General features: G+C 72.8%; 221 protein-coding genes, 1 tRNA gene and 1 pseudogene (1 of these 223 only partly in view). 84 read left to right on the forward strand and 139 right to left on the reverse strand.

What is annotated here, in order from left to right; all coding sequences use genetic code 11:
* Nucleotides 1-209: 209 nt before the first annotated feature.
* Complete coding sequence (locus ACQ1X7_RS11525; protein WP_432478343.1) at nt 210-626, reverse strand: zf-TFIIB domain-containing protein; 417 nt, start codon at nt 624-626, stop codon at nt 210-212.
* On the opposite strand from ACQ1X7_RS11525, the gene ACQ1X7_RS11530 reads away from it, so the two are divergent.
* From ACQ1X7_RS11530 to ACQ1X7_RS11540, 3 genes are all read left to right on the forward strand, one after another.
* A complete protein-coding gene (locus tag ACQ1X7_RS11530) occupies nt 534-1,343 on the forward strand; it encodes a glycerophosphodiester phosphodiesterase (protein WP_432478344.1) in 810 nt (269 codons plus the stop codon). The two genes, ACQ1X7_RS11525 and ACQ1X7_RS11530, sit on opposite strands and share 93 nt — an antisense overlap.
* Complete coding sequence (locus ACQ1X7_RS11535; protein ID WP_432478345.1) at nt 1,340-2,692, forward strand: MFS transporter; 1,353 nt, start codon at nt 1,340-1,342, stop codon at nt 2,690-2,692. The genes ACQ1X7_RS11530 and ACQ1X7_RS11535 overlap by 4 nt, the downstream gene beginning before the upstream one ends.
* Nucleotides 2,693-2,889: 197 nt before the next feature.
* Nucleotides 2,890-3,273: an RNA polymerase-binding protein RbpA gene (locus ACQ1X7_RS11540; protein ID WP_432478346.1), complete on the forward strand. Its 384-nt coding sequence runs from the start codon at nt 2,890-2,892 to the stop codon at nt 3,271-3,273.
* Between the two features lie 15 nt (nt 3,274-3,288).
* On the opposite strand, the gene ACQ1X7_RS11545 is transcribed toward ACQ1X7_RS11540, so the two are convergent.
* The 7 genes from ACQ1X7_RS11545 to ACQ1X7_RS11575 all read right to left on the reverse strand — a co-directional run bounded on the left by ACQ1X7_RS11545 (nt 3,289) and on the right by ACQ1X7_RS11575 (nt 10,297).
* On the reverse strand, nt 3,289-3,759 hold the full coding sequence (locus tag ACQ1X7_RS11545; protein ID WP_432478347.1) for an FxsA family protein: 471 nt from the start codon (nt 3,757-3,759) through the stop codon (nt 3,289-3,291).
* Nucleotides 3,756-4,532 (reverse strand): polyprenol monophosphomannose synthase, encoded by a 777-nt coding sequence (locus tag ACQ1X7_RS11550; RefSeq protein ID WP_432478348.1) that lies wholly within the window; start codon nt 4,530-4,532, stop codon nt 3,756-3,758. Before ACQ1X7_RS11550 ends, ACQ1X7_RS11545 begins: the two co-directional genes overlap by 4 nt.
* Nucleotides 4,529-6,022, reverse strand: coding sequence for an apolipoprotein N-acyltransferase (lnt, locus tag ACQ1X7_RS11555; protein WP_432478349.1), 1,494 nt, complete (start codon nt 6,020-6,022; stop codon nt 4,529-4,531). The genes ACQ1X7_RS11550 and lnt overlap by 4 nt, the downstream gene beginning before the upstream one ends.
* A gap of 429 nt (nt 6,023-6,451) precedes the next feature.
* Nucleotides 6,452-6,859 (reverse strand): hotdog domain-containing protein, encoded by a 408-nt coding sequence (locus ACQ1X7_RS11560; protein ID WP_432478350.1) that lies wholly within the window; start codon nt 6,857-6,859, stop codon nt 6,452-6,454.
* Nucleotides 6,856-7,626, reverse strand: a complete 771-nt coding sequence (locus ACQ1X7_RS11565; protein WP_432478351.1) for an OAM dimerization domain-containing protein — start codon at nt 7,624-7,626, stop codon at nt 6,856-6,858. The genes ACQ1X7_RS11560 and ACQ1X7_RS11565 overlap by 4 nt, the downstream gene beginning before the upstream one ends.
* On the reverse strand, nt 7,623-9,266 hold the full coding sequence (locus ACQ1X7_RS11570; RefSeq protein ID WP_432478352.1) for a lysine 5,6-aminomutase subunit alpha: 1,644 nt from the start codon (nt 9,264-9,266) through the stop codon (nt 7,623-7,625). Before ACQ1X7_RS11570 ends, ACQ1X7_RS11565 begins: the two co-directional genes overlap by 4 nt.
* Nucleotides 9,263-10,297 carry an L-erythro-3,5-diaminohexanoate dehydrogenase gene (locus ACQ1X7_RS11575; RefSeq protein ID WP_432478353.1) on the reverse strand — a complete coding sequence of 345 codons (1,035 nt, stop codon included), beginning with the start codon at nt 10,295-10,297 and terminating at the stop codon, nt 9,263-9,265. Before ACQ1X7_RS11575 ends, ACQ1X7_RS11570 begins: the two co-directional genes overlap by 4 nt.
* Before the next feature lie 146 nt (nt 10,298-10,443).
* On the opposite strand from ACQ1X7_RS11575, the gene ACQ1X7_RS11580 reads away from it, so the two are divergent.
* The 3 genes from ACQ1X7_RS11580 to ACQ1X7_RS11590 all read left to right on the forward strand — a co-directional run bounded on the left by ACQ1X7_RS11580 (nt 10,444) and on the right by ACQ1X7_RS11590 (nt 12,587).
* Nucleotides 10,444-11,910 (forward strand): KamA family radical SAM protein, encoded by a 1,467-nt coding sequence (locus tag ACQ1X7_RS11580; RefSeq protein ID WP_432478354.1) that lies wholly within the window; start codon nt 10,444-10,446, stop codon nt 11,908-11,910.
* 237 nt (nt 11,911-12,147) lie between these two features.
* The gene (locus ACQ1X7_RS11585) at nt 12,148-12,435 is read left to right on the forward strand and encodes a hypothetical protein (RefSeq protein WP_432478355.1); all 288 of its coding nucleotides are present in this window, start codon (nt 12,148-12,150) and stop codon (nt 12,433-12,435) included.
* A gap of 14 nt (nt 12,436-12,449) precedes the next feature.
* A complete protein-coding gene (locus tag ACQ1X7_RS11590) occupies nt 12,450-12,587 on the forward strand; it encodes a hypothetical protein (RefSeq protein ID WP_432478356.1) in 138 nt (45 codons plus the stop codon).
* 455 nt (nt 12,588-13,042) lie between these two features.
* Here ACQ1X7_RS11590 and ACQ1X7_RS11595 read toward each other — a convergent pair whose 3' ends face one another.
* From ACQ1X7_RS11595 to ACQ1X7_RS11670, 16 genes are all read right to left on the reverse strand, one after another.
* Nucleotides 13,043-13,351, reverse strand: a complete 309-nt coding sequence (locus tag ACQ1X7_RS11595) for a PqqD family protein (RefSeq protein ID WP_432478357.1) — start codon at nt 13,349-13,351, stop codon at nt 13,043-13,045.
* On the reverse strand, nt 13,348-14,268 hold the full coding sequence (locus tag ACQ1X7_RS11600; protein ID WP_432478358.1) for a hypothetical protein: 921 nt from the start codon (nt 14,266-14,268) through the stop codon (nt 13,348-13,350). Before ACQ1X7_RS11600 ends, ACQ1X7_RS11595 begins: the two co-directional genes overlap by 4 nt.
* Nucleotides 14,265-14,537 carry a PqqD family protein gene (locus ACQ1X7_RS11605; protein ID WP_432478359.1) on the reverse strand — a complete coding sequence of 91 codons (273 nt, stop codon included), beginning with the start codon at nt 14,535-14,537 and terminating at the stop codon, nt 14,265-14,267. Before ACQ1X7_RS11605 ends, ACQ1X7_RS11600 begins: the two co-directional genes overlap by 4 nt.
* Entirely contained in the window at nt 14,530-15,177 is a 648-nt protein-coding gene (locus ACQ1X7_RS11610) for a helix-turn-helix domain-containing protein (protein ID WP_432478757.1), read from the reverse strand. The genes ACQ1X7_RS11605 and ACQ1X7_RS11610 overlap by 8 nt, the downstream gene beginning before the upstream one ends.
* A 5-nt stretch (nt 15,178-15,182) precedes the next feature.
* Nucleotides 15,183-15,770, reverse strand: a complete 588-nt coding sequence (locus tag ACQ1X7_RS11615; RefSeq protein ID WP_432478360.1) for a helix-turn-helix transcriptional regulator — start codon at nt 15,768-15,770, stop codon at nt 15,183-15,185.
* The gene (locus ACQ1X7_RS11620) at nt 15,770-16,984 is read right to left on the reverse strand and encodes a DegT/DnrJ/EryC1/StrS family aminotransferase (protein ID WP_432478361.1); all 1,215 of its coding nucleotides are present in this window, start codon (nt 16,982-16,984) and stop codon (nt 15,770-15,772) included. The genes ACQ1X7_RS11615 and ACQ1X7_RS11620 overlap by 1 nt, the downstream gene beginning before the upstream one ends.
* On the reverse strand, nt 16,981-18,348 hold the full coding sequence (locus ACQ1X7_RS11625; protein WP_432478362.1) for a hypothetical protein: 1,368 nt from the start codon (nt 18,346-18,348) through the stop codon (nt 16,981-16,983). The genes ACQ1X7_RS11620 and ACQ1X7_RS11625 overlap by 4 nt, the downstream gene beginning before the upstream one ends.
* Nucleotides 18,348-19,403 carry a GNAT family N-acetyltransferase gene (locus tag ACQ1X7_RS11630; RefSeq protein WP_432478363.1) on the reverse strand — a complete coding sequence of 352 codons (1,056 nt, stop codon included), beginning with the start codon at nt 19,401-19,403 and terminating at the stop codon, nt 18,348-18,350. The genes ACQ1X7_RS11625 and ACQ1X7_RS11630 overlap by 1 nt, the downstream gene beginning before the upstream one ends.
* Nucleotides 19,400-20,512, reverse strand: coding sequence for a glycosyltransferase (locus ACQ1X7_RS11635; protein WP_432478758.1), 1,113 nt, complete (start codon nt 20,510-20,512; stop codon nt 19,400-19,402). The genes ACQ1X7_RS11630 and ACQ1X7_RS11635 overlap by 4 nt, the downstream gene beginning before the upstream one ends.
* A 5-nt stretch (nt 20,513-20,517) precedes the next feature.
* On the reverse strand, nt 20,518-21,642 hold the full coding sequence (locus ACQ1X7_RS11640) for a nucleotidyltransferase family protein (RefSeq protein WP_432478364.1): 1,125 nt from the start codon (nt 21,640-21,642) through the stop codon (nt 20,518-20,520).
* Complete coding sequence (locus ACQ1X7_RS11645) at nt 21,639-21,926, reverse strand: hypothetical protein (protein ID WP_432478365.1); 288 nt, start codon at nt 21,924-21,926, stop codon at nt 21,639-21,641. Before ACQ1X7_RS11645 ends, ACQ1X7_RS11640 begins: the two co-directional genes overlap by 4 nt.
* Before the next feature lie 5 nt (nt 21,927-21,931).
* Nucleotides 21,932-23,245, reverse strand: coding sequence for a nucleotide sugar dehydrogenase (locus tag ACQ1X7_RS11650; protein WP_432478366.1), 1,314 nt, complete (start codon nt 23,243-23,245; stop codon nt 21,932-21,934).
* 34 nt (nt 23,246-23,279) lie between these two features.
* The gene (locus tag ACQ1X7_RS11655; RefSeq protein ID WP_432478367.1) at nt 23,280-24,917 is read right to left on the reverse strand and encodes an AAA family ATPase; all 1,638 of its coding nucleotides are present in this window, start codon (nt 24,915-24,917) and stop codon (nt 23,280-23,282) included.
* On the reverse strand, nt 24,908-26,779 hold the full coding sequence (locus ACQ1X7_RS11660) for a polysaccharide biosynthesis protein (protein WP_432478368.1): 1,872 nt from the start codon (nt 26,777-26,779) through the stop codon (nt 24,908-24,910). Before ACQ1X7_RS11660 ends, ACQ1X7_RS11655 begins: the two co-directional genes overlap by 10 nt.
* Nucleotides 26,780-26,956: 177 nt before the next feature.
* Complete coding sequence (locus ACQ1X7_RS11665) at nt 26,957-28,069, reverse strand: glycosyltransferase family 4 protein (RefSeq protein ID WP_432478369.1); 1,113 nt, start codon at nt 28,067-28,069, stop codon at nt 26,957-26,959.
* Complete coding sequence (locus ACQ1X7_RS11670) at nt 28,066-28,893, reverse strand: sulfotransferase (protein ID WP_432478370.1); 828 nt, start codon at nt 28,891-28,893, stop codon at nt 28,066-28,068. The genes ACQ1X7_RS11665 and ACQ1X7_RS11670 overlap by 4 nt, the downstream gene beginning before the upstream one ends.
* A 179-nt stretch (nt 28,894-29,072) precedes the next feature.
* On the opposite strand from ACQ1X7_RS11670, the gene ACQ1X7_RS11675 reads away from it, so the two are divergent.
* From ACQ1X7_RS11675 to ACQ1X7_RS11685, 3 genes are all read left to right on the forward strand, one after another.
* Nucleotides 29,073-29,930, forward strand: a complete 858-nt coding sequence (locus ACQ1X7_RS11675) for a sulfotransferase domain-containing protein (RefSeq protein ID WP_432478371.1) — start codon at nt 29,073-29,075, stop codon at nt 29,928-29,930.
* 67 nt (nt 29,931-29,997) lie between these two features.
* The gene (locus ACQ1X7_RS11680; RefSeq protein WP_432478372.1) at nt 29,998-30,825 is read left to right on the forward strand and encodes a sulfotransferase domain-containing protein; all 828 of its coding nucleotides are present in this window, start codon (nt 29,998-30,000) and stop codon (nt 30,823-30,825) included.
* A complete protein-coding gene (locus ACQ1X7_RS11685; protein WP_432478373.1) occupies nt 30,822-32,729 on the forward strand; it encodes an ABC transporter ATP-binding protein in 1,908 nt (635 codons plus the stop codon). Before ACQ1X7_RS11680 ends, ACQ1X7_RS11685 begins: the two co-directional genes overlap by 4 nt.
* Here ACQ1X7_RS11685 and ACQ1X7_RS11690 read toward each other — a convergent pair.
* Together ACQ1X7_RS11690 and ACQ1X7_RS11695 are read right to left on the reverse strand one after the other, a co-directional pair.
* Complete coding sequence (locus tag ACQ1X7_RS11690; protein WP_432478374.1) at nt 32,698-33,822, reverse strand: glycosyltransferase family 4 protein; 1,125 nt, start codon at nt 33,820-33,822, stop codon at nt 32,698-32,700. The two genes, ACQ1X7_RS11685 and ACQ1X7_RS11690, sit on opposite strands and share 32 nt — an antisense overlap.
* Entirely contained in the window at nt 33,815-34,729 is a 915-nt protein-coding gene (locus ACQ1X7_RS11695) for a sulfotransferase domain-containing protein (RefSeq protein ID WP_432478375.1), read from the reverse strand. The genes ACQ1X7_RS11690 and ACQ1X7_RS11695 overlap by 8 nt, the downstream gene beginning before the upstream one ends.
* 99 nt (nt 34,730-34,828) lie before the next feature.
* On the opposite strand from ACQ1X7_RS11695, the gene ACQ1X7_RS11700 reads away from it, so the two are divergent.
* The 4 genes from ACQ1X7_RS11700 to ACQ1X7_RS11715 are packed head-to-tail and all read left to right on the forward strand — an operon-like array spanning nt 34,829 to nt 38,265.
* On the forward strand, nt 34,829-35,614 hold the full coding sequence (locus ACQ1X7_RS11700) for a polysaccharide deacetylase family protein (protein ID WP_432478376.1): 786 nt from the start codon (nt 34,829-34,831) through the stop codon (nt 35,612-35,614).
* A complete protein-coding gene (locus tag ACQ1X7_RS11705) occupies nt 35,607-36,812 on the forward strand; it encodes a glycosyltransferase family 4 protein (protein WP_432478377.1) in 1,206 nt (401 codons plus the stop codon). Before ACQ1X7_RS11700 ends, ACQ1X7_RS11705 begins: the two co-directional genes overlap by 8 nt.
* On the forward strand, nt 36,809-37,408 hold the full coding sequence (locus tag ACQ1X7_RS11710) for a sugar transferase (RefSeq protein ID WP_432478378.1): 600 nt from the start codon (nt 36,809-36,811) through the stop codon (nt 37,406-37,408). Before ACQ1X7_RS11705 ends, ACQ1X7_RS11710 begins: the two co-directional genes overlap by 4 nt.
* Nucleotides 37,405-38,265 (forward strand): sulfotransferase family protein, encoded by an 861-nt coding sequence (locus ACQ1X7_RS11715; protein WP_432478379.1) that lies wholly within the window; start codon nt 37,405-37,407, stop codon nt 38,263-38,265. The genes ACQ1X7_RS11710 and ACQ1X7_RS11715 overlap by 4 nt, the downstream gene beginning before the upstream one ends.
* On the opposite strand, the gene ACQ1X7_RS11720 is transcribed toward ACQ1X7_RS11715, so the two are convergent.
* Nucleotides 38,255-39,205, reverse strand: coding sequence for an O-antigen ligase family protein (locus ACQ1X7_RS11720; protein ID WP_432478380.1), 951 nt, complete (start codon nt 39,203-39,205; stop codon nt 38,255-38,257). The genes ACQ1X7_RS11715 and ACQ1X7_RS11720 overlap by 11 nt on opposite strands.
* 29 nt (nt 39,206-39,234) lie before the next feature.
* Here ACQ1X7_RS11720 and ACQ1X7_RS11725 point away from each other — a divergent pair, with 29 nt between their 5' ends.
* Nucleotides 39,235-39,837: a NeuD/PglB/VioB family sugar acetyltransferase gene (locus ACQ1X7_RS11725; RefSeq protein ID WP_432478381.1), complete on the forward strand. Its 603-nt coding sequence runs from the start codon at nt 39,235-39,237 to the stop codon at nt 39,835-39,837.
* Here ACQ1X7_RS11725 and ACQ1X7_RS11730 read toward each other — a convergent pair.
* On the reverse strand, nt 39,822-40,754 hold the full coding sequence (locus tag ACQ1X7_RS11730) for an NAD-dependent epimerase/dehydratase family protein (protein ID WP_432478382.1): 933 nt from the start codon (nt 40,752-40,754) through the stop codon (nt 39,822-39,824). The two genes, ACQ1X7_RS11725 and ACQ1X7_RS11730, sit on opposite strands and share 16 nt — an antisense overlap.
* Nucleotides 40,751-41,206 carry an Lrp/AsnC family transcriptional regulator gene (locus tag ACQ1X7_RS11735; RefSeq protein ID WP_432478383.1) on the reverse strand — a complete coding sequence of 152 codons (456 nt, stop codon included), beginning with the start codon at nt 41,204-41,206 and terminating at the stop codon, nt 40,751-40,753. The genes ACQ1X7_RS11730 and ACQ1X7_RS11735 overlap by 4 nt, the downstream gene beginning before the upstream one ends.
* A 48-nt stretch (nt 41,207-41,254) precedes the next feature.
* Between ACQ1X7_RS11735 and ACQ1X7_RS11740 the strand changes: the two genes are divergently transcribed.
* The 3 genes from ACQ1X7_RS11740 to ACQ1X7_RS11750 all read left to right on the forward strand — a co-directional run bounded on the left by ACQ1X7_RS11740 (nt 41,255) and on the right by ACQ1X7_RS11750 (nt 44,022).
* A complete protein-coding gene (locus ACQ1X7_RS11740) occupies nt 41,255-42,184 on the forward strand; it encodes a 5'-3' exonuclease (protein WP_432478384.1) in 930 nt (309 codons plus the stop codon).
* A gap of 72 nt (nt 42,185-42,256) precedes the next feature.
* Complete coding sequence (locus ACQ1X7_RS11745) at nt 42,257-43,135, forward strand: glycosyltransferase family 2 protein (RefSeq protein ID WP_432478385.1); 879 nt, start codon at nt 42,257-42,259, stop codon at nt 43,133-43,135.
* Complete coding sequence (locus tag ACQ1X7_RS11750) at nt 43,132-44,022, forward strand: glycosyltransferase (RefSeq protein ID WP_432478386.1); 891 nt, start codon at nt 43,132-43,134, stop codon at nt 44,020-44,022. Before ACQ1X7_RS11745 ends, ACQ1X7_RS11750 begins: the two co-directional genes overlap by 4 nt.
* Before the next feature lie 32 nt (nt 44,023-44,054).
* Here the strand turns inward: ACQ1X7_RS11750 and ACQ1X7_RS11755 are convergent, their stop codons facing one another.
* Together ACQ1X7_RS11755 and ACQ1X7_RS11760 are read right to left on the reverse strand one after the other, a co-directional pair.
* Entirely contained in the window at nt 44,055-45,080 is a 1,026-nt protein-coding gene (locus ACQ1X7_RS11755) for a sulfotransferase family protein (protein WP_432478387.1), read from the reverse strand.
* Between the two features lie 64 nt (nt 45,081-45,144).
* Nucleotides 45,145-46,032 (reverse strand): sulfotransferase, encoded by an 888-nt coding sequence (locus tag ACQ1X7_RS11760; RefSeq protein ID WP_432478388.1) that lies wholly within the window; start codon nt 46,030-46,032, stop codon nt 45,145-45,147.
* Nucleotides 46,033-46,200: 168 nt separating this feature from the next.
* Between ACQ1X7_RS11760 and ACQ1X7_RS11765 the strand changes: the two genes are divergently transcribed.
* On the forward strand, nt 46,201-46,869 hold the full coding sequence (locus ACQ1X7_RS11765; RefSeq protein ID WP_432478389.1) for an SDR family oxidoreductase: 669 nt from the start codon (nt 46,201-46,203) through the stop codon (nt 46,867-46,869).
* A 9-nt stretch (nt 46,870-46,878) separates the two neighbouring features.
* Complete coding sequence (locus ACQ1X7_RS11770; protein WP_432478390.1) at nt 46,879-47,598, forward strand: hypothetical protein; 720 nt, start codon at nt 46,879-46,881, stop codon at nt 47,596-47,598.
* A 9-nt stretch (nt 47,599-47,607) separates the two neighbouring features.
* Here the strand turns inward: ACQ1X7_RS11770 and ACQ1X7_RS11775 are convergent, their stop codons facing one another.
* From ACQ1X7_RS11775 to ACQ1X7_RS11825, 11 genes are all read right to left on the reverse strand, one after another.
* The gene (locus ACQ1X7_RS11775; protein WP_432478391.1) at nt 47,608-50,379 is read right to left on the reverse strand and encodes a DEAD/DEAH box helicase; all 2,772 of its coding nucleotides are present in this window, start codon (nt 50,377-50,379) and stop codon (nt 47,608-47,610) included.
* Nucleotides 50,366-51,259 carry a diacylglycerol/lipid kinase family protein gene (locus tag ACQ1X7_RS11780; RefSeq protein ID WP_432478392.1) on the reverse strand — a complete coding sequence of 298 codons (894 nt, stop codon included), beginning with the start codon at nt 51,257-51,259 and terminating at the stop codon, nt 50,366-50,368. Before ACQ1X7_RS11780 ends, ACQ1X7_RS11775 begins: the two co-directional genes overlap by 14 nt.
* 44 nt (nt 51,260-51,303) lie before the next feature.
* A complete protein-coding gene (locus ACQ1X7_RS11785; protein ID WP_432478393.1) occupies nt 51,304-52,854 on the reverse strand; it encodes a GNAT family N-acetyltransferase in 1,551 nt (516 codons plus the stop codon).
* Nucleotides 52,855-52,902: 48 nt separating this feature from the next.
* Nucleotides 52,903-53,304 (reverse strand): hypothetical protein, encoded by a 402-nt coding sequence (locus ACQ1X7_RS11790; protein ID WP_432478394.1) that lies wholly within the window; start codon nt 53,302-53,304, stop codon nt 52,903-52,905.
* Between the two features lie 142 nt (nt 53,305-53,446).
* On the reverse strand, nt 53,447-54,286 hold the full coding sequence (gene tatC / locus ACQ1X7_RS11795) for a twin-arginine translocase subunit TatC (RefSeq protein ID WP_432478395.1): 840 nt from the start codon (nt 54,284-54,286) through the stop codon (nt 53,447-53,449).
* A 7-nt stretch (nt 54,287-54,293) separates the two neighbouring features.
* Nucleotides 54,294-54,551 carry a Sec-independent protein translocase subunit TatA gene (gene tatA / locus ACQ1X7_RS11800; protein ID WP_432478396.1) on the reverse strand — a complete coding sequence of 86 codons (258 nt, stop codon included), beginning with the start codon at nt 54,549-54,551 and terminating at the stop codon, nt 54,294-54,296.
* 65 nt (nt 54,552-54,616) lie between these two features.
* Nucleotides 54,617-55,612 carry a helix-turn-helix transcriptional regulator gene (locus ACQ1X7_RS11805; protein ID WP_432478397.1) on the reverse strand — a complete coding sequence of 332 codons (996 nt, stop codon included), beginning with the start codon at nt 55,610-55,612 and terminating at the stop codon, nt 54,617-54,619.
* The gene (locus ACQ1X7_RS11810) at nt 55,609-56,577 is read right to left on the reverse strand and encodes a helix-turn-helix transcriptional regulator (protein WP_432478398.1); all 969 of its coding nucleotides are present in this window, start codon (nt 56,575-56,577) and stop codon (nt 55,609-55,611) included. Before ACQ1X7_RS11810 ends, ACQ1X7_RS11805 begins: the two co-directional genes overlap by 4 nt.
* A gap of 42 nt (nt 56,578-56,619) precedes the next feature.
* Complete coding sequence (locus ACQ1X7_RS11815; RefSeq protein ID WP_432478399.1) at nt 56,620-57,567, reverse strand: FKBP-type peptidyl-prolyl cis-trans isomerase; 948 nt, start codon at nt 57,565-57,567, stop codon at nt 56,620-56,622.
* Nucleotides 57,568-57,676: 109 nt separating this feature from the next.
* Nucleotides 57,677-59,038 (reverse strand): Pup--protein ligase, encoded by a 1,362-nt coding sequence (gene pafA, locus ACQ1X7_RS11820; protein ID WP_432478400.1) that lies wholly within the window; start codon nt 59,036-59,038, stop codon nt 57,677-57,679.
* Between the two features lie 35 nt (nt 59,039-59,073).
* Entirely contained in the window at nt 59,074-60,657 is a 1,584-nt protein-coding gene (locus ACQ1X7_RS11825) for a GNAT family N-acetyltransferase (RefSeq protein ID WP_432478401.1), read from the reverse strand.
* A 141-nt stretch (nt 60,658-60,798) separates the two neighbouring features.
* On the opposite strand from ACQ1X7_RS11825, the gene ACQ1X7_RS11830 reads away from it, so the two are divergent.
* From ACQ1X7_RS11830 to ACQ1X7_RS11840, 3 genes are read left to right on the forward strand one after another with little or no spacing between them, the layout of a single operon-like run.
* Nucleotides 60,799-61,725, forward strand: a complete 927-nt coding sequence (locus tag ACQ1X7_RS11830) for a polysaccharide deacetylase family protein (protein WP_432478402.1) — start codon at nt 60,799-60,801, stop codon at nt 61,723-61,725.
* Nucleotides 61,725-62,759: a GNAT family N-acetyltransferase gene (locus ACQ1X7_RS11835; RefSeq protein WP_432478403.1), complete on the forward strand. Its 1,035-nt coding sequence runs from the start codon at nt 61,725-61,727 to the stop codon at nt 62,757-62,759. Before ACQ1X7_RS11830 ends, ACQ1X7_RS11835 begins: the two co-directional genes overlap by 1 nt.
* An 11-nt stretch (nt 62,760-62,770) precedes the next feature.
* Nucleotides 62,771-63,907, forward strand: coding sequence for a glycosyltransferase (locus tag ACQ1X7_RS11840; RefSeq protein ID WP_432478404.1), 1,137 nt, complete (start codon nt 62,771-62,773; stop codon nt 63,905-63,907).
* Between the two features lie 21 nt (nt 63,908-63,928).
* On the opposite strand, the gene ACQ1X7_RS11845 is transcribed toward ACQ1X7_RS11840, so the two are convergent.
* The 12 genes from ACQ1X7_RS11845 to ACQ1X7_RS11900 all read right to left on the reverse strand — a co-directional run bounded on the left by ACQ1X7_RS11845 (nt 63,929) and on the right by ACQ1X7_RS11900 (nt 75,490).
* Complete coding sequence (locus ACQ1X7_RS11845) at nt 63,929-64,786, reverse strand: sulfotransferase domain-containing protein (protein WP_432478405.1); 858 nt, start codon at nt 64,784-64,786, stop codon at nt 63,929-63,931.
* 2 nt (nt 64,787-64,788) lie between these two features.
* The gene (locus ACQ1X7_RS11850; protein WP_432478406.1) at nt 64,789-65,511 is read right to left on the reverse strand and encodes a DUF2182 domain-containing protein; all 723 of its coding nucleotides are present in this window, start codon (nt 65,509-65,511) and stop codon (nt 64,789-64,791) included.
* A gap of 19 nt (nt 65,512-65,530) precedes the next feature.
* On the reverse strand, nt 65,531-66,100 hold the full coding sequence (locus ACQ1X7_RS11855; RefSeq protein WP_432478407.1) for a hypothetical protein: 570 nt from the start codon (nt 66,098-66,100) through the stop codon (nt 65,531-65,533).
* Between the two features lie 29 nt (nt 66,101-66,129).
* Complete coding sequence (locus tag ACQ1X7_RS11860; RefSeq protein ID WP_432478408.1) at nt 66,130-67,116, reverse strand: tyrosinase family protein; 987 nt, start codon at nt 67,114-67,116, stop codon at nt 66,130-66,132.
* 127 nt (nt 67,117-67,243) lie between these two features.
* A complete protein-coding gene (prcA, locus tag ACQ1X7_RS11865) occupies nt 67,244-68,167 on the reverse strand; it encodes a proteasome subunit alpha (protein WP_432478409.1) in 924 nt (307 codons plus the stop codon).
* A gap of 70 nt (nt 68,168-68,237) precedes the next feature.
* Complete coding sequence (prcB, locus tag ACQ1X7_RS11870; protein ID WP_432478410.1) at nt 68,238-69,086, reverse strand: proteasome subunit beta; 849 nt, start codon at nt 69,084-69,086, stop codon at nt 68,238-68,240.
* On the reverse strand, nt 69,083-69,280 hold the full coding sequence (locus ACQ1X7_RS11875) for a ubiquitin-like protein Pup (RefSeq protein ID WP_432478411.1): 198 nt from the start codon (nt 69,278-69,280) through the stop codon (nt 69,083-69,085). Before ACQ1X7_RS11875 ends, prcB begins: the two co-directional genes overlap by 4 nt.
* A gap of 117 nt (nt 69,281-69,397) precedes the next feature.
* Complete coding sequence (gene dop, locus ACQ1X7_RS11880) at nt 69,398-70,906, reverse strand: depupylase/deamidase Dop (RefSeq protein ID WP_432478412.1); 1,509 nt, start codon at nt 70,904-70,906, stop codon at nt 69,398-69,400.
* Between the two features lie 144 nt (nt 70,907-71,050).
* Nucleotides 71,051-71,434 carry a hypothetical protein gene (locus ACQ1X7_RS11885; protein WP_432478413.1) on the reverse strand — a complete coding sequence of 128 codons (384 nt, stop codon included), beginning with the start codon at nt 71,432-71,434 and terminating at the stop codon, nt 71,051-71,053.
* Between the two features lie 13 nt (nt 71,435-71,447).
* Nucleotides 71,448-73,217: a proteasome ATPase gene (gene arc / locus ACQ1X7_RS11890; protein WP_432478414.1), complete on the reverse strand. Its 1,770-nt coding sequence runs from the start codon at nt 73,215-73,217 to the stop codon at nt 71,448-71,450.
* A 106-nt stretch (nt 73,218-73,323) separates the two neighbouring features.
* Entirely contained in the window at nt 73,324-74,313 is a 990-nt protein-coding gene (locus ACQ1X7_RS11895; RefSeq protein ID WP_432478415.1) for a tRNA (adenine-N1)-methyltransferase, read from the reverse strand.
* The gene (locus ACQ1X7_RS11900; protein ID WP_432478416.1) at nt 74,306-75,490 is read right to left on the reverse strand and encodes a site-2 protease family protein; all 1,185 of its coding nucleotides are present in this window, start codon (nt 75,488-75,490) and stop codon (nt 74,306-74,308) included. The genes ACQ1X7_RS11895 and ACQ1X7_RS11900 overlap by 8 nt, the downstream gene beginning before the upstream one ends.
* Nucleotides 75,491-75,559: 69 nt before the next feature.
* On the opposite strand from ACQ1X7_RS11900, the gene ACQ1X7_RS11905 reads away from it, so the two are divergent.
* Nucleotides 75,560-76,447 carry a RecB family exonuclease gene (locus ACQ1X7_RS11905; RefSeq protein WP_432478417.1) on the forward strand — a complete coding sequence of 296 codons (888 nt, stop codon included), beginning with the start codon at nt 75,560-75,562 and terminating at the stop codon, nt 76,445-76,447.
* Between the two features lie 137 nt (nt 76,448-76,584).
* Here the strand turns inward: ACQ1X7_RS11905 and ACQ1X7_RS11910 are convergent, their stop codons facing one another.
* Both ACQ1X7_RS11910 and metH read right to left on the reverse strand, forming a co-directional pair.
* Nucleotides 76,585-77,265, reverse strand: a complete 681-nt coding sequence (locus ACQ1X7_RS11910) for an HAD family hydrolase (protein WP_432478418.1) — start codon at nt 77,263-77,265, stop codon at nt 76,585-76,587.
* A gap of 9 nt (nt 77,266-77,274) precedes the next feature.
* Nucleotides 77,275-81,057: a methionine synthase gene (gene metH, locus ACQ1X7_RS11915; RefSeq protein WP_432478419.1), complete on the reverse strand. Its 3,783-nt coding sequence runs from the start codon at nt 81,055-81,057 to the stop codon at nt 77,275-77,277.
* Between the two features lie 157 nt (nt 81,058-81,214).
* On the opposite strand from metH, the gene ACQ1X7_RS11920 reads away from it, so the two are divergent.
* Complete coding sequence (locus ACQ1X7_RS11920) at nt 81,215-82,069, forward strand: PAC2 family protein (RefSeq protein ID WP_432478420.1); 855 nt, start codon at nt 81,215-81,217, stop codon at nt 82,067-82,069.
* Nucleotides 82,062-82,211: a hypothetical protein gene (locus ACQ1X7_RS11925; protein WP_432478421.1), complete on the forward strand. Its 150-nt coding sequence runs from the start codon at nt 82,062-82,064 to the stop codon at nt 82,209-82,211. Before ACQ1X7_RS11920 ends, ACQ1X7_RS11925 begins: the two co-directional genes overlap by 8 nt.
* On the opposite strand, the gene mshC is transcribed toward ACQ1X7_RS11925, so the two are convergent.
* The 4 genes from mshC to ACQ1X7_RS11945 are packed head-to-tail and all read right to left on the reverse strand — an operon-like array spanning nt 82,208 to nt 85,541.
* On the reverse strand, nt 82,208-83,449 hold the full coding sequence (gene mshC / locus ACQ1X7_RS11930; protein ID WP_432478422.1) for a cysteine--1-D-myo-inosityl 2-amino-2-deoxy-alpha-D-glucopyranoside ligase: 1,242 nt from the start codon (nt 83,447-83,449) through the stop codon (nt 82,208-82,210). The two genes, ACQ1X7_RS11925 and mshC, sit on opposite strands and share 4 nt — an antisense overlap.
* A gap of 43 nt (nt 83,450-83,492) precedes the next feature.
* The gene (locus ACQ1X7_RS11935) at nt 83,493-84,263 is read right to left on the reverse strand and encodes an SCO1664 family protein (RefSeq protein ID WP_432478423.1); all 771 of its coding nucleotides are present in this window, start codon (nt 84,261-84,263) and stop codon (nt 83,493-83,495) included.
* Nucleotides 84,260-84,832 carry a DUF3090 domain-containing protein gene (locus ACQ1X7_RS11940; RefSeq protein ID WP_432478424.1) on the reverse strand — a complete coding sequence of 191 codons (573 nt, stop codon included), beginning with the start codon at nt 84,830-84,832 and terminating at the stop codon, nt 84,260-84,262. The genes ACQ1X7_RS11935 and ACQ1X7_RS11940 overlap by 4 nt, the downstream gene beginning before the upstream one ends.
* 10 nt (nt 84,833-84,842) lie before the next feature.
* Nucleotides 84,843-85,541, reverse strand: coding sequence for an MSMEG_4193 family putative phosphomutase (locus ACQ1X7_RS11945; protein ID WP_432478425.1), 699 nt, complete (start codon nt 85,539-85,541; stop codon nt 84,843-84,845).
* Nucleotides 85,542-85,574: 33 nt separating this feature from the next.
* On the opposite strand from ACQ1X7_RS11945, the gene corA reads away from it, so the two are divergent.
* From corA to ACQ1X7_RS11960, 3 genes are read left to right on the forward strand one after another with little or no spacing between them, the layout of a single operon-like run.
* Complete coding sequence (gene corA, locus ACQ1X7_RS11950) at nt 85,575-86,552, forward strand: magnesium/cobalt transporter CorA (protein WP_432478426.1); 978 nt, start codon at nt 85,575-85,577, stop codon at nt 86,550-86,552.
* A 54-nt stretch (nt 86,553-86,606) separates the two neighbouring features.
* Nucleotides 86,607-87,245 carry an ArsR/SmtB family transcription factor gene (locus tag ACQ1X7_RS11955; RefSeq protein WP_432478427.1) on the forward strand — a complete coding sequence of 213 codons (639 nt, stop codon included), beginning with the start codon at nt 86,607-86,609 and terminating at the stop codon, nt 87,243-87,245.
* Nucleotides 87,242-88,459 carry an MFS transporter gene (locus ACQ1X7_RS11960; RefSeq protein WP_432478428.1) on the forward strand — a complete coding sequence of 406 codons (1,218 nt, stop codon included), beginning with the start codon at nt 87,242-87,244 and terminating at the stop codon, nt 88,457-88,459. The genes ACQ1X7_RS11955 and ACQ1X7_RS11960 overlap by 4 nt, the downstream gene beginning before the upstream one ends.
* On the opposite strand, the gene ACQ1X7_RS11965 is transcribed toward ACQ1X7_RS11960, so the two are convergent.
* Nucleotides 88,449-89,273, reverse strand: coding sequence for an undecaprenyl-diphosphate phosphatase (locus ACQ1X7_RS11965; RefSeq protein WP_432478429.1), 825 nt, complete (start codon nt 89,271-89,273; stop codon nt 88,449-88,451). The genes ACQ1X7_RS11960 and ACQ1X7_RS11965 overlap by 11 nt on opposite strands.
* 30 nt (nt 89,274-89,303) lie before the next feature.
* On the opposite strand from ACQ1X7_RS11965, the gene ACQ1X7_RS11970 reads away from it, so the two are divergent.
* Together ACQ1X7_RS11970 and ACQ1X7_RS11975 are read left to right on the forward strand one after the other, a co-directional pair.
* Entirely contained in the window at nt 89,304-90,248 is a 945-nt protein-coding gene (locus ACQ1X7_RS11970; protein WP_432478430.1) for an aldo/keto reductase, read from the forward strand.
* A 2-nt stretch (nt 90,249-90,250) separates the two neighbouring features.
* Nucleotides 90,251-90,472, forward strand: coding sequence for a DUF5703 family protein (locus ACQ1X7_RS11975; RefSeq protein ID WP_432478431.1), 222 nt, complete (start codon nt 90,251-90,253; stop codon nt 90,470-90,472).
* On the opposite strand, the gene ACQ1X7_RS11980 is transcribed toward ACQ1X7_RS11975, so the two are convergent.
* Nucleotides 90,469-91,791, reverse strand: coding sequence for a M20/M25/M40 family metallo-hydrolase (locus ACQ1X7_RS11980; RefSeq protein WP_432478432.1), 1,323 nt, complete (start codon nt 91,789-91,791; stop codon nt 90,469-90,471). The two genes, ACQ1X7_RS11975 and ACQ1X7_RS11980, sit on opposite strands and share 4 nt — an antisense overlap.
* 81 nt (nt 91,792-91,872) lie before the next feature.
* Between ACQ1X7_RS11980 and ACQ1X7_RS11985 the strand changes: the two genes are divergently transcribed.
* A tRNA-Leu gene (locus tag ACQ1X7_RS11985) sits at nt 91,873-91,958 on the forward strand.
* Nucleotides 91,959-92,010: 52 nt separating this feature from the next.
* Here the strand turns inward: ACQ1X7_RS11985 and ACQ1X7_RS11990 are convergent.
* Nucleotides 92,011-92,667, reverse strand: coding sequence for a hypothetical protein (locus tag ACQ1X7_RS11990; protein ID WP_432478433.1), 657 nt, complete (start codon nt 92,665-92,667; stop codon nt 92,011-92,013).
* A 338-nt stretch (nt 92,668-93,005) separates the two neighbouring features.
* Between ACQ1X7_RS11990 and ACQ1X7_RS11995 the strand changes: the two genes are divergently transcribed.
* A complete protein-coding gene (locus tag ACQ1X7_RS11995; protein WP_432478434.1) occupies nt 93,006-93,800 on the forward strand; it encodes a hypothetical protein in 795 nt (264 codons plus the stop codon).
* On the forward strand, nt 93,797-94,378 hold the full coding sequence (locus ACQ1X7_RS12000; RefSeq protein WP_432478435.1) for a LysR family transcriptional regulator substrate-binding protein: 582 nt from the start codon (nt 93,797-93,799) through the stop codon (nt 94,376-94,378). The genes ACQ1X7_RS11995 and ACQ1X7_RS12000 overlap by 4 nt, the downstream gene beginning before the upstream one ends.
* A 43-nt stretch (nt 94,379-94,421) precedes the next feature.
* Here ACQ1X7_RS12000 and ACQ1X7_RS12005 read toward each other — a convergent pair whose 3' ends face one another.
* Entirely contained in the window at nt 94,422-95,729 is a 1,308-nt protein-coding gene (locus ACQ1X7_RS12005) for a DUF2252 domain-containing protein (RefSeq protein ID WP_432478436.1), read from the reverse strand.
* A 7-nt stretch (nt 95,730-95,736) separates the two neighbouring features.
* Nucleotides 95,737-96,378 (reverse strand): hypothetical protein, encoded by a 642-nt coding sequence (locus tag ACQ1X7_RS12010; protein WP_432478437.1) that lies wholly within the window; start codon nt 96,376-96,378, stop codon nt 95,737-95,739.
* 92 nt (nt 96,379-96,470) lie between these two features.
* Here ACQ1X7_RS12010 and ACQ1X7_RS12015 point away from each other — a divergent pair, with 92 nt between their 5' ends.
* Nucleotides 96,471-96,761, forward strand: a complete 291-nt coding sequence (locus ACQ1X7_RS12015; RefSeq protein ID WP_432478438.1) for a YiaA/YiaB family inner membrane protein — start codon at nt 96,471-96,473, stop codon at nt 96,759-96,761.
* Between the two features lie 116 nt (nt 96,762-96,877).
* On the forward strand, nt 96,878-97,252 hold the full coding sequence (locus ACQ1X7_RS12020; protein ID WP_432478439.1) for a hypothetical protein: 375 nt from the start codon (nt 96,878-96,880) through the stop codon (nt 97,250-97,252).
* Here the strand turns inward: ACQ1X7_RS12020 and ACQ1X7_RS12025 are convergent, their stop codons facing one another.
* Nucleotides 97,253-98,482: an acyl-CoA dehydrogenase family protein gene (locus ACQ1X7_RS12025; RefSeq protein WP_432478440.1), complete on the reverse strand. Its 1,230-nt coding sequence runs from the start codon at nt 98,480-98,482 to the stop codon at nt 97,253-97,255. It abuts the gene before it with no gap.
* Nucleotides 98,482-99,846 (reverse strand): acyl-CoA dehydrogenase family protein, encoded by a 1,365-nt coding sequence (locus ACQ1X7_RS12030; RefSeq protein WP_432478441.1) that lies wholly within the window; start codon nt 99,844-99,846, stop codon nt 98,482-98,484. The genes ACQ1X7_RS12025 and ACQ1X7_RS12030 overlap by 1 nt, the downstream gene beginning before the upstream one ends.
* A gap of 95 nt (nt 99,847-99,941) precedes the next feature.
* On the opposite strand from ACQ1X7_RS12030, the gene def reads away from it, so the two are divergent.
* The gene (gene def, locus ACQ1X7_RS12035; protein ID WP_432478442.1) at nt 99,942-100,550 is read left to right on the forward strand and encodes a peptide deformylase; all 609 of its coding nucleotides are present in this window, start codon (nt 99,942-99,944) and stop codon (nt 100,548-100,550) included.
* A gap of 1 nt (nt 100,551) precedes the next feature.
* Here the strand turns inward: def and ACQ1X7_RS12040 are convergent, their stop codons facing one another.
* The 4 genes from ACQ1X7_RS12040 to cobA all read right to left on the reverse strand — a co-directional run bounded on the left by ACQ1X7_RS12040 (nt 100,552) and on the right by cobA (nt 107,701).
* Complete coding sequence (locus ACQ1X7_RS12040) at nt 100,552-100,836, reverse strand: hypothetical protein (protein ID WP_432478443.1); 285 nt, start codon at nt 100,834-100,836, stop codon at nt 100,552-100,554.
* A 239-nt stretch (nt 100,837-101,075) separates the two neighbouring features.
* A complete protein-coding gene (locus ACQ1X7_RS12045; RefSeq protein ID WP_432478444.1) occupies nt 101,076-105,491 on the reverse strand; it encodes a S8 family serine peptidase in 4,416 nt (1,471 codons plus the stop codon).
* A 165-nt stretch (nt 105,492-105,656) separates the two neighbouring features.
* A complete protein-coding gene (locus ACQ1X7_RS12050; protein WP_432478445.1) occupies nt 105,657-106,460 on the reverse strand; it encodes a TrmH family RNA methyltransferase in 804 nt (267 codons plus the stop codon).
* Complete coding sequence (gene cobA, locus ACQ1X7_RS12055) at nt 106,460-107,701, reverse strand: uroporphyrinogen-III C-methyltransferase (RefSeq protein ID WP_432478446.1); 1,242 nt, start codon at nt 107,699-107,701, stop codon at nt 106,460-106,462. The genes ACQ1X7_RS12050 and cobA overlap by 1 nt, the downstream gene beginning before the upstream one ends.
* A 35-nt stretch (nt 107,702-107,736) precedes the next feature.
* On the opposite strand from cobA, the gene ACQ1X7_RS12060 reads away from it, so the two are divergent.
* A complete protein-coding gene (locus tag ACQ1X7_RS12060) occupies nt 107,737-108,276 on the forward strand; it encodes a YbhB/YbcL family Raf kinase inhibitor-like protein (protein WP_432478447.1) in 540 nt (179 codons plus the stop codon).
* Between the two features lie 9 nt (nt 108,277-108,285).
* Here the strand turns inward: ACQ1X7_RS12060 and ACQ1X7_RS12065 are convergent, their stop codons facing one another.
* Entirely contained in the window at nt 108,286-108,939 is a 654-nt protein-coding gene (locus ACQ1X7_RS12065; RefSeq protein ID WP_432478448.1) for a class F sortase, read from the reverse strand.
* Nucleotides 108,940-109,167: 228 nt separating this feature from the next.
* On the opposite strand from ACQ1X7_RS12065, the gene ACQ1X7_RS12070 reads away from it, so the two are divergent.
* Nucleotides 109,168-109,680 (forward strand): CAP domain-containing protein, encoded by a 513-nt coding sequence (locus ACQ1X7_RS12070; protein WP_432478449.1) that lies wholly within the window; start codon nt 109,168-109,170, stop codon nt 109,678-109,680.
* Between the two features lie 146 nt (nt 109,681-109,826).
* Here the strand turns inward: ACQ1X7_RS12070 and ACQ1X7_RS12075 are convergent, their stop codons facing one another.
* Complete coding sequence (locus tag ACQ1X7_RS12075; protein ID WP_432478450.1) at nt 109,827-110,744, reverse strand: hypothetical protein; 918 nt, start codon at nt 110,742-110,744, stop codon at nt 109,827-109,829.
* A 292-nt stretch (nt 110,745-111,036) separates the two neighbouring features.
* Here ACQ1X7_RS12075 and ACQ1X7_RS12080 point away from each other — a divergent pair, with 292 nt between their 5' ends.
* Entirely contained in the window at nt 111,037-112,629 is a 1,593-nt protein-coding gene (locus tag ACQ1X7_RS12080; RefSeq protein WP_432478451.1) for a catalase, read from the forward strand.
* A 19-nt stretch (nt 112,630-112,648) separates the two neighbouring features.
* On the opposite strand, the gene ACQ1X7_RS12085 is transcribed toward ACQ1X7_RS12080, so the two are convergent.
* On the reverse strand, nt 112,649-114,211 hold the full coding sequence (locus tag ACQ1X7_RS12085) for an amino acid permease (protein ID WP_432478452.1): 1,563 nt from the start codon (nt 114,209-114,211) through the stop codon (nt 112,649-112,651).
* A 144-nt stretch (nt 114,212-114,355) separates the two neighbouring features.
* Between ACQ1X7_RS12085 and ACQ1X7_RS12090 the strand changes: the two genes are divergently transcribed.
* From ACQ1X7_RS12090 to ACQ1X7_RS12120, 7 genes are read left to right on the forward strand one after another with little or no spacing between them, the layout of a single operon-like run.
* Nucleotides 114,356-115,102, forward strand: a complete 747-nt coding sequence (locus ACQ1X7_RS12090; protein ID WP_432478453.1) for a FadR/GntR family transcriptional regulator — start codon at nt 114,356-114,358, stop codon at nt 115,100-115,102.
* A 14-nt stretch (nt 115,103-115,116) separates the two neighbouring features.
* Complete coding sequence (locus tag ACQ1X7_RS12095) at nt 115,117-116,484, forward strand: glutamine synthetase family protein (protein WP_432478454.1); 1,368 nt, start codon at nt 115,117-115,119, stop codon at nt 116,482-116,484.
* A complete protein-coding gene (locus tag ACQ1X7_RS12100) occupies nt 116,484-117,842 on the forward strand; it encodes an aldehyde dehydrogenase family protein (protein ID WP_432478455.1) in 1,359 nt (452 codons plus the stop codon). Before ACQ1X7_RS12095 ends, ACQ1X7_RS12100 begins: the two co-directional genes overlap by 1 nt.
* Nucleotides 117,843-117,865: 23 nt before the next feature.
* Entirely contained in the window at nt 117,866-118,645 is a 780-nt protein-coding gene (locus ACQ1X7_RS12105; protein WP_432478456.1) for a 3-oxoacyl-ACP reductase, read from the forward strand.
* A gap of 2 nt (nt 118,646-118,647) precedes the next feature.
* Complete coding sequence (locus ACQ1X7_RS12110) at nt 118,648-119,379, forward strand: gamma-glutamyl-gamma-aminobutyrate hydrolase family protein (protein WP_432478457.1); 732 nt, start codon at nt 118,648-118,650, stop codon at nt 119,377-119,379.
* Nucleotides 119,376-120,350, forward strand: coding sequence for an alpha/beta hydrolase (locus tag ACQ1X7_RS12115; RefSeq protein ID WP_432478458.1), 975 nt, complete (start codon nt 119,376-119,378; stop codon nt 120,348-120,350). The genes ACQ1X7_RS12110 and ACQ1X7_RS12115 overlap by 4 nt, the downstream gene beginning before the upstream one ends.
* Nucleotides 120,351-120,356: 6 nt before the next feature.
* Complete coding sequence (locus tag ACQ1X7_RS12120) at nt 120,357-121,118, forward strand: alpha/beta fold hydrolase (protein ID WP_432478459.1); 762 nt, start codon at nt 120,357-120,359, stop codon at nt 121,116-121,118.
* A gap of 9 nt (nt 121,119-121,127) precedes the next feature.
* Here the strand turns inward: ACQ1X7_RS12120 and ACQ1X7_RS12125 are convergent, their stop codons facing one another.
* The 5 genes from ACQ1X7_RS12125 to ACQ1X7_RS12145 form a co-directional block, all read right to left on the reverse strand.
* Nucleotides 121,128-122,642, reverse strand: a complete 1,515-nt coding sequence (locus tag ACQ1X7_RS12125; RefSeq protein WP_432478460.1) for a sensor histidine kinase — start codon at nt 122,640-122,642, stop codon at nt 121,128-121,130.
* A gap of 39 nt (nt 122,643-122,681) precedes the next feature.
* Nucleotides 122,682-123,449 (reverse strand): sulfite exporter TauE/SafE family protein, encoded by a 768-nt coding sequence (locus ACQ1X7_RS12130; protein ID WP_432478461.1) that lies wholly within the window; start codon nt 123,447-123,449, stop codon nt 122,682-122,684.
* A complete protein-coding gene (locus ACQ1X7_RS12135; protein WP_432478759.1) occupies nt 123,446-124,537 on the reverse strand; it encodes an SPFH domain-containing protein in 1,092 nt (363 codons plus the stop codon). Before ACQ1X7_RS12135 ends, ACQ1X7_RS12130 begins: the two co-directional genes overlap by 4 nt.
* A 65-nt stretch (nt 124,538-124,602) precedes the next feature.
* Complete coding sequence (locus tag ACQ1X7_RS12140; protein ID WP_432478462.1) at nt 124,603-125,064, reverse strand: NfeD family protein; 462 nt, start codon at nt 125,062-125,064, stop codon at nt 124,603-124,605.
* Nucleotides 125,065-125,093: 29 nt separating this feature from the next.
* Complete coding sequence (locus ACQ1X7_RS12145; protein ID WP_432478463.1) at nt 125,094-125,903, reverse strand: ABC transporter ATP-binding protein; 810 nt, start codon at nt 125,901-125,903, stop codon at nt 125,094-125,096.
* Between the two features lie 58 nt (nt 125,904-125,961).
* Here ACQ1X7_RS12145 and ACQ1X7_RS12150 point away from each other — a divergent pair, with 58 nt between their 5' ends.
* The gene (locus ACQ1X7_RS12150; RefSeq protein WP_432478464.1) at nt 125,962-126,681 is read left to right on the forward strand and encodes a hypothetical protein; all 720 of its coding nucleotides are present in this window, start codon (nt 125,962-125,964) and stop codon (nt 126,679-126,681) included.
* Between the two features lies 1 nt (nt 126,682).
* On the opposite strand, the gene ACQ1X7_RS12155 is transcribed toward ACQ1X7_RS12150, so the two are convergent.
* On the reverse strand, nt 126,683-126,787 hold the full coding sequence (locus ACQ1X7_RS12155) for a VOC family protein (protein WP_432478465.1): 105 nt from the start codon (nt 126,785-126,787) through the stop codon (nt 126,683-126,685).
* A gap of 58 nt (nt 126,788-126,845) precedes the next feature.
* Here ACQ1X7_RS12155 and serB point away from each other — a divergent pair, with 58 nt between their 5' ends.
* A complete protein-coding gene (gene serB / locus ACQ1X7_RS12160) occupies nt 126,846-128,072 on the forward strand; it encodes a phosphoserine phosphatase SerB (protein WP_432478466.1) in 1,227 nt (408 codons plus the stop codon).
* A 233-nt stretch (nt 128,073-128,305) separates the two neighbouring features.
* On the opposite strand, the gene ACQ1X7_RS12165 is transcribed toward serB, so the two are convergent.
* Nucleotides 128,306-128,806, reverse strand: a complete 501-nt coding sequence (locus ACQ1X7_RS12165; protein ID WP_432478467.1) for a SixA phosphatase family protein — start codon at nt 128,804-128,806, stop codon at nt 128,306-128,308.
* A gap of 33 nt (nt 128,807-128,839) precedes the next feature.
* On the opposite strand from ACQ1X7_RS12165, the gene ACQ1X7_RS12170 reads away from it, so the two are divergent.
* A complete protein-coding gene (locus ACQ1X7_RS12170; RefSeq protein WP_432478468.1) occupies nt 128,840-129,823 on the forward strand; it encodes a cyanophycinase in 984 nt (327 codons plus the stop codon).
* Between the two features lie 52 nt (nt 129,824-129,875).
* A complete protein-coding gene (cphA, locus tag ACQ1X7_RS12175) occupies nt 129,876-132,647 on the forward strand; it encodes a cyanophycin synthetase (protein ID WP_432478469.1) in 2,772 nt (923 codons plus the stop codon).
* A gap of 15 nt (nt 132,648-132,662) precedes the next feature.
* On the opposite strand, the gene ACQ1X7_RS12180 is transcribed toward cphA, so the two are convergent.
* From ACQ1X7_RS12180 to ACQ1X7_RS12210, 7 genes and pseudogenes are all read right to left on the reverse strand, one after another.
* Complete coding sequence (locus ACQ1X7_RS12180; protein WP_432478470.1) at nt 132,663-133,475, reverse strand: alpha/beta fold hydrolase; 813 nt, start codon at nt 133,473-133,475, stop codon at nt 132,663-132,665.
* Between the two features lie 9 nt (nt 133,476-133,484).
* Nucleotides 133,485-134,105 (reverse strand): serine hydrolase domain-containing protein, encoded by a 621-nt coding sequence (locus ACQ1X7_RS12185; protein WP_432478760.1) that lies wholly within the window; start codon nt 134,103-134,105, stop codon nt 133,485-133,487.
* 7 nt (nt 134,106-134,112) lie between these two features.
* Nucleotides 134,113-134,430, reverse strand: a pseudogene (locus ACQ1X7_RS12190) (serine hydrolase); the annotation flags it as partial.
* Nucleotides 134,414-136,099, reverse strand: a complete 1,686-nt coding sequence (locus ACQ1X7_RS12195) for a Mur ligase family protein (RefSeq protein ID WP_432478471.1) — start codon at nt 136,097-136,099, stop codon at nt 134,414-134,416. The gene ACQ1X7_RS12195 and the pseudogene ACQ1X7_RS12190, both read right to left, overlap by 17 nt.
* A gap of 236 nt (nt 136,100-136,335) precedes the next feature.
* Entirely contained in the window at nt 136,336-137,106 is a 771-nt protein-coding gene (fabI, locus tag ACQ1X7_RS12200) for an enoyl-ACP reductase FabI (protein WP_432478472.1), read from the reverse strand.
* Nucleotides 137,106-137,831, reverse strand: coding sequence for a 3-oxoacyl-ACP reductase FabG (fabG, locus tag ACQ1X7_RS12205; protein ID WP_432478473.1), 726 nt, complete (start codon nt 137,829-137,831; stop codon nt 137,106-137,108). Before fabG ends, fabI begins: the two co-directional genes overlap by 1 nt.
* Before the next feature lie 60 nt (nt 137,832-137,891).
* On the reverse strand, nt 137,892-138,104 hold the full coding sequence (locus ACQ1X7_RS12210) for a dodecin (protein ID WP_432478474.1): 213 nt from the start codon (nt 138,102-138,104) through the stop codon (nt 137,892-137,894).
* A 67-nt stretch (nt 138,105-138,171) separates the two neighbouring features.
* On the opposite strand from ACQ1X7_RS12210, the gene ACQ1X7_RS12215 reads away from it, so the two are divergent.
* Nucleotides 138,172-138,480, forward strand: a complete 309-nt coding sequence (locus tag ACQ1X7_RS12215) for a DUF3099 domain-containing protein (RefSeq protein ID WP_432478475.1) — start codon at nt 138,172-138,174, stop codon at nt 138,478-138,480.
* Between the two features lie 138 nt (nt 138,481-138,618).
* Nucleotides 138,619-138,840, forward strand: coding sequence for a hypothetical protein (locus tag ACQ1X7_RS12220; RefSeq protein ID WP_432478476.1), 222 nt, complete (start codon nt 138,619-138,621; stop codon nt 138,838-138,840).
* A 1-nt stretch (nt 138,841) separates the two neighbouring features.
* Here the strand turns inward: ACQ1X7_RS12220 and moaA are convergent, their stop codons facing one another.
* On the reverse strand, nt 138,842-139,831 hold the full coding sequence (gene moaA / locus ACQ1X7_RS12225) for a GTP 3',8-cyclase MoaA (protein WP_432478761.1): 990 nt from the start codon (nt 139,829-139,831) through the stop codon (nt 138,842-138,844).
* A gap of 75 nt (nt 139,832-139,906) precedes the next feature.
* Between moaA and ACQ1X7_RS12230 the strand changes: the two genes are divergently transcribed.
* On the forward strand, nt 139,907-140,773 hold the full coding sequence (locus ACQ1X7_RS12230; RefSeq protein WP_432478477.1) for an SURF1 family cytochrome oxidase biogenesis protein: 867 nt from the start codon (nt 139,907-139,909) through the stop codon (nt 140,771-140,773).
* Here the strand turns inward: ACQ1X7_RS12230 and ACQ1X7_RS12235 are convergent.
* The 4 genes from ACQ1X7_RS12235 to ACQ1X7_RS12250 form a co-directional block, all read right to left on the reverse strand.
* Nucleotides 140,659-141,414, reverse strand: a complete 756-nt coding sequence (locus ACQ1X7_RS12235; protein WP_432478478.1) for an SDR family oxidoreductase — start codon at nt 141,412-141,414, stop codon at nt 140,659-140,661. The genes ACQ1X7_RS12230 and ACQ1X7_RS12235 overlap by 115 nt on opposite strands.
* A 230-nt stretch (nt 141,415-141,644) precedes the next feature.
* Nucleotides 141,645-143,510, reverse strand: a complete 1,866-nt coding sequence (locus ACQ1X7_RS12240) for an ABC transporter ATP-binding protein (protein ID WP_432478762.1) — start codon at nt 143,508-143,510, stop codon at nt 141,645-141,647.
* Nucleotides 143,511-143,565: 55 nt separating this feature from the next.
* A complete protein-coding gene (locus tag ACQ1X7_RS12245) occupies nt 143,566-144,354 on the reverse strand; it encodes an enoyl-CoA hydratase/isomerase family protein (protein ID WP_432478479.1) in 789 nt (262 codons plus the stop codon).
* Between the two features lie 93 nt (nt 144,355-144,447).
* A complete protein-coding gene (locus tag ACQ1X7_RS12250) occupies nt 144,448-146,046 on the reverse strand; it encodes an ABC-F family ATP-binding cassette domain-containing protein (protein ID WP_432478480.1) in 1,599 nt (532 codons plus the stop codon).
* A gap of 72 nt (nt 146,047-146,118) precedes the next feature.
* Here ACQ1X7_RS12250 and ypfJ point away from each other — a divergent pair, with 72 nt between their 5' ends.
* Entirely contained in the window at nt 146,119-147,066 is a 948-nt protein-coding gene (gene ypfJ / locus ACQ1X7_RS12255) for a KPN_02809 family neutral zinc metallopeptidase (RefSeq protein ID WP_432478481.1), read from the forward strand.
* 5 nt (nt 147,067-147,071) lie between these two features.
* Here ypfJ and ACQ1X7_RS12260 read toward each other — a convergent pair whose 3' ends face one another.
* The 3 genes from ACQ1X7_RS12260 to ACQ1X7_RS12270 are packed head-to-tail and all read right to left on the reverse strand — an operon-like array spanning nt 147,072 to nt 150,496.
* Nucleotides 147,072-147,977: a phosphotransferase gene (locus tag ACQ1X7_RS12260; RefSeq protein WP_432478482.1), complete on the reverse strand. Its 906-nt coding sequence runs from the start codon at nt 147,975-147,977 to the stop codon at nt 147,072-147,074.
* Nucleotides 147,978-147,987: 10 nt separating this feature from the next.
* Nucleotides 147,988-149,580, reverse strand: a complete 1,593-nt coding sequence (locus tag ACQ1X7_RS12265; RefSeq protein WP_432478483.1) for an ABC transporter permease — start codon at nt 149,578-149,580, stop codon at nt 147,988-147,990.
* 1 nt (nt 149,581) lies between these two features.
* Entirely contained in the window at nt 149,582-150,496 is a 915-nt protein-coding gene (locus ACQ1X7_RS12270; RefSeq protein WP_432478484.1) for an ATP-binding cassette domain-containing protein, read from the reverse strand.
* A 53-nt stretch (nt 150,497-150,549) separates the two neighbouring features.
* Here ACQ1X7_RS12270 and ACQ1X7_RS12275 point away from each other — a divergent pair, with 53 nt between their 5' ends.
* The gene (locus ACQ1X7_RS12275) at nt 150,550-151,023 is read left to right on the forward strand and encodes a GbsR/MarR family transcriptional regulator (protein ID WP_432478485.1); all 474 of its coding nucleotides are present in this window, start codon (nt 150,550-150,552) and stop codon (nt 151,021-151,023) included.
* Between the two features lie 10 nt (nt 151,024-151,033).
* A complete protein-coding gene (locus tag ACQ1X7_RS12280; protein WP_432478486.1) occupies nt 151,034-152,380 on the forward strand; it encodes a serine hydrolase domain-containing protein in 1,347 nt (448 codons plus the stop codon).
* A 218-nt stretch (nt 152,381-152,598) separates the two neighbouring features.
* Here the strand turns inward: ACQ1X7_RS12280 and ACQ1X7_RS12285 are convergent, their stop codons facing one another.
* The 11 genes from ACQ1X7_RS12285 to ACQ1X7_RS12335 form a co-directional block, all read right to left on the reverse strand.
* Complete coding sequence (locus ACQ1X7_RS12285; protein WP_432478763.1) at nt 152,599-153,207, reverse strand: acVLRF1 family peptidyl-tRNA hydrolase; 609 nt, start codon at nt 153,205-153,207, stop codon at nt 152,599-152,601.
* Nucleotides 153,204-153,755 carry an NYN domain-containing protein gene (locus ACQ1X7_RS12290; RefSeq protein ID WP_432478487.1) on the reverse strand — a complete coding sequence of 184 codons (552 nt, stop codon included), beginning with the start codon at nt 153,753-153,755 and terminating at the stop codon, nt 153,204-153,206. The genes ACQ1X7_RS12285 and ACQ1X7_RS12290 overlap by 4 nt, the downstream gene beginning before the upstream one ends.
* A 21-nt stretch (nt 153,756-153,776) precedes the next feature.
* Nucleotides 153,777-154,229, reverse strand: a complete 453-nt coding sequence (locus tag ACQ1X7_RS12295) for an ASCH domain-containing protein (RefSeq protein WP_432478488.1) — start codon at nt 154,227-154,229, stop codon at nt 153,777-153,779.
* On the reverse strand, nt 154,222-154,611 hold the full coding sequence (locus ACQ1X7_RS12300) for a metal-sulfur cluster assembly factor (protein WP_432478489.1): 390 nt from the start codon (nt 154,609-154,611) through the stop codon (nt 154,222-154,224). Before ACQ1X7_RS12300 ends, ACQ1X7_RS12295 begins: the two co-directional genes overlap by 8 nt.
* Entirely contained in the window at nt 154,608-155,057 is a 450-nt protein-coding gene (gene sufU / locus ACQ1X7_RS12305) for a Fe-S cluster assembly sulfur transfer protein SufU (RefSeq protein ID WP_432478490.1), read from the reverse strand. The genes ACQ1X7_RS12300 and sufU overlap by 4 nt, the downstream gene beginning before the upstream one ends.
* Before the next feature lie 4 nt (nt 155,058-155,061).
* Nucleotides 155,062-156,318 (reverse strand): aminotransferase class V-fold PLP-dependent enzyme, encoded by a 1,257-nt coding sequence (locus tag ACQ1X7_RS12310; RefSeq protein ID WP_432478491.1) that lies wholly within the window; start codon nt 156,316-156,318, stop codon nt 155,062-155,064.
* 56 nt (nt 156,319-156,374) lie between these two features.
* Nucleotides 156,375-157,148 carry a Fe-S cluster assembly ATPase SufC gene (gene sufC, locus ACQ1X7_RS12315; RefSeq protein WP_432478492.1) on the reverse strand — a complete coding sequence of 258 codons (774 nt, stop codon included), beginning with the start codon at nt 157,146-157,148 and terminating at the stop codon, nt 156,375-156,377.
* Entirely contained in the window at nt 157,145-157,480 is a 336-nt protein-coding gene (locus ACQ1X7_RS12320; protein WP_432478493.1) for a non-heme iron oxygenase ferredoxin subunit, read from the reverse strand. Before ACQ1X7_RS12320 ends, sufC begins: the two co-directional genes overlap by 4 nt.
* Nucleotides 157,480-158,628, reverse strand: coding sequence for a Fe-S cluster assembly protein SufD (gene sufD / locus ACQ1X7_RS12325; protein WP_432478494.1), 1,149 nt, complete (start codon nt 158,626-158,628; stop codon nt 157,480-157,482). Before sufD ends, ACQ1X7_RS12320 begins: the two co-directional genes overlap by 1 nt.
* Before the next feature lie 119 nt (nt 158,629-158,747).
* Complete coding sequence (gene sufB, locus ACQ1X7_RS12330; protein ID WP_432478495.1) at nt 158,748-160,169, reverse strand: Fe-S cluster assembly protein SufB; 1,422 nt, start codon at nt 160,167-160,169, stop codon at nt 158,748-158,750.
* Nucleotides 160,166-160,861 carry a helix-turn-helix transcriptional regulator gene (locus ACQ1X7_RS12335; protein WP_432478496.1) on the reverse strand — a complete coding sequence of 232 codons (696 nt, stop codon included), beginning with the start codon at nt 160,859-160,861 and terminating at the stop codon, nt 160,166-160,168. The genes sufB and ACQ1X7_RS12335 overlap by 4 nt, the downstream gene beginning before the upstream one ends.
* Before the next feature lie 112 nt (nt 160,862-160,973).
* Here ACQ1X7_RS12335 and ACQ1X7_RS12340 point away from each other — a divergent pair, with 112 nt between their 5' ends.
* From ACQ1X7_RS12340 to ACQ1X7_RS12355, 4 genes are read left to right on the forward strand one after another with little or no spacing between them, the layout of a single operon-like run.
* Nucleotides 160,974-163,334, forward strand: a complete 2,361-nt coding sequence (locus ACQ1X7_RS12340) for a xanthine dehydrogenase family protein molybdopterin-binding subunit (protein WP_432478497.1) — start codon at nt 160,974-160,976, stop codon at nt 163,332-163,334.
* 41 nt (nt 163,335-163,375) lie between these two features.
* On the forward strand, nt 163,376-164,326 hold the full coding sequence (locus ACQ1X7_RS12345; RefSeq protein ID WP_432478498.1) for an ABC transporter ATP-binding protein: 951 nt from the start codon (nt 163,376-163,378) through the stop codon (nt 164,324-164,326).
* A complete protein-coding gene (locus tag ACQ1X7_RS12350; RefSeq protein ID WP_432478499.1) occupies nt 164,323-165,090 on the forward strand; it encodes an ABC transporter permease in 768 nt (255 codons plus the stop codon). The genes ACQ1X7_RS12345 and ACQ1X7_RS12350 overlap by 4 nt, the downstream gene beginning before the upstream one ends.
* 2 nt (nt 165,091-165,092) lie before the next feature.
* Complete coding sequence (locus ACQ1X7_RS12355; protein ID WP_432478500.1) at nt 165,093-166,028, forward strand: COX15/CtaA family protein; 936 nt, start codon at nt 165,093-165,095, stop codon at nt 166,026-166,028.
* A gap of 120 nt (nt 166,029-166,148) precedes the next feature.
* On the opposite strand, the gene ACQ1X7_RS12360 is transcribed toward ACQ1X7_RS12355, so the two are convergent.
* Entirely contained in the window at nt 166,149-167,063 is a 915-nt protein-coding gene (locus ACQ1X7_RS12360; RefSeq protein WP_432478501.1) for a heme o synthase, read from the reverse strand.
* A 154-nt stretch (nt 167,064-167,217) separates the two neighbouring features.
* On the opposite strand from ACQ1X7_RS12360, the gene tkt reads away from it, so the two are divergent.
* From tkt to pgl, 6 genes are read left to right on the forward strand one after another with little or no spacing between them, the layout of a single operon-like run.
* Complete coding sequence (gene tkt, locus ACQ1X7_RS12365; protein ID WP_432478502.1) at nt 167,218-169,338, forward strand: transketolase; 2,121 nt, start codon at nt 167,218-167,220, stop codon at nt 169,336-169,338.
* Between the two features lie 43 nt (nt 169,339-169,381).
* Nucleotides 169,382-170,506: a transaldolase gene (gene tal, locus ACQ1X7_RS12370; RefSeq protein ID WP_432478503.1), complete on the forward strand. Its 1,125-nt coding sequence runs from the start codon at nt 169,382-169,384 to the stop codon at nt 170,504-170,506.
* Complete coding sequence (gene pgi / locus ACQ1X7_RS12375) at nt 170,503-172,179, forward strand: glucose-6-phosphate isomerase (RefSeq protein WP_432478504.1); 1,677 nt, start codon at nt 170,503-170,505, stop codon at nt 172,177-172,179. The genes tal and pgi overlap by 4 nt, the downstream gene beginning before the upstream one ends.
* Entirely contained in the window at nt 172,176-173,723 is a 1,548-nt protein-coding gene (gene zwf / locus ACQ1X7_RS12380; RefSeq protein WP_432478505.1) for a glucose-6-phosphate dehydrogenase, read from the forward strand. Before pgi ends, zwf begins: the two co-directional genes overlap by 4 nt.
* Nucleotides 173,723-174,634: a glucose-6-phosphate dehydrogenase assembly protein OpcA gene (locus ACQ1X7_RS12385; RefSeq protein ID WP_432478506.1), complete on the forward strand. Its 912-nt coding sequence runs from the start codon at nt 173,723-173,725 to the stop codon at nt 174,632-174,634. The genes zwf and ACQ1X7_RS12385 overlap by 1 nt, the downstream gene beginning before the upstream one ends.
* The gene (pgl, locus tag ACQ1X7_RS12390) at nt 174,631-175,380 is read left to right on the forward strand and encodes a 6-phosphogluconolactonase (RefSeq protein ID WP_432478507.1); all 750 of its coding nucleotides are present in this window, start codon (nt 174,631-174,633) and stop codon (nt 175,378-175,380) included. The genes ACQ1X7_RS12385 and pgl overlap by 4 nt, the downstream gene beginning before the upstream one ends.
* A 104-nt stretch (nt 175,381-175,484) precedes the next feature.
* On the opposite strand, the gene ACQ1X7_RS12395 is transcribed toward pgl, so the two are convergent.
* From ACQ1X7_RS12395 to uvrC, 10 genes are all read right to left on the reverse strand, one after another.
* A complete protein-coding gene (locus ACQ1X7_RS12395; protein WP_432478508.1) occupies nt 175,485-176,465 on the reverse strand; it encodes a type IV toxin-antitoxin system AbiEi family antitoxin domain-containing protein in 981 nt (326 codons plus the stop codon).
* Nucleotides 176,466-176,615: 150 nt separating this feature from the next.
* Nucleotides 176,616-176,975, reverse strand: a complete 360-nt coding sequence (locus tag ACQ1X7_RS12400; RefSeq protein ID WP_432478509.1) for an RNA polymerase-binding protein RbpA — start codon at nt 176,973-176,975, stop codon at nt 176,616-176,618.
* 11 nt (nt 176,976-176,986) lie between these two features.
* A complete protein-coding gene (gene secG, locus ACQ1X7_RS12405; protein WP_432478510.1) occupies nt 176,987-177,223 on the reverse strand; it encodes a preprotein translocase subunit SecG in 237 nt (78 codons plus the stop codon).
* Nucleotides 177,224-177,253: 30 nt separating this feature from the next.
* Entirely contained in the window at nt 177,254-178,042 is a 789-nt protein-coding gene (gene tpiA, locus ACQ1X7_RS12410) for a triose-phosphate isomerase (protein WP_432478511.1), read from the reverse strand.
* A gap of 32 nt (nt 178,043-178,074) precedes the next feature.
* Entirely contained in the window at nt 178,075-179,304 is a 1,230-nt protein-coding gene (locus tag ACQ1X7_RS12415; RefSeq protein WP_432478512.1) for a phosphoglycerate kinase, read from the reverse strand.
* Between the two features lies 1 nt (nt 179,305).
* Nucleotides 179,306-180,301, reverse strand: coding sequence for a type I glyceraldehyde-3-phosphate dehydrogenase (gene gap, locus ACQ1X7_RS12420; RefSeq protein ID WP_432478513.1), 996 nt, complete (start codon nt 180,299-180,301; stop codon nt 179,306-179,308).
* 88 nt (nt 180,302-180,389) lie between these two features.
* The gene (gene whiA / locus ACQ1X7_RS12425; protein WP_432478514.1) at nt 180,390-181,379 is read right to left on the reverse strand and encodes a DNA-binding protein WhiA; all 990 of its coding nucleotides are present in this window, start codon (nt 181,377-181,379) and stop codon (nt 180,390-180,392) included.
* A 40-nt stretch (nt 181,380-181,419) separates the two neighbouring features.
* Complete coding sequence (locus ACQ1X7_RS12430) at nt 181,420-182,406, reverse strand: gluconeogenesis factor YvcK family protein (protein WP_432478515.1); 987 nt, start codon at nt 182,404-182,406, stop codon at nt 181,420-181,422.
* Entirely contained in the window at nt 182,399-183,262 is an 864-nt protein-coding gene (gene rapZ / locus ACQ1X7_RS12435) for an RNase adapter RapZ (protein WP_432478516.1), read from the reverse strand. The genes ACQ1X7_RS12430 and rapZ overlap by 8 nt, the downstream gene beginning before the upstream one ends.
* Nucleotides 183,262-185,241 (reverse strand): excinuclease ABC subunit UvrC, encoded by a 1,980-nt coding sequence (gene uvrC, locus ACQ1X7_RS12440; RefSeq protein WP_432478517.1) that lies wholly within the window; start codon nt 185,239-185,241, stop codon nt 183,262-183,264. The genes rapZ and uvrC overlap by 1 nt, the downstream gene beginning before the upstream one ends.
* Nucleotides 185,242-185,392: 151 nt before the next feature.
* Between uvrC and ACQ1X7_RS12445 the strand changes: the two genes are divergently transcribed.
* Nucleotides 185,393-186,019: a fasciclin domain-containing protein gene (locus ACQ1X7_RS12445; protein WP_432478518.1), complete on the forward strand. Its 627-nt coding sequence runs from the start codon at nt 185,393-185,395 to the stop codon at nt 186,017-186,019.
* A 47-nt stretch (nt 186,020-186,066) separates the two neighbouring features.
* On the opposite strand, the gene ACQ1X7_RS12450 is transcribed toward ACQ1X7_RS12445, so the two are convergent.
* Entirely contained in the window at nt 186,067-186,486 is a 420-nt protein-coding gene (locus tag ACQ1X7_RS12450; protein WP_432478519.1) for a Rieske (2Fe-2S) protein, read from the reverse strand.
* Between the two features lie 87 nt (nt 186,487-186,573).
* Nucleotides 186,574-189,567 (reverse strand): excinuclease ABC subunit UvrA, encoded by a 2,994-nt coding sequence (gene uvrA, locus ACQ1X7_RS12455; RefSeq protein WP_432478520.1) that lies wholly within the window; start codon nt 189,565-189,567, stop codon nt 186,574-186,576.
* A 116-nt stretch (nt 189,568-189,683) separates the two neighbouring features.
* On the opposite strand from uvrA, the gene ACQ1X7_RS12460 reads away from it, so the two are divergent.
* Both ACQ1X7_RS12460 and ACQ1X7_RS12465 read left to right on the forward strand, forming a co-directional pair.
* A complete protein-coding gene (locus ACQ1X7_RS12460; protein ID WP_432478521.1) occupies nt 189,684-190,400 on the forward strand; it encodes a maleylpyruvate isomerase family mycothiol-dependent enzyme in 717 nt (238 codons plus the stop codon).
* Nucleotides 190,400-191,071, forward strand: a complete 672-nt coding sequence (locus ACQ1X7_RS12465; protein WP_432478764.1) for an MBL fold metallo-hydrolase — start codon at nt 190,400-190,402, stop codon at nt 191,069-191,071. The genes ACQ1X7_RS12460 and ACQ1X7_RS12465 overlap by 1 nt, the downstream gene beginning before the upstream one ends.
* Nucleotides 191,072-191,096: 25 nt before the next feature.
* On the opposite strand, the gene ACQ1X7_RS12470 is transcribed toward ACQ1X7_RS12465, so the two are convergent.
* Genes ACQ1X7_RS12470 through ACQ1X7_RS12490 form a run of 5 tightly spaced genes read right to left on the reverse strand, consistent with a single transcriptional unit; the run spans nt 191,097 to nt 193,761 of the window.
* Nucleotides 191,097-191,618: a cytochrome b gene (locus ACQ1X7_RS12470; RefSeq protein WP_432478522.1), complete on the reverse strand. Its 522-nt coding sequence runs from the start codon at nt 191,616-191,618 to the stop codon at nt 191,097-191,099.
* Entirely contained in the window at nt 191,615-191,974 is a 360-nt protein-coding gene (locus tag ACQ1X7_RS12475; RefSeq protein WP_432478523.1) for a hypothetical protein, read from the reverse strand. The genes ACQ1X7_RS12470 and ACQ1X7_RS12475 overlap by 4 nt, the downstream gene beginning before the upstream one ends.
* A complete protein-coding gene (locus ACQ1X7_RS12480; RefSeq protein ID WP_432478524.1) occupies nt 191,974-192,483 on the reverse strand; it encodes a DinB family protein in 510 nt (169 codons plus the stop codon). Before ACQ1X7_RS12480 ends, ACQ1X7_RS12475 begins: the two co-directional genes overlap by 1 nt.
* 60 nt (nt 192,484-192,543) lie before the next feature.
* Entirely contained in the window at nt 192,544-193,404 is an 861-nt protein-coding gene (locus ACQ1X7_RS12485) for a DUF222 domain-containing protein (protein ID WP_432478525.1), read from the reverse strand.
* Between the two features lie 9 nt (nt 193,405-193,413).
* Complete coding sequence (locus ACQ1X7_RS12490; RefSeq protein WP_432478526.1) at nt 193,414-193,761, reverse strand: hypothetical protein; 348 nt, start codon at nt 193,759-193,761, stop codon at nt 193,414-193,416.
* 290 nt (nt 193,762-194,051) lie between these two features.
* Between ACQ1X7_RS12490 and ACQ1X7_RS12495 the strand changes: the two genes are divergently transcribed.
* Genes ACQ1X7_RS12495 through ACQ1X7_RS12505 form a run of 3 tightly spaced genes read left to right on the forward strand, consistent with a single transcriptional unit; the run spans nt 194,052 to nt 196,514 of the window.
* Nucleotides 194,052-194,876 (forward strand): MBL fold metallo-hydrolase, encoded by an 825-nt coding sequence (locus tag ACQ1X7_RS12495; RefSeq protein ID WP_432478527.1) that lies wholly within the window; start codon nt 194,052-194,054, stop codon nt 194,874-194,876.
* Nucleotides 194,866-196,131, forward strand: a complete 1,266-nt coding sequence (locus ACQ1X7_RS12500) for a threonine synthase (RefSeq protein WP_432478528.1) — start codon at nt 194,866-194,868, stop codon at nt 196,129-196,131. Before ACQ1X7_RS12495 ends, ACQ1X7_RS12500 begins: the two co-directional genes overlap by 11 nt.
* Nucleotides 196,128-196,514, forward strand: coding sequence for a VOC family protein (locus tag ACQ1X7_RS12505; protein WP_432478529.1), 387 nt, complete (start codon nt 196,128-196,130; stop codon nt 196,512-196,514). Before ACQ1X7_RS12500 ends, ACQ1X7_RS12505 begins: the two co-directional genes overlap by 4 nt.
* A gap of 11 nt (nt 196,515-196,525) precedes the next feature.
* Here the strand turns inward: ACQ1X7_RS12505 and ACQ1X7_RS12510 are convergent, their stop codons facing one another.
* Together ACQ1X7_RS12510 and ACQ1X7_RS12515 are read right to left on the reverse strand one after the other, a co-directional pair.
* Entirely contained in the window at nt 196,526-197,098 is a 573-nt protein-coding gene (locus ACQ1X7_RS12510) for a DinB family protein (protein ID WP_432478530.1), read from the reverse strand.
* Nucleotides 197,098-197,478, reverse strand: a complete 381-nt coding sequence (locus tag ACQ1X7_RS12515; RefSeq protein WP_432478531.1) for a VOC family protein — start codon at nt 197,476-197,478, stop codon at nt 197,098-197,100. The genes ACQ1X7_RS12510 and ACQ1X7_RS12515 overlap by 1 nt, the downstream gene beginning before the upstream one ends.
* Before the next feature lie 87 nt (nt 197,479-197,565).
* Between ACQ1X7_RS12515 and ACQ1X7_RS12520 the strand changes: the two genes are divergently transcribed.
* On the forward strand, nt 197,566-198,225 hold the full coding sequence (locus tag ACQ1X7_RS12520) for a class I SAM-dependent methyltransferase (RefSeq protein ID WP_432478532.1): 660 nt from the start codon (nt 197,566-197,568) through the stop codon (nt 198,223-198,225).
* Here ACQ1X7_RS12520 and ACQ1X7_RS12525 read toward each other — a convergent pair.
* From ACQ1X7_RS12525 to ACQ1X7_RS12540, 4 genes are read right to left on the reverse strand one after another with little or no spacing between them, the layout of a single operon-like run.
* Nucleotides 198,190-199,308, reverse strand: coding sequence for a prenyltransferase (locus tag ACQ1X7_RS12525; RefSeq protein ID WP_432478533.1), 1,119 nt, complete (start codon nt 199,306-199,308; stop codon nt 198,190-198,192). The two genes, ACQ1X7_RS12520 and ACQ1X7_RS12525, sit on opposite strands and share 36 nt — an antisense overlap.
* Nucleotides 199,298-200,035 carry a class I SAM-dependent methyltransferase gene (locus ACQ1X7_RS12530; protein WP_432478534.1) on the reverse strand — a complete coding sequence of 246 codons (738 nt, stop codon included), beginning with the start codon at nt 200,033-200,035 and terminating at the stop codon, nt 199,298-199,300. The genes ACQ1X7_RS12525 and ACQ1X7_RS12530 overlap by 11 nt, the downstream gene beginning before the upstream one ends.
* Nucleotides 200,029-201,252, reverse strand: coding sequence for a glycosyltransferase family 4 protein (locus ACQ1X7_RS12535; RefSeq protein ID WP_432478535.1), 1,224 nt, complete (start codon nt 201,250-201,252; stop codon nt 200,029-200,031). Before ACQ1X7_RS12535 ends, ACQ1X7_RS12530 begins: the two co-directional genes overlap by 7 nt.
* Nucleotides 201,253-201,297: 45 nt before the next feature.
* Nucleotides 201,298-202,266 carry an NAD(P)/FAD-dependent oxidoreductase gene (locus ACQ1X7_RS12540; protein ID WP_432478536.1) on the reverse strand — a complete coding sequence of 323 codons (969 nt, stop codon included), beginning with the start codon at nt 202,264-202,266 and terminating at the stop codon, nt 201,298-201,300.
* A gap of 88 nt (nt 202,267-202,354) precedes the next feature.
* On the opposite strand from ACQ1X7_RS12540, the gene ACQ1X7_RS12545 reads away from it, so the two are divergent.
* Entirely contained in the window at nt 202,355-202,897 is a 543-nt protein-coding gene (locus ACQ1X7_RS12545) for a DUF1707 SHOCT-like domain-containing protein (RefSeq protein WP_432478537.1), read from the forward strand.
* Nucleotides 202,894-203,565: an ion channel gene (locus tag ACQ1X7_RS12550; RefSeq protein WP_432478538.1), complete on the forward strand. Its 672-nt coding sequence runs from the start codon at nt 202,894-202,896 to the stop codon at nt 203,563-203,565. The genes ACQ1X7_RS12545 and ACQ1X7_RS12550 overlap by 4 nt, the downstream gene beginning before the upstream one ends.
* Nucleotides 203,566-203,569: 4 nt before the next feature.
* Here the strand turns inward: ACQ1X7_RS12550 and ACQ1X7_RS12555 are convergent, their stop codons facing one another.
* The 3 genes from ACQ1X7_RS12555 to uvrB form a co-directional block, all read right to left on the reverse strand.
* On the reverse strand, nt 203,570-203,935 hold the full coding sequence (locus ACQ1X7_RS12555; protein WP_432478539.1) for an MmcQ/YjbR family DNA-binding protein: 366 nt from the start codon (nt 203,933-203,935) through the stop codon (nt 203,570-203,572).
* Between the two features lie 4 nt (nt 203,936-203,939).
* Nucleotides 203,940-204,491, reverse strand: coding sequence for a hemerythrin domain-containing protein (locus tag ACQ1X7_RS12560; protein WP_432478540.1), 552 nt, complete (start codon nt 204,489-204,491; stop codon nt 203,940-203,942).
* A gap of 116 nt (nt 204,492-204,607) precedes the next feature.
* Nucleotides 204,608-206,728, reverse strand: coding sequence for an excinuclease ABC subunit UvrB (gene uvrB / locus ACQ1X7_RS12565; RefSeq protein ID WP_432478541.1), 2,121 nt, complete (start codon nt 206,726-206,728; stop codon nt 204,608-204,610).
* A gap of 66 nt (nt 206,729-206,794) precedes the next feature.
* Here uvrB and ACQ1X7_RS12570 point away from each other — a divergent pair, with 66 nt between their 5' ends.
* From ACQ1X7_RS12570 to ACQ1X7_RS12580, 3 genes are all read left to right on the forward strand, one after another.
* A complete protein-coding gene (locus tag ACQ1X7_RS12570) occupies nt 206,795-207,532 on the forward strand; it encodes an SDR family NAD(P)-dependent oxidoreductase (RefSeq protein ID WP_432478542.1) in 738 nt (245 codons plus the stop codon).
* A gap of 38 nt (nt 207,533-207,570) precedes the next feature.
* Nucleotides 207,571-208,326 (forward strand): class I SAM-dependent methyltransferase, encoded by a 756-nt coding sequence (locus ACQ1X7_RS12575; RefSeq protein WP_432478543.1) that lies wholly within the window; start codon nt 207,571-207,573, stop codon nt 208,324-208,326.
* A gap of 73 nt (nt 208,327-208,399) precedes the next feature.
* Nucleotides 208,400-209,596 carry a phospholipase D-like domain-containing protein gene (locus tag ACQ1X7_RS12580; RefSeq protein ID WP_432478765.1) on the forward strand — a complete coding sequence of 399 codons (1,197 nt, stop codon included), beginning with the start codon at nt 208,400-208,402 and terminating at the stop codon, nt 209,594-209,596.
* On the opposite strand, the gene ACQ1X7_RS12585 is transcribed toward ACQ1X7_RS12580, so the two are convergent.
* The 3 genes from ACQ1X7_RS12585 to ACQ1X7_RS12595 form a co-directional block, all read right to left on the reverse strand.
* On the reverse strand, nt 209,556-210,428 hold the full coding sequence (locus ACQ1X7_RS12585) for a hypothetical protein (RefSeq protein WP_432478544.1): 873 nt from the start codon (nt 210,426-210,428) through the stop codon (nt 209,556-209,558). The two genes, ACQ1X7_RS12580 and ACQ1X7_RS12585, sit on opposite strands and share 41 nt — an antisense overlap.
* On the reverse strand, nt 210,425-212,104 hold the full coding sequence (locus tag ACQ1X7_RS12590; protein WP_432478545.1) for an FAD-dependent oxidoreductase: 1,680 nt from the start codon (nt 212,102-212,104) through the stop codon (nt 210,425-210,427). Before ACQ1X7_RS12590 ends, ACQ1X7_RS12585 begins: the two co-directional genes overlap by 4 nt.
* A gap of 90 nt (nt 212,105-212,194) precedes the next feature.
* Nucleotides 212,195-213,139 carry a DNA-3-methyladenine glycosylase family protein gene (locus ACQ1X7_RS12595; RefSeq protein ID WP_432478546.1) on the reverse strand — a complete coding sequence of 315 codons (945 nt, stop codon included), beginning with the start codon at nt 213,137-213,139 and terminating at the stop codon, nt 212,195-212,197.
* Between the two features lie 99 nt (nt 213,140-213,238).
* On the opposite strand from ACQ1X7_RS12595, the gene ACQ1X7_RS12600 reads away from it, so the two are divergent.
* A complete protein-coding gene (locus ACQ1X7_RS12600) occupies nt 213,239-214,108 on the forward strand; it encodes a tryptophan 2,3-dioxygenase (protein ID WP_432478547.1) in 870 nt (289 codons plus the stop codon).
* Between the two features lie 16 nt (nt 214,109-214,124).
* Here ACQ1X7_RS12600 and ACQ1X7_RS12605 read toward each other — a convergent pair whose 3' ends face one another.
* The gene (locus tag ACQ1X7_RS12605; protein ID WP_432478548.1) at nt 214,125-215,750 is read right to left on the reverse strand and encodes a hypothetical protein; all 1,626 of its coding nucleotides are present in this window, start codon (nt 215,748-215,750) and stop codon (nt 214,125-214,127) included.
* A 177-nt stretch (nt 215,751-215,927) separates the two neighbouring features.
* Between ACQ1X7_RS12605 and ACQ1X7_RS12610 the strand changes: the two genes are divergently transcribed.
* Both ACQ1X7_RS12610 and ACQ1X7_RS12615 read left to right on the forward strand, forming a co-directional pair.
* The gene (locus ACQ1X7_RS12610) at nt 215,928-217,454 is read left to right on the forward strand and encodes an ATP-dependent DNA ligase (RefSeq protein WP_432478549.1); all 1,527 of its coding nucleotides are present in this window, start codon (nt 215,928-215,930) and stop codon (nt 217,452-217,454) included.
* Between the two features lie 55 nt (nt 217,455-217,509).
* Entirely contained in the window at nt 217,510-218,202 is a 693-nt protein-coding gene (locus tag ACQ1X7_RS12615) for a TetR/AcrR family transcriptional regulator (RefSeq protein WP_432478550.1), read from the forward strand.
* A 110-nt stretch (nt 218,203-218,312) separates the two neighbouring features.
* On the opposite strand, the gene ACQ1X7_RS12620 is transcribed toward ACQ1X7_RS12615, so the two are convergent.
* Nucleotides 218,313-219,608 (reverse strand): acetyl-CoA C-acetyltransferase, encoded by a 1,296-nt coding sequence (locus tag ACQ1X7_RS12620; protein WP_432478551.1) that lies wholly within the window; start codon nt 219,606-219,608, stop codon nt 218,313-218,315.
* Between the two features lie 114 nt (nt 219,609-219,722).
* Between ACQ1X7_RS12620 and ACQ1X7_RS12625 the strand changes: the two genes are divergently transcribed.
* The 3 genes in view from ACQ1X7_RS12625 to ACQ1X7_RS12635 are tightly spaced (at most 35 nt apart) and all read left to right on the forward strand, a layout consistent with a single transcriptional unit that may run on beyond the window.
* A complete protein-coding gene (locus ACQ1X7_RS12625; RefSeq protein WP_432478552.1) occupies nt 219,723-221,054 on the forward strand; it encodes a 3-oxoacyl-ACP reductase in 1,332 nt (443 codons plus the stop codon).
* Entirely contained in the window at nt 221,051-221,923 is an 873-nt protein-coding gene (locus tag ACQ1X7_RS12630; protein ID WP_432478553.1) for a MaoC/PaaZ C-terminal domain-containing protein, read from the forward strand. The genes ACQ1X7_RS12625 and ACQ1X7_RS12630 overlap by 4 nt, the downstream gene beginning before the upstream one ends.
* Before the next feature lie 35 nt (nt 221,924-221,958).
* Nucleotides 221,959-223,158, forward strand: the 5' portion of a protein-coding gene (locus ACQ1X7_RS12635; RefSeq protein WP_432478554.1) for a Xaa-Pro dipeptidyl-peptidase. It continues 666 nt past the right edge of the window; 1,200 of the gene's 1,866 nt are visible here — the first part of the coding sequence; it begins with the start codon at nt 221,959-221,961; its stop codon lies off the right edge, out of view.

Raw genomic sequence — 223,158 nt, forward strand, 5'->3', positions numbered from 1 at the left:
ACCCGCCGAAGCGCTCGACGCGCTACTGTCCGAACACGACAACCCACCCGGTGTTGCACTCACCGGTTGAATCCACCGCCGACCGGCCGTCTCGAAACCCGGTGACGGATGCAGGGCGGCGCCCACAGTCCCGGGGGTTTCGAGGCTCGGGCCTGGCGGCCCTCGCACCTCAACCTCCGGAAGCCGTCACCCGAACCTCCGGGGACCCGTCACTCGAAGAGCGTCTCCACCCACGCGCGGGCGGGCTTCCGGCTGGTGGGCGGGGCTGTCATGTCGGGCGTGATCCTCGGGAGCGGGGCGGTGGACTGGGCGGCGTGACGGTGCCAGTCGGTCTCGGCCTCGATGAGGTTGCCGAGCTCGGCCCGCTCGAGGAACACGCCGTGGCCCTCGGGGCACTGGCTCACCTGCCCGGTACCGAGGGGGCGGCTGGTCATCGGGGCGCTGCAACGGGGGCAGGTCAGTTCCTCCATGCACCGACCGTACTCCCCGCTCCGGCGCCCGTCGGCCCGGCCACGCAGGGAACAATGCCCGACGTGACCGACTCCACTCCGGGGCCCACCGGGTACGCCTACCTCGACGCGGCCCGCCGGCCGCTGGCCTTCGCCCACCGGGGCGGTGCCACCCATCCGGAGCTGGTCGGGCTCGAGAACACCCTCACGGCGTTCCGGCACGCGGCCGCGCTGGGCTACGTCTACCTGGAGACCGACGTGCACGCGACGCGGGACGGCGTGCTGCTCGCCTTCCACGACGCCGTGCTCGACCGGGTCAGCGACACCAGCGGCGGCGTCGTCGACGCGACGTACGACGAGATCAGCCGCGTCCGGATCGGGGGCCGGGAGCGGATCCCCACCCTCGAGGAGCTGTTCGACGCGCTGCCGCACGCCCGCTTCAACATCGACCTCAAGTCCGCGGCCGCCGTCCCGCTGCTGGCCCGGCTGATCGAGGAACGACAGGCCCACGACCAGGTGCTGGTCGGCTCGTTCTCCCACCGCCGGATCAACCGGTTCCGCCGGCTCACCGGTGGCCGGGTCCCCACCTCGGCGGCCCCGCTGGAGGTGCTCGCGTTCCGGTGCCTGCCCTCGGGCCGGCTGGCCGACCTGCTCACCCGCCGCCGGGTCGCGGCGCTGCAGGTGCCCCACCGGCGGGGTCCGGTGACGGTGACCACTCGCGGTCTGGTCCACCGTGCGCACCGGGCGGGTAAGCACGTGCACTCATGGACCGTCGACGACCCCGACGAGATGATCGTGCTGCTCGATCGTGGTGTCGACGGACTGATGACCGATCGCACCGACATACTCAGGGACGTGCTCGTCCAGCGCGGGCAGTGGGAAGGACCTCGATGAGCTCATCCACCTCGGGCGTCGCCGACCTGGGGCCGCTGAACCGCGCGCGTGAGCAGCGGGCGTGGTACTGGTACGACTGGGCCAACAGCGCCTACGTGACGACCATCAGCACGGTGCTGGTCGGCCCCTACCTGATCGGCATCGCCGAGAACGCCGCGGTCGACGATCGCGTCAACCTCCTCGGCTTCAGCGTGGCACCGGGTGCCCTGCCCGCGTTCCTGGTCACGATCGCGACCGTCTTCTCCGCGTTGGTCCTGCCCCCGCTCGGTGGCTTCATCGACCGGACCGAGAAGAAGAAGCAGTGGCTCGCCGGGTTCGCCTGGACCGGCGCCCTGTTCGCGTCGCTGCTGTTCTTCACGCGAGGCGACAACTGGGAGCTGGGCGCCGTCGCACTCGTGGGGGCCAACCTCTGCCTGGGCGCCTCCTCCGTGGTCAACGACTCGATCCTGCCGCTCATCTCCACCGAGGAGGAGCGCGACCGGGTCTCGTCACGGGGCTGGGCGTGGGGGTATCTCGGTGGGGGCCTCCTGCTCGCGGCCAACCTCGCGCTGGTCACCGTCCTCCCGTTCGGCCTCGACGTCGCCGAGGCCGCCCGCTGGAGCATGCTGTCGGCCGCCGTGTGGTGGGCGGCCTTCACCTTCATCCCGTTCCTCCGCCTCCGCAACCACCCGCCGGCGGACGTGGAGGCCGTCTCCGGGAACGTCGTCCGGCAGAGCTTCGGCCAGCTGTGGCAGACGCTGAAGGAGATGCGCCACTACCCCACCGCGCTGACCTTCCTCGTCGCCTACCTGTTCTTCAACGACGGCATCCAGACCGTCATCAGCCAGTCGTCCGTCTACGGCTCGGAGGAGCTCGGCTTCGACCAGTCCGTCCTGATCATCACGATCCTGATGGTCCAGTTCGTCGCGTTCGGAGGCGCCTTGCTCTTCGGAAAGCTCGCGCAGCGGTACGGCGCCAAGCGGGTCATCCTGGGCGGGCTGGTGATCTGGTCCCTCATCGTCACCGTCGCCCTCTGGCTCCCCGAGCAGGAGCTGCTGCCCTTCCTCGCCCTCGGGTTCGGCATCGGGGTGGTGCTCGGCGGCACCCAGGCGCTGGCTCGCTCGTACTTCTCCCTGTTCATCCCGAAGGGGAAGGAAGCCGAGTACTTCAGCTTCTACCACGCGATGGAACGCGGGACCTCGTGGTTCGGTGCCCTGGTCTTCGGGGTCGTCTACCAGATGACCGATTCCTACCGTCCCGCGATCTTCGCGCTGATCGTGTTCTTCGTCATCGGGGGCCTGCTGCTGCTCAGGGTCGACACCGAGCGGGGCATCCGCGAGGCGGGCAACGTGGTGCCGTCGACGATCTGACCGGCTCCTCACCCCTCCGGGTGTGTCCGAGATCTCGCCCAGGCTGCGGATCGGTGCGAATTCCGGGAATCTTGCGGAGCGCCGTACCGTTGGACAAGGCGAACCGTTGTAGACGGTGAGGCCCTTGCGCGCTGCGGCTGGTTGATCGTTCCCGCTACGGCGCCACGACGGGGAACACACGATCAGGGAGGTGGCTCATGGCGGAGCGCACGCTACGCGGCGCCCGACTCGGAGGCCAGAGTTTCGAGGACGAGCGCGGGATCGAGTTCGCCGCGCGACAGCAGGTCGGCTACCGCTGCCAGCGAGGCCACGAGTTCGAGATCCCCATGTCGGTGGAGGCCGAGGTCCCCGCCACGTGGGAGTGCCCACGCTGCGGCGCCGAGTCGCTCAGCGTCGACGGCATCGAGCCCGAGGTCAAGGCCGAGAAGCCCGCGCGCACCCACTGGGACATGCTGCTCGAGCGGCGGTCCGAGAAGGAGCTCGAGGACATCCTGAAGGAGCGGCTCGAGCTGCTCCGCGGCGGTGAGATCGGCCCCGCCCACCTCCACCGTGGCGCGAGCCGCAAGAAGAAGGTCAGCTGAGCACCACGTGACGACCTAGTCGTCGTCGACGACCTCGCCCCGGATCACCGGCCCCTCGCCGGCGGGTCCGGGGCGTCGTACGTCGCGGGGCGCCCCGGTGACGAGCAGCCGTCGGGCGACCACCCGGGCCATCACCCGCCGCGCCAGCGGCCTGGTCACCGGCAGGATGAGCAGCACACCCACCGCGTCGGTCACGAAGCCCGGGGTCAGCATCAGGGTGCCGCCGATCAGGATCAGGGCCCCGTCGGCCAGCTCCCGGTGGGGCATCCGTCCGGTCTGGAGCGCGGTGGTCAGCGCCTGCCAGGCACGACCTCCCTCGCGGCGCACCAGCCAGGTCCCGACGACGCTGGCCAGGATCAGCAGCAGGATGGTCCACCACGCGCCGATCACCTGGCCGATCTGGATGAGCACGTAGATCTCCAGCAGGGGCACCCCCACGAAGAGAGCCACCATGAGCGCCGAGACCCAGCGGCGCCGCCGCGTCATGACCGCGCCCCGCGGCTCCGGGCCCAGCGCTGCAGCTGCCGGCTCCGCTCCTCCACACCCCACGCGGTGATCCGGCGCAGCGACTCCACGGCGATCGCCGGCCCCATCTTGGACTCGCCGCGCTCCCGCTCCACGAACTCGATGGGCACCTCACGGACCGACAGGCCGGCACGCAGGACCCGCGCCGCGAGGTCGGTCTGGAACACGTAGCCCGTGGACCGCACCGACGCGAGGTCGATCTTCTCCAGCGTCTCGCGGCGGTAGAGCCGGTAGCCCGCGGTCGCGTCCCGCACGTCGATCCCGAGCAGCAGCCGCACGTAGAGGTTGCCGCCGCGCGACAGCGCCTGGCGGTGCCGCGGCCAGTTGGTCACCGATCCACCCGGCACCCAGCGGGAGCCGATCACGAGGTCGGCGTCGGCCAGCGCGGCGAGCAGCCGGTCCAGCTGCTCCGGCTGGTGGGAACCGTCGGCGTCCATCTCGCCGATCACGTCGTACCCGGCGTCGAGGGCCACCCGGAAGCCGTGCAGGTACGCCGCCCCGAGGCCCTCCTTGCCGGCCCGGTGGACCACGGCGACGCCGGTGTCCTCGGCCGCCAGCCGGTCGGCGACGGCGCCGGTCCCGTCGGGCGAGGCGTCGTCGACGACGAGGACGTCCACGTCGGGGTGCAGCCTCCGCAGCCGGGAGACGAGCGGAGCCAGGTTGCCGGCCTCGTCGTAGGTCGGCACGACCATGCACACCCTGCCGGGGACCCCGGTGCCGCCCACGCCGCTCATGTCGTCCCGTCCTCGTCGCGCTGCCGTCGACGATACGGGAGCAGCCCCAGCACCAGTCCGACCACGGCGACCCCGACCGCGACCCGGCCGGGCCAGGCCCCGAGGCGGACGGCGGGCGTCAGCTCCTCGACGAGGCCCACCTGCTCGACCAACACCTCCTGGGTGCGGACGCCGGCCCGGTCGACCACCGAGCCGTCGGGCGCGATCACCCCGGAGACGCCGTTCGTGGCCGCGACCAGCACGTAGCGGCCGGTCTCGAGCGCCCGCAGCCGGGAGATCTCGAACTGCTGGTCGATCTGGGAGGTCCGGACGAACATCGCGTTGCTCGTCTGCACCGTCACCAGCTGGCCCCCCGCGCGCACCTGGGCGTGGATCCCGTCGTCGTAGGCGACGTCGAAGCAGATCGCGTCGGCCACCAGCGTGTCCCCGACCGGGAGCGGCTCGACGCGGGTGCCGCCGAGCATGTCGCGCGGGATGAGGCGGAGCTGGCCGAAGCTGCCGAGGCCGAGGTCGCGCCAGGGGATGTACTCGCCGAACGGCACCGGGTGCCACTTGGTGTAGCGGTCGCCTGCGCCCGTGCCCGGGAGCCACACGATCCCCTGGTTGAGCACGTGGTCGGTACCGGCGTCGACCATCGCACCCACCAGCACGGGCACCTGGATCGCCTCGCTGGCCCGCTCGATCCCGGAGTTGACCTCGCTGTCGCGGAACGGGTCGACCGCCGTCGAGTTCTCCGGCCACAGCACGAAGTCGACCTGCTCCTGCTCGCCCGCCGCCACGTCCTCGGCCAGCGCGACCGTCGCGTCGACGTGGTTGCGGGTCACCTTTCGGTGGTCGAGCAGGATGTCGGTGCCGTCCCCGGGCACGTTGCCCTGGACGACGGCCACCGTGCGCTCGCCGGTCGTCGGTGCGGTCCACGGCACCAGGGTCGGCACCAGGCTGACCGCCACGACGCCGGCGGCCACGAGCCCCGTGCGCACCCGGCCCGGACCGGTGACCAGCTGGGCGAGCAGGGCACCGAGCACGGCCAGCAGGTAGGAGAGCCCGGCCATCCCGACGTAGGGCAGCGCGTCCTGCCAGCCGGTGCCGGCGACGGCGTACGACAGCCGTCCCCACGGCATCCCGCTGAACGGCCAGTCCGAGCGGATCGTCTCCACGGCGACCCAGGCGGCCGCGAACCACCAGGCCCCGCCCCGGCGGGGCAGCAGCACGGCGGCCGCCGCGCCCAGGGGCGCGAAGTACGCCGCCTCGAGCCCCGCGAGCGCGAGCCAGGGGCCGAGGCCGACGGCGCGCATCCAGAACAGCAGCACGAACTGGAAGCCGACCCCGAACGCCAGACCGGGGAGCCAGGCGCGGCTCGCCGGAAGCCCGCGCACGCAGAGGACGAATCCCGCCACCCCCACGGGCAGCAGCACGGCGAGCCCGACCGGTTCGAAGGCCTGGGCCATCAGGGCTCCGGCCAGCAGCGCGGACGCGGACCGGAGCAGCACGGGGGCAAAGGTACCCGTCGCGGCCAGCCGGGCCGCCGGGAGGAGGGACCCTCTGCAGGCCGCGGAAGGGCCCCCCGTCCTTCGGGCCGAACCACGACCGACCGGCTGCCGATGGCGGTCCGTTGTCTAGGGAACCCGAGAGCCCTTCCGCGTCCGCCCTCGCGGTGCGGGACCGGCCTCCGTGAACCAGGTCGGACGGGTGGTGGCGCCCCACCTCCGACCCATCACTCGGACGGCGGTCCCGCAGGCCGCGACCTGCACGACGGACACCAGCACCCTCAGTCCCGTCGGGCCGTTCTGTCAACCGGCCGATGACCTGCGGCGATGCGTGAACGTGCAGGTCAGCGGCGGGAGGCGACGGCCGGAATCAGCGCCGGAATTTCACTGCGCACGGCGTGTCGCGCGGTTCCGGCCTCCGGGCCGGGTGGGTCAGCCCGGGACGACCACGGTGCCGGTCGCGGTCGTGGCCAGCAGCGGCGGCTCGAGGAGCGCGGCCGCTCCCGGGCGCTCGGCGGTCGCAGCACCGCGGGCGACGACGTGCACGGCGAGCTCGAGCTGCCGTGAGCGGGTGCCGACCCGGGTCACCTCACAGCTGATCTCGAGCACGTCGCCCGCCCGGACGGGGCTGACGAACTGGACGTCGGAGTAGGACGCGAACAGACCCTCGTCGCCGTCGGTGAGGATGCACATCTCGGTCGCGACGTCGCCGAAGAGACCGAGGCTGTAGGCCCCGTCGACGAGGTTGCCCGCGTAGTGGGCGTGGGAGTACGGGACGTAGCGGCGGTGCACGACGCGGGTCCCGACCTCGGCGCCCCGTCCGCCGGCCGGGGCCGTCACGACGCCTGCCTGGTCGGGCTGCCGGTCGGCTCGGTGACCCGGTGGACGAGGAAGCTGGCCACGTCGGCCGGGGTGGTGCCCCGGCTGAACACGCGGTCGACCCCGAGCTGCTCGGCCATCGCCTCGTCGAACCGGGGGCCGCCGACGACCAGCAGCGGCTGCTGGCCCGCGGGGTAGGCCTCGCGGAACGCGGCCGACATCTCCCGGGTGTTGAGCAGGTGGGCGTCCCGCTGGGTGACCACCTGGGACACCAGCACCGCGTCGGCCCGCTCCGCGATCGAGCGCTCCACCAGCTGCGGCACGGAGACCTGGGCGCCGAGGTTGACCACCTTGATCTCGCGGTAGTACTCCAGCCCCTTCTCGCCAGCGAAGCCCTTGATGTTGAGGATCGCGTCGATGCCGACGGTGTGGGCGTCGGTGCCGATGCAGGCCCCGACCACGACCAGCCGTCGGCGCAGCGACCGCTTGATCGCGGCGTTGGCCTCCTTGGGGGTCAGCAGCGGGAAGTCGCGCTCGACGACCTTCACCAGGCTGGGGTCGACCAGGTGGTTGACCCGGCCGTAGACCACGAAGAACGTGAAGCCGTCCCCCATCGGCTTGCTGTGCACGACCAGGGCCGGGTCCATGCCCATCCTGTTCGCCAGCTGGAGCGCGGCACCGTCGGCGACCTTGGAGTGCGCGATCGGCAGCGTGAACGACAGCTGCACCATGCCGTCGCCGGTGGTGTCGCCGTACGGGCGGATCGGTCCGGTGGGCGCGTCGGTCATCGCTGCCGTCCTTCCGGTTCCTGAGGAGACTCGTCAGCGTCGTCTCGAGGGGCCTCGAGCAGCTCGGTCGCCGGGTTGTAGTAGGCGTCGGACTTGCGGGCGACGCCGTCGAGGCCGCGCCCGCCCTCGGGCGGACGCTTCATCAGCCCGAACGTCCCGTCGCCGATCGCGGCCAGCAGCGGTGGGTGGCCGGCGGCGTCCTGGTCGGAGGCGATCCGGTCGAGCAGGGCGATCGACTCGTCGAGGACCTGCTCGGCGCGCTGCTCGATGAAGCCGCCGGGGGCGGGACGGAAGTCCTCGTGGAGGTTGCCGGCGGCGTTCATGACGTAGCGGACGTTCTGCAGCGCCAGGTCGCGGTCGGAGAGCCAGGGGGTGACCACGGCCTCGGTCATCATGCCGACCAGCAGGATCCCCTGCCCGGTCAGGGCGCCGACGAGGTTGAAGAAGCCGTCGAGCAGGTAGCCGCGGAACACGTCGCCGGTCATGTGCCGGGTAGGCGGCATCCACTTCAGGGGAGCGTCCGGGAACAGTGCCCGGGCCAGCATCGCGTGCGCGAGCTCGAGCCGGAACGAGTCGGGCACGTCGGGGTCGATCTCGAACGCGTGCCCCAGGCCGAGCTGCCAGTCGTCGAGCCCGGCCTCCCGCGCGAAGAACTCGTTCAGCAGCTGGCTGGTCGTGACCGTGTGGGCGGCCTCGACCGCGTCGGCCGTGGTGAGGTAGTTGTCCTCGCCGGTGTTGATGATGATGCCCGCACGCGCGTGCACCTGACGGCTGAAGCGCTGGTCCACGAACGTGCGGATCGGGTTGATGTCGCGGAAGAGGATCCCGTACATCGAGTCGTTCAGCATCATGTCGAGGCGCTCGAGCCCGGCGAGCGCCGCGATCTCGGGCATGCAGAGCCCGGAGGCGTAGTTGGTGAGCCGGACGTAGCGGCCGAGCTCGCGTGAGGTCTCGTCGAGCGCCGCGCGCATCAGCCGGAAGTTCTCCTGCGTCGCGTACGTGCCCGCGAAGCCCTCGCGGGTCGCCCCCTCGGGCACGAAGTCGAGCAACGACTGACCGGTGCTGCGGATCACGGCGATCACGTCGGCCCCGGCCCGGGCGGCCGCCTGCGCCTGCGGGATGTCCTCGTGGATGTCGCCGGTCGCGACGATCAGGTAGACCCACGGCGTCGCGGGCGCGTCGCCCACCTCGGCGATCAGCCCCTCCCGCTCCGCGCGGCGCCGGTCGATGCGGGCGATGCCGGCACCGACCGCTGCCCGGGAGGCCTCGGCGGCGCGGACCGCGTCGTCACCCTCGGGCAGCCGGAACCGCACCGAGCCGGCCCCGGCCTTGGCCGCCAGGGTGGTGAGGTCGTCGGCCTCGCCCCGGTGCAGCGCGTCCCAGACCGGGAGGGCGAGCCCGTGCTCCAGCCCCACGTCGGCCCGGACCGCCTCGGCGAGCCGGTTGACCCACGGAGTCCCGTCGGGGTCGGCGCCGGACAGCCCGGCCAGCCGGAGCGTCGCCCGTTCCACCGACACGGTGGTGTGCTGCTGGGCCAGCGTGACGACCGGCTGGCCGACGGTGCGCGCGAGCGACCGGGCGCGCTCGACGCGTGCCCGGTCGAGGTCGAGCCGGGGCACCGCCGTCGCCGCGTCGCTCACAGTCGCTCCTCGAAGAGTCGTCGTACGCCCCCATGGTCGCGCAGCAGCCGCAGGGCGTGCTCGGCGTGGCCCGGGGCGTAGCCGTTGCCGACCAGCATCGTCACGTCGGCCGCGAGTCCCTCGGCGCCGAGCGCCGCCGCCGAGAACGAGGTGGCCATGGAGAAGAAGACCACGGTGCCCCGGTCGGCGGTCGCGAGGATCGCGCCGCCCTCGCAGCCCGGGACGTCGACACACACGACGGTCACGTCGGCGGGGCCGCCGGCTGCCGCCACCGCGTCGCGCAGCGCGACCGGGTCGCGGGCGTCCGCCACGACGACCTCGTCGGCCAGGGCGGCGGCCTCCAGCGCCTCGGCCTCGGCCCGGTGCGGCACGACGCCGATCGTCCGGCCCGCGCCGGCGTCGCGGGCGGCGGCGAGGCTGAGCGAGCCCGACTTGCCGCCTCCGCCGACCACGGCCACGGTGGGGCGCTCGTACTGCTCCACGACGCGGGCGGTGAGGGCCGGGGCGCCGCACACGTCCATCACCGCGAGGCTGAGCTCGGGTGCGAGGTCGTCGGGGAGCACCGCCGCGATCGAGCGGCCGAAGAGGACGGCGTACCCGTCGGCCGGCACCTGCTCGCTGCGCCCGTCCCAGCGGGCGAGGCCGTCCTCGATCACGAGCGGGGTCAGGCTGAGGGAGACCAGGGTGGCGACCCGGTCGCCGACCCGGAGCCCGAGCGGCGACCGCTCCCCCACCTCCTCGACCGTGCCGACCAGCATCCCGCCGGAGCCGGTCTCGGGGTTCTGCATCTTGCCGCGCGCGGCGACGATCTCCAGCACCTCGGCGCGCACCGCTGCCCCGTCGCCGTCGTGCTTGCGCTCGAGCTGACGGAACGACGCGGCGTCGAGGTTGAGACGCTCCACGCGGATCCGGACCTCGTCGGGCCACAGCTCGCGGCGGGTGTCGAGCCGCTGCGCCGCCTGGGGCAGCACCGCCGCGTCGTCCAGCACCCGGTGCAACCCGGTCGGGTCGCTCGTCAGCACCGCGTCCACTGCTTCTTCTCCCGCAATTTCGTGTGTCTTCCGCAAATCCTCCGGCCGTTGGTTGGACTTGCCGGAGAGTGTTCTCGTACTCTGACAGAAGAGCCGTACGTCGCACAAACGACGCACCGACCCTGCAGGCTGCCCGAGGAGGACCCATGAGCATCGAGACCGCGATCGACCTGGAGACGGGTCAGCCGTACCCCTACGCGCGTGTCGAGCTGGTGGAACCCGACTGGACCCGCTTCCCCGGCTGGAAGGACGTGACCGCCGCCGAGTGGGAGTCCGTCCAGTGGCAGCGCGCCCACTGCGTCAAGAACGTCAAGCAGCTGCGCGAGCTGCTCGGCGACCTGGTCGACGAGACCTTCTACGCCGACCTGGAGCGGGACCAGGCCGAGCGGGCGACCATGTCGATGCTGGTGCCGCCGCAGATGATGAACACGATGGTGCCGACGGCCGAGCCGGCCGGGCCAGGCTCGCTCACCGAGGCGTTCTACGCCGACCCGATCCGCCACTACATGATCCCGGTCCTCTCCGACCGCCGGACCGACTGGCCCTCCCACCCGCACGCCACCCGCGACTCGCTCCACGAGCACGACATGTGGGCCACCGAGGGCCTCACCCACCGCTACCCCACCAAGGTGCTGGCCGAGCTGCTGCCCACCTGCCCCCAGTACTGCGGCCACTGCACCCGCATGGACCTGGTCGGCAACTCCACGGCGGTCATCGACAAGCTGAAGTTCGTCGGCAAGCCCAACGACCGGCTCGGCGACATGATCGACTACCTGCGCCGTACGCCGCAGGTGCGCGACGTGGTGGTGTCGGGCGGCGACGTGGCCAACATGCCGTGGCCCCGGCTCGAGGCGTTCCTCACCCAGGTGCTCGAGGTCGACAACATCCGCGACATCCGGCTCGCCACCAAGGCCCTGATGGGCCTCCCCCAGCACTGGCTGCAGGGCGACGTCGTCGACGGCATGGGCCGGGTCGCCACGATCGCCCGTGAGCGAGGCGTCTCGATCGCGATCCACACCCACGTCAACCACGCCAACTCGGTGACTCCACTGGTCGCGAAGGCCACGCGGGCGATGCTCGACACCGGCATCCGCGACGTGCGCAACCAGGGCGTGCTGCTCAACGGCGTCAACGCCGACCCGCACGCGCTGCTCGACCTGTGCTTCCGGCTGCTCGACGGGGCGCAGATCATGCCCTACTACTTCTACATGTGCGACATGATCCCGTTCTCGGAGCACTGGCGGGTCTCGGTCGCCGACGCCCAGCGGCTGCAGCACCACATCATGGGCTACCTGCCGGGCTTCGCCACGCCCCGCATCGTCTGCGACGTGCCGTTCGTCGGCAAGCGCTGGGTGCACCAGCTCGCCGACTACGACCAGGTGCGGGGCATCTCGTACTGGACCAAGAACTACCGGACCTCGATCGAGACCGGGCCTGAGGTGTCCGCCGACGCAGTCCTTTCTCGCCACTACGAGTACTACGACCCGATCCACACCCTGCCCGAGGAGGGCCAGCGCTGGTGGGCCGAGCACGGCCGGCTCGACGAGACGGCGCTCAAGGCAGCCGAGATGGCCGAGGCCTCGCGCCGGACGGCGGCCCTCCAGGCCCACTGAGCCGTCTCGGATTACACCCGATGGCCGATGACTCCGGCGGCCTTGGGGCGTAGGCTCGGACCGGACCCGGGACCGGTTTCGCAGCCGGTCACGTGGTGGGACGCCCCGGGTTCGTGCAAGGGGGGAGCACAGATCGTGACGAGCGACGGCGTTGACCAGACATCGGGGGTCGACCAGACATCGGGGCACCCGGACCGGCGGACCGTGCTGCGGCGCGGCATGGTCGTGGGTGGAGGCATGGTGTGGGCCACGCCCGCCGTCCAGACCCTCGCGGCGCCGGCGTTCGCGGCAGGGACGCCCAAGTGCCTGCCCACGATCGTGGCGAACTACAGCAAGCCCGCCCAGGCGTCCGCCCAGGGCGGCCAGGGCGGCAAGGAGAAGAGCGGCTGCACGACCTACACGTTCTCGGCCACCGAGGCCTGCTGCGACTGCATCGACCGGCTGCCGCACCTGCCCCGGCCGCTGGCCATCCTGGCGTGCAAGTTCCTGCTCAAGTGCCGCCTCGAGAGCGTCACCACCTGCTGAAGGGACCCGGAACCATGTCTGAACAGCCCATCGCGATCACCGAGGCGGAGGCGGAGGCCCACGCCGCGGAGTTCCTCGCCTCGCAGAACCTGTCGGGGACGGTCGAGCTGCTGGCCGAGGGTGACGCGGCGACCGTCGTCGTCTCGGAGTGACGTCGCGCCGCACCTGCTGGATTACCCCCAACGGCGTATGTTCCCGGGTGCCGCGATCCCCTACCGTCGTGGTACGTCGACACAACAGGGGGAATCGACGTGGGGGGACAGTGGGGCTTGCCCCGGATCGACGCAGCACCGACCGACCGACACGCCGTCCTGCAGCGTGGCGCCGGCCAGGGAGGATCGCTCGTCTGGACGGTGCCTGCCGTGCAGACGCTCGCCGGTTCTGCCTTCGCCACCGGGACGCCGCCGCCGCAAGAGCTCGGCGACCAGCTCGGGCTGAGTGACAACACGACACCACTCGCCGCTCACGGGCAGCCGCTGGCCGTGCCCGGAACGGGCTAGGAGCCACCCCACAGGAGGTCCGTCGTCCCCACCGTCTGACCTCCTGTGGGGTCCAGCCCGCGTCGGACCGACGGCCCGGAGACGAGGGCACAGGCCGGGCGTGGGCGTCAGGTGGCGCGGGCGGCGACCGGCTCCACCAGGCCGGCCCCCGCGAGCATCCCGGCGCACCGGATCACGTCGCCCCGGATCTGGTCGGGCTCGACCCCGAACAGGTGCGCCAGGTCGGCCGCGGTCTGCGACAGGGTCGACTCGCCGTCGCAGAGCCGCAGCACCAGGGTGGCCGTGACGTCGAGGTGGTGCAGCTCCTGGGTCTCGTCGTTCCAGACGATGACCTGGTCGTCGACCTCGACCGACGGCCAGCGCGAGGCGTGCCGCGGCGCCAGGACGCTGTCGGGACCCGGCAGGGCGGCGTTCACAGCTCCTCCAGCAGCCGGTCGCTGACCAGCCCCTCGATCGCCGCCACCGCCTCGTCGAGGTCGCCGATGCGCAGGCGCGCGACCGTCGCGTTCGCGACCATCCGCGCCGCCGACTGCAGGTTGCGACCCGGGGCCTCGGCGAAGCGGAAGGTCATCCGGGCCAGCTCGTAGGCAGCCTCCGCCCTGCTGATCGGGAGCAGGTCGGTCCGGGCGCCGGCGACGTACGCCGGGAAGACGATGACCGAGGGTGGGGCCACCGGCCCCTGCGCGGTCGCCGCCCCGAGGTCGGCGGGGTCGATCTGCCACTGCCGTGACCGCGGGGCGTCGTACTTGGAGGCGAGGTCGGGGAACAGCGACCACGACCCGGGGTCGAGGCTGAGCCGCTTGGGGAACGGGTGGACCCGGCCGTCGACCGGGTCGACGGCCACCGCCTCGTCGGTGACGTAGCCGAAGCCCTCGCGCAGCAGCCCGGCGGCCGTCGTGGTCTTGCCGCTCTCCATGTCCGCCGGCAGCACCACGGTCATCCCCGCTCGGGTGACGGCCGAGGCGTGCATCAGGTGCAGGCGGTGGGCGGAGCGGTCGATGGTCGTGCGGTTGACGTGCCACGCCAGCGAGGCCGCCACGTCGCGGGCGGTCCGGCCGGCCGCCACCCGCTCCCCGTCGTGGCAGAGCAGGTAGTGGTCGGCGTCGGACGGGCGGTGCACGGTGTAGCGCGCGCACTCCGCCCGGGCCGCGCCACTGGTGCGCAGGAAGGGACCGACCAGGTGGCCCAGCACCTCCACCATCTCCGCCTCGGCCGGGACCAGCAGCTCGAAGGTGTGGTCGAGGGCACGGCAACGACCGAGGCTCACCAGTCCCCCGGCCGTCTCGTGGCCGACGGAGGCGCGGACCGCCGGCTGGTCGAGCAGCGTGGTCACCGGATCACCCCCGCGGCCCTCATGTCCTCCAGCGCGGTCTCCACGTCGGTCAGCGTGCGGCCGGGCTCCAGCTCGAACAGCGCGCAGACCGCGGCCACCATCTCCTCCACGGCGGTCTGTCCGTCGCAGAGCTCCCACAGCGCCAGGGCGGTCGGGTTGAGGGCGACGGGGGGACCTTCGGTCGGCGGCTGCACGACCGCGCCACCCCGGCTCCGCTCGGTCGGCAGGTCGACGGTGCGACGGGGCCTCGCGTGCAGCAGGTCAGTCACCGGTGACCTCCATCAGCTCCGAGCGGATGTCGTGGTCGAGGGCGAAGGTCGCTGCCTCGGTGCGGGACGCGAGGCCGAGCTTGCCGAGCAGCCGGTTGATGTGGGTCTTGGCCGTGTAGGGCGAGATGACCAGCCGGTCGGCGATCTCGCGGGTGCCGGCGCCGGCGCCGAGGAGCGCCAGCACCTCACGCTCCCGCGGGCTCAGGGAGGCGACCCGGTCGAGGTCGGGATCGGCGCCCCGACGTTCCACGATGAGGGCGTGCAGCACCGATCCGAGCAGGTGGGCGGGGACGTGCACGTGGCCGGCCATCACGGTCCGGACGGCATCGAGGACCCCGGCCACTCCGTCGCTCGGGACGACGAGCCCCGCAGCGCCGTGCTCGAGGAGTCCGAGGTGGTTCACGGCTCCCGGGTCGACGATCATGATCGCCCGGATCCCGCGGGCCACGACCTGGCGGCACAGGGCCGCCGCGTGGTCGGGCGCGAGCTGGGCGTCCACCACCGCGACGTCGCGGCCGTCGGCGTCGATCGGCCACTCGGCGGGTCGCGCCGAGGTCACCGCCACGGCGGTCAGCTGCAGCTGCTCGCGCAGCTGCCGGGCCAGCCCGTCGGCCACGCTGGGTGCGCGGTGGGCGACCATGATCCTCACGCGCGACCACTCCCCGCGAGCACCGGAGCGGGCCGGTCGCTGATCCTCATCACGGACACGACGGCGTAGCGGTGGGACACCCCCAGCTTGGCCAGGACGTGGGCCACGTGGGTGCGGACGGTGTGGTAGCTGATCCCGAGGGCACGCGAGATGGCCTCGTTGGTCGCTCCCTGCCCCATGAGCCGCACCACGTCCAGCTCGCGACCGGTGAGGTCCCCGAGCGGGTCGACCCCCGCCGTGGCCTCGCCGGAGGACCACGCCGCACCCGCGGTGATGCGGCCCAACGCCTCCAGGAGGGTGTCGGTCGGGACCGACCAGTCGACGACTCCCGCCGCACCGAGCCGACGCGCGACGCGCGCCGTCGACGGGTCGGAGGTGGACCCGAGGAGCAGCAGCGGGCGCTCCCGATCGTCGTCGAACCCCGCGGCGCCGTCCGGCGCACCTCCCGGGGTCACCAGGAGCAGCACGGCGTCCACGTCGTCCGTGGGCACCGTGGTCGTGCACACCCCCGCGGCACGCAGCGACGCCGCCACGCAGTCGGCCTCCAGCGAGTCCGCCGGGCCGACCAGCACGTGGGTGGACATCAGGACTCCACTCCCCCGCGCACCGAGACGATCTCGTCGGCGTGGGCCACGATCCGGCGTACGGCGTCGGCGATCCCGCGGACCTGGTCGTCGGTCATGTGCGACCACAGGGCCGGCGAGATCACGGAGGCCGCGAGCCGGTCGGTCAGCGGGAGCTCCCGGCGCGGCAGGTGGGCGTAGGCCTGCTGCTGGTGGATCGGCGGGTCGTAGTAGTGGCGGGAGTCGATACCCTCCGCGCCCAGCGCGGCCGCCAGGTCCCGCGCCGTCAGCCCGCACTCGTCCTGGTCGACCACGAGGGTGAGGTCCTTGTAGGTCGAGACGTCGTCCGGGTCGAGGGTGGGGCCCCGGACACCCCGGACCGCCCCGAGCTCACGCCAGAAGAGCCTCACCATCGCGCGGCGCCGGGCCAGCGCGGAGTCGAGCAGCCCCAGCGAGTGCAGCGCCGTGGCCGCGTGCAGCTCCGACATCCGCGCGTTGAGGCCGACGAACCGGCAGTCGTAGTCGCCCGGGTTGCCGTAGTCGCGACCGAGCCGGATCGCGCGGGCCAGGTCGGCGTCGTGGGTCGCGACCAGCCCGCCCTCGCCGGCGACCACCACCTTGGTGGGGCTCAGCGAGAACACCTCGGCCACGCCGAAGCCGCCCACCGGGGTGCCCCGGCGCACCGAGCCCAGGCCGTGCGCGGCGTCGTAGACCAGCGGCACCCCCGCCCGGTCGGCGACCGCCTGGAGCGCCTCGGTGCGGCACGGGGTGCCGTAGACGTGGGTGGCCGTGAGGGCACGCGCGGTGCCGCCGAGCGCGTCGAGGGTCTGCTGCGCGTCCTCGGGGTCGAGGGTGAGGGAGTCCTCGGACACCTCCGCGAACACCGGCGTGCCGCCTGCCCAGGCGACGGCGTGGGCGCTGGCGGAGAACGTGAAGCTCGGCATCACCACCGGCCCGGCGGCCTCGACCGCCTGCAGGACCAGCATCAGCCCCGAGGTGCAGCTCGACACCCCCACCACGTGGGGGACGCCGAGCCGCGCCGCCACGGTCTCCTCGAGCTCGCGCACGGTCGGACCGTTGGTCAGGATGCCGGACGCCAGGATGTCGGCGTGCCGTCGTGCCAGCAGGTCCGTCCGACCCAGCGCGGGCCGGACCAGCGGGAGCCTCTCGGTGAACGCCGGCGCCCCGCCGAGCAGCGCGGGCCGGGCGTTCGAGGTCGTGGTCAGCAGGGTCACGTCGATGCTCCTTGGCGTGTGTTCTCGACGGCAGCGTCGGGCGCCTCCGCCTCGTAGGTGGGAGGGGGACGGCGCAGGGCGAGGAAGACGAGCACGAACGGCAGCACCTGCACCCGCTGTCGCGTCAGCATCCCGAAGTTGGAGAAGTTCGAGAACGCGAAGATGAACAGCAGGACGTAGACCAGGCACATGATCAGGTAGGGCTCTCGCCGCAGGCGGCCGGGGACCTGCACGAGCGAGCGCCAGGCGAGGACGACCAGCAGCATCAGCAGGGCGCTCTCGGCCGCCGCCAGCAGCATCTGCGGGTTGGACGCCTCGACGATCGTCGGCCGGAACAGGACCGAGAAGGCGGCCAGCGGCAGGTCGGCCAGGCCGTCGACGCCCGTGGACTCGAAGGACGAGCCGCCGGTGTCGGTGCGCTGGGCCGTGTCGTCGATCGCCGAGTCCAGGCTGGACACCGACAGGCCGTCGATGTTGAGGAAGCTGGCGGCCTGCCACACGACGGCCAGGCCACTGACCGCGAGCACGACGGCCGAGGCGACGTACACGAGTGGCGTCAGCTCGGTCGCGGGAGTCGGCCGACGACGGAGCAGGAACGCCACGCCGAGCGCCACGAACAGGGCCGCCGTCACGTGCGGACGGACCACACCGGTCATCAGCACACCGATGACCAGGGGGCCCGGCCAGCGGTGGTAGCCACTGAGCAGCTGCGCGCTGCCGTAGGCGAAGAGCCCGATCCCGAGGATCATGAAGGCTTCCTTGCCGAGGCTCGAGGGCCAGTAGAGCATCGACGGCAGGAACAGCACGAGGAAGGCGTAGCGCCGGGCGTCGCCCCCGGGCACGGCCACCCGGAACGCCCGGTACAGGAAGTAGGTGCCCCAGAACGCCAGCAGCGCGAACACGCCGAACGCGAGGTACATGCTGGGGCCGGTCACGGCGTACAGGCCGCCGGTGAGCGCGCGGATGAAGCCGGTGCCGATGAAGTCCCTGCCGAGCTCGGCCGAGAAGTTGCCGGCGCGGTACTCGATCGCGAGCCGGGTGCCCTCGTTGTGGTAGGCGGCCGCGTCGGAGGGGCCGCCGTAGATCCAGAACGCCAGGCCGTAGCGGGCGGCCGTGGCCAGGATCTTGACGACGAACGCCCACATCAGGATCCGGATGAACCGGGGGTCGGGGTCGCGGTGCCCCGCCTTGAGCAGCATCGGGACCGAGACGAGCACCAGCAGCGGCAGCACCAGCAGCGCGATCCAGATGTCGTAGGGGGTCCGGGTCGCGGCCCACGCGGTCAGGCCGACGTACGCCGTGACCAGCAGCACCCCCAGCACGGAGACCGCACGGGTGCCCCAGGGCGAGACGGAGTGGGACATCAGAACACCTCGAGGTCGCCGAGGGACAGCCGCCACCGGCCCTGGTCGAGCACGTCGTCGGGGCAACCGGGCCGCGGCAGCGCCACCAGTCCGATGCCGCCGCCGGGTGCGGACAGGTAGCCGGCGGTGCGCGCCACCCGGGCGATCTCGGTGCCCGGAGCGGCGTGGACGGCCACGTGGTCGACACCGGAGCGCCGGGCGCCGAGCAGCACGCGGCGCGCCGCTGCGTCGTCGCCGGCAGCGACGAGCACGTCGCCGAGGGTGAACTCGGTGAGCCCGGCCCGGTGGCGCAGCCGGCCCAGTCCGAGCCCCACCAGCTCGCCGCGCCGCCGCACGGCCACCGCCCGGTAGTCGAGGCCGGGTGCCGCGGCGTAGCGCCACCACAGGTAGCTCGGGGAGAGCGGGGTGTGGATGCCGTCGGACACCCGCCGCCGGACGAGCAGTGCCTGCACCTCGTCGTGGTGGCCCAGCACGTCGGCGGCGCTCGGCAGACGGCTGGTCACCGCCTCCGTGGACGCCGGCGTCGCCACCGCCGAGGCCGAGCCCGAGGCGTTCGCCGCGTTCGCCGCCCGGGCACCGCGCAGGAACCTGATCGGCCGGACCGGGCTGATCCGGACCGGGAGCTGCCCGACCTCCTGCCAGCCCATGCGGAGGTAGCCGGGACGGCTGTCGGCGTTCGGCGTGTTGAAGACCAGGTCGATGCCCTCCTCGCGGTCGAGCTGGTCGAGCAGGGTGAGCGTCAGGGTCTTGAAGATCCCGCGACGCTGGTGGTCGGGGTGGGTGGCGGTGTCGACGGCCCGCACCGCCCGGAGCAGCCGGTCGCCGTGGCGCAGCTCCCAGCGGAGGAAGAGCCGTACGCCGACGACGGCGCCGTCGGCCTCGGCGACCAGGCCGGGCGAGGCGCCGAACGGATTGTCGCGGTGCTTCCAGGTGTAGAACGCCGAGGATCGGGTGCCGGTGGGTCCGCCCGCCATCGTGGCCGTGAGGAGCGAGAGCACCTCGGGCTCGTCCTGCGGCTCGAGACGCCGGACCTGGAGCGTCGCCTGCGTCGTCATCGGACGCTCCCCTCGGGGTCGCGCCGTCCCGAGGAACGGCGGTAGCGCTCCACCAGCGCGTCGGCGGCCGCCTGGATGCCGAACTTCTCCGCGCGCCGCGGCCCCGCCAGGGCGAGGCGGGCGCGCTCGGCGTCGTCGAGACCCAGCCGGAGCATCTCCCGGGTGAGGGCGTCGGCGTCGCGGGGCCGGATCAGGACGCCGTGCTCCCCGTCGGTGATCAGCTGCGGGAGGCCGCCCACGTTCGTGGAGATCACCGGCACTCCCGCCGCGAGCGCCTCGACCACCGCGATGGACAGTCCCTCGTGCAGGCTGGACAGGACGAAGACGTCGAGGGCCGGCAGGAGCGCGGGGACGTCGTCCCGCATGCCCAGGAAGTGCACGACGTCCGCCAGCCCCAGGTGCTCGGCCAGGGAGCGCAGGTAGGGCTCGCGCGGGCCGGTCCCGATCAGGACCAGCCGCGATGCGGGCAGCTGACGGTGTGCCTCGCCGAAGGCCCGGATCATCGTGATCTGGTCCTTCTTGACCGCCAGGTTGCCCACCGACCCGAAGACGAGCACGTCCTCGCCGATCCCCAGCCGGCGGCGGCCCTCGCAGCGCGCCTCGGGGCCGCGGGGGAAGCTCGAGGGGTCGACGCCGTGCAGCATCACGTCGACGTCGGGGAGCCGCAGCGGGCGCGGGAGCCGGATCGACTCCGCCACCTGGTCGGAGACGGCCCACACCTGGTCGTTGCGGGCGATGGTGGCGGCGTTGGCCAGCCGGGTCGCCGGGTGGTAGCGCTGCCAGGTGTTGTGCTCGGTGTGCAGCAGCACGGTGCCGGCGGGCGCCACCACGCGGGCCGCCGCGCCCACGAGGGGGGCGTGGGAGTGCACGATGTCGTAGTGCTGCTCGCGCACCAGCCGCCGCAGGCTCCACGGCCACGCGGCGCCACCCCCGATCAGGTGCGTGCGTACGCCGAGCTCCTCCAGCGTCCCGACCAGCGCGGTCTTCCCGGGCAGCTGGTAGGCCACCTCGATGGTCAGGTCGCGACGGTCCATCGCCCGGGCGAGCCCGACGAGGAGCATCTCGGCCCCGCCCCGGCCCAGGCCCTTGGTGAGCCACAGCACCTTCATGTCGGTCACCGCCCGCCCGCACCCAGCCGCGACTGTCGGAGCCCGGCCCGCAGGCGCGCCATCCGCCCCGCGTGCCGGTCCCCGATGTAGGACCGGGTCGGCGACGCCAGCGCGTAGACGTACGACGCCCGCTCGCGCAGCGGCAGCGCCCGGATGGCCGCCACGGACTTCCGCGCGTAGCTCGAGCCCCGCTCGTAGACCGCGAGGTCGGCGACCTCGTGGGAGTCCGGGCGGTAGGACTGCGCCCACGCCGAGATCGCCAGGACGTCGGCGATGCGGAGCAGCGACCACGCGTGCCGGACTGCCTGCGCCACGACCGCCTCACCACCGCTGGCCCGCGCCAGCCGGTGGATCCGCTCCCCGTCCAGGGGGTAGGTCAGCGCCAGCTGTGCGACGTCCCGCAGCGGCACCAGCCGTGGGGACGCGTCGCCGAGGGCGGCGTGGTAGCACGCGTGCACGAAGCGCTCCTCCACGCCGAGCGCCTCCAGCCGGTGCCCGGCCATGCGGAAGGACTGGGAGGAGCACCACAGCTCGTCGACGGCGAGGCGGACGCCGAGAGGTCCCATGGTGAAGCTGCGGTGCAGGTCGAGCTCGAGGCCGTCGCTGGTCACGAAGCTGGTCCCCTTGCTGTAGCGGCTGTCGAAGCCCGGCCGGGGCTCGGGGTAGCGGCGCCGGTGACCCCGCTGCTCCAGCACCACGGCCGCCCGCTCGAAGTCGTCGCTGCGCACCAGCAGGTCGATGTCGCCGAAGGTCCGCCACGCCGGCTCGGGGTAGTCGACGTGCGCGAGCACGGGACCCTTGAGCACCCTCGGTGAGACCCCTGCGCCCTCCAGCGCGTCGACGGTCTCCAGGAGCAGGCGCTCCAGCGCGAGCACGCCCGCCAGCACCTCGACGTGCAGCCACTCGGTCCGGCGCCGCTGCTCCGCGGTGACGGGGAGCGCGCCGGCCTCGACGGCCGCCCACATCAAGCCGGTCAGGCGCTGCGACTGCACCGACCTCACGAGCGCGTCGAACTCCTCCGTCGGCAGCGGCCGTGCCGGCAGGTCCAGGGTGCTCCCGGGCAGGCCGTGGGCGGCCACGGCCCGGGTCAGGGTGTCGTGCAGCGGACCGAGCTGCGGTGCGGGGCTCACAGCTCGTCCTCCTCGATCATCCACGCCACCAGGCCTCGCTCGACCAGGTCGTCGAGGCACTTCGCGACCTCGTCGGGGTCGTCGGGAGCCGCGCCGGCGGCCTGCAGCTTGCGGTTGATGTCCTGGAGCGCCAGGGGCTCGTCGAGGAGCCGCCACAGCAGGGCACTGCCCCCTCCGAGCACCGAGACGTCCGCCCCCGCCCGCGGGGCGAGGGCCACGACGTGCACCCCCGTGTCGCGCCACAGCGCCGCGTGGGCCCGGGCGTAGCGACAGTCGTCCAGCATCGGCGTCACAGGGTCACCACCCGGTCGTCGCCCCGCCGGCGCAGGGCGTTGCGGGCGTCGAACACGAACCCGGCCCTCCGCGTCAGCGCGTCCAGGTCGTACTGCGAGTGCGGGGTGAGCACGACGACCGCGTCGGCCGCCTCGAGGTTGGCGGCGGTCAGCGGAGTACGCCGCAGCCTGAGCACGTCGGTCTGCAGCCGCGGGACGAACGGGTCGTGGTAGCGGATCCGGGCTCCCTTGGCGGCGAGCATCTCGAGCGTCTTCACCGCCGCGGACTCCCGGAGGTCGCCGACGTCCGGCTTGTAGGTGACCCCCAGCGCCATCACCTCGGCCCGCGGCAGGGGGACGCCCCGGTCGCCCAGGGCGTCGCCGATGCGCCGCGCGACGTACGCCGGCATCTCGGCGTTGATGTCCTGGGCGAGCTCGACCAGCCGGAACGGGCGGCCGGTGTCGCGGCGCGACTGCCAGGCGAGGTAGGTCGGGTCGAGGGGGATGCAGTGCCCCCCGACGCCCGGGCCGGGGTGGAACGGCATGAACCCGAACGGCTTGGTCGCGGCCGCCTCGATGACCTCCCAGGTGTCGATGCCCTGCTCGGCGCACAGGGCCGACAGCTCGTTGACGAGGGCGATGTTGACCATCCGGAACGTGTTCTCGAGCAGCTTGGCCATCTCGGCGGTGCGGCACCCGGAGACCGGGTTCACGTCGTCGACGACCGTCGAGTAGAACGCGGCCGCCAGCTCGGTGGACGCCTCGTCGATCCCGCCGACCACGCGCGGCGTGGTGCGCAGCCCGTACTTGACGTTCCCCGGGTCGATCCGCTCCGGCGAGAACGCGAGCCAGAACTGCTGCCCGGCGCGGAACCGCGGCCGCTCGAGCAGCGGCCGCAGCACCTGCTCGGTGGTGCCGGGGTAGGTCGTGGACTCGAGGATCACCAGGGCACCACGCCGCAACCGCTCCCCGACCGCCCGGCCCGCCGACTCCACCATCGACAGGTCCGGCCGGTGCTCGTGCACCGGGGTCGGGACGCAGATCACGACGACGTCGGCCGTGGCGACCGGGTCGTAGTCGCTGCCGAACCCGAGGCGGCCGGACTCGGCGGCCTGGACGAACAGCGCCTCCTCGACGCCGGGCACCACCAGCTCTCCCCCGGCCAGCGCCGCGACGCGCTCGGCGTCCACGTCGATGCCGGTGACGTGGAAGCCCTCCACGGCGGCCGCGGCCGCCAGGCTCAGCCCCACGTACCCCTGACCGACCACGCACACGCGTGCGGTGCGGGTGTCGAGTCGTCGTCCGAGCGACGTCCTCGCTGTCGTCTCCATAGCTCCCCCCAAGCGTCCGGAAAGTGGCTGTCGGTCAGGTTCCGTCCCCGTCACGGGCGAGGCGGTCGTCCGCCGGCGGCGACGCGGCTTCGACCGCGACCCCGTCGACGGGATCGGGACCCGCCTCCTCGTGCGGCTCCGTGCGCACCGTCGGGTATCCGTAGCGCGCTCCGGCGGGCCGGGAACCGACCAGGACCGTGCCGAGCGCCGAGACACCGAACCGCGTGAACAGGCGCTGGCACTCCTCCGCCTGCGAGCGGGTGGTCTTGTTGAGCTTGCTGACCAGCAGCGTCACATCGGCGTGGCGCGCCACGTCGAGGGCGTCGGAGACCACGAGCATCGGCGGTGCGTCGATGATCACCACGTCGGCCAGCGTGCGGGCGGCCGCGATGAGCGGGCGCACCGAGGCCAGCACCGCTCCCGGGTGGTCGGTGTCGTGCCCGCTGGTGGCGATCGAGACGCCCGGGACGTCGGTCTCGTGGACCACCTCGGCGAGGTGCCGGCCGCGATCGGCGGACAGCAGCTCGGAGATCCCGGTGCCGTTGGGCTGGTTGAAGTGCTCGTGGAGCGTCGGGTTGCGCAGGTCCAGCGACAGCACGAGCACCCGGCGTCCGGCCTCGGCCATCACCGCGGCGAGGTTGGCCACCGTGGTGGTCTTGCCCGCGCCCGGCAGCGCGCTGGTCACCAGGAGGACGACGGACTCGCGTCCGCGCCCACCCTTGGCCGGGGCGGCCACCACGCTGGGACTCAACAGCACCGAGCTGCGCAGGGTGCGGAACGCCTCGGCGGCCGCGCTCGCGGGACGACTCGCGCTGACGACCCCGCTCCGCTGGCGGCTCGGCAGCAGCGGGATCTCGGCCAGCACCGCGAGACCGGTGGCCTCCTCGACCTGCTCGCGGGTCCGCATCCGGGAGTCGATCCGCTCCACGACGAGCGCCAGGGCGGCCCCGAGCAGCAGTCCGAGCAGCCCGGCGATGCCCATCCGGATCGCGGGGCTGGACGGGGCCGCGAACGACTGCGTCGTCTTCGGGATCGCCACGCCGGACTGGAGCATCGTCAGCCGGTCCTGCTGGCCGCCGGTGAGCGCGTTGCGCTCGGAGTAGAGCGGTGTGAGCGCCTGGCTCAGCGCAGCCCGCTCGCTCTCGGTCGTCGGGTCGTCGGCGTCGACCGGGCCGAGTGCCGCCATGTCGTTCTTGAGGCTCTTGATCTGCTGCTGCACCTCGGTCAGGCGCTCCGCCGCCACCTTCTGCTGCTCGGACTTGAAGTAGGCCATCGTCGCCTCGGCGAAGACGTTGACCCGCTCCGCCGCGGCCGCGCCGTCGGGGTCGGTGGAGGTGATCGCCAGGGTGCTGGTCTCCGGGTTGGGCGTCACTGTCACCGAGGACGCCAGCACCTGCGGCTCCCCCTCGTAGTCGAGGAGGGCGGCCGCGCGCTCGGGGATCTTCCCGGTCGTGACGTACAGCGCCACGGTCGCGAGGTTGAGCTGCTCCTCCTCCGTCGGAACGGTGATCGGGGCGATCAGGGTCGCCGTCGCCTCGTAGTTGCTCACGACGGGACCGGAGGAGTCGTCCTCCGGGAGCGTGAAGTAGGCCACGAGCAGCGCGGCGATGCACGGCAGCACCACCAGCAGCCACCGCTGCCTCAAGATCCGCAGATACGTCCTCACCTGCATGCCGGCTCCTCCTCGCGGACCTCGTGGTCCGTCTCCGTGTCGACTTCCTGCTGACGCGCCTGCAGCACGAGCGCCAACCCGGCTCGCGCGGCGGCGGCGTCCTGCTCGTTCGTGGCCTGCTCGATCGACGACAACGCCGACCGGAGGACTCCCGCGGGGATGTGCACCGGCTCCAGCCGGACGATCGACGGGTGCGACGTGGGCTGCCGCCGCTCGTCAGGGGCGTGCAGCTCCTCGGCGAGCTTCTCGCCGGGCCGCATCGCGGTCACGCGGATCTCGATGTCGGCACCGGGACGCTGCCCGGACAGCTGGATCATCCGTTTGGCCAGGTCGATGATCCGGATCGGCTCGCCCATGTCGAGCATGAAGATCTCGCGACCCGTCGAGAGGGCCGCGGCGTGGAGCACCAGCCGGACCGCTTCGGGGATGCTCATGAAGTAGCGGGTCATCCGGGCGTCGGTGATCGTCACCGGGCCGCCGGCGCGGATCTGCCGGACGAACGTCGGCACCACGCTGCCCCGGCTGCCGAGGACGTTGCCGAACCGCACCGCGCACACGGTCATCTCGCCCGGCCGGCCCAGGACCAGGTGCTCCCCGGCGAGCTTGGTGGATCCCATGACGCTCGAGGGCCGGACGGCCTTGTCGGTGGAGATGAACACGAACCGCTCGACGCCGACCTCCTCGGCACAGCGCACCACGTTGCGGGTGCCGATCACGTTGGTGTGCACCGCCTGCACCGCGTGGGTCTCCAGGATCGGCACGTGCTTGAGCGCGGCGGCGTGGAAGACGATGTCGGGGTTCGCCTCGCGGAACACCCTGCGCAGCGCCTCGTGGTCGCGGATGTCGGCGAGCCGCTGCGACACCTCGGGCGGGAGCGTGGCCACCGCCTCGAAGAGGTGGGTCTCGTCGTGGTCGACCAGGACCAGGGTGGCCGGCCCGAACGACGCCACCTGTCGCGCCAGCTCGGAGCCGATCGACCCGCCGCCACCGGTGATCAGCACGCGGCGCCCCTCGACGAGGTGGCGGACGGCGTCGAGGTCGGTGTCGACCTGCGCCCGGCCGAGCAGGTCGGCGATCTCGATGTCACGGACGTCCTGCAGCGAGACCTGGCGGCCGAGCAGCTCCGACTGCGGCGGCACGATGCTGAGGCCGACCCCGAGGTTGTGGCAGCGGTTGACGATGCGCCGGACCAGGGCGGAGTCGGCGTGGGTGATGGCCAGCACCGCGCGGGTCGCCGCTGAGGCCTCCACGGCCTCGGGCAGCTCGTCGATGGTGCCGAGCACCCGGATCCCCAGGATCTTGCGGCCGTGGAGTCGTTCGTTGTCGTCGAGGAAGCCGACGACCTGCGAGGAGTGGTGCAGCCGGATGTCCCGGGCCAGGGCGTCGCCGGCCTCACCGGCCCCGATGACGAGGATCCGCTCGCCCTCGCCGTCCTGGCGGGTGGCGTGGCGCCACCGCAGCAGCCGGGACCAGAACCGCAGGGCCCCGGCCATGCCGCAGCTGATCACCGTCGCCATGATCGGCACCGAGAGCGGCACCGGACGGTCGGTGAGCCACACGACCGGGAACAGGACCCCGAGCACCACGCACTGGGCGACCAGGATCTGGCGCGCCTCGAGCACGCTCGCGAAGCGCAGCACGCCGCTGTAGAGGCCGATCGCGAAGTACGCCGTCACGGTGACCAGCACCACGACCGGCAGGAAGTCGCGCAGGCCCGACCACGCGCTGAGCGGCACGTCGCCGTCGAAGCGCAGCAGCACCGCGCAGGTCCACGCGACACACGTCAGCAGTGCGTCGCCGATCACCAACGGCGCGGTCTCGCGCAGCCGTCTCTGTAGTCTTCCCCCGCGGAGCTCCCCCACTGGGACCGCCCTCCCCCAAGGCTTGGTCCGGTTCCTCTGACGGGAGACTAGTGCGGCTCGGTGACCTGTTGAAGAGCCGAGGATGAATCGTGGATCGATTGTTGATCCGTGGCGGCCGGTCCGGCGTCGGGAGGCGCTCGCCGGGTGCCGCCGGGTGCCGCCGGGTGCCGCCGGGTGCTAGGTCGCAGGGACGCCGTACAGGCGCAGCATCTGTCGGGTCACCGACGCCGGCGAGAACCGCTGTGCCCGGCGGGCGCCCTCCTCGCCTGCGGTACGCCGCAGCGCGGGGTCCACGGCGAAGCGGCGCACCGCCGCGGCCGCAGCGGCGGCGTCCCCGACGGGGAAGACGGTTCCGGCCCCCGTCCGCAACATGTCGTGGATGGGTTGCAGGTCGGTCGCGACGACCGGGATCCCGTTCAGCATCGCCTCGGCGGTGATCCGCGAGAAGGACTCCTGGCGTGACGGGACGAGCACGATGTCGCACTGCGCGTAGACCCGCCGCACGTCGGAGTGCGACTGCGTCTGCGTCACGTGCGGCATCCGGTCGAGCCGGTCCCACACCGGCGCGTTGAAGTCGGAGGGGTTGCGGTTGGTGAAGAGCTTCCACTCGATCGGGAGGTCCGCCAGCGGTCCCACGATGTCGGGGAGCAGGTCGAAGCCCTTGCGCCAGGTCGGCGGGCTCAGGTAGCCGACCGTCACGCGCGCGTTGTCCCGGCGCTCCGGGGCGACCACGTCGGCGGGATCGATCGGGTTCGGCACGATCTCGACGTCCGAGGCCCGGCACAGGCCGTTGTCGACCGCCACCTGGGTCGCGGTGTCCGAGACCGCGGCCCAGGTGACCTCCGGGAGGAGTCGCCGCCACACCGGTCCGAGGCGACGCCCCCACTCCGAGCCCACGGGGTCGTGCACCCAGACGGTGACGGGCGTGCGGGTCAGCAGCGCCGCGGGCAGGGCGAGGTTCAGGCCGGTCGTGGCGTTGGCGTGGATCGTGAGCAGCTGCCGTCGGTACCGCACCGCCGTCAGCGCGACGCGTGCCGAGGCGAGCACGCGGACCGCCCGCCGCATCGGGGTGACCAGGCTCCCCTCGCTCCGCCGCAGCCGCGGGAGGTCGACGTAGGCGTCCGCGGCACCCCGGTCGCGCACGGTGGACACGAACCCCCCGTGCCCGGGGGCGACGAGGACCCTGGTGACGTGCCCCTCGAGTCCCTCGAGGAGGGTGACCAGGCTGCGGTTGGATCCACCCAGCGGTGCCGGGCCGGCCACGAAGAGCACGTGGCGCCGCTGGGTCACGCGCGCCCCCAGAGGTCGAAGTCGGGCCCGACCAGCTCGCGCAGGCGGACGACGTCGTCGGCCAGCTCGGACCAGATCCACTCCTCCAGCTCGGGAGACACCTCCGCCACCTCCTGGGGGAACGGCCTGCTCACGATCCGGAGCCCGTGGGCGCGCACCGATCGGGGCACGTGCCGGGCCAGGCGGGTCCGGCGCAGCAGGCGACGCCCCGAGTCGACCAGCGGCGGCGCCTGGCGCTTGTTGGCCGAGCGGTTGAGCTCGCGGTCGAGCGGCCGGATCGGCGCGTCCGGGTCGACCCCGAGGAACCCGAACACCTCCCGCATGGTGTCGGTCCGCGCGTCGCGGAGCTGGTCGTTGGCCAGGACCAGTACCTGGTCGCGCCGGAAGTGCTCGAGGTAGAGACCGAGCTGGTAGGCGTACCGGCTGGTGTCGAGGTAGTCGGGGTTCTCGCGCACCGCCTCGTCGAGCGGCCTGCCCTCGCGCCCCCGGTCGACGTAGTGGACGTACTGCGACCGGATCCGCTCGACCGGGTTCCGGATCAGGTAGACCAGCCGGACGTCGGGCACCGCCTCGGCGATCCGGGCGGGCACACCCTCGAACCGGGGGGCCTGGGTGTAGCTCGTCGACGCCTCGCCGCGGGCCCGGTAGCCCTCGCTGCCCTCGAAGTAGCCCTCGTAGGACCCCAGTCCGCGGCGCCAGCCGTGGGAGAAGAAGTGCAGCTCCTTGGGCGTGGTCACGAAGACCTCCGGGTGACCACGGAGGTAGGAGAAGAGGCTCGAGGTGCCCGACTTCGCCGCACCGATCACCAGGAACGTCGGCAGCATCGCGGTCGGCCCCCTTTCCTCACCGTTTGCCGTCCACGCCGCACCTGGGGGGCGTGCTCGGCGCCCATCGTGGCACAGCGATCGCCCCGAGGGGCGCGCTCCGGTGGAGTATCCTGCCCCCCGTCGCCGGACCGGCGGCACAGCTGTCGGCAGGGGGCGAGATGGCGGGGGCGGAGTCCGTGCGGCTTCCCGATTTCGTGGTCATCGGCGCCATGAAGGCCGGCACCACCTCGCTCTTCCGGTGGCTCGGCACCCACCCCGACTGCGACCTCCCCGAGGCCAAGGAACCGCACTTCTTCTCGAACGACGCCGAGTTCGCGCGGGGCACGGGCTTCTACGCCGCCTACTTCGCCGGCACCGACCCGGACCTGACGACCGGCGAGGCGTCCGCGTCGTACGCGGACCCGCGGATCGCGGCCCGGGTCGCCGAGCGGATGCACGCCACCCTCCCGGCAGCCAGGCTGATCTACCTGGTGCGGGACCCCGAGGAGCGGCTCCGGAGCCACTACCTCCACGAGCGGCAGCGCTCCCGCGAGCAGCGTCCGCTGCCGGACGCCCTGGCCGACCCTGCGAACCCGTACGTCGCGATGTCCTGCTACGCCGACGCGCTGGAGCCGTTCCTGGACCACTACGGACGTGGGTCGGTGCTGCTGGTCCGGCTCGCCGACCTGGCCGGGACCGAGTCGGCGGGCTGGCAGCGGGTCACGCACTTCCTCGGGCTGCGCGACGTCGCCGGCACCGCCGAGCGCTCCAACGAGACCCGCAGCAAGGTGGCCTTCAACCCGCTCCTCCTCCGGCTGTGGGAGTCGGGCTGGCTGGACCGGGCCAAGACCCTCCCTGCTCCGGTGCGGCGGGCCGGCCGCGCGCTGCTCGGTCGCTCCACCAGCGCCCTGCAGGCGGAGGGCGCAGCAGTCCGGCAGCAGGAGCTGCCGACCGAGGTGCGCAGCCGGCTCGCGGACCAGTGGACCCGCGTGCACGCGCTCATGGGGGAGACGGCGCCGGCGCTGGGTGCCGACGACCTCGGCCAGCTCACGTGATCCGATGGTGTGGCGCCACGGTGCGGGGTACGCTCCGTGCGTCGGACCATGGCTGAGGGGGGCCGTGATGTTGCCGGGTTTCATCCTGATCGGGGCCATGAAGAGTGGCACCACCAGCTTGTCGGCGTACCTCTGGGAGCATCCCGACATCTTCTTCTGCAAGCCCCGCGAGCCGCGGTTCTTCAGCGACCACTACGACGACGGGCTGGCCGCCTACGAGCGGCTCTTCGACGACGCGCTCCCCGGGCAGGTCTGTGGGGAGGGGTCGACCAACTACTCGGTGGCGGCCCTCCACCCGGGGGTGCCGGAGCGGATCGCCGCGGCGTGCCCGGACGTGAAGATCCTGTACCTGCTGCGTGAGCCCGTTGCCCGGATCCGGTCGCTCTACCAGCACCGGCTGGACCGCAAGCCGGACCTCCGGAGCATCGACCAGGCCGTCTTCGAGCAGCCGATCTACCTCGAGTCCGCCCGGTACGGCGCCCAGCTCGACGCCTACCTCGACCACTTCGACCGCGACCAGGTCCTGGTGCTGTCCTCCGACCGGCTCCGCGAGGACCGGTCGTCGCTGCTGGCCGAGGTCTACGGGTTCCTCGGCGTCGACCCCGGCTTCACGCCGGCCGACCTCGACGAGATGCACAACCCCGGCGACGCCCACCGACGGATGCCCGGACCGCTGGCCGCCGTACGCGGGACCCTGGCGCGGACCCAGGTGCTCGAGCGGATCCCGGTCTCGGCCAAGCACACGCTGCGATCGTGGACGATGCGTCCCCAGCGGCCCACGCAGACCGAGGTCTCCCCCGAGCTCAGGGAGCGCATCCACGAGGCGCTCCACCCCGACCTGCAGCGGCTGCGGACCATCGTCGGCCCGTCGTTCGACCTGTGGGGGCTGGCGTGACCACGGCCGAGTCGCCCGTGTCGTCGTCCGCGGACGCGAACGCCGTCCTCGACACCTCCGAGGCCGTCCCCCGCGAGCCCGGGCGCTCCTCGCGTCGCGGGACCCTGGCCAAGGCGTGGGTGCTGGCCGACGGCGTGCGCCGCCGCAGCATGGCCGTGCTGGTCGGCCTGTCGATCTTCGGCAGCGCCCTCGAGACGCTGGGCGCGGCGCTGATCGTGGTCGTGCTCGGCCTCGCCACCGGCAACGGGGAGATCCGGCTGCCGGTCGTGGGCGACGTCTCGGGCTACGTCCCCGGAGGTTCGAACGACGCCAAGACGGTGTGGGCGGCCGCGATGCTGGCGGCCTTCTTCGTGGTGCGCGGCGTGGTGATGGTCGTGCAGACCTACGTGCAGCAGCGGATCCTGTGGCGGGCCGGCGCCAGGCTGTCGGCGACCATGCTCAACGGCTACCTCCACGAGTCCTACGCGTTCCACCTCCGGCGCAAGACCTCCGAGCTGACCCGCAACGCCTTCAACGGGGTCCAGGTGCTGGTGGGGTCGGTCATGATCCCCATGGTCACCCTGGTGACCGACCTCCTCGCCACGGTGGTGCTGCTGGCGTTCATGCTGGCCATGTCCCCCGGGGCGACGCTGCTGGCGCTGGGCATCCTGGGTCCGGTGATCCTGCTGATGCTCCGGGTGCTGCAGCCCCGGCTGCGGCGGCTCGGCCAGATCAGCCAGGACGAGGCGAAGCAGACCCTCCACCAGCTGCAGCAGACGCTGGTCGGCATCCGCGAGATCAAGCTCCACGGCAACGAGCCGTTCTTCGTGCGCATGTTCGCGAGGACCCGGATGCGCGCCGCACGCGCCCAGTACGTCAAGGGAGCCACCCTCGTGCTCCCCCGCACCATCATCGAGACCAGTCTGGTCCTCCTGCTGCTGGTCCTGGTCGCCGTGACCGCGCTGACCGGCGGCGGCGACGCGGGTCCCGTGCCGGTGGTCGGCCTGTTCGCGTACGTCGGCTTCCGCCTGCAGCCGTCGCTCCAGCGGATCGTGCTGTCGCTGAACAACTTCCGCTTCGCGGCCCCGGCCGTCGACCACCTCTACGACGACTACGTGACCATGGACCACGCACCCGACCTGCGCTCCCAGCGGCGGGCGATCGAGGAGCCTGTCGGCAGGCTCGAGTCGCTCCACGTGGACTCGGTCTGGTTCTCCTACGGCGACGACGACCGCCACGCCGTACGAGGCATCGACCTCGGGCTCCGGCGGGGCGAGTCGATCGGGATCTGCGGGCGCAGCGGGAGTGGCAAGAGCACGCTCGTCGACATCGTCTGCGGGCTGCTCGCGCCGACGCAGGGCCACGTCGAGGCCGTGGTCGACGGCGTCCGCTCCGACATCGCCGACGACCTGAAGTCCTGGTACTCCCACGTCGGGCTGGTCTCCCAGTCCGTCACCATGTTCGACGGCTCCATCCGGAGCAACATCGCCTTCGGCGTGCCCCCCGACGAGGTCGACGAGGACCGGATCAGCGAGGTGGTCGAGCTCGCCCAGCTCGGGCCGATGCTGGCAGCGCACCCCCAGGGGCTCGACGCCGAGGTGGGCGAGCGAGGCCTGGCGGTCTCCGGCGGGCAGCGGCAGCGGATCGCGATCGCCCGTGCCCTCTACCTGCGGCCGGAGCTGATCGTGTTCGACGAGGGCACCTCGGCGCTGGACAACGAGACCGAGGCCGCGCTCGTGAGGGCGATCGCCGAGCTCCGGGAGGACCGCCTGATCATCATGGTCGCCCACCGGCTCTCGACGGTGCAGCGGTGCGACCGGATCGTCTACCTCAGCCACGGCACCGTGACGGCGGAGGGCACCTACGACGAGCTGCTCGCCGGTCACGAGGAGTTCAGGTCGATGGTGGCGCAGGGCGGCCACTGACGGGAGGACCGAGCAGCCGGGTCCACTCCTCCAGCACCGTCGACAGCTCGAAGCGCTCGACGCACCGGCGCCGCGCGGCCGCTCCCATACGGTCGCCGTCCGCGAGCACGCTCACCACGGCGGCACCGATCTCGGCCGCGTCGTCGGACCCCACCAGCAGGCCGGTGTCGCCGTCGGCGACGACGTCGGCGACGTACCCCACGTCGGTGCTCACGGCCGGCACCCCGCACAGGCCCGCCTCGACGAGGACCCCCGGCACGCCCTCGCTCTCGCTCGTCATCAGGACGACGTCGCTCGCGTGCAGGAGGGTGACGACGTCGCCGAGGCTGCCGAGGAACCGCACCCTGCCGGCCGACCGCTGCGCGTGCCGCTCGAGGGCTGCGCGCTCCGGCCCGTCCCCGGCCACCAGCACCAGCGCGCCCGGGACGCGGGCGCCGGCGTCGAGGGCCAGGTCGACCCGCTTCTCCGGGGACAGCGCGCCGACCACGGCCACGGCCCGGTCGTCCGGCGCCAGGCCGAAGGCGGCGCGGGCCTCGTCCCGCTCCGCGTCCGTCGGCGGCCGGAACCGGCGCCCGTCACGCATGTTCCGGATCGTGTGCAGCCGATCGGTCGGCACCCCGAGGTAGTCGTGCAGCACGGCGGCCGTCTGCTCGGTCAGCGCGGCGACCGCGGAGGTCCGCGCGAGCAGGAAGCGCACCCGGCGCCGCCGCCACGGGTCACCTGCCCAGAACAGCGGGTCGCCGATGTTCTGGTAGACGAGCCGGCGCCGCAGCCCGGCTGCGGCCGCCACCATCGCCGGCAACGTGCGTGAGCCGTGCCCGATGACCACGTCGGCGGCCCGGACCTCGGCCCGCAGCCGGAGCAGGGTCCGGGGTCCGAGGGTGTGACGGCCCAGCACGGGTACGCCGGGCAGCACCGCTTCGTCCGCCTGGGCCAGGGCCACCAGCCGGGTCGAGTACCCACGGCAGGTCAACGCCTCGGCCAGCATCACCGCCGCCGACTCGGCCCCGCGTCGCTGGTTGCGGGAGATCAGCTGCAGGATGCGCGGGCTCCCGGCGGGCCGGTCCCCGGTCCCCCGGAGCCGGTCAGCCACCGTCGCGCCAGCTCGGGACGTGGCCCCACACCTCGGCGAGGCGACGGTCGGGCTCCTCGAACGCGGCGTACAGCTCCCGCTGCAGCCCCGGGTCACCCATCGGCCGGGTCACCTCCGTGTGCGGCCTGCTGTAGTTGCGGAACTCCTCCGGCAGCCAGTCGGACAGGCCCAGGAACCGGGTGATGCCGGTCAAGCACTCGGCCGGGCTGGTGTAGAGGTCCCGGCTCTCGACGACGAGCAGCTGGGACCGGGGGTAGTGCGCCAGCCAGCGCTCCAGCTGCTCGGCGTAGCGGCCGCGGGACACGTAGGAGAAGCGCGCGTGGATCCGCGAGAAGTAGCCGGGGTCCTGCCGCATGTGCTCGAGCTCCGGTGCGAGCCGGGACTCCTCGGCCGCCACCGCCTCGGGGAACGACAGCTTCTCGAAGCCGAGCTGGCGCATGTGCCGGTAGTGGGAGTAGGCCCGCTCGACCGGGTCGCGGAGCAGGGCGACGAGCCGCGCGTCCGGGAGCAGGGCGGCCGCGCGCCGGGGCACCTCGGGGTGGAACAGGTAGCACGGCGTGGCCTCGAACGTCTGCAGCGGGTGGTGCCTCGCGCGGCCGAGCGCGCCGCGCGCCCGCAGCGGGAAGTGCTGCCGGTACCAGCCCTCGCCACGGTCGTGGTGGACGTTGAAGTACTCGATCTCCTTGCGCAGCGGCCGGGCGACGTCGGGGTGGGCGCACAGCCACCTGAACAGGGAGCTGCTGCCACCCCGCATCGTGCCGATGACGAGGAAGTCGGGCAGCGCGCGCAGCCCGGCGGTCGGCCTGCGGAGCGCGACGCGCTGGCGGGCGATGCGGGCGCGGCGCTGGACGCTGACCCGGCCCCTGACCGCGTCGGCGACGCGTGCGGCGGCATTCACTCGGCTCACCCCCACCTGCGTCCGGACCGCGGTCCACGGAGCGTAAGGCTGCCGAAGTGTCCCGCGCAATCGACGGACCGGGGCGAGGAGACGCCTTACCCTGTGCATGTGCGGGAGGCACTGAAGCGGGGGCTGGCGATGATTCCGTCGGGGGTGGCGAGCGGCGCCACGCTCCTGATCTACCACCGCGTCGGTGGGGGATCCCGGGACGAGCTCGACGTCGACGTCGACCGGTTCCGCGGCCAGCTGGACGCGCTCGCCGACCACCACGTGGTGTCCCTGGACGACGCCGTCGCGGGGGTGCACGACGGCGTCTCCGCGCCGCGCGTGGTGCTGACGTTCGACGACGGGTTCGGCGACGTCCACGAGCACGCCTGGCCGCTGCTGCGCGAACGACGGCTGCCCTTCACGATCTACCTCACGACTGGCTACGTCGGTGGCCGGATGCAGTGGGAGGGCTCCACGGCCCGCGAGCAGGGGGCGCCGGCGCTGACCTGGGAGCAGCTCCGCGAGATGGTCGGCAGCGGCCTGTGCACGATCGGGAACCACACCCACACCCACGTCCCGCCGGACCTGCTCAGCACCGCCGAGCTCGACCGCTGCACCGAGCTTGTCGACCAGGAGCTGGGCGTCGTCCCCCGGCACTTCGCCTACACCTGGGGGATCCCGGTGCCCAGGCTGGAGCAGGAGCTCGCTGCACGGTTCGCGAGCTGTGCGACCGGCGAGCTGGGCCGCAACCTGCAGGGGGTCGACCCGATGCGGCTGGCCCGGGTGCCGGTACGGCGCACCGACCCGCTGCCCTTCTTCCGCGCCAAGCTGCGGGGGGACCTGCTGCCGGAACGCCTGTACGGCGGCGTGGTCGCCGCCGCGAAGGGGGTGGGCATGCGTGGCTGAGACGACGGCGGAAGGGGTCGAGGTCCCCCGGTGGCGCGGACCGGGCGGGCGACGGCTGCGCGTCGCCCACCTCACCACCGTCGACATGAGCCTGGCGCTCCTGCTCGGCACCGAGCTCACCGTGGACGTCGAGGCCGGCCTCGCGACGTACGGCGTGTCGGCCCCCGGCCGCTACGTCCCGGAGGTCACCGCCCGGGGCGTCGAGCACGTGCCGCTACCCTCGCTGACGCGGAGCTGGGACCCGCGCCGCGACCTGCGGGCCACGGCCGAGCTGGTGCGGGCGCTGCGCCGGCTCCGGCCCGACGTGCTCCACACCCACAACCCGAAGACCGGCGTCATCGGCCGGGTCGTCGGCCGGCTGCTGGGCGTCCCGGTCGTGGTCAACACCTGCCACGGCATCTGGGCGGCTCCCGGTGACCCGGCGCGGCGACGCCTGCCGGTCCAGGCGGCCGAGGTGGCGGCGTCGTGGTTCAGCCACGCCGAGCTGTTCCAGAACGCCACCGACCTGGCCACCCTGTCCCCCTGGCTCCGGGCCGGCAAGGCGGAGGTCGTCGGCAACGGCACCGACCTGAGCAGGTTCCGCCCCTCCATGCAGGGGCGGATCCGGGTGCGGTCCGAGCTCGGCGTCGACGACGACGTCGTGCTGGTCGGCGGTGTCGGACGGATGGTGGCCGAGAAGGGGATCCGGGAGTTCGTGGAGATGGCGCAGCGGCTCGGCACCGAGCACGGTGGCCGGGTGGTCTTCTGCTGGGTGGGGCCGGACGACCCGGACAAGCCCGACGCCGTGACCGCCGCGGGCGACAGTGTCCAGTTCCTCGGCGAGCGACGTGACATGCCCGCGATCTACAGCGCCCTCGACGTCTTCGTCCTCCCGTCCTACCGGGAGGGCTTCAGCCGCTCGGCCATGGAGGCGGCGGCGTGCCGGGTGGCGATGGTGCTCTCCGACATCCGGGGGTGCCGCGAGATCGGCGAGCACGGCACCCACCTCCTGCTCGCGCCTGCCGGGGACGCGGCGGCGCTCACCTCCCAGGTCGAGCGGCTCGTGACCGACTCCGGCCTGCGGTTCCGGCTGGCCGAGGCCGTCGAGCGGCGGGCGCACGCGGAGTTCGACCAGCGCCGGGTCGCGGCCCGCTCCCTGGCGACGTACGCCGACGTGGCGCGGCGGCGGCGCCTCGGCTGGGTGGAGGCGCCGTCGTGAGGCGCCTGGTCGACCTCGTCGTCGCCGGGGTGGCCGGCGTGCTGCTCGCCCCGCTGATGGCCGTGGTCGGAGTGCTGGTGCGCTCCCGGCTGGGCTCGCCGGTGCTGTTCCGGCAGCGCCGGATCGGCCGCGACGAGGTGCCGTTCGAGATCGTCAAGTTCCGCACCATGCGCCCCGAGGCGTGGGCCGGCGAGCCCGACGCCGACCGGGACACCTCGCTCGGCCGGGCCCTGCGCGGCCTCAGCCTCGACGAGCTGCCGCAGCTGTGGAACGTGGCCCGTGGTGACATGAGCCTGATCGGTCCCCGGCCGACCCTGCCCGAGCAGGTCGTGCACTACTCCCCCCGCCAGCACGGCCGGCACGCCATCCGGCCCGGCCTCACCGGCTGGGCGCAGGTCAACGGCCGCAACTCGATCTCGTGGCCGGAGCGGATCGAGCTCGACCTCTGGTACATCGAGCACCGCTCGCTGGCCCTGGACGCGCGGATCATCGGGCGGACGGTGCTGCGGCTGATCCGTCCGACCGGCATCTACGGCGAGGGCGGGGTCAACCAGGGCTTCCTCCCGACCCGCGAGAGCGAGGAGGGCACCCCGTGACCGAGCACCCACAGGCGCCACCCCCGTCGTTCATCATCGCCGGCGCGATGCGCTCGGGCACCACCGCGCTGACGTCGTGGCTGCGGCTGCACCCGCAGGTGCACATGTCCTCCACCAAGGAGGTGCACTTCTTCGACCGGCACTACGAACGCGGCTGGGACTGGTACGCCGAGCACTTCACCGGTGCGGAGCCCGGCGCCGCGACCGGTGAGGCGACCCCCAACTACCTCTACCACCCCGAGGCCGTCGGCCGGATGGCCCGGGACGTGCCGTCGGCCAGGATCGTGATCCTGCTCCGTGACCCCATCGCGCGGGCACACTCCCACTACCTCCAGCGCCTGAGCGGCGGCAAGGAGTCGCTCTCGTTCGCCGAGGCGCTCGACGCCGAGGAGCAGCGGCTGGCCGGGGGCGGCGAGCTGGAGCGCGCGTACTTCTCCTACGCCGACCGGGGCCGCTACCACGGCCAGCTCGAGCGGCTGTTCGCGCACTTCCCGCGGGAGGCGGTCTCGATCCACCTCTTCGAGGACCTGCGCGACTCCCCCGTCGAGGTCTTCCGGGCGGTGGCCGGGTTCATCGGCGTCGACCCCGGCACCGTCCCCGACGCCGTCGGCGCACAGGCCAACGCCTACCAGCAGTTCCGCTCGCTGCGGGTGCGTGACCTCTCCGGCCGTCTCCCGGGGCCGCTGCGCCGGGCGATCGGCCGCTTCAACCGGGTGGACGTCGAGGCCTACCCGGAGATCGAGCCGGAGGTGGTCGAGCGGCTCGCCGCCGAGTACGCCGCCGAGCGGGAGCCCCTCGCCCGGCTGCTCGGCCGTGACCTGCACGAGTGGGACCTCTGGGACCGGGTCAGCCCCTGAGGCGGAGGCCCCGCCCGCCAGAGTCCACCGCCGCGCCGAGCACCAGCGACGACAGCAGCAGCACGGCGCCGAAGTGCAGGACGTAGTCGACCGACGCCGGCAGGAGGAGGGCGCCGAGCAGGATCGCGTCGCGGCCGAGCGCGACCACCGCCCACGCCAGGACCAGCAGCAGCAGGACCACGCCCACCCACCCCAGCTCGGCGCCGGTCTGCAGGAGGGCGGAGTGCGCCCACGCGAGGTCGGGGTCGGCCGCGGTCGGGCTCTCCTGGGAGAACCGGCCGGGGCCGACGCCACGGACCGGGTGGTCGCCGAGCAGCCCCCAGGCCTCGCTCCACAGGTCCAACCGCTCCTCGGAGAGGACGGACACGACCGCACCCGGCGGCGCCCACGCACCGGAGGCCCAGGCCACGCTGAGGAACGGCGGGAGCGCGACCACGAGGGCGCCCGCGCCGAGCCAGACCTCCGTGGGGCCGAGGTCCCGGAGCAGCCCCCAGACCGCCACGAGCAGGCAGGCCACCGCGGCCGTCTGGGCCCCCTCGGCGAGGCACACCCACGCCAGCAGCAGCGCGATCACGGACGCCCCCAGCTGCCAGGAGCGGGGACGGGTCTCGGCGGCCACCACCGCGCCCCCGGCGCCGGCGACCAGCATCGCGCCGTTCGCGTTCATGTACCCCAGCGGCGGAGCCAGGGGGTTCCCGGACAGCGACTCCGGTGCCGACAGCACCACGGCGCCCACCGCGACGGCCAGGGCGAGCAGGCCCGGGACCACGGGCTGGACGCGTCCCAGCGCGACTCCGGCCAGCAGTCCCCCGGCGACCACCGCGCACGACACGGCCCAGCTGGTCGACCCCGGCGCCGCCGGGTGGACGAACAGCGCCCAGCCCCCGAGCAGGGCCAGCGGCACCACCCCGACCAGCGGAGACCGCAGGATCTGGCTCACCGGGCCGCCCGATGCGCGAGGATGGCGCCGTGATCATCGTGGGAGCGGGCGGCGTGGGCCGCGAGGCCCTCGACGCCTGCCTGGCAGCGGGGCTGACCGTCACCGGCTTCGTCGACGACAGGTTGGCCGGCGGGACGGCGCGCGGGCTGCCGGTGACCGGGCCGGACCAGGTCGGGCCGTCGACGACGTACGTCGTGGGGATCGCGTCGCCCGGGGCCAGACGGCGACTCGTGGCCGGACTGGGCGAGCGTGGTGGCACCCCGGCCACCGTGGTGCACCCCCGCGCGATCGTGGCGCCCGAGACCACCCTCGGTGAGGGCTGCCTGGTGCTCGGCGGCGCCCACGTGTCGAGCAGCGTCAGCCTCGGCGTGCACTGCCAGGTGCACTACAACGCCACCGTGGGCCACGACGCGGTGCTGCGCGACTACGCGACCGTCTACCCGGGCGCCAACGTCTCCGGCTCGGTGGTCCTCGAGGAGGACGTCACGGTCGGCAGCGGCGCGGTGGTGCTCCAGGGGCTGACGGTCGGGGCGGGGGCGTTCGTCGGGGCCGGGGCCGTCGTCACCCGCGACGTGGCGCCCGGGGAGGTCGTCGTCGGGTCGCCGGCCCGACCGCTTCACCCGCGCTCCTGAACGAACCACGCGATCGTCTCGTCGAGCCCCTCCTCGAGCGGCACCGGCGTCACGTCCGGGAACGCCGCGAGCAGCCGCGACGGGTCGGCCTGCGAGTGGGGGACGTCGCCGGCCCGCGGTGGCCGGTGGTCGAGCGCGACGGGGTGGCCGAGCCGTTCCTCGATCAGCGCGATCAGCTCCTGCAGGGTGGTGGAGCCGCCGAAGGCGAGGTTGACCGGCTGCGGCGAGGTGACGCGGCGACGGGCGGCGTCCGCCAGCACCCTGACGACCGTGCCGACGTAGGTGAAGTCGCGCGACTGGGTGCCGTCGCCGTCCAGCGGCAGCGGCCGTCCCTCGAGCGCCGCCGAGACGAACTGCGGGATCACCGCGGCGTAGGCGTGCCCGGCCGCCTGCAGCGGGCCGAAGACGTTGAAGAACCGGAACGGCATCGTCTCCAGCCCGTAGCAGTGGGCGAAGGCGGTGGCGTAGGACTCCGTGGCGAGCTTGGAGACGGCGTACGGCGACATCGGGACGCAGCGCAGGTCCTCGTGCTTGGGCAGCTCGGGGTTGGCGCCGTAGACCGAGCTGGACGAGGCGACCGTGACGTGCGGGGGCCGGACCGCCCGGCGGGCGGCGTCGAGCACCTTCAGCGTGCCCGTGGCGTTCGCCATGTGGCTCGTGAGCGGGTCGGCCACCGACCGCGGGACCGACGGAACCGCGGCGAGGTGGACGACCGCGTCGGCCCCGTCGACCGCCGCGTCGAGCAGGTCGTCGTCGAGGATGGTCCCGACCCGGAGGTCCACGGCCAGGTCGGCGAGGTTGTGCTCGTAGCCGGTGGAGAGGTCGTCGACGACGACCACCTCGTCGCCGTCGGCCACCAGCAGCCGGGCCAGGTTGGCACCGATGAACCCGGCGCCGCCCGTCACGACGACCCTCATCCCGTCACCGACCGGTTCTCGAACGGCGTCGACAGCACCACGGTCGTCCGGGTGGACACCCCCGCGGCGGCGCGGATCCGGGCCAGCAGGTCCTCGAGGTCGACCGGGTTCCCGACCCGGACCTTGAGGATGTAGGACTCCTCCCCCGCGACCGACCAGCACGACTCGATCTCGGCGATGTCGCGCACCCGGTCCGGGTAGTCGTCCGGCGCGGCCGGGTCGATCGGGGTGATCGAGATGAAGGCGGTCATCGGCAGCCCGAGCTCGGTGTGGTCGAGCGCGGCGGCGTACCCGGTGATGATCCCCCGGTGCTCGAGCCGCTTGACGCGCTGGTGGACGGCCGAGGTGGACAGGCCGGTGGCCCGGCCGAGGTCGGTGAAGGACATCCGGCCGTCGCCGGCCAGCAGCTCCACGATGCGGCGGTCGGTGTCCTCGAGCGGTGCCTGGGTCACGGCCGACAGCGTAGTGGCGGAACGGGCGGCGGGTGGCAGGATGCACGCGTGGCTGCCGACAACCCGCGCCTGATGCTCCTCGACACCGCCTCGATGTACTTCCGCGCCTTCTTCGGCGTCCCGGAGATCAAGGCCGACAACGGCACGCCGGTGAACGCCGTCCGCGGCCTGCTCGACTTCATCAGCCGGATGGTCGGCGAGTACTCACCGAGCCACCTGGTGTGCTGCTGGGACAACGACTGGCGGCCGCAGTGGCGGGTCGACCTGATCCCCTCCTACAAGGGCCACCGGGTGGTCGCGGTCCGACAGGACCAGCCGGACCTCGAGGAGGTCCCCGACCCCCTGGAGCGGCAGGTGCCGGTGATCCGGGCCGTGCTCGACGCCGTGGGCATCGCCGTGGTGGGAGTCGACGGGTACGAGGCCGACGACGTGATCGGCACCCTGGCGACCGACGCCGGGATGCCCGTCGACGTCGTCACCGGGGACCGCGACCTGTTCCAGCTGGTCGACGACGACGCCGCCGTCCGGGTGCTCTACATCGCCCGGGGGGTCAGCAAGCACGAGCGGGTGACGGCCGACGTGGTCCGCGACAAGTACGACGTCGAGCCGCACCAGTACGCCGACTTCGCCACCCTGCGCGGCGACGCCTCCGACGGGCTGCCCGGGGTCAAGGGCATCGGGGAGAAGACCGCGGCGACCCTGCTGCAGCGGTTCGGCGACATGCCGGGCCTGCTCGCCGCGGCCGACGACCCCGACTCCGACCTCGGACCCAACCCGCGGAGCAGGATCGCCGCGGCCGCCGACTACCTCGCCGTCGCGCCGCGGGTGGTGGCGGTGGTGCGCGACCTCGACGCCGGAGGGGCCGACACCACGCTCCCGCGCGAGCCTCGCGACCCCGAACTGCTGGCCGCGCTCGCCGAGGAGTTCAACCTCGAGGGGCCCGTCGAGCGGCTGCTGACCACCTTGCGGGGCAGGTGATCGGGGACAGCGCCCGCTGGATGCCACAATCATCGCCGTGACCGGCCGGTCACTCGGGCACGAGGGGGTCTCATGGGTCGTGGGCCGACGCCACTGACGGTGGTGATCGCCGCCTACAACGCCACGGCGACGCTGCCGGCGTGCCTGGCCAGCCTGCGACCCGCGGTGGCCGCCGGCGTGGAGGTCGTGGTCGTCGACGACGGCTCGACCGACGACACCGCCGAGGTCGTCCGCTCCTGGGACTCACCCCTGGTCACCGTCCTCAGCCAGCCCAACGGCGGACCGTCCGTCGCGCGCAACGCGGGCCTGGAGGCGGCCTCGGGGACGTTCGTGACGTTCCTGGACAGCGACGACGAGGTCACACCGGGGTGGCACGAGTTCCTGCTCGGGGCCCTCGACGACGAGCGGGTCGACCTGGCCACGTGCGGCATGAAGGTGCTGCTCGAGGGCGGGCCGACCCGGGAGCGCCGGCCGTTCCCCATGGGCCCGGTCTACGACGACATGGTGGCGTTGTTCCTCCCCGGCGCCTACGCGGTGCGCCGTTCGCTGGTGCTCGACGTCGGCGGGTTCGACGTCCGGGTCCGGTACGGCGAGCACCACGAGCTCGCGATGCGCCTCGCCGACCGGCTGACCCCCGAGCGGACCCGCCGGAGCACCGAGCTGCTGGTGGTGAAGCACCACGACCGGAGCCAGGCGCGGGTCTCCGCCTACGCGTCGGCCCGCCTGGACTCGATGGGCTACGTGCTCGAGCGCCACGCCGCCCGGATGGCCCGCGATCCCGAGCTGTCGGCCGACTACCACTCCATCGCCGGGTTCGCGGCGTACACCCTGGGCGAGCGCCGCCTCGCCACCCGCCACACCCTGGCCGCGCTGCGCCTGCAGCCGCGGAAGCCCAAGATGTGGGGCCGCGTCCTGCGGCTGGCCCGGATGTCCCTCCCGGGTCGCGCATGACGGGGGGGCCGCGTCCCTGGCCGCCGACGCTGGTGAGCGTGGTGATCCCGGCACGCAACGCCGCCGACGTCATCGGCCAGCAGCTCACGGCCCTGGGCGGGCAGGACTACGACGGCCGCTACGAGGTGATCGTGGCCGACAACGGGTCGACCGACGACCTGGCCGGAGCGGTGGAGCCGTTCACGACCCGGCTGTCGGTGCGCGTCGTCGCGGCCGACGACCGGCCGGGGGTGAGCCACGCACGGAACGTGGGGTGCCGGGCGGCGGAGGGGGACCTGATCGCCATCTGCGACGCCGACGACGAGGTGAGCCCGGGCTGGCTGAGCGCCCACGTCGCGGCCGCCGCGGGGGCCGACGTGCTCGGTGGGTCCCTCGAGCTGGAGCGCCTCAACCCGCCCCGGACGGTCCGGTGGCGCGACGTGAGCACGGACAGCCTGTCCATGGCCATGGGGTTCCTGCCGTTCGCGCAGGGCTGCAACGTCGCGCTCTGGCGCTGGGTCCTCGACGCCGTCGGAGGGTGGGACGAGGACCTGGTCGCCGGTGGCGACGACACCGACTTCGCGTGGCGGGCCCAGCTCGCCGGGGCCACGCTGGACTTCGCGCCGGACGCGCTCGTGCACTACCGGCTGCGCACCTCGCTGCGCGCCACGATGCGGCAGGTGTCGGCGTACTCGGAGGCCCGCGCCAGCCTCGTGCTCAAGCACCGCGCGCACGGAGCGCGCGGGACCTCGGCCGCCTCGGTCGTGCGCCGCGTGTGGTGGCTGGTCACCCGGGCTCCGTACCTGCTGATGCCGGGCTCGTGGCGGCAGGGCCGCTGGCTGGTCCGGGCGGCCGCGCTGTGGGGAGGGGTCCGGGCGTCGTGGCGTCACCGCGTCTGGACGATCTGACCCGCACCACTCCCCGTGCATGACCAGCTCGGTCAGCCGGGCGACTCCGTGGACCGGCCGCCTGCCAGACGTGAGGCGCGGCGTCGGACGCCGGCGGCCACGCCCCGCGGCGACTTCCGCACCAGCGCCTTGGTCTGCCACGCGATGGCCGTCGACATCGTCAGCGCCTCCGCCTCGGAGTACATCCGCTCGTAGCGGTCCCAACACTTCTCGAGCGCAGCCACCACCCCGTGGTCGTCCGGCGCCTGGGCGAGGCCGGAGAAGACCTCCCAGGTCTCCCGCGCGAGGGCCGCGAGGTCGGGGGGCACGTCGACGGAGTCCCATGAGGTCGTCGACCGGCGGAGCGAGGGGTCGATGAACCCGCGCACGGCAGCCTCGTCGCGCGGCGACATGGACCGCGCGGACTCCACGTGCAGGGCCTCGCCCGCGCGCCGGACTGCCCGCACCGGATCGGCGAGCAGGTCGTGGTAGGGCACCCAGGTCCGCGAGCTGCCTCGCGTGAGCCGCTCGGTGCCCAGCATCAGGTTGAGCCACTGGGCCATCCCGCTGATGGGGCGCAAGGCGTTGCGGTAGTGCAGCTGTCGGCTCCCGAGCACCTCGACCGGCGAGCGGAGCATGGTCAGGTAGGCCACCGAAGCCCCGCACCTCTCGGCAGCCGGGGTCCAGGCGTCGATGAACCATGCGAGGCGGGGGTCCTTGACGACCAGCCGCGGGTGCGCCGCGAGCTGCTCCTCGAGCCAGGCCTCGATGCGGGCGCCGACCTTCGGGTGTGCACCGACCTCCTGGCACCGGGCCCACGCCGCGGGGCGGGCGTCGACCACCAGGACCTGGGCCCGGCGGAGCAGGCGCCGGTGCAGATCGACCACCCAGCGGGGTTCGCCGAAGCCGAGCGGGTTGGTGTCGTCGGCCGTCACGTGGGGTCCGGGTGCGTGCAGCCCGACCCGCTCGAGGACCCCGGTGACGGCGCTGGTCCCGCTGCGGCCCGGCCCCACCACGAACACGACCTGGCGTGCGCCGGGAGCGGGCACGGGATCAGCACCCCACTGGCTGTTCGGCATCGATCCCCCAGGTCGACCGCGTGTCACGAGCCCGGCGATGCTACCAACTGAGGGACCGGCCCGCTCACCACTGCGGGTCGGACGCACGGGGCTCGAAGTCGGGGAACCAGGGCAGGTCGAACGGCTCCACGAAGCGCCGGCACTCCTCGACGCTGGCGGGCGGCAGCTCGGCCTTCCACTTGCTGATCTCGTCGGTCGACCGCCGTTGCATCGAGTAGGGACTGCTGTCGTGCTGGTCGTGCGTCGAGAGGAACTCCTCGGTCGCCCGCGTCCACGACAGGCCGAGCCGGTCGAACACGGTGCGGAAGCGTGCGGGCGGGTCCTCGCACAGCCACTCGAACTGGAGCAGCGCTCCGTGCGGCTGGATCTCCCGCTGCCTGGCCACCACCAGGTTGACCGCGCCCCACAGGGCTCCGGCCCGTTCCCAGAACGTGTCGGCCGCGCGGATCACCTCGGCGTACGGCCGGAGGTGGTCGTGCACGAGGGCGTCGTCCTCGAGCAGCATCCGGGGCTCCGGCGTCCACCCCAGGCGCGCCCAGCTCGCGAACTGGCCGCACGGGTGCCGGACCAGGTAGACCTGCCGGGCGTCCGGGAAGTGCTCGTGGAGCCAGTCGAGCGCCAGGTTCGAGTGGACGAGCTTCACCAGGATGCCGGGTTGGCGCAGGTAGAGCGCCGGGAACCGGTCCCCGAGGTGCCGCCAGCGGCGCGGGAGCCTCTCCAGGATCGGCCCGGGGCTCTGCGCCATCGTGAACCTGGTGGCGACCTCCCCCTTCAGGGCCCGCTCCATCAGCCGTCGGTAGTGCTCGTCGTCGGCCCCCTCCGGGAGGTAGAGGTACTGGAAGTAGCGCTGTGCCTCCGCGACGTGCTCGAAGTTGTCGGGCTCGCGGTAGTAGGTGTAGCCGGCGGCGGTCGACAGCACCCTGGCCAACCAGCTCGTGCCCGTCCGCGGCATGCCTGCGACGAGCAGCCGCTGTCTCTCCGTCACTGGACCTCGGGCTCTCGTTTCGGGTGCCGGTCACGCCGTCGCCAGCGTAGTCCATGCCGGGGCCGTGACCGCCCGGTTCGGGTCCCTCCGACCGGCCGTCGACGCGGGCCGGGTACGGCCTCGTACGGTGGGGACATGACCCGCATCGCCATCGTCGGAGGACACGGACAGATCGCCCGCCAGCTGCACCCCATGCTGCTCGGCGCCGGCCACCAGCCGCTGGCGCTGGTCCGGCGCCGGGAGCAGGCCGACGCCCTGGAGGCCTCCGGCGTCGAGACCCGGATGCTCGACATCGAGAGCGACGACGTCGAGGGCTTCACGGCTGCCTTCGAGGGCTGCGACGCCGTCGTGTTCGCGGCCGGTGGCGGGCCGGACGGCAACATCGACCGCAAGCGCACCGTCGACCTCGAGGGCTCCCTGAAGTCGATCGAGGCCGCCCGGGCCGCCGGCATCCGTCGCTTCGTGCAGGTCTCCGCCATCGACGTCGACGAACCGGTCGCCGACGACGCGTCGCCGGTGTGGAAGGCGTACGTCGTGGCCAAGCGTGACGCGGACGCCGCCCTGCGCGACAGCGGACTCGACTGGACCATCCTGCGGCCGGGCCGGCTCACCGACGAGCCCGGGACCGGCCGGGTCAGCCTCGGTACGACGGTCGGCAGGGGCGACATCCCCCGCGCCGACGTCGCGGAGGTGGTGGCAGCCGTGCTCCAGGACCCCGCGAGCGTCGGTCACCAGTGGAACGTCGTCGGCGGGTCGACCGCGGTGCCCGACGCCGTCGCGGACGCGGCCCGGGGTAGCCACTAGGTTGTGGCCATGCCGAACGGACGTGCCACCCGGGTCCGGCCCGCGCGGGTGGCGCGGGCCGTTCGCCGCCGGCTGAGCCGCAAGCCCGTGGCCCACTTCCTGCACCTGCCCAAGACGGGCGGCACCGCGATCCGGGCGGCCCTGGTGGGGCAGGAGCTCTCCGGGTCCTACCGCCTGCACCTGGCCTACCACGGCCTGACCTTCGACGAGGTGCCCCGCGGCGAGAAGGTGTTCTTCGCGGTGCGCGACCCCGCCTCGCGGTTCGTGTCCGGCTTCTACAGCCGGCAGCGCAAGGGGCAGCCCCGCTACCTCGTCGAGTGGACCGAGGCCGAGGCCGCGGTGTTCGAGCGCTTCTCGACCCCGAACGACCTGGCGGAGGCCCTGAGCGACCCGCGCCGGGAGACCGCGGACGCGGCGCGCGCGGCGATGTCCGCCGTACGCCACTTCCACCTCCAGTCGCACTGGGTGAGACCCGCTGCGGCCGTCGAGCGCAGCGACGACATCCTCGCGGCGCTGAGCCAGTCGCGGCTCGACGCCGACTTCGCGGCCCTGTGCGCGGTGCTGCAGGTGAGCGCGTCGCTCCCCCACGACGACGTCGCGGCCCATCGCAACCCCGCCGCCGTCGACCGCCGGCTCAGCGACCGGGCGACGGCCAACCTGCGCGACTGGTACGCCGAGGACTACGAGCTGCTCGACGTGCTCGCCCGCCGGACGCGCGGCGCCCGATGACGGACCTCGCTACTCGGTGAACGAGGCGTAGGCCACCACGCCGCGGTTCAGGCGCCGGGAGACCGTGCGCGCGGTCTCCCGGAGCTCGCCCGGACCCGCGGCGTCGGCGACCTGGCCGGCGAGGTCGAGCAGCTGCTTGGTCCACCGCACGAAGTCACCCGCGGCCAGGTCGGTGACCTCCAGGATCCGGTCCAGCTCCTCGCCCTCGGCCCAGCGGTGCGCGGCCCACGCGAAGCCGAGATCGGGCTGGCGCAGGAAGTCCAGCCGGTGGTCCCGCTCGAGCGCCTGGAGCTCGCCCCACAGGCGCACCGTCCCGGCGATCCGGTCGCGCACCTCGCCGCCGGGCAGCCGCGGGGCGGAGGCGTCGTCGGGCCGTCGGGCCTCGAACACCAGCACCGACAGCACCGCGGCCAGGTCGGCGGTCCCGAGTCCGTCCCACAGTCCGCTGCGCAGCGACTCCGCCGCGAGCAGGTCCATGTCCGACCAGAGCCGGCGCAGCGGGGCACCGCGCTCGGTGACGGTGTCGCCCTCGAGGTACCCCAGGGCCGTCAGCACGTCGCACACCCGGTCGAACTGCCGCGCCACGGTGTTGGTGCGTTGCTCGATCCGCCGCCGCAGCGTCGCCGCGTCGCGGTCGAGCTTCGACCAGCGCTCGGCCCACCGTGCGTGCTCCTCCCGGTCCGGGCAGTCGTGGCAGGGGTGGGCGCGCAGCCGCGCCCGCAGCTCGTCGACCCGGTCGTCGGTGCCGGCGTTCCCTGCCTCGGCCCTGCCCCCGCGGCGACCGCCCCTGCCCGGTGGCGGGGGCGGGGCGAGTCCGTGGGTGCGGGTGCGCAGCGCGGAGGCCAGGTCGCGCCGCATCTGCGGGTTGCGGCCGTTGAACGACTTCGGCACCTTGATCCGCGTCATCGCCTCGACCGGCGTCGGGAAGTCGACCATCGCGAGCCGCCGGGCCTGGCGCTCGGCGGTGACGACGTACGGCCGCGGCTCGTGGTCGCCGCCCGCCGTCCCGGGGTCGACCACCACGGCGTAGCCGGCGAACTTGCCGGCGGGGACGTCGATCACGTCGCCCGTGCGGAGCCGGCGCAGCGAGGCGGCGACCTCGGCGCGGCGGTCGGCGCGGCGCTCCCTGGCGGCCGCCTTCTCGCGCTCACCGACCTCGCGCCGCAGCCGCGCGTACTCCATGAAGTCGCCGCGGTCGCAGGCCGCCGCCTCGGCGTAGCCCGCGAGCGCCTCGTCGCTCTTGTGCAGCTGCCGGGCCAGCCCGACCACACCCTTGTCCGCCTGGAACTGGGCGAAGGACTGCTCGAGCAGCTCGCGGGAGCGCTCGCGGCCGAACTGGTGCACCAGGTTGGCGGCCATGTTGTACGAGGGCCGGAAGCTGGACCGGAGCGGGTAGGTCCGGGTCGAGGCCAGGCCGGCGACCTCCCGCGGGTTCATGCCCGGCTGCCACAGCACGACCGCGTGCCCCTCGACGTCGAGGCCGCGGCGCCCGGCCCGGCCGGTGAGCTGGGTGTACTCCCCCGGCGTCAGGTCGGCGTGGCTCTCGCCGTTCCACTTGGTGAGCTTCTCGATGACGACGGTGCGGGCGGGCATGTTGATCCCGAGGGCGAGGGTCTCGGTGGCGAAGACGACCTTGCAGAGGTTGCGCACGAACAGCTGCTCGACGACCTGCTTGAACGCCGGGAGCATGCCCGCGTGGTGGGCGGCGACGCCGCGGGTCAGGCCGTCCAGGAAGTCGTCGTAGCCGAGCACGTGGCGGTCCTCGTCGGGCAGGTGGCGACACGCCTCCTCGACGAACTCGTAGATCGTGTCGCGCTCCTCCGGCGTGGTCAGCCGGACGTTGGCCGCCAGGCACTGGGTCACGGCCGCGTCACAGCCCACGCGGCTGAAGACGAACACGATCGCCGGCAGCAGCCCCTCGCGCTCCAGGCGGTCGACCACCTCGACCCGGCTGGGGATCCAGACCCGGCGGCCGTTGCCGACGCTGCGCGGGTTCTTCGAGGAGCCCGGCCGACCCTTGCGGGGCGAGCGCCGGTCGCGCATCAGCCGGCTGCTGGCCCAGTCGTCGCGGGCCACCCGCTCGAGCTCGCGGTTGACGGGCGCGCCCTCGCCGACGAAGCCCGCCGCGGCGTCGACGTCGGAGGAGGCGAAGAGGTCGTGCAGCCGTCGGCCGACCATGACGTGCTGGAAGAGCGGCACCGGGCGGCGCTCCTCGACGATGGTGTCGACCTCGCCGCGGACGGTCTGCAGCCACTCGCCGAACTCCTCGGCGTTGGACACGGTCGCCGACAGGGACACCAGCGTCACCGACTCCGGGAGGTGGATGATGACCTCCTCCCACACCGCGCCGCGGTCGCGGTCGGCGAGGTAGTGCACCTCGTCCATGACCACGAAGCCGAGGCCCAGCAGCGTCCGCGAGCCGGCGTACAGCATGTTGCGCAGCACCTCGGTCGTCATCACGACCACCGGCGCCTCACCGTTGACGGTGTGGTCGCCGGTGAGCAGGCCGACCCGGTCCTCGCCGTAGCGGGCGACCAGGTCGGCGTACTTCTGGTTGGAGAGCGCCTTGATCGGGGTGGTGTAGAAGCACTTGCGCCCGGTGGCGAGGGCGAGGTGGATCGCGAACTCCCCCACCACCGTCTTGCCCGAGCCCGTCGGCGCGGCGACCAGCACGCCGCGGCCCTCCTCGACCGCGTGGCAGGCGCGTACCTGGAAGTCGTCGAGCGGGAAGGCGTAGAGGCCGGCGAAGTCGCCGTACACCGGGTGGTCAGGCAAGGACACTGAGACCTCCTGGGACACAGCTCACGGTCAGCGGCAGCGGTCCGACCCTCTCGCCGTCGGCGTACGCCACGATGCCGGGCGCCGCGACGGTGACCTCCCGGACCCGGTGGTGCTCGTACTGCGGCAGGGTCACGTGGGTGCCGCGGAACAGCTTCGGGTAGGCCCGGACCAGGCCGGGCTTGCTCATCGGACGGATCACCACCACGTCGATCAGCCCGTCGTCGAGCTCGGCGCCCTCGGTGATCCGCAGCCCGCCCCCGAACGACGGGCCGTTGCCGACGGCCACCAGCATGGCGTCCAGCCGGTGGCTCCGGCCGTCGAGCTCGAGGGTGTAGCCGATCGGCTCGAAGGTGCGCAGCTCGGCGAGGGTGGCGAGGGTGTAGCGCATCTGGCCGCGGGGCCAGGTCATCGCGTTCGCACGCTCGTTGACCACGGCGTCGAACCCGGCGGCCAGCACCGTGACGAAGTACGTCGCGCCGCAGCGCGCGACGTCGATGCGCCGCGGGGTGGAGGCGATGACCCGGTCGGTGGCCGCAGCGGGGTCGCGGCGGGGCAGGTCGAGGTAGCGGGCGACGTCGTTGCCGGTGCCGGCGGGGACGACGCCGAGGTGGACCCCGGTCTCCGCCACGGCCTGGGCGCCGAGGTGGACCATGCCGTCGCCCCCCACGACGACGAGCGCCCAGGCGCCGTCGGCCACCGCCTTCCGGGCCAGCTGCAGACCGTGGGCGGCGTCGCTGCCCCGGAGGTCGGACACCACGAATCCGGCGTCCCGGAGCCGGCGCAGGGCGACGTCCCCGGCGCGGCGTCCCCGGCCCTTGCCGGCCGTGGGATTGGTGAGCAGCGCGACCCGCCGGGCCGAGCGCAGCGGTGCCGCCTCCATGCGGCCGACCCTACTGCCGGGGCGGGCCGCGACCGGCGTCGGCACTAGGCGTCGGAAGCCGGTCGGCCGGGGGTGGCCGGGGTCCAGTCGGCGGGCCAGGGCAGCCTCGGCTCGTGCACCCGGGCGGGACGTCCGCGCAGCTCACCGGTCCGGTCCGGCACCTGGAGGGTCACCGGGCGGCCCACAGCGGCGGCGAGCGCTCGCACCACGTCCCCGTCGTCGAGGCCGGCACCCAGCCGCACCAGCTCCCGGACGCCGTCGTCCGCGCCGAGTCGCACGAAGGCGACCGGTTCGGGCCCCAGGCCCCACCAGGTGTCGGCGTCGTCCCAGCCCCGGGCCATCGACTCGGGGCTCGGCTCACCGCACGCGACGGCGAGGTAGCGCCGGACGGCGGGGTCCTCGACGTCCAGCGACCAGGCGGACGTCGGGGCGTCCCCCGGGGCCGGTCGGACCGTGCGCACCCTCACCGGGCGGGAGTCGGCGCGCGGCAGCCGGGACCGCCACTCACGCACCTGCGCCCGACTGCGGTCACGGACCGCGGGCAGCACCCGCCTGGCCTCCCGCCGCACCGGCAGGGCCACGCCGGCGACCGGGCTGCTGCGCACCGCGTCGACCTCGAGCAGGGCCGGCCGGTCCGGCGAGAGCCGGTCCTTCTGCGGAGACCCTCCCGGGAGGTAGTCCAGGAGCGCGGGCGGCTCCTCGGCGAAGAGGCGCTCCTGGGCCCACCACTGGGCGATCGTGCCGGGACTGAGGGCGTCGAAGCTGCCGTCGTGCGCCGTCGACATCCAGGTGGCGACGGGGCCGGTCCGGAACCACACGTGACCGGCGACCGGCACCCCGGCGATCCGCAGGATGAAGATCCGCACCGTCCCCTGCAGCTCCGCGAGCCGCACCAGCTCGGCGCGCCGGCGCCGGGTCGTCGGGTCGAACGGCCCCTTCCAGCTGCGGGCCTGCAGGTCGGCGTACAGGTCGAACCCCGTGGCCGCGTCCAGCTCGGGCGTGGTGCCGTAGGTGTCCATGGTGAGGTCCCACGTCTTCGAGACCCGGCGGCTGAACCGGTCGGCGTACTTGGCGAAGCTGCGGTACTCCTGCCGGTGCGCGTCCCAGTCCCCGGCGGGATGGGCCAGCCGGTCCGTGGAGCGCTCGCGGCTCGTGACGACGTAGCCGGTGCGTCGCAGGGCGTCGAGCAGGGACCCGGTGGCCGGATCACGGCTGGGCAGCCGGTGCAGCGCCAGGGCCCGCGCCCCGCCGCGGGCCAGGGCCTCGGCGAGGGCGACCAGTCCCTCCGGGTCCGGCTGCTCGCCGCGGGTGACGACCCGGCTGCGCGGCCGGATGTCCACGCCCAGGCTCCGCCACGCACCCGACGGGCGCCGGGTCACCGGCAGCAGCGCGACCGGACGGCCCGCGTCGTCGAGGACCGCCGGGATCCGGGTGGCGCGGGCCAGGCCGGGCTCGGCCCTCCAGGCGGCGGCGTGCCAGGCGTAGGAGTCGTAGAGGTCGGCCTGCAGGCCGCGGCTGGCGGGGAGCTGCTCCCAGTGCGACCCCAACGCTGCGTCGACGTCGCCGACGGTCAGGATCGAGCCGTGAAGTCCCATGCCTCCCCCTCCGGGGTCCGATCCTACGGGCGCGCTCGGGCGCCCGGGTCAGGACTCTCCGATCCGCAGCCGGGCGGCCACGTGGTCCGGTGAGGCGCCGACGGCCTTGGCCAGCCGGGTCAGCGCGTCGAGCACGAGGTCGGCGTCGAGCTCGCGCCCGGGGACGCAGAGCGTGAGCCGCCCCTCGCGCTCGGCCAGCAGCACCTGTCCGTAGTGCCACGCCTGGTGGGCCCGGGTCCGGGCGGCGTCGTCGGCGACGGGCGCGGGAAAGGCCTCGTCGACCCCGAACAGGTCGCACTCGAGCCGCTCGTCCTCGCCGGAGCCCAGGAGGACGCCGTGCACGTGGTGGCCCGTCCGCAGGCCGGAGCGCGACTCCCACGTGACATCACCGGTCCCCAGCCACTCGGGCAGGTCGAACGGGTCGGCCTCGGTCAGGTGGGGATTCGGCACGTACCCACCCTGTCAGACCATCAGTGAGCTCGCGGTTTCGAGAGGCCCGGTCGTCAGCGCCTCGCTCGCTCGGCCGTGCCGTGGACCCTCAACCTCCTCGCCTGACGCCGCCGCCACTCGCGCGCTCGTGGCGCCGGCCGGCTCAGAGCGGTGACAGCTCGTCGTCGTCCAGGCCGGCGGCGGGGTCGGCCTGCGCACGGCGCCGGTCCAGCGTGCGGGCGATGACCTCGGAGATGCCGAAGAGCGCGACCATCGGCACCGCGAGGAAGAGCATGGTGAACGGGTCGGTGGACGGGGTCGCGATGGCGGCGAAGATGAACGAGCCCAGGATGATCCACGCCCGGTGCGCGCCGAGGGCACGGCCCGGCAGGACGCCGGCGAGGTTGAGCAGGATCACGAAGACGGGGATCTCGAAGGCGATGCCGAACACCAGGAGAGTACGGATCAGGAAGCTGAGGTAGTCGCCGAACTCGACGAGGTTGACCAGGGAGCCCGGGGTGAGCCCGATCAGGATCTCCAGACCCTTGGGCAGCGTGTAGTACCCCAGCACCACACCGGCCAGGAAGAGCGGACCCGCGACCGCCGCGAAGACCCGGCTCCACTTGCGCTCCTGGGGGTGGAGCCCCGGCAGGATGAAGGCCCAGATCTGGTACAGCCAGAACGGACTGGTCAGCACCACCGCCACGGTCCCGCACAGGGTCAGGTAGAGCATCAGCGGTCCGCCGGCGCCGGCGATCGTCGCCTGGGTGTCGACCCGGTCGCCCAGCTGCTCCTGCGCGGCGGTGTAGGGCTCCAGCACCAGGGCGAAGATCTGGTCGAAGAAGAACAGCGAGGCGACCAGCGCGATCAGGATGACGATCGCGATCTTGAGGATCCTGGCCCGCAGCTCCCGGAGGTGGTCCGACAGCGCCATCCGCCCGTCGGGTCCGACGGGGTGACGGGGCTTGCCGGCGAGGAGGGCGAGGAAGCCTGTCAGCCTCACCGGCGGGTCAGGCGCTCGTGTCGCGCTGCTCGCGCGTGACCGCGTCGTCGGCGACGCTGGGCGGCTCCGCGTTGCGTGCCTCGATCTCGCGCTGCTCCGGCGTCTTGGAGGCGTCGGGCTGGTCGTCGTCCACCAGGCCCTTGGTCTCGGTCTTGAAGATCCGGAGTGCACGACCACTGCCCCGGGCGAGCTCGGGGAGCTTCTTGGCGCCGAAGAGGAGCAGGATGACGAGGACGATCAGGATGAGCTCCCAGCCACCGGGCATGGCAACCATTGTGTACATCAGGGCGTTCCTCACATCGGCTCTCGGTCAGCGACCTGTCTTCCCGTCTACTGTACGCGCCCACTCCGGTAAAGACCGAGGGTCTCCCGTGCCCGCCCCGTGAACTCCCGGTGAAGCGCCTCGGGCGCCGCCACGCGGGCGTACGGCGCGAGCCGCAGCAGCAACCGCGCCAGCCAGCGCCGGTCGGCGACCATCAGGTCGGCCGCGACCCGCCCGTCGGGCAGCTCCCGTGTCTCCTCGACCGGGTGGTACTCCACGACCCAGCGTGCCGGGGGGTCCAGCTCGATCGTCACCCGCTCGCCGCCGGCGGCGAAGTCGAACAGGTCCTCGCCCGTCCGGCCGTCGGCGACCACGGACGGGTCGACCCGGGTGTCGAGGACCGCAGCGGCGTGGATCCGGTCGAGCCGGAACAGCCGGTCGTCCTCGGCGCTGTGGCACCACGCGTCGAGGTAGGTCGCGCCGCCGTTGCTGACGACCCGGCGCGGGTCGACGACCCGCTCGGTCTCCTCGTCGCGGGAAGGGACCCAGTACGTCAGCCGGACCTGGCGCCCCTCGCGGACCGCTCTCTCGAGCTCGTCCCGCAGGCCCGCGGCCACACCGGGCTGCTCGGTGCCGGGGTCGATCGCCGCGGCCGGGGCGTCGCCGAGGGTGGCGGACTGCAGCTTGGCCAGCGCCCGGTCGACCACCTCGCGGGTGTCGTCGGAGGCGCCGCCGCGCAGGGCGAGCAGCGCCACCATCACCGCCGTCGCCTCGGTCGCGGTGAGACGCAGCGGTCGCGCGAGGTAGTCGGCGTTGGAGACCCGGATGACCCCGTCGGCGTCCGGACCCTCGAGGGCGTCGAGGTCGACGTCGATCAGGTCGTCGGGGTAGCCGTCCGGCAGCCCCACCATGAACAGCACCTTCAGGTCCTTGACCACCTGGGCCGGGGGCACGTCGAGCACCCGCGCGGCCTCCCCCAGCGTGACCTGCCCGCGGCTGTGCAGGTACGGGACCAGCGTCAGCAGCCGGCCCACCTGCTCCCGCGCGCCCGCCTGCCCGGTCACGAGGCGTCCCCGACCACGGCGGTGAGCCGCCGGACGACCGCGTCGCGCAGCGCCGGCGGCGACTCCACGACCGCGTCGGGGCCGTGCGCGAGCACCTCGTCGGCGAGGTCGAGCCCGCCGCGGTCGAGCACCACCCGGTCCCAGGTCGTCGCCGTGTCGGGGCCGGCCACGTCGGCCTCCACCGAGGCAGCGGCCCGGCGGAAGGAGTGACCGCTCCCCGTCCGGAGCAGCAGGGTCACCGGCTCGGTCGACTCGGGCGGGGCGAAGCGCCGGGTGACCTCGCGGATGTCGAGCCCGACGGGCGCCTCGAAGGCACCCGGCTCCCCCACCCGGCGAGCCGGCCCCTGCACGCGGGACAGGCGGAACACCCGCTCCTCACCGCGGTCGAGGTCGTGCCCGACGGCGTACCAGCGCCCGGAGTAGCGGACGACGCCCCACGGCTGGATCCGGCGGGTCGCGACCTCCCCACCGAGCGGCTGGTAGTCGAACTCGACCTCGCAGCGGTCCTGGGTCGCCTCCCAGAACACGTCGAAGGCTGGCTCGTCGGCCCCGAGGCGGGGCTCGACCAGGTCGAGCGCGCCGACGTCGACCGGGTGGCCGGCGGCGGCCAGCTTGCGCACCCCCTCGGTCGTGGCCTCGGCCAGCCGGGCGTGCTCCCACACCTTGGTCGCCAGCCCCACGACGTGGGCCTCGTCGGCGGTCAGCTCGATCTGGGGCAGCTGCGCCTCACCGGCGCGGACCCGGTAGCCGGGCTCGTCGTCGAAGTAGGCGTCCAGCGACCCCACCTCGATCGGGACGCCGAGCGCGCGCAGGTCGTCCTTGTCCCGCTCGAACATCCGCTCGAAGGCCTCGTCGCCGGAGTCGGGGTAGAGCAGCTCGCGCACCTTGTCCTTGGCGACGTACCGCCGCTGCACCAGCAGCATGATCAGCAGCTTCAGCAGCCGCTCACTCTTCTGCACCGCCACCGCTGACCCCCTCTGCGACCTGCTCCTGCGCCGGCTTCCGCGTCAGTTGGCGGCGAGGACGTCGACCACGAAGTAGAGCGTGTCGGTGCCCTTGATCCCGGCCTGCGGGTTCCCCTTCTCGCCGTAGCCGAGCTTCGGCGGGATGGCCATGATGACCCGGCTGCCGACGGGCACGCCCACCAGGGTCTGGTCCCAGCCCTTCACGACGCCTCCGACGCCGATCTGGAACGAGGTGGGCTGCGCGCTGAAGCTCTCGTCGAACGGCTTCTTGCCGCCGTAGACCTGGCCGAGGTAGTCGACGACGATCGTCTGCCCCTTCTCGACCTTCTCACCCTCGCCCTCGATGAGGTACGCCGACTTCAGGGAACCGTCGGGCTTCGGCGTGCCGCTGAAGTCGAGGCCGGTGGGGGCCTCCTCGTCGCCCTGCAGCCCGGGAGCCCACGACGGCGCCTTCTGCTCCTGGCCCTCCGGTCCGTCGGGGACCGAGGACAGCAGGTCGATGACCGCGACCACCGAGTCCTTGTTGCCGATGCCGAGCTGCGCGTTGCCGGCCTCCCCGAAGGCGGTCTCGGCCGAGGCCGCGACCGCCACCCGGCTGCCGATCTTCTGGCCCTCGAGGCCGGCGAGGAAGAACGGGCTGAGCATCTTCTCGTCGACGGTGAACAGCTGCGGGGTGTCGGCGTCGTAGGTGCTGAACGCCTTCTCCTCCTGGTAGCCGTTGCCGATCCAGATCTGGGTCAGCACGCTGTCGCCGGTCTCGACCTCCTCGCCGTCCCCCTCCTCGACGACCTCGGTCTCGACCTCGTCGGCCTGCACCTGGCCGTCGAAGGTCACCTGGGGCTCGTCACCGACCTCGCCGTCGATGGTCAGGCTCTCGAGGCCAGCGGCGGAGGAGGAGCTGGAGCCGTCGTCCCCCGAGTCGTCACCGCACGCGACGAGGGTGGCGCCGAGCAGCAGCGTGAGAGGGAGGGGCAGGAGTCGGCGGAGCACGGAGTCACCTTCGGGTCGGGGCAGGCGGGCAAACGACGGCCACCCTATCCGGCGTACCTGAGCCGCACGTGACCGCGGCGCCGGATCCTCTCAGGAACCGGCGGTGGACTCACATGCCGTCGATCAGGCGCTGCACGCGCTCGTCGCGGGACCGGAACGGGTCCTTGCACAGCACCGTGCGCTGCGCCTGGTCGTTGAGCTTGAGGTGCACCCAGTCGACGGTGAAGTCGCGGCGCCGCTCCTGGGCCTTGCGGATGAACTCTCCCCGGAGCCGCGCGCGGGTGTCCTGCGGCGGCACCGACTTCGCCTCGAAGACCTTCAGGTCGCTGGTGACCCGCGTGACGGCGCCCCGCTTCTCGAGCAGGTAGTAGAGGCCGCGGCCGCGATGGATGTCGTGGTAGGCCAGGTCGAGCTGGGCGATCCGCGGGTGGCCCAGCGGGAGGCCGTGCTTGGCCCGGTAGCGGTCGATCAGCTTCCACTTGATGACCCAGTCGATCTCGCGGTCGACGAGCCCGAGGTCGTCGGCCTCGACGGCCTTGAGGCCGCGCTCCCAGAGGTCGAGCGCCTGCTCGAGCACCGGCGTCACCAGCTCGCGCCGGTCGACGAACTCGCGCGCCTTGCCGAGGTACTCCTGCTGGATCTCCAGCGCGCTGGCCTCGCGGCCGTTGGCGAGGCGGACCCGGCGGCGCCCGGTGACGTCGTGGGAGATCTCGCGGATCGCGCGGATCGGGTTCTCGAGGGTGAGATCGCGCATGACCACGCCCTCCTCGATCATCCGGAGCACCAGGTCGCAGCTGGCGACCTTCAGCATGGTGGTGGTCTCGCTCATGTTGGAGTCGCCGACGATGACGTGCAGCCGGCGGTACTTCTCGGCGTCTGCGTGCGGCTCGTCGCGGGTGTTGATGATCGGCCGGCTGCGGGTCGTGGCGCTGCTGACGCCCTCCCAGATGTGCTCCGCCCGCTGGCTGACGCTGTACGTCGCCCCGCGCGGCGTCTGGGTCACCTTGCCCGCGCCGACCACGATCTGGCGGGTGACCAGGAACGGGATGAGCACGTCGGCCAGCCGGCTGAACTCCCCGGACCGGCTCACCAGGTAGTTCTCGTGGCAGCCGTAGGAGTTGCCGGCGGAGTCGGTGTTGTTCTTGAACAGATAGATCTCGCCGGCGATGCCCTCGTCGTGGAGACGCTGCTCCGCGTCGAGCAGGAGCCCCTCGAGCACCCGCTCCCCCGCCTTGTCGTGGGTGACCAGCTCGGTCACGTCGTCGCACTCCGGCGTCGCGTACTCCGGGTGGCTCCCCACGTCGAGGTAGAGGCGGGCGCCGTTGCGGAGGAACACGTTGCTGCTCCGTCCCCAGCTGACCACCTTGCGGAACAGGTACCGGGCCACCTCGTCGGGGCTCAGGCGGCGCTGACCGTGGAACGTGCACGTCACGCCGTACTCGTTCTCGATCCCGAAGATCCGTCGGTCCACGACCTCAGCCTAGGCGCACGACCGAGCGAGCGGGGTCACCTGCGCGAAGAGGAGGTCGGGTCAGGACCGGGGCGCGGACCCTCGGCGAGGAGCTGTGGCGACCAGGGCAACGCCGGCAGGTCGTCCTCGGAGGCGACCTCGGAGGCGCCGCGGGGCAGGACCAGCTCGACGGTCTCGCCGACCTGGGTCGCGACCGCCTCGGCGACCTTCCGCAGGTGGGTGCCGGCCTCGAGGGGGACCACCTCGAGGATCGCCGCCGTGGCCGCGCCGGCCTCGTCGGGTGCGGCCGCCGCGGCCAGCCGGGCCAGGGCACTGCCCCCGGCCTCGAGGTCGACGTGGAACCAGCGGTCGTCGGGCCACCGGGAGGTCACCGCGGTGGCGCTGGGGAGGCCGTGGACGACGGCGACGTAGCGCTGCAGCGCCACGGTCGGCTCGATCTCCGCGACGGTCCCCTCCCCGCCTGCGCCCGGCCCGGGGGTGATCCGCAGCCGCTGGTCGGGTGCCGCGCTCGCCCGCCGGCGCCGGAGCCCGTTGCGCAGCTGCACCAGACGCATCTGCGCCCGGTACTGCGCATGGGGCAGGTGGTGGCGGGCCCAGCGACGCGCGGGGTGGCTGGCGCTGCGCAGCCCCCCGGGGCGGCGGGCCTCCACGTCGAGCAGCGCCGGCTGCTGGACCTTGAGGGTGTCCTTGAAGGCGTTGTTGCCGGGGAGCAGGTCCATCAGCCCCGGGGGGTCGAGGTGGACGGTCTGCTGGACGTGGTTGTGGAGGATGTGGCCCGGCGACAGCACGGCCATCCTCTGGTCGTAGACGGTGTTCCACCCGCAGAACACCTCGCCCAGCCGGAAGTAGACGTTGCCCGCCGCGGGTCGCCCGCCGATCGTCAGGATCACCAGGGACACCCAGCCGCGCTCGTCGGCCCGGGCCAGCAGGGTCTGCCGGGTCCGGCGCGCGGCGACCCTGCGGGCGCCCTTCCAGCTCTCGGCGGAGATGGCCTCGAACAGGGCCACGCCCTCGTCGAGCGGCTTCCCGTCGTTCCCGTAGGTGGTCACCTCCATGTCCCAGAAGGGGCTGACCCGCCGCTCCCGGGACCGGCACGACGTGGCCAGCTTGCGCAGGCTGCGTTCGTAGGCCTCGGTGTCGTCGGTCACCACCACGACGTTGTCGGTGCGCTTCTCGCGCACCTCGGTGTCGAACCCCGCCTCGCGCAGCGCCGCGACCAGGGCCGTCGTGGCGGGGTCGCGGGTCGGCAGACCCCTCAGCACCAGCTCGCGGACGCCGGCCTGCCCCATCTGGTCGACCAGCATCCCGAGCGTCTCCGCCTCGGGCGCGGTCGAGTCCAGGACCGGACGGACGCGGGGTCCGTGGTCGTCGTGCGCCGCCGTCCAGAGCCAGCCCTTGCGCCGCAGCGGGAGCAGCCCCACCGGGACGTCGTCACGCAGGACGGCCGGGATCGCGACGTGGGGGTCGGCCCCCAGGCGGCCGTCGAGCACGGCCCGAAACCACGCGTGGGAGCTGAGGACGTCGGCCTGGGTGCCCCGCCCGGAGGCCATCTGGTCCCACTGCGCGGCGATCGTCGGGTCGACGTCGTCCGGTCGCCACGTCACACCCTGCAGTCCCATGCCCTCCCCCTTGTCCCCACATGCCTCGGAAGGCGCGCACCACCCTATGTCACCCGACCGCGCCCGGGCGACGTCTAGACCGCGGCCTCCCCGGCCCACGGCGTTGCTATCGTGACGCTCGCTCCACCCGGGGGAGGAACCATGAGCCGCGCCACCCTGCGTCGAGGTGCCGATCGCGCCCTCCGCAGGTCACCCGCGCAGCTGGTGTTCCGCCGGCGCTCGCGTGGACTGCTGGCGGTGCTCGCCTACCACGGCGTCGACGACCCGGCCCAGCTCCGCCGCCAGCTCGACCACGTCGTCGAGCACTGGACGCCGGTCTCCCTCGAGGCCGTGCTCGCCGCGCTCGACGGGAGCCAGCCGCTCCCCCGGCACTCCGTCCTCGTCACCTTCGACGACGGCTTCGCCAGCGTGCTGGACGCCGGCCTGCCCCTGCTGCGCGAACGCGGCGTCCCGGCGGTCGCGTTCGTGCTCCCCGGGCTGCTGGACGGCTCGCAGCCGTTCTGGTGGACCGAGGCCGAACGGCTCCACGCCGCGGGTGCGCGGGCTCCGGAGGCCCCCGGCCAGACGGCCACCGAGCTGGTCGGGTGGTTGAAGACCGTCCCCGACACGCGTCGCCTGGAGGTGCTTGAGGCGCTCCGCGCCCAGGCGCCGGACCTCGACACGTCGATGCGGCAGCTGACGACCGCCGACCTGCTGACCCTCGAGCAGGGCGGCGTCGAGATCGGCAACCACACCTGGTCCCATCCCTGCCTGGACCGCTGCTCGACGCAGGAGGCGGAGCGGCAGGTCGAGCAGGCGCACGAGGCGCTCACCCGGGCCCTGGGCCGGCCGCCACGGGCCTTCGCGTACCCGAACGGCAACCACGACCTGCGCGCCGAGGAGGTCCTTCGGCGGCTCGGCTACCGGGCGGGCTTCCTGTTCGACCACCGGCTCTCGGCGCCCGCACCGGGGGTCGACCCGTTGCGGTTGTCGCGCGTGCGCACCGGGTCGGACACCTCCCTGGACCGGTACGCGACGATCCTCAGCGGCCTGCACCCCGCCGTGCACCGAGCGGCCGGTCGGCGCTGATGGGTGCTCCCGAGGTCCTCGCTGCGCCGCACGAGGCCGAGGCCCACGTGGCCGCCTGGCGCACGCTGGTGGCCTCCCAGCCGTGGCCGTCGTACTTCGCGACGCCCGACTGGCAGCTGGCGTGGTGGGAGGTCCTGGCCCCGTCCCGGCCCGCTCGCCTGGCGCTCTGGCACGGCCCCGAGGGGCTCGAGGCCGTGGTCGGGCTGACCCGCGAGCCGCTGCACCCGCGCCTGAGGCTTCTGCCCGGGCCCTGGGCAGCGATGGGCAGCGGCCCGGGGGCCGCCGACCACCTGGGGTGGGTCGTGGCCCCGCACCGCCACGACGACGTGGTGCGGTGGCTGGACCGGACGATCGGTCGTGGCACCCTGCTGCTCGCCGGCTTCGACCCCGACGCCGGTGCCGCCGGACTCGTGCCGGGCCTCCGCCCCGTCGCGGACACCCCGTGCCCGCGGGTCGACCTCGACGGACCGTTGCCGACCGGGTCGAGCAAGCTCCGCAAGCGGGTCCGGTACGACGAGCGGAAGCTGGCCGAGGAGGGACTGTCCTTCGGCTGGCTCGCTCCAGGCCAGGTCACGCCCGACGTGCTCGACGACCTGGTCGCGCTGCACGGATCCCGGGCCGGCGAGCAGGGCTGGGCGACGAGCTTCACCGCAGACCGCCGGCGGTTCCACCTCGCCCTCCTCCGACGCGCGACCACCGACTGCGGACCCGCCGCGGTCGTGGCCAGGCGGGGCGAGGAGGTCGTCGGGGTGCTGTACGGGTTCCGGTGGGGCACCACCTTCGCCTACTACCAGACCGGCTGGGACCAGTCGCTGGCCCGGTTCGGCCTGGGCACGGTGCTGGTCGCGAACGCGATGCAGGCCGCCCACGCGGCCGGGTGCCGGGTCTTCGACTTCCTGCGCGGACCGGAGCCGTACAAGTACCGTTTCGGTGCCACCGACCGCCACGACACCACGTGGGTCCGCGGCCGCGGACCGCTCGCGCGGTGGGTGGTGTCCCGACACACACCCGCCTCGGGCGAGGCACGGACCTAGGGAGCAAGCCGGTGCACGTGCTGTACGTCATCGACAGCCTCGACCGTCCCGGTGGGGCCGAGCAGGCGCTCGCCGCGATGGCGCCCCACCTGATGGGTGCCGGCGTCACCCTGGACATCGCCTACCTCACCGAGCGCCCGGGGTTCCAGGACGACCTCAGGGACGCCGGGGCGCACGTCGTCCCCGTCCTCGAGCCGGGTCGCCTCCCCCGGACCCGCGCCCTGGCCGGGCTGATCCGCCAGCGGCGCCCGGACCTGGTGCACACCACGCTGTACGAGGCCGACCTCGCCGGCCGTTGGGCGGCGGCGGCCACCCGCACTCCCGTGGTGTCGAGCCTGGTCAACGTCGCCTACGGGCCCGAGCACCGCGACGCCCCGGAGCTCAGCGCCCGCAAGGTGCGGGCGGCGCAGCTGGCCGACGCCGCGAGCTGCCGGACGGTACGCCGCTTCCACGCGCTCACCGACTACGTGGCCGGCATCATGTCCAGGCGGCTGCTCATCCGGCGCTCCCGGATCGACGTGGTGCCGCGGGGCCGCGACCTCGCCGTGCTGGGCGACCGGTCCGCCGAGCGCCGGCACGCCGTACGCCAGCGGATCGGACTGGCCGACGACGTGCCCGTGGTCGTGGCCGCCGCCCGGCACGAGTACCAGAAGGGCCTCGACACGCTCGTCAGCGCGTTCGCCGAGATCAGGCGGGCCCAGCCAGACGCCCAGCTGGTCATCGCGGGCCGCGAGGGAACCGCGACCGAGCTGCTCCGGCGTCGTGCCGACGAGGGCGGCGTCACCGGGTGCGTCCACCTCCTGGGCCCGCGCACCGACGTCCCCGACCTGATCGCCGCGGCCGACGTGTTCGCGGCCCCGTCGCGGTGGGAGGGCCTCGGCAGCGCCGTCCTGGAGGCGATGGGCATCGGCACGCCCGTCGTCGCCGGCGACGTGGCGGCCATCCGGGAGACGATCACCGGCGAGGGCGCGCTCCTCGTGCCCGTCTCCGACCCCTCCGCGCTCGCTCGCGCCGTCGTGGACGCCCTCGGCGACCCGGCTGCCGCGGCGGCCCGGGCCGAGGTGGCCTCCTGCCGCTTCCGCAGCCGCAACACGATCCAGCGGGTCAGCGAGGCGATGCTGGACTTCTACGGACGGGCGCTCGGCTGAGCACGGACCTCCCGCCGTCGGCTACCACCCGAAGTCGGTCCCGAGGTAGTCGTAGAGCCGCTTGTTGTGGGGCTCGAAGTAGTCGACCAGCCGCCGCCGGAGGTCGGGGCTGAGGCTGGAGTACTCGCGCTTGTTCGGGATGGACACCGACCGCTCGGGGGCCCAGCTCGCCAGCCCGAGGAAGTCGAGGATCGTGGCCAGGGTCCGCGGCTCGTCGGCGAAGAAGTCCTCGCTCTTCAGCACGAGCATCTGGTCGCGGTCGTAGACCTCGTTCCAGGCCATCAGCTGGTCGACGTAGTGGCCCCTCGCCAGGTAGGAGTAGCTCCGGAAGTTGGGGCTGTGGACCACGTCGTCGTGCATCAGCCTGGCCAGCTCGCCGTCGAGGCGCTCCTCCTCGGCATCGACCGCCGCCTCGAAGGACAGCGTCTCGTGCCCCTCGGCCGCCCACTGGGTCACCTGGTGCTGGTAGTGGGAGTAGGCCCGGTCGACCGGGTTGCGCAGCAGCACGATCAGCTTCGCGTCCGGGAGCAACGCCGCCGCGCGCCCGGGCGCGTGCGGGTGGAAGAGGTAGTACGGGCTGGCCTCGCCGGTGATCGTCCGCTCGGTCAGCCGCGCGCGCAGGGGGAAGTAGGCGCGGTACCAGCCCTCCCCCTGGTCGTAGTGGAGGTCGAAGTAGTGCACTTCCTTCTTGAACGCGGGAAGGACGTCGGGGTGCTCGGACAGCACCTTGTAGAGGTAGGTGGTGCCGCCCTTCTGGGTCCCGATCACCAGGAAGTCGGGGAGCGCGCGCAGGGAGGCGGTGCCGCGCCGGTACGCGAACTTCCCGAGCTTCACGCCCTTCCGGAACCTGTGGGTCGCCGAGTCCGCCAGTCGGGTCATGGTCACACCACCACCGCACCGGTGACAGCAGCAGCGAGCACCAGGGGTGCCGCCAGCCACGGGATCAGCGGCCGGCGGTGCCGCGACTGCGCCTCCGCGACCATCGCGAGGGTGATCAGGACCATCGCCAGCAGCCCGGCCCTCCCGTGCGGGAGCACTGCCATCAGCGCCATGAGCGGCCAGCACGCCGCCATGCAGCGCAGCGACTGGCGCGCGCCGAACTCGACGCGCGTGGTCATCGCACGCCTCCCGAACGGCGCCAGCGGGACGCTCCGGCTGCAGGACAGCACGGCCTGCCGCTTCCAGTGGGTCAGCTGCCACGCGGCGGCGAGCACGAGCAGCCCGGAGCCGAGGGCGACGGGGGCGACACCCCGGGACAGGGCGAGGTCGGTGAGCCACAGCACGACCACGCCGTACCCGACCCAGGGCAGCAGGAAGGCGGTCGTGAAGACGGCGACCCCCGTCAGCCGGCGACCGTGCGGCGAGTTGAGACCGACGTGCCGTGCGCCCGGGAGCGCCAGCGGCACCATCATCGCCACGCACATCACGGTCCACCACGTCAGCGACGTGGTGGACGCCGTCGTGGCGGTGGACGCGCCGTGGTGAGCACCCGCCGCCCCGGAGGGCCCCGCGTGCTGCACCAGCAGCACTGCCCACGCCGCGCCCGAGAGGGCCGCGACCGGCCACTCGGGTCGCCAGGCCAGCCAGTCCGCCGCGGCACCCACCCGAGCGCGCGGAGCGACCTCAGTCCACGAAGACACTGACACGGCCGACCCTGATCGGACGGGAGCGGGCGTTGTCGTAGAACTCGGCCAGCACGAAGTCGGGGTTGCCGCGGTAGCCGGGCGGCGGCACCGGCAGCTCGAGCAGGAACGTGACGTCGAGGTCGTCGCGTGACCTCACGCGGCCCGATCGCTCGAGCACCCGGAGCTTGCGGGTGATGTCGAAGGTGTGCCGCATGCCGGCCACGTGGTCGTGGGTGGGGTCCGGGTCGTTCATCGCCTCGATGCCGAACACCGTGACGTTCCCGACGTGGTGGTGGTTGCGGTCGCGCTCGGTCCAGTTGCGCGGCAGGTTGAGGTAGACGCCGTAGACGACGCCCGGGTTGAGGTCGGCGCTGAGGTCCTCGATGTTCAGCATCACCCGCCGTCCCTGCGACTCGGTGCTCACGCCGGGGCCGGCCTCGGCCAGCAGTCGGGCGGCCCGCGGCGCGGGGCGAGGCCGCACCGACCGGGCGCGGCCGTCGAGGCGCACCGGTTGCTCGGTGGCCGCCACCAGCTCGGGGGGACGCCGTCGTCGGTCTCGGGTTGCCATCGGTCAGCTCCTCGGAGTGGTTGCCCGGATCATCCGTAGACCACGCCGAGCTGGCCTGCGGTGTCGACCACGTCGCGGGAGCGCAGCGTCACCGGCTGTCCGTTCTCGTCGTACATGGTGAAGGGCTGGTTGAGCCACGCGGTGTCGGTCGGGTTGGCCCGGCCGCCGCCCTGGGCGAGCCAGACGTCCCACAGCCGGTCGACGTTGGCGTGGTGCAGGAAGAACACCGGGTCGTTGGCGGCGCACTTGATGACCCCCATCCAGCCACCGGTGCAGTTCGGGCGTGCCCTGCTCCCGATCTGGACGTGGATGACGTTGTGGGGCTGCTTCTCCATGGCTCCCAGGGCGCCCGCGAACTGGGCGACCGGCTGCATACCGCCCCCGAAGCTGCGCCTCCCGTCAGGGGTGGCGAACTGCGTGGTCCGCATGGCCTTGACCGTGGAGGTCTGGCGCGTCGTGAACTGGAAGCCGGCCATCATCGCGTCGGTGCGCCGCAGCGGCAGGTAGAGCGGGTTCTCGGAGCCGTCGGGGAGCTGGGGCACGCGGAAGGCCTGGGGAAGCGTGTTGGACGGGAACGGCCGGTCCCAGTTCCAGTAGGGCAGCGCCCAGTCGCTGGGCCCGCCGATCTGCGCCACCGCGGCCCGGACGATGCGCTCGAAGTAGTAGAGGTAGACCCGGTGCCACGGGAAGAAGTGCCAGCTCTGGTGCTGGCACTGGTTCCAGGTCGGGTCCTCCGGGCTCGAGAAGGTCCCGTGGATCGCCGCCTGGAACGCCCAGCTGGTCGGGTCCCTCGGGTCCCGCTGCTGCATCAGGCGCACGGCGCGGGCGTAGGCCTCGGTGTAGGCGTTCCACGGCGCGCTGAGCGACCAGACGTCCCGGCGGACCAGTGGTCCGGCCAGCTGCGCCGTCGCTGCGTGCGCGTCGTGCGTCGTGCCCAGGCCCGCCGCCACAGCGCCCGCTCCCGCCAAGAAGCCGCGCCGCTTCAGCCCACTGAGCGCTGTTGTCTCCCCCACCATCGCGACATCCCCCTGAGTCGCTCGCTGACCCCCTCATTGAAGGGTCCGCGGGCCGCGCAGCACAAGGATCGTTGACAGTTTGTTGACAAGTTGTCGACGAAGGAGGGTTGCGGACCGCGCGGCGCGCTCACCCCAGGGGGTCGTTCGGGTCGATCGGTGGAGCCACCGGAGGCTCGTCGGGAGCCACCGGGTCGGTCGGTCGTGGGAGGGGCTCACCGGTGTGCGGGTTCTCCAGCGGAGGGACCGCCCCGCTCGTCTGGTCGGTGGGGTCACCGGGCTCGTCGGTCGGCGACGCCGCGGCCGGTGACGGCACGGCGGCGTCCTCGTCACGTGGCTCGTCGGCGGCCTCCGCGACCCGGTCGCCGAGGCGACGGTGCAGCTCCTCGGGGCGCAGCCGGCGGAACTTGCGGGGCTGGACCCGGGTGCGGTCGAGCACGGCGACCTCGAGGTCGGTGTCGGGGACGACGCGGTCGCCGCTCTCGGAGTGGCCCAGCGCACCGACCGCCAGGGCGAGCGCCTCGTCGAGCGACAGCCCGCCCGCGAACCTCGAGGAGAGGTACTCGGCCACGGTGTCGACCGCGCCACCCATCACCGCGAACCCCTGGACGTCGGCCACCTGGCCGTCGTAGGTCAGCCGGTAGATCTGGTCGTCCGCGGCGGCCTCGCCCACCTCGGCGACGAAGATCTCCACCTCGTACGGCTTCTCGCCGCCGCTGGAGAAGATGGTGCCGAGCGTCTGGGCGTAGGCGTTCGCGAGACCGCGCCCGGTGACGTCACGGCGGTCGTAGGCGTAGCCACGCATGTCCGCCAGCCGCACCCCGGCGATCCGCAGGTTCTCGAACTCGTTGTAGCGGCCCACGGCGGCGAACGCGATCCGGTCGTAGATCTCCGAAACCTTGTGGAGCGCCTGGGACGGGTTCTCGGAGGCGAACAGGACGCCGTCGGCGTACTGGACGGCGACCACCGAGCGCCCGCGTGAGATGCCCTTGCGGGCGTAGTCGGCGCGGTCCTTCATGACCTGCTCCGGCGACACGTAGAACGGCATACTCATGGCCGGCCTCCGGCCGTCCCGGAGGATGCCAGGGCATAGCTCCCTTGCATGGTTCCCTCGCTGCGCTCGGTCACGAGGCGTCACCCCCGGTGAGCGACGCGGCGGCGGGACCGTCGGGCCGCTGCATCCGGCCGGCGATCATCCGGTCGGCCACCTCCGCCACCTCGGAGTCCGCGAGCCGTCGGCCGCCCTCGGCCGTGATCACGTGGACGACCGGGAAGATCCGCCGGGTCAGGTCGGGCCCGCCGGTGGCGGAGTCGTCGTCGGCGGCGTCGTAGAGCGCCTGCACGACCACCGTGACGGCGTCGACCTCGGTGAGGTCGTCGCGGTAGAGCTTCTTCAGCGACCCGCGGGCGAAGAGGGAGCCGGAGCCGACCGAGTGGAAGGCGGTCTCCTCGTAGCGGCCGCCGGTGAGGTCGTAGCTGAAGATCCGACCCTGCTCGGTGGTCAGGTCGAAACCGGCGAAGAGCGGGACGACTGCGAGGCCCTGCATCGCCATGCCGAGGTTGTTGCGGATCAGCGCGGCCAGGCGGTTGGCCTTGCCGTCCATGGAGAGCGTGGTGCCCTCGATCTTCTCGTAGTGCTCGAGCTCGGTCTGGAAGAGCCGCACCAGCTCGACCGCGAGGCCGGCGGTGCCGGCGATGCCGACGGCGGAGTACTCGTCGGCAGGGAAGACCTTCTCGATGTCGCGCTGGGCGATGACGTTGCCCATCGTGGCGCGGCGGTCGCCCGCCATCACGATCCCGCCGGGGTAGGTCGCCGCGACGATGGTCGTCGCGTGGGGGGCCAGGTCGCCGGCCTGCCCCTGGGGCACCGAGCGCCGCGACGGCAGCAGGTCGGGAGCGGCGCCGGCCAGGAAGTCGGCGAACGACGACGACCCCGGCTGCAGGAACGCGGCCGGCAGGCGGGACTCGTTCACTGTCCGCCCTTCTGGATGAACGACTTCACGAAGTCCTCCGCGTTGGTCTCGAGGACGTCGTCGATCTCGTCGAGGATGGCGTCGACGTCGTCGTCGAGGGCTTCCTTGCGCTCGGCGACGTCGCTCTCGGTCGCGACCTCGGGAGCCTCTTCGGTCTCCGAGGACTTCCGCGGTTGCTTCTGCTCCTGTGCCATGCACCGACCCTAGCCGAGCACGACCAAGGAAGTGCGCGGCGTGGGGAGGTGGGTCGAGCACGCTTGCGAGCTCGCGACCGCGCGTCGAAACCGCGTCAGCGGTGCCGGGCAGCGACGTCAGCGGGTGAGCGCGCTCACCAATGCCTCGGCGGTGTCGCAGCGGTCGATCAGGTCGCCCACGGAGGCGCGGGTGCCGCGGAGCGGGTCGATGGTCGGGACCCGCTGGAGCGACTCGCGCCCGGGGAGGTCGAAGATGACGGAGTCCCAGGAGGCGGCGGCGACGGCGTCGGAGTACTTCTCCAGGCACCGGCCACGGAACCAGGCGCGGGTGTCCTCCGGCGGGTCGTGCATGGCGGCCTCGACGGAGCCGTCGTCGAGCAGCCGCTCGATGCGTCCCAGCGAGACCAGCCGGTGGTAGAGACCCTTCTCGGGCCGGACGTCGGCGTACTGGAGGTCGATGAGCTGCAGCTTGGCGTCGTCCCAGCCGAGTCCGTCGCGGTCCCGGTAGTGCTGGAGCAGCTTGAGCTTCGCCACCCAGTCGAGCTCGGACGCACACTCCAGCGGGTCCCGCTCGAGCCGGGTCAGCACCGACTCCCAGCGGGCGAGGACGTCGCGGGTCTGCGGGTCGGCGTCGGAGCCGAAGCGGTCCTCGACGTACTTGCGGGCGAGGTCGAGGTACTCCAGCTGCAGCTGCACGGCGGTCAGCTCGCGGCCGTCGGTGAGCCGGACGGTCTGCTTCAGGGTGGGGTCGTGGGACACCGCCCGCAGTGCGGCGACCGCGCCGTCGACAGTGAGGTCGCGGTCCAGGAACCGGTCCTCGATCATCGAGAGCACCAGCGCGGTCGTCCCGACCTTGAGGTAGGTCGACACCTCGGCCAGGTTGGGGTCGCCCAGGATCACGTGGAGCCGGCGGTAGCGCTCGGGGTCGGCGTGCGGCTCGTCGCGGGTGTTGATGATCGGCCGCTTCAGGGTGGTCTCCAGGCCGACCTCGACCTCGAAGAAGTCGGCTCGCTGGCTCACCTGGAACCCGTGCTCGCGGCCGTCCTGGCCGATGCCGACCCGCCCGGCGCCGCACACGACCTGCCGGGACACGAAGAACGGCGTCAGGTGGCGCACGATCTCGCCGAAGGGCGTGCTGCGGCGCATCAGGTAGTTCTCGTGGGCGCCGTAGGAGACGCCCTTGTTGTCGGTGGTGTTCTTGTAGAGGTTGATCGGCCCGGCGCCGGGGAGCTGGCTGGCGCGGCGCGACGCGTCGAGCATCACCTGCTCGCCGGCCTTGTCCCACCGCACCAGGTCGAGCGGCGTGGTGACCTCGGGGGTGGAGTACTCCGGGTGGGCGTGGTCGACGTAGAGGCGGGCGCCGTTGGTGAGGATGACGTTGGCGAGCCCGAGGTCCTCGTCGGTGAGCTGGGAGGGGTCGGCCACCTGGCGGGACATGTCGAAGCCGCGCGCGTCGCGCAGGGGGGACTCCTCCTCGAAGTCCCACCGCGCGCGTCGTGCCTTCACCGTGGCGGAGGCGTAGGCGTTCACGACCTGCGAGGAGGCCACCATCGGGTTGGCCAGCGGCTGACCCTGGACGGAGATGCCGTACTCGACCTCCGTCCCCATGACCCGACGCACGCTCATGGGCCCGAGCCTAGTTGGTGGACGTGACGGGACGGGTCCCGCCGCTCAGCGCTTGCGCATCCGTGGCACCACGACGAGCAGCACGACCAGCACGACGGCGAGGATGACGAGCCACTTCATGAGGTCGATCCTAGGGGTGGGCGCTCACCCGTCGTGGGAGCGGCGCCGCGGGCCGTTGACGGCAGCGGCGTGCGCGGCGTTCACCGCGACGATCCCGAGCCAGGCGACCACCGTCGCCGGCAGCCCGCTGGTGCCCTCGGGCGCGGCCACCGTCGGCACGATGGTGATCGGCACGCCGACACCGACCGAGATGATCCCGAGCACGAACTGGCGGATCCGTCCCCCCTCCCGGGTGCGGTCGTCGTCGCCCCGGCGCTGGAGCCGTGCCTCGACGCGCTGGTCGACGGCGCGCTCGACGCGGTCGGCGAAGGAGTCGACGAGCGCCCGGTCGTAGGACGGGCCCAGCTCGCGGCGTGCCTCCAGCACCGCCTCGACCTCGGTGCGCTCGACCTCCTCCTCCCCTGTCACGACGCGCAGCAGCTCAGAGGTACTGGCCGGTGCTGGCCACCGTGTCGATCGACCGACCGGGCTCGGTGCCCTGCTTGCCGGTGATCAGGGTGCGGATGAACACGATCCGCTCGCCCTTCTTGCCGGCGATCTGGGCCCAGTCGTCGGGGTTCGTGGTGTTGGGCAGGTCCTCGTTCTCCTTGAACTCGTCGATGCACGCCGCCATCAGGTGGCGCACGCTGATGCCGCGCTCGTCCTGCTCCAGGTAGGCCTTGATCGCCATCTTCTTGGCCCGGTCGACGATGTTCTGGATCATCGCACCCGAGTTGAAGTCCTTGAAGTAGAGGATCTCCTTGTCGCCGTTGGCGTAGGTGACCTCGAGGAACTGGTTGTCCTCGGACTCGGTGTAGATCCGCTCCACGGTGCGCTGGATGATGTTGGTCGCGGTCGCCGAGGTGTCCCCGTCGAACTCCCGCAGGTCGTCCTCGTGGAGCGGCAGCTCGGCGGTGAGGTACTTGCTGAAGATGTCGCGCGCCGACTCGGCGTCGGGCCGCTCGATCTTGATCTTCACGTCGAGCCGGCCCGGTCGCAGGATCGCCGGGTCGATCATGTCGGGCCGGTTGGAGGCGCCGATCACCAGCACGTTCTCGAGCGCCTCGACGCCGTCGATCTCGCTGAGCAGCTGGGGAACGATGGTGTTCTCGACGTCGGAGGAGACCCCCGACCCGCGGGTGCGGAACAGCGAGTCCATCTCGTCGAAGAACACGATCACGGGCGTGCCGTGGCCGGCCTTCTCCCGCGCCCGCTGGAAGACCAGCCGGATGTGCCGCTCGGTCTCGCCGACGTACTTGTTGAGCAGCTCGGGGCCCTTGATGTTGAGGAAGTAGGACTTGCCTTCCCCACCCTGTCCGGATCGGCCGGTGCGGGCCGCGACCTTCTTGGCGAGCGAGTTGGCGACCGCCTTGGCGATCAGGGTCTTGCCGCAGCCCGGCGGGCCGTAGAGCAGCACGCCCTTGGGCGGCTTGAGCTGGTGCTCCTTGAACAGCTCGGGGTGGAGGTAGGGCAGCTCGACGGCGTCCTGGATCTGCTCGATCTGGCCGCTCAGCCCGCCGATCGCCTCGTAGGCGATGTCGGGGACCTCCTCGAGGACCAGCTCCTCGACCTCGGACTTGGGGACCCGTTCGTAGGCGTAGCCGGCGCGACCGTCCAGCAGCAGCGAGTCGCCGGCGCGGAGCGTCTCGTCACGCAGCGGCTCGGCGAGCCGGACGACGCGTTCCTCGTCGGCGTTGGCGATCACCAGGGCCCGGTCGCCGTCGGCGAGCCGTTCCTTGAACATCACCACCTCGCCGACCTCCTCGAACTCGAGGGCGGCGACGACGTTCAGCGCCTCGTTGAGCATCACCTCCTGGCCGCGGACCAGGGTGTCGAGGTCGACGGCCGGGCTCGCGGTCACCCGCAGCTTGCGCCCACCGGTGAACACGTCGATCGAGTCGTCCTCGTTGCGCTGCAGGAAGGTGCCGAAGCCGGCCGGCGGCTGCGCCAGCCGGTCGACCTCCTCCTTGAGCCGCGTGATCTGGTCGCGGGCCTCCCGGAGGGTCTGCGCGAGCCGCTCGTTCTGGGCGGTGACCGCGGAGAGCGAGCGCTGGGTGTCGGCGAGCCGCAGCTCGAGGCCGTGCGAGTGACCGGGCGCCTCTCCGAGCCGTCGACGGAGGTCCCCCACCTCGGCCTCGAGGAAGCGCACCTGCTCGGCGAGCTCGGACGCGGAGCGACCGCTCCCGCCGGACCTGCTATCGGATGCTGACATCACTGGTCACCTCCTACCACTTGCGACACTACTCGTGCGGCGAGACGAGGGAAGCCACAACGCTCCGTTCCGTGGACACGTTTCGGTCGCGATCCGGCGGCTCGGGTCAGCCGTCGAGGTGCTCCCCGAGCACCTGCGGGGGCAGGTCGGGCGGGCGCGGACCCGTGTAGTCGGGACCGTAGGCGCCGGGGGCCGGCCGACGACGCTTCTGCGGCGGCCGCTCGCCGGGCGCCATCCGTCGCGCGGTCACCAGGAAGGCCGTGTGGCCGATCATCGAGTGCCCGGGCCGGACGGCGAGACCCTCGACGTGCCAGTCCCTCACCAGCGACTCCCAGGCGCTGGGCTCGGTGAACCCGCCGTGCGCCCGCAGCGTCTCGACGTAGCGCGAGAGCTGGGTGGTGGTCGCCACGTAGGCACAGACGATCCCGCCGGGCCGCAGGGCGCCGGCGACGGCATCGACGCAGTCCCACGGGGCGAGCATGTCGAGGACCACCCGGTCGACCAGGTCGCCGCGACGGGGCAGCTCCTCGGCGAGGTCGCCCAGGGTCAGCTCCCAGGCGGGATGGGTACCGCCCCCCGGCGTGGTGCCGAAGAACTGGGTGACGTTGCGCCGCGCCACGTCGGCGAACTCCTCGCGCCGCTCGTACGACGACACGCGGCCGTGCGGCCCGACCGCCCGCAGCAGGGAGCAGGTCAGGGCCCCGGAGCCGACCCCGGCCTCGATCACGTCGGCCCCCGGGAACACGTCGGCCAGCGCGACGATCTGGGCGGCGTCCTTGGGGTAGATCACCGCCGCCCCCCGCGGCATGGAGACGGCGTACTCGGAGAGCAGGGGGCGGAAGACGAGGTACTCGCCCCCGGCGGACGAGGCGACGGTGAACCCCTCGTCGCGGCCGATCAGGTCGTCGTGCTCGAGGTGTCCCTTGTTGGAGAAGAACCGCTTGCCGGGGACCAGCTCGAAGTTGTGACGGCGACCCTTGCTGTCGGTGAGCCGCACCCACTCCCCGGGACGCAGCGGCCCGCGGTGGACGCCGGACCAGGCCTCCGGTGCGACGTCGGCCGTGCCGTCCGGGCGGGCGGTCTCGTGGTCAGCCACGTGGGTCGGTCTCCCGGAACGCGCGCTCGACGTCGGAGGTGGCCAGCACACCGTAGACCGAGCCGTCGCCCTCGACCAGCAGGTACTCCGTCGCCGGGGTCCGGCCGAGGGCCTGCACCAGCTCCTCGCCGTGGAGGGTCGCCGGGAGCGTCAGCCCGTCCTCGAGCGTGCGCGCCACCGTCGACACCGCGACCCAGGGCCGCCGCTCCTCCGGTGTCGCCACCAGCGCGGCCTCGTTGACCAGCCCGACCGGCCTCCCCGCACCGGTGACGGTGACGATGCCGCCCGCGTGAGCCTCGCGCGCCCGGCGCACCGCCTCGGCCAGCGGCAGGTCCTCCGGAACGGAGAGGGTACGGCGGGCCAGGCCGCGGGCGACCAGGGCCGGCAGCCGCCGGCGGATCCGGGCCGAGCTGAGCGCGGCGGTCGCGCCGGTCCAGAGGAACAGCCCCACGACGAAGGCCAGCACGAAGTCGATGACGTCGGGCTCGAGACCGAGGAAGGCCTCCATCGCGAGCGGCCAGCAGAGCGCGGCGACCGCGGTCACCCGGCCGCCCCAGGCCGCGACGACGGTCCCCCGGTGCGCGCTGCCGGTGAGCCGCCACACGCCGGCCTTGAGCACCCTCCCGCCGTCGAGCGGCAGGCCGGGCACGAGGTTGAGGACGCCGACCAGCAGGTTGGCCCCGGCGAGCGCCTGGACGGCGAGCTGCAGCAGTCCGTCCGGTGTCACGAACCACAGGCCCAGCGCCGCGCCCCCCACGGCGAGCGAGGTCAGCGGCCCGACCACCGCGATCGCGAACTCCTCGCCCGGGCGCCGTGCCTCCCCCTCGATGGCGGTCATCCCGCCGAGGAAGTGCAGGGTGATCGCGGAGACCGGGAACCCGTAGCGCTTGGCCATCAGGGCGTGCGAGATCTCGTGCAGCAGCACGGAGAAGTAGAGCAGCACCGCGAACAGCACGCCGGCGACGTACTTCCACGCACCGAGTCCGGGAGACACCTGGTCGACCCGCGGCGCGATCACCACCGCGATCAGTCCGGCGACGAAGAACCAGGAGGACGAGACCAGCACGTCGCTGCCGGCGATGGTGCCGATCCGCAGCGTTCCGGGAGGTCGCCGACCGGCCTCCGGCTGGCGCCGCTCCCGGGGTCCCGGAGGCGGCGAGGGATGGTCTGCGGACACGTGTCGAGGCTATCCGAACACCCCCTGCCCTCCCGCATCCCTGTCACCCCCTCGGCCTAGGGTTCAGCCATGGCTGTCCGGCCCTCTCCGTCCGAGTCGCTGTCGACCCCGGTCGACGGCGTCGAGGTGCTCGGCGCGCTGTCGCCGAGCCGGGCCGGTGACTTCATGACCTGCCCGCTGCTCTACCGGTTCCGGGCCGTCGACCGGCTCCCCGAGCCTCCCAGCCCCGAGGCGGCCCGCGGCACCCTCGTCCACCAGGTCCTGGAGGACCTGTTCGACCTCCCGGCCGCCGGCCGCACCCCCGACCGGGCGCGTGACCTGCTGGTCCCGACGTGGGAGCGGCTGCTGGAGTCCGAGCCGGAGCTGGCCGAGATGTTCACCGGCGAGGGGCCGGAGGTCGTCGGGTGGCTCGACAGCTGCCGCGACGTCCTCGACCGCTACTTCTCGCTCGAGGACCCCCGGCTCCTCGAGCCCGCCGAGCGCGAGCTCTACGTCGAGGCGCTGCTCGACTCTCGGCTGCTGCTGCGCGGCTTCGTCGACCGGCTCGACGTCGCCCCCGACGGCCGGATCCGGGTGGTGGACTACAAGACCGGCAAGGCCGTCCCGCCCCACCTCGAGGGCAAGGCGCTCTTCCAGATGAAGTTCTACGCGCTGGTCATCTGGCGCACCCGTGGTGTGGTGCCGGCGATGCTGCAGCTGGTCTACCTCGGCAACGGCGAGCTGCTCCGCTACGTCCCCGACGAGGGCGACCTGCTCGCCACCGAGCGCAAGGTGGAAGCGATCTGGCGGGCCATCCAGCGAGCCACCGAGACCGGCGACTGGCGCCCGAACCGTTCCCGGCTCTGCGACTGGTGCTCGTTCCGCGACCTGTGTCCCGAGTGGGGCGGCACTCCCCCGCCGCTGCCCGAGGTCGCCCCGGCCGATCCGGGCGACCTCACCCCCGAGGACGTCGACTGATCACGACCGCGCCGGCGGGCGTGATCGATGGTGGTCGAGCAGCCACCGCCGCTGAGGGACGAAGCCGCGACGGAGCGTGTCGAGACCCGGTGAGGCGACAGACCGGCTGACGGCGGGCCTGGGCACACGCCGTGCCGCTAGGACCGGCGGATGTCCGGCCGCTCGGCCCCGAGCCCGGTGAGCGCGGCCGCGTCGAGCCCCACCAGGGTGTCGCGGAACACCCGGCGCTCCCCGTCCAGCACCGGGACGTGGTTGGGGACCACCAGCACCAGGCTGCCGGCCGACTCCGCCGACCTCGCTCCGGTGTTCGAGTCCTCGATCGCCAGGCAGTGAGCGGCGTCCACGCGCAGCTCGGAGGCCGCCTTGAGGTAGGGATCGGGGTGCGGCTTCCCGCGGGACACGGCGTCGCCGGTGACCACGACGTCGAAGGCGTCCGGCGGGAGCGAGGCCAGCACCGGGGCGACGAACCGCCGGTAGGACATGGTGACCAGCGCCCGGGGGATCCCGGCCGCCGCCAGGTCGTCGACCAGCTCACGGGCGCCCGGCCGCCACGGGACCGTGTCCTCGACCCGGGCCACCACCCCGTCGAGCAGCTGCTCCACGATCTCGGAGGGCTCGAGGCCGATCCCCATGTGCTCGGCGATGTAGCGACCCGAGTCGAGCAGGTCGAGGCCGACCAGGTTGAGTGCCTGCTCGGTCGACCAGCGCCCGCCGTACTTCTCGGCGAGGGCGAACTCCGTGTCGATCCAGTACGGCTCGGTGTCGACGAGGGTCCCGTCCATGTCCCAGAGCACGGCCGCGGGCCAGAGCCTCCCCATGTCCTGCACTCAGTCCTCCGGGTCGTAGCCGAGGTTGGGCGAGAGCCACCGCTCGGCCTCGGCGAGGGTCCAGCCCTTGCGCTCGGCGTAGTCGGCGACCTGGTCGCGGCCGAGGCGGCCGACGACGAAGTACTGCGACTCCGGGTGGGAGAAGTACCAGCCCGAGACCGATGCGCCCGGCCACATCGCCATCGACTCGGTCAGCTCGATGCCCGTCTGGGCCTCGACGTCGAGCAGCCGCCACAGGGTCAGCTTCTCGGTGTGGTCGGGGCAGGCCGGGTAGCCCGGAGCGGGCCGGATGCCGCGGTAGCGCTCGCGGATCAGCTCGGTGTTGTCGAGCCTCTCGTCGCCGGCGTACCCCCAGAGCTCCGTGCGGACCCGCTGGTGCAGCCGCTCGGCGAACGCCTCGGCCAGCCGGTCGGCGAGCGACTCGAGCAGGATCGCGTCGTAGTCGTCGAGGTCGGCCTTGAACGCTGCCGCCTTCTCCTGGGTGCCGTGGCCCGCCGTCACCGCGAAGGCGCCCACGTAGTCCCGGAGGCCGGTGGCCCGGGGAGCGACGTAGTCGGCGAGCGAACGGTTCGGCACGCCGCTCCGGTGCTGGCCCTGCTGGCGCAGCTGGCGCAGCACCTCGACGGGTGCGTCCCGGCTCTCGGTCAGGTAGACCTCGATGTCGTCCCCGACGCTGTTGGCCGGCCACAGCCCGACGGTCCCGTTTGCGGTCAGCCACTTCTCACGGGCCAGCCGGTCGAGCATCTCCTGGGCGTCGTCGTAGAGCTTGCGGGCGGCCTGACCGGTCGTCGGGTTGTTGAGGATGTCGGGGAAGGACCCCTTCATCTCCCACGCGTTGAAGAACGGCTGCCAGTCGATGTAGCGCCGCAGCTCGGAGAGGTCGTAGCCCCGGAACACGCGCACGTGCTGGGTCTCCCCCTGGAGGCCGATCAGGGGCGACACGTCGTGGTCCTGGCGCAGCAGCAGCCGCGGACGGGGCGGTCGGTAGCCGCTCCAGTCGATCGGGCTGGCGTTGTCGCGGGCCTGCTCGAGGGAGACCAGTGGCCGGTCGTGCTTGGCGGCGTGGCGCGCGCGCAGGCTGTCGTAGTCGGCGGTGACGTCGGCGAGCAGCTTCTCCCGGCGCTCGGGGTGGAGCAGCGCGGCGACCGTCGGGACCGAGCGGGAGGCGTCCTTGACCCAGACCACGGGGCCGTCGTACCTGCCGTCGACCTTGACCGCGGTGTGGGCGCGCGACGTGGTGGCACCACCGACCAGGAGCGGGATCTCGAAGCCCTGCCGCTGCATCTCGCCGGCCATCGTGACCATCTCGTCGAGGGACGGCGTGATCAGGCCGGAGAGCCCGATCGCGTCGGCGTCGTGCTCCCGCGCCGTGTCGAGGATCTTCTGCGCGGGCACCATCACGCCGAGGTCGATGACCTCGTAGTTGTTGCACTGCAGCACGACGCCGACGATGTTCTTGCCGATGTCGTGGACGTCGCCCTTGACCGTGGCCATCACGACCGTGCCGTTGGTGTCCTTCTGCCGAGCGAGCTCGGGGTCCTTGGCCTTCTCCTCCTCGATGAAGGGGATCAGGTAGCCGACTGCCCGCTTCATGACCCGCGCGCTCTTGACGACCTGCGGGAGGAACATCTTCCCGGAGCCGAACAGGTCGCCGACGACGTCCATGCCCTGCATCAACGGACCCTCGATCACCTCGATCGGGCGGCCGCCACGTTCGGCGATCTCGGCGCGCAGCTCCTCGGTGTCGGCCTCGACGTGAGTGTCGATGCCCTTCACGAGGGCGTGGGTGATCCGCTCGGCGACGGGGAGCGCGCGCCACTCCTCCTCGGTGGGGTCGTCGTCGCTGCTGGCCCGGTTGTAGGTCTCGGCGACCTCCAGCAGTCGTTCGGCGGCGTCGGGCCGGCGGTTGAGGACGACGTCCTCGACCCGCTCCCGCAGCTCGGGGTCGACCTGGTCGTACACCGCCAGCGCGCCGGCGTTGACGATGCCCATGTCGAGGCCGGCGTCGATCGCGTGGTACAGGAAGACCGCGTGGATCGCCTCGCGCACCGGGTTGTTGCCGCGGAAGGAGAAGCTGACGTTGGAGATGCCGCCGGAGACCCGGGCGCCGGGCAGGTTCTGCTTGATCCACCGGGTCGCCTCGATGAAGTCCCGGCCGTACGTCGCGTGCTCCTCGATCCCGGTCGCGACCGCGAACACGTTGGGGTCGAAGATGATGTCCTCGGCCGGGAACCCGACCTGCTCGGTGAGGATGCGGTAGGCCCGCTCGCAGATCTCGGTACGGCGCTCGAGGGAGTCGGCCTGGCCGTCCTCGTCGAAGGCCATCACGACCGCGGCGGCGCCGTAGCGACGGCACAGCCGGGCGTGCTCGACGAACGGCTCCTCCCCCTCCTTCAGCGAGATCGAGTTGACGACGGGCTTGCCCTGGACGCACTTGAGCCCGGCCTCGATGACCTCCCACTTCGAGGAGTCGACCATGACCGGGACCCGGCTGATGTCGGGCTCGCCGGCGACCAGCTTGAGGAACCGGTCCATCGCGGCGACGCCGTCGATCATCCCCTCGTCCATGTTGACGTCGATGACCTGCGCGCCGTTCTCCACCTGCTGCGCGGCGACCGAGAGGGCGGTGTCGTAGTCGCCGTCCTTGATCAGGTTGCGGAACCGGGCGGAGCCGGTGATGTTGGTCCGCTCCCCCACGTTGACGAACAGGCTGTCGGCGTCGATCGTGAACGGCTCGAGCCCGGAGAGCCGCATCGCCGGGGCCGGGTCGGCGGGGATGCGGGGCTCGGCCCCCTTGACCGCCGTCGCGATCGCCTCGATGTGCTCGGGGGTGGTGCCGCAGCAGCCGCCGGTCAGGTTCACCAGGCCCGACGCCGCGAAGTCGCCCAGCACCTCGGCCATCTGGTCGGGGGTCTCGTCGTACTCGCCGAACTCGTTGGGCAGCCCGGCGTTGGGGTGGGCGGAGACGAAGCAGTCGGCGACGCGGGCCAGCTCGGCGACGTACGGTCGGAGGTCGGCGGCGCCGAGCGCGCAGTTGAGGCCGACGACGAGCGGCCGGACGTGACGGACGCTGTTCCAGAACGCCTCGGTGGTCTGCCCGGACAGGGTCCGCCCGCTCGCGTCGGTGATGGTGCCGGAGATCCACACCGGCCAGCGTCGCCCCTGCTCCTCGAACAGCGTCTCGACGGCGAAGATCGCCGCCTTGGCGTTGAGGGTGTCGAAGATCGTCTCGACCAGCAGCAGGTCGGCGCCGCCGTCGACCAGGCCCCGCGCCTCCTGGAGGTAGGACTCGACCAGCTCGTCGAAGGACACGTTGCGGGCACCGGGGTCGTTGACGTCCGGGGAGATCGAGGCGGTCTTGTTCGTCGGGCCGAGCGAGCCGGCGACGAAGCGCGGTCGCTCGTCGGTGGCCGCTGCGTCGGCGGCCTCGCGGGCCAGCGAGGCGGCCGCCCGGTTCATCTCGTAGCAGTGGTCCTGCAGCCCGTAGTCGGCCTGGGAGATGCTCGACGCCGTGAACGAGTTGGTGCAGACGAGGTCGGCGCCCGCCTCGAGGTAGTGCCGGTGGATGTCGCGGATGATGTCGGGCTGGCTCAGCGAGAGGACGTCGGAGTCGCCCTTGAGGTCGTGGCCGTGGTCGGCGAACGCCGCGCCGCGGTAGTCGGCCTCGCCGAGCTGGTGACCCTGGATGAGCGTGCCCATCGCCCCGTCGATCACGAGGATCCGCTCCCGGAGCGCGCTCGTGAGGGCCTCGGTCGCGTCGGGCCGCTGGGCGGTGTCGGACACGGGTCTCCTCTCGAGCGCCGGCTCTGCCACCAGCGTAGGGACGCCCGTCCGAGTGGTGGACGTCGTTCCCGGATGGTGACACGGGCATCGTGGCACCGGGCCGAACAGACGGCCTAATCGCCACTGCGCACCGGGCGGTGGGCCGTAGGGTGGAGCGGTGATCGAGATCGAGGACGTCCCCGAGCTGGTGGACCCCATCGTCATCGCTGCCTTCGCCGGGTGGAACGACGCCGCCGACTCCTCCTCCGCCGTGGTCGACCACCTCATGGAGGCGTGGGACGCGAGGGTCGTGGGACACGTCGACCCCGAGGACTTCTACGACTTCCAGGTGAACCGGCCCACGGTCGGCACCGACGAGCGCGGGCACCGGCGCCTGGTGTGGCAGACCACCCAGATCGCGGTCGCATCCCCGCCCGACCTCGACCGCGACGTGATCCTGGTCCGCGGCATCGAGCCCAACCTCCGGTGGCGCCAGTTCTGCGCCGAGCTCCTCGCGGCCTGCGACGACCTCGGCGGGCAGCTGGTGGTGACCTTCGGTGCGCTGCTGGCCGACACCCCGCACACCCGGCCGATCCCCCTGACCGGCACCGCGACCGAGCCGGACCTGGTCGACCGCCTCAAGCTGGAGCAGTCGACCTACGAGGGGCCGACGGGGATCGTCGGGGTCTTCCAGGACGCGTGCGTCCGGCTCGACGTGCCGGCGGTGTCGTACTGGGCGGCGGTGCCCCACTACGTCCCCCAGCCGCCGTGCCCCAAGGCGACCCTGGCCCTGCTCGGCCAGCTCGAGGACCTGCTCCAGGCCAGCATCCCGCTCGGCGACCTGCCCGAGGAGGCCCGCGCCTGGGAGCGCGGGGTCGACGAGCTGGCCGAGGAGGACGAGGACGTCGCCGACTACGTCCGCGCGCTCGAGGAGACCCGCGACACCACCGACCTGCCCGAGGCCTCCGGGGAGGCCATCGCGCGCGAGTTCGAGCGGTACCTCAAGCGCAACAACCGCCCCGACGATGGCTGAGCCGCGGACGATCGGCCTGCTCGGCTGCACCAGGATCGAGCTGCTGGTGGGACCCGACTTCGAGTGCCACCACGTCCCGACCACCCCGCCGCACGCACTGGCTGCGGTCGACGCCGCGCTCGCAACCGGGCCGGTCCGCTAGAGCGACAGCCCGAGGGCCGCGTCGAGGAGCCGGTGGACCTGGCCGGCGGCGTCGGGGTCGGAGGTGTCGGCGAGTCCGCCGGTGCCGAGGGTCGCGTCGACCCAGCCCTGGACGGCGGCCACGGCCGACGGGGCGTCGAGGTCGTCGGCGAGCGCCGCGAGCACCCCGTCGACCACCGGGCCGGCCGAGGCGCCCGCGCCCAGGGAGAGCGCCCGACGCCAGGTCGCCAGGGTGTCGACGGCGTCCCAGAGCTCCTCGTCGGTCCACTCCCAGTCGGCGCGGTAGTGGTGGCGGAGCAGCGCCAGCCGGATCGCCATCGGGTCCACGTCGCTGCGCCGCAGCGCGCTCACGAACACTAGGTTGCCGCGGGACTTCGACATCTTCTCGCCGTCGTAGCCGACCATCCCGGCGTGGGCGTAGGCCCGGGCGAACCGGGCACCGCCGCGGGCGACCTGCGCCTCGGAGGCGCACATCTCGTGGTGCGGGAAGACCAGGTCGCTGCCCCCGCCCTGGACGTCGAAGGTCGGGCCGAGGTGCTCGAGGGCGATGGCCGTGCACTCCACGTGCCAGCCGGGGCGGCCCCGGCCGAACGGGCTGTCCCACGCCGGCTCGCCGGGCCGCTCGGCGCGCCAGAGCACGCAGTCGAGCGGGTCCTTCTTGCCGGCCCGGTCGGGGTCGCCCCCGCGGTCGGCGAAGACGGCGAGCATCTGCTCGCGGGTCCAGCCCGACAGCTCGCCGAAGGCCTCGTCGGCGGTCACCGAGAAGTAGAGGTCGTCGTCGACCCGGTAGACCGAGCCGGTGCGCTCCAGCTCCCGCACCAGGTCGAGCACGAGCGGGATCGACTCGACGGCGCCGACGAAGTGGTCGGGCGGCAGGACCCGCAGGGCCTCCATGTCCTCGCGGTAGAGCGCGGTCTCGCGCTCGGCCAGCTCGCGCCAGTCGCCGCCGACCTTCCGGGCCCGCTCCAGCAGCGGGTCGTCGACGTCGGTGACGTTCTGGACGTAGCTCACCTCGTGGCCGGCGTTGCGCCAGGCCCGCACCAGCAGGTCGAAGCCGACGTACGTCGCGGCGTGGCCCAGGTGGGTGGCGTCGTACGGCGTGATCCCGCAGACGTAGAGGCGGGCCGGGCCCTCGGCCGGTGACACGTCGACGAGCCCGCCGGACGCGGTGTCGTGGAGGCGTACGGGTGGGCCGCTCGGGTCGAGGTCGGGGAGCTCGGGGGCGGGCCAGGCACGCATGCGGGAAGGGTAGCCGGGACCCTCGGGCGCCGGGACGCGCGGCTCAGAACGGCGGCCAGGGGATGGCCGGCCAGTCACCCCGCGGGACCGGGAACACCGCCGTGCTCCGCAGCCGCTCCCCCCGGTGCCGCAGCCGCATCAGCTCCACGTCGTCGACCAGCGCGCCGAGCTGCTCGCCCAGCTCTCCGTCGAGCGCGGTGAGCAGCCGGTCGACGCCGGCGAGCTCGTCGTCGGACAGGGGCTCACCGGCCCAGCCCCACAGCACCGTCCGCAGCTTGGGGTCGGGGTGGAAGCAGACACCGTGGTCCACGCCGTACCGGTGGCCGCCGACCATCTCCAGCACGTGCCCGCCCTTGCGGTCGGCGTTGTTGACGAGCACGTCGAAGACCGCCATCCGCCGCAGCGGCGTGGAGTCCTCGTGGACCAGGGCGATCGGCCGGTCGTGCTGGTCGAGCCCGTCGAAGACGTGCAGGTAGCCGGGCGGGTCGGCCCCCTCGGGCACGACGGTCACCGCCTCCTGCTGCGGGTCGGGCTCCCGCCACAGCTGCACCATCCCGCGGCCGTGCGGGCCGTCACGCAGGATGGTCGGCGGCACGACGTCCCAGCCCAGCGCCTCCGAGACGACGTACGCCGCCCGCTCGCGGTGGGCGAGCGTCCCGTCGGGGAAGTCCCACAACGGCCGCTCCCCCGCGATCGGCTTGTAGACCACCCGCCGGCCGCCGACCTCGGCCACGAAGGTGGCGTTGGACGCGGGCATGATCCGCCCGTGCAGGACCAGCTCACCGTCCTCGGGGACCGCGTCCGGGGCGGTCACGGGTCGCGGCGTCGGAACCCGTTGGCGCGGACGCAGAGGTGGCCGTCGGGGTCGACCGGGTTCCCGCAGAACGGGCAGCTCGGCCGGCCCGCCTCGACCACCTGCTCGGCACGCTTGACGAACGAGCGCGCCGCCGCCGCGGTGAGCCGCACCAGCAGCAGCTCGTCGGGCTCGGGCTCCTCGAAGTCCTCCTCGACCTGGTCGGGGGCGACCACCGCGGCCTCGGAGTAGGGGAACACCTCGATCACCACGCGCTCGGTGTCGGGGTCCCACGACAGCGTCATGGTGCCGGCGCGGAACTCCTCCTCGATCGGCGACTCCAGCGGCTCGCTGTCGTCGAGGTCGAGCGGCGCCACCGCGGGCACCACGCCCCGGGTGTCTGAGCGCATCAGCTCGTCGAGCAGCTGGTCGAGCCGCTCGGCGAGCGCGACCACCTGCTGCTTCTCCAGGGCCACGCTCACCAGCCGGCGCCCCTCGCGGGCCTGGAGGAAGAAGGTGCGCTCCCCGGGCGTGCCGACCGTTCCCGCGACGAAGCGCTCGGGCGGGTCGAACGAGTGGACGACAGGCACGGGCCCAACCCTAGTCAGACGGCCCAGCGCCACCGCCGACCACACCGGTCCGCGGTGCGCGACGCCGGCCGCGGGGGGCCAGCCACGCGAGGTCGCCCTCGTGGGTGTTGCTCTGGAGGACGGCCGACCCCTCCGGCGTCAACCGGACCACCGAGACCGAGGCGGGGTCGACGTGGAGCCGCTGGAACTGGTCCAGGTGCAGCCCGAGGGCGTCGGCCAGGACGGCCTTGAGCGGGTCGCCGTGGGTCACGCAGGCCCACACCGCCCGGGGTCCGTGGGCGGCCTCGACGCGCGCGTCGTGACGCCGTACGGCGGCGACGACCCGGGCGGCCATCGCGGCCATCGCCTCCCCCTCGGGGAAGGTGACCCCGGCCGGGTGGCGCTGGACCGCCTTCCAGAGCTTCTCGCGGGCCAGCTCCTTGAGCGTCCGGCCCTCCCACGCGCCGTAGTCACACTCGACGAGGCCCTTGTCGGTCGCGACCCGGAGGGAGTCGGGCTGCGCCCTGACGATCGCGGCCGCGGTCTCGCGGCACCGCTCCAGCGGGCTGCTCACCACCGCCGACAGGGGGACCGTCGCGAGCCGTCCCGCGACCCGCTCGGCCTGCTCGCGTCCGACGTCGTCGAGGTGCACCCCCCGCTGACGGCCGGTGAGCACGCCGCTGACGTTGGCGGTCGATCGGGCGTGCCGGACCAGCACCACGGTTGCCATGCCGGGGACTGTACTGGCGCTAGCGTGGGCCGCGTGATCGTCGACAGCGCCCTGTACCGCAAGGGCACCCGGGTGGCGGTCGACACCGACATCGCCGACCTGGGGGCCATGCGCGAGCGCTGCGAGCCCGGTGACTTCGTGTGGGTCGGCCTCCACGAGCCCGACCTCCAGGAGCTCGCCCGGGTCGCCAACGCGTTCCACCTCCACCCCCTCGCGGTCGAGGACGCCGTCAACGCCCACCAGCGGCCCAAGCTGGAGCGCTACGAGGACATGCTGTTCCTGACGGTGAAGACGCTCTGGTACGTCGACGCCGACGACGCCGTCGAGACCGGCGAAATCAACCTCTTCGTCGGTATCGACTTCGTGGTCAGCGTCCGTCACGGCGCCGGCGGCGCGCTCCGCCAGGCCCGGGTCGACCTCGAGGCGCGCGAGGCGGTGCTGGCCCACGGCCCGACAGCCGTCGTCTACGCCGTGTGCGACCAGGTGGTCGACGCCTACGAGGAGGTGGTCGACGAGCTGATCGAGGACGTCGACGAGGTCGAGATGTCGGTGTTCTCCCAGCAGCGCACCAACGACTCGGCCCGGATCTACGTCCTCAAGCGCGAGCTGGCCGAGGTGCGCCGGGCGGTGATGCCGCTGCGCGAGCCGGTCGGCCGGTTCGCCAACGGCACGGTCCGCGGCATCGACGTCGGGGCGGCGGCGTACTTCCGGGACGTGGGCGACCACCTGAGCCGGACCGCGGAGACCGTCGACGAGCTCGACGGCCTGCTGTCCACCGCCTTCGACGCCCACCTCGCGCGGATCTCGGTGCAGCAGAACGAGGACATGCGCAAGATCTCGGCCGGCGCCGCGCTGGTCGTGGTGCCCACCCTGATCGCCGGCGTCTACGGCATGAACTTCGACCACATGCCCGAGCTGCACTGGACCTTCGGCTACGTCTGGGCCCTGCTGCTGATGGTCGGCAGCTCGGTCGGCCTGCTGTGGTTCTTCAAGCGCTCCGGGTGGCTCTGAGACTCATACAAGGGGTCTTGTACGTCGTGGCGGAGGCCACCTAGCGTCCTCGCCATGCCCCGCCGTACCGCCGACCGGCGCCACGCCGACAGTGCACCCACCGAGCCGCTGCAGCAGCAGCGACCCACCGCCGCGACGCTCGCCGCGCTGCACCACCCGGTCCGCGCCGCGTTGCACCGGCTGCTCGAGCTGGAGGGGCCCGCGCCGGTGGGCGTCCTCGCCGCGCGCCGCGGCCTCGCGCCCGGCAGCGCCAGCCACCACCTCAAGGTGCTGCACCGCGCAGGGCTCGTCGAGCCCGCCCCCGAGCTCGCCCGCGACACCCGCGAGAGCTGGTGGCGCGGGGTGCCGGTCCGGATGACGTGGAGCACCGAGGACTTCCCGCGGGGCTCCGCCGACCACGCCCAGGCGGTGGCGGCCGAGCGGGCGGTGTACGCCGAGCAGGTCGCCGCCCTCGACGCGTGGCAGCGCCGGCGACTGGGCCCCGGCGACCCGTGGTCGCGCGCCGGCCGGGCCAGCGAGACCTCGGTGATGGCCACCCGCGAGCAGCTCGACGACCTGGGTCGCCGGCTCACCGACGTGCTGGTGAGGTGGTCCGACGAGTGCCGGGCCGACCACGAGGTCCGCCCCGACGCCGTACGGCGCCCGGTGTTCGCCTTCGCGCACGCCTTCCCCGACGTGCGGATCGAGTCGTGACCGCCACCGCGACCGAGCTGCGCCCCGCTCCCCCGGTCCGGCGCGACCGGGTCGCGATGGGCTGGGTCGCGGCGGTGGCGGCCTCGGCCTTCGGTGACACCGCGTGGCTGGTGGCGCTGGCGTGGACCGCCGTGCACCTGCTGGACCCGGCCGCCGCCGGCCTGGTCGTCGGCGTCGGCACCCTGCCCCAGGCCGCGCTGATGCTCACCGGCGGGGTGCTCGCCGACCGCCACGGCCCGCGGCGGGTGGTCGCGGCCGGGGAGCTCGGGCGGGCCGCCGTGCTCGTCGGCGGCGCGCTGGCCTGGTGGGCCGACGCGCCCGCGGTCGTCGTGCTCCCGGCCGTTGCTCTCGCGCTGGGCGCCGTGGCCGGGCTGACCCAGCCGGCCCTGCAGACGATGACCCGGCTGCTGGTGCGTCCCGAGGACCTGCCGACGGTCATGGGGTGGTCGCAGGTGGCGCAGCGGCTCGCGCGGCTCGGCGGCGCCCCGGTCGGGGCGTGGCTGGTGGTCGCGGCCGGGCCGGCCACCACGATGCTGCTCGACGCCGCCACCTTCGCCGTCGTGGGGGTGGTCGCCGCCACGCTGCGGGCCCGCTTCGCGCTCCCCCGCACCAGCGCCCCCGGGCTGGTGGCCGTGCGGCAGGCCCTGCACCACCTGAGGACCATGCCCCGCACCCGTTCCCTGGTGCTCGGGATCTGCGGCCTGAACGTGTTCACCGCCCCGGCGCTGACCCTGGGCGTGCCGCTGCGGGTGAGCAGCGCGGGCTGGTCGGCGGGCTGGCTCGGGGCGGCCGAGGCGCTGTTCGCCGTCGGGGCCATCGTGGGCAGCCTCGCGGCCCTGCGCCGGCGTCCCGAGCGGCTGGCGGCAGCGGGCTTCACGGCGCTGGTCGTGCAGGGCCTCGCGATCGCCCTCGTCGGGGTCCCCAGCAAGCCGGTGCTGCTGCTCGCCACCGGGCTGCTCGGCATCACGGCCGGCCTGGGCTCGGTGTGGATCTCCGCGGCGTTCATCGCGACGGTCGACCCCGGTTACCTCGGACGGGTCTCGTCGGTGACGACGCTCGGTGACCTGCTGGTGCTGCCGGTCGCCGTCCCGCTGTTCGGCGCGCTCGCCGGCTGGACCGGCCTGGTGACCGCCTCCGTGGCGTTCGGTGCCGGCATGTCGGTGCTCTGCGCGGTCCTGTCGCGACGACCCGAGCTGCGCCGGATCAGGGCGTGAGCACGCCGGTCGAGACCAGGATCAGGGTCGCGCCGCCGAGCACGACCCGGTAGATCACGAAGGGCGTGTAGCTGTGGGTCGAGACGTACCGCAGCAGCCACGCGATCGCGGCGTACCCCACCAGGAACGAGACCACGGTCGCGACGAGGGTCGGCCCCCAGCCGTAGGCGTTCTCGCCGTGCGGGATCTCCTGCAGCTCGAAGAGCCCGGCCCCGATCACGGCCGGGATCGCCAGCAGGAACGCGTAGCGCGTCGCCGCCTCCCGCTCGTAGCCGAGGAAGCGGCCCATCGTGATCGTCGCCCCCGACCGGGAGACACCCGGGAGCAGGGCGCACGCCTGGGCGAGGCCCATCAGGATCGCGTCGCGCATCGTGATCTGCCGGATCTGCTTGTCGCTCGAGCTCATCCTGTCGGCGACGCCGAGCAGGATGCCGAGCACGACCAGCGCGGTGCCGATCACCCAGAGGTTGCGGAAGTCCTCCTCGATGGTGTCCTTGAAGACCACGCCGAGCACCACGATGGGCAGCGACCCGATGATGATGAACCAGCCCATCCGCGAGTCCAGGTGGCCGCGCAGCTCGGGCCGCCACAGCGAGCGCAGCCAGGTCGAGCCGATCCGCCAGATGTCCTTGCGGAAGTAGAGGAGCACGGCGAGCTCGGTGCCGATCTGGATCACGGCGGTGAACGCCGCGCCCGGGTCGCCCCAGCCCCAGAGCTCGGGGAAGATCCGCAGGTGCGCGCTGCTGGAGATCGGCAGGAACTCGGTCAGGCCCTGGAGGGTGCCGAGGACGACGGCCTTGAGGAGGTCCCACACGGCCGCCAACCATACGGATAATCTCTCGCCATGCAGCATCGCGCCCTCGGGCACACCGGTCTGAAGGTCTCCCGGCTCGGTCTCGGCACCTGGCTCTGGGGCACGCAGGTCGACCAGCACGAGGCGCGCGACCAGCTCGCGGCGTTCGTCGACGCCGGCGGGACGCTCGTCGACACGGCCGTCGGCTACGGCGGCGGCGCTTCCGAGGAGCTGCTCGGCAAGCTGCTGCGCGACGTGGTGCCGCGCGAGCAGGTCGTGCTCGCCACCAAGGGCGGGTTCCGTCGTACGCCGTCCGGCGGGGTGCGCGATACCTCGCGCCGCGCCCTGCTCCAGGACCTGGACGTCTCCCTGGACCGGCTCGGCGTCGACCACGTCGACCTGTTCCAGGTCCACGTCTGGTCCGACTCGGCCCCCGTCGAGGAGACGATGGCCGCGCTCGACCAGGCGGTGGCCTCGGGCCGGGCCCGCTACGTGGGCGTCTCGAACTACGCGGGCTGGCAGCTGGCCCAGGCCGCCACCTGGCAGCACGCCGTCGCGACCCGGGTCCCGCTGGCCAGCACCCAGGAGGAGTACTCCCTCCTCCACCGCGAGCTCGAGCACGACGTGCTGCCCGCGGCCGCGGCGACGGGGCTGGGGGTGCTGGCCTACTCGCCCCTGGGTGGTGGCGTGCTCACCGGCAAGTACCGCACCGGCACCCCGTCCGACTCGCGTGGTGCCGGCCCGCTCGCGGCGGGCGTCGACCGCTTCCTCGACGAGCACGGACGCGCGGTCGTCGAGGGCGTCGCCCGCGCCGCCGACGGACTCGGGTGGACGCCGCTGCAGGTGGCGCTGCTGTGGGTCCGCGACCGGCCGGGCGTCGCCGCGGCGCTGGTGGGGGCGCGTACGGCGGCGCAGCTGGAGGCGGCCCTCACGACCGACGAGCTGACTCTCCCCGCCGAGATCACCGCGGCCCTCGACGACGTCTCCGGGGACTGAGCATGACCACCCGCCCGACCCAGCGTCCGCTCGGCCGCGGTGTGGAGTGGGAGTTCGACCGGCTGCTGATCTCGCGCGAGTTCTCGCGCAGCTTCGTCACCCGGCTGCTGGTCGACCGCGCCGAGCACGGCGGCTGGGAGCTGGACCGCGTGCAGATCCGGTCCGACGGCACCCGCCGGGTGGTGCTGCGCCGCCGGATCATCCGGCAGCGGCAGCCGGCCTAGACCTCGTCGAGGAACCGGTCGAAGACCCGGGCGCCGAACTCCAGCGCGTCGACCGGGACCCGCTCGTCGACGCCGTGGAACAGCGCGGTGAAGTCGAGGTCGGCCGGGAGCCGGAGGGGCGTGAACCCGTAGGAGCGCATGCCGAGCTTGCGGAAGTGCTTGGCGTCGGTGCCGCCGCTCATCAGGAACGGCGCGACCAGCGCGTCGGGGTCCTCGGCGAGCAGCGTGCGGTGCATGGCGTCGACCAGCTCGCCGTCGTACGGCGTCTCCCAGGGCTGCTGGTTCGACAGGTAGTCGACCTCGATCCCGTCGCCGACCAGCTCGGCCAGGGTGGCGAAGAACTCGTCCTCGTATCCCGGCAGGAAGCGGCCGTCGACGTGGGCGGTCGCCTCGGTCGGGATCACGTTCGCCTTGTAGCCCGCGCCCAGCATGGTCGGGTTGGTGGTGTTCCGGATGACCGCGCCGAGCATCCGCGCGGCGGAGCCGAACTCCTCGACCAGCGACTCGGCGTTCTCCGGCGTGGCCTCGGTGCCGGCGAGGTCGGCGACGGTGGTGAGCAGCACCTCCATGGCCGGCGTGAGCCGCACCGGCCACTCGTGGGCACCGAGCCGGGCCACCGCCTGCGAGATCCGGGTCACTGCGTTGTCCGGGTTGATCATCGACCCGTGGCCGGCGCGGCCGCGGGCGGTGAGCTTCATCCAGGCCATGCCCTTCTCGGCGGCCTCGACGAGGTAGATCCGCTGCCCGCGCACCGTGGCGCTGAACCCGCCCACCTCGCCCACGGCCTCGGTCACGCCGTCGAAGTGCTCGGTGTGCTCCTCGACCATCACCTGGGCCCCGTGGTGTCCGCCCGCCTCCTCGTCGGCGGTGAACGCCAGCACGATCGGCCGCTCGGGCACGGCGCCGGCGCGGGTCCGGGCCCGGACGACGGAGAGCAGCATGGCGTCGAAGTCCTTCATGTCGACGGCGCCGCGGCCCCACACGCACCCGTCCTGGATCTCGCCCGAGAACGGGTCGACCTGCCAGTCCTCCGCGGCGGCCGGCACCACGTCGAGGTGGGCGTGCAGCAGCAGGGCGTCGTCGCGCGACCCGCCGCCTCCCCAGTGGGCGATCAGGCCGGTGCGCCCCGCCGTACGCTCGACGACGGTCGACTCGATCCCGACCTCGTCGAGCAGCGTGGCGACGTGCTCCGCGGCCTTCCGCTCCCCCGGTCCGGACTGGTCGCCGTAGTTGGAGGTGTCGATCCGGATCAGGTCACGGCACAGCTCCACGACCTCGGTCGTGGGGTCGTACGACGGGGTCTCGGCGTCGGTGCTCATGCCACCATCTTGCACGCACCGGGAGCGGCCGTCCCGATGCGGGATCCGGGACCTCTCTTTGCTAAGGTTCCCGACGCACTCGTCCGGGTGGCGGAATTGGCAGACGCGCTAGCTTGAGGTGCTAGTGCCCGTATTAGGGCGTGGGGGTTCAAGTCCCCCCTCGGACACTCCCCACCGCCTCTGACCTGCATCGATGCACGGCAGAGGCGGTGTTGCACGTCAGCCCTCGTGTGCGGCCCTCACGTGGAGCTCCTCGGCCGTCCCCGGTGCGAGCCGGAGGGCCTCGCACACCGAGTCGGCGTCGTCGGCGTCGAGCCCCAGCTGCCGCAGCAGCAGCTCCACGACCCCGCGGGCGTACTCCGAGGAGACCCCGTCCTCGTCGAGGTGGACCGGCCCGTCGGAGCCGTCGTGGTGCCCGAACAGCTCGGCGGCCTCGGCGATGAGGCTCTGGTGCTCGCCGAGGACCTCCAGGGCCCGCTGGCGGCGGACGTGGGCGTCGACCAGCGGGGTCATCGCCTGCGAGGGCTCGGCGCCCGTGGCCCAGACCAGCCCGTCGAGGACCCCGCTCGCGTACTCGCTGTCCAGCGGGTTCGTCTCGCCGAGGTCGGCGACCCGCCGCCCGGCCACCTCGATCATCTGGTGGATCTCACCCGGCCACCGGCCCTGACCGTCCGCTGGCGGGAGCGCCTCCGCCCCCGCCTCGGCCTCGGCCTCCGCGGGAGCGGGGCCGGGTCGGCTGCCGGCGAGGAAGTCGCGACAGAAGTCGACGAAGATCTCGTCGCGCCGCTCGTCGTCGGTGACGTCGATCCCGGAGTACTCCTCCAGGACGTCCGCGAGCCGGTGGTACAGCTCCTGCGGATCGGTGGTCTCGGGCATGTCGGTGCTCCTTGGTGACGGTGGGGCGGAACTGTCCGCTACGGCTACGGAGCCGCTTCGGTGCTCGGGGATCGACAACGCGGGCGCCGGTCTCCGCCGGCGACTCCTCCTCATCGACGTTCCACTCGGTGTCGGTGCGTGCCCATCCGTCGTCCCCATGCGTGTGTCATGTCCGAGAGTCCCCCTTGTCGACATCGGGGAGCCAGTGTCCACGGGGAGCGGGCGTCGCGCCAGAGAATCGGGGAGATTTCGCCCGTCCGGAGGACCAGGAGCCGGGCTCGCACGGTGACGGGGCGCGGGGCCTGCGCTGTGTCGCCGCGGCGTGATGGACTGGGCCCGTGATGATCCGCCCCGCCGAGCTGACGGCGATCAAGGCCGGCGAGATCGACCTCGCGTTCCGTCGGTGGGACCGGCCCCGGGTGAGGGTCGGCACCCGGATGCGGACCCCGGTGGGGGTCGTCGAGGTCCTCTCGGTCGAGCAGGTGCCGCTGGGCGCGCTGCGGGCAGGCGACGCGCGCCGCGCGGGTGCTGCGTCGCTGGCCGAGCTCAAGCAGGCCCTGGCCCACCGCACCGACCGTCCGGTCTGGCGCGTCGGCCTCCGGTACGCCGGCGCGGACCCGCGGGAGGCGCTGCGCGAGCAGGTGCCGGAGCCCGAGGAGCTCGCGACGATCCTGGCCCGGCTGGACCGCCTCGACGCCGCCTCGCGGCACGGCGCCTGGACCCGGGCGACCCTGGAGATCATCGACCGCAACCCCGGTGTCCGCGCACCTGACCTGGCTGCGCAGCTCGGCCGCGAGACCCTCGCGTGGAAGGCCGACGTCCGGAAGCTCAAGGAGCTCGGGCTGACCGAGTCGCTCGCCATCGGCTACCGGGTCTCACCGCGCGGCGAGGCCGTCCTCGACCACGACGGACAGCCCCGGCAACGGGCACCGCGACCGGACGGCACGCCGCTCCCCCGCGCCATCGGCGCTCCCGCGACCGGTGCCCTGCGCGTCGAGGGTGTCACCACCCTCGAGCAGGTGACCGGGTGGACTCCGGCGGAGCTGCTGGCCCTCCACGGCGTCGGCCCGGTCGCGCTCGACCGCCTCGGCGACGCGCTCTCCGAGCGCGGGCTCGGGTTCCGCGAGCCGTGACGCCGCGGTTGCGACTCGGGTTCGTCACCGGGACCACGCCCGACAAGTGGGCCCGGGCCTGGCGCGACCAGCGCCGGGGCCCGCTCGAGCTGGTGCCGGTGGCCGAGGCCGAGCAGGAGCGCGTGCTCCGCGAGGGAGTCGTCGACATGTGCCTGGTCCGGCTGCCCGTCGACCGGGACGGGCTGCACCTGGTCGAGCTGTACGACGAGGTCGCGGTCGTGGTCGTCCCCCGGGACCACTTCGCGACCGCCGCCACCGAGGTCTCCCTCGACGACCTCACTGACGAGCAGCTGGTCCTGCCCCACCGCTCGGGGTGGACCCCGGACGTCGAGCAGCTGGCCTGGCCGGAGATGGGTGAGCGCGACGCCGTCGAGGTGGTCGCGTCCGGCGCGGGGATCGCGCTGCTGCCGATGTCGGTCGCCCGCCTCCTGCACCGCAAGGACGTCGCCAGCCGGCCGGTCAGCGACCTGCCGCCGACCCGCGTGGGGCTGGCGTGGCTCGTGGAGCGCGACGACGGGCAGACCCAGGCCATGGTCGGGGTGGTCCGGGGCCGGACGGCCCGCAGCTCCCGCGGGTGACGACCGCGGTCAGTCGCCGTCGCCCCGGTCCTCAGGCGCCGGCTCAGGTGGCGGAGACGCCGACGTCGCCCTCGCGGAAGGCGGCGACGAAGTGGGCGTGGTCCTCGCGCACCCGGTCGCTGTACGCCAGGCCCCAGTCGGTCAGCCACGACGTGAACTCGCGGCGTCGTCCCTCGAGCGAGGAGGCGATCGCGTCCTCGACCTGGAAGTCGACCAGGTCCTGCTCGCTGTCCTCGTCCGAGGCGCAGTGGATCTTCGCCGTCGCCCGGCCCAGCAGGTCGACCACGGCCCGGATGTCGTCGGGCTCGGTCAGGCCCGACCAGTCCAGGTCGACCTCGTACGGCGAGACCTCCGCGACCACGAAGCCGACCCCGTCGATCGTGGTGTGGCCGAGCAGCGGGTCGGTGTGCACCTGCAGCGCCCGCTGGCTGACCACGGTGCGGTGCCCCTCGCTCTCGAAGTAGGCCTCGACGTCGTCGGAGTCGACGAACCGGCTGACCGCCGGCACGTTGGCCTGCTTCATCGAGAGCACGACGTCGTTGTCCAGCGCCTGGCTGTAGCCCTCGACCAGCAGGTTGAACGCCGGCAGCCCGGCGCTGCCGATCCCGAAGCCGGTCTTCCCCACGACGTCGCGCAGGTCGTAGAAGAGCTCCCGGTCGAAGCGCTTGTCGTCGGGGATCGTGTCCAGGTACCCCTCGAACGCCTTGACCACCTTGGCCCGCTCGGAGCGGCCGAGCCTCCGGACCGAGTCGTCGTCGGCGAACCGGCGTACGCCGTCACGCACCGTGGTCACCCCGTCGAGCAGGTCGGCCCGGCGGCGCAGCCGGGCGCTGCGCAGGGCCTGGTGGATCGGGCCCGAGCTGTTGTCGAGGTGCAGCGCGAAGTCGTCGTCCTCGGTGGCGCGGTACTGGTCGACCTGGGACAGGTAGGCCCGCACGAAGCGCCCGATCAGCCGGCGCACGTCGTCCTCGGGCAGCGCCTTCTGCCAGCCGACCAGCGCCAGTGAGGCGGCGAACCGCTGCAGGTCCCAGGTGAAGCGTCCCAGGTAGGCCTCGTCGAAGTCGTTGACGTCGAAGACGAGCCGGCCGTCGGAGTTGAGGTAGGTCCCGAAGTTCTCGACGTGGAGGTCGCCGTGGATCCAGATCCGGCCGCTCCGCTCGTCGGTGAACGGGTCGTCCTCGACGGTCACGTCCGCGTAGTAGAGGCAGGCGCTGCCCCGGTAGAAGGCGTGCGGGTCGGCCGCCATCTTGCGGTACTTCGCACGGAAGGCCTTCGGGTCGGCCCGCATCAGGGGGGCGAAGGCGTCGCCGAGCACCTCGACGATCTGGTCACGGCGTCTGCGTCGGGCCATGCGGCCACTATGCCGGACCGTCGGCAACGGACCGGCGGACCACGGGTCCCGGCGGCCGCAGCCCGCTGGCGCGCAGCTCCAGCTCGGCGAGGCGGTCGGTGACCTCACGGTCGCCGCGTCGCCACGCCCCTGCGGGGTCGTCGCTGATCCGGGCCAGCACGTGCAGGGGCTGGTGGGCGAGCGCCCGGAGCGCGAACAGGTCGAGGTCCTCCCCGGCGTCGACGAACCGGGCGCCGGCGGAGGCTCGCCGTACGAACCGCACCCGGCGCGGGACGTGGATGAGGCAGCCGAGCAGGATCGGCACCGCCGCGACCGCCAGGCCGAGCACGACCGCGAGCTGTTCCACGGCCCGCACCTGGTCCCGCCCCACCTCGGCCAGCCGGTCCGCGGCGCCCGAGGCCTCGTCGAAGGGTGCCCGGACCTCGTCGCCGACCACCGGGACGTCGTCGAGGGCGCCGCCGGCGTCCTGCATCGCGCCGGACATCCCGGTGGCCGACGCGGCCAGCTGCTCACCCGGCGCCGCGAGCTCGAGGGTGGCGTCGTGCACGGCGAGCCCGGCCCACGTCCACCCGAGCAGCCACAGCACGAGGAACAGGTCGGCGGCCACCTGGCGGGTGGCCCGGGCCGGTGTCTGCGCGTAGAGCCTCATGCGCCCCATCGGACCACACGGGTACGGGTACCCAGTCCGATCCGGGTACCGGCGCGGGTCCGGCCGGCGCCGGTCCGCGACACGCTCTCCGCATGACGACTCCCAACACCTCTTCCAAGAACACCAACGCCTTCTTCGCCCAGGCCGGCATCTCCTTCGCGGTGGCGCTCCTCGCGATGGTCTTCGCGGCCCTCTACCTCCCCGTCGAGCCGTGGGTCCGCGCCTTCCTCGGGCTCGGCACCCTCTACCTCACGACGTCGGCGTTCACCCTCGCCAAGTGCGTCCGGGACGCCCAGGAGAACCAGTCGGTCTACGCCCGTCTCGACCAGGCGCGGGTCGACAAGATCCTCAGCGAGCACGACCCGTTCCGGTCGGTCTCCTGACCGATCCCGGTCGGACCCACGGCTCGCCACGCCGAGGGACGCCGCTCCATTGACGGAGTGGCGTCCCTCGTCCTTGACTGCGGGGATCCAGAATCTCCGTGTCGAAGGGAGCCCCCGTGGACCACCGCACCGCGCTCGCAACGTTCAGGACCCTCGCCCGGCGGACCGGCGCCACCGCCGGCCGCACCGCGCTCACCGTGGCGCGCGAGGTGACGATGCGGATCTCGGAGCGACGGCCCACGCGGAGCAGTACGCCGCCCGGTGCGGCTCCCCCGTCCCGCCCGGTGACGCCCACCGAGCCGGCCCCGGCCCCCGCGGCCGCGACGCGCCGTACGGAGCCCTCACCGGCCGACGTCGCGAGGGCCGTCGCCCGCAACGCCGCCGGCCTCGCTCGCACGAACCCGAGGCCGCAGCGCCGGCAGCCCGTACGTCGCAGCGCGCCGGGCGCGAAGCTGCCGGTCCGGCCCGGCCACGGCATCGTCGGCGTGTAGCTACTTCAGCTCGGCGCTCGAGAGGCCCAGCACCCGGCGGGCGACGATCAGCTGCTGGATCTGCTGGGTCCCCTCGAAGATGTCGAGGATCTTGGAGTCGCGCGACCACTTCTCGAGCAGCTCGGTCTCCGAGTAGCCGAGGGTGCCGCACAGCTCGACGCACGCCAGCGTGACGTCGGACCCGACGCGGCCGGCCTTGGCCTTGGCCATCGAGGCCTCCAGCGAGTTGGGCGTGCCGTTGTCGGCCAGCCAGGCCGCCTGGAGGGTGAGCAGCCGTGCGCCCTCCCAGTCGGCCTCGAGCTGCAGGAAGCGGGCGGCGGCGGCGTGCTGGAGCAGCCCGGGCCAGTCGGGGTCGACCTCGACGCCGACCTCGGCGAGCAGGTCGCGGGTGAGGTCGAGCGCGGCCTTCGCGACGCCGACCGCCATGGCCGCGACCAGGGGCCGGGTGTTGTCGAAGGTGGCCATCGCTCCCGCGAAGCCCTGCCCCGCCGAACGTCCGGTGTCGAGGTCGGGCGAGCCGAGGAGATTCTCCTTCGGGACCCGGCAGTCGGTGAACGTGATCGCCGCAGTGTCGGAGGCGCGGATGCCGAGCTTGTGCTCCAGCCGCTCCACGACCATGCCGGGCGTGCCCTTTTCCACCACGAACGACTTGATGGCCGCCCGGCCGAGGCTGCGGTCGAGCGTCGCCCACACGACGACGCTGTCGGCCCGCTCGCCGGAGGTGACGTAGATCTTCTCGCCGTTGAGCACGTAGTGGTCGCCGTCGAGCACCGCAGTGGTGCGGATGCTCGCGGAGTCCGAGCCGGTCCCGGGCTCGGTGATCGCCATCGCCGCCCAGGTTCCGTCGAACCGGGCCAGCTGCTCCTCGTCGGCGACCGAGGCGATCGCGGAGTTGCCGAGGCCTTGCCGGGGCATCGACAGCAGCAGTCCCACGTCGCCCCAGCACATCTCGGCGATCGACATCACCGACGCGAGGTTGGCGCCGTTGCGCACCCCGCGGTCGCCGTCCGGCCTCTCGTCGCGGCGTACGCCGGAGGCGCCGGCGCCCGACGAGGCCCCCGACTCGGCCAGCCCGTCGATCATCGCGGCGAGCATGTCGAGCTCCTTGGGGTAGGCGTGCTCGTCGCGGTCGTACTTGCGCGAGATCGGGCGCAGCATGTTCATCGCGACCTGGTGGGCCTGGTCGCGCAGCGTCCGCAGCTTCTTCGGGTCGTCGAGGTGGATGGGCATCAGACCATCACGCTCCCTTCCATCACGCCGATCGCCCTGAGGTCGCGGTACCACCGCTCCACCGGGTGCTCCTTCACGTAGCCGTGGCCCCCGAGCAGCTGGACGCCGTCGAGGCCGATCCGCATGCCCTTCTCGGCGCACAGCTGCCGGGCCAGCGCGACCTCGCGCGCGAACTCCTTGCCGGCCGCCGCCCGCGACGCCGCCTTCCACGTCACCAGCCGCATGGCCTGCAGCTCGATCGCCATGTCGGCGACCATGAAGGCGACCGACTGCCGGTGCGCGATCGGCTCGCCGAACGCCTCGCGCTCCTTGACGTACGGCGTCACGTAGTCGAGCACGGCCCGGCCGGTGCCGACCGCGAGCGCGCACCACGCGAGCCGCGACAGCCGTACGCACTCGCGGTGCGTCGATCCGTCGGTCGCGCCGAGCAGCGCCTCGGCCGGGACCCGCACCCCGTCGAGCGCGAGCCGGGTCATCGAGGCGGCCCGCAGCCCCATCGCGGGATCCCCCTCCACGGTGAGGCCCTCGCTGCCGCCCTCCACGAGGAACAGCGCGGGCGAGCCGTCGAGGGAGGCCCCGACGACGAACAGCTCGGCGTCGGCGCCCCGCACCACCTGCGACTTGAGCCCGTCGAGGACGAACCCGCCGCCCTCGCGACGTGCGGTCGTCGCGGGCGCGAGGACGTCGAACAGCGGCCGCGGCTCGTTCAGCGCGAGCGCCGCCGCCGGGACGTCGTCGCCGGTGAACGCCGGCAGGTACGTCGCCTGCTGCTGCTCGGTGCCCCACAGCGAGAGAGCCGTGGCCACTGCGCCAGGCGCCAGCCCGGCGACGGCCAGGCCCATGTCGCCGTGAGCGAGGGCCTCGGCGACGAGCGTCCCGGCCATCGCCGACCGCTCCTCGCTGATGCCGCCGAGCGACTCCGGCACGCCGAGCAGCGGGAGCCCGATCTCCTGGCCGGACGCCAGCACGTCGGCCGGCGAGGCGCAGGCGTCGTCGGCCGCGGCGGCAGCCGGGCGCAGCACCTCCGCGGCGTACTCGCCGACGAGGTCGACCAGCATCTGCTCGTCGTCGGTGGGCGTCAGGTCGAACACCCCGGACCTCGGCGCCGCCCGGACCCGGACGCCGTCCGCGCCCGGCGAGCCCGACCGGCGGAAGGTGCGCGCGGCCGTGGTGACGGTGCGGAACCCGCTCCGGGTCACCGTGAAGACCGCCTGCTCGGCCTGCCGGCGCAGCCCGACCCGGTCGATCAGGTCGCTCTGGGCCACCCGGTTCAGGGCAGCCACGGCCAGCCCGATGGGGTCCCGGGCCTCCCCGCGGGCGAGCCCGAACCTGCCGCCGGGCCTGAGGTTCCTGGTGAGGGACATGCCGATAATGTAACTCCGAGTTACACCCGCGGCCACCGCCCGCGCCGGTGTGCCCCGTCACACGGGCGCCGCGGGCCACCCCTAGGATCTCGGCCATGCCCGACCCCTCGACGCCACCGGAGCACACCCCCCACGGGCCGCTCCCCGACGGCGGTTCCGTCCGGCCGATCACCCGGTGGGGCACCCCCGTCATGCACCGCCCCCAGGCACGCGTCGAGGCCTACGACGACGACCTGCACGCGCTGGTCGCCGACATGGTGGCCACCATGTACGCCGCCGACGGCGTCGGCCTGGCGGCGTGCCAGATCGGCGTCGACCTCGCGGTCTTCGTCTTCGACTGCCCCGACTCGACCGGGGAGCGCACCGTGGGTGTCGTGTGCAACCCCGAGCTCGAGCTCCCCGAGGGCAAGGACCGTCGCCTCGAGGAGGAGGACGAGGGCTGCCTGTCCTTCCCCGGCGCGTTCACGCAGCTGGCGCGGCCGGACAGCGCGCGGGTGACCGGCACCGGTGTCGACGGCGAGCCGGTGGCGTTCAGCGGCGACGGGCTGCTCGCGCGGTGCCTGCAGCACGAGACCGACCACACCCGGGGCACGGTGTTCGGCGACCGGCTCGCCACCAAGGCCCGCAAGCGGCTCCAGAAGGAGCACGACGCGGCCGTCGAGGACTACCCCGACGACTGGCCCGCGGTCACACCCGCCGGGTGAGTCACTGCGTCGGGTCCTCGCACAGGAACGGTGCCCGCTTGCCGCCGGCGTGGTACTCGTAGGTCTGCTCCCCCACGCGCAGCGTGATCCGGCTGCCGTCGACCAGGGCCTGGGTGTACATCGTCCCCTTCTCCGCACAGCCGAGGCTGCCGTCGTTCCAGGTGACCTCCTCCTGGGCCTCCACGACGACCTCGTCCTCGGCGACGTCGAGCCGCCGGGCCAGGTCGGCCACCGCCTGCTCGGCCGGCGACCCGGAGCCGGGTGACGTCGAGGGACCAGGGCTCACGGTCTCCTCCTCTCCGCCGCTGTCGTCCCGCGCGGTCGTGTCGTCGGTGCCTCCGCACGAGGCGAGCACCAGCGTGGCACACAGACCGGCGAGGACGGGGCGGAGTCGGCGCAGCACGTGACGACCTCCCGAGTGAGTCATGGGGTTGGGACGGGCGGGCCGTCCCGATGGTTCCACGCCGGACGGCCGGACGGCCGGCCACCCCGCGGGGCGACCGGCCGTCCGGCGTAGGGCGTGGGTCAGCCCCTGGCCTTCTTGTCCAGGATCCGCACCCGGGCGACCCGCGGCTGCCCAGCGGTGTAGCCGTCGCCGTTGACGATCCGGACGACCACGCGCTTGACCGACTGGCGGCCCCTGCGGTTGATCGGCTTCACCAGCTCACGGGTGGTGCGCTGGTTGGGCTTGAAGGTCACCCGCCCGTCGAGGCGGCGGTAGTCGCGGCCGGGACGGGCGTTGCCCGCGACGTCGTAGTCGACGACCAGTCGCTCGCCCACCGCCGAGGCCGGACGCCGGAAGCTGAGGATGCCCTTGCGCCTCGGCTCCTTCGCGTCGCGGACCTTGCGCACGGACACGGCTGCGTCCTCCTGGGCGCCCTCGACGGTCACGTCGCGGCTGACCGTCACGTCTTCGGCCCCGGGGTCGTCGGTGACGTGGACGAGCGAGTTGGTCAGCGTGTCGCCGTTGCTGACGTCGTCGTCGACCGTCACCTCGTAGGTGAACTCCGCAGCGTCGAGGTCCGGACCCGTGTAGGTCATGCACATCACCGTGTTCTCAGCCACGACGCCGCTGCCGTCGCCCGCGTTGACCAGCGCCTCAGCGGTGTCCCCGGTCGCGTTCTCCGCACCGATCGTGACGTTGGTCAGTGGACCGCTCGTGGGACCGTAGGCCACGTAGATGGTGGGGTCGTCCTCGAACTGCATCGCCTGGACGTCGTACAGGCCCTCCGCTCCCGTCGGGTCGTCGGCCTGCCGCAGGTCGTCGAGCTGCACCAGTGCGCCCGCTCCCTCGTCGAGGCTCACCAGGCTGGCGCCCGCCTGCGAACCGGCGTCGTAGACGATCTGCATGTCCTGCCACAGGAAGGCCGCCAGATTGTTCGGCAGCGCGGCGTCGGGCAACGTCTGAGGCGTCGCCGGGTCACCGCCGTAGTTGTCGTCGACTCCGTAGACCAGGAACCCGTCGTCCGTGAAGCTCATGCCGGGGTACGTGTCGCCGAAGAAGCCGAGCTCCGTGCCCTGGGCAAAGGTCCAGGCCGTACCGTCACCGAACACGTCGGCGTCACGGAAGTCGTCGATCTGATGCACGTCGAAGTACGACGCGTCCCCGGTGAGCGGGTTGACGCACGAGTCGTCGTCGGCGCTGGTGGTGATGTCGTAGTCGCCCTGCACCCCGACCCCGGTCGGCATGGTCGTCTCCCACGTCAGGACCCCGTCGTCGACGGTGGCGCCCTCGGGGCCGGAGCCCTCGACGTAGGTGGTGCCCTCGGGGAGGGTGTCCTCGAAGGTGTAGGTGAGGTCCTCGGGTGTCACATTGGGCTGCACCTCGACCGTGTAGGTGAGGGTGTCGCCCGGGGCGGCGGACTCGACGTCCACCTCCTTGGTGACGTCGTCCTGGAGGCGGTTGACGGTCACCGGGATGGTGCCGATCTCCGTGCCGCCAGGAGCCGTGTCGAGGGTCAGCGAGCCGTACCAGGTCTCGCCCGCGTCCATCTCCTCCTCGTCCCAGAACGCCCGGATGGTGAACGGATCACCGGCCGGCTGGCTGTCCGGGCCCTCGGCGCGCAGGTTGCCCTCGTCGCCGCTGACCACCACGTGCTCGAGGTCGACCGTGTCGGTGCCACCGGGAGTGCTGGCGTCCCAGTTCTGCACCAGGATCCACCACTCGCCTGCGTCGCCGTCACCGAGCGGGATGTCGACGCTCTCGTCGGACCCGCCCGAGGCGCTGTTGGCCACCTCGTTCTCGGCGCTCACCTCTCCCCGGCCGACGTACAGGTCGAAGTCAGGAGCGGTGGCGTTGCGCAGGTTGGCGACGAACCGGGTCGCGCCCTCGGGGACGTCGACGGTCACGACCTCGGTGCCGTTGCCGTCGTAGGGGTCGGGGTTGGTCGAGTCCTCGGGGACCGAGAGCTCCTGCACCGCGGCGGGGACCAGCCCGTGGGCCTGGATGTCGAGATCGGTGACCTCGACGGCCTCGATCGGCTCGGACTCCTGGGAACCGGCGTCACGGCGGGTGTCGATGGCGATCTCGGCCGGGATCACGCCGGTCGACGGGAGCGCAGCCACGGGCAGGTGGGCCGGGGACGCCTCCGAGCCGTCGGCCGGGGTGAGCACCACCGTGCCGCTCTGGTAGTCCTCGGTGGACGAGCCCGTCACGTCGGCGGTGACCGTGATCTCCTGCGACTCGCCCTCGGCCAGGGTGAAGGTGGCCGGCTCGACCGACAGCTCTATGCCATCGGTGACCCCCGACCCCGCGGCCGTCCACTCTCCGGCGCCGGTCCCGGTGGCCGTCACGGTGCGGGTCCAGGTGCAGGTCTCCAGGCACTGGCTGTCGGCCATGCTGGCCGTGTTGAGCTCCTTGACGTCACCCCCCGCCGTCGGGTCGGCGGCCAGGTAGTCGGCCTCGGTCTCGTCGAGCACCAGGCCCGCGTCGGCGGCCTCGGTGAGGTCGACCCGACCGGAGCCCATGTCGAACCAGTCGGCCGGCGAGCCGTCGGTGTCGGTGATCTCGGTGACGGACGTGGTCATCAGCGCCGACTGCGCCTCGGCCGGGCTCCAGTCGGGGTGCTCGGCCGCGATCAGGGCCAACGAGCCCGCGACGTGGGGGCTGGCCATCGACGTACCGGAGATGAAGCCCCACGACACCTCGTTGTCGACGCCGTTGCCGGCGAGGATGTCGACGCCGGGCGCGGACAGGCTCGGGCTGATCATGTCGATCGCCCGGTTGGGGCCGCGGCTGGAGAAGCCGGCCATGATGTCGGCGACGTCGTCGCCGATGTGCTCCTGGCCGCCGGAGAGCGAGGCCTGCTCGCCCTCCACACCCGCCATCCACTCCTTGAGGGCCACGCCGTCGTCGTAGGTGATGTGGACGGCGGGCAGCGCATGCGGGTCGGCGTTGAGCGAGTCACCGCTCGCTTCGTCGTTGGCGAGGATCATGCCCTCGGCCCCGAGGTCGGCAACGACCTCGCCCTTCTCGACCCGGCCGGTCACGCCGCGGTCGCACACGATGATGTTGCCGGTCACGTCGGCGGCGTCCAGCTCACCGGCCTGGCAGAGAGGGTCGCCGATGTCTCCGGCATAGACCAGCGGGAAGGAGCCGTCTGTCGCGTCGGCGAAGGCCAGGCCCTCGACGTCGGGGTAGGTCTCGTCGCCGTCGGCGGTGATGTCCTGGACGCTCGCCTGCCACTGCCGGTCGTGCTGGGTGGCTCCCACCGAGGTGATCCACGGGACGTCGGCGGGCGAGCCGACCGTCTCGGCGCCCGGACCGTCGTTGCCGGCGGAGGTCGCGACGTGGATGCCGGCGGCCCGGGCGTTGAGGAAGCCGAGGCCGTCGGGGTCGCTCCAGACGTTGGAGGGCGCCGAGCTGCCGATGGAGTAGTTGATGACGTCGACCTCGTCGGCGATCGCCTGGTCGATGCCGGCGACGATCGCCGACATCGGGCAGCCGCCGGAGCAGACGTCGTAGGCGATGACGTTCGCGTGCGGCGCGACGCCCTTGATGTTCCGGGTCGCCGAGAACTCGTGCTCGGTGCCCTCGGCTGCATAGGTGGTCGCGTCGACCTGGTTGCCCGCCGTGGTCGAGGCGGTGTGGGTGCCGTGGCCGTCGCTGTCGTAGGGGTTGGCGCCGTCGTCGGGAGCGAAGTCCCAGGCGCCGATCAGCTTGTCGTTGCAGCCCCAGTCGGCGATGAAGACGTCGGAGTCCGGGTCGCAGACGCCCAGGTAGGTGTCAGGACCCAGCGGGTTCTCGTGGTCGTAGCCGTCACCCCCGTCGACGGGGTCGACGGTGTCGGCGAAGGACGGGTTCGCGGGGTTGATGCCGGAGTCGAGGATGCCGGCGACGATGCCCTCGCCGCGGTTCCCCTCCCCCGAGGGCGTGGCCGACCCGTCCCAGATGGAGGGCGCGCCGATCCACTCCGGTCCGCGATCGGTCTGGAGCTGACGCTTCTCGTCGACCTGGACGGCCGCCACACCGTCCACCTCGGAGACCCGGCGGGCCTCGTCGCGGGTGAGCGACACCGCGAGGCCGTTGAGCGCGTCGGTGTAGGAGAACCGCACCTGCGCGGCCCGGCCGGTGACCTCCGCGATGTCGCGACGCAGGTCGGCCTGCGCGTCGACGACGTGCTCCCGGTAGGCCTGCTCGCGGGCGGCGTCCGGGGAGAAGCTCCGCCCTGCCGCCCGGACGGGCGCCAGGCCCTTCACCCCGCCGGTGTAGGCGGGAACGGCCGCCTCCTCGAGCTGGACGAGGTAGAGCTCTCGGCCTGCCTTCTCTCCGAGCTCGAGCACGGTGCCCTTCTCGGAGGTCGCGAGGGTGGCGGGCTCGGCCGTGAGGGCCGGGCGCTTCCGGTCGTCGGGTGAGGGCTGTCCCGGCGCCGCGGTCGCGGCGGGGACCAGGCCCAGCGTCAGGACGGCGACGGCGGACACTGCGATGGAACGACGGATCACGTCTTCTTCTCCCCATGTCGATGTGCGCGGGGGGTCGGGGACCCGAGACGCCCACGAGAACACTGCCAGGCCGTTCCTAGTGACAATCCTTGCCGGAGTCAACGGTCCGCCGACCCGTGCCCGCGCCCGTGACCGTTTCGTGACCGGGTGTCCGCCAGGCGGACGTCAGCGGCGGGCTGCCACGTAGCACGCCACCGCGGAGGCCGCCGCCACGTTGAGCGAGTCGATGCCCGCCTGCATGGGGATGACCGCCCGGCGGTCGGCTCCCTCCTGCCAGCGTCCGGAGAGGCCGTGGCCCTCCGACCCGAGCACCAGGGCGAGGTGGTCGACCCCGGCCACGGCGTCCTCGACCGGCACCGCATCCTGCGCCAGCGTGAGGGCGACGGTGGTGAAGCCACGTCGCGAGAGGTCGGGCAGGGCCTCCCGCCAGTCCGGGAGCCGGGTCCAGGGCAGCGTGAACACGGCACCCATGCCCACCTTGACGGCCCGCCGGTAGAGCGGGTCGGCGCAGCGGGGCGAGAGGAGCACGGCGTCGAAGCCGAGCGCTGCTCCCGACCGGAACACAGCGCCCACGTTGGTGTGGTCGACCAGGTCCTCGAGCACCAGCACCGAGCGCGCGCCGGCGAGCACGTCGTCGACCGCCGGCAACGGGCGCCGGTGCAGGGAGGCGAGCGCCCCGCGGTGGACGTGGAAGCCGGTCACCTCCTCCGCCAGGGCCTCCGAGACCACGTAGCAGGGTGCGTCGGTGCGGTCGAGGACGTCGGCCAGCCCGTCGAGCCACCGCGGTGCCATCAGGAACGAGCGTGGGCCGTGGCCGGCCTCGACCGCCCGGCGCACGACCTTCTCGCCCTCGGCGAGGAAGAGTCCCTCGGCGCTCTCGAGGTGTCGCCGGAGCTGGACGTCGCGCAGGTCGCGGTAGTCGGCCAACCGGGGGTCGCCCGGGTCCTCGACCTCGATGACGACCGCCATCACACCTCCGGTGCGAACGCGTCGGGCCGGGCCACGCCGACGACGTCGCCGACGACGATGATGGCCGGCGGCCGCACGCCGTCCGCCTCGATCCGCTCGCCGAGGCTCCCGAGCGTCGCGAGCAGCGTCCGCTCGTCGGGCATGGTCCCGTCGGAGACCACCGCGACCGGCGTCTCCGGGCGTCGCCCGTGGGCGACCAGGGCGTCGGCGATCGCGGCGGCGTTGTCGACGGCCATCATCAGCACCAGGGTGCCGTCCAGGCCCGCGAGCGCCTCCCAGCTCACGAGCGAGTCGGGGTGGCCGGGCGGGAGGTGGCCCGAGACGACGGCGAAGTCGTGGGCCACGCCCCGGTGGGTCAGCGGGATGCCGGCCGCGCCGGCCACGGCGACCGGGCTCGGAAGGCCCGGGACGACGCTCACGGGGACCCCGGCCTCGCGGCAGGCCAGCACCTCCTCGAAGCCCCGCCCGAACACGAACCCGTCCCCACCCTTGAACCGCACCACACGCTGGCCGGCGCGGGCCCGGGCGACCAGCAGCTCGTTGATCTGGTCCTGCCGCGCGGCCCGACCGCGCGGCAGCTTGGCGACGTCGACCAGCTCGACGTCGGCGCCGAGCTCGTCGAGCAGGGCCCGCGGCGCCAGCCGGTCGGCGACCACGACGTCGGCCGACGCGAGGGCCTGGCGGGCGGCGACCGTGACCAGGCCGGGGTCGCCGGGTCCACCGCCCACGAGCACGACGCCCGGCGCGTGGTCGAGGGCGCCCGTGGTGGTCAGCCGGCCGTCGCGGAGCGCCTCGACGATGTCGTCGCGGAGTGCGGCCGACTGGCGGGGTTCCCGGTTGCCGAGGACCGCCACCGTCACCTGCCCGTGCCGACCCGACGCCATCGTCCACGCCGAGGCCTCGCGGGCGTCGTCGGCGCGGACGCAGAAGATCCGACGCTCGTCCGCCGCTGCCAGGACCCGGGCGTTCACCGCAGGGGCGTCGGTGGCCGCGATGGCGTACCACGCGCCGTCGAGGTCGTCCTCCACGAACTCCCGGAGCACCAGGGTGACCTCGTCGGCCATCCCCTCCAGGGCCGGGGTGACCTGCGGCGAGACGACCACGACCCGGGCTCCCGCCTCGATCAGGACGGGGACCCGTCGCTGGGCGACGGACCCGCCCCCCACCACGACGACGCGGCGGCCGGCGAGGCGCAGCCCGACGGGGTACGGCGGATGGCTGGTGGGGTCCACCCGAGGCATTCTCCCCGACCGGCGGCGTGGGTAGGGTCGGCGTCATGACTGTGGACAACCCCTTGGACCGCCCTGTCACCCCCAACCCCTACGACCTGCTCCCCGCCGTCCCGTCGTTCACCGTCACCAGCGACGACGTGACCGACGGCCAGCCCCTCTCCGGCGCCCAGGTGGCCGCGGAGGGCAACACCTCTCCGCAGCTGTCGTGGTCGGGCGCCCCGGAGGGCACCAGGTCGTTCACCGTGACCTGCTTCGACCCGGACGCCCCCACGCCCAGCGGCTTCTGGCACTGGGCCGTGGTCGACCTCCCGGCCGACACCACGTCGCTGGCCGCCGGGGCCGGCGCGCCCGGGGCCTCGCTGCCGGGCAGCGCCTTCATGCTCCGCAACGACGGTGGCGAGGCGGGGTTCATGGGCGCCGCTCCCCCGCCGAACGACCAGCCCCACCGCTACTTCTTCGTCGTCCACGCCGTCGGCGAGGACTCCCTCGGCATCGACGCCGACGCCTCCAATGCGGTGATGAGCTTCAACCTGGTCTTCAAGACCCTCGGCCGCGCGATCGTGCACGGCACCTACCAGCACTGAGCCGCGCGGCTACCGGGCCCTGGCGGGGCTGGCGGTGACGACGACGTTGCTGAGGTACTCCTCGCCGTCCCAGTCCTCGCAGGTGACCACCACGAGTCGCCCGGCCACCTGCTGGTCGAAGAGCTTCTCGGCCCGGACGGCGAGGTCGCCCTTGTCGAGGATCTGGACCGTGTCGACGGCGTAGGGCGTCTCGGTGCGCGCCGAGCGCACCCTGATCGCGTCACCCTCGGTGAGCTCCTCCAGGTCGTCGAGCGCGCCACCACCGGTGCTGACGGTGTGGCCGGTGAGCAGGGCGGAGCCCTGCTGCTCGCCCGGCCGCGCACCGTCGGCCCACCAGCCGAGGACCTGGGGGTCCGCGGGCGGCGTGAGCACCCCACCCGGCGCCGCGATCGGGACCACGGGGGCGTCGACGTCGAGGTCGGGGATCCGGATCCGGAGCGGGTCACCCGGCTGCCGCGGCACCCGTTCGGCCTGCGGGATCCGGTTGCCGGCGACCACCTCGCTGTCGCTGGTGCGCGGCGCCGCCGACGGCTCCTCCACGGCGCGCCGCGGCTCCTCGGCGGTGCCGTCCTGCCCGCCGAGCCACACCACGACGCCCACCACGACCACGAGCGCGCCCAGCAGCGCGAGCAGCCACGAGCGGTGCCGGCCCAGAGTCTCCACGTCTCCCCCTTCGCTGCCGCGAGTGTAGGCGGCCCCCGGTGCTGGACGATGGGACATCCCCGGATGACACCGAGGGACTATTGCCGCCCGGGACGCCGGCGCGGGACCATGGGGGTCCGGCACCCCCCGCCGGCGCTGCTCCCCCGGCAGCAGGTGGCCTCCCCGGGCCACCGCACCGCCCCCCGACGGCCCCGCGGCCGTGACAACCGAAGACGGAGCCCCCCAACCATGCGTACCGCCGCACGCCTTGTCCTCGCGACGACGGTGTCCCTGGCCGTGACGGCCGGACTCGTCGTCGCGGCCCTGCCCGCCTCGGCGGCGACCTGGGTACCCCGGACCGCGGAGTCCTTCGACCCCTCGTCCGACCTCGACGAGTTCGAGGACCGGGTCCTCGTCCGCATCAACCGGGTGCGGGCCCGCCGGGACCTCCCGCAGGTCCGGGTCTTCCAGACCTGCGTCGACCGGTACGCCGAGCGCTGGTCCCAGCGCCTCAAGCGGTCCGGTGAGCTCGTGCACCGCCACCTCGGGAGCGTGCTGGACGGCTGCGACATCAGCTGGGTCGGCGAGAACCTGGTCAGCGGCGCGGGGCTCCGGCCGAGCACGGCGGTCCGCGCCTGGCTGCAGTCCCCGCCCCACCGTCGGGTCCTCCTGAAGCGCCGCGCCACCTGGGCCGGCGTCGGCGTCCGGGTTGCCGGCGACGGCCGGGCCTACGTCGTCCTCAACCTCGGCGACCGCACCTAGTCATCACCCCGTCCCGTCCGCCCCGCGAGGGCGGCGGGTTGCCCGGGGAGCCGGACTGTGGGCAGCCGGCTCCTCGACCCCCATGTCCCCTCGGGACATGAGGAGGAGCGTCCACCGCGGGGCAGGTGGACGCTCCTCCGCTGGGATCAGATCCCCGCGTCGACCGCGGTCGGCACCGACGAGGCGGTGCCGGACGGAGCCGGCGTCGAGGCCGGGGCCGGGGCCGCGGGTGAGGAGACCTCGGCCTTCTTCTTCTTCTGCTTCCCCTCGACATCGATGCACCCGCGGGCGACCTGCTCCTTCAGGGTCAGGTTGCGCACGTGCACCCAGCCGCTGTCGTTCTGGATGCCGGTCCGGACCCAGTCGCCGGTGGTCTCGTCCTGCTCGTACACGACCTCCCAGGTGCGGCGCTCGACGTCGACGCAGTCGGATCGCCGGTCACTGCGCGGCTCCACCTTCGTCTCCGGCTCGGGCGGCTGGTAGCACGGCGCCTCCGGGTTGGTCGACTGGTAGCCGGTGGCCCCCAGCACGGTCATCGTCCCCGAGGGGTTGCCGTCGAGCACGAACCCCTGCTGGGCGGTGAAGACGACGTCGTAGGTGCCCGGACCGTAGGTCCCCGGCTCCGGGGTCACCGACACGCCCTGCGGCTGCGACGGGATGGTGCCCACACCGTCGGTGTCACAGGTCGGCGGCTGGACGTCGAATCCCGCGGGCGTCACCTTCACGTCGGGCTTCTCGCAGTAGCCGGGCGTCTTGACGGTCGCCGTCTTCGACGCCGTGACCCCGTTCGGCCAGGACGCGTCGACCCTCATCGTGTAGGTGCCGTGCTTCACGTCGTTCTCGGTGTGCGTCACCGGCGCGGCGCCCGCACCGACGGTGCCGCTGAACCCGCGGTCCGTGGTGTAGGTCATCACCTTGTCTCGCTCGGAGTTGCCGATCGACCACGTGATGTCGAACAGGCCGGTCTCCTCGTCGCAGACCGCCACACCGCTGACGAGCGGGTGGTGTGCCGAGGCCGGTGACGCGGTCACCAGGCCCACGACCACCATGAGAAGCGCGGTCACCAGGACGCGGGCAGGCTTAACTGAACCCATGGGTGCATTCCCCCCTGGGGCACGGACCCCCCCGGCCCCAACTTGTTGTGTCGCGACGCCCCCACGGCGCCGCCACAGCATTGAACGGTCATTCGACCAGGAAGTCACGCCGCCGGGCCGAACCTTTACTTGACTGTTCACATTTCCGCAGCGAAGTTCCTCCGAATTTGGTAGGGCCGCGGACCACCCGAAAGCATTCTTGACCTGTTCCAGACTGGCTGGTTGGTTGGTGGGGACGTCATCCGCCACTCGAGGAGGCCCCATGACCGACCTGCCGCAGCCCCCGGACGACAGCACCGTGGCCACCGGACCCAGCGACGAGGCCCGGATCGGCTCCACCACCGACACCGGTGCGCCCGCCCCGAGCGACCGCAACTCGCTCACCGTGGGTCCGGACGGGCCGATCCTGCTCCACGACGTCCACTTCCTGAACCAGATGGCCCACTTCAACCGCGAGCGGGTGCCCGAGCGCAACGTCCACGCCAAGGGCTCCGGCGCGTTCGGCGTGTTCGAGACCACGGGGGACGTCTCGGCGTACACCAGGGCGGCCCTGTTCCAGCCGGGCGTGCGGACCGAGATGCTGGCGCGCTTCTCGACCGTCGCCGGCGAGCAGGGCTCCCCCGACACCTGGCGCGACCCGCGCGGCTTCGCGCTGAAGTTCTACACGACCGAGGGCAACTACGACCTCGTGGGCAACAACACCCCGATCTTCTTCATCCGCGACACGATGAAGTTCCCCCACTTCATCCGCAGCCAGAAGCGCCGGGGCGGGTCCGGACTGCGCGACAACAACATGCAGTGGGACTTCTGGACGCTCAACCCCGAGTCGGCGCACCAGGTGACCTACCTGATGGGCGACCGCGGCATCCCGCGGACCTACCGGCACATGAACGGCTACGGCTCCCACACCTACCTGTGGATCAACGAGGCCGGCGAGAAGCACTGGGTCAAGTACCACTTCCACAGCGACCAGGGGGTCGAGGGACTCACCGACGACGCGGCCACCCGCATCGCCGGCGAGGACGCCGACTTCCACCGCCGCGACCTCTACGACGCGATCGCGCACCAGGACTACCCGAGCTGGACGATGTCGGTGCAGCTGATGCCGTACGACGACGCCAAGACCTACCGGATCAACCCCTTCGACCTCACCAAGGTGTGGCCGCACGCCGACTACCCGCTGGTCGAGGTCGGGAGGATGACGCTGGACCGCAACCCGGAGAACTTCTTCGCCCAGGTCGAGCAGGCGGCGTTCGAACCCTCTGCCCTGGTGCCCGGCATCGGCTTCTCGCCGGACAAGATGCTGCTGGGTCGCGCATTCGCGTACGCCGACACCCACCGGCACCGGATCGGCGCCAACTACCTGCAGCTCCCGGTGAACCGGCCACGGGTGGAGGTGAACACCTACACCCAGGACGGTCCGATGGCCTACGAGCACCGCTCGGACGACCCGGTCTACGCCCCGAACTCGTTCGGGCGCGGGTACGCCGACGAGGTGGGCGAGGTCGCGGACGGCTGGGAGACCGACGGCGCGATGGTGCGCCAGGCCTACACCAGGCGTCCCGAGGACGACGACTTCTCCCAGGCCGGCGCACTCGTGCGCGAGGTGTGGACCGACGAGCAGCGCGCGGTGTTCGTCAAGACCGTGTCCGGACACCTGCTCGGCGGCGTGGAGGGCGACGTGCTCGAGCGCGCCTTCGAGTACTGGAAGCGGGTCGACCCCGATACCGGGAAGCAGATCGAGGAGGCGGTCCGCGCCGGCGGCGACCACGGTGGCCCCGGCGCGCAGCCCGGTAACGCCGCCTCGGACGCCTCCGACCCTGTGGTGGAGCCCCGCACCCACGCCGGCGACTGAGTGCGGGGCACGCCCCGCGTCAGTTGGCGGTGAAGTCCTCCGGCGGGAGCTCCCCCTCGAGGTCCGACCCGTAGTGCTCGACGGAGGGGTCGCGGTGCAGCCCACCGCTCATCGCGTACTCCTCCTCGGGCGAGAGCACCAGCCGGTGCCGCCCGAACACGCCGAACAGGACCAGCGCGATCGCGTAGACGACCGCGATGGCGATGATCGCCTCCCGGAAGTCGGGGTTGAGGAACAACCCGATGAACGTCACCGTCGCGATCACGCCTGCCACGACCGCACCTGCCACCCCGGTGGGGCTGCGGTACGGGCGCACGGCGTTCGGGAACTTCCGGCGGAGCAGCACGAAGGAGACCATCTGCAGCAGGTAGGCGAGCACGGCGCCCCAGACCGCGATGTTGAGCACGATCGCGTTCGCCGTGTCGGCCAGGTCGTCGCTCTGCGAGGCGAGGAAGTCGACCAGGAGCAGCACCAGGAAGCCGAACACGGCACCGGCCACCAGGGCGGCCACCGGGGTCTTCCGGCTGCCCGTCACCGACAACGCCTTCGGGTAGTAGCCGGCGCGTGAGAGGGAGTACATGTTGCGGCCGTAGGCGAACATGATCCCCTGCAGGCTGGCCAGCAGGCCGATCAGGGCGAACAGCGAGAGGATCGCCGCCCAGTCGTCGGAGAGGAAGGCGCGGAAGCCGTCCAGCAGCGGCTCGCCGGACGCGCCGATCGCCTCGGACCCGGTGACCGCGGGGTTGAGGAAGAGCACCAGGGCGCCGGTGCCGACCAGGGTCAGCAGGCCGATGATCCCGGCACGCGGGATGTCGGTGGCGGGGTCGTGCGCCTCCTCGGCGGCGAGCGGCAGCTCCTCGATGCCGAGGAAGAACCACATCGCGAACGGCAGCGCGTAGAGGACGCCCTCCCAGCCGAACGGCAGGAACGTGCTGTTGCCGGCCTCCGGCTCGATGTCCAGCAGGTTCCCGAAGTCGACCGCCCCGTTGGCCAGCGCCAGCACGGCGAACAGCACGAGGATGCCGATGGAGACCACCGCGACGGCGATGGCGAACTTGAACGACAGCTCCGCCCCGGCACTGTTGAGCGCCACGAAGGCGACGTACAGGACGAGCCACCAGATCCACATGTTGTCGGAGAGGTCGAGCCCGAAGAGTTGGTCGGTGGCGGCGTTCGCGTACCCCGCGGAGAACAGCACGATGACGCCGGTGGTGAAGACGTACTCGATGGTCTCGGCGAGACCCGTGATGAATCCGCCCCAGGGCCCCATGGAGGCACGGGCGAACGAGTAGGCGCCGCCGGTGTGCGGCATGGCTGCGGCCATCTCCCCGATGGAGAAGAGCATGCCGAAGTACATCGCGACGATGACCAGGCTGGCGACGAGCAGGCCTCCCCAGCCGGCCTCGCCGATGCCGAAGTTCCACCCGGAGAAGTCTCCGGAGATGACGGCGGCGACGCCGATGCCCCACAGGCCCCAGAACCCTGCGGCGCGCTGGAGCTGCCGCTTCTCGAAGTACCCCTCGGCCGCGTGCGTGTAGGTGACCCCACCACCCGGCCTGCGCTGCGTCGTCCCGTCGGCCACGATGACTCCCCTCGGTAAACCCCTCTCGGAAGGTAGACCCGTTCGCGACCGGGTGTCGAGAGGGGCGACGAAAATTGGTCTGAGTTCGGACCTTTGTGGTCTCGGCGCGTTGACACCGACCGCCCTCGATCCAAAGATGGCTCCATGTCCGCCCGCCCCGCACCGCAGCTCTCCGAGACGGTGCTGCGGCCGGTGCGGGGGCACCACGCCTTCGAGTCCTGCGTCGAGCAGCTCGGCACCGCGATCCGGCTCGGCGTCTACCCCCGCGGCTCCACCCTGCCGCCCGAGCGTGAGCTCGCGCCGTTGCTCGACGTGTCCCGCGCGACGCTGCGCGAGGCGATGGCGGCGCTGCGCGAGGCCGGCCTCGTGCAGACCACCCGCGGCAGGGGTGGCGGCACTGTGGTCACCCTGCGTCCGCGCTCACCCTCGGGACGGGCCGCCTCACGGATCTCCGCAGCCCGCCGGCGCTCGTGGCACGAAGCCCTGACCTTCCGCCGGATCGTCGAGCCGGGGGCCGCGGCCCTGGCGGCGCAGCGTGCCGCCGACGGCGACCTCACCGCCGAGCTGCGCGACCAGCTCGAGACGGCGCACGCCGACGTGGCGGCCGCCGCCCGTGCGGCCCACCACCGGCAGGCCGACTCGCGGTTCCACCTGACCCTCGCCAGCGTCACCGAATCGCCGCGGGTGGTGCAGGCCATCACCTCGGTGCAGGCCGAGCTCCACGAGATGCTGCTCGCGATCCCTGTCCTGGACGCCAACATCACCCACTCCGACGGGCAGCACGCGGCGGTCGTCCGTGCCGTGCTGGCCGGCCGGCCCGACCGCGCCTTCACGGCCATGGAGCAGCACTGCGACGACACCGCCGCCCTGCTCCGGGGCCTGGTGGGCTGACCAGAGGAGCACCGATGCCGCTACGCAACGACCGGCACCTCACCCTCGAGGACCTGCTGGCCGAGATCGACGACGGCACGGTCGACACCGTGGTGGTCGCGTTCACCGACATGCAGGGCAGGCTGCAGGGCAAGCGACTGCACGGTCGGTACTTCGCCGACCACGTCGCGGGTCACGGCACCGAGGGCTGCAACTACCTGCTCGCGGTCGACGTGGAGATGAACACCGTCGACGGCTACGCCATCTCCTCGTGGGAGCGGGGCTACGGCGACATGGAGTTCGTGCTCGACGAGCAGACGATCCGCCGCCTCACGCACCTCCCGGCCACCGCCCTGGTGCAGTGCGACCTGGAGTGGACCGACCACACGCGCGTGGTCCAGTCGCCCCGTGCCGTGCTGCAGCGCCAGCTCGACCGGCTCGCCGAGCGCGGCTGGGTCGCCATGGCCGGGACCGAGCTGGAGTTCATCGCCTTCGACACCTCCTACGAGCAGGCCCACGACAGCGGCTACCGCGGCCTGACGCCGGTCAACCAGTACAACGTCGACTACTCGATCCTCGGCACCACCCGGGCCGAGCCGCTGCTGCGCGCCATCCGCAACCACATGTACGACGCCGGGCTCGACGTGGAGGGTGCCAAGGGCGAGTGCAACTTCGGGCAGCACGAGATCGGCTTCCTGTACGCCGACGCGCTGACCACCGCGGACAACCACGTCGTCTACAAGAACTCCGCGAAGGAGATCGCCGCCCAGCAGGGCAGGGCGATCACGTTCATGGCGAAGTACGACGAGCGCGAGGGCAGCTCGTGCCACATCCACCTCTCCCTCCGCGGCGACGACGGCGACCTCGTCTTCTGGGACGAGGAGGCCGGGACCCGCAGCAGCCTCTACGACCAGTTCGTGGCGGGGGTGCTCGCGACCACTGCGGACTTCACGCTGATGTACGCCCCCAACATCAACTCCTACAAGCGGTTCGCCGAGGGTTCCTTCGCCCCGACAGCGATCGCCTGGGGCCTGGACAACCGGACGTGCGCGGTGCGACTGGTCGGCGAGGGTGCCGCGGCCCGGATGGAGAACCGGCTCCCCGGTGCCGACGTCAACCCGTACCTGGCGCTGGCCGCCATGATCGCCGGCGGCCTCCACGGCATCGAGCACGGGCTCCCGCTCGAGAGCGAGCTGGTCGGCAACGCCTACACCTCGGACAAGGAGCGGGTCCCCGACACGATGGCCGCCGCGCGCGAGGCGTTCGCGGGTTCGGCGGTCGCCCGCGAGGCCCTGGGCGACGACGTGGTCGACCACTACGTCAACATGGCCGACGTCGAGCTGGCCGCCTTCCGGGCCGCCGTCACCGACTGGGAGCTGCGACGCGGGTTCGAGAGGCTGTGATGAGCGGGGTGCACACCGTCCTCAACCCGGCCACCGCCACCCCCGTCGCCGAGGTCCCCGCCACCGGCCTCGACGAGACCGACGCCGCCATCGAGCGCAGCCACGAGGCCTTCGCGGCCTGGCGAGGCGTCGCGCCCGGCGAGCGGGCCACCCTGCTCCGTCGGTTCGCCGACGTGGTCGACGCCCACGTCGAGGAGCTCGCGGGGCTCGAGGTGCGCAACGCCGGCCACACCTGGGCGAACTCGCGCTGGGAGGCCGGCAACGTCCGCGACTGCCTCCACTACTACGCCGGCGCCCCCGAGCGGCTGTCCGGGCGGCAGATCCCCGTCGCCGGGGGGACCGACCTCACCTTCCACGAGCCGCTGGGGGTGGTCGGGATCATCGTGCCCTGGAACTTCCCGATGCCGATCGCGGGCTGGGGCCTCGCCCCCGCGCTGGCCGCCGGCAACACCGTGGTGCTCAAGCCCGCCGAGCTCACGCCGATGACGGCGATCCGGATCGGGGAGCTGGCGCTGGAGGCCGGGCTGCCGGAGCACGTGCTGACGGTGCTGCCCGGCAAGGGCTCGGTGGTCGGCGAGCGCTTCGTCACCCACCCCCTGGTGCGCAAGGTCTGCTTCACCGGTTCCACGGAGGTCGGCAAGCGGGTGATGGCGGGCTGCGCCGAGCAGGTGAAGCGGGTGACCCTCGAGCTGGGCGGGAAGAGCGCGAACATCGTCTTCGCCGACGCCGACCTCCCCGCAGCCGCGGCAGCAGCGCCGTACGCCGTGTTCGACAACGCCGGCCAGGACTGCTGCGCGCGCTCCCGGATCCTGGTCGAGCGGTCGGCGTACGACGAGTTCCTGGGCCTGATGGAGCCCGCCGTCGCCGCGCTGCGGGTGCTCGACCCCGCCGACGAGGCCAGCGAGATGGGGCCACTGATCTCGGCCGGCCAGCGGGACCGGGTGCTGGGCTTCCTCGACGACGCCGAGGTGGCGTTCTCCGGCAGCGCTCCCGGCGGCGACGGCTTCTGGGTCGCCCCCACGGTGGTGACCTCGGCCGACCCCGCGGAGCGGATCTGGCGCGAGGAGGTGTTCGGTCCCGTCGTCGCGGTGATGCCGTTCGACGACGAGGCGGACGCCGTGGCGCGGGCCAACGACACCGAGTACGGCCTGTCGGGGTCGGTGTACACCCGCGACCTCGGCCGGGCGCTGCGGGTCGCCCGGGCGGTCGAGGCCGGCAACCTCTCGGTCAATTCCCACGCCTCGGTGCGGTACTGGACGCCGTTCGGCGGCTACAAGCAGTCGGGCCTGGGTCGCGAGCTCGGTCCCGACGCGCCGCAGGCGTTCACCGAGGAGAAGAACGTCTTCATCGCTCACTGAGCCCGGCAGGAGGAGGGAAGCCCATGACCGGACGCCTCGACGGCAAGGTCGCCGTCGTGACCGGAGGTTGCTCGGGGATCGGTCTGGCGACGGTCCGCCGCTTCGTCGAGGAGGGCGCCCGGGTGGTCGTCGGTGACATCGACGACGAGCGTGGCCACGCCCTCGTCGGCCAGCTGGGCGGCACCGACCTGTTGACCTACCAGCGCGTCGACGTCACCGAGAAGGCCGCGGTGGACGAGCTCTTCCGGGTCGCGCGCGACACCTACGGCTCGGTCGACGTCGCGTTCAACAACGCCGGCATCGCTCCCCCGGAGGACGACTCGATCCTCGACACCGACCTCGACGCCTGGCGGCGGGTGCAGGAGGTCAACCTCACCAGCGTCTACCTCAGCTGCAAGGCCGCCCTCCCCCACATGCTCGAGCAGCGCTCCGGCTCGATCATCAACACCGCGTCGTTCGTTGCGGTGATGGGAGCGGCGACGTCGCAGATCTCGTACTCCGCGTCCAAGGGCGGCGTGCTGTCGATGTCGCGCGAGCTGGGCGTGCAGTTCGCGCGCGAGGGGATCAGGGTGAACGCCCTGTGCCCCGGCCCGGTGAACACCCCGCTGCTGCAGGAGCTCTTCGCCAAGGACCCGGAACGCGCCGCCCGGCGCCTGGTGCACGTCCCGATGGGGCGGTTCGCCGAGCCCGCCGAGATGGCCAACGCGGTGCTGTTCCTCGCCTCCGACGAGTCGAGCTTCGTCACCGCCAGCACGTTCCTCGTCGACGGCGGCATCTCCAGCGCCTACGTGACGCCGCTCTGACCGTGGCAGCGCCACTGATCGGGCTCACCACCTACCGCGAGCAGGCGGCGTGGGGGGTCTGGCAACAGCGGGCCGACGTGCTGCCGAGCCAGTACGCCGCGGCGGTCGAGTCGACCGGCGGCGTACCGGTGCTGCTGCCGCCCGTGGCGCAGCCGGGCTCCGCCGACGTGCTGGTCGCCCGGCTGGACGGCCTGGTGATCAGCGGCGGGGCCGACGTCGACCCGGGTCGCTACGGCGAGCCGGTACATCCCCGCACCGCCGAGTGGCGTGCCGACCGCGACGCGTGGGAGCTGGCCCTGCTCGACGCCGCCGAGGTGGTGGGTCTGCCCGTGCTGGGGGTGTGCCGCGGGATGCAGGTGATGGCCGTGCACGCCGGCGGCACCCTCGACCAGCACACGCCCGACCTGGTCGGCCACGACGGGCACAGCCCGGGGGGCGACGTCTACGGGCCCGTCGAGGTGCGGACCGTCCCCGGCACCCGGGTCGCGTCGCTCCTCGGCGACCGGCTCACGGTCAGCTGCCACCACCACCAGTCGGTGCGCACCCACCCCGGCCTGGTGCCGGCCGCCACGGCCGACGACGGCACGCTCGAGGCCTTCGAGCTGGACGGCGACCGGTTCCGGGTCGGGGTGCAGTGGCACCCCGAGACCGTCGACGACGTCGGCCTGCTGGCCGGTCTGGTGCGTGCCGCCGCGGCGTACGCCGCCGACCGTCCTGCGACAATCACCCCATGACCGCCACCGTGACGACCGACGTCCTGGGCGAGCCGTGGACCGCCGAGACGATCCAGTTCCCGCCCGACGACGAGGGCCGGGTCGTGGCGACGCTGGTCAGCCGACGGGCCGAGGTCGCCACCACCCGGGCGGTGCTCTACGTCCACGGCTTCGCCGACTACTTCTTCCAGACCTCGTTCGCGCAGTGGTGGCTGGACCGGGGCTACGACTTCTACGCGATCGACCTGCGGAAGTACGGCCGCTCCACGCTGCCGCACCAGACCGCGACCTACGTCGCCGACCTGCACGAGTACGACGCCGACCTCGACGCCGCCTGGCACCGGATCACCACGCGCGACGGCCACGACCACGTCGTGGTCGCCGCGCACTCGACCGGCGGGCTGGTGACCTCGCTGTGGGCCGACATGCGCCAGCCCGCCGAGCTGCGCGGGCTGGTGCTGAACTCGCCGTGGTTCGACCTGCAGGGCAAGGCGTGGATGCGCAGCCACGCCGCGGGCCTGCTCCTCGACCAGGTGGGGCGTCGCCGGCCGCACCAGCAGATCGCGCGCCGCATCGAGGGCTTCTACACCCGTAGCCTGCACCGGGACCACGACGGCGAGTGGGACTTCGACCTCACCCTCAAGCCGATCGACTCCTTCGCCGTCCGCGCCGGGTGGTTGCTGGCGATCCGCCGTGGACACGCCCGGCTGCACCGCGGGCTCCACCTGCCCTGCCCCGCGCTGGTCCTCTCCTCCGACCGCACCACCTGGCCCCGCGAGATGACCGACGACGTCCACACCCACGACATCGTGCTCGACGTCGAGCAGATCCGGCGCTGGGCCCCCGCCCTCGGACGCCACGTGACCTACGCCGCGATCCCCGGCGCCCTGCACGACGTCGTGCTCTCGCGGCAGCCCGCCCGCGACCGGGCCTACGACGAGATCGAGCGCTGGCGGACGGCGTACGTCGACGGGCCGGCCGGAGGGGACTGAGCCCTCGTGGCCCACCGAGTCCTCCTGCTGCCGGGCATCGTGATGCCGGCCGCCGCGGCGTACGCGGAGCTGCTCGCCGAGCTCGGCGACGACGTCGACGCCGTGGCCGAGGACCTCGCTGTCTACGCCTCCGACTCGCCGCCCACCGACTACTCGCTGGACCTCGAGGTCGAGGAGGTGCGGGCGACCACCGATGCGCGGGGCTGGGACCGGTTCCACCTCGTCGGCTACTCCGGGGGCGCCTCGGTCGCCCTGGCCTGCGCGGCCGCCCACGGCGACCGGCTGGCCAGCCTCGCCCTGCTGGAGCCGGCCTGGGCGGGCAACTGGGACGACGCCAGCCCCGCCCACCGGGCGTTGTGGCCGGAGTACGCACGACTCTCCGCCCTCCCGCCGGAGGAGGCGATGCCGGCGTTCCAGAGGATCCAGCTGCGGCCCGGGGTGTCCCCGCCTCCACCGCCGCCCGGACCGCCCCCGCCGTGGATGGCCCGGCGTCCGGCCGGGATCCGGGCGCTGGTCGAGGCCTTCCGGACCTTCGACCTCGACCGTGAGGCGCTGCGCCGCTTCGACCGACCCGTCTACTTCGCCCTGGGCGGAAGGAGCAACCCCGACCAGTTCGAGGAGGAGGCCGAGCGCCTCGGCCGGGTGTTCCCGGACTTCCGGCTCGAGGTGTTCCCCGACCGGCACCACTTCGACCCGCCACACCGGGCCGAGGCGTCGTCCGTGGCGAGGTCGCTGCGCAGGCTGTGGGACCGGGCTGGGGTCACCTGACCGGGTCGGTCACTCCGGGCGCGAGACCCGGACGTGGGGCACCAGGTCGACGCCGTCGCTCCGGGGCACCGTCAGAGTGAACACCGATCCCGTCGGGTCGTGGTCGCGGTGGGTGACGTCGCCGGCGTTGGCGCGGGCGAGCGCCCGGGTGATGTAGAGCCCCAGCCCGGTGCCGGCGGCCCGCTGGGCCGCCCCCGGGTCACGGCTGAACCGCTGGAAGAGCTGGTCCCGGAACTCGGGTGGGACCCCCGCCCCCTCGTCGACGACCGAGACGGCCACCCGGTCCTGGCCCACGGGCTCCGCGACCAGGCGGACCGCGCCGCCGCCGTACTTGTCCGCGTTGCTGAGCAGGTTCGAGACGACCTGGTCGAGGTGGTCGGGCTGCACCAGGGCGCGCAGGTCGTCGGCGCACTCCACCTCCGGCTGTCGTCCCGGCGGCAGCCCGGACGCCGCCGCGACCAGCTGAGGCCGCAGCAGGCTCGACTGCGGTCGCGCGGTCAGGGCGCCGCGGTCGCTCTGGGCCAGGGCGAGGATGTCGGCGCACACCCGCTCGATCTGGCGGGCGTTGCGCTCCACCACCTCGAAACAGCGCAGCGCCAGCGAGACGTCACCGTCGGACAGCGCCTCGCGGCCCACCTGGCTGTACCCGACGATCGAGGTGAGCGGGTTGCCGACCTCGTGGCCGAGCATCCCCACCAGGTCGACCTTGAACCGGTTGGCCTGCTCGAGCTGCTCGTTCTGCTCCGCGAGCCGGGCCGCGGCCGCCGCCCGCTCCCGCAGCGGCTGCAGCAGCGCCGCCCGCTGCGCCAGGGCGTAGATCGGGACCAGCAGCAGCACGAACCACGGCCCGCCGGTCCACACCCCGGCGAACAGGCAGGCCACGAACAGCACGGCGAGCTCGGTGCGGTAGAACGACGGGTCGGTGAGCGTGCGCCGCAGCCACTCCTCGTCGGTCGGGTCGTTGAGCAGCACGCACCCGGCGAACAGGACGGACTCGACGGCGAGGAACGCGAGGGCCGCCAGGGTCAGCCCGAGCAGCCCGACGCCGCCGTCGCCGATCATCCAGTTGGTCTGGTCTCCGACGACCAGGTGGGCCACGCTGCCGGCGGCGACGCCGGCGATGACCAGGAAGCCCGCCGAGCCGACCCACTTCCACAGCGGCACCCGGAGCCCCCGCCAGCGGGCATGGGCGTAGGTGAACGGGACCACGACCAGCAGCCACGGGGCCGGCAGCAGCACGGCGCACGAGAACGCCCACGCCGACAGCGCCTTGTGGGGCTGCTGGGAGTGGGCGAGCCCGCCGTAGAGCCGGCGGGCGATCTCGACGTTCAGCACCGAGATCGCGACCAGCACCGAGGCGGTCAGCCAGGCCGCCCGACGCTCACCCGGCCCGCCAGGAGCGAAGAAGGGGAGCACGCAGGCGGCCACGAGGGTGAGGGCGACGTACGCCTGCATGCGCAGGGGCGCGCTCCGGAACCGCGTCCGTCCCGCAGTCCCGCCGTCCGACCCCACGCCCTCGCCCATCGCGCGCACTATCCCACAGTCGCGGGACCCGCCTGCCGGTCAGTCGGTCAGGAACACCACGAGCGCGGTCACCCCGACCACCACGATGACGGCCCTCAGCACCGTCGGGGGCAGCCGCCGCCCCACCGTGGCGCCGAGCTGACCGCCGACGATGGAGCCGCCTGCGATCAGGCCCGCCACCACCCAGTCGACCTGGGCGACCAGGATGAAGATCGCGGCGGCGACGGCGTTGACCAGGCCGGCGAGCACGTTCTTGGTGGCGTTGTGCCGCTGGATCCCGTCGGCGATCCCGATGCCGAGGATGGCCATCAGCAGCACCCCCTGGGCGGCCCCGAAGTAGCCGCCGTAGATGCCTGCCGCCGCGACGGCCGGCCACACCCACCACGAGCCGTGCTCGGCGGGGGCCTCGCCGCGGCGCTCGGCGCGCACCGCCACCCGCCGCGAGATGACCGGGCCGGTGACCACGAGCAGCACGCCGAGACCGATCAGGACCGGCACGATCGTGTCGAAGGCGGCCGAGGGCAGCACGAGCAGCAGCACCGCCCCCGCCGTACCGCCCAGCAGCGAGGCCGAACCGAGCCGGAGCAGCCGTGCGCGCTGGCCCGCGAGCTCGGCGCGGTAGCCGATCGCGCCGGACACCGATCCGGGCACCAGCCCGACCGTGTTGGAGACGTTGGCCGTCACCGGCGGGACGCCGAATGCGAGCAGCGTCGGGAAGGTGATCAGTGTGCCGGACCCGACGACGGTGTTGATGGTGCCGGCCCCGACCCCGGCCAGGAGGATCGCGACCGCCTCCGGCCAGCTCACGCGGTGGGAGGTGCCCCCGGCGACGCCGGGCCCTCGGACGACTCCTCGTCGTGCGGGTCGACGGTCGGCTGGCTACGCTCGCGGCCCGGGTTCGCCGCGCTCTCGGCGGCTGCGATGGCCTCCTGGACCGCCTCGTTCGCGTTGCTGAGCTCGCGGTCGTCCGCGGTGGGGCCCAGCTGCGGCTCGGAGGAGCCCATGTCGACCCGCTTGCGGGGCGTGGCGTTCTGCGGGATCCCGGCGACCTCGTGGATCGACGAGCTCAGGCCCTCCAGCGCCTTGGTGATCTCCGAGGGGATCACCCAGACCTTGTTGGCGTCGCCCTCGGCGATCTTGGGCATCATCTGGAGGTACTGGTAGGCCAGCAGCTTCTGGTCGGGCTGCCCGTCGTGGATCGCCTGGAAGACGGTCTGGATGGCCTGGCCCTCACCCTGGGCCCGCAGGATCGCGGACTCACGGTCGGCCTGGGCGCTGAGGATCTGGGACTCACGGTCGCCCTCGGCGTTCAGGATCGCGGACTGCTTGTTGCCCTCCGCGGTGAGGATGGCGGACTGCCGCTGGCCCTCGGCGGTGAGGATGAGCGCCCGCTTGTCGCGGTCGGCGCGCATCTGCTTCTCCATCGCGTCCTTGATCGACGGCGGCGGGTCGATGCCCTTGATCTCGACGCGGTTGACCCGGATGCCCCACTTCCCGGTGGCCTCGTCGAGGACGCCGCGCAGGCCGGTGTTGATCTCCTCGCGGCTGGTCAGGGTCTGCTCGAGGTCCATGCCGCCGACGATGTTGCGGAGCGTGGTCATGGTGAGCTGCTCGACGGCCTGGATGTAGTTGGCGATCTCGTAGGTCGCCGACACCGGGTCGGTCACCTGGAAGTAGATGACGGTGTCGATGGACACGGTCAGGTTGTCCTCCGTGATCACCGGCTGCGGCGGGAAGCTCACCACCTGCTCGCGGAGGTCGATCAGGTAGCGCACCCGGTCGATGAACGGGACGATCACCTTCAACCCTGCGTCGAGGGTCTGCTGGTACTTGCCGAACCTCTCCACGATGCCTGCCCGCGCCTGCGGGATGATCTTGATGGTCTTCGCGAGCATCACGACAGCGAACAGGGCGAGCAGCCCGAGAACGATCAGGGCAGTCAACGGTTCCTCCGGTCTTCCTAGGTTTCCAGGCGGGGCACGGGGTGGACGAAGGCGGTGGCGCCGCGGATCTCGAAGACCTCGACGGTCTCACCGGCCTCGATCGAGAGGGTCTCGTCGAAGGGCTGGGCGGTCCAGATCTCGCCCTGGAGGCGGACCCGGCCGGGGGTCAGGGTGCTGACGGTCTCGGTCACCGTCCCCTGGGTGCCGACCAGCTTCCCGTGGCCGAGCCGCAGCTCCGGCCCCTTGTGGAGCCGGCGCGCGAGACCCGGACGGACCACGGCGAGCATGCCGACCGCGACCACCAGGGCCACCGCCGCCTGCACCGCCACCAGGTCGGTGACGAGCGAGGTGGCCACGCCGGCGAGGGCTCCGGCAGCGAGCATGGCGAGGACCAGGTCGAGGGAGAACATCTCCGCGACCCCCAGCATCACGGCGATCGCGAGCCACGTCTCCGTGAGGTGCTCGCGGATCCAGTCCATGCCGCCACCCTATCCGGGCGCCGGTCGCCTCACGCGCGATTCGTGGCACGGTGCGGCGTACGACGCCGGGCGCTGAACCGGCCGTCCTCACGCTGCAGGACCAGCGGCATCCCGAAGGTCTCGCTGAGGTGCTCCTCGGTGACGACGTCGGCGACCGGACCACCGGCGACCACCCGGCCCTCGCGCAGCAGCAGGGCGTGGGTGAACCCGGGAGGGATCTCCTCGACGTGGTGGGAGACCAGCACGGTGGCGGGCGATCCGGCGTCGGTGGCCAGCACCGAGAGGGTGTTGACGAGGTCCTCGCGGCCGCCGAGGTCGAGCCCGGCCGCCGGCTCGTCGAGCAGTAGCAGCTCGGGGTCGGTCATCAGGGCACGGGCGACCTGCACGCGCTTGCGCTCCCCCTCGCTGAGGGTGCCGAAGGTGCGATCGGCCAGGTGGGCGACCCCCACCTCGACCAGCAGGGCGTGGGCCCGGTCGTGGTCGAGCTCGTCGTAGGCCTCGCGCCAGCGGCCGATGACTCCGTAGGAGGCCGAGACCACCACGTCGCGGACCGGCTCGTCGCGGGGGATCCGCTCGGCCAGCGAGGCGCTGGTGAGGCCGATCCGCGGCCGGAGGTCGAACACGTCGACGGTGCCGAGCACCTCGTCGAGGATGCCGGCCACCCCGGCGGTCGGGTGCATCTGCGCGGACGCGACCTGCAGCAGGGTGGTCTTCCCGGCGCCGTTCGGCCCGAGCACGACCCAGCGCTGGTCGTCGGTCACGGTCCAGTCGACGGCGTCGATCAGGGTCGAGCCTCCGCGACGGACGGTCACGCCCGCGAACTCGAGGACAGCGACCATGGCGGTCACCCTATCTACCGGCCGCGGCCGCTCCGGAGGCGGCGTATCGTCGCGCGGCGTGACCGCTCCGCCGCCCGCGCTGCCGCCGTCCGGCACCCTCGCCTGGTGGGTCACGAGCTGGTTGCGCGGCTGCGTCGTGACCGACCTGGTGCTCGACGCCGTGGCCGCCGACGGCCGGCTGCACCAGGGCACGGACGGCGAACGGCTGCTCGACCTGATGGGCCTGCTCCGGGTCGCGGGCGCGACCGGTTGCGGGCTCGCGCTGCCCGTGGAGGGTGACCCGCTGGGGCTCGGTGGACCGCCCGAGCTGACGGCAGCCGCGATCGAGGCCGGCGAGGCCGCCGTGTGCGCCGAGGCCGGGCTGGCGCTGGTCCCGGAGGTCAGGGACGAGGTCGTGACCTGGCAGGTGGTGCCGGCGCACCGGCGCCAGCTCCCGGACGTCGGGGAGGCCGACCGGGCGCTGCGGCGTACGACGATCGAGGCGGCGCGCGCCCTCGCGGCGCTGGACGTCGCGCGCTGGCGGCCCGAGGCGGCCGACCTGCTGACCGGCTCGCACCCGGAGCCCCTGGCGGCCCCGGACGGCGTGCCGGCGCGGTGCGCCGACCTGGCCCGGCGCGCGATGGCGGCGGGTGCGGTCGTGGAGGTCGCGCTGGTCGACGACGGCGGCGCGGTGTCGGCGTCCGAGATCGCGCAGCGCCGCGCGGCCCTCGACCCGCTGGAGCGCGCGGCCCGTCGCGCGCTCGTCGCTGCCTGCTCCCCCGAGGCGTGGCCCGACTGAGTCAGGCGCTCGACCACAGCCCGAGCTCGTTGCCGTTCGGGTCGGCGAAGTGGAAGCGCCGCCCGCCGGGGAGGATGTAGCCGTTGGCGTGGTGGACGTGGGTCATGCGCCACCGTACGGGCGACCGCCGACAACGCCGTCCGATCCGGATAGCCTCGGCGGCGATGGACGACACCGCGCACGACCGGGCTCCCAGCACGCTGCTGATCACGCTCAGCGGCAAGGACCGACCCGGCGTGACCTCGGCGGTGTTCGACACCCTGAGCGGTGCCGGTGTCGAGGTGATCGACATCGAGCAGATCGTGCTCCGGCAGCGGCTGATCCTGGGCGTGCTGGTGACGGCGCCGCGGGACTGGAAGAGGCTGCGGGCCGCCGTCGAGGCGACCGGCGACGCGCTCGACATGAGCGTCGACGTCGACCGCGGCGTCGGCGACAACCTGGGCCGGAAGCAGGGTCGGTCCCACGTCACGGTGATCGGCACCCCGCTGCACGCCTCGCAGATGGCGGCGGTGGCCGGCCGGATCGCCGACAGCGGGGCCAACATCGACCGGATCGAGCGGATGGCGCGCTACCCCGTCACCGCGATCGACCTCCACGTCTCGGGGACCGACCCCGACAAGCTGCGGGCCCTGCTGGCCGCCGAGGCCGCCGCCCAGGGCATCGACGTCGCCGTCCAGCCCGCCAACCTGATGCGGCGCGGGATGCGGCTGATCGTGCTCGACGTCGACTCCACGCTGGTCCAGGGCGAGGTGATCGAGATGCTCGCCGAGCACGCCGGGCAGGCCGAGGAGGTCGCCCGGGTCACCGAGCTGGCGATGGCCGGCGACCTCGACTTCGAGGAGTCACTGCGTTCCCGGGTCGCGCTGCTCGAGGGGGTCGAGGCCTCCGCGCTGGACCGGGTGTACGACGACCTGGTGCTCGCGCCGGGTGCGCGGACGATGGTGCGGGTGCTGCGGCGGCTGGGCTACCGGTTCGCGCTGGTGTCGGGTGGCTTCTCCCAGGTCACCGACCGGCTGGCCGACGACCTCGGCATCCACTACTCCCACGCCAACGAGCTCGAGGTCGTCGACGGCCGGCTGACCGGGCGGATCGTCGGCGACGTGGTCGATCGCGCCGGCAAGGCGACCGCGCTGCGGAGGTTCGCCGAGGCGGTCGGCGTCCCCCTCGACGCGGTGATCGCCATCGGCGACGGCGCCAACGACCTCGACATGCTCGCGGAGGCCGGGCTCGGGATCGCCTACAACGCCAAGGAGGTGGTCCGCGACGCCGCCGACACGGCCGTCAACGTGCCCTACCTCGACGCGATCATGTACCTGCTCGGCATCTCCCGGGAGGAGATCGAGGCGGCCGACGCCGAGGCCGGCGTGACCACTCCCTCGCCTCCTGTCTGAGGCCAGTCGCGGCCACGAGCCTGCGAGTGGCAGCGGCGTGGGCCGAAGAGGTTGAGGGGCCGGGGCAGACCCCGGCGAAGCGAGGGCTGCCCACCGGCCGCCTCGAAACCTGAGGCCAGTCGCGGCCACGAGCCTGCGAGTGGCAGCGGCGTGGGCCGAAGAGGTTGAGGGGCCGGGGCAGACCCCGGCGAAGCGAGGGCTGCCCACCGGCCGCCTCGAAACCTGCACCCAGCTCAGGTGTGGAAGGCCACCAGCCGGGCGGAGCCCCACGCCAGGTCGGCCCAGGCGCCGTCGTGCTCGAAGACGGCGACCGCACCGGTCGGGAAGCCGCGGGTGGCGAGCTCGGCGCCGGCGTCGTCGTCGCCCTCGCCGTCGTCGAGGAGCTGGGCCATCGACCCCATGGTCGGGTTGTGGCCCACGAGCGCCACGGTCACGGCGTCGCCGACCTCGCGGACCAGGTCGAGGGCGGTCTCCGGCTCGGCCGTGTAGAGCGCCCGGGACACCTCGGGCTCGAGCTCCCAGCCGGCACCTCCGGCCAGCGCCTCCCAGGTCTCCACCGCCCGCACCGCGGACGACACCAGGGCGTGGTCGGGGCGCAGGTCGTGCTCCGCGAGCCGGGCCCCCACCTCGGCGGCGTGCCGCGCGCCCTTCTCGGCGAGGCGCCGTTCGGCGTCGGTGGCGCCGCCCTGCTCGGCCTTGGCGTGGCGGATCACGAGGAGGCGACGGGGCTGCACCCGCCCACTGTGGCAGCCGCTAGCCTCCCTGTCATGCCAGCCGGACCGCTCATGATCATCGGTGGCGCCGAGGACAAGCTGCGCGGCAAGACGATCCTCACGGAGTTCGTCGCCGCCAGTGGTGGGTCCGGGGCGCGGATCGCGGTGATCCCGACGGCCTCCTCCCTCGGCGACGAGGTGGTCGAGGTCTACGACGCCGTGTTCCGCAAGCTCGGGGCCGCCGAGGTGGTGCCGGTCCGGCCGGAGTCCCGCGAGCAGGCGCGGGACGCCGACCTCGTGGCCGCGCTCCACGGGGCCACCGGCATCTTCATGACCGGCGGCAACCAGCTCAAGCTGTCGGCCGTCATCTGCGGTACGCCGCTGGGCGAGGCGATCGTCGAGGCCCACCGCGACGGCGTCGTCGTGGCGGGGACCTCCGCAGGCGCCAGCATCCAGTCCTCCCACATGGTGGCCTTCGGCGGCCCCGGCGCCACCCCCAAGCAGCGGATGACCCAGGTGGCCGCCGGCCTGGGGCTGCTGGAGTCGGCGGTCATCGACCAGCACTTCGACCAGCGCAACCGCTACGGCCGGCTGCTGATGATCGTCAGCCAGTCGCCGCAGCTGCTCGGGATCGGCGTCGACGAGGACACCGCGGCGGTGGTGACCGACGAGGACGACCGCCAGCTGATGCGGGTGATCGGCCGCGGCTCGGTGACCGTCCTCGACCCGGCACGGATGGTGACCAACGCCCACGAGGCGCAGCGGTCGAGCCCCTTGCTGGCCAGCGGCGTGGTGCTGCACGTCCTACCGGCCGGGTCGGCGTTCGACCTGACGGAGCGGGCGCTGGTCCACCAGCAGCCCTCCGTCGACCCCGAGGACGCCGCGGAGCTGGCCGAGGCGCAGCGCGACATGCGGCAGGTGGCCCGCGACATCGCCGCGGGCGACGTGTCCCCCGGCACGCTGCGGCGCCGACTGGCCCGCAGCCGCACCCGGGCCGAGCACACGACGGGGACCAGACAGGACGGAGACGCACGATGATTCACCCCATTCGAATGCTCACTACGTTCCGCTTCGAACAGGGACCCCGAAAATGACGGAACGGCCGACGCCCGACCTCACGATCCTCGAGACGCGGGTCTACCGCGGTGCCAACGTGTGGTCGTACGAGAAGGCGATCCACCTCGTCGTCGACCTGGGCGTGCTCGAGCAGTACCCCAGCAACCTGCTCCCCGACTTCACCGACCACCTGGTGCAGATGCTGCCCGGGCTCCGCGAGCACTCCTGCTCCCGGGGCCGACGCGGTGGGTTCGTGGAGCGGCTCCAGGAGGGCACCTGGCTGGGGCACGTCGCCGAGCACTGCGCGCTCGCGCTGCAGCAGGTCGTCGGCCACGACATCCGTCGCGGCAAGACCCGGATGGTCAAGGACCGCCCGGGCGTCTACAACGTGATCTACGGGTACGTCGACGAGCAGGTCGGGCTCGCGGCCGGCCGGCTGGCCGTCCGGCTGGTCAACCACCTCGTCGAGGGCGACCCCGAGTTCGACTGGGAGGCCGAGCTCGAGGCGTTCATCAAGCGGGCGGAGCGGACCGCCTTCGGTCCGTCGACGCAAGCGATCGTCGACGAGGCGGTGTCGCGCGACATCCCGTGGATCCGCCTCAACCAGCACTCCCTGGTGCAGCTCGGCCAGGGCGTCCACGCGCGCCGGATCCGGGCCACGATGACCTCCGAGACCTCCTCGATCGCCGTCGACATCGCCTCCGACAAGGACCTCACCACCCGGCTCCTGGGCGCGGCGGGCCTGCCGGTCCCGCGGCAGGACTCGGTGCGCACCGTCGACCAGGCGGTCCGCGTCGCCGACCGGATCGGCTACCCGGTGGTGGTGAAACCGCTCGACGGCAACCACGGGCGCGGCGTGTGCCTGGACCTGCAGGACGAGGCCGCCGTACGCGAGGCGTTCCCGATCGCGGAGGAACAGTCGCGGCGCGGCTGGGTGATCGTGGAGTCCTTCGTCACCGGGAAGGACTACCGGTGCCTGATCATCGACGGGCACATGGTCGCGATCGCCGAGCGGGTCCCGGCCCACGTCGTCGGCGACGGCACCTCGACGGTCGAGGAGCTCGTCGAGCTCACCAACGCCGACCCGCGCCGCGGCGTCGGCCACGAGAAGGTGCTGACCCGGATCAAGGTCGACGCCGCCGCCGAGGAGGTGCTGGCCGGCCAGGGCCACACGCTGACCTCGGTGCCCGACGAGGGCGAGATGGTCAGGCTGGCCCTCACGGGCAACATGTCCACCGGCGGCATCTCCATCGACCGCACCTTCGAGGCCCACCCCGAGAACGTCGAGATCGCCGAGGAGGCCGCCCAGATGGTCGGGCTCGACATCGCGGGCATCGACTTCATCTGCCCCGACATCACCGAGCCGGTGCGCGAGACCGGCGGCGCGATCTGCGAGGTCAACGCGGCGCCGGGCTTCCGGATGCACACCCACCCGACGATCGGCGAGCCGCAGTTCATCGCCAAGCCCGTGGTCGACATGCTGTTCCCGCCGGGCGCCACCTCGCGGATCCCGATCGTCGCCGTCACCGGCACCAACGGCAAGACCACGACCTCCCGGATGATCTCCCACGTCTTCAAGGGCATGGGCCGCAAGGTCGGCATGACCTCCACCGACGGCGTCGTGATCGACGAGCGGCTGCTGATCCGGGCCGACGCGTCCGGCCCACGCTCGGCGCGGATGGTGCTGCAGAACCCCCGGGTCGACTTCGCGGTGTTCGAGGTCGCGCGGGGCGGGATCCTGCGCGAGGGCCTCGGCTACGAGCGCAACGACGTGGCCGTCGTCCTCAACGTCCAGCCCGACCACCTCGGGCTGCGCGGCATCGACACCGTCGAGCAGCTCGCCGACGTGAAGGCCGTCGTCGTCGAGGCGGTCCCCCGCACCGGCGCCGCGGTGCTCAACGCCGACGACCCGCTGGTCCGCGAGATGCGTCGCAAGTGCAGCGGCGAGGTGGTGTGGTTCTCGATGGACGAGCCGGGCTCGGAGGTCCGCGACATGATCGACGCCCACTGCCGCCGCGGCGGCAAGGCGCTGGTCCTCAACCCCTCCGACCGCGGCGAGATGATCGTGGTCAAGCACGGCCGCCGCGAGATGCAGCTGGCCTGGACCCACCTGCTGCCCGCGACGTTCAACGGCCGGGCGCGGATGAACGTCCAGAACACCCTGGCCGCGGCCGCCGCCGCGTTCGCCGCCGGTGCGCCGCTGCACGACATCCGCCAGGGGCTGCGCAGCTTCTCGACGAACTACTACCTCTCCCCCGGTCGCCTCAACGAGGTCGAGGTGAACGGCGTCAACGTCATCGTCGACTACTGCCACAACGCACCGGGCATGCGGATGCTCGGCGACTTCGTGGACCGGGTCGGCGAGTCGTTGTCGTCGTCCCACGAGCTGGCCCGGCCGTCCCGCATCGGGATCATCGCGACCGCCGGCGACCGCCGCGACGAGGACATGCGCGAGCTGGGCGAGATCGCCGCCCAGCACTTCGACGTCGTCATCGTCCGCGAGGACGAGGCCCTGCGGGGCCGGGGGCGCGGCGAGGTGGCCGAGCTGGTCCGCGACGGCGTCCAGTCCGCCATCACCGCGGGTGCGCGCTGCAAGCAGGTCGAGGTGGTGCTCGGCGAGATCGACGCCGTCCGCCACGCCATGAGCCGCGCCAACAAGGGCGACCTCGTGGTGGTCTGCGTCGACCAGCACGCCGCCGTCATGAGCGAGCTGGAGAACTGGTCCAACCAGGCGTACGCCGGCGCCGGAGCCTCGCCCGACGCGCCCGCCGCCGACCCCGACTACGCCCCGACCGAGCAGACCTGAACCCCAGCGGGCGCCTCAGGCACGCTCGCCGCGGAGCACGGCCGCCACGAACTCCAGCACTGCGGGGTGCGCCGGGTCGATCAGGTGGCCGCCGGCCACGACGTGGTGGCGCGCGTCCGGGAGCAGCGCCACCAGCCGGTCGTCGACCTCGCGGGCGGCGGGGTAGGACTCCTCGCCCGACAGCACCAGGGTCGGCTGCGACACCCGGGCCAGCTGCTCCTCCGACGGCGCGAACGGGTCGGCGCTGAGGTCGAGGCCACGGCCCCGGGTCTCGGCGAGCAGCGCCGGACCTCCGCTGGTGAAGACCTCGCGGGCCTCGTCCGGCAGGGAGGCCCACAGCTCGCTCCCGAGGGCCGCGTCGAAGACCGCCTTCGCGGCGACCGACGGGTCGTCCGCGGCCGCGGCCAGGACCACGCCCCGGAGCTCGTCGGCCCAGGCCTGCGCGTCGGGGTGCAACGTGTACACCGCCGGCTCGAGCAGCACCAGCGCGGTCACCAGCTCCGGGCGCTGCACCGCCAGGGCGAGCGCGATCTGGCCCCCGGTGCTCCGACCGACCACGATCGCGGGCGCCGCCTCGAGATGGGTGAGGAGGGCCTCGGCGTCGTCGAGCTGGTCGGCCAGGTCGACGGTCTCCGGTGGCTGCTCCCAGGCGCTGCGGTGGAAGCCGCGCCGGTCGTAGATCACGACGCGCCCCAGACGCGCCAGCTCCGTCGCCGCGTCCTCCCAGAACACGGCCGCACTCGGGGTGCCGTGGATGCCCAGGATCGGGTCCCCGGTGCCGTGTTCCTCGTGGTAGAGCTGCTGCCCGGCCACCGCCAGGACGGCCATGTACCGAGACTACTGCGACCCGACCGCCCCGAGCAGCCTGATGCCGAGGTCGGCCACCGACCGGTTGCTCGCGTTGAGCACGACGACCGACGTCGGCGGGGACGCGCCGACCCCCAGGAAGGAGCGGTATCCCGCGGTGCCCCCGCTGTGCCACCACAGCACGCCGCCGCTGCCGTGCAGCCGGAACCAGCCCAGGCACTGGTCCATCCGCCGCCCCGGCACCCGCGGCACCTGGATCAGCCGGACCGCGTCGCCCAGCCGTCCGGGCGGCGGGTCCAGCTGGGCGAGCGCGAAGGCCTGCAGGTCACGGACGGTCGACCAGAGCGCCCCGGCCCCCGCCAGCGCGTCGACGTGCCACACGGTGCCGAGTGGCCGGCCGCCGCGGCGGTGGCCCGGGACCTCCTCCCGCGGGACGCAGCCGGTCGCGGACATCCCCAGCGGGCCGGTGACCCGGTCCCGGACGAGCGCGTCGTAGCTCGTGCCGGCGCACGCCGCCAGGGCGTCGCCCAGCAGGCCGACGCCGAGGTTGGAGTAGCGGGGCCGCCGGGACGGCGTCGGACGGACCTTGGCCAGCGACCGGAGCAGCCACTCCTGGTCGATGTGGGCGTAGGGATCGGGGTGCCCCCGCAGCGCGCGGCCAGAGCTCCCGCGGGATCCGGGGCAGGCCCGAGGTGTGCGTGGCCAGCTGTTCGAGGGTCGTCTCGCGCACCGGTCCGGCCAGGCGGGGCAGCAGGTCGCCCACCCGCTGGTCGAGGCGCAGCGTCCCGTCGACGACGTACGTCGCCAGGACCAGGCTGGTGAAGACCTTGGTCACCGAGCCGATCTGGAACTGGCCGTCCCCGTCGCCGGTCCAGGTGACGGGCGCACCGCCGACGACTCCTCCGGCGGCGAGCCGTACGTGGCGCGGGGCCGCCCGGTCGAGGATCCGGGACGGCGACTCAGGAGCGCGCGGCACGGACCTTGGCCGCGAGGGTGGCCGGGTCGTCGGGGGTGCCGCCCCGGGCGGCGATCCAGTCGTAGACCGCGTCCCGCTCGGCGTGGCACATCAGCCCGACGACGTCGCCGGGCTGGGCCTGGTCCACGAGCGCCGCGAGGGCCTCCAGCTCGGTGGGGTGGCTGCGGATGTCGTCGACGCCCACCCGCGAGGCGCCGGTGCGCAGCAGCCCGTCGAGCTCCTCGACGGTCCGGCCGCGCAGGTAGTGCTGCTTGTGGCCGATCGCCACCACGTCGCTGCCCATCGCGCCGATCTCGCCCAGCCGCTCGATCAGGTCGTCCTGGCGGTCTCCCACGGCGCCCAGCCCGAGCAGCATCCGGCACCCGGGACGCCGTACGCCGTCCATCACCTCGAGCAGGGCCTCGAGCCCGGCCTCGTTGTGGGCGAGGTCGACGACCACGGTGCACTCGCCCACGGAGAACAGGTTCATCCGGCCGGGGTTGTGGTCGGGGTCGGGGCGGAACGTGCGCAGCCCCTCGACGACGACCTCCCGCGGGATCCCGAGCGCCAGGGTGGCCGAGGCGGCGGCGAGGGCGTTCTCGACGTTGAACCGGGACAGCCCGGACAGCGTCATCGGGACGTCGGCCAGCTCGACGAGCGGGTCGGGGTCGCTGCCCCGCTGCCACACGCAGACCCAGCCGTCGATCACCGTCGTGGCCCGACCGCCGTCGGCGACCACCTCGCGCAGCGCGGGCGAGTCGGGGTCGCGGGAGAACACCCAGGGCCGCGCCCGGATCACGCTGCGCATCCCCAGCACCCGTGGGTCGTCGGCGTTGAGCACCGCCCACCCGTCCTTGCGGGTGATCCGCGGCACCACGGACTTGACCTCCGCGAGCTGGTCGACGGTGTCGATGCCCTGGTGGCCCAGGTGGTCGGCGGAGACGTTGGTGACCACCGAGACGTCGTTGCGGAGCACGCCGATGCCCTTGAGCAGGATCCCTCCCCGCGCGGTCTCGGTCACTGCGACCTCGACGGCGTCGTGGGCGAGCACCCGCCCGGCGCCGCTGGGCCCGGAGTAGTCACCCGCCTCGACCAGCTCGCCGTCGACGTAGATCCCGTCGGTGCTCGACCAGCCGACGACCTTGCCCCAGGTGCGCGCCACGTGGGCGATCAGCCGGCTGGTGGTGGTCTTGCCGTTGGTGCCGGTCACCGCGACCACGGGGACCCGGGGGGTGAGCGTGCGCGGCGCCTCGCCGGGCTCGGCCTCCCTGACCCGGGTGGCCGCCCGGTGCATCAGCTCGTCGACGTCGGTCGACGGCAGGGCGTCGAGCAGCTCGGCCACCGCCCGCCCCATCTCCTGGGCACGCTGCCGGTGCCGCCACGGGTAGGCGACGACGATCCGGTGGGGGTCGGCCGTGGGCCGGACCCGGACGGCGAGCCGCGTCGTACCGCCCTCGGCGGCGACCGCCCGGAACAGCCGCGCCACCGCCCGGAGCGCGAACCGCTGCCGGAACCCGCTCCCCGGCTCCCCCGGCCTCGCCGTGGCCAGGCCGATCCGGTGCGCCAGGCCCTCCGCCGTCGCGGTCGGCACCTCGGAGAGCCCACTGATGTCGAGGGTCAGCTTGATCGCCGCCCGCGGGAAGTAGAGGTTGGGCCCCTCCAGGACGCGGAGCTCGACGAGTGAGGTCACCGGGCTGACGCTACCGAAGCCGACCCGGCAGTTGTGCAGGCTGTGCCCGGCCCGAGCCGTCACCTGTGCAGCCAGGAACCGGCCCGAGCCGGCAGGCGTGCGGCATGAGCACCGGGGAGGAGACCTCGCGGTCCCCTTCCGACGTGCACACGTGACGGTTCAGCGGCCGTGGAACCTGCCCCAGTGACGGCTCGACGGTCTCCGGACCTGCACTGGTGACGGGTCGGCGCTGTGCGTCAGGCGCCCATGGCGTGGAAGCCGCCGTCGACGTGGACGATCTCGCCGGTGGTGGCCGGGAAGAGGTCACTGAGCAGCGCGCAGACGGCGCGTGCGGTGGGGACCTGGTCGGTCTCGTCCCAGCCCAGGGGCGCGCGGTCCTTCCACATCGACTCCAGGCCCTCGAACCCGGGGATCGCCTTGGCGGCCAGCGTCTTGAGCGGGCCGGCCGACACCAGGTTGCAGCGGATGCCGTCGGGGCCGAGGTCGCGGGCCAGGTAGCGGGAGGTCGACTCCAGGCCCGCCTTGGCCACCCCCATCCAGTCGTACGCCGGCCAGGCCTGCGTCGCGTCGAAGGTCATGCCGACCACGGAGCCGCCCTCGCCCATGAGCGGGCGGCAGGCCACGGCCAGCGCCTTGAGGGAGTACGCCGACACCTGCACCGCCTGCGCGACGTCCTCCCACGGCCCGTCCATGAACTTGCCGCCGAGCAGCGTCTCGGGGTTGCCGTAGGCGATCGAGTGGACGACTCCGTCGAGCCCGTCGACGTGCTCCCGCACCGCGGCCTCGAGCCCGTCGAGGTGGGACTGGTCGGTGACGTCGAGCTCGAGCACGGGGGGCTCGGCGGGCAGCCGCTTGGCGATCCTGCGGGTGATGCCGAGCGCGCGGCCGAAGTTGGAGATCAGCACGGTCGCGCCCTGCTCCTGCGCGATCCGCGCGACCGCGAAGCCGATCGAGGAGTCCATCGTCACGCCCGCGACGAGGACCCGCTTGCCGTCCAGGATTCCCATCAGTGCCCCATTCCGAGTCCGCCGTCGACCGGGATCACGGCTCCGGTCACGTAGCCGCCCCGCTCGCCGGTCAGCCACATCACGGCCGCGGCGATCTCCTCCGGGGTGCCGTAGCGCTGCAGCGGCACCTGCTGCTTGATCGTGGCCTTCTGCTCGTCGGTGAGCACAGCGGTCATCTCGGTGTCGACGAACCCGGGCGCGACCACGTTGGTCGTGATCGAGCGCGAGCCGAGCTCGCGCGACAGCGACCGCGCCATGCCGACCAGGCCGGCCTTGGAGGCGGCGTAGTTGACCTGCCCGGCCGACCCCAGCAGGCCCACCACCGAGGAGATCAGCACGATCCGGCCGCGCCGCAGCCGGAGCATCCCCTTGGCGGCCCGCTTGGCCAGTCGGAACGACGCCGTGAGGTTGGTGTCGATGACCTTCGACCAGTCGTCCTCGCTCATCCGCAGCAGCAGGGTGTCGGCGGTGACGCCGGCGTTGGCCACCAGGACCTCGACCGGCCCGTGCTCGGCCTCGATGGTGCCGAACGCCTCGTCGACGGCAACCGGGTCGGTGATGTCGCAGACCAGGTCGAGGGCCGCGTCGGGGCCGCCGCCGCTGCGGCTGGTCACGGCGACCCGGTCACCCCGGGCGAGGAACGCCTCCGCGATGGCGCGACCGATGCCGCGGTTGCCGCCGGTCACGAGGACGGATCTGGGCTCGGTCTCGGGGGTGTCAGTCACGGGCACCGACGCTAGTGATTACCGCGCGGTAGGCCGAACCGGCTCCGGCGTCCACGGACGTCAGTCGTCCTCGAGCCGGAAGCCGACCTTCATCCCGACCTGGAAGTGGTCGACGGTGCCGTCCAGGACGTGGCCCCGGACCTGGGTGACCTCGAACCAGTCGACGTGGCGCAGGGTCCGGGCGGCGCGCTCGATGCCGTTGCGGACGGCCTGGTCGATGCCCTCGGGCGAGGTCCCGACGATCTCGGTGACGCGGTAGGTGCGGCTGGACACGGTGGCTCCTCCTGGACGGGACGACGGGTGTCTGGGTCACTGGATGGTAGCGACGTACAGTCGAGGCATGGCCCGGGACACCAGCGCGGTCCGGATCACGACCGCCGCGAGCAGCCGAGCCGACGACATCGCCCGCCGGCAGCGTCGCTACGTGGTCTCGATGGGCATCCGCACCGTCTGCTTCGTCGCCGCGGTCCTCGTGGGTCCCGGCTGGCTGCGGTGGGTGCTGGTCGTCGGGGCGCTGGTGCTGCCGTACGTCGCGGTCGTGATGGCCAACGCGGTGACGACGAAGTCCGACGACTTCGCGCTGCGGGGGACGCCGCCCGGTCGACCGGAGCTCACCGCCGGCGAGGACGACGGCACGCCGCGCGGATAGGACAGTATTTGACTTTCTGGCGCGGACTGCCAGACTGCTCGTCGAACTGTGTCTCCCCCGTCGCAGTTCTCAGGAGCCGGACGTCCTCCCCCGTGGTCGTCCGGCTTCCTGCATTTCGCGGACAGGAAGAGGACGGACATGGACGACGACCGGCCGACGTGCAGCGCGCGCGGCTGCCAGGCCGACGCCGTCTGGGCCCTGGTCTGGAACAACCCGCGGCTGCACACCCCCGACCGCCGGAAGACCTGGCTGGCGTGCGACGAGCACCGGGCGTCGCTGGCCGACTTCCTGACCGCGCGAAGGTTCCTGCGCGACGTGGTGCCGGCGGCGGAGGCCCCGGACGACCCCGGCCCTGCGTGAGCTAACCCCCGATGGCCGACATCGGGCGGTCGGGCTGCAGGAACGACGGGTCGTCGATGCCGTGGCCGGCGCGCTTGCCGCGCATCGCGATCACCCAGCGCTCGGCGATCTCCTCGTCGGACGCACCGTTGCGCAGCGAGGTGCGCAGGTCGGACTCCTCGCGGGCGAACAGGCAGTTGCGGACCTGGCCGTCGGCGGTGAGCCGCACCCGGTCGCAGTCGCCGCAGAACGGCCGGGTCACCGAGGCGATCACGCCCACCGTCGCCGGCCCGCCGTCGACCAGGAACAGCTCGGCGGGCGCGCTCCCCCGGGGTTCGGCGGCGGGGGTCAGGTCGAACGCCTCCCCCAGCCGCTCGAAGATCTCCTCGGCGGTCACCATCTCGGCCCGGCTCCAGTCGTGCTGGGCGTCGAGCGGCATCTGCTCGATGAACCGCAGCTGGTAGCCCTCACCGACGGCCCAGCGGAGCAGCTCGGGTGCCTGGTCGTCGTTGACGCCGCGCAGGAGCACGGCGTTGACCTTGACGGGGGTGAGACCGGCGTCGTGGGCGGCGGCGAGCCCGCCCAGCACGTCGTGCAGCCGGTCGCGCCGGGTGATGGTCTCGAAGGTGTCGCGCCGGACGGTGTCGAGGCTGACGTTGACCCGGTCGAGCCCGGCGTCGCGCAGCGCGGTGGCGGTCCGGGCCAGCCCGAGCGCGTTGGTGGTCAGGCTCAGCTCGAGGTCGGGGCCCGCCTCGCGAGTGCGTCGGACGATGTCGACCAGCCCGCGGCGTACGAGCGGCTCACCACCGGTGAACCGCACCTCGCGGATCCCGAGCAGGCGCACCCCGATGTCGACCAGGCGCACCACCTCGTCGTCGGTGAGCACCTCGTCGCCGGGCAGCCAGTCGAGCCCCTCGGCGGGCATGCAGTAGGAGCAGCGGAGATTGCACCGGTCGGTCAGCGACACCCGGAGGTCGGTCGCGACCCGGCCGTAGCGGTCCTGCAGCAGCATCGGCTCCACGGTCCCGAGTGTAGGGGGGGACCGGCTGCCCACGCAGGGCGCCCGCGGGCCGGATAGCCTCGACGGGTGCGGTCCTGGCGCTTCCTGCTCAGCCGACGGTGGATCGTCTTCGCGGTCGTCGTCGCGCTGCTGGCGTGGCTCGCGTGGTGGCTGGGCGAGTGGCAGTTCGGGCGGCTGGAGGACCGGCAGGCCCGCAACGCGATCGTGGAGCGCAACGAGGCGGCGCCGGTGACGCCGGTGGACGAGCTGACGGCGCCGGGCCGGGAGGTCGCCGCCGACGACGAGTGGCGGGTGGTCACCGCGACCGGGACGTACGCCGTCGACGACACCGTGATCGTGCGCTACCGGACCCGCGACGGCGCCTCGGGCGTCGACGTGGTGGTGCCGCTGGTCACCGACGACGGGACGGCCGTGCTGGTCGACCGGGGCTGGGTCGCCTCGGACAACCGCGGGACCGACGCCGGCGACGTCCCCGCCCCACCGGAGGGCGAGGTGACCGTCACCGGCTGGCTGCGCCGCGACGCCACCGACGACAGCACCGTCGTCACCGACCTCTCGACCCGGGCGGTGTCCAGCGAGCGGATCGGGGAGGCGGTCGACCGCGAGGTCTACGGCGGGTTCGTCGACCTGCGCGACGAGGACCCGGCGCCCGAGACCCCCCTCGCGCCGCCCGAGCTGCCCGAGCTCGACAACGGGCCGCACTTCTTCTACGGCCTGCAGTGGTGGTTCTTCGGGCTGCTGGCGCTCGTCGGGTTCGGCTACCTGGCGTGGGACGAGCGACGTGGGTCCCCGCGCCGCGGCGCGACGAAGGAGGAGGGTCAGAAGGTGCGGGTCATGCCGCCGTCGACCGGCAGCATGATGCCGGTGAGGAACGACGCGGCCGGCGAGAGCAGGAAGGCCGCGACCCGGCCGAACTCCTCGGGCTCGCCGTAGCGGCCCAGCGGGATCTGCGCGACCATCCGCTGCCGCGCGGCCTCGGCGTCGCCGGTCAGGGCGTCCAGCTCGGCGACCCGGTCGGTGCCGACGCGACCGGGCAGCAGCCCGTTGACCCGGACGCCCTGGGGCCCGAGCTCGTCGGAGAGCTGCTTGGCGACCATCGCCAGGCCGGGGCGGAACCCGTTGGACACCGCCATGTTGGGCAGCGGGCTGTGCACGCTCGTGGAGAGCACCAGCGCCAGCGATCCGCCGTGGGGCAGCTGCGGCCCGACCTCCCGGCACAGTCGTACGGCGCCCAGGAAGACCGACGCGAAGGAGTCGGTCCACTGCTGGTCGGTCACGTCGGTGACCGGGCCGACCGGCGGGCCCCCGACCGAGACCAACGCGCCGTCGACCCGGCCCCACGCGTCCTGGGCGGCGCTCATCAGCCGCGCCGGGGTCTCGGGGTCGGCGTTGTCGGCGACGACCGGGCGGGCGGAGTCACCCAGCTCGGCGGCCGCGGTGTCGAGGATGTCACCGTCCCGTCCGGACAGCACGACCCGCGCCCCCTCGGCGACGAGCACCTCGGCCGTCGCGCGGCCGAGACCGCGGCCGCCGCCCGTGACGAGGTACACCCGGTCCTGCAGCTCGAGATCCATGCGTCGACCCTAGCCGGACGCGACGCAGGAGCGTCCGGCGTGGGGAGACGGGTTGAGCAAGCCCGCGACCGAGCGTGCGAGGTCGCGACGGCGCGTCGAAACCAAAGACCCCAGGGCCGGACGCGACGCAGGAGCGTCCGGCGTGGGGAGCCGGTTGAGCAGGCCCGCGGCCGAGCGTGCGAGGTCGCGACGGCGCCTCGGAACCAAGGACCCTGGGGCCGGTCCCGCGGCTACGCGACCGGGGCGTCCTCGTCGAAGTACTGGGTCCGGTGGAGGTCGGCGTACAGCCCGCCCCGGGCGAGCAGCTCGGCGTGGGTGCCGGCCTGCACGATCCGGCCGTCGGCCACCACGAGGATCCGGTCGGCGTCGCGCACCGTGGAGAGCCGGTGGGCGATCACGAGCGAGGTCCGACCCTCGAGGGCGGCGTCGAGGGCCCGCTGGACGGCGGCCTCGGACTCGCTGTCGAGGTGCGCGGTCGCCTCGTCGAGGACCACGATGGCGGGTGCCTTCAGCAGCAGCCGCGCGATGGCGAGCCGCTGCCGCTCGCCGCCGGAGAGCCGGTAGCCCCGGTCACCCACGACCGTGTCCAGCCCGTCGGGGAGGGTGCGCACGAGCGTGGCGATCTGGGCGGCCTCGAGCGCGGCCCAGACCTCGACCTCCGTCGCGTCGGGCCGGGCGTAGCGCAGGTTGGCGCCGACGGTGTCGTGGAACATGTGGGCGTCCTGGGTGACGTACCCGACGACGTCCTCCAGCGACTGCAGGGTGACGTCGCGGACGTCGCGCCCACCGACCCGGACGGTGCCGTCGCCGGCGTCGTAGAGGCGGGCGACGAGGTGGGTGATCGTGGTCTTGCCGGCGCCGGACGGGCCGACCAGGGCGACCATCTCGCCGGGGTCCGCGCGGAAGGAGACGTCGGTGAGCACCTGGCCGGTGTCGCGCGAGTCGGGCCGCGCCACGGTCTCCAGCGAGGCGAGCGAGATCTCGTCGGCCCGCGGGTAGGTGAAGGAGACGTGGTCGAACTCCAGGGACGACGCGGTGCGTGGGAGGGCGACGGCGTCGGGCTTCTCCTGGATCGTCGACGGGAGGTCGAGCACCTCGAAGACCCGGTCGAAGCTCACCAGCGCGGTCAGCACGTCGATCCGGACGTTGGAGAGGCTCTGCAGCGGCCCGAGCAGCCGCACCAGCAGCGTGCCGAGGGCGATCACGGTGCCGACGGTGAGGGTGCCGGACAGCACCAGGTGCCCCCCGACGCCGTAGACGACCGCGGTGGCGAGCGCCGGGACGAGCAGCATCGCCGCCACGAAGATCCGGCTCACCAGCGTGATCCGGACGCCGAGGTCGCGGACGTGCCGGGCCCGCGAGGTGAACAGGTCGTCCTCCTCCTCGCGGCGACCGAACAGCTTGAGCAGCATGGCGCCGCCGACGTTGAACCGCTCGGTCATCACGTTGCCCATGTCGGCGTTGCCGTCCATCTGCTCCCGGGTGAGCTTCGCGAGCCGTCGGCTCACGAGCCGCGACGCGAGCAGCAGGACCGGGAACAACGCCAGGCAGAGGAGCGTGACCTCCCAGCTGAGCGCGAGCATCGCGATGCCCACGACCACCACCGAGACCGAGCTCGACACGGTGCTGGACAGGGTCGAGGTGAACGCCCGTTGGGCGCCGATGACGTCGTTGTTGAGCCGGGAGACCAGGGCGCCGGTCTGGGTGCGGGTGAAGAAGGCGAGCGACTGCCGCTGGACGTGGGCGAACACCCGGCTGCGCAGGTCCAGGATCAGGCCTTCGCCGATCTTGGCGGAGAGCCAGCCTCCCAGCACCGAGAGCAGGGCGCCCACCAGCGCGACGCCCGCCATGGCCAGCGCCAGCACGGTCACCAGGCGGCCGTTGCCGCCCACGATCCCGTCGTCGACGATCCGCTGCAGCAGCAGCGGGTTGACGACCACCAGCGCGGCGTCGAAGGCCGTGACCGCGAGGAAGACCGCGATCGTGCCGCGGTGGGGTCGGGCGTACGACACCACCCGCCGGACCGTGCCCTGGGCGATCTTCGCCTGGCCGGCCTCCTCGCGGTCGGTGCGCATGTGGCGCCACGCCGGCCCCATCCCCGTGCTCAGCGACACCTGCTCTCCTCCTGTCGGGCCGGCGGCGGCCGGCGGTTCATCCGCCCCAGGTCCGGGCCAGCTCGCGGAACCGGCGTACCTGCGCCTCCCGCTCCCGCCGCCGCTGCCCGTCGAGGTCCTGGTCGCCGGCGCCCAGCAGCAGCGCCTTGGTCTCGGCGACCACACCGGGCCTCGGTGCGGTCAAGGCTGCCACCAGGTCGGCGACGGCGTCGTCCAGCTCGTCGGGCGGCACGGCTGCGGTCGCGAGCCCGATGGCGACGGCCTCCTCGGCCCCCACCATCCGGGCGGTGACGCAGATCTCCAGTGCTCTGGGGTATCCAACGCACTGGACGAGCGGCTTTGTTCCCGTCAGGTCGGGCACCAGCCCCAGGGTCGACTCCAGCATGGCGAGCTGCGCGTCGTGCGCGACGACCCTCAGGTCGCACGCCAGGGCGAGCTGGAACCCCGCGCCGACGGCGTGGCCCTGGACCGCGGCGACCGACACGAAGCGCGGGTCGCGGAGGAAGGTGAAACCCCGCTGGTAGTCGTCGATGGTGGCCGCCATGGCGTCGTCGTCGAGGGCGAGCAGCCCCGCCACGGTCTCCTGGCCGTCACCGCCACCGGGGGCGAGCACGGCCCGGTCGAGGCCCGCCGAGAACGTCGGGCCCTCGCCCCGGACGACGACGGCGCGTACGTCGTCGCCGATCCGGTCCCCGATCCGGGCCAGCGCGCGCCACATCGTCGGGGTCTGCGCGTTGCGCACCTCGGGCCGGTCGAGGGTGATGGTCGCGACCGCACCGCTCACGTCGTAGCGCAGGCCGGCGTGCCGGAGCTCCTCGGGCGTCATCGTCGGGGTCCCTGTTCGAAGCGGAGCGAAGCGAGCATTCGAATGGGGTGGCTCATGCCCCCAGCATGTCAGCGGGGTCCGACGGCGGGCCGGTCAGGCCAGCGACACCAGGTCGGCGTAGTCGGCGGACCAGAGGTCCTCGACGCCGTCGGGCAGGATCAGCACCCGGTCGGGGTGGAGCGCCTGGACGGCCCCCTCGTCGTGGGTGACCAGGATGATCGCCCCGGCGTACTCGCGGATGGCGGCGAGCACCTCCTCGCGCGAGGCCGGGTCGAGGTTGTTGGTGGGCTCGTCGAGCAGCAGCACGTTGGCCGACGAGACGACGAGGATGGCCAGGGCGAGCCGGGTCTTCTCGCCGCCGGAGAGCACGTCGGCCGGCTTGTGGGCGTCGTCGCCGGAGAACAGGAAGGAGCCGAGCACCGACCGGGCCTCGGTGTCGGTCAGCTGCGGTGCGGCGGCGTGCAGGTTCTCCAGCACGGTCCGCCCGACGTCGAGCGTCTCGTGCTCCTGGGCGTAGTAGCCGAGCTTCAGGCCGTGGCCGGGCACCACCTGTCCGGTGTCGGGAGCGTCGACGCCACCGAGGATCCGCAGGAGCGTCGTCTTGCCGGCGCCGTTCAGGCCCAGCACCACGACCCGGCTCCCGCGGTCGATCGCCAGGTCGACGTCGGTGAAGACCTCGAGCGAGCCGTAGGACTTCGACAGCTCGGCCGCGGTGAGCGGGGTCTTCCCGCACGGCGCCGGGGCCGGGAAGGCGATCCGCGCCACCCGGTCGGCACGCCGCTCCCCCTCGACCCCCGCCATCAGGCGCTCGGCGCGCTTGAGCATCGACTGCGCGGCCTGCGCCTTGGTGGCCTTGGCTCTCATCCGGTTGGCCTGGTCGGTGAGCGCCTTGGCCTTGCTCTCGGCGTTGGCCCGCTCCCGCTTGCGTCGCTTCTCGTCGGTCTCCCGCTGCTGCAGGTACGCCGACCAGCCCATGTTGTAGACGTCGACCTCGGCCCGGTTGGCGTCGAGGTGGAGCACCCGGTTGACGGTCTGGCCGAGCAGCGCGGTGTCGTGGCTGATCACGACCAGGCCGCCGGAGTGGGCCTTGAGGAACTCCCGCAACCAGACGATCGAGTCGGCGTCGAGGTGGTTGGTCGGCTCGTCCAGCAGCAGCGTGTCGGCGCCGGAGAACAGGATCCGGGCCAGCTCCACGCGCCGCCGCTGTCCACCGGACAGGGTCCGCAGCGGCTGGGTGAGGATCCGCTCCTCGATCCCGAGGCTGCTCGCGATCCGGGCCGCCTCGGACTCGGCGGCGTAGCCCCCGCCGGCGTGCAGCTCGGTGTCGGCCCGCGTGTAGCGACGCATGCCGCGCTCGTGCACCTCCGGGTCGTCGCTCGCCATCTCGACCTCGGCCTCCCGCAGCCGCCGTACGACGTCGTCGAGGCCGCGCGCGGACAGGATCCGGTCGCGGGCGATCACCTCGGGGTCGCCGGTCCGCGGGTCCTGCGGCAGGTAGCCGACGTCACCCGTGCGCTGCACGCGTCCGGAGGCCGGCAGCGCCTCGCCGGCGAGGATCCGGGTGAGGGTGGTCTTGCCGGCGCCGTTGCGGCCGACCAGGCCGATCTTGTCGCCCGCTGCGACGCGGAAGTCGACCTCGGCCATCAGCAGTCGCGCCCCGGCACGGACCTCGAGCTGGTGGGCGGTGATCATCAGGGTCGCTAGCCTAGGTGGGCACGCGGGTCCGCCCGCAATCGGCGGGACGACCCGGATGAGGAGCTCGGAGTGCGGTTCAACCCGAAGGCCCGGCTCGACACCAGCCGGGTCCGCGACAGCGGCGCTGGCCGCGGGCGTGCCGGGCGCAGCGGCCCGGCGGTGCGCATCCCCGGCGGGGCGACCGCCGGTGGCGGCGGCATCGTCGCGGTCATCGTGCTGGTGGTGTTCGTCGTGCTCCAGCTCACCGGCGACGGAGGAGGCGGCGCCCCCTCGGTCGACGACGCCCTCGACACCTCACGCGTCGGTGGCGGCGACAGCCAGCGCTACGCGAGCTGCCAGGACGGCGCCGACGCCAACGAGAGCGTCGACTGCGCGCGGGTGGCCGTGGAGAACTCGCTGACCGCCTACTGGTCGGAGACCCTTCCGGCCCAGTCGGGGACCGAGTTCGAGCCGGAGCGGGTGATGCGCACCTTCAGCGGCGCGGTCGACACCGGCTGCGGGCGGGCGACGTCCGACGTGGGGCCGTTCTACTGCCCGCCCGACCGCGGGATCTACCTCGACACGACGTTCTTCGAGGACGTCCTCCAGGGCGGCCTGGGCGGGCCGGCGGGTGACTTCGTCGAGCCGTACGTGCTCGCCCACGAGTACGGCCACCACATCCAGAACCTGATGGGCACCATGGGGCGGGTCCGCACCCAGCAGGGTCCCGAGAGCGACGCGGTCCGGCTGGAGCTCCAGGCCGACTGCTACGCCGGCATGTGGACCGGCAGCGCGACGACGGCGAGCGACGCGTCCGGGGAGGCGTTCATCAGCGAGCTGACCCGCGACGACATCGACCAGGCGATCGCCGCGGCCAAGGCGGTCGGTGACGACCGGATCCAGGACCGGACGACCGGCCGGGTCAACCCGGCGGAGTGGACGCACGGCTCCGCCGAGCAGCGGCAGCGGTGGTTCATGACCGGCTACGAGGAGGGCACGCTCGAGGCGTGCGACACGTTCGCGGCGTCCTCGCTCTGAGCGCCTCAGTCGTCGAGCAACGCCTCGACCTGCGGGAACTGCCGCTGCAACGCCCGCAGGTGGGGAGCCACGGCGGGGTGCCGGAACTTCGACACCAGGGCGCCCTCCCCGGTGCTGACCCGCTCGAGCGCCCACTCGGCGCGGCTCAGGGCGGTGTAGACGACGGTGATCCGCGCTCCCTCGACCACGTCCTCCTCGGTGGCGAGCCCGGGCGCGAGGCCCATCAGGTAGGCCTCCACCAGGGGCTCGAACTCCTCGCGGGCCGCCAGCGCGTAGAGGCCGAGGTCGCTGCCCACGTGCCCGATGCCGAGCATCGCCCAGTCGATGGCGACGACGTGGTCGTGGTCGCGGCCGGGGAGGTTCGCCGGCGCAGGATCGCCGTGCTGCGGCACCTGCGGCAGCGCCTCGACCCGCTCCAGCATCGCCTGCCGGCGGCGCCACAGGTGGTCGGCGACGTCGGCGACGGGGGTCCGGGCGAGGGTGGGCCAGCCACCGCGCCGCTCGGTGCGTGCCAGCCGGTCGCGGAGCTGGTCGCGGGCCAGGAACCGCGGCCGGGCGGCCAGGCTCCCGGCGAACCGACCGAGCGCCATCGCGACGAACAGCCCGCTGCTCGCGGCGTCCTCGACCCACTCGCGGGTGATGGTGAGGCCCTCGGGGTCCTCCTCGACCGCCGCGGTCGGCGCCCGCAGGCCGTCGGTCCGGCTCACGATGCCCGTGGCCAGGACGTCGGCCTCCCGGCGCCAGTAGCCGACGTGGGTGGGGTCCGACAGCTCGGCAGGGTCGTGCGGGGCAGGGCGGGCGAGGCGCTTGACGACCACCGGCTGGTCGCCGATGGCGGCGCGCCAGACCCCCACCGTCGACGTCCCGGTGCCACCCGGCAGCGGATGCCAGTCCGGCTCCGGCTCCCACATGGCAGGGACGTTAGCCCACGTCCCGCCGCAGGAAGGCCAACCAGCCTCCGACGCCCAGCAGCGTGGCGACCGCGAGCACGGCCGCGAACGCCGTCGGGTCGAAGTCGACGGCGGGCACCAGGGCGAGGTGCTCGAACGGCGACAGGTCGCGCATCCAGTCGGGGAACTGCAGGATCTCGGCCAGGACCAGCACCACGACGGCGTACCCGAGCCCGAGCCAGCCGAAGGTCGCCAGCCGGGGCCGTACGCCGTGGAGCAGCCGGGTCAGGCCCGAGAGGACCAGCACGGCGGGGAGCCAGGTGAGGGTCTGCCACGTCATCCGCCACAGGGCCTCCTCCTTGCCCGTCACCAGCACGTAGCCGAGCCCCATGCCCAGTCCCGCCACCCCGAGCACCAGCGCGGAGCCGGCGACCGTCACGACCACGTTGCCCAGCAGCCACCGGGTCCGGGACGTGGCGGTCGCGAGCACCGGCTCGACCCGCCCGGACTCCTCCTCGGTCCGGGGCCGCAACGCCGAGGAGATGGCGAAGCCGGCCGTCAGCAGCGCCAGCATCACCATCGACACCGCCTGGAAGCCGGCCACCATGTCGCCCCCGCCCGCCGTCATCATCTCGGCGGCGGCCTCGTTGTCACCGATCAGGTCGCCGGCGCTGTCGCCGATCGAGCCGTAGGCCAGCCCGGTGAAGCCCAGGCCCAGGGCCCAGCCGACGACGGTCCCGCGCTGCAGCCGCCACGCCAGACCCACCGGCGTCCCGAGCCGCCGGGCGGCGGTGGCCGGACCCGGGCGTGCCGCGAAGATCCCCGACCCGATGTCGCGCCGCTCGAGGACGGCGTACGCCGCCACCAGCATCACCACCGCCAACGCGAGCAGCAGCAGGGCCGGCCACCAGCGGAGACCGGAGAAGGCGTACATGCGCTGGTACCAGCCGATCGGGCTCAGCCACGACAGGGCCTCGTTTCCGACGTCGCCGACCGCCCGCAGCGCGTAGGCGGCCGCCATCGCGGCACCGGTGATGCCGTAGGTGGCCCGGGTGGTCGAGGTGAGCTGGGCCGCGACCAGCGCCACCCCGCCGAACGCCACGCCGCACAGCGCGGCACCGACGCCGAGGGCGACCGAGTCCGCGACGGCGAGGGGCACGACGATCAGGCTGACCGCGATCAGCGCACCGAGCAGCACGTTCGCGACGACCACCTCGAGCACCGTGGCGGTGACCGGCGCCCGCCGCCCGATCGCCGAGGCACGGACCAGCTCGTCGCGCCCGCTCTCCTCCTCGGCACGGGTGTGGCGACCGACCAGGAACATGCTCATCAGGCCGGCCACGATGGCGCCGAACGCCGTCGCCTGCCAGGTGACCTGGCCCCCCACGGTGTTCAACGCCCGCGCGGGGCCGGCCATCGCGACCAGGGCGGGGTTGCTCCCCATCGCCGCGGCCGCGCGGTCGAACTCCGCCTGCGAGGTGTACAGCCCCTCCACGCTGACCGCCTGGCTCCAGTAGAGGACGGCGCCGCCGATCGTCCACCAGAACAGCATCCACCGGTCACGTCGCAGGTAGGCGCGCAGCAGCACGCCCGCCCCGACGTCCGGGCCCCCGGAGCGGCTCATCTCAGGCACCCACCCCGGCCGACTCCTCGGCGATCCGGTCGCCGTAGTGGCGCAGGAACAGCTCCTCCAGGGTCGGGGGCGTGGCGGTCAGGCTCTGCAGGCCGGCCTGCTGGAGCGCGTCGAGGGCCTGGTCGAGCGCGTGGGTGTCGACCTCGAAGCGGACCCGCTGCCCCTCGACGAGCAGGTCGTGCACCCCGGCGAGCTCCGCCAGCCCGGGCGCCGGGCGCGCCAGCTCGGCGGCCACGGAGGTCCGGGTCAGGTGCCGCAGCTCTGCCAGCGTGCCGCCGTCGACGACCCGGCCCTCGCGGATGATGCTCACCCGGTCGCACAGCCGCTCCACCTCGGCCAGGATGTGGCTCGACAGCAGCACCGAGTGCCCCTCCTGCCGGAACTCGTCGATGCAGTCGCTGAAGACCGCCTCCATCAGCGGGTCGAGCCCCGACGTCGGCTCGTCGAGCACCAGCAGCTCGACGTCGGCCGCCAGGGCCGCCACCAGGGCGACCTTCTGCCGGTTGCCCTTGGAGTAGCTGCGGCCCTTCTTGGTCGGGTCGAGCCCGAACCGCTCGACCAGCTGGTCGCGCCGCTTCGTGTCCAGCCCGCCGCGGAGCCGCCCGAGCAGGTCGATCACCTCGCCACCGGTCAGGTTCGGCCACAGGCTGACGTCGCCCGGTACGTACGCCAGCCGGCGGTGCAGCTCGGCCGCGTCGCGCCACGGGTCGCCGTCGAGCAGCGTGACCGTGCCGGCGTCCTTGCGCAGCAGCCCGAGCAGCACCCGGATCGTGGTCGACTTGCCGGCGCCGTTGGGGCCGAGGAAGCCGTGCACCTCCCCGCGCGCCACCGTCAGGTCCAGCCCGTCCAGCGCGGTCGTGCTGCCGAAGCGCTTCACCAGTCCTGCGATCTCGATGGGTTCGCCCATGCGACCAGCGTACGCCTCTTTCAGAAACTTCTGAAGACTGCGATACTCAGTCGGTGACCGATCCCCGCGACCGCTACGTCGAGCGCATGGGCACCGCCCTCGCCGACGCCGGGCTGCGCCGGCTCCCGTCGCGGGTGTTCGCTGCACTGACCGCCGACGAGGACGGGCGGATGACCTCCGCGGAGCTGGTGGAGGCCCTCGAGGTCAGCCCCGCCTCGGTCTCGGACGCGGTGCGGTACCTCTCCCAGGTCGGGTTCATCCACCGGGAGCGCGAGCGCGGCGGCCGCCGCGACGTCTACGTGGTCGACGACGACGCGTGGCTGCAGGCGATGCTCCGCGAGAACCAGGTCTACGCCCCCATGATCAGCGCCCTGGACGACGCCGTCCGCGCCCTCGACCCCGACTCCCGCGCCCGCCGGCGGCTGCTCCTGATGCGCGAGTTCCTGGTCTTCGTCGGCGAGGAGATGGGCGGGATCGCCGAGCGGTGGCTGGCCCACCGCGCCGAGCTCGAGCGGGGCCTCGGATAGCGTCGGCCCGGTGACCTCGCCTCTCCTCGACACCACCCATCGAGCACTGCGCCGGACCGCGCTCGGGACGCAGCGCACCCACCGGGTCCCGGGCCTGTACGCCGGCGTGCAACGCGGCGGCGAGCTGGTCTGGGGCGACGGGATCGGTCGGCGCGCGACCGACGCCGAGGACCCGCCCGGCCCCGACGACCAGTTCCTGGTCGCCTCCAACACCAAGACGTTCACCGCCGTCATGGTGATGCAGCTGCGCGACGAGGGTCGGCTCGACCTGGGCGACCGGGTGGGCGACCACCTGCCCGAGGTCACCCACCCGCTCACCGTGCGCCAGGGCCTGGCCCACGTGTCCGGCATGCAGCGCGAGCCCGTCGGCGACATCTGGGAGACCCTCGTCCAGCCCACGACCGAGGAGCTGCTCTCGGGGTTCGTCCAGGCCGAGGCGATCGGCCGCCCGCACGACCGCTGGCACTACTCCAACACCGTCTACGCGGTCCTCGGCGAGCTGGTGGCCCGGCTCGACGGCCGCACCTGGGAGGAGTCGCTCCGTGCCCGGCTGCTCGACCCGCTCGAGCTGCGGCGTACCTCGGTCGGCTTCGACGACGGGCCGCGGGCCACCGGCTACTACGTGGCGCCGTACGACGACGTGCCACGTCCCGAGCCCGTGATCGACTTCCGGGCGATGGCCCCGTGCGGCGGGCTCGCCAGCACCGCGGCAGACCTGGCGCGGTGGTCCGCCTTCGTCGCCGACCCGGACCCCGACGTCCTCTCCCCCGACACGCTCGAGGAGATGTGCCAGCCGCAGGCCATGATCGACGTGGTCGGCTGGGGCGCCGGGATGGGCCTCGGCTTCTTCCTGGTGCGCTCGGACGCCGGCCGCACCTGGGTCGGCCACACCGGCGGCATGCCGGGCCACATCACCGCCGTCCTCACCCACCGCGAGTCCCGGACCGGCGCGATCGCGCTGATGAACTCCACCTCGGCCCCCGACCCCGCGGCGTTCGCGCTCCGGCTCGGCGAGCACGTCGTGCAGCACGACCCGGCCGAACCCGAGGCCTGGCGACCCGGCACCGTGCTGCCCGAGGAGCTCGCAGGCCTGCGCGGCGTGTGGTTCACCGAGGGCACGCCGTTCGTCTTCTCGGTCGTCGACGGCCACCTCGAGGCGCGCCACCCGGACCTGCCGAAGGAGCGGCCGTCCTCGGTCTTCGAGCAGGTCGGCGACGACCTCTACCGCACCGTGCAGGGCCGAGAGCGCGGTGAGCTGCTGCGCGTCACCCGCGACCACGCAGGCGTCCCGGAGCGGCTCCACTGGGCCACCTACCTCTGCACCCGCGAGCCCCTCTCCTTCGGCGAGATGTCCTGATCCGCGACCCGTCACTTGTGCAGGTTCGGATCCCGCCGAGCCGTCACTTGTGCAGGTTCGGATCCCGCCGAGCCGTTACTCGGGCGTGCTCGAGCGACACGTCCTGGGCACCGCTCGCCGGATCACCTCATGAGGACCAAGCGCAGGTGACGGGTCGACCGCTTCTCACCCTGCACAAGTGACGGGTCGGCACGTTGTCATCCTTCACAAGTGACGGGTCACGCGTTGACGACGGTCACCTGGATCGCGCCGGCGTCGAGCAGGGCCTGGTCGAGCACCTGCCGCCGCGGATCCGGCACCGCGAGCCACGGCTCGACGACGCGCAGGCCGCGCAGCCGTGGGTCCGACAGCACCTCGGCGACGGCGGTGCGGTCGCCGCCGGTCACGAGCGGGCCGGGCCGCAGCAGCCGGGCGGCATGCTCGGCGGCCGCCTCGTAGGCCACCCGCGCCTGCTGGTCGCGCCGCCGGGCGAACCGCTGCTGGCTCTGGCCGCCCGCCTTGGTGCGCCCCTGCACGTGCCGCTGACCGACCTTGTGCGCCACCAGCTCCCCGCCCGCCAACCGGGCGACCGCGAACCCGCCCTTGCGGACCAGCAGCACGCCCCACTCCCGCGGTGGCGCCGCTGCACCGGCGAAGGAGGCCGGGTCGACCTCGCCGTCGTACGCCCGGTCGAAGGGGAGCCGGGCGAGGAACGTGGACCCGTCCCCTCCCGTGCCGCGCAGCGCACCGTCCGCGACCACCGCCGAGACCCCGTCGTGGCGGGCGGCGAAGTTGGCGACCCAGCGCTCCCACCGCCCGGCGGGAACGGCGACCGTCGCCGCGGTCAGAGGAACTCCAGGGGGTCGAACTCGTCGATCGGGATGACCCGCACCCGCGGCAGCCGGGTGTTGAAGGCCCCCACCTGGTACTCCAGGTCCATCAGCTCCAGGTGCGGCACCTCGCGGAAGCCGGCGTTCACGAACTCCTGGAACGCGATCAGGCCGACCCGGCGCCGCCCGTCGGAGAGATCGCCCAGCTGGGGCAGGAAGTCGCCGTCGTGGCTGGCCAGGACCACGTCCGCGTCCCGCTCACGGAGGGCCTCCAGGGTCCGCTGGATGGCGATGTCGACCACCTTCCCCTCGCCCTGCAGCGGGATCGGCCGGTAGCCGATCGCCAGGATCGCCTGCACGAACGACGCCGGCAGCTCGCCCGCGACGGCCAGGAAGAACAGTCCCCGGACCGGCTGGCCCCAGTGCTCCTCCACGTGGTCGAGCACCCGGTTCCACCGCGGCCGCTCCTCCGGCTGCGGCCGCCGCCCGAGGATCGAGGTGCCGAGGGTGGCGTCGAGGTTCTCCCCGTCGATCAGGAGGTACGTCGTGCGCGGCTCGGCGTCCATGCCGGTGACTCTAGTGGTGGGTCAGGTGGAGTAGAGGACGTCGAGCCGTTGCACGACCATCGCCGTGTCGGTGGCGAACCCGGACCCCTCGACGACCGTCGTGGCTGCGTCGACCTCGGCGTACGGGACGGTCAGCACCTCGGTCACGACCACGAGGGCGGCCGGCGTGCCGGCGCCGTCGACGACGATGCCCAGCTCGCCGGTCTCGGGCAGCGTCCCGCCGTCGGCGAGGTAGTCACGCTCCGACCCCGCGATCGCGGTGGTCCGTCCGGCGAGCAGGTCGCGCACGAAGCGGGCCGCCTCCTCGTCGGTGGTGCCGAACGACCAGGCAGGTGGCCGGACCACCTCGAGCGGCGTCGGGCCGAAGTACGACGGGACGTGGTTGAGCTTCGCGCGGAACACCGCGCGGCGCCAGAAGGTCTCCAGCGCCTCGTCGACGTCGCCGACCTCGTCCTGGACCTCGTGATCAGACATTGAACCCGAGGGCGCGCAGCTGCTCGCGGCCGTCCTCGGTGATCTTGTCGGGACCCCAGGGCGGCATCCAGACCCAGTTGATGAGGACGTCGTTGACCAGGCCCTCCAGGGCGCTGTTGGTCTGGTCCTGGATCACGTCGGTCAGCGGGCAGGCCGCCGAGGTGAGCGTCATGTCGATGACGCAGTTGGTGTCGTCGTCGACGTGGACGCCGTAGACCAGGCCGAGGTCGACGACGTTGATGCCGAGCTCGGGGTCGACGACGTCCTTCATCGCCTCCGTGACGTCTTCGGTGGTGACGGTGGACGTGGCGGTGCCGCCGCCGTCCGGCGCAGCCTCGGGGACGTCGGGCAGGTCACCGTGGTCGGTGGGGTGGGTGGTCATGCCTTCTCCTCCAGCACTCGGGTGGTGGCGTCCTTCCAGGCCATCCAGGACAGCAGGGCGCACTTGACGCGCGCCGGGAACCTCGCGACGCCGGCGAAGGCGATGCCGTCCTCCAGCACCTCCTCGTCGGGCTCCACCAGGCCCTTGCCCTGCATCAGGGCCAGGAACTCCTCGTGGACTGCCAGTGCGTCGTCGACCTTCTTGCCGATGACCAGGTCGGTCATCACCGATGCGGCGGCCTGCGAGATCGAGCAGCCGAGGGCGTCGTACGAGACGTCCTCGACGACTCCGTCCGACAGGTGCACGCGCAGGGTCACCTCGTCGCCGCAGGTCGGGTTGACGTGGTGGACCTCCGCCTCGTAGGGGTCGCGCAGGCCTGCGTGGTGGGGGTTCTTGTAGTGGTCCAGGATGATCTCCTGGTACAGGGAGTCGAGATCGGCAGACATGGTCTCAACCCAACCTGAAGTACGAGCGGACGTATTCCAGCCCCTCGACGAACGCGTCGATCTCGGCCGGCGTCGTGTAGAGGTACGACGACATCCGGGTGGAGCTCTGCACCCCGAACCGGGCGTGGGCGGGCTTGGCGCAGCTGTGGCCGGCCCGGACGGCGATCCCGCGCGAGTCGAGCACCTGCGCCACGTCGTGGGGGTGGACGCCGTCGATCTCGAAGCTCACCGCCCCGCCGCGCAGGGTGGGGTCCAGCGGGCCGAGCACGGTGAGCCCGGGCACGGTCGCCATGCCCTCGAGGGCGTACCGCGTGACGGCCTGCTCGTGCGCGTGGATCGCCTCCATGCCGACGTGGCCGAGGTAGTCGACCGCGGCGCCGAGGCCCACCGCCTCCACGATCGGCGGGGTACCGGCCTCGAACTTGTGCGGTGCCTTCGCGTACGTCGACCGCTCCATGGTGACGGTCTCGATCATCTCGCCGCCCCCGTGGAAGGGGGGCAGCCGGTCGAGCAGGTCCGCCTTCCCCCACAGCACGCCGATGCCGGTGGGGCCGACGCACTTGTGCCCGGTGAACGCCACGAAGTCGGCGCCGCTCTCGACGACGTCGACCGGGAGCTGGGGGACGGCCTGGGCGGCGTCGAGGATCACGACGGCGCCCACCTCGTGGGCCCGGTCGGCGATCTGCCGGACCGGGTTAACGGTGCCGAGCATGTTGGACACCCACGCCAGCGACACGACCTTGGTGCGCTCGGTGATCAGCTCGTCGATGTTCGACAGGTCGAGCAGCCCGTCGTCGGTGATGCCGAACCACTTCATGGTCGCGCCGGTCCGCTCGGTGAGCAGCTGCCACGGGACGATGTTGGAGTGGTGCTCCATCTCGGTGATCAGCACCTCGTCGCCGGGGCCGACCCGCAGGTCGCCGTCGGCCCACGCGAACGTGTTCGCCAGCAGGTTGAGGGCCTCGGTGATGTTCTTGGTGAAGATCACCTCGTCGCGCGACGGTGCCCCGAGGAACGCCGCCACCTTGTCGCGGGCACCCTCGAACGCCTCGGTCGCCTCCGACCCGAGTGTGTGCATGGCCCGGGCGATGTTGGCGTTGTGGCGCTCGAGGTGGTCGACCATCGTGTCGATGACCACCTGCGGCTTCTGCGAGGTGTTGGCGCTGTCGAGGTAGACCAGCTGCTGCCCACCCGCCACCGTGCGCGACAGGATCGGGAAGTCCTTGCGGATCACGTCCAGGTCCGGGAGCAGGCCCTCCATGCGGTCTCCTTTCGGGTGCGGGGGTTTCGAGGCTCGGGCCTGGCGGCCCTCGCACCTCAACCTCCGACGGCGGCCTTCACGTACTTGTCGTAGCCTTCTGCCTCGAGCTGGTCGGCGAGCTCGGGACCGCCCTCGTCGGCGATCCGCCCGGCGACGAACACGTGCACGAAGTCGGGCTTGATGTAGCGCAGGATCCGCGTGTAGTGCGTGATGAGCAGGACGGCCTTGTCCCTGTTCCCGCCGGCCTCGGAGAACCGGTTGACGCCCTCGGCGACCACCTTGAGCGCGTCGATGTCGAGGCCCGAGTCGGTCTCGTCGAGCACCGCGACCCGGGGGTCGAGCAGCTCGAGCTGCGCGATCTCGTGGCGCTTCTTCTCACCACCGGAGAAGCCCTCGTTGACGTTGCGCTGGGAGAACGACGGGTCGAGACCGGCCTGCTCCATGGCGGTGTTGACGTCCTTGACCCAGGTGCGCAGCTTGGGCGCCTCGCCGTCGACGGCGGTCTTGGCGGTCCGCAGGAAGTTGGCGACGGAGACGCCGGGCACCTCCACGGGGTACTGCATCGCGAGGAACAGCCCGGCACGGGCGCGCTCGTCGACGGTCATCTCCAGCACGTCCTGGCCGTCGAGGGTGACCGAGCCCGAGGTGATGTCGTACTTCGGGTGGCCGGCGACCGAGTAGGCCAGCGTGGACTTGCCGGACCCGTTGGGGCCCATGATCGCGTGCACCTCGCCGGAGCGGATGGTGAGGGTGACCCCCCGAAGGATCTCCTTGGGTCCGTCCTCGGTGTCGACGCTGACGTGCAGGTCCTTGATCTCGAGAGTGCTCATTGGGGGGTGACTCCGTTCAGGGTGGTCTCGGTGTCGACGAAGACGACGCCGTCTCGTACGTCGACGGGGAAGGTGGCGACCGGCTCGGTCGCGGGCAGGTGGGTCGGCTTGCCGGTGCGCAGGTCGAAGCAGGACCCGTGCAGCCAGCACTCGACGGTGCCGTCGGCGACCTCGCCCTCGCTGAGCGCGACGGCGGCGTGGCTGCAGATGTTCTCGACCGCGAACACCTCGTCGCCGTCGCGGGCGACCGCCACGTCGTAGGAGCCGATGGTCACGGCGAGGGCCTCGTCGTCGGGGATGTCGACGACGGCGCAGGCGGGCTCGTAGGCCATCAGATCACCTTCCCGCTGACGTTCTTCGCGAGCTCGGCCTCGACCGTCGCGTAGAGCTTGTCCTCGATGGCGGGGACGCCGAGCTTGCGGATCAGGTCGTTGAAGAAGCCGTGCACGACCAGGCGCCGCGCCTCCTTCTCCTCGATGCCGCGCGAGCGGAGGTAGAACAGCTGCTCGTCGTCGAACCGGCCGGTGGCCGACGCGTGCCCGGCACCCTCGATCTCGCCGGTCTCGATCTCGAGGTTGGGGATCGAGTCGGCCTGGCAGCCGTCGGTGAGGACCAGGTTGCGGTTCTCCTCGAAGGTGTCGATCGACTCGGCGACCTTGCGGATCAGCACGTTGCCGACCCAGACGGTGTGGGCGCCCTCGCCCTGCAGCGCTCCCTTGTAGGAGACGTGGCTGCGGGTGCGCGGCGCGTTGTGGTCGGCGAACAGCCGGTGCTCGATGTGCTGGCCGGCGTCGGCGAAGTAGAGGCCGAGCAGCTCGGCCGAGCCGCCGGGGCCGGCGTAGTCGACGTTGGTGTGCATCCGGACCAGGTCGCCGCCGAAGGACAGCGCGGCGTGCTTGACCGTCGCGTCGCGGCCGACCCGGATCGAGTCGCGGCCGAGGTGGACGGCGTCGTCGTCCCAGTCCTGGATGGTGACCATGGTCAGGTCGGCCCCGTCGCCGACGACGACCGAGGTGATCGCCGAGTAGCGGGCGGACCCGGTGTGCTCGAGGACCAGGGTGGCCCGGGCGTGGTTGCCCACCCGGACGAGCAGCTGGCCCCAGACCAGCGCGTCGGCGTCGTCGCCGTGCAGCCGGACCAGGATCGGCTCCTCGGAGCTGAACTCGGCCGGGACGTCGATGACCTGGCAGCCCCCCGAGCGCTCGACGGCCAGCGCCGCCGGCAGCTCGTTGGGGGGCATCCCCTCGGCGCGGGCCTCCTCGCTGGAGATCACCGGCATCGTCACGCCCTCGGGGATGCTGGTCTCCCAGGCGAGGTGGGCGTCGGAGGGCTCGCCGTCGAGGATCCCGCGGAGCCGCTTGAGCGGCGTGAAGCGCCACGTCTCCTCGCGGCCGGTCGGCGCCGGATGGTCCGCGAGGTCGTAGGACGCGGGCGGGTTCAGGTGGCTCTCGACGCGCTCGACCTCAAGCGCATCGATCATCTGGGTTGCAGTCACAGTGGTTGCTCTCTACGTGTCAGTTGCGGGGTTTCGAGGCTCAGGCCTTGACGGCCTTCGCACCTCAACCACCGACGGGCGCAGTCGGCTTCGCGGCGAGCCGCTCAGCCGACAGCTCCCTCCATCTGGAGCTCGATGAGCCGGTTCAGCTCGAGGGCGTACTCCATGGGCAGCTCCTTGGCGATCGGCTCCACGAAGCCGCGGACGATCATCGCCATCGCCTCGTCCTCCTGCATGCCGCGCGACATCAGGTAGAACAGCTGGTCCTCGGACACCTTCGAGACGCTGGCCTCGTGGCCCATCGACACGTCGTCCTCGCGGATGTCGACGTAGGGGTAGGTGTCGGAGCGGCTGACCTGGTCGACCAGCAGCGCGTCGCACAGCACGTTGGACTTCGAGCCGTGGGCGCCCTCGTTGACCTGGACCAGGCCGCGGTACGACGTCCGGCCGCCGCCGCGGGCCACCGACTTCGACAGGATCGACGACGAGGTGTGCGGCGCCGCGTGCACCATCTTGGCGCCGGCGTCCTGGTGCTGGCCCTCGCCGGCGAACGCGATCGACAGCGTCTCGCCCTTGGCGTGCTCGCCCATCAGGTAGATGGCGGGGTACTTCATGGTCACCTTGGAGCCGATGTTGCCGTCGACCCACTCCATGGTGGCGCCGGCCTCGCAGGTCGCGCGCTTGGTCACCAGGTTGTAGACGTTGTTCGACCAGTTCTGGATGGTCGTGTAGCGGCAGCGGCCGCCCTTCTTCACGATGATCTCGACGACGGCGGAGTGCAGCGAGTCCGAGGAGTAGATCGGCGCGGTGCAGCCCTCGACGTAGTGCACGTAGGCACCCTCGTCGACGATGATCAGGGTCCGCTCGAACTGGCCCATGTTCTCGGTGTTGATCCGGAAGTACGCCTGCAGCGGGATGTCGACGTGGACCCCCGGCGGGACGTAGATGAAGGAGCCGCCCGACCAGACCGCGGTGTTGAGCGCGGCGAACTTGTTGTCGCCGACCGGGATCACCGTGCCGAAGTACTCCTGGAAGATCTCCGGGTGCTCCTTGAGCGCGGTGTCGGTGTCGAGGAACAGCACACCCTGCTCCTCGAGGTCCTCGCGGATCGAGTGGTAGACGACCTCCGACTCGTACTGCGCGGCGACGCCCGCCACGAGGCGCTGCTTCTCGGCCTCGGGGATGCCGAGCTTGTCGTAGGTGTTCTTGATGTCCTCGGGGAGGTCCTCCCACGACTGCGCCTGCTTCTCGCTGGAGCGCACGAAGTACTTGATGTTGTCGAAGTCGATGGCCGAGAGGTCGGAGCCCCACGTCGGCATCGGCTTGCGACCGAACAGCTTGAGCCCCTTGAGCCGGAGGTCGAGCATCCACTGCGGCTCGGACTTCTTGCCGGAGATGTCGCGGACGACGTCCTCGTCGAGGCCCCTGGTGGCGGCGGCGCCGGCGTCGTCGCGGTCGGCCCACCCGAACTCGTAGCGGTCGCGCAGACCCTTGAGCTCCGGGTTGAGTTCTTCGATCGAAGTCACGTGATGGCCTTCCTGGTGGGGGTGTGGCTCTGGTCCGTGGGGGTGCGGGGGATGCAGGTCGTGCAGACGCCGTCGCCGTGCGCGATCGTGGCGAGGCGCTGGACGTGGGTGCCGAGCACCGCGGCGATCGCCTCGGTCTCGGCCTCGCACAGCTGGGGGAACTCGTGGGCGACGTGGGACACCGGGCAGTGCTGCTGGCACAGCTGGAGGCCGTGGGCCTGTCCGACCGGGGGCAGGTCGCGGACGCTCGCCGCGTAGCCCTCGTCGCTCAGCACCCGGGCCATCGCCTCGGCGGGCGACAGCTCGGGGTGGTCGGCGGCGATCCGCTCGTAGTCACGCTCGATGAACTCGACGCGGCGCCGGGCGAACTCCATGACGGCGTCGTCGCCCGCCGTCTCGGCCAGGAACCGCAGCGCGTGCACGGCCAGGTCGTCGTACTGCTGGTCGAACGCGTCGCGACCCGCCTCGGTCAGCGCGAACAGACGGGCCGGACGGCCGCGGCCGCGCGAGCCGCGGACCCGCTGGACCCGGGGCTCGAGGGTGCCTTCGTCGACCAGGTGGTCGAGATGGCGCCGTACGGCGGCCGGGGTGAGGTCGAGTCGGCGGGCCAGGTCGGCCGCCGTGGAGGGTCCGGCCTCGAGGATCGCGCGTGCGACGCGCGCCCTGGTCGGCTGGTCTCCGGTGAATTCCACAACGCCAGTGTGCCGTTATTGGTTCGCCCGGTTCAAGTAAGGGTCGCCTTAGCCCCACCGGCCCTCACCGGCCCCCGCTGCGGGCGTGCGGACCGAGCCTAGGCTGGCCGCCATGACCCCTCCCGGATCCATCCTCGGCACGGCGGTCCGCCGGGTCGAGGACCCCGACCTCCTGCGTGGCCGCGGGACCTTCGTCGACAACCTCGCCAGTCGCCGTGACGACGTGCTGCACGCCGTCTTCGTGCGAAGTCCGATGGCCCACGCCCGGATCGCGGGGATCGACGTCGCGGATGCCGCGGCAGCCCCCGGTGTCGTCGGCGTCCTCACCTCCGCCGACCTCGCCGAACCGGTCCCCCTGTTCGCCACTGCGAACGAGAAGGTGCCGCGGTTCGCGCTGGCCCGGGACGTGGTCCGCTACGTGGGCGACCCCGTCGCGCTGGTCGTGGCGACCTCCCGCGCCGCCGCTGCCGACGCCGCCGAGCTGGTGGACGTCGACTACGACCCGCTCGACGCGGTCGTCGACCCCGAGGCGGCCGCCGAGCCCGGCGCGGTCCAGATCCATCCCGAGCTCCCCCGGAACGTCGCGATCCGCCGGATCGACGAGGGGGACCCGCTCGACGACGCCGAGGTCGTCGTCCGCGCCCGGATCGAGAACAACCGGCTCGCCACGGCCCCGATCGAGGGCAACGCGGTCCTCGCCGACCCGACCCCGGACGACGCGGGTCACCGGCTGACGGTGTGGCTGTCCACCCAGCACCCCCACCTCGGCCGCCACCTGATCTCCCGGTTCAGCGGGCTGGACCGCAAGCAGATCCGGGTGGTGGCGCCGCACGTCGGCGGCGCGTTCGGCGGCAAGGCCGGTATCTCCCCCGACCACGCCGCGGTGGTCGGGGCCGCGCTCCACCTCGGGCAGCCGGTGGCGTGGACCGAGACCCGCAGCGAGGCGATGCTGTCCATGCACGGCCGCGGCCAGGTGCAGTACGTCGAGCTCGGGCTGACCCGGGAGGGCCGGATCACCGGCCTGCGGGCCCGGGTGCTGGGCGACTGCGGCGCCTACGCCGGCTTCGGCGGGAGCTTCTCCTCGGGCTCCACCCGCACCATGGCCCAGGGCCCGTACGTCATCCCCCGGATCCGCTACGACGGGGTCTCGGTGGTCACGACGACGACCCCGGTCGGCGCGTTCCGGGGCGCCGGCCGCCCGGAGGCGGCCGCGCTGCTGGAGCGGGTCCTCGACCTGGCGGCCGACGAGCTCGACCTGGCGCCGGAGGAGATCCGGCGCCGCAACTTCGTGGCCCCGGACGCCTTCCCCTGGGACACCTTCTCGGGGCGGACCTACGACTCGGGCGACTACGACCTGCCGCTCACCGAGGCGCTGCGGCTCGCCGACGTCGACGGCGCCCGGGCCGAGCAGGCGCGGCTGCGCGAGGCCGGCGGCCCCCGCCAGCTCGGCATCGGCATCGCGTCGTACGTCGAGATCACCGGGTTCGGCGGCAAGGAGCACGGGTTCGTGCACGTGCACGACGACGGCTCGGCCACCGTCCGGTCCGGCACGTCCGCGCACGGCCAGGGCCACGCCACGGCGTTCTCGATGATCGTGTCCGACCGGCTCGGCATCGACGTCGGCCGCATCAGCTACGAGCAGTCCGACACCGCGGTGGTGCCGACGGGTGGCGGCACCGGCGGGGCCCGGTCGCTGCAGATGGGGGGCCTGGCGGTCGCCCAGGCCTCTGCCGAGCTCCGCGACCGGGCGCGACGGCTCGCCGCCGAGCTGCTCGAGGCCTCGGTCGACGACGTCGAGCGCGACGACGAGGGGTTCGCGGTGCGCGGCGTCCCCGACGCGCACGTCGGCTGGGCGGCGCTGGCCGCCGAGGCCGACGAGCGCGGCGAGCCGCTGCAGGTGTCGACGACGTTCGAGCAGGAGCACGCCACGTTCCCCTTCGGCACCCACGTGGCCGTGGTCGAGGTGGACACCGAGACCGGCCTGGTGCGCCCGGTGCGCCACGTCGCGGTCGACGACGCCGGGCGGGTGGTCAACCCGCTGCTGCTCGCCGGGCAGCAGCACGGCGGGTCGCTGCAGGGCATCAGCCAGGCGCTCTGGGAGCAGTTCGTGTACGACGACGACGGCACGCCCCTCACGTCGACCTTCGCCGACTACCCCATGCCGACGGCCGCCGACGTGACGATGATCGAGGCGCACAGCACCGAGACCCCGACGCCGTACAACGAGCTGGGCGTGAAGGGGATCGGCGAGGCCGCCACCATCGGCGCGACGCCGGCGGTGCAGAACGCCGTCGTCGACGCGCTGTCCCACCTCGGGGTGCGCCACGTCGACATGCCGTGCACGCCCGTTCGGGTCTTCGCGGCGGTGCGGGCGGCCGCCGCCGGCGACACCGATCCGTGGCGGGAGCCGCCGGGGGTGTTCACCGACCCGACCATCGACGACGACGAGGCACCCGACGACGTGGAGGTGTGACCGGCGTCGGTGACCGGGCCGTGGATTCCTAGACTGGTCCGGTGTCCGCCGCCTCCCCCGCCGTCGACGTCGCGGTCGACGTCCGGGACCTGGTGATGCGCTACGGCGACAGGGTCGCCGTGGACGGGCTGTCGCTCACCGTCGCGCCCCGCACGATCACGGCCGTGCTCGGTCCCAACGGGGCGGGCAAGACCACCACGCTGGAGACCTGCGAGGGCTACCGGCGCGCCCAGGGCGGGTCGGTGCGGGTGCTCGGCCTGGACCCGCGCCGGGACCGGACCGCGCTGCTCCCGCGGATCGGCGTGATGCTCCAGTCGGGCGGGGCCTGGTCCGGCGTCCGGGCCGGGGAGATGCTCGACCACGTCGCCCGCCTGCACGCGCACCCGCTCGACACCGGGATGCTCTCCGAGCGGCTGGGGCTCGCCGACTGCGGGCGGACGCCGTACCGCCGGCTCTCGGGGGGACAGCAGCAGCGCCTCGGGCTGGCGCTGGCCCTGGTCGGGCGGCCCGAGCTGGTCTTCGTCGACGAGCCCACCGCGGGGATGGACCCCCAGGCCCGGCGCACCACCTGGGAGCTGCTCGAGGAGCTGCGCGCCGACGGGGTGACGGTGGTGCTGACCACGCACTACATGGAGGAGGCCGAGCGGTTGGCCGACCGGGTCCACATCCTCGACCGCGGCACCCTGATCGCGTCCGGGAGCCCGCTGGAGCTCACCCGGGGCGGCCAGGTCTCGACGATCCGGCTGGTGGTGACCCGGCCCTTCCCCGAGGGTGCGCCCGAGTCCCTGGGGCAGCGGCTCGGTCCCGACACCCGGGTGACCCAGCTCGACGAGGTCAGCCTGATGGTCGTCGGGCACGCCGACCCGACCACGTTGGCCACGGTGTCGGCGTGGTGCCAGGAGAACGAGGTGCTCCCCGAGTCGCTCACCCTCGGCCAGCGCACCCTGGAGGACGTCTTCCTGCAGCTCACCGGGCGGGAGCTCCAGGGATGAGTACCTTCACCCCGCGACCGGGTGCGGCCCCGCTCCCCCGCATGGTCCGCGCCCAGGCGTCCATGGAGGCCCGGCTGCTGCTCCGCAACGGCGAGCAGCTGCTGCTCGCGCTGGTGATCCCCCTCATCGCGCTCCTCGGGGGCGTGGCAGGCCTGGAGGCGCTGGACCTCGGCCTCGGCGGCCACACCCCGGTCGACCTGCTGGCTCCCGGGGTCCTCGCCCTCGCGGTGATGTCGACGTCGTTCACCTCGCTCGCCATCGCGACCGGCTTCGAGCGTCGCTACGGGGTGATCAAGCGTCTCGGCGCCTCTCCCCTGCCCCGCTCCGGGCTGCTGCTCGGCAAGGTGGGGGCGCTGCTGCTGGTCGAGCTCGGCCAGGTCGTGGTCATCGGCGGCACCGCGCTGGCCATCGGCTGGGAGCCCGAGCCCGCCGGCCTCCCCGGCGTGGTCGCGGCGGTGCTGGCGGGCACCTTCGCCTTCGCCTCCCTCGGACTGCTGATGGCCGGCACCCTGCGCGCCGAGGCGACGCTCGCCGCCGCCAACCTGGTCTACCTGCTGCTGCTCGCGGGCGGTGCCGTCCTGCTCCCCGCCTCGACGTACGGCGGGTTCGGGGAGCTGGTGCGGTGGCTGCCCTCCGGTGCGCTCGGGGAGTCGATGCGGCAGGCGACCCTGCACGGCGCCTTCCCGGTCGGCGCGCTGCTGGTGCTGCTGGGCTGGGGTGCCCTCGGAACCGTGCTGACCGCGAGGACGTTCCGATGGGAGTGAGCGTGACGGAGTCGACCCCCACCGTGGCCGCGGGCCGGCCGCGGGCGCTCTGGGCGCTGGCCGTGGCCAACCTGGTCGCCAACATCGGCATCGTGGTCACCGGTGGTGCGGTCCGACTGACCGCGTCCGGCCTCGGCTGTCCCACCTGGCCGCGCTGCACGGACCGGTCGTTCGTGCCCCACGGCGAGCTCGGGGTCCACGGCGTCATCGAGTTCGGCAACCGCACGCTCACCTTCGTCCTGGCGGCGATCGCCGTCGCGTGCTGGGTCGCCGCCCTGGTGGCGCTCGTCCGCTCGTGGCGCGCCCGTCGCGACTGGGCGCCGTTCGTGCTCAGCACCGTCGTCGCGCTCGGCGTCCCCGCCCAGGCGGTGATCGGCGGCATCACGGTGCTCACCAACCTCAACCCCTGGATCGTGTCGTTCCACCTGCTGGTCTCGCTGGCGATGATCGGGGTCTGCGTGTGGCTGCTCGACGTGCTCCGGGGCCCGGGACGCGAGGCCGCGGGCGGAGGTGTCCGCACCCTCGCGTGGCTGGTGTTCGTGGTCGGCTGGGTGGTCCTCTACGCCGGCACCGTGGTGACCGGGTCCGGCCCGCACGCCGGCGACCTCGGCTCCCCTCGCAACGGCCTCGACCCGCTTCACGTGAGCCAGCTCCACGCCGACGCCGTGTTCCTGTTCGTCGGCCTCACCGTCGGCCTGGCGTACGCCGCCCCGCGCGCCGCCCGCGGGCCGGTGCTGGTGCTGGTCGGCGTCCAGGTCGCGCAGTCGGTCGTCGGCTTCGTGCAGTTCTTCACCGACCTCCCGATCGTGCTGGTCGGCATCCACCTGCTCGGCGCGGCGCTGATCTCCGCGACCATGACCTGGGCGCTCCTCCGGGTCCACGCCCGGGGTGGCGCCGTGGGGCCGGACGCTCCGGAGGGGACGGGAGCGGGGCGCTGAGCACGCCCCGGGCGTGGCGACGGCGGCCAGCGCCCGGACCCCCGTGGCCGGGCACGGCCGCCGTCACAAGGTGAGACGTGCCAGGCCGCGGATTGGTTGCCATCGAGCGGCAACGAATTTTCAGCGGGTGAGCAGCGGGTCGAGCGCGACCGAGACGAACAGCAGCGACAGGTAGAGGTTCGAGGAGTGGAACAGCCGCATCGGCTGGATCCTCGAGAGGTCCTCGGTCCCGCGCGCCCGGCCCCACATCCGGTGCGCCTCGACCAGGAAGCCGGCGCCCAGCACCACGGCGGCGACGGGGTAGACCAGCCCGGTGCCGGCGACCGGCCAGAGCAGCAGCGAGGTGGCGACCGTGGCCCAGCTGTAGAGCACGACCTGCCGGGCCACCCGCTCCGCAGGCGCGACGACAGGGAGCATCGGGACGTCGACGTTCGCGTAGTCCTCGCGGTAGCGCAGGGCCAGCGCCCAGGTGTGCGGCGGCGTCCAGAGGAACACCACGAGGAACAGCACGACCGGAGGCCAGGCGAGCTCGCCGGTCACGGCGGTCCAGCCGATCAGGGCGGGGAAGCAGCCGGCCAGCCCGCCCCAGACGATGTTCTGGGTGGTCCGCCGCTTGAGCAGGATCGTGTAACCGAGGAGGTAGAAGGCCTCGGCCGCGAGCGCGAGCAGCGCCGACAGCGGGTTGACCCAGGTCCAGAGCACGGCCGTGGCGGCGACCCCCAGGACCACCCCGAACACGGTGGCGGCGACGGGCGAGACGATGTGGCGCGGGAGTGCCCGGCGCCGGGTCCTCCGCATCTGCTCGTCGATGTCGCGGTCGTAGACGCAGTTGAGCGCCGACGCCGACCCCGACGACAGCGTCCCCCCGACGACGGTGGCGAGCACCAGTCCGAGCTCGGGCACCCCGCGCGCGGCGAAGAACATCACCGGCACGGTGGTCAGCAGCAGCAGCTCGATGACCCGCGGCTTCATCAGCCCCACGTACGCCGTGACGACGTCGCGCACCCCGGCGCGCGTCGGCGCGGCCTGCGCCATGGCGGCACCACCCTGGGGGGCCGACTGGCCGACGTATGTCAACGGGGTTCCTCGGGGTACGGATCGGGTCTGAACGCGCCTCGCAGTCTAACCGGCGTCATGAGTAGGCTCGGTGGTGCCGTGCCCCGCACCTGATCCACGCGAGAGGACTCCTGTGAGCGACATCCCCGCACGACTCGACTGGACCGATCTGGACGCGCAGGCGGTCGACACCGTCCGGGTGCTCGCGATGGACGCCGTGCAGAAGGTCGGCAACGGTCACCCGGGCACCGCGATGAGTCTCGCGCCGGCGGCGTACCTGCTGTTCCAGAAGGTGATGCGCCACAACCCGGCCGACCCCCACTGGCCGGGTCGCGACCGCTTCGTGCTCTCGTGCGGCCACTCCAGCCTCACCCTCTACATCCAGCTCTTCCTCGGCGGCTGGGGTCTCGAGCTCGACGACCTCAAGGCCCTCCGCACGTGGGACAGCAAGACCCCCGGGCACCCGGAGTACGGGCACACCGCCGGCGTCGAGACCACGACCGGTCCCCTCGGCCAGGGCGTCGGCAACGCGGTCGGCATGGCCATGGCCGCCCGCCGCACCCACGGCCTGCTCGACCCGAACGCCGCACCCGGGGAGTCGGTGTTCGACCACCACATCTACGCGATCGCCAGTGACGGCGACATCGAGGAGGGGGTGTCGTCGGAGGCCTCCTCGCTCGCCGGCACCCAGCAGCTCGGCAACCTCACCCTGATCTACGACGAGAACAAGATCTCGATCGAGGACGACACCGACGTCGCGCTGTCCGAGGACGTCGCCGCGCGCTACCGCGCGTACGGCTGGCACGTCCAGGTGGTCGACTGGACCCACGACGGCCAGGGCTACGAGGAGGACGTCCCGGCCCTCTACGCCGCCCTCAAGGCCGCCGAACGGGTCACCGACCAGCCGAGCCTGATCGTGCTCCGCACGATCATCGCCTGGCCCGCGCCCAACGCCCAGAACACCGGCAAGGCGCACGGCTCCGCGCTGGGTGAGGACGAGGTCGCCGCCACCAAGGAGATCCTCGGGTTCGACCCCGATCGCACCTTCCAGGTCGATCCGGCGGTCCTCGAGCACACCCGCCGGGCGGTCGAGCGCGGCAAGGTGGCCCAGGCCGAGTGGCAGGAGCGCTTCGAGGCCTGGACCCGCAAGCCGTCGGCGGACCCCGCCCTCTTCGAGCGGCTGCAGACCCGGACCCTGCCCGTCGGCTGGGACCGTGACCTGCCGACCTTCCCCGCCGACGACAAGGGGGTGGCGACCCGCAAGGCGTCGGGCGCCGTCCTCAACGCGATCGCGGCGAAGGTGCCCGAGCTGTGGGGCGGATCGGCCGACCTCGCCGAGTCCAACAACTCCACGATCGAGGGCGCGCCCTCGTTCATCCCCGCGGAGCGCTCCACCGGCCTGTGGAAGGGCGACCCGTACGCCGGCCGGGTGCTCCACTTCGGCATCCGTGAGCACGGCATGGGCGCGATCCTCAACGGCATCGCGGTCCACGGCGGTACCCGGGTCTTCGGCGCCACCTTCCTGACCTTCTCCGACTACATGCGCCCCTCGGTGCGGCTGGCCGCCCTGATGCAGCTGCCCGTCACCTACCTCTGGACCCACGACTCGATCGGGCTCGGCGAGGACGGACCGACCCACCAGCCGGTCGAGCACCTCGCAGCGCTGCGGGCGATCCCCGGCCTCGACGTGGTCCGTCCGGCCGACGCCAACGAGGTCGCCGCCTGCTGGCAGGCAGTCCTCGCGCGCAGTGACCGGCCTGCGGGCCTCGTGCTGACCCGGCAGAACGTGCCGGTCTTCCCCCGCGACACCGACGGCTACTCCGACACCAGCAACGTCCACCGTGGCGGCTACGTCCTCCTCGACGCCCCCGACCTCGACGGAGCCGGTGGCCCGCCCGACGTCGTCCTCGTCGGCACGGGGTCGGAGGTCCAGCTCGCCGTCCGCGCCCGCGAGCTGCTCGCAGAGCGCGGCACCCGGGCGCGAGTGGTGTCCATGCCGTGCCGGGAGTGGTTCGACGAGCAGGAGGCGTCCTACCGGGAGACGGTGATCCCGCCGCACGTCAAGGCGCGGGTCTCCGTCGAGGCGGGGATCGCCCAGGGCTGGCGGGAGGTCGTCGGCGACCACGGCCGGATCGTCTCGCTCGAGCACTACGGCGCCTCGGCCGACTACGCGCGGATCTACCGCGAGTTCGACATCACCGCGGAGGCCGTGGCCGACGCGGCCGACGACAGCATCCGCACGGCCGGCGTGTGACCCCACGACCGGCCGTCGCGACGACACAGGGAGGAACGACACGATGACGAACGGATCCGACCGACTGCAGCAGCTCACCGAGGCGGGGGTGTCGATCTGGCTCGACGACCTCTCCCGCGAACGGATCGAGACCGGCAACCTGGCCGACCTGGTCAAGAACAGCTTCCTCGTCGGCGTCACGAGCAACCCCGCGATCTTCCAGTCCGCGCTGGCCGAGGGCGAGCGCTACGACGAGCAGGTGCGCGAGCTCGCCGCGTCCGGCGCCGACGTCGACAGGGCTGCACGGGCGATCACGACCGACGACGTCCGGGAGGCCTGCAAGATCCTGCGACCGGTCTTCGACGCCACCAACGGGGTCGACGGCCGGGTCTCGATCGAGGTGGGCCCCGCGATCGCGCACGACACCGAGGCAACCATCGCCGAGGCGCGCGAGCTCTGGGACACCGTCGGTGAGCCGAACCTGTTCATCAAGATCCCCGGCACGCCCGAGGGCTGGCCCGCCATCACCCAGACCCTCGCCGCCGGGATCAGCGTCAACGTGACCCTGATCTTCGGCCTCGACCAGTACCGGCACGTGATGGAGGCCTACGTCGCGGGGCTCGAGCAGGCCCGGGCCCAGGGGCACGACCTGTCGACCATCCACTCCGTCGCGTCGTTCTTCGTCTCCCGGGTCGACACCGAGATCGACAAGCGGCTCGAGGCGACGACGTCCGGCCCCGGCACCGACCCGTCTCTGCGCGGCAAGGCGGGTGTCGCGAATGCCCGGCTGGCCTACCAGGCCTACGAGGAGTTCTTCACCGGACCCCGGTGGGAGGCGCTCCGCGAGCAGGGCGCCAACACCCAGCGACCGCTGTGGGCCAGCACCGGCGTCAAGAACCCCGACTACGACGACACGATGTACGTCGTCGACCTGGTCGTCGAGAACACGGTCAACACGATGCCCGAGAAGACGCTCGAGGCGGTCGCCGACCACGGGGAGGTGCGGGGTGACCGCGTCCGTCCCTTCTACGACGACGCCCGTGCCCACATGGATGCCCTGGCGGCCGCTGGCATCGACTACGACGACGTCATCGAGGTGCTGATCAAGGAGGGCGTCGACAAGTTCGTGGTGGCCTGGGACGAGCTGCTGGAAGAGCTGTCCGAGTCCCTCGAGTCCGCCCGCGCATGACGCGGGACGGGGGGCCGGTCGACGCGACAGGGACGGCGGCGTGGAGCCGCCTGACCACCCTGGCGGCCTCGCTCACCCCCGACCTGCGCGGCTGGCTCGAGGGTGACCCGGGTCGGGTGGAGCGGCTCACCCACTCCGCCGCCGACCTGCACGTCGACCTGTCCAAGAACCTGGTCGACGACGCGGTGCTGGCCGCGCTGCTCGAGCTGGCCGAGGACGTCGACCTGGCCGGACGGCGCGACGCGATGTTCCGGGGCGACCACATCAACGTGACCGAGGACCGGGCGGTGCTCCACACGGCGCTCCGACTGCCCGAGGGTGCCTCGCTCGAGGTCGACGGGCACGACGTGGTCGCCGACGTCCACGAGGTGCTCGCGCGGGTCTACGCGTTCGCCGACCGGGTGCGCTCGGGCGAGTGGACCGGGGTCACCGGCGAGCGGATCCGCACGGTCGTCAACATCGGCATCGGGGGCTCCGACCTCGGGCCGGTGATGGCCTACGAGGCGCTCGCGCCGTACGTGCAGGACGGCCTGGAGTGCCGCTTCATCAGCAACATCGACCCGACCGACGCGGCCACCACGCTCGCCGGGCTCGACCCCGCCACCACCCTGTTCGTCGTCTCCAGCAAGACCTTCGGCACCCTCGAGACGCTCACCAACGCACGGCTCTGCAAGGCGTGGCTGCTCGACGGCCTGTCGGGCCACGACGCCGACGAGGCGGTCGCGCGGCACTTCGTCGCGGTGTCGACCGCGCTCGACAAGGTGGCCGACTTCGGGATCGACCCCGACAACGCGTTCGGCTTCTGGGACTGGGTCGGCGGCCGCTACTCCCTCGACAGCGCCATCGGCACGTCGCTGGTCGTCGCGGTCGGGCCGGACCGGTTCGCCGAGCTGCTGGCCGGGATGCACGCGATGGACGAGCACTTCCGCAGCACGCCGCTGGAGCGGAACGTCCCGGTGCTGATGGGCCTGCTCAACGTCTGGTACGCCGACTTCCTCGGCGCCCAGACCCACGCGGTGCTGCCCTACGCCCAGCTGCTGCACCGGTTCCCGGCGTACCTCCAGCAGCTGACCATGGAGTCCAACGGCAAGGGGGTCCGCTGGGACGGCAGCCCGGTCACCAGCGGAACCGGCGAGGTGTGGTGGGGCGAGCCGGGCACCAACGGCCAGCACGCCTTCTACCAGCTGATCCACCAGGGCACCCGGCTGGTGCCGGCCGACTTCATCGCGTTCGCCCGGCCGGCGTACCCCCTGGTCGACGCCACCGAGGACGGGCGGAGCCAGGACGTCCACGAGCTGTTCCTCGCCAACTTCTTCGCGCAGACCCAGGCGCTGGCGTTCGGCAAGACGCCTGCGGAGGTGCGGGCCGAGGGGACGCCGGAGGAGCTGGTGCCCGCCCGGGTGTTCACCGGCAACCGCCCCACCACCTCGATCATGGCCCCGGAGCTGAGCCCGTCGGTGCTCGGCCAGCTGATCGCCCTCTACGAGCACATCACCTTCACCCAGGGCGTCGTGTGGGGCATCGACAGCTTCGACCAGTGGGGCGTCGAGCTCGGCAAGCAGCTGGCCCAGCAGGTCACCCCCGCCGTGGCCGGCGACGACGCCGCCCTCGCCGAGCAGGACGCCTCCACCCGCTCGCTCATCGGCTACTACCGGACGCAGCGCTCCCCGTGACCGACACCCCGACGTACGTCAACCCGCTGCGCGACCCGGAGGACCGGCGGCTCCCCCGGATCGCCGGCCCGTGCGGCATGGTGCTCTTCGGCGTCACCGGTGACCTCGCCCGCAAGAAGGTGATGCCGGCGATCTACGACCTCGCCAACCGCGGCCTGCTCCCGCCGGGCTTCAGCCTGGTCGGCTTCGCGCGCCGCGACTGGGCCGACCAGGACTTCGCCCAGATCGTCCACGACGCGGTCAAGACGCACAGCCGCACCGAGTTCCGCGAGGAGGTGTGGCGCCAGCTCTCGGAAGGCTTCCGGTTCGTCCCCGGCGACTTCTCCGACGACATGGCCTTCGACCAGCTGCGCCGCACCATCGAGGAGCTGGACCTGGTCCGCGGCACGGGCGGCAACCACGCGTTCTACCTCTCGATCCCGCCGAAGTTCTTCGGTGACGTCGTGCAGCAGCTCGAGGAGCACGGCCTGAGCGAGCAGCGCGACGGCTCCTGGCGCCGCGTGGTCGTCGAGAAGCCGTTCGGGCACGACCTCGAGTCGGCCCGCGAGCTCAACGACAGCCTGGGCCGGGTCTTCCCCCCGGCCTCGGTGTTCCGGATCGACCACTACCTCGGCAAGGAGACGGTGCAGAACATCCTGGCGATGCGGTTCGCCAACGCGATGTTCGAGCCGATCTGGAACTCCAACTACGTCGACCACGTGCAGATCACGATGGCCGAGGACATCGGGATCGGCGGGCGGGCCGGCTACTACGACGGCATCGGTGCCGCTCGCGACGTCATCCAGAACCACCTGCTCCAGCTGATGGCGCTGATCGCGATGGAGGAGCCCACCGACTTCCGGGCCGAGAGCCTGCGGATCGAGAAGCAGAAGGTGTTCGAGTCGGTCACCCTCCCCCGCCGGCTCGACCTGACCACCGCCCGCGGCCAGTACACGGCCGGGTGGTCCGGCGGCGTGAAGGTGGCGGGCTTCCACGACGAGGAGGGGATCCCGCAGCGCTCGAAGACCGAGACGTTCGCCGCGATCACGCTCGGCATCGACAACCGGCGGTGGGCCGGGGTGCCGTTCTACCTGCGGCACGGCAAGCGGCTCGGACGCCGCGTGACCGAGGTGGCCGTGGTGTTCAAGCGGGCACCCCACCTGCCGTTCCACGCCAGCGCCACCGAGGAGCTCACCCAGAACACGCTGGTGGTCCGGGTGCAGCCCGACGAGGGGCTGACCATCCGGTTCGGGTCCAAGGTGCCGGGCACCCACCTCGAGATCCGCGACGTGACCATGGACTTCGCCTACGGCGGCTCGTTCACCGAGTCCTCCCCCGAGGCGTACGAACGGCTGATCCTCGACGTGCTGCTGGGCGACCCGCCGCTGTTCCCCCGCCACCAGGAGGTCGAGCTGTCGTGGAAGATCCTCGACCCGATCCTCGACCACTGGGCACGGCAGGACCAGAGGTCGGGCAAGCCCGACCGCTACCAGGCGGGCACCTGGGGCCCGCCCTCGGCGGACGCGATGATGGCCCGTGACGGCCGGACCTGGAGGCGACCGTAGTGATCGAGCTGACCGACACCGACTCCGCGGGGATCGCCGCCGAGTTCGTCCGCGGCCGGACCCGCGCCGGGAGCCCGGCGATGGGCATGGTGATGACGCTGGTCATCGTCGTCGGCGAGGACGACGCACCGGCCGCCATGGACGCCGCCCGCGAGGCGTCGCACGAGCACCCCGCGCGGGTCCTCGGCGTGATCCGCGGCGACGGTCGCGGCGCCGGCCGGGTCGACGCCCAGGTCGGCATCGGCCAGGGCTGGGGAGGCGAGACGGCCCTGATCCGGCTGCGCGGCGAGGTCGTCAAGCACCCCGAGTCGGTCGTGCTGCCGCTGCTGCTGCCCGACTCCCCCGTCGTCCTCTGGTGGCCCTCCGACCACCCGGCCGACCCCGCCTCCGACCCGCTCGGGAGGCTGGCGCAGCGCCGGATCACCGACACGGCGTTCGTGTCGCGCGGCAAGCTCCGGGCGTTGCACAGCCAGTGCGAGGCGTACGCCTCCGGCAACACAGACCTCGCCTGGACCCGGATCACGCCCTGGCGGGCCCTGCTGGCCGCCGCGCTCGACCAGCACCCGCTCAAGGTACGCCGGGTGTCCGTCGCCGCCGAGCGGATCAGCCCGAGCGCCGACCTGCTCCTGGCCTGGCTGGCCGAGCGGCTGAAGGTGCCGGCCGACCGGATCTCCTCCGACGGGCCCGGCATCACCGAGGTGGTGCTGACCACGGCCGACGGCGACATCCGGATCGCCCGCGGCGACGGCAAGCTCGCCGTGTTCTCCTCCCCGGGACAGCCCGACCGGCCGGTCGCGCTGAAACGGCGGGAGCTGCCCGAGCTGCTCGCCGAGGAGCTGCGCTGGAGCGACGAGGACGACGTCTACGCGGCGGTCACCAAGCGGGTGCTCAAGATGCGGAGCACGGCGTGAGCACCACCCGTATCGAGGTGTTCGACGACGCCGACGCCCTGTCCCGGGCCGTCGCGGGCGAGCTGCTGGCCCGGCTCGAGGCCGCGCAGGCGGGAGGCGGGTCCCCCCAGGTCGCGCTGACGGGCGGCTCGATCGCGGAGCGGATCCACGCCGCGCTCGGGGAGGCCGGCCCACGCTCCGAGGTCGACTGGGGGCGGGTCGTCGTCTGGTGGGGCGACGAGCGCTTCGTCGCGCCCGACAGCGCCGAGCGGAACGCGCTCGACGCGCGCCGGTCGTTCCTGGACCGGGTCGGCGTTCCTGACGCCCACGTGCACGAGGTCGCGGCCACCGACACCACCGCCACGGTCGGCGACGCCGCGGCGGCGTACGCGGAGGCGATCCGGGAGCACGGCTCCGGCGCCTTCGAGGTGGTGATGCTCGGCATCGGCCCGGACGGGCACTGTGCCTCGCTGTTCCCCGGTCACCCCGCCCTCGACGTCGCCGACGCGATCACGGTGGCGGTCCGGGAGTCGCCCAAGCCGCCGCCGGAGCGGGTCAGCCTCACCTTCGAGGCGCTGAACCGCAGCCGCGCCGTCTGGTTCGTCGCGAGCGGCGAGGAGAAGGCGGAGGCGGTCGCCCGGGCACTGGCCGACGACGGCGACCTCCACGAGACCCCCGCCCGCGGCGTCACCGGCCTCCCGGACGTCGACGGCTCTCCCACCGAGGTCGTCTGGTTCCTCGACCGCCCCGCTGCCTCCCGCCTCTAGCCGACCCGTCACTTGTGCAGGCTCCCTCCCTGCCGACCCGTCACTTGTGCAGGCTCCCTCCCTGCCGACCCGTCACTTGTGCAGGTTCACAACCCCCTGAGCCGTCAGCTGCGCAGGTACCGGCCCTGCGGGACCCAGAGCCCCGAACGCCGGCGCGCGAGGTACGCGCCGTGTTGGAGCCGGGTGGTGGGGTCTCCCCGGGGATAGATGTCTACGTCGACAAAGGTGTCGATCACCCAGCCGCCCACCAGGTCCAGCCACGCGCGGCGTTCGGCATCCGCCGCGTCGTCCTCGTGGAACGCCCGGCCGTCGTACTCGGCGCCGTACCTGAGCTCTTCGTTGCCCACGTCGACGCGGAAACGGGCGTAGTCGCCGTCGTGGACCCAGACCTGTGGTTCCGGCGAGGGCATGCCGCTCGCCTCGAGCCAGTGCAGACGCAGCACGGACTCCGGGGGCGACTCTGCGCGCGGGTCTGCCAGCGGAGCGAGATGACGCAGCTGGACGACGCCGCGCTCGCCGCGGAAGCGCTCCACCCCGGCGAGCAGCTCCTGGTGCTGGACGCCGGCGCGGAGCAGTCCGTCGAGCGCGGCGAGGGCGTGGTAGCGGTTGAGTCGTCGCCCGAGGTCGAAGGCCGTCCGGAGCTTCGTCGTGACGCGCACCCCGTTGACGACCGTGACGTCCTGGTCGAGCATCCGTCGTTCGCCGCTGGTGACGCTGGGGCGGCGCAGCCGACTCTCGGCGCGCGAGAAGATGTCGACCGGAGGCATCTGGTGCACCGCCGACGGCGCGAGGACATCGACCATGTGGAGCCAGGCCGCCGTCCGGTCGGTGACGATCGCGCTGGGCGGTACGACGAGCGACAGCGCCTCGGCACGACACTCGATGCTGTCCACGACCTGCGCCGCGACGTGGACTCCGCGGAGCACGGGCCTGATCAGTCCGCGCCGGGTCAGGGTCGCCAGACGAGTTCGCGACACCCCGAGCGCCATCGCCTCGCTCGTGGAGAACGGGCGGGTCAGCGGCAGGGGGCAGCGCTCGTCGAGGAACGGAAGGTCAGCCGGGAGCCAAGGAACACGTGGGGACATGGCCCCACTGTGGCCGGAACCTCGACGACGGCGGAGCGCTCATCCACAGGCCCGCGGGGAAGGCTGCACGAGTGCCGGCTCGACGCCGCACGAACCTGCAGAAATGACGGCTCGGTGGGTTCTGAACCCGTAGAAGTGACGGGTCGCGGGTCAGAAGATGAGGTCGCCGGACTTGCGGCGGGAGCGGAGCAGCTCGAGGGCCTCGTCGAGGATGTCGGCGGCCTCGGCCTCGGAGCGGCGCTCCTTCACGTAGGCGAGGTGGGTCTTGTAGGGCTCGATCTTGGGGGCCGGGGGTGGGTTCTCCTGGTCGCGGCTGGCCGGGAGGCCGCACTTGGGGCAGTCCCACTCGTCGGGCACCACCGCGTCGACCGCGAACTGCACGACGGCGCGGTGGTCGTGGGAGCAGTAGTAGGTGACTGCCTGCCGGGGCGCGGCCTCACCGCGCTCGGCCTCGCCCATGGGGCCGGCGCCGACCCTGCTGCCACGGATGGCGTTCCCGCCTTGAGCCATGGTCGTTCCTCTCAGCTCTGGTAGGCCGTGAGCAGGCCCAGCGCGACGATGCAGGCGAACCAGATCACGCCGATGCCGACGGTGATCCGGTCGAGGTTGCGCTCCGCCACCGACGAGCCTCCGAGCGAGCTGGAGACGCCGCCACCGAACATGTCGGAGAGCCCGCCGCCGCGGCCCTTGTGGAGCAGCACCAGCAGGATCAGGAGCAGGCTCGTGATCACGAGCAGGACTGTGAAGAGCAGAGTCACGGTCGAGAATCCTACGTCACCGGATCGCGGTCAGAGCAGCGGCATGTCGTAGAAGCGGCAGATCCCCCCGAACTCGTCGGCCTGCAGGCTGGCGCCGCCGACCAGGCAGCCGTCGACGTCGTTCCTGTCCATGATCCCGGCGACGTTGGCCGCCTTGACCGAGCCGCCGTACAGCACCCGTACGCCGTCGGCGGCCGCGTCGCCGTGGACCTCCCGCACCCGCTCCCGGATCGCGGCGCAGACCTCCTGGGCGTCGTCGGGGGTGGCGACCTCGCCCGTGCCGATCGCCCATACGGGCTCGTAGGCCACGACCAGCTCGGCGACCTGCCCCGCCGAGAAGCCTGCGAGCGACCCGTCGACCTGAGCCAACGTGTAGGGGACGTGCTCACCGGCCTGGCGGACCTCGAGGCCTTCGCCGACGCAGACGATGGGCGTCATCCCCGCGTCGACCGCCTTGCGGGCCTTGGCGTTGACCAGCTCGTCGTTCTCACCGTGGTGCTCGCGCCGCTCGGAGTGGCCCACCACGACGTAGGAGCAGCCGAGCTTCGCCAGCATGCCGGCCGAGATCTCGCCGGTGTAGGCGCCGGAGTCGTGCTCCGACACGTCCTGGGCGCCGTACTTCACCAGCAGCTGGTCGCCGTCGACGAGGGTCTGCACCGACCGCAGGTCGGTGTACGGCGGCAGGACCACCACCTCCACCTGGCCGTAGTCGTGCTTCTTGTCCGCCAACGTCCAGGCCAGCTTCTGGACCAGCACCACGGCTTCCTGGTGGTTCAGGTTCATCTTCCAGTTGCCGGCCATCAGGGGCGTGCGCGTCATGGGGGTGGCTCCTTCGGGGCGTGCAGGGATGGTCAGCGTGACAGGACGGCGATGCCGGGCAGCTCGGTGCCCTCGAGGTACTCGAGGCTGGCACCGCCGCCGGTGGAGATGTGGCCGAAGGCCGCCTCGTCGAAGCCGAGGGTGCGCACCGCTGCGGCGGAGTCGCCACCACCGACGACCGACAGCCCGTCGACCTCGGTGAGCGCCTGCGCCACCGCGCGGGTGCCGTCGGCGAACGCCGGGGTCTCGAAGACCCCCATCGGGCCGTTCCAGAACACGGTCCGGGCCGCGCGTACGGCGTCCGCGAACGCCGCACCGGACTCGGGGCCGATGTCGAGCCCGAGGCTGTCGGCGGGGATCGCGTCCGCGGCCACGACCCGCGGCTGCGGCTCCCGGTCGCCGGAGGGGAACGCGGTGTCGACGACCACGTCGGTCGGCAGCACGATCTCGACACCCGTCTCGTCGGCCCGGGCGAGGTAGTCGCGGCAGGTGTCGACCTGGTCGTCCTCGAGCAGGCTCGACCCGACCTCGTGGCCCTGGGCCTTGAGGAACGTGAAGACCATGCCGCCGCCGATCAGCAGCCGATCGGCCTGGCCCATCAGGTTGTCGATGACGCCGAGCTTGTCGGAGACCTTGGACCCACCCAGGACGACGACGTAGGGCCGCTCGGGGTCGTGGGTGAGGCGACGCAGCACATCGACCTCGGCCGCGACCAGCCCGCCCATCGCGGACGGCAGGTGGAGGGCGATGTCGTAGACCGAGGCCTGCTTGCGGTGGACCACCCCGAAGCCGTCGCTCACGAACGCGTCGCCCAGCTTGGCGAGCTCGCTGGCGAAGGCGCCCCGGATCTCGTCCTCCTTGCTGGTCTCGCCCGGGTTGAAGCGGACGTTCTCGAGCACCGCCACCTGGCCGTCGTCCAGCCCCGCGACCGTCTCGGTGGCGCTCTCGCCGACGGTGTCGGTGGCGAACGCGACGTCGCTGCCGAGCAGCTCGCCGAGCCGCGCCGCGACCGGCCGCAGCGAGTACGCCGGGTCCGGTTCACCCTTCGGCCGACCCAGGTGCGCCATCACGACGACACGGGCGCCGGCCTCGGCCAGTCGCCGGATGGTCGGGACGCTCGCGCGGACCCGGCCGTCGTCGGTGATCCTTGCCCCACCATCGGGAGCCGTGTCGAGCGGCACGTTGAGGTCGGACCTGACCAGGACGCGCTTGCCCCTCAGGTCGCCCAGCGAGTCGATGTCGGCGACGTCGTGGCCGGCCACGTCAGAGCGTGGACCCGACGTGGAGGATCAGGTCGGCGAGCCGGTTGGAGTAGCCCCACTCGTTGTCGTACCAGCCGGCGACCTTGACCTGGTTGCCGATCACCTTGGTGAGTGGCGCGTCGAAGATGCACGACGCGGGGTCGGTCACGATGTCGGAGGACACGATCGGGTCGGTGGAGTAGCGCAGGAACCGGCCGTCGGCCGCCGCCTTCACGATCTCGTTGACCTCGTCGACGGTGGTGTCGCGCGGGGCCTCGAACGAGAGGTCGGTGAGCGAGCCGGTCGGCGTGGGGACGCGGAGTGCGTAGCCGTCGAGCTTGCCCTTCAGCTCGGGGAGCACCAGCCCGATCGCCTTGGCGGCGCCGGTCGACGTCGGCACGATGTTGATCGCGGCGGCGCGGGCGCGACGCGGGTCCTTGTGGATGTTGTCCTGGAGGTTCTGGTCGGCGGTGTAGGCGTGGATCGTCGTCATCAGGCCCTTGGTGATGCCGAGCCCGTCGTTGAGCGCCTTCGCCATCGGTGCCAGGCAGTTGGTGGTGCACGACGCGTTGGAGATCACGGTGTGCTGCTCGGGGTCGTAGAGCTCGTGGTTGACGCCCATCACGACCGTGAGGTCCTCGTTCTTCGCCGGCGCGGAGATGATGACCTTCTTGGCCCCGCCGTCGACGTGCGCCTTGGCCTTGGTGGCGTCGGTGAAGAAGCCGGTGGACTCGACGACCACGTCGGCGCCGAGGTCGCCCCACTTCAGGTTGGCGGGGTCGCGCTCGGCGAACGCCGCGACCTCCTGGTCGCCCACCTTGATGGCGGACTCGGTCGAGGAGACGTCGGCGTCGAGCCGACCCAGGATCGAGTCGTACTTGAGCAGGTGCGCCAGCGACGCGTTGTCCGTGAGGTCGTTGACGCCCACGATCTCGATGTCGGCGCCGGAGGCCCGCACGGCGCGGAAGAAGTTGCGGCCGATGCGGCCGAAGCCGTTGATGCCTACGCGAACGGTCACAGCAGGTCACTCCTGGAAAAGGCTGGTCGGGTCGCTCCCGACCCTATCGCTAGGAGGCTCGGCGGACGACGCCCGTCCGCCGCTTGGCTCAGGCCTCCTCGGCCAGCATCTCCGGCGTCAGCGACGCCTCCGTGTCGGGGATGCCGAGCTCCTCGGCGCGCTTGTCGGCCATGGCCAGCAGGCGACGGATCCGCCCGGCGATGGCGTCCTTGGTGAGCGGCGGGTCGTGGAGCTGGCCCAGCTCCTCGAGCGAGGCCTGCTTGTGCTCCAGCCGGAGGGCGCCCGCCTGGCGGAGGTGGTCGGGCACCTCCTCGCCGAGGATCTCCAGCGCCCGCTCGACCCGGGCTCCCGCGGCGACCGCGGCGCGGGCCGAACGACGCAGGTTGGCGTCGTCGAAGTTGGCGAGCCGGTTGGCCGTGGCCCGGACCTCGCGACGCATCCGCCGCTCCTCCCACGCCATCAGCGACTCGTGGGCCCCCAGCCGGGTCAGCAGCGCGCCGATGGCGTCGCCGTCGCGGATCACGACCCGGTCGACGCCGCGCACCTCCCGCGCCTTGGCCTGGATCCCGCCCAGCCGGCGGGCCACGCCGACCAGGGCCAGGGCCGCCTCAGGGCCGGGACAGGTCACCTCGAGCGACGACGACCGGCCGGGCTCGGTCAGGGATCCGTGGGCCAGGAAGGCGCCCCGCCAGGCGGCGACCGCGTCGCAGCCACCCCCGGACACCACGGCGGGCGGCAGGCCGCGCACCGGCCGACCTCGCTGGTCGAGCAGGCCGGTCTGCCGGGCCAGCGCCTCGCCGTCCTTGACGATGCGCACGAGGTAGCGGCTCCCCTTGCGGATGCCGTTGCCCTGGACCATCACCACGTCGGACTGGTGGCCGTAGACCTCCGAGACGTCCTTGCGCAGCCTCCGGGCGGCCGCGCCGGTGTCGAGCTCGGCCTCGATGACGACCTTCCCGCTCACCAGGTGGAGCCCGCCCGCGAAGCGGAGCATCGAGGACACCTCCGCCTTGCGACAGCAGGTCTTCGTGGTCGGGGTGCTGGCCAGTTCAGCCTTCACCTGAGCCGTCATCGCCATGGGGCTGATCCTGCCACGCGCGTCAACAACCCTCGCGGCGTCACTCCCCCTCGAAGATCGACCGGTAGGCGGCCGCGAGCAGCTCGTGGTCGTGCCGTGGGGCCGGCGCTCCCGACCCGTCGTCCTCGGCGACCTCGGCGAGGGTGAGGCCGCCCCCCAGCGCGCTGACGGCGTCGTGCAGCACCCCCACGTCGCCGACGGTGCGCGGGTCGGCGAGGACCCGGTCGACCCGCAGCTCGGGGGCGTAGGCCAGGAGCGCCCGCAGGTGGTCGTCGGGGCCCCAGTCCTGGGTCTCCCCCTGCTGGCCCTCGAGGTTGAGCACGACGAGCCGTCGTGCGGAGGTCTTCGCGAGCGCGCGGCGCAGGTCGGGGACCAGCAGGTGCGGGATCACCGAGCTGAACCACGACCCGGGGCCGAGGACCACCCAGTCGGCCCGGAGGATCGCCTCGACCGCCTCGGGACAGCCGACCGGGTCGGCGGGGTCGAGGGCGACCGAGACGATCTCACCGGCGGTGGTGGCGACCTCGACCTGGCCGCGGACGGTGGTCGTGGTGGACCGGTCGGCACCGTCGACGCCGCGGAACTCGGCCGTGATGTCCATCGGCGTCAGCGCCATCGGCAGCACCCGGCCCCGCGCGCCGAGCAGGCGCCCGACCCAGTCGAGGGCCCGGACGTGGTCGCCCAGCTGCTCCCACAGGCCGACGATCAGCAGGTTGCCGATGACGTGGCCGTTCATCTCGCCGTCGCCCGCGAAGCGGTGCTGGACGACGTCGGCCCAGGTCCGGCCCCACTCGTCCTCGCCGCACAGGGCGGCCAGCGCCATCCGCAGGTCGCCGGGCGGGAGCACCCCGAACTCGCCGCGCAGCCGGCCCGAGGAGCCGCCGTTGTCGGCGACCGTGACCACGGCGGTCACCTGGTCGAGGGTGAGGTCGTCGTGGAGTCGCCGCAGCGCGCTCAGCGAGGCGTGCAGGCCGTGACCGCCTCCCAGCGCCACGGCGGACTGGGCGGTCGGCCGCACGTCACTCACGCCCGAGGTCGCGGTGGGTGGCCCGCGCGTCGTAGCCGAGGTCGACCAGGCGCTGCGAGATCTCCTCGGTCATGGCCACGCTGCGGTGCTTGCCCCCGGTGCAGCCGATGGCGACGGTCATGAACCGCTTGCCCTGCTCGAGGTAGCCGGCGGCCACCCGTTCGAGCACCGGGAGGTAGCCGTCGAGGAACTCCATCGCCCCGGGCTGGCTCTTCACGTAGTCGACCACCGGGGCGTCCTTGCCGGTGAGGTTGCGCAGCTCGGGCACCCAGTGGGGGTTGGGGAGGAACCGCATGTCGGCGACGAAGTCGGCGTCGACGGGGATGCCGTACTTGAAGCCGAAGCTGATCACGGTGACCAGGAGCCGGGACGCCTGCTCGCCGCCGAACGCCTGGCCGATCCGGTCGGTGAGCTGGTGGACGTTGAGGTTGGAGGTGTCGATCACCAGGTCGGCGCTGCTGCGGACGTCGCGCAGCACCACCCGCTCGCGGCGCAGGCCGTCGAGGAGCCGGCCGGTGCCCTGGAGCGGGTGGGGACGGCGTGCGGCCTCCTGGCGCCGGACCAGGACCTCGTCGCCGGCCTCGAGGAAGAGCAGCGTGGTGTTGCGACCGGTGGCGCCCTGGGCGAGGTTGGCGGTCAGCGACTGGAAGAACGACCCGGAGCGGACGTCGACGACCACGGCGATCGGCTGCTCGACGCCGCGGCTCTCGTCGACCAGGCGGACCACCTCGCGCAGCAGCGTCGGGGGCAGGTTGTCGACGACGTAGTAGCCGAGGTCCTCCAGCTCCTTGGCCGCCGTGCTGCGACCGGCCCCCGTCATGCCGGTGACCACCACCAGCTCGCCGCCGTGCTCCATCAGCCCTCCTCCAGCTCACCGGTCGTGGTGTTGACGGACACAGTCTGGCCACCCGTGGCCGCCACCGCATCCTTGATCGCGGCGGCGGTGCGGGCCCCGATGCCGGGCACCTGGGCGAGGTCGTCGACCGTGGCCGCGCGCAGCTTGCGCAGCGAGCCGAAGTGCTTGAGCAGGGTCTTGCGGCGTACCTCCCCCAGACCGGGCACGTCGTCGAGCAGGCTCTCGACCATCGACCTGGACCGCCGCGAGCGGTGGTGGGTGATGGCGAACCGGTGGGCCTCGTCGCGCACCCGCTGGAGCAGGTAGAGGCCCTCGGAGCTGCGCGGCAGGATCACCGGGTCGTCCTGGTCGGGCACCCAGACCTCCTCCAGCCGCTTGGCCAGGCCGCACACCGGGATGTCGTCGAACCCCAGCTCCGACATCGCCTCGCGGGCGGCCGCGACCTGCGGCGGACCACCGTCGACGACGACCAGTCCCGGCGCGTACGCGAACTTCCGCGGCCGGCCGGTCTCGGGGTCGACCAGCATCGGACCGGCGTCGGTCACGACCTCGGTCGAGCTGCCGAGCTCGTCCTGCAGCCGGCGGAACCGTCGGGTGATCACCTGCTTCATGTGAGCCACGTCGTTCTGTCCGACAGGCCCGTCCGAGGGCCCCCGGATGACGAACCGGCGGTACTCGCTCTTGCGGGCCAGGCCGTCCTCGAAGACCACCATCGAGGCCACCACCTCGGTGCCCTGGAGGTTGGAGACGTCGTAGCACTCGATGCGCAGCGGCACCTCGTCGAGCTCGAGGGCCTGCTGGATCTCCTCGAGGGCGCGGTTGCGGGTGGTGAGGTCACTGGCCCGCTTGGTCTTGTGGAGCGCCAGCGACTGGGCGGCGTTGGTCGCCACGGTGTCCTGGAGCGTCCGCTTGTCGCCGCGCTGCGGCACCCGGATCCGGACCCGGCTCCCCCGCAGGTCGCCCAGCAGCTCCTCGAGCACGTCGCTGTCGGGCGGCAGCGTCGGCACCAGCACCTCGCGCGGGATGGTGTCGGCGTCGCCGGACGCGCCGCCGTAGAGCTGCAGCAGGAAGCCCTGCACCAGCTCACCGGTGTCGCCCTCGTCGACGCGGTCGGCGACCCAGCCACGCTGCCCGCGGATCCGGCCACCCCGGACGTAGAAGATCTGGACGGCCACCTCGAGCGGGTCCTCGGCGAGCGCGATCACGTCGGCGTCGGTGCCGTCGCCGAGCACCACGGCCTGCTTCTCCAGCGCCTTGTGGAGGGCGCCGAGGTCGTCACGCAGCCGGGCCGCCCGCTCGAAGTCCTCGGCCTCGGAGGCGGCGTACATCTCGCGCTCGATCCGCCTCACGAACGCCGCGGTGCGGCCGGCCATGAAGTCGCACAGGTCGTCGACGATCGCGCGGTGGTCGTCGGCGGAGATGTTGCCGACGCAGGGCGCCGAGCACTTCCCGATGTACCCCAGCAGGCAGGGCCGGCCGATCTGGCCGTGGCGCTTGAAGACGCCGTTGGAGCAGGACCGCATCGGGAACACCCGCAGTAGCTGGTCGACCGTCTCGCGGATCGCCCAGGCGTGGGAGTAGGGACCGAAGTAACGGGTGCCGCGCTTCTTGGCGCCGCGCCCGACCATCACGCGGGGGAACTCGTCGCCGACGGTGACGGCGAGCCACGGGTAGGACTTGTCGTCGCGGTACTTGACATTGAACCGGGGGTCGAACTCCTTGATCCAGGAGTACTCCAGCTGGAGCGCCTCGACCTCGGTCTTGACCACGGTCCACTCGACGCTCGCCCCGGTCGTGACCATAGTGGCCGTGCGGGGGTGGAGGTTGCCGATGTCCTGGAAGTAGGACGACAGCCGGGCGCGGAGGTTCTTGGCCTTGCCGACGTAGATCACGCGCCCGCGGGCGTCCCGGAACCGGTAGACACCCGGCCGGGTCGGGATCGACCCCGGCTCGGGACGGTAGGACGCGGGGGTGGCCACTCCTCAACCCTACGGCGCGCCACCGACGGCGCCCGGCGGCCCGGAGCCGGGACTCGCGCGGGTGGCCACGGCCACGCAACCGTTCGCGTCGTCCCGGACGAAACCCGGTGGGGGGATTCTCTCCCGTCCGTCGATCCCGAGGAGAAACGTCATGCACAAGGGCACCACCGCCGCCGGGGCAGGCATCCTCGCCCTGGCCCTCTCGGTCCTACCCGCACCTGCCCAGGCCGACCCGCCCGGGACCACGAGCCTGGCCGAGGTCCTGGCCGCCGACGGCCTGGAGCTCGACACCGACTGGCAGGACTTCGACATCCTCGACCAGGCCGTCAACGACGTGCTCGCTGCCAAGCCGGACAGCGCGGTGGCGCTGCTGGCCGACGGCGAGACCGAGCTCACGGCGTTCGCGCCCCGGGACAAGGCGTTCCGCTCGCTGGTCAAGCAGCTGACCGGCTCCCGGCCGCGCAGCGAGGAGGCGACGTACGCCGCCGTGGGCTCGCTCGGCGTCGACACCGTCGAGTACGTGCTGCTCTACCACGTGGTCACGGGCCCGCCGATCACGTTCGAGCAGGCCAAGGCCGCCGACGGCGCCACGCTGACGATGGCCAACGGGGTCACGCTCACGGTCGACTACAAGCCCCGGCGGGACCGGCTCTACCTCGAGGACGCCGACCCCGACAACAGGAGCGCGGTGGTGATCCCGTGGCTCGCCGACATCAACGCCGGCAACCGTCAGATCGCCCACGGCATCAGCCAGGTCCTGCGCCCGGTCGACCTCTGAGCCGCGCCGGCCGTCGAGGGCCTCGCCGCGCTCGGGCGGCGGGGTCCTCAGGCCAGTGAGATCTGGTCGCCCTCGACGCTGACCTGCACCGCCGCCAGCGGCTCGGTCGCCGGCCCGGTGACCACGCTGCCGTCCTCGGCGGAGAAGGCGCTGCCGTGGCAGGGGCACATGATCTCGTTGTTCTCCACCTTGCCGACGATGCAGCCCTGGTGGGTGCAGACGGCGGTGAACGCCTTGAACTCGCCCTCCGCGGGCTGGGTGACCACGACCTCCTCGTCGCTGTTGATCGTCCCGCCGCCGACCGGGACGTCGGCCGTGGTGGCGACGGGGCCGCCCCCTCCGCCGGATCCGCCGTCCGCGGAGTCCGAGCCGCCGTCGTCACCGCCGCACGCCGCGAGCAGCGGGGTGGCCAGGCCGAGGCCGGCGGTCCCTGCGATCACGCGGCGGCGTCCGAGGTCAGCGGTCATGGTGTCCTCCGGTCGGTGCGAGACGGATGTCGGTCAATCTAGCCACCCGGTGGGACGGTCCGACCGGTCCGGTGGTTCACCCGATCCTCAGGAGGCCCGCTGGCGGGTCCGCTTCGCGGGCGCCTTCCTGGCCGCCGTCTTCTTCGCGGTCTTCTTCGCCGCCGACGGAGCCGACGTCGTCGCGGGCGCCTTCCGGGTACGGCGCTTCGGCTGCGCCGCCTCCCGGCCCTCGAGCATCGGCCGGAGGAACGCGCCGGTGTGGCTCCCGGGGTCGGCCGCGACCTCCTCGGGCGTGCCCTCGGCGACGACGAGCCCACCGCGGGACCCGCCCTCGGGACCCATGTCGACGATCCAGTCGGCGGTCTTGATGACGTCGAGGTTGTGCTCGATCACCAGCACGGTGTTGCCCTTGTCGACCAGGCTCGAGAGCACCCCCAGCAGCCTGCGGATGTCCTCGAAGTGGAGGCCCGTGGTGGGCTCGTCGAGCACGTAGACGGTCCGGCCCGTCGAGCGCTTCTGCAGCTCGCTGGACAGCTTCACCCGCTGCGCCTCGCCGCCGGACAGCGTGGTGGCGGGCTGGCCGAGCCGGACGTAGCCGAGCCCGACCTCGCACAACGTCGTCATGTGACGCGCGATCGCCGGCACCGCGGCGAAGAAGTCCTTGGCCTCCTCGATCGGCATGTCGAGGACCTCGGCGATGGTCTTGCCCTTGTAGTGGACCTCGAGCGTCTCGCGGTTGTAGCGGGCGCCGTGGCAGACCTCGCAGGGCACGTAGACGTCGGGAAGGAAGTTCATCTCGATCTTGATCGTGCCGTCGCCGGAGCAGGCCTCGCAGCGGCCGCCCTTGACGTTGAACGAGAACCGACCCTGCTGGTAGCCGCGCATCTTGGCCTCCGGGGTGGAGGCGAACAGCTTGCGGACGTGGTCGAAGACCCCGGTGTAGGTCGCAGGGTTGGACCGCGGCGTGCGGCCGATCGGCGACTGGTCGACGTGGATGACCTTGTCGACCTCGGCCACCCCGCTGATCCGCCGGTGCCGGCCGGGCACCGCACGCGAGCGGTAGAGCTGCTTGGCGAGCGAGGTGTAGAGGATGTCGTTGACCAGCGTCGACTTGCCCGAGCCGGACACGCCCGTCACGGCGACGAACAGGCCGAGCGGGAACGCGACTTCGATGTCCTGGAGGTTGTGCTCACGGGCACCGTGGACCACCAGCTCGCGCCCCTTGGTGCGCGGGCGGCGTACGGCGGGGACGGGGATCTCGCGGCGTCCCGAGAGGTAGGCACCGGTCATCGAGTCGGCGTGGTCGAGCAACCCCTGCACGTCGCCGGAGTGGACGACCTGGCCACCGTGCTCGCCGGCGCCGGGGCCGATGTCGACGACGTGGTCGGCGACACGGATGGTGTCCTCGTCGTGCTCGACGACGATCAGCGTGTTGCCGAGGTCCTTGAGCCGGACCAGGGTCTCGATCAGCCGGTGGTTGTCGCGCTGGTGGAGGCCGATCGAGGGCTCGTCGAGGACGTAGAGCACCCCCACGAGGCCCGCACCGATCTGGGTGGCCAGCCGGATCCGCTGCGCCTCGCCGCCCGACAGCGAGCCGGAGGGCCGATCGAGGGAGAGGTAGTCGAGGCCGACGTCGAGCAGGAAGTTGAGGCGCTCGAGGATCTCCTTGAGGACCCGCTCGCCGATCTGCTTCTCGCGGGCCGTGAGGTCGAGCGCGCGCAGGAAGTCGGCGGTCTCGTTGATCGGCAGCGCGCAGACCTCGGCGATGCTGCGCTCACCGACGGTCACCGCCACCGACACGGGCTTGAGCCGCGAGCCGCCGCACGCCGGGCACGGCACCTCGCGCATGAAGCCCTCGAACCGCTCCCGGCTGGTGTCGGACTCGGCCTCGCGGTGGCGCCGCTCGATGTAGCTCTGCACGCCCTCGAACTGCGCGTAGTAGGACCGCTCGCGGCCGTAGCGGTTGCGGGTGACGACGTGGACCTTGGTGGGGTGTCCCCAGAGGATCGACTTCTGCTGCTTCGCGGTGAGGTCCTCCCACGGGGTGTCGAGGTCGAACCCGAGCTCGTCGCCGAGCGCGCCGAGCAGCCGCTGGAAGTAGTCGGCGACGTGGGCCTGGCCCCACGGCTGGATGGCGCCCTCGCCGAGGCTGGCCGTCGGGTCGGGGACGACCAGCTCGGGGTCGACCTCGAGCCGGGTGCCGAGCCCGTGGCACTCCGGGCAGGCGCCGAACGGCGAGTTGAACGAGAACGACCGTGGCTCGAGCTCGTCGGTGTCGATCGGGTGCTCGTTGGGGCACGACATCTTCTCGGAGAACCGCAGCTCACGACCGGGGTCCTCTGCCCCGGAATCCAACGGAGCGAGGTCGACGAAGTCGAGCAGCACCAGGCCACCCGCGAGGTTGAGCGCGGTCTCGACCGAGTCGGTGAGCCGGCGCTTGGCGGACTCCTTGACCGCGAGCCGGTCGACGACCACCTCGATGGTGTGCTTGCGCTGCTTGTCGAGCTTGGGAGGGTCGTCGAGGGTGTGGGTCTCGCCGTCGACCCGGGCCCGCGAGAAGCCCTGGGCCTGCAGCTGCCGGAACAGCTCGACGTACTCGCCCTTGCGGCCGCGGATCACCGGCGCCAGGACCTGGAACCGGCGACCCTCCTCGAGCGCCAGCACCCGGTCGACGATCTGCTGGGGCGTCTGCCGCTCGATCGGCGCGCCGCACGTCGGGCAGTGGGGGCGGCCGATCCGGGCGAACAGCAGCCGGAGGTAGTCGTAGACCTCGGTGATGGTGCCGACGGTCGAGCGGGGGTTCTTCGACGTGGACTTCTGGTCGATCGACACCGCGGGCGAGAGGCCCTCGATGAAGTCGACGTCGGGCTTGTCCATCTGGCCCAGGAACTGGCGGGCGTACGCCGACAGCGACTCGACGTAGCGGCGCTGGCCCTCGGCGAAGATCGTGTCGAACGCCAGGCTCGACTTGCCCGAGCCCGAGAGGCCGGTGAAGACGATGAGCGCGTCGCGAGGCAGGTCGAGCGAGATGTCCTTCAGGTTGTGCTCACGCGCGCCCCGGATGATGAGCTGGTCGGCCACTGCGGTCCTTCGGGTCTGTCACAGGTCGTTTCGAACAAGTGTTCGGCATCACGGCCGTCGCGGCAACCCGCCACGCCGACGCATCCCACACTCTCATGTCGGGCAAGATGGAGCCCATGGCGGATCTCGCGGACATCGATCGGCAGCTCGCCCACCTCGTGGACGCGGGCCCGCGACTGGTGCGGGGCGTCGACCGCCTGAGCGGCGACGACTGGTCCGCCCCGTCGGGGCTGCCCGGCTGGACCCGGGCCCACGTCGTGGCCCATCTCGCCCTCAACGCGGAGGCCCTCGCCGGCGTGCTGCGGGGCGAGGTCGAGGGTGCGCCGGTGCCGATGTACGAGTCGCAGGACGCCCGCGACGACGACATCGAGGAGCTCGCCGGCGCCGACCACGCCGCGCTCCGGGAGCGGCTGCTGGCCGGGACCGCGGAGTTCCCGGAGGCCGTCCAGGCCGTGCCGCCGGACCGGTGGGAGGGGCGCTTCGAGCGCACCCGCGGCGGGCCGACGCTCCCGCTCCGGGCGGTGCCGCTGATGCGCGTGCGCGAGATCGAGATCCACCACGTCGACCTCGACGTCGGGTACTCCCCCGACGACTGGCCGCGGCAGTTCGCCGAGGAGCTGGTCGACGGCATGCTCAAGCGGCAGCAGCCCGACGAGGCCTTCGCGGTCCGACCCCTCGACTCCGACCGCACCTGGGAGACGGGCGAGCCCGGCGACGACCCCGTCGTCGTGACGGGTCCCGTGGCCCAGGTGGCGTGGTGGCTCACCGGCCGTACGCCGGGCGAGCAGGTGTCGTGCAGCCGCGGCCAGCTGCCGCGGATCGGCGGCTGGTGATGGCCTACACCGGCGCCGTCCGGCCCGGCGGCGAGCCCGACGTCCGCGAGCTGTCCCGGCTGCGGGTCACCAAGGTCGCCGTCGACCCCGAGATGTCCAACAACTGCTACCTGCTCACCTGCCTCGACACCGGTGAGCAGGTGCTCGTCGACGCCGCCGCCGAGCCGGGCACCCTCCTCCCGCTGCTGGGTGAGGGCGGGCTGAGCACGGTCGTCACGACCCACCAGCACTGGGACCACCACCGCGCCCTCGCCGACGTCGTCGCCGCGACGGGCGCCGTCGTGGTCGCCGGCGCGCCCGACGCCGACGCGATCACCGAGCAGACCGGCGTACCGGTCACCCGCCGGGTCGGCGACGGCGACACCGTTCAGGTTGGCTCCACCGAGCTGCGGGTGATCGCGGTGGCCGGCCACACCCCGGGGTCGATCTGCCTGGTGCACGACGACCCCGACGGGCACGCCCACCTGTTCACGGGCGACTCCCTCTTCCCCGGCGGCGTTGGGGCGACGTTCGGCGACGACGACGCCTTCCGGCAGCTGATCGACGACGTCGAGACCAAGCTGTTCGGCACGCTCGACGACGACACCTGGTTCTACCCGGGCCACGGCGACGACTCCACCCTCGGGGCAGAGCGTCCGCACCTCGCCGAGTGGCGGGAGCGGGGCTGGTAGCCCTCCCACACCACGCCCGGAGCGGTCAGAGCATCCGGCGCAGCACGCGGGGTCTCAGGTTGGTGAACAGGTGGGCCGCCAGGGCCACGTAGAACGCCAGGTGCGCGCCGACGTGGAGCGGCAGCACGTCGTCGTCGCCCGCGGCGACCAGCGCCAGCCCGCTGAGCGGCACCACGAACAGCAGGGCGAGCAGAGCGCGCTCGGTCCAGTGCGCGAGCCGGCGCTGGCCCTCGGACAGGTACTCCGACCACGGCGGCAGTCCCGCCACCCGCCTCCACCCCAGCCGGACGACGGCGAGGAGCAGGATCGTCAGGCCGAGCGCCACGTGGACCCGGAGCAGGGTCTCCGGGTCGTCGAGGTAGCCCGAGCCCTCTCCGCCGCGGCCCCGGCCGCTCTCTCCGCTCCGCCCGCGGCCCCGCCCCCGGCCGGAATCGTCGGCGTCCATCAGGTAGCCCACCGTGAACTGGGCCGCGACCGCCAGCACGGTCAGCCAGTGCAGCGCCTTGGTCAGCCAGCCGTAGCCGGCGGGTCCGTTGCGCAGCGTCACGCCGCCGCCTTCCGGCCGCCGGGCACCGGGATCGCGCCCCAGGCCGCCCCGAGCAGTGCAACGCCGACGACCGACGCCCACAGCGGCGGGTCCAGCGGCACGATGAAGACGCTGACCCCGGCGACCACCGCCACCGGCGCCAGCCACGGCAGCGCCGTCCGGGCGACGCGGAGGGCGACCGCCCAGGCGACGTACGCCACGAGGACGGTCGCCAGCCACTCGGTGAGCCCCGCACCGACGCACTCGCCGGCCGACATCGAGCCGCAGGACCGTTCCCGCGCCTGGAGGAAGGCGACGGCCCCTCCGGCCACGCCGAGGGCCACCAGCCCCGAGACGGCGACCCCGCGCCACGGCATCAGTAGTACCCGGTCTCTCCGTCGAGCAGCTCCCGGACCAGGTCGAGGTGGCCGGCGTGCCGGGCGGTCTCCTCCAGCATGTGGAGCAGCATCCAGCCCAGCGTCGAGCCGGCCGACGGGAACTGGCCTCCGACACCCTGTTCGTCGAGGTCGTGGGCGGCGAGCACCTCGTCGCTGCGTCGGCACTGGGCGTCGTACGACGCCAGCACCTGCGAGAACGAGCGGTCGCCGACCTGGAACTCGGAGTCCTCGACGCCGTCCCAGCCGGGGCCGTCGGGCTCGCGGCCGAGGAACGCGTGCTCGAACCACAGCTGCTCAGCCCAGGTCAGGTGGGAGACGATCCCGGCGACCGTCATCAGGGGCGAGCCCGGGATCACCGAGCGCCGGGCGTCCGCCTCGGACAGCCCGTCGCACTTCATCACGACGATGCCGCGCTGCAGGTCGTACCAGCCCAGCAGGGCGGTGCGCTGGTCGGCGTCGAACGCGGGGCGCTGGCGGGTGGGTGGCATGCGCGCAGCCTCTCCGGCAGCGCGCCGCCGGTCAAACGGGCTGGTCGAGGACGGCGCGACCTAGCGCCGTCGCCGGAACCGGACGTCCCCGTCGGCGAGCCGACGCAGGTCATAGCGACGGTCGTGGGCGCGATGGTGGTGGTGGGAGCACAGCAGGAGCCCGTCGGCGAGGTCGGTCGTCCCGCCGTCGACCCACGTCGCGGCAGCGTGGTGGGCCTCGCACCATGCAGCGGGGACGTCGCAGCCGTCGGCGCGGCAACGGCGGTCGCGCACGGCCATCGCGCGTCTCTGGGCGGGGGTGAACAGGCGTCGCGCCCGGCCTAGGTCGAGCACCTCGGAGTCGCCCCCGAGGACGGCCGGGACGAGCCGTGCGGAGCAGGCCAACCGACGGGCCTCGGCCGCGCTGATCGGCGTGTCGCCCACGAGGGCGACGCCCAGCCCGCTGAGCAGCTCGTCGAGTCCGACGGTGACCACGACCGTGGTCGCGTCACCGCCGTGCAACGGCATTCGACGTGGATCGACGCTCTCGAGGAACGCGCCGAAGGCCTCCCCGAGACGTCGCCCGTACGGACGGCGGTCGCGGGTGTCGGCGAGCCTGCGGGGCGAGGTGAAGCCCTCCAGGTAGGTCAGCAGCCGGTCGACCACGAGGTCGGACGTGCGGATCCGGACGTCGGTGGTGCCGTCGCCGCGTCGGCGGGTGGTCAGCCAGGCGTGGCGGGCGGCGTGGGCCTCCTCGCGCTCCAGGGCGCGGCGCTCCTCGTCGTCGGCCACCTCGGGAGCCACCACGTCGAGGATCCTGCGACCGAGCACCCGGAGCTGCCGCGGACCGAACCGGGCCGCCTCGGCCACCAGACGCTCCTCGGCCAGGCGCTCGACGTCGGCACCGACGTGAGCGGGCAGGTCGTCCAGCGCCCGGACCACGACCTCTGCCTACGCACGGTTGACCTCGCCGGCCCGCAGCGCCTCGGCCAGGACCGGCCGGTGGCGTTCGAGCCTCGTCGCGAGCCCGAGGTCGCGCCGACACTCACCGCGGTCGAGACGCGCCCGGTGCGCAAGCCACGCGGCGACGTCGCGCGCCCCCTCGTCGGCGGCGACCTGGCCCGACGCCGCCATGACGCGCAGCCGCAGCTCGGCGAGTCGGGCCTCGAGGCGGGTCAGCTCGAGCAGAACCGTGCGCTGGTCGGCGACGTCCATGAAGACCGGGTCGACGTCGGCGACGTCCTTCAGCGCGCCGTCGATCGTGGTGGTGGCGGCGACCACGGGGTGGACGACGTTCATGCGCGCGCTCCGGAGGCTGGACTGACTGGCCGTCCGGGGCAGTGCCGGCTCTCTCCCGTGTCGACGCCGTCGGTTCGCAGGAACAGCCCTGGAAGCACTCCCGATCTGGTCGGGCCAGAGGACTACGGCATCTGTTGCGGCTGGCGCCGCGCGCTTGTGCCAAGCAGAACACATGTTCGAGTACGCCGCAATCTCTTGTCCACCGGCGGACTCGCCCGAACCGACCTCCTTGCCCCCACCCGTATACGGTCTCGACCAGAGCGGTGCCGACGACATTCCGGAGGAGCGCAGTGCTGACGCAGGTGGCGGAGGGCGTGCTGGTCCACCAGAGCGAGCTGCTCGCGAACAACGCCGTGGCCGTGGAGGGCCGGGCAGGGGTGCTCCTCGTCGACCCCGGACTGACGGACGACGAGATGACCTGCCTCGCGAACGACCTTCGCGAGCTCGGCCAGCCCGTCGTGGCCGGGTTCGCGACGCACCCGGACTGGGACCACGTGCTCTGGCACCCCGAGCTGGGCGAGGCGCCCCGGTACGGCACCGCCCGCTGCGCGGAGTTCATGCGGGACCTGCGGTCGAACCCGGACTGGAAGGCCCGCGCCGCCGAGGGGCTGCCGCCCGAGATCGCCGACGAGACACCGCTGGACCTGTTCGGGCTCGTCACCGGTCTGCCCGCAGGCGCCGAGGAGATCCCGTGGGACGGTCCGCGGGTGCGGGTCATCGAGCACCCGGCTCACGCCCCGGGCCACGCCGCCCTGCTGGTCGAGGAACGCGGGGTCCTCGTCGCCGGCGACATGCTCTCGGACGTCTTCGTCCCGATGCTCGACGACGTCGACGGCACCCGTGACCCGGTCGAGGACTACCTGGCAGGGCTGCAGGCGCTCGAGCGGGTGGCGGACGACGTCGACGTCGTCGTCCCCGGCCACGGGTCGCCCGGCGGCGCCGGGCAGACACGCGCCCGGATCGAGCGCGACCGCGCGTACCTGGAGGCCCTGCGTGCCGGCCGGGCCCCCGACGACCCGCGGCTCGACTCGCCCCCGCCCGGCTGGGAGTGGGTCCGCGACATCCACGAGGGGCAGGCCCGGAGCGTCGCCCAGCGGAACCAGCGTGAGGGGTAGCCCGGCGGTGCCGTTCTCGTCCCTGTCCCACCTCGAGTGCTCACGGACCGGGACGGCCTACGACGCCGACACGGTCCAGGGCCTGAGCGAGGTGGGGGCGCCCCTGCTGGCGCGCTACGACCTCGAGCAGGTGCGGGCGGGCGTCACGCCTGCGGACCTCGCCGGACGCGCTCCCGACCTGTGGCGCTACCACGAGGTGCTCCCGGTCCGGGACCCCTCGCACGTGACGACCCTCGGTGAGGGGATGACGCCCCTGCTGCCGCTGCCGACGTACGGCGCCGCGATCGGCGTCCCCGGCCTGCTGATGAAGGACGAGGGGTTGATCCCGACCGGGACGTTCAAGGCGCGGGGGGCCGCGGTCGGGGTCTCGCGAGCGCGGGAGCTCGGCGTGAAGGCGGTCGCCATGCCGACCAACGGCAACGCGGGCGCCGCCTGGTCCCTGTACGCCGCCCGCGCGGGGATCGGCAGCCTGGTCGTGATGCCGCAGGACGCGCCCGAGATCACCCGCCGCGTGTGCGTGGCGGCGGGCGCGGAGCTCTACCTGGTCGACGGCCTGATCAACCACGCGGGCGCGCTCGTCCGGGCCGCCGTCGAGGAGCGCGCGGGCTACCAGGAGGTGTCGACGCTCAAGGAGCCCTACCGGATCGAGGGCAAGAAGACGATGGGCTACGAGATCACCGAACAGCTCGGCTGGCGGGTCCCCGACGTGATCCTCTACCCGGCCGGTGGCGGCGTGGGCCTGATCGGCATCCACAAGGCGATGCGGGAGATGCAGGAGCTCGGGTGGATCGGCGAGGAGAGGCCACGACTGGTGGCCGTCCAGGCCGACGGCTGCCGGCCGATCGTCGACGCCTTCGACGCCGGTGCCGACGAGTCGGAGCTGAGGGACGGCACCCACACCCTCGCGTTCGGCATCAACGTGCCGAAGGCGCTGGGCGACTTCCTGGTGCTGCGGGCGGTGCGTGAGAGCGGCGGCACGGCCGTGGCCGTCAGCGACGACAGCATCCTCGACGAGGTGCGGGCCGTGGCCTCTGCCGAGGGCTCGTGGGTCTGCCCCGAGGGCGCCGCCTGCTTCGCTGCCGCCCGCCAGCTCCGCGAGAGCGGCTGGATCGCCGAGCACGAGCAGGTCGTGGTGCTCAACACCGGGACCGGGCTGAAGTACCCCGAGACGGTGGCCGCCGACGTCCCGGTGCTGCCGCGGGACGGGTCGGTGCCGACCGCAGCCGCCGACCTGTCGGGGAGGTCCTGGACGTGACCAGCAGGTTCACCGACCTGGCGGTCGACTGTGCGGATCCACGCGGCCTCGCCACCTTCTGGTGCGCCGTCCTCGGCTACGAGGTCCGCGAGGCCGACGACGGCCTCGTCACCATCGGACCCGCCCGCGAGACCGGCTCCGCCGAGCGCGGCCCGGTGCCACCGACCCTGACCTTCGCCCGCGTGCCGGAGGGCAAGACCGTCAAGAACCGGCTGCACGTCGATGTCAACCCCAGCGACCGCGACCAGGACGCCGAGGTACGACGGCTGCTCGACCTCGGCGCCCAGCACGCCGACGTAGGCCAGGGCGACGAGGACAGCTGGGTCGTGCTCGCGGATCCGGAGGGCAACGAGTTCTGCGTCCTGGCCGCCCGGCGCCCCTGACGGGCGGTGCGTCAGCGGAACTCGCCGGCGATCTCCTCGAGCCGCACGACGTAGCCCTTCCAGTCGTAGTCGTCGGGCAGGTTGGAGCTGGTGGCCCGGTGCCCGACGGCACCGTCGACGGTCTCGCGCAGGATGTCGATCTGGCCGGCGTGGCGGTTGGTCTCGGCGACCATGTGGACCAGGAGCAGGCCCAGGGTGACCGGGTTGCGGTCGTCCGGCCACCACGGCACGGTCGCCTCGGCGTCGAGGTCGCGGTCGGCGAAGGTCTTCGCCGACTCCGCCCAGGCCAGCCGGTAGAGCGCGACGATGCCGTCGCGGGACTCGTCGGCGAACGCGTGGAGGTCGTCGTGGGGGTCGGCGTCCGGGTCGTCGAACGGCGTCGGGACGGGCACCTCCCGACCGAAGCTCTCGACGAAGTAGCCGAGCTCGACGTAGGCGAGGTGCTTGACGATCCCGAGCAGGTTGCTGCCGGTGGGGGTCAGCGGACGACGTACGTCGTAGTCGCTGGCGCCCTCGAGCTTCCAGAGCACCGCGTCGCGGATCGACTGGAGGTAGTCGAGCAGGATCTCCTTCTGGGTCGTCATCAGCCGTCCTTCCTGGCGGGGGTCAGTACGCAGAACTCGTTGCCCTCGGGGTCGGCGAGCACCGCCCAGCCGCGGTCGGGGGCGGTGCGCCGGTCGTCGAACATGGTCGCGCCGAGGGCGAGCAACCGGTCGACCTCCTCCTCGCGGGACCGGTCGGTGGGCCGGACGCAGACGTGCATCCGGTTCTTGATCGTCTTGGGCTCGGGGACCCGGAGGAAGATCAGCTCAAGGCCGTCGGGCCCGCTGAGCCAGCACTCCTCGTCGTCGGGGCCCATCTCGCTCTCGTCGAGCACGAAGTCGTCGAGCACCTGGGCCCACCAGTGGACCTGGGCCCAGGGGTCGGCGGCGTCGATGCAGAAGTTGGAGGTCCGGGATGCCATGCCCACCATCCTTGCGACACCCACCGACACCGGTCCACCGAGTTCCCGCCGGAGCGGTCGGGGCGCGTCACGCCTAGGCTGATCACCATGGTCGCCATGCCCCAGGACCTGCTCGATCACGCGCGGGCCGCACGGGGGTTCATGCCGGAGGACGAGGGGCGGCTGCTGCACCGGCTCGCGCGCGAGCGGCTCCCCCACGGCCCCGTGCTCGAGATCGGCAGCTACTGCGGCAAGTCGGCGGTCTGGCTCGGGGCCGCGGCGCGCGAGGTGGGCGGGACGGTCTTCACCGTCGACCACCACCGGGGCAGCGAGGAGAACCAGGCGGGGTGGGAGCACCACGACCCGGCCCTGGTGGACTCCGGCAGCGGCCGGATGGACACGCTCCCGTTCTTCCGCCGCACGATCTCCGAGGCCGGGCTGGAGGAGCAGGTGGTCGCGATCGTGGGCGCCTCCGCGACCGTCGCCCGCCACTGGCGCACCCCGCTGTCGATGCTGTTCATCGACGGCGGGCACGGCGCCGAGCCGGCTCACACCGACTACGCGGCGTGGGCGCCGTGGGTGCAGCGCGGCGGGCTGCTGGTGATCCACGACGTGTTCCCGGACCCGGCCGACGGCGGCCGGCCGCCGTACGAGATCTACCGGCGGGCGCTCGACGACGGCGCGTTCACGGAGGTCGAGGTGCTCGGCTCCCTGCGGGCATTGCGTCGTACCTCAGGTGACGCGGGAGCGCTCCAGCCCGTCGACTGAGGCGCACCCGCACTCGAGGCCGATCTCCGGCAGCTCCGGCGCCCACGACGGGCCCATCGCCGCGGCACGCATGATGCCGGCTCCGGGGGTGGTCAGCGACAGCGCGTCGACGGCGAGGATCACCGCCGCGGCGGTGAAGGTCGTCTGCTCGTCCGGCCAGTGCGCCCGGTCCGGGAAGACGTAGCCGGTCCAGTAGGACCCGTCGTCGCGGCGCAGGTGCTGCATGTCGGAGAGCAGCCGCCGCGCCCCCTCCCGCTCGCCTGCCGCCTCCAGGGCGAGCACGAGCTCGCAGGTCTCGGCGCCGGTGACCCACGGGTTGCGGCTCACGCAGCGGATCCCGAGGCCGGGCTCCACGAAGGTGTCCCAGCGCTCCGCGAGGCGTCGCTGGGCGGCCGGGCCGGTGAGCACCCCGCCCAGCACCGGGTAGTACCAGTCCATCGAGAAGTGGGCCTTGTCGAGGAACAGGTCCTCGTGGTCGCGGACCGCGTGCGCCAGCCGGCCCCCCGCGAGCTCCCACTCGGGCTGCGGCTGGTCGAGCAGCTCGGCGAGCGCCAGGCCGGCGCGCAGCGCGTGGTGGATGCTCGACGACGCGGCCAGCAGGGCCTCCTCGTTGACCGTGGCCGGCGCCCCGTCGTGCCACTCCTGCGACCACGCGATGCCGCCCCACGGCATCTGCATCGACACCACGAAGTCCAAGCCCCGGCGTACGGTCGGCCACATCCGGCGTACGAACGCGTGGTCGCGGCGCAGCAGCCAGTGGTGCCACACGCCGACCGCGAGGTACGCCGACATGTTGGTCTCGCCGCTGGCGTCGTCGACCGTGCTGCCGACGACCTTGAGGGGCACCGAGCCGTCGTCGCGCTGCACCGTCGGCACCCACGCGTACGCCCGCTCGGCGGCGGCGACCTCTCCGGCGGCCAGCAGCGCCATCGCGGCCTCGACGTGGTTCCAGACGTCGGAGTGGCCGCCGGACACCCACGGGATGGCGCCCGACGGCTCCTGCGCGGCCACGATGGTCCGCGCCGTCGCGCGGACCTCGTGCGCGCTGAGCACGCCGTCGAGGGCCGGGACCTCAGCCGGCATCGCGGGGTCGGACCGCTGCGGGCTTGCGGAGGTAGAGCACCAGCGACTTGCCGACGAGCGGGTCCAGCACCCGCCCGGCAGCACGCAGGACGGCCGGCTGCTTCTCGATCTCCCACACCAGCAGCCGGTGGTAGGCGCGGACGAGCGGGTGGTCGGCGTCGTCGACGCCCACCGCGCACTTGAGCCACCAGTACGGCGCGTGCAGGCCGTGGACGTGGTCGCGGCCCTCGAGCACCAGCCCGGCCGCCGTCGTCTTCGCCTCCAGCTCCTCGCTGGTGTAGATCCGGATGTGCCCGCCCGGGGTGTCGTGGTAGGCCCGGGACAGCTTCCAGCAGATCGCCTCGGGCAGCCAGCGCGGCACCGTCAGGGCGACCGTGCCACCGGGCCGGGTCACCCGGACCAGCTCCTCGATCGCCGCGATGTCGGCGGGGACGTGCTCGAGGATCTCCGCGGCCACCACCCGGTCGAACTCGCCGTCCGCGAACGGCAGCGCGAGCGCGTCGCCCTCCTTGACGTCGGCCTCGGCGCCGTCGGGCACCTCGCCGGCGTCCCGCATCGCCGCGAACCACTCACGGACGGTCGCCAGCTCGTCGGGGTCCTGGTCGAAGGCGATGACGTCGGCGCCGCGGCGGTACATCTCGAACGCGTGGCGGCCGGCGCCACAGCCCAGGTCGAGCACCCGCTCGCCGGGTCGCAGCCCCAGCCGGTCGAAGTCGACGGTCAGCACAGCCTCTCCTCGTACGTCGCCACCACGGCCTCGGCCGCCGCCCGCCAGCTGTAGTGCTCACGGACCCGCCGCCGGCCTGCCTCGCCCAGCCGGGCGCGGCGCTCCGGGTCGTCGAGCAGCCGGTCGAGGGCCTGCTCCAGCTGGCCGACGTCGCCGGGCTCCACCAGGTCGGCGCAGTCCCCGTCCGGCCCGACGACCTCCGGGATGGCCCCGGCCCGCGACACCACGAGCGGCGTCGCGCAGGCCATCAGCTCGGCGGTCGGGAGGCTGAAGCCCTCGTACAGCGAGGGGACGCACGCCACCTCGGCCGAGCCCATCAGCTCGACCAGCTCCGCGTCGCTGAGCCCGTGGCGGAACCGCACCGCGTCGGCGATGCCGAGCTCGTCGACCATCCGCTCGGTCCGGCCGCCCGGCACCGGCCGGGTCACCAGCACCAGCTCGAGACCGGGCCGCTCGACCCGCAGCTTGGCGAACGCCTCCAGCAGCGTCGCGATGCCCTTCATCGGCGCGTCGGCGCTGGCCATCGCGAGGATCCGGCCGGGCACCCGCGGCGTGGTCGGCGGGCGGAAGCCCTCGTCGACGCCCAGCATGACGACCCGGGTCCGGGCGGGGTCGACGCCGAAGTCGCGGACCACGTCGCGCCGGGAGGACTCCGACGGCGTGATCACCAGCCGCAGCCGCCGCGCGACCCGGGCCTGCATCCGGACGAAGCCGTACCAGCGCCGGAGCGCCCGGCGGCGGCGGCGGGTCGGCGCGTGCGCGAGGTCGACGCGCCGGTCGAAGGTGATCGGGTGGTGGATGGTGGCCACCACCGGCAGCCCGGACTCCTCGATGTCGAGCAGGCCCGGTCCGAGGCCCTGGTTGTCGTGGACGACGTCGAAGTCGTCGACCCGGTCCGCGAGCAGCCGGGCGACCCGGTGGCCGAAGGTGCGCGGCTCCGGGAACCGCCCCAGGCACATCGTCAGGAACTCGCGGACGTCGACGAGGTCGCGGAACTCGCGCAGCCGTGGCACCCGGAACGGGTCCGGCTCGCGGTAGAGGTCGAGGCTCGGGACCCTCGTCAGCCGGACGCCGTCGTCGAGGTCGGGGTAGGGCGGTCCGGAGAACACCTCGACGGTGTGGCCCAGGGCGACCAGCTCGCGGCTGAGGTGGCGGACGTAGACGCCCTGGCCCCCGCAGTGCGGCTTGCTGCGGTAGGACAGCAGGGCGACGCGCATGGCTGAAGGTTACTGACCAGTCGGGGTCCGCGCTGCGCCGGTCCGTCAGGCGTCGCTGGAGTGGCCGGGGAACACGTGGGCGGCGGGGTCGATGGCCACGGCCGCGTTGTTGACCGCGGTCGCGGCCTCGCCGAAGCCGACGGCGATCAGCCGGACCTTGCCCGGGTACTCCGTCACGTCGCCCGCAGCGAAGACCCGCTCCAGACTGGTCTGCATCGTCGAGGAGACCACGACGTGCCGCTTCTCGACCTCGATCCCCCACTCCTGCAGCGGCCCGAGGTCGGCGACGAACCCCAGGGCGGCCACCACGGCCTGCGTCGGCCGGACGACCGGCTCCTGCTTGTCGACGCTGATCTCGACCTCCTCCAGCACGCCGTCGCCGCGCAGCGCGGTGACCTGGGCACGGGTGATGATCTCGACCGTGCTGTCGCGCACCGCCTGCACGGTGCGCTCGTGGGCGCGGAAGGCCTCCCGGCGGTGGACCAGCGCCACCGAGCGGGCCACCGGCTCGAGGTGGAGCGCCCAGTCGAAGGCGCTGTCGCCGCCGCCGACGATGACGACGTCCTTGTCGACGTACGGCTGGAAGGACGGGACGAAGAACTCCAGGCCCCGCCCGAGCCAGCCGTCGCCGGCCGGGAGGGGGCGCGGGCTGAACTTGCCGATGCCGGCGGTGATGATGATCGCGCCGGCGCTGATCTCCGTGCCGTCGTCGAGGCCGATGGTGACGTGGTCGGCGTGGTGCTCCAGGGTCCGGGCTGTGCGGTCGAGGTGGTAGACGGGACGCGCGCTGGACGCCTGGGCGACCAGCCCCTCCACGAGCTCCTTGCCCTTGACGGTCGGGAACCCGGCCACGTCCAGGATCGCCTTCTCCGGGTACATCGCCGTCACCTGTCCCCCGAGCTCCGGCAGGCTGTCGACCACGGCCACCCGCAGTCCCCGGAACCCCGCGTAGTAGGCCGCGTACAGGCCCGTCGGGCCAGCTCCGATGATCAGCACGTCGGTGTCGGTCGCCACGGGTCGATCCAACACCGCGGGACAGAGCGTTCTCAACCACCACGCCGGGTTCCCCGGATCGGGGGGTCCACCGCCCTAGGATTCCGGCGTGGACGACGTCTGGGGCGCGCTCAGCCGGGACCCACGGCTGCCGGGACAGGCAGAGATGCGTGCCTCCGACGCCGACCGCGAGGTGGTGCTGCACGTGCTCACCGACGCGTACGCCGACGGCCGGATCGACCGCGACGAGCTCGACGCACGGACCTCCACCACCCAGGCCGCGCGCACGCTCGGCGAGCTGCTCGCCCCCCTCGAGGGCCTGGTCAGCACGCGCCAGCCCGCCGCCGGGACCGCCGTGGTCCCCGCCGCCGAGCTCGACCAGCGCGCCGTGGAGATGTGGCGCAAGGAACGCCGCGAGGCGCTGTGGGGGCTGCTGTCGGTCTCGGCGATCGTGTGGACGATCTGGCTGGTCACCAGCGGCTTCGGCAGCTTCCCGTGGCCGCTCTTCGTGTCCCTGGCCGCCCTGCTGAACCTCGGCCGGGTCCAGGTCCAGCGCACCGAGATCGTCCGCGACAACCGCGGGCGGCTCGAGCGCAGGCAGCGCAGGGAGATCGAGAAGCGTCGCCAGCAGGACGACGAGGAGAGCCCGTGAACGACTCGCCGACCCGGATGCTCCGACGCCACCCGTCCGCCCTGGTGCTGGTCGGCCAGCTGGTCGCGATCCTCGCCTACCCGTTCCTCGCCGACTCGGTCGCGGGCCGGGCGATCCTCGGCGTGGTGCAGATCGCGATCGTCCTCACGGCCGTCTTCGCGGTACGCCGTACCTCGGCCCTGATCTGGGTGACGCTGCTGCTGGCACCCCCCGCCATGGTCTTCTCGGTCCTGGAGGCGATCTGGCAGTCGACCGACTGGATCCTGCTGGGCTCGGCGCTGGTCCACGCGCCGTTCTACTTCTACGTCTCGTACGCGATGCTGCGCTACCTCTTCCACGACGACAAGGTCACCCGGGACGAGCTGTTCGCCACCGCTGCCGCGTTCACCGTGGTCGCCTGGGGCTTCGCCTACGTCTTCGTCGCCGTCCAGGTCCTGGTCCCGGGATCGTTCGCGGGCGGCGGCACGGTCGACCGCTCGTGGTTCGAGCTGCTCTATCTGTCCTTCGCGCAGCTGACCAGCGTCGGTCTCTCCGACGTGGTCCCCGTGCTGCCGCACGCTCGCTCCGTCGCCATCCTCGAGCAGGTGGCCGGGGTGTTCTACATCGCGCTCGTGGTGGCGCGCCTGGTGGGCCTCACGGTGGTCCGCCCCGAGAACCGTCCCTCGTGACCGCTCAGGCGTCCCAGCCGTCGGGTCGGTGGCGGAGCGGCAGCTTCGCGACGACCAGGCGGTAGGACTCGTCGACCGCCTCGAGCAGCTCGTCGTCGGGGATCGCACCCCGGAACGACAGGTCGTTCCAGCCGGAGCGGCCGATGTAGGCCATCACCGAGGCGTCGTCCGGGTAGCGCTGGAGCCACTCGTCGGCCGCCTCACGGCTGGGTCCGCCCTTGACACCGACGCCGTCGGCGGCGAGGAACGCGAAGATCTTGCCGGCCTCGCCGGGGCCGACCTTGACGACCGGGTGGTCGTGGTCCCACGGGTTGTCGGCCCAGGCGCCCGGCTTGGCCAGGCAGTGCTCCTGCATCCGCGCGACGTCCACGTGGTCAGTCGTCGTCGTCCTCGTCGAGGAGTCCCTCGCGGCGGGCCTCCGCGACGATCTTCCGCACCTGCGTGAGCGAGCCGCAGCCGTCGTCGATCTGCCGGTTGCGCTCGGTGGCGAACTCCTCGCCGAGCTGCGCGCGCACCTGCGGGCCGACCTCCTCGCGGGCCGGGTTGAGGATGGTCAGCTCCTCCTCGGTGAGGTGGTGGTTGACCACGGCGGCCAGCTCCTCGACGGCGTCGTCGAAGGCCTGGGTGTCGGTGCCGGACAGCTCGAGGACCGCGAGCAGGGCCTCGTGACCCTCGGCGTGCTCCTCCTGGCCGTGCTCGGCCTCGTGCTCGCCCACGGCCCGCTTCTTGCGGAGCTTGGGGTAGACGTGGCGCTCCTCGGCGAGCGCGTGGGCCACGTGGAGGGCGCTGAAGGCCTGCCGGACGGCGTCGCGGTCCTGGCTGGCGTCGCGCAGGTCACGCAGCAGCGTCTCGAACCGGCGGTGGTCGTCGAGGATCAGGTCGATGACGTCGCCCTGGGTGGGACGACCGAGGTCGATGGCAGTCATGCCGTCGACCTTAGACAGGGTACGGCTGGCCTGCGCTCACCCGACCGGCTGGCCGAGGCCGACCAGGCGGGCGGCCTCGGCCTCGAGCGCGGCGGGCTGTCATCGGGTGGGGCCGCTCACCTCGTGGCTTCCATCATCTGCCTCAGCTCCTTCTTGAGCTCGGAGATCTCGTCGCGCAGCCGGGCGGCGACCTCGAACTGCAGCTCGCCGGCGGCCGCCTTCATCTGTTCGGTGAGCTGCTGGATCAGGTCGGCCAGCTCGGTCGAGGGGACGCCGGCGGTGTCGGGCAGGTCGTCGTGGAGCTTCGACAGGGACGGGGTCGGAGACTTCGCCTTCACGCCACCGGCTCGGCCCTTCTCACCGACGTCGGCCCAGGTCTGCAGCAGGGCCTGGGTGTTCTCGTCCTCGCGGGCCAGCATCTCGGTGATGTCGGCGATCTTCTTGCGCAGCGGGGTCGGGTCGATGCCGTGCTCGGTGTTGTAGTCGATCTGGATCTGGCGGCGACGGTTGGTCTCGTCGATCGCCGCGGCCATCGACGGGGTGATCGAGTCAGCGTACATGTGGACCTGGCCGGACACGTTGCGGGCGGCGCGGCCGATGGTCTGGATCAGGGACTTGTCGCTGCGCAGGAAGCCCTCCTTGTCGGCGTCGAGGATCGACACCAGCGAGACCTCGGGCAGGTCGAGGCCCTCGCGCAGCAGGTTGATGCCGACCAGGACGTCGTACTCCCCCAGCCTCAGGTCGCGGAGCAGCTCGATCCTCTTGAGCGTGTCGACCTCGGAGTGGAGGTAGCGGGTGCGGATGCCGGCGTCGAGCAGGTAGTCGGTGAGGTCCTCGGACATCTTCTTGGTCAGCGTGGTGACCAGGATCCGCTCCCCCTTGTCGACCCGGGTGTTGATCTCGTGGATCAGGTCGTCGATCTGGCCCTTGGTGGACTTGACCACCACCTCGGGGTCGACCAGCCCGGTCGGACGGATGATCTGCTGGACCGCGTCGCCGCCGACCTTGTCGAGCTCGTAGTCGCCCGGGGTCGCCGAGAGGTAGATGGTCTGCCCGATGCGGTCGAGGAACTCCTCCCACCGCAGCGGCCGGTTGTCCATCGCGCTCGGCAGCCGGAACCCGTGGTCGACCAGGTTGCGCTTGCGGGACATGTCGCCCTCGTACATCCCCCCGATCTGGGGCACGGCGACGTGGGACTCGTCGACGACCAGCACGAAGTCTTCCGGGAAGTAGTCGAGGAGACAGTTGGGTGCGCTGCCGCGGCTGCGGCCGTCGATGTGCATCGAGTAGTTCTCGATGCCGGAGCAGGAGCCGACCTGTCGCATCATCTCGATGTCGTAGGTGGTGCGCATCCGCAGCCGCTGGGCCTCGAGCATCTTCCCCTGCCGCTCGAAGGTCGCCAGCTGCTCCTCGAGCTCGGCCTCGATGCCGGAGATGGCGCGCTCCATCCGCTCCGGGCCGGCGACGTAGTGGCTCGCCGGGAAGATGTAGAGCTCCTGGTCGTCGGTCAGCACCTCGCCGGTGACCGGGTGGAGGGTCATCAGCCGCTCGATCTCGTCGCCGAAGAACTCGACCCGGATCGCCATCTCCTCGTAGACCGGGAAGATCTCGAGGGTGTCGCCGCGCACCCGGAACGTGCCGCGCGTGAAGGACATGTCGTTGCGGGTGTACTGGATCGTGACCAGCCGCCGGAGGATCGAGTCGCGGTCGTGCTCCTCACCGACCCGCAGCCGCACCATGCGGTCGACGTACTCCTGCGGGGTGCCGAGGCCGTAGATGCAGGACACCGTCGACACCACGATCACGTCACGCCGGGTCAGCAGGCTGTTGGTCGCCGAGTGGCGCAGCCGCTCGACCTCCTCGTTGATCGAGGAGTCCTTCTCGATGTAGGTGTCGGTCTGCGGGACGTAGGCCTCGGGCTGGTAGTAGTCGTAGTAGGACACGAAGTACTCGACCGCGTTGCCGGGGAAGAGCTGGCGCAGCTCGTTGGCGAACTGGGCCGCCAGCGTCTTGTTGGGCTGCATCACCAGCACCGGTCGCTGCAGCTGCTCGGCCACCCACGCGACGGTCGCGGTCTTGCCCGTGCCGGTGGCGCCGAGCAGCACGACGTCCTGGACGCCGGCCTGGATCCGCTTGCTGATCTCGGCGATCGCGGTCGGCTGGTCGCCCGACGGCTGGAAGTCGGACTCCACCTTGAACGGCGCCACCCGGCGCTCGAGATCGGTCACTGGCCGCATGGTGTCGAGCCTACGACGCGCCACCGACAACCGGATCCGTCGGCGGCTGCGGCTAGCGTGCGGAGCATGCCCCTGCGCCTGCGCTGGAAGCTGGCCGTGGTCACCGGCGCCGGGTCGGGCCTCGGCCGAGAGCTCGCGGTCGGGCTGGCGCGCCTCGGCGTCCGGGTGGTGGTCGCCGACCGCGACCTCGCCGCCGCGGAGGTGACCGCAGGCCTCGTGCGCGAGGCCCGCGTCCAGGCGTGGCCGGTGCAGGCCGACCTGACCGTCGACGACGACGTCCGGCTGCTCGCCGCCAGGGCCCGCGACCTCGGCGGCGCCGACGTCCTCGTCAACAACGCCGGCGGCTGGACGCCCGGCGACGCCCAGTTCCCCGACGCGACGCCCGAGGCGTGGTCCCGCACCCTCGACCTGAACCTGCGCACCCCGATGCTGCTGACCCAGCTGTTCCTGACCGACCTGCCGGCTGCGGACGAGCCCGACGCCGCCCCCGCGGTCGTCAACATCGCCTCCAGCGCCGCGGTCGGCACCGACGGCTACGGCTCCCCGGAGTACGCCGCCGCCAAGGCGGGCCTGGTGCGCCTCACCACCGCCCTGGCCGACCCGGTCACGCGGCGTCGCGCCCGGGTGATGGCCGTGGTGCCCGGCTGGATCGGCCTCGACCGGGCGGTGGCGGAGTGGGAGGCGCTGCCGCCCGCCGAGCGCCGGGCGCGGCCGCCCCTCGTGCCGCCGGAGCGCGTCGTCCGCGCCGTCCTCGACCTCGTCGCCGCCGGGGAGGCCGGACAGGTGGTCGAGCTGCTCGGGTGAGGCGTTGCGGCGGCCCCCGCAGGCTGCCACGCTGGACCATGGTTCTCGGCCACGGCCGGCTCGACCGGCAGGTGTTCGCGACCCCTCCGCCGCGCGCGGCGGTGGCCGGCTTCGCCCACTGGGTGGCTCAGGAGTGCCCGCCCCACGGCCGGGTCCTCAACATCGGCGCGGGGCGCAACCTGTCCGGGGAGCTGCGGCCGGTCCGGCGCCGTGCCGGCGAGCTGGTGGGCGTGGACCCCGATCCCGCGGTCGCCGACAACACCACCCTCGACGAGCAGCACTGCCAGACCCTCGAGCAGTACGCCGCCGGCGATCCCGACCCGTTCGACCTGGCGTTCAGCGTGTTCGTCCTCGAGCACGTCGCCGACCCGCGGGGCTTCACCCTGGCGTGCGCGCGGGTGCTGCGCCCGGGCGGCACCGTGATGGCGCTGACCGTGAACAAGTGGCACTACTTCGGGCTGGCCACCTGGGCCGCGACCCGCACCCACGTCGCGGAGCCGCTGCTGCGGAGGCTGCGCCCCACCGACCAGGTCGAGGCCTACCACTTCGCCACCGAGTACCGCATCAACACCGTCGGCCGGATGACCCGGCACCTCCGCGCCGCCGGGTTCGCCTCCGTGGAGTTCCGCTGCTGGGACCTGCCCGGCATGTACGAGCCCTACCTGCCGACCGCGGCCCGTCCGTTCGCGCAGGTCTACGACCGCTGGGCCTACCGCACGGGCATCCCCTACCTGATGGGCCACATCACCTTCTGCGCCCGGCTGCCCGGGACCCCCGAGCGGACGCCTCGCTAGATTGAGGCACGTGGCAGAGGCGTCGTCGGTCGCGGAGCAGGTCTTTCGCGCTGTGCGGCGGACGTTGCTGACCCTGCTCGGCGCCCAGCTCGCGCTCGCGATCGGCCTGTCGCTCGTCGACTCCTACCGGCGCCGCAACAAGAAGCCCAAGCCCTTCCCGACGACGCCGCCGCGCGAGGTGGCCGTCGGCGAGGGGACGATCACGACGTACACCTTCGGCCAGGACCTGTACGACGCCATGCTGGCCGCGATCGCGGGTGCCCAGAAGCAGGTGCTGCTGGAGAGCTACATCTGGAAGGGCGACGCGGTCGGCGAGCAGTTCAAGCAGGCGCTGGCCGACGCCGCGGACCGCGGGGTCGAGGTGCACTGCATCTACGACTCCTTCGCCAACCTCGTCGTGTCCCCCCGGTTCAAGAGCTTCCCGGCGTCGATGAGGGTGCTCCCGTACCCGGTCTACAACGCCGGCTGGCGGTTCTTCGACCTGCGCCGCTACGGCCGAGACCACCGCAAGATCCTCGTCGTCGACGACTCGGTCGCGTTCGTCGGCGGCTACAACATCGGGTCGGCGTACGCCACGGAGTGGCGCGACACGCACGTCCGGGTCACCGGACCGGCGGTGTGGGACCTCAAGAGGACCTTCGCCGACTTCTGGAACCTCAACCGGCGACGGCTGCTCGGCGCCAGCGCCCGGCCGCTGCTGCTCGAGACCGCGGCCGAGTGGGAGCCCCGGATCCGGGTGCACCGCAACGTGCCGCGGCTGTGGATGTTCCCGATCCGGGGGATGTACCTCGAGGCGATCAACCGCGCCAGCCGCAACATCTGGATCACCCAGGCCTACTTCCTGCCCGACACCGACTTCGTCGAGGCGCTGGAGGCGGCCGCCCGGAGGGGTGTCGACGTCCGGCTGCTGGTGCCGCTGAAGTCCAACCACGTGGTGACCGACTGGGTCTCGCGCGGCTACTACACCCAGCTGCTGCGCTCCGGTGTCCGGATCCTGCGGTTCAAGGACGCGATGGTGCACGCCAAGACGGCCACGGTCGACGGCACCTGGTCGACGGTCGGCACCGCCAACATCGACCGGCTCAGCCTCACCGGCAACTACGAGGTGAACGTCGAGGCGATCGACGCGTCGTTCGCGAGGGCGCTGGAGGAGATCTTCCAGCTCGACCAGACCAACTGCCTCGAGCTGACCCTGTCGGAGTGGCAGGCACGGGACCTGCACCGGCGGTTCACCGAGGCGATGCTGACGCCCCTGCGTCCGCTGCTGTGACCCGGCCGAGGGCCAGGATCCACACCGAGACCACGCCGATGGCCGCGAGGCCGACCAGGTAGCCGACCGCCGGCGCACCCGACCAGTCCAGGGCGTCGCCGTGCCGGACCAGCGCCACGCCCTGCAGCACGACGAACGCCGACCCCGTGAAGCCGAGCGGGCGGATCGAGGGGAGGTCGTCGATCAGCCGGGCGTGGCCGGCCGCCCAGCCCAGGCCCACCAGCCAGGCGCCGACGGCCCGCGCGGTGAGCTCGGTGAGCGGCCACGGCCAGAGCCGGGCCGCCTCCACCGGCACCAGCAGCAGCGCGACGCCGAGTCCGAGCAGCACGACCGCGATCGCGACCAGCAGGGCCCGCAGGCCGGCGGGGGGTCGCCGTCGGGCGCGGGACCGGGCGCCGACCGTACGTGCCTGCCGGGTCTGCAGCCAGGCCAGGGTCACCATCACGACCGGCACGACGGCGTACACCGCCAGCCAGCCGACGGTCACCACCCGCGCGCTGGTCGGGTTCTCCGCCCCGAGGTGGAACTTGTCGAGGTGGACCAGCGTGACCACGAGCGTCAGCGTCGTGAACACCAGCACGGTCCACACCGCGAGACGCGCCTCGTTCCAGTCGCGGGCGCGGGCCCCGGCGACCTCGAGGACCGCGCTGGACCAGTACGACGCCCCCAGGAACACCGCCGTCATGGGCGCGTCGATGGTCCACGCGAACCAGTCGGCGGTCCGGAGCGGGAACAGGTAGAGCTGGAGCCCGGCGAGGAACACCAGCACCGCAGCCAGCAGGAGCAGGCGACGCATGGCCGGGGCGAGCGGCACGTCGGCGACGGTGTTCATCCCGCGTGCTCGGCGAGGTAGCCGTGGATGAGCGAGATCACCGCTGCTCCGTCACCGACCGCGGTGGCCACCCGCTTGATCGAGCCGGCCCGGACGTCGCCGATCGCGAAGACGCCGGGGAGCGTGGTCTCCAGCGGACGACGCATCGCGCCGTCGCCGCCCTCGGCCGGCTCGCGGTCGGGCCCGGTCCAGAGGAAGCCGGACTCGTCGCGCCGTACCTCCTCGGGGAGCCACGCGGTCCGGGGCACCGAGCCGATCAGGACGAAGAGCCCGACCACGGCGAGCTCCTCGCGCTCGTCGCCGTCCGGGGGGCCGACCGTGATCCCGGCCAGGCAGTCGTCGACCTCGCGACCGCCGTGCACCGCGGTCCGGTAGCGGATCGACACGTTGCGGGTCGCGTCCAGCTGCTCGATCAGGTACTCCGACATGCTCGCGGCGAGCGACGGTCCGCGGACCAGCAGCGTCACGTGCCTGGCGTACTTGGCGAGGTGGAGAGCCGCCTGCCCGGCGGAGTTGCCGCCGCCGATGACCGCGACCTGCTCCCCCGTCATCGACGGCGCCTCGGACACCGCGGCGCCGTAGAAGACCCCGCGTCCCAGGAGCCGCTCGAGCTCGGGGACGTCGAGCCGGCGGTAGTCGACACCGCTGGCCACCACGACGGTGCGGGCACGCACGGTGCTCCCGTCGGACATCGTCACCGTCCGCAGGTCGCCGTCGACGCCCAACCCCTCGACCTGGCGCATGAAGGAGTACTCGGTGCCGAAGCTCCACGCCTGCTGGAAGGAGCGGACCGCGAGGTGGGACCCGCTCACCCCGCGGGAGAAGCCCGGGTAGTTGCGGATCAGCGAGCTGGTGCCGGCCTGGCCGCCGACCGCCTGCTGCTCGACGACCAGGGTCGAGAGGCCCTCGGACGAGGCGTACACCGCGGCGGCCAGCCCGGACGGGCCGGCCCCGACCACCACGACGTCGTAGACCCGGTCGTCCGGCATCGGCGCCATCAGGCCGAAGGCCTCGGCGATCTCGAGGTCGCTGGGGTTCACGAGGGTCGTCGGTGGGCTCGTGAAGGACAGGACGACGACGGGCAGCTCGGGGTCCTCCAGGCCGAGTGCGGCCAGCATCCGGTCGGTCGCGTCGGTCCCGACCTGGTGGAGGGCCACCGGGACGTGGTTGCGACCGAAGCTGTCGCGCAGCGAGTGGGTGCGCTCGTCGCGGGACTCCCCGATCAGCCGGACCGCCTCGAAGCCGACTCCCTGGGCGAGGTGCCAGTCGTCGAGGGCGTCGGTCACGGCCCCGTGGAACTCCTCGTCCCGGGTGCGCTCGGGCCGCACGAGCAGCAGGTCGGCGTGCCCCTGGCCGATCGCCGCGAAGACCCGCGGTGCGCTCGCGAAGTCGCCCCAGACGACCGTCACCGCCCGCTTGGCGGCCGGCTGCAGCGCCCGCGCCTTGCGCAGGAAGTCGAGGCCCTCCCGGTCGTCGGGGCCGTAGCACCCGACGATCATGGCCACCTGGCGACCCCACCGGCGCAGCCCCTCGAGCACCGCGCGGGCGTGCCCGTAGTCGGCGCACACGACCACCTCGTAGTCGGCCCCGTACCGCCGGCGGAGCTCGGGCCCGAGCACCTCGCGTGAGCCGGCGTCGGTCGTCGCCAGCAGCATCACCGGCACGCCGTCGTCCATGGCCGCTCCCCCCTCCCCGGCGGACCCGCTGAACTTCCCGCAGCACGGTACTCGCGGCGCCCGCCGCGCGCGAGGACGTTTGCCGCTCGGTCAGGCGGGCAGGTGGGTGCGGGGAGCCATCCGGGGGCCCAGCCGCGGGCGGTGGAGCCCGGCGAGCGCCACGAGGTGCTGGACCCGCCCTCTGTGGGGGCGGTAGGGCTCCAGGCACTGCTCGAGCTCGTCGTCGTCGAACGCCGCGCCGGTGAGTGCCCAGCCGATGTCCTTGGCGACGTGGTAGTCGCCGAACGACACCGCGTCGGGGTCGCCCATCGCCCGCTGGCGGACTTCCGCACTGGTCCAGCGGCCGATCCCCGGCAGCGACTGCAGCGCCCGGTCGGCCTCGTCGGGGGCCATGGTGAGGGTCCGCTCGATCGCGTGGGCCACCCGCGCCGCCATCACGACGGCCTTGGAGCGGGCCGGGTCGATGTGGAGCTTGAGCCACTCCCACGACGGGATCCCCCGCAGCGTCTGGGGGTCCGGCTGCACCCACACCCCGAGGTCGTGCCCGGGGCCGGGGGCCCGGTTGCCCCAGCGGTGGACCAGGTTGCGGAAGCCGGCGAACGCCTCCTGCCCGGTCACCTTCTGCTCGATGATCGCCGGGACCAGGGCCTCCATGACCAGCCCGCTGCGACCGATCCGCCAGTCGCGGTGGTGGCGCCAGACGTCGGCGATGACCTGGTGGTGGGCCACGAACCCCGAGGGGTCGTCGTCGGCGCCGAGCAGGCCCGGCACGGACTCGAGGGCCCAGTCGGCGCCCTCACCCCAGGCCGCGGCGTAGACGGCGCCGTCGCGCAGCTGGCTCTCGACCATCAGGGTGGCCTCGCCCTCGGGCGTTCGCAGGCCGCGCCAGTGGCGGCCCTGGAAGTCGACCTTGTAGGTGGGGTCGCTGCCGCCGTGCCGCTGCTGGGACATCACCGCGCCGACCGGGACCGGCCACGAGGGCTCCCACAGGCGCGTGCGGCCACGGGGGCCGGCGAGGTCGCTCAGGGAGTCCACACTCCGGAGGGTAGGCCACGGCACCCACCGCTGTTCAGGTCTCCGGACGTGAAGATTCCCCCGGTCGACCCTCCGGCGCGGCGTGAGTAGGGTCGGATCGTGCCCGCACCCGACCGTCCCGACCACCCTGTTCGACGCGACCTCGAGGCCGGCATCGAGACCGACTTCCGGCAGCAGATGTCCTACGGCGACTACCTGTGCCTCGACCAGCTGCTCTCGGCCCAGCGGCCGCAGAGCGACCCCCCGATGCACGACGAGCTGCTGTTCATCATCCAGCACCAGACCAGTGAGCTGTGGCTGAAGCTGATGGTCCACGAGCTGCGCTCCGCGCGCAGCCTGCTGGCCGCCGACGACCTCGCCCCGGCGCTCAAGCGACTGGCCCGGGTCAAGCACATCCAGCACACGCTCACCGACCAGTGGTCGGTGCTGGCGACCATGACCCCGAGCGAGTACGCCGAGATCCGGCCGTTCCTGGCGACCTCGTCGGGCTTCCAGTCGGCGCAGTACCGGGAGGTCGAGTTCCTGCTGGGCAACAAGGACGCCGACATGGTGCCGGTGCACGCCCACGACCCGGCCGCGCAGCAGGCGCTGACCCAGCTGCTCCACGAGCCGTCGCTCTACGACGAGTTCCTGCGATTCCTCGCGCGCAGCGGGTACGCCGTCCCCGTCGAGCTGGTCAACCGCGACTGGGCGGTGCGCCACCGGCTGCACGCCGGGCTGGTCGACCTGTTCGCCACCGTCTACGCCGCTCCGGAGGAGCACTGGGGCGTCTACGAGACCTGCGAGGAGCTCGTCGACCTCGAGGACAACTTCCAGGAGTGGCGGTTCCGCCATCTGCAGGTGGTGCAGCGCACCATCGGCCAGAAGAGCGGGACGGGAGGCTCGTCGGGCGTGGCGTTCCTCCGGCGCGCGCTGGACCTCACCTTCTTCCCCGAGCTCTACGAGGTGCGCACCCGCGTCGGCGGCTGACCCGCGGGTCCGCGGGTCAGGAGGCGTTGAGCCTCGCCGCGAAGGACACGTCGCTGGACCCGAGGCTGCTCTGGTGCACCTCGACCGCGACCACGTTGGTGCCCGGGTTCAGCAGGCCGGGGCTGAGGGTCCGGGTCTGCCACGTGCTCTCGTCGGTGCCCGCGATCGCGACCGGCGCCTGGGTGGTAGCCGTGACCGTGCCGGCCGGCAGGTTGTCACGCGCCACCTCCACGCCGTTGAGGTAGACCACGATGCCGTCGTCCCGGACGAGGTCGAGCACGAGCGACTGGACCTGGCCCGGGTCGGAGACCTCGAAGCGGTGCCGGAAGTAGTAGGTGATCCGGCCAGGCGTGAGGGTGGTCGACTCGTCGCCGTCACCGAAGCCCAGCTGGGCCGCGCCCTGGGGCCAGGCGGCGTCGTCGTACGCCGGGTCGCGCCACGCCGTGCCGAGGTCGGTCGGGCCGCTGTCGTGGTAGCGCCAGGTCGCGTCCGCCTCGACCAGCGTCTGGGACGGCGTGCCGCCCGACTGCACGAGGAAGTGCGTGATCCGCTCGTGGCCGGCCTGCCCCTGGACCCGGGTGAAGCCCCCGCCCACCCACAGCGCGTCCGCGTCGCCGTCGATGGCCCACACGCCGAACGACGTCCCGCCGAGCAACGGCGCCCAGGGCAGCACCTGGCCGGTCGCCGCGTCCATGGCGGCGATGTTGCTGCGCTGCAGCTGGGCTCCGCCCGCCGCCCCGAACTGGGGCGCGTAGTGCCCACCGGCGTACAGGGTGTCGCCGACGAGGCGGACGGCCTGCACGTCGCCGTCGCCGTGCTGGCTCCACCGTCGGGTGCCGGTGGTCGTGCCCCAGGCGGAGGCGCGGCCGCCCGGACCTGCCACGGCGCCGTAGACGAGGTCGGAGCGCGCGTCGAGACCCAGCACGAAGCAGGTGGAGCAGTCCTGGGGAGGTGTCCAGCCGGTGACCGCTCCCGAGGTCGTCGACACACTTCCGAGGAACCGTCGCGTGGTCCCTCCGAGCGTGGTGAAGTTGCCGCCGACGGCCAGCGTGGAGGTCCCGGGGATCCTCGCCAGGGAGAACACGGTCCGGTCCGCGTTGGAGGCGAAGCCGGTCCGCAGGGCGCCGTTCGCCGCGTCGACGGCCGCGAGCTTCGGGCGGGCGGCCCCGTTCATCCTGCTGAAGACACCGCCGAGGTAGAGGGTGCCCGAGTCGTACTCGAGGGCACGGACGGTGGCGTTGGCGTTGGCGTTGAACGCGCCGATCGTGGCACCGGTGGAGCCGTCGAGCGCGGCGACCCGCGTCCGGGCGACCCCGCCGATGGTGGTGAAGTCGCCGGCCGCGAACACCCGGGTGCCGTCGTTCTCGAGCGCCCGGATGCCGTTGTTGGCGCCACCTGCGAACGTCGGGAGCAGGGCCCCGCTCAGCCGGTCGAAGGCGGCGATGCGGTTGCGGGTGACGACCTGACCCGTGGCCGGGTTGCGCACCTGGGTGAACGTGCCGCCGACGACCGTGGTGTTCCCGATCGTGGTGATCGCGTAGACCACCCCGTTGTTCACGGTCCATCCCGGGGCGGGCGTGGCCTGGAACACCGGGTCCGCGGCCCGGGCCGTGGTCGGCATCAGCAGGACGCCGAGGACCATCAGGAGGGTGAGACCACGCCTGGTCGACGAACCGCGCACGAGTGCCTCCGGGCGGCAGGTGGCACGACCGGCGCGGCCACCGGGCCACCGGGCGCCAGTGTCCGGCGGTGCCCGGAACCGGCGGACCGGCCGCGAGGAACTTCCCCAGAATTGGGTACGCACGACAGACTGGCCGGCGTGCTGATCGACGAGCTGGTCTCGACCTCCGCGCAGGTCGCCGCGACCCGCTCGCGGAAGACCAAGGTGGCGGCCCTGGCCGAGGCCCTGGCCGGCGCCGACCGCTCCGAGCTCCCGCTGGTCACCTCCTACCTGGCCGGGTCGCTGCTCCAGCGACGGACCGGCCTGGGCTGGCGCGGCCTGCGGAACCTGCCCCCGCCGGCCGACCAGCCGTCGCTGAGGGTGCGCGAGGTGCACGACGCCTTCGACCGGCTCGCCGCCCTCGAGGGATCGGGCTCCCAGCAGGCGCGGGCCGACGCGGTGGCCGACCTGTTCGGCCGCGCCACGGCCGAGGAGCAGCGGTGGCTGGGTGGGCTGGTGACCGGCGAGCTCCGGCAGGGTGCCCTCGACGCGCAGGTGCAGGAGGCGCTGGCCGTGGCGGCCGGGGTGCCCGTCGCCGCCGTACGACGCGCTGCGATGCTCGCCGGCTCCACGATCGCGGTCGCCGGGACCGCGTTCGACGGCGAGGAGGCGCTGGCCGCGATCGGGCTGGAGGTCGGCCGGCCGGTGCTCCCGATGCTGGCCGCCAGCGCACCCGACGTGACCGCTGCGATGGCCAAGGCCTCGCCGGACGGCGTGCCGGTGTCGGTCGACACCAAGCTGGACGGCATCCGGATCCAGGTCCACCGCGCCGGCGACGACGTGGTCGTCGCCACCCGCAGCCTCGACGACATCACCCACCGGCTGCCCGAGGTCGTGTCGCTGGCCCGGTCCCTCCCCGCCACCTCGTTCGTGCTCGACGGCGAGGCGATCGCCCTCGACGACGACGGCCGCCCGCGGCCGTTCCAGGAGACGGCGTCACGCACCGCGATGGACGCAGGGGTCGCCGTCACGGCGTACTTCTTCGACCTGCTGCATGTCGACGGCCGCGACCTGCTCGACGCCCCGGGGTCCGAGCGGGTGGCGGCCCTCGAGGCGCTGGTGCCGGCCTCGTCGCTCGTGCCCCGGATCGAGACGTCCGACCCCGCCGAGGCGCAGGCCTTCGCCGACGACGTCGTCGCCCGCGGTCACGAGGGCGTGGTGGTCAAGTCGCTCGGTGCGCCGTACGCCGCCGGGCGTCGCGGGGCAGGCTGGGTCAAGGCCAAGCCGGTCCACACCCTCGACCTGGTGGTGCTCGCCGTCGAGTGGGGATCGGGCCGGCGCAAGGGGTGGCTCTCCAACATCCACCTCGGCGCCCGCGACCCGGAGTCGGACGGCTTCGTGATGCTCGGCAAGACCTTCAAGGGCATGACCGACGAGATGCTGGCCTGGCAGACCGAGCGGTTCACCGGGCTGGCGACCGTCGACGACCCCTCGGCGGACTGGGTGGTCCCAGTGCGGCCCGAGCAGGTCGTCGAGATCGCCTTCGACGGCCTCCAGCGGTCCACCCGCTACCCCGGCGGACTCGCGCTCCGCTTCGCCCGGGTGGTCCGCTACCGCGACGACAAGACGGCCGCCGAGGCCGACACGATCGAGACCGTGCGGTCGATGTCGGCGCCGCCGGCGTGACCGTCGAGACGACGGTCACCCGTGTGCAACTCCGAGTTGCCCTAGCCTGACCGGCATGGCGGAGCGCGCACCCGGGGCGGACGGACGGCGTACGGCGGCGGCCGCCCGGCGGCGCAGGCGGGAGGCCGAGATCATCTCCGCGACCCGCCGGCTGTTCGACGAGAGCGGGGTGCGGGACGCCCAGATCGACCAGATCGCGCACGCCGTCGGGGTCAACCGGGCGATCGTCTACCGGCACTTCACCGGCAAGGAGGAGCTGTTCGCGCTGACCCTGGTCGAGTACCTCGACGAGCTGCGCGTGGCCCTGGCCGCGGCGGACGCTGCGGGTGGCGACCCGGCGGACCGGCTGACCCGGATCACCACGGCGTTCGCCGACTACGGCGTCGCCCACCCGGCGTTCGTCGACACGGCGCAGACCCTGATGCGGCGCAGCGGCCCCGAGCTGCTCGACGAGATGTCGGAGTCGGCGGTCTACCGGCTCGGCCGCGCCATCTCGACCTGTCTCGCGGTGGTCGAGTCGGCGCTCGAGGCAGGCGTCGAGTCCGGCGACTTCACCGTCGACGACCCGGTGCTGCTGGCCAACATGCTCTACGCGAGCGGCCTGGGGGCGCTGCAGCTGGCGCGGGTGGGGTTCCAGGTGCGTGAGGCCGCGCCCGGCGTACCGACGGTCGGCCAGGTCTCCCCCGCGCAGGTGCGCGACCACCTGGTCGCCAGCGCCCTCGCCCTCGCCACCCGTCCCCGAGGTTGAGTTGGGCGCGCCAGGGGTCGAGTTGGGCGCGGCCGGGGTCCAGTTGGGCGCGGCTCCCGAGCGAGGCCCAACTCAAGGCCGAGCGAGGCCCAACTCGACGATCAGGCCGGCTACTTCTCGAGGATCGCGACGACGCCCTGGCCACCGGCGGCACAGATCGAGATCAGGCAGCGGCCGCCCTGTCCGTCGGCGCGGTCCTTCTCGTCGATCAGCTTGGCCGCGGTCGCGAGGATCCGGCCGCCGGTGGCGGCGAACGGGTGGCCGGCGGCGAGCGAGGAGCCGTTCACGTTGAGCCTGGCCCGGTCGATCGCTCCCAGCGGGGCGTCGAGGCCGAGCCGCTCCTTGCAGAAGATCGGGTCCTCCCACGCCTTCAGCGTCGACAGCACCTGCGAGGCGAACGCCTCGTGGATCTCGTAGAAGTCGAAGTCCTGGAGGGTGAGCCCCTCGCGCTGGAGCATCCGTGCGACGGCGTACGCCGGGGCCATCAGCAGCCCCTCGGCACCGTGGACGTAGTCGACCGCGGCGGTCTCGTAGGCGCGCACGAAGGCCAGTGTCGGCAGCTCGCGCTCGGCGGCCCACTCCTCCGACGCCAGCAGCACGGCCGAGGCGCCGTCGGTCAGCGGCGTGGAGTTGCCGGCGGTCATCGTGGCCGCCTCGCCCTTGCCGAACACCGGCTTGAGCTTCGCGAGCTTCTCCACGCTCGAGTCGGGCCGCAGGTTGTTGTCGCGCTCGAGCCCACGGAAGGGGGTGACCAGGTCGTCGAGGAAGCCCGCGTCGTACGCCGCGGCGAGCCGCTGGTGGGAGGCGGCGGCCAGCTCGTCCTGCTCCTCGCGGCCCACCTGCCACTCCAGCGCGGTGAGCGCGGCGTGCTCGCCCATCGAGAGCCGGGTCCGGGGCTCGCCGTTCTGCGGGATGTCGAGGCCGATGTCGGTGGGTCGGATCGCGGCGAGCGCCTTCAGCCTGCCCGCGGTGTCCCTGGCGGCGTTGACCCTCATCAGCTTCCGGCGGAGCTTGTCGCTGATCGCGACCGGCGCGTCGGAGGTGGTGTCGGTGCCGCCGGCGATGCCCGCGTCGATCTGGCCCAGCGCGATCTTGTTGACCACCTGGATCGCCGCCTGCAGACCGGTGCCGCACGCCTGCTGGACGTCCGTCGCGGGCGTCTCGGCCGACAGCCGGGAGCCGAGCACCGCCTCCCGGGTCAGGTTGAAGTCGCGGGAGTGCTTGAGCACCGCCCCGGCGACCACCTCGCCGAGCCGCTCCCCCTGCAGGCCGAAGCGGTTCACGAGCCCGTCGACGGCGGCGGTGAGCATCTCCTGGTTGGACGCGTCGGCGTACGCGGTGTTGGACCGGGCGAAGGGGATCCGGTTGCCGCCGACGACGGCGACCCGGCGAGCGGTGGTCTGCATGCCCCCATTGTGACTCGCGAGTAGCCTCAGCGGAAACGGACTGAGTTCCAGGTCACGTGAGGCCTGGTTCACGTTGTGTGGACGCTGAGTGACACAGGGAGTTACATACCGATCATGAGCGACAAGTACCAGGGCTTCGTGCAGACGCCGATCGGCCAGCTGCTGGTCAGGAACCTCGGCCTGCCCAGCCCCACGCCGCTGCGGCGGTACGAGGAGGGCGCCCCGCTCGTCGACGGGACCGTGGTGGTGGGCGGGACCGGCCGGCTGGCCGAGTCGCTCCCGGGCCTGCTGGACTCGGTGGGCGTCGCCACCACCACCGACTCGGATGCCGCCCAGAAGTACGCCGGCCTCGTGTTCGACGCGACCGGCCTGACCGGGGCGGGACAGCTCGGCGCGCTCCGCGACTTCTTCACCCCGCTGCTGCGCAGCCTCGAGACCTGCCCGCGGGTCGTGGTGCTCGGCACCCCGCCCGAGCAGGTGGCGGGGTCCGAGCGGGTCGCCCAGCGCGCGCTCGAGGGCTTCACCCGCTCGCTCGGCAAGGAGATCGGCCGGGGCGGCACCGTCCAGCTGGTCTACGTGGCCGAGAAGGCCGAGGCGGCCGTCGCCTCGACGTTGGCCTTCCTGCTGTCGCCGAAGTCGGCGTACGTCTCGGGCCAGGTGGTGCGGGTCGGGACCCACGCCACCGAGGCGGTCGAGGTCGACGACTGGCAGCGGCCGCTGACCGGCCGGGTCGCGCTGGTCACCGGTGCCAGCCGGGGCATCGGCGAGCAGATCGCCCGGGTCCTCCACCGCGACGGCGCCACCGTGGTCGGCCTCGACGTGCCCCAGGCGGCGAGCGAGCTGCAGGCGCTGATGCGCGAGCTCGACGGTGACCACCTCACCCTCGACATCACCGCCAAGGACGCCCCCCAGCGGATCGCCCGGCACCTCACCGAGAAGCACGGCGGCGTCGACGTCGTGGTCCACAACGCCGGCATCACCCAGGACAAGAAGCTCGCGAACATGTCCGAGGACCGCTGGAACCGGGTCCTCGACGTCAACCTCGTCGCTCCGGAGCGGATCACCCGCGAGCTGCTCGACCAGAGCGTGGTCCACGACAACGGCGCGATCATCGGCGTCGCCTCGATCGCCGGCATCGCCGGGAACGTCGGGCAGACCAACTACGCCGCCTCGAAGGCCGGGGTGATCGGGCTGGTGGAGTCGCTGCGCGACGAGCTGAGGAACGGCATCACCGTCAACGCGGTGGCCCCGGGCTTCATCATCACCCAGATGACGGCGCAGGTGCCGTTCGCGACCCGTGAGGTCGGCCAGCGGCTCAACGCCCTGGCGCAGGGCGGGCTCCCCGTCGACGTCGCCGAGACCATCGCCTGGTACGCCAGCCCGGGGTCCACGGCCGTCAACGGCAACGTGGTGCGGGTCTGCGGCCAGATGATGCTGGGCGCATGAACCACCGGACCTCCGGGGTACCCATGCTGCTGAGGGCGGCCCTCCCCTCGATCCCGGGCGTCAACCGGCTGCCGGGGATCCGCAAGGACCCGTCCGCCGATCCCAGCACGCTGTCGTTCTCGCGGTCCGGGGTCCGTCTCGAACGCGCCCACGCCGCGGCGTACGCCCGGGTGTGCGGGTTCCCGGAGAAGGACACGGTCCCGCTGACGTACCCCCACGTGCTGGCGTTCCCGCTGCACCTGGAGGCGCTGACCAGCCCCCGGTTCCCCTACCCCGCCATCGGCACCCTCCACCTCGAGAACTCGATCACCGGCCATCGGCCCCTCCACCCCGGGGAGACGGTCGACGTGTCCGTCCGCGTGTCGGGCCCACGGCCGCACCCCAGGGGCACCCTGGTCGACTTCGTGGCCGAGGTGCGCGCGGAGGACGAGGTGGTCTGGGCGTCGACGTCGACGTACCTGCGCCGCGGTCGGGGGGATGGCGCCGCGCCCGGGGGGATGACGTTCGACCTGACACCCGAGGGGACGACGGAGTGGCGGCTGCCGGGCGACCTCGGGCGCCGCTACGCCGCCGTCTCGGGCGACCGGAACCCCATCCACCTCTACCCGGTGACCGCCAAGGCCTTGGGGTTCCCGCGCCAGATCGCCCACGGCATGTGGAGCCTCGCCCGGTGCGTGGCCGCCCTCGAGAACCGGCTGCCCGACGCCGTCACCGTCGACGCCGCGTTCAAGAAGCCGGTGCTGCTGCCCGGGACCGTCGCCTTCGGCCACGAGGCCCTCCCGGACGCCGGGGGTGACCAGGCCTTCGCGCTCACTCGACCGAAGGACGGCGCTCCTCACCTGGTGGGCCGGAGCCGCTCCCTGGCCTAGAGTGACCCGGGTCACTCACTCGGGGAGGGTCCACCATGCGCCGTCCGGTCGCGTTCGTCATCACCGCCGCTCTTGCCCTGGTCGCGCTCGCGCCGGCCGAGGCCGCACCTCGCGACCGGGACCGGCCGACACCGCCGCCCTGGCTCGAGGTCGAGGACGGCATGAGCCAGCCGCAGTTCGACCTCGCCGACGCGGTCGAGGAGACCCTGTGGGTCCAGACGACCGTCGACTCCGACCTCGACGGCAGGAACGACCGGGTGCGGGTGCGCCTGTCGCGCCCGGCGGAGACCGAGACCGAGGGCATCAAGGTGCCGGTGGTGTTCGAGCACAGCCCCTACCGCTCCAACATCGGCGGCGGCACCAACCACGAGGTGGACTTCGCGCGGATGCCCCAGGAGGGCATCCAGCCGCGCCGCTCGCTCGGCACCAGCTCGGCCGACCCGGTCAGCAAGCCCGACCTGCCCGGCGGCCTCGACAACTACTGGGTGCCCCGCGGCTACGCGGTGGTGCTGGGCGAGAGCATCGGGACCGGGTTCTCCGACGGCTGCGCCACCGTCGGCGACAGGAAGGAGACCCTCGGCACCAGGGCGGTCATCGACTGGCTGAACGGCCGCGCGGCGGCGTACGACGAGGACGGCAACCCGGTCGAGGCCGACTGGACGACGGGTGACGTCGGGATGACCGGCGTCTCCTACAACGGGACCCTGCCCAACCAGGTCGCCACCACCGGCGTCGAGGGGCTGCGCACGATCGTGCCGGTCTCGGCCATCTCCAACTGGTACGACTACTACCGCGCCGACGGCCTGGTGCGGGCGCCGCACTCCAACGAGTCCGGTGTCGGTGAGAACGCCTACCTGGGCGAGGACCTCGACGTCCTGGCCGACTTCGTCAACGGGCCGACCCGGGTCGAGAAGTGCCGGCACGTCGTGGAGGAGATGCTGACCCGGCAGGACCGGGTCACGGGCGACTACAACGCCTACTGGGCCGAGCGCAACTACCTCCCGAAGGCGGACGACGTCCGCGCCAGCGTCTTCGTGGTCCACGGCCTCGAGGACTACAACGTGATGCCGCGCGCCTTCGCCACCTGGTGGGAGGAGCTCGCCGACGCCGGCGTGCCGCGCAAGATCTGGCTGCACAAGGACGGCCACGGCGGCCCGCAGGGCGCCACCGACTACCAGGAGACCCTCAACCGCTGGATGACGCACTGGCTGTTCGGAGTCCGCAACGGCGTGATG

This window comes from Nocardioides sp. GXQ0305 (genome assembly GCF_050880345.1).
Lineage (GTDB): Bacteria > Actinomycetota > Actinomycetes > Propionibacteriales > Nocardioidaceae > Nocardioides.

Coding starts and splice junctions, on each gene's coding strand:
- ACQ1X7_RS12025 (WP_432478440.1), bottom strand. CDS start 98,482: ATGCCCATCCACCTCGACGACCCGAAGAAGCTGCGGACGCTGCGCGAC.
- ACQ1X7_RS12290 (WP_432478487.1), bottom strand. CDS start 153,755: ATGGACGCCGAGCCGCGCACGACGTACCTCCTGATCGACGGGGAGAAC.
- ACQ1X7_RS11780 (WP_432478392.1), bottom strand. CDS start 51,259: ATGGAGGCGGCACCGCTGCGCTCGGCCCGGCGGGTCGCGCTGCTCACC.
- ACQ1X7_RS11980 (WP_432478432.1), bottom strand. CDS start 91,791: ATGAGCACCGACGCCGAGACCCCGTCGTACGACCCCACGACCGAGGTC.
- ACQ1X7_RS11750 (WP_432478386.1), top strand. CDS start 43,132: ATGACGGGGGGGCCGCGTCCCTGGCCGCCGACGCTGGTGAGCGTGGTG.
- ACQ1X7_RS11765 (WP_432478389.1), top strand. CDS start 46,201: ATGACCCGCATCGCCATCGTCGGAGGACACGGACAGATCGCCCGCCAG.
- ACQ1X7_RS11990 (WP_432478433.1), bottom strand. CDS start 92,667: ATGCCCGAGACCACCGATCCGCAGGAGCTGTACCACCGGCTCGCGGAC.
- ACQ1X7_RS11785 (WP_432478393.1), bottom strand. CDS start 52,854: ATGGGACTTCACGGCTCGATCCTGACCGTCGGCGACGTCGACGCAGCG.
- ACQ1X7_RS12510 (WP_432478530.1), bottom strand. CDS start 197,098: ATGACGACCCAGAAGGAGATCCTGCTCGACTACCTCCAGTCGATCCGC.
- ACQ1X7_RS12220 (WP_432478476.1), top strand. CDS start 138,619: ATGGACGACGACCGGCCGACGTGCAGCGCGCGCGGCTGCCAGGCCGAC.
- ACQ1X7_RS11855 (WP_432478407.1), bottom strand. CDS start 66,100: ATGGCAACCCGAGACCGACGACGGCGTCCCCCCGAGCTGGTGGCGGCC.
- serB (WP_432478466.1), top strand. CDS start 126,846: ATGGACGACACCGCGCACGACCGGGCTCCCAGCACGCTGCTGATCACG.
- tatA (WP_432478396.1), bottom strand. CDS start 54,551: ATGCCCGGTGGCTGGGAGCTCATCCTGATCGTCCTCGTCATCCTGCTC.
- ACQ1X7_RS11650 (WP_432478366.1), bottom strand. CDS start 23,245: ATGGAGACGACAGCGAGGACGTCGCTCGGACGACGACTCGACACCCGC.
- ACQ1X7_RS11680 (WP_432478372.1), top strand. CDS start 29,998: ATGTTGCCGGGTTTCATCCTGATCGGGGCCATGAAGAGTGGCACCACC.
- ACQ1X7_RS12460 (WP_432478521.1), top strand. CDS start 189,684: ATGGCGGATCTCGCGGACATCGATCGGCAGCTCGCCCACCTCGTGGAC.
- ACQ1X7_RS11540 (WP_432478346.1), top strand. CDS start 2,890: ATGGCGGAGCGCACGCTACGCGGCGCCCGACTCGGAGGCCAGAGTTTC.
- ACQ1X7_RS12090 (WP_432478453.1), top strand. CDS start 114,356: ATGTCCGCCCGCCCCGCACCGCAGCTCTCCGAGACGGTGCTGCGGCCG.
- ACQ1X7_RS11970 (WP_432478430.1), top strand. CDS start 89,304: ATGCAGCATCGCGCCCTCGGGCACACCGGTCTGAAGGTCTCCCGGCTC.
- ACQ1X7_RS12615 (WP_432478550.1), top strand. CDS start 217,510: ATGGCGGAGCGCGCACCCGGGGCGGACGGACGGCGTACGGCGGCGGCC.
- ACQ1X7_RS12050 (WP_432478445.1), bottom strand. CDS start 106,460: ATGGCGGTCGTCATCGAGGTCGAGGACCCGGGCGACCCCCGGTTGGCC.
- ACQ1X7_RS11945 (WP_432478425.1), bottom strand. CDS start 85,541: ATGGCAACCGTGGTGCTGGTCCGGCACGCCCGATCGACCGCCAACGTC.
- ACQ1X7_RS12250 (WP_432478480.1), bottom strand. CDS start 146,046: ATGATCACCGCCCACCAGCTCGAGGTCCGTGCCGGGGCGCGACTGCTG.
- ACQ1X7_RS11835 (WP_432478403.1), top strand. CDS start 61,725: ATGGGTGCTCCCGAGGTCCTCGCTGCGCCGCACGAGGCCGAGGCCCAC.
- ACQ1X7_RS12340 (WP_432478497.1), top strand. CDS start 160,974: ATGACCCCTCCCGGATCCATCCTCGGCACGGCGGTCCGCCGGGTCGAG.
- ACQ1X7_RS12060 (WP_432478447.1), top strand. CDS start 107,737: ATGACTGTGGACAACCCCTTGGACCGCCCTGTCACCCCCAACCCCTAC.
- ACQ1X7_RS12135 (WP_432478759.1), bottom strand. CDS start 124,537: ATGCTCGCGAAGACCATCAAGATCATCCCGCAGGCGCGGGCAGGCATC.
- ACQ1X7_RS12625 (WP_432478552.1), top strand. CDS start 219,723: ATGAGCGACAAGTACCAGGGCTTCGTGCAGACGCCGATCGGCCAGCTG.
- fabI (WP_432478472.1), bottom strand. CDS start 137,106: ATGGGAATCCTGGACGGCAAGCGGGTCCTCGTCGCGGGCGTGACGATG.
- ACQ1X7_RS12450 (WP_432478519.1), bottom strand. CDS start 186,486: ATGACCGCTGACCTCGGACGCCGCCGCGTGATCGCAGGGACCGCCGGC.
- ACQ1X7_RS11860 (WP_432478408.1), bottom strand. CDS start 67,116: ATGGTGGGGGAGACAACAGCGCTCAGTGGGCTGAAGCGGCGCGGCTTC.
- ACQ1X7_RS12015 (WP_432478438.1), top strand. CDS start 96,471: ATGACGACTCCCAACACCTCTTCCAAGAACACCAACGCCTTCTTCGCC.
- ACQ1X7_RS11535 (WP_432478345.1), top strand. CDS start 1,340: ATGAGCTCATCCACCTCGGGCGTCGCCGACCTGGGGCCGCTGAACCGC.
- tpiA (WP_432478511.1), bottom strand. CDS start 178,042: ATGACGCGCACGCCCCTGATGGCCGGCAACTGGAAGATGAACCTGAAC.
- ACQ1X7_RS11905 (WP_432478417.1), top strand. CDS start 75,560: ATGGCTGTCCGGCCCTCTCCGTCCGAGTCGCTGTCGACCCCGGTCGAC.
- ACQ1X7_RS11625 (WP_432478362.1), bottom strand. CDS start 18,348: ATGTCCCACTCCGTCTCGCCCTGGGGCACCCGTGCGGTCTCCGTGCTG.
- ACQ1X7_RS12155 (WP_432478465.1), bottom strand. CDS start 126,787: ATGACCCACGTCCACCACGCCAACGGCTACATCCTCCCCGGCGGGCGG.
- sufC (WP_432478492.1), bottom strand. CDS start 157,148: ATGAGCACTCTCGAGATCAAGGACCTGCACGTCAGCGTCGACACCGAG.
- ACQ1X7_RS11525 (WP_432478343.1), bottom strand. CDS start 626: ATGGGTGGCACCGCCCCGGTGGGCGAAGGCCAGCGGCCGGCGGGCCGC.
- cobA (WP_432478446.1), bottom strand. CDS start 107,701: ATGCCTCGGGTGGACCCCACCAGCCATCCGCCGTACCCCGTCGGGCTG.
- ACQ1X7_RS11655 (WP_432478367.1), bottom strand. CDS start 24,917: ATGCAGGTGAGGACGTATCTGCGGATCTTGAGGCAGCGGTGGCTGCTG.
- rapZ (WP_432478516.1), bottom strand. CDS start 183,262: ATGGAGCACGGCGGCGAGCTGGTGGTGGTCACCGGCATGACGGGGGCC.
- ACQ1X7_RS11645 (WP_432478365.1), bottom strand. CDS start 21,926: ATGCTGGACGACTGTCGCTACGCCCGGGCCCACGCGGCGCTGTGGCGC.
- mshC (WP_432478422.1), bottom strand. CDS start 83,449: ATGCGTGCCTGGCCCGCCCCCGAGCTCCCCGACCTCGACCCGAGCGGC.
- arc (WP_432478414.1), bottom strand. CDS start 73,217: ATGTCAGCATCCGATAGCAGGTCCGGCGGGAGCGGTCGCTCCGCGTCC.
- dop (WP_432478412.1), bottom strand. CDS start 70,906: ATGAGCGTGCGTCGGGTCATGGGGACGGAGGTCGAGTACGGCATCTCC.
- ACQ1X7_RS12080 (WP_432478451.1), top strand. CDS start 111,037: ATGACCGACCTGCCGCAGCCCCCGGACGACAGCACCGTGGCCACCGGA.
- ACQ1X7_RS11580 (WP_432478354.1), top strand. CDS start 10,444: ATGAGCATCGAGACCGCGATCGACCTGGAGACGGGTCAGCCGTACCCC.
- ACQ1X7_RS12115 (WP_432478458.1), top strand. CDS start 119,376: ATGACCGCCACCGTGACGACCGACGTCCTGGGCGAGCCGTGGACCGCC.
- ACQ1X7_RS11825 (WP_432478401.1), bottom strand. CDS start 60,657: ATGGGACTGCAGGGTGTGACGTGGCGACCGGACGACGTCGACCCGACG.
- ACQ1X7_RS11760 (WP_432478388.1), bottom strand. CDS start 46,032: ATGCCGCGGACGGGCACGAGCTGGTTGGCCAGGGTGCTGTCGACCGCC.
- cphA (WP_432478469.1), top strand. CDS start 129,876: ATGACGGAACGGCCGACGCCCGACCTCACGATCCTCGAGACGCGGGTC.
- ACQ1X7_RS12240 (WP_432478762.1), bottom strand. CDS start 143,510: ATGGGGCCGGCGTGGCGCCACATGCGCACCGACCGCGAGGAGGCCGGC.
- ACQ1X7_RS12490 (WP_432478526.1), bottom strand. CDS start 193,761: ATGAACGTCGTCCACCCCGTGGTCGCCGCCACCACCACGATCGACGGC.
- ACQ1X7_RS12310 (WP_432478491.1), bottom strand. CDS start 156,318: ATGGAGGGCCTGCTCCCGGACCTGGACGTGATCCGCAAGGACTTCCCG.
- ACQ1X7_RS12605 (WP_432478548.1), bottom strand. CDS start 215,750: ATGGTCCTCGGCGTCCTGCTGATGCCGACCACGGCCCGGGCCGCGGAC.
- ACQ1X7_RS12245 (WP_432478479.1), bottom strand. CDS start 144,354: ATGACGCCCGAGGAGCTCCGGCACGCCGGCCTGCGCTACGACGTGAGC.
- ACQ1X7_RS11830 (WP_432478402.1), top strand. CDS start 60,799: ATGAGCCGCGCCACCCTGCGTCGAGGTGCCGATCGCGCCCTCCGCAGG.
- ACQ1X7_RS12475 (WP_432478523.1), bottom strand. CDS start 191,974: ATGCCGTGGCGCGGGGTCGCCGTCTCGGGGCTGGTGGCCCTCGGCGTG.
- ACQ1X7_RS12295 (WP_432478488.1), bottom strand. CDS start 154,229: ATGTCTGATCACGAGGTCCAGGACGAGGTCGGCGACGTCGACGAGGCG.
- prcA (WP_432478409.1), bottom strand. CDS start 68,167: ATGAGTATGCCGTTCTACGTGTCGCCGGAGCAGGTCATGAAGGACCGC.
- sufU (WP_432478490.1), bottom strand. CDS start 155,057: ATGTCTGCCGATCTCGACTCCCTGTACCAGGAGATCATCCTGGACCAC.
- ACQ1X7_RS11925 (WP_432478421.1), top strand. CDS start 82,062: ATGGCTGAGCCGCGGACGATCGGCCTGCTCGGCTGCACCAGGATCGAG.
- ACQ1X7_RS11635 (WP_432478758.1), bottom strand. CDS start 20,512: ATGAAGGTGCTGTGGCTCACCAAGGGCCTGGGCCGGGGCGGGGCCGAG.
- ACQ1X7_RS11545 (WP_432478347.1), bottom strand. CDS start 3,759: ATGACGCGGCGGCGCCGCTGGGTCTCGGCGCTCATGGTGGCTCTCTTC.
- ACQ1X7_RS12535 (WP_432478535.1), bottom strand. CDS start 201,252: ATGCGCGTCGCCCTGCTGTCCTACCGCAGCAAGCCGCACTGCGGGGGC.
- ACQ1X7_RS12180 (WP_432478470.1), bottom strand. CDS start 133,475: ATGGCCGTCCTGGCGGTGGCCGGGCAGCAGCTCTACCACGAGGAACAC.
- ACQ1X7_RS12585 (WP_432478544.1), bottom strand. CDS start 210,428: ATGAACACCGTCGCCGACGTGCCGCTCGCCCCGGCCATGCGTCGCCTG.
- ACQ1X7_RS11610 (WP_432478757.1), bottom strand. CDS start 15,177: ATGGTCGCCCACCGCGCACCCAGCGTGGCCGACGGGCTGGCCCGGCAG.
- ACQ1X7_RS12105 (WP_432478456.1), top strand. CDS start 117,866: ATGACCGGACGCCTCGACGGCAAGGTCGCCGTCGTGACCGGAGGTTGC.
- moaA (WP_432478761.1), bottom strand. CDS start 139,831: ATGCTGCTGCAGGACCGCTACGGCCGGGTCGCGACCGACCTCCGGGTG.
- ACQ1X7_RS12270 (WP_432478484.1), bottom strand. CDS start 150,496: ATGGGCGAACCCATCGAGATCGCAGGACTGGTGAAGCGCTTCGGCAGC.
- ACQ1X7_RS12215 (WP_432478475.1), top strand. CDS start 138,172: ATGGCCCGGGACACCAGCGCGGTCCGGATCACGACCGCCGCGAGCAGC.
- ACQ1X7_RS11585 (WP_432478355.1), top strand. CDS start 12,148: ATGGTGTGGGCCACGCCCGCCGTCCAGACCCTCGCGGCGCCGGCGTTC.
- ACQ1X7_RS11670 (WP_432478370.1), bottom strand. CDS start 28,893: ATGCTGCCGACGTTCCTGGTGATCGGTGCGGCGAAGTCGGGCACCTCG.
- ACQ1X7_RS12300 (WP_432478489.1), bottom strand. CDS start 154,611: ATGACCACCCACCCCACCGACCACGGTGACCTGCCCGACGTCCCCGAG.
- ACQ1X7_RS11565 (WP_432478351.1), bottom strand. CDS start 7,626: ATGACCGACGCGCCCACCGGACCGATCCGCCCGTACGGCGACACCACC.
- def (WP_432478442.1), top strand. CDS start 99,942: ATGCCCGACCCCTCGACGCCACCGGAGCACACCCCCCACGGGCCGCTC.
- ACQ1X7_RS12620 (WP_432478551.1), bottom strand. CDS start 219,608: ATGCAGACCACCGCTCGCCGGGTCGCCGTCGTCGGCGGCAACCGGATC.
- ACQ1X7_RS12630 (WP_432478553.1), top strand. CDS start 221,051: ATGAACCACCGGACCTCCGGGGTACCCATGCTGCTGAGGGCGGCCCTC.
- ACQ1X7_RS12070 (WP_432478449.1), top strand. CDS start 109,168: ATGCGTACCGCCGCACGCCTTGTCCTCGCGACGACGGTGTCCCTGGCC.
- ACQ1X7_RS12265 (WP_432478483.1), bottom strand. CDS start 149,580: ATGAGCCGCTCCGGGGGCCCGGACGTCGGGGCGGGCGTGCTGCTGCGC.
- sufD (WP_432478494.1), bottom strand. CDS start 158,628: ATGATCGATGCGCTTGAGGTCGAGCGCGTCGAGAGCCACCTGAACCCG.
- ACQ1X7_RS12350 (WP_432478499.1), top strand. CDS start 164,323: ATGAGTACCTTCACCCCGCGACCGGGTGCGGCCCCGCTCCCCCGCATG.
- ACQ1X7_RS12445 (WP_432478518.1), top strand. CDS start 185,393: ATGCACAAGGGCACCACCGCCGCCGGGGCAGGCATCCTCGCCCTGGCC.
- ACQ1X7_RS11955 (WP_432478427.1), top strand. CDS start 86,607: ATGCCCCGCCGTACCGCCGACCGGCGCCACGCCGACAGTGCACCCACC.
- ACQ1X7_RS12320 (WP_432478493.1), bottom strand. CDS start 157,480: ATGGCCTACGAGCCCGCCTGCGCCGTCGTCGACATCCCCGACGACGAG.
- ACQ1X7_RS12005 (WP_432478436.1), bottom strand. CDS start 95,729: ATGGCCCGACGCAGACGCCGTGACCAGATCGTCGAGGTGCTCGGCGAC.
- ACQ1X7_RS12145 (WP_432478463.1), bottom strand. CDS start 125,903: ATGGTCGCTGTCCTCGAGTTCGCGGGCGTGACCGTCCGTCGCGGAGGC.
- ACQ1X7_RS11875 (WP_432478411.1), bottom strand. CDS start 69,280: ATGGCACAGGAGCAGAAGCAACCGCGGAAGTCCTCGGAGACCGAAGAG.
- ACQ1X7_RS12575 (WP_432478543.1), top strand. CDS start 207,571: ATGGTTCTCGGCCACGGCCGGCTCGACCGGCAGGTGTTCGCGACCCCT.
- ACQ1X7_RS12140 (WP_432478462.1), bottom strand. CDS start 125,064: ATGGACTGGATCCGCGAGCACCTCACGGAGACGTGGCTCGCGATCGCC.
- ACQ1X7_RS11755 (WP_432478387.1), bottom strand. CDS start 45,080: ATGCCGAACAGCCAGTGGGGTGCTGATCCCGTGCCCGCTCCCGGCGCA.
- ACQ1X7_RS11615 (WP_432478360.1), bottom strand. CDS start 15,770: ATGTCCACCCACGTGCTGGTCGGCCCGGCGGACTCGCTGGAGGCCGAC.
- ACQ1X7_RS11730 (WP_432478382.1), bottom strand. CDS start 40,754: ATGAGGGTCGTCGTGACGGGCGGCGCCGGGTTCATCGGTGCCAACCTG.
- ACQ1X7_RS12260 (WP_432478482.1), bottom strand. CDS start 147,977: ATGTGGGAGCCGGAGCCGGACTGGCATCCGCTGCCGGGTGGCACCGGG.
- ACQ1X7_RS11770 (WP_432478390.1), top strand. CDS start 46,879: ATGCCGAACGGACGTGCCACCCGGGTCCGGCCCGCGCGGGTGGCGCGG.
- pgi (WP_432478504.1), top strand. CDS start 170,503: ATGACGCGGGACGGGGGGCCGGTCGACGCGACAGGGACGGCGGCGTGG.
- ACQ1X7_RS12100 (WP_432478455.1), top strand. CDS start 116,484: ATGAGCGGGGTGCACACCGTCCTCAACCCGGCCACCGCCACCCCCGTC.
- ACQ1X7_RS12515 (WP_432478531.1), bottom strand. CDS start 197,478: ATGGCATCCCGGACCTCCAACTTCTGCATCGACGCCGCCGACCCCTGG.
- ACQ1X7_RS11975 (WP_432478431.1), top strand. CDS start 90,251: ATGACCACCCGCCCGACCCAGCGTCCGCTCGGCCGCGGTGTGGAGTGG.
- ACQ1X7_RS11590 (WP_432478356.1), top strand. CDS start 12,450: ATGTCTGAACAGCCCATCGCGATCACCGAGGCGGAGGCGGAGGCCCAC.
- ACQ1X7_RS12590 (WP_432478545.1), bottom strand. CDS start 212,104: ATGGACGACGGCGTGCCGGTGATGCTGCTGGCGACGACCGACGCCGGC.
- ACQ1X7_RS11550 (WP_432478348.1), bottom strand. CDS start 4,532: ATGAGCGGCGTGGGCGGCACCGGGGTCCCCGGCAGGGTGTGCATGGTC.
- ACQ1X7_RS12520 (WP_432478532.1), top strand. CDS start 197,566: ATGGTCGCCATGCCCCAGGACCTGCTCGATCACGCGCGGGCCGCACGG.
- ACQ1X7_RS12480 (WP_432478524.1), bottom strand. CDS start 192,483: ATGCCACCCACCCGCCAGCGCCCCGCGTTCGACGCCGACCAGCGCACC.
- ACQ1X7_RS12010 (WP_432478437.1), bottom strand. CDS start 96,378: ATGAGGCTCTACGCGCAGACACCGGCCCGGGCCACCCGCCAGGTGGCC.
- ACQ1X7_RS12125 (WP_432478460.1), bottom strand. CDS start 122,642: ATGGGCGAGGGCGTGGGGTCGGACGGCGGGACTGCGGGACGGACGCGG.
- ACQ1X7_RS11630 (WP_432478363.1), bottom strand. CDS start 19,403: ATGACGACGCAGGCGACGCTCCAGGTCCGGCGTCTCGAGCCGCAGGAC.
- ACQ1X7_RS12400 (WP_432478509.1), bottom strand. CDS start 176,975: ATGGCTCAAGGCGGGAACGCCATCCGTGGCAGCAGGGTCGGCGCCGGC.
- ACQ1X7_RS12395 (WP_432478508.1), bottom strand. CDS start 176,465: ATGTCCCCACGTGTTCCTTGGCTCCCGGCTGACCTTCCGTTCCTCGAC.
- ACQ1X7_RS12560 (WP_432478540.1), bottom strand. CDS start 204,491: ATGACTGCCATCGACCTCGGTCGTCCCACCCAGGGCGACGTCATCGAC.
- ACQ1X7_RS12570 (WP_432478542.1), top strand. CDS start 206,795: ATGCCCCTGCGCCTGCGCTGGAAGCTGGCCGTGGTCACCGGCGCCGGG.
- ACQ1X7_RS12235 (WP_432478478.1), bottom strand. CDS start 141,414: ATGGATCTCGAGCTGCAGGACCGGGTGTACCTCGTCACGGGCGGCGGC.
- ACQ1X7_RS12525 (WP_432478533.1), bottom strand. CDS start 199,308: ATGCCGGCTGAGGTCCCGGCCCTCGACGGCGTGCTCAGCGCGCACGAG.
- ACQ1X7_RS12360 (WP_432478501.1), bottom strand. CDS start 167,063: ATGGCGCAGGCCGCGCCGACGCGCGCCGGGGTGCGCGACGTCGTCACG.
- ACQ1X7_RS12465 (WP_432478764.1), top strand. CDS start 190,400: ATGGCCTACACCGGCGCCGTCCGGCCCGGCGGCGAGCCCGACGTCCGC.
- ACQ1X7_RS12030 (WP_432478441.1), bottom strand. CDS start 99,846: ATGTCCCTCACCAGGAACCTCAGGCCCGGCGGCAGGTTCGGGCTCGCC.
- ACQ1X7_RS12095 (WP_432478454.1), top strand. CDS start 115,117: ATGCCGCTACGCAACGACCGGCACCTCACCCTCGAGGACCTGCTGGCC.
- ACQ1X7_RS11910 (WP_432478418.1), bottom strand. CDS start 77,265: ATGGGGAGGCTCTGGCCCGCGGCCGTGCTCTGGGACATGGACGGGACC.
- whiA (WP_432478514.1), bottom strand. CDS start 181,379: ATGGCGATGACGGCTCAGGTGAAGGCTGAACTGGCCAGCACCCCGACC.
- ACQ1X7_RS12170 (WP_432478468.1), top strand. CDS start 128,840: ATGCCAGCCGGACCGCTCATGATCATCGGTGGCGCCGAGGACAAGCTG.
- uvrB (WP_432478541.1), bottom strand. CDS start 206,728: ATGCGGCCAGTGACCGATCTCGAGCGCCGGGTGGCGCCGTTCAAGGTG.
- tal (WP_432478503.1), top strand. CDS start 169,382: ATGACGAACGGATCCGACCGACTGCAGCAGCTCACCGAGGCGGGGGTG.
- ACQ1X7_RS11845 (WP_432478405.1), bottom strand. CDS start 64,786: ATGACCCGACTGGCGGACTCGGCGACCCACAGGTTCCGGAAGGGCGTG.
- ACQ1X7_RS11745 (WP_432478385.1), top strand. CDS start 42,257: ATGGGTCGTGGGCCGACGCCACTGACGGTGGTGATCGCCGCCTACAAC.